We start from the raw sequence: 223,511 nt of genomic DNA, 5'->3' as shown, positions 1-223,511 counted from the left end.
ACCTGAACGCACCCAACGGCAAGGTGGTGACCGTGGACGCAAGCAACCCCAAGCCCGCCAACTGGAAAGACCTGATTCCGGAAACCAAGAACGTGCTGCGCGCCACCACCGCCGGCGGCAAAATCTTCGCCAACTACCTGAAAGACGCTACGTCGCTGATTGAGCAGTACGACATGAACGGCAAGAAGGAGCGGAGCATTGCCCTGCCCTCGGTGGGCTCGGCCGGCGGCTTCAGTGCCAAGAAAGAGGAAAAGCAAACCTACTACACCTTCACGTCCTACATCTACCCGCCCACCATCTTCAAGTACGACATCGCCACCGGCAAATCGACGGTGTGGAAGAAGGCCGGCGTGCAGTTTGACCCCACCAAGTACGAGTCGAAGCAGGTGTTTTACAACTCCAAGGACGGCACCCGTATCCCGATGATTATCACCTATAAGAAAGGCACGGTGATGAACGGCAAAAACCCCACGCTGCTTTACGCCTACGGCGGCTTCAACTCCAGCACCACGCCCGGCTTCAGCACCTCCAACATTGTGCTGCTCGAGAACGGCGGCATCTACGCCGTGCCCAACATCCGGGGCGGCGGCGAGTACGGCGAGAAGTGGCACCTGGCTGGCACCAAGCTCCAGAAGCAGAACGTGTTCGACGACTACATTGCCGCGGCCGAATACCTGGTGAAGAACAACTACACCTCGAAAGACTACCTCGCCATCTCGGGCGCTTCCAACGGCGGCCTGCTGGTGGGCGCCACCATGGCCCAGCGCCCCGAGCTGTTCAAAGTAGCTTTCCCGGCCGTGGGCGTGATGGACATGCTGCGCTATAACCAGTTCACAGCCGGTGCCGGCTGGTCATACGATTACGGCACGGCCCAGGACTCCAAGGAGATGTTTGACTACCTCTACAAGTACTCGCCCTACCACGCACTGAAGCCCGCCAGCTACCCCGCCACCCTGGTCACCACCGCCGACCACGACGACCGTGTGGTACCCGCGCACTCTTTCAAGTTCGCGTCCAAGCTGCAGGAATCGCAGAAGGGCCCGGCGCCGGTACTCATCCGCGTTGAAACCAAAGCTGGCCACGGCGCAGGCCGCTCCACGGCCCAGGTCATCAGCGAGCAGGCAGACAAGTGGAGCTTCATGTTCCAGAATATGGGCGTGACGCCGTACCAGAACAACTAACCCAACCGAGTTGAGCTGAAAAGCCTGCCGGCCCCAATGGGTCGGCAGGCTTTTTAGGTTAATACGCCAGCGTGCTGTCAGGCACAGCGTCCAGTGCCTCAATTTGGGCCCGGTAAGTCGGTGGCAAAATGGCGGCTTTCATCCAGCGCCCCAGCGCCGCCTGCTGGGTACGGCGGTACACCGGCAGGATGGGCCGCACCCAAGAGGTAGTGCCCAGCTGCAGCAATTCGCGCACGGTGCCGGGTACCACCAGGCGCTGGGCGTGGCGCAGCAGCCAGTAGCGGAACGGGCCCAGGTGCTTGCGGTATTGTTGGTACAGGTCGGCGGTGAAGCGGCTGTATTCCAGGTCGGCGGCCAGGTGCTGCTGGCGCACGGGCAGCCATTCGGCATAGGTGGCCGGCACTTCCCTGACGCCCATACGCCGGCCCACGCGGGCAAACACGTCGAAGATTTCCTCTTTTTCTGCCGGGGTGAGCGGGCGCTCCAGCGTCTCGAAAGCGCGGATGGAATAGTCGATGAGCAGGAACAGCACGTCGCGGTAGGCCCAGTCGGGAATGGCCATGCCGCGCTTGGCTTCCACGGCCCCGTGAATGGCGGCAATTGAATCGATGGCGCGCTCGGCCCCGGCCTGGCTGGAGTACACGATGCGGCGGGCGTACTCCACCGTCGAAAACAAGCGGGCCAATGGGTCGGCGGGCAGGCGGCCGGTGAAGTAAAGCCAGTCCACGGCCTTGTTGAGGGCAAACTCGGCCGCCGCACCCGCAAAAATGAACAGCACGGTATCGGCCTTGCCCCAAATGGCGCGCACCACCGACCCCGGCTTCACAAAATATTCCATGCTGCAAGAACGGCTGGCGTTGGCAAAAGGCTCCGGGCCCTGAAGAACGTGTTATGCAGAGCGTTTTTAAACTACTGCCCGTCATGCCGAGCGAAGCCGAAGCATCTCGCGTGTGGTAGTAACTCAATCGTCTGTCATGCTAAGCCTGCGAAGCATCTTATCAGGTAAGAACTAATCGTTCCACTGTGATAAGATGCTTCGCAGGCTCAGCATGACAGGCGGCGCGAGCGAGATGCCTCGGCTGCGCTCGGCATGACGGTTAATTGTTAATGCTGGTATCCTGCATTTTAGCCCAATATTTCGTACACGATGGGCTTGAAGGCGTAGTTGTTCGACATCTCGGCCGAGCAGGCCGTCATGCCCACAATCAGGTCCATTTTGGCTTCGAGTATTACGTAGTCGCCGGCGCGGCTTTTGGGTGGCAGCACGCCCACCTTGCCCGTGTCGCCGTCCACGGTCACGTGCATGAAGATGTTGAAGCAAATCGGAATCTGGTCGGGGGTGATGCCGTGCGGGGCCAGGGCCTCGCTCAGGTTGCCGAAGCAGCCGCGGTGCGGGTGCTCGTGCCCATAGATGATGCGAAACGTGTCGGCGCTGCAGGGCGTGAGCAGGAAGTCGTGCCGGCCCACGGTGTCTTCCACCATCTCAAACATCACGTTGCTCCGGTTGGAGTAGAACGGGTGGCCGGCGGTGAGGAAGATGGTTTCGGCGTAGTCGATGGTGCGGCCCGACGACAGGTACTCGGCCGTATCATGCAGGTTAAAGCACACAAAGTCCGATACTTGTTCGCCCTGCGGGTCGGTTATTTTCAGGCGCTGGCCCCGGCGAAGAAGGAAAGCGGTGCCGCTACGCGGCGGTATTAGCTGAGGCTCGGGCATGGGGGCTGAGGAAAGGGCATTGCCAGGCATCGTCGTAGGCTTTGCCGGTGTACTGGTATACTTCGGAAGCGGCACCGTAGTTCTGCAGCATCGGGTTTACCGAGCCGGAGTAGGCCACGTCGCGGGTCCGGATGGTGTCGCGCAGGTGGTCGAAGCGGCCGTTCGTCCGGATTTGCTCGAACTGGGCGTGTGGGTTAAACACCAGCGTGGGGTACTGGAACTGCCGCGCCGCGCGGCCGCTGCCCGGGTGCAGGCCCACCACAAAAAAGGCCTCTTCCTTCAAACTGAAGCTGAATTCGGGCGAAGTAGGGTCGGCCACCACGCGCGGGTCGTAACCGAACTTTCGGGCGTCGAGGTTGGCCAGCGACTGCAGCCGCTGCCAGAACAGCTCCTCAAACAGCGCCTCGTTGGGCTGGGTGGGCCCGCGGAAAATGACGGCCGCGCTGTGGTAGAGCTTTTCCGACTGCCGGTATTTCTCCACAAAGCCGTAGATAAAGTCCAGAATCTCCGCGTCGTCTTTGGGGCAAGCCAGATGGTCAACGACTAAGCAATCAAGCTGCTTCCAGGTGAGCGCGGTCTTGGCAGCCACACAGGGAAAATCTTTCCTGGCGATGTAGTCAAAGTATTCTTTGACTTCGGTAGGTTCTTTTAAATCAACCATATACTGGATAAGCTAACTGCTCTGGTAGGAGCACTAATTGGAAAGGGGTGGGCTAGCTTACGGTCCAGGAAAATTTTTTGTTTAAAAAAGTCTAACAAAAGTTAAACATAATGATATTGTATCGAGCTTATCGTTTTCAGTCTCAGCAGTAAAAAGCCCGCTGAATGGTTCAGGTTTTCCGCCTTGGTTTCGGGTGCCCCTTAGGAGCCGAAGGATTGCGCCGGGCAAGAAATTGAGCTGAAAAGCGGGCCGCTGAGCTGCCCCGGTGTTTACCCGAAGAAACGGCCGCCGTACAAGCAGACTTCCCAGGCTTGGCCACTCCGGCCCCACTGCTTGTATGCTGCATCCTTTCGTCAAAGAGTTTTTCGCAACCCGGCCATGGTGGGCTCGCTGGTGCCTAGCTCCCAGGAGCTTACCGATAAGGTGATGGAGCCCATCGACTTCGCCACGGCCCAGTGCATTGTGGAGTATGGGCCGGGCACGGGCGTTTTCACCGACGTCATCATTCAGCGGCGCCGGGCCGAGACGGTGGTGCTGCTAGTGGAGCTAAACGAGGAGTTTTGTAAGCTCCTGAAGGAGCGGTACGCGGGCCAGCCCAACGTGCACGTGGTGCTGGGCTCCGCCGATAAAACTGGGGAGTACCTGCAGGAAATCAACGCCCCGCAGGCCGAATACGTGGTGTGCGGGCTACCCTTTACCTCGCTGCCGCTGCGCCTGGACTACCGCATTCTGGAGCACACCCGCGACGTGCTGCCGCCCGACGGCAAGCTCATCCTGTTTCAGTACTCGCTGCAGAATACCAAGCTGTTCGAGCGGTTTTTCAGGCTGGAAAGCCAAACCCACGTGCTGCTGAACCTGCCTCCGGCGCACGTGCTGGTGTACACGCCGGAGGCTGGCTCAACAGAAGAATCCGGCAGCTCGGCTAGTGCGCCACCACCAGCCGCTGCGTAGAAACGGCTTTGCCGGACTCGACTTTCACGAAGTACGTGCCGTTGCCCCAGGAACTGGTGTCCAGGGTGTGCGTGCGGCCGGCTACGCGGTACGTGCTCCGCACCCGGCCCAGCAGGTCGTACACCGTGAGCTTGCTTTGCGTGGCGGCCGAGGCGGGCAGCTCCACATGCACCAGGCTGGTGGTCGGGTTGGGGTACAGCTGTAGTGCAAAAACCTTTTTGGCGTTGGCCGTGGCGGTGGGCTGGGCCAGTGTGAGGCGGAGCAGCCATGTTTGGTGGGCGGCCAGGGCGGGCAGCGCCGTACTCCAGCTGCTGAAGCCGCCCTGCGCATCGACGGTAACCGAGCCCGCGGCCTGGCCCGTGTACAGGTCGGTGGCCTGGTAGGTGCCCGCGGGCAGCGACGACACCGCCAGCGACACCGACGCCGCGCTCACGGCCGTATTGGCAAAGTTGGACACCACCACCACGGCCTCCTGCTTGTATACCCGGGCGTAGCTGAGCAGGCTGCTGGTGGCCGCCGTGAGGGGCAGCAGGTAGCCTTTGCGTAGTACTTCCTGCCCGGTGCGCAGCCCAATGAGTTTTTTGTAGTGGTTGAGCAGCGAGGCCGGGTCAGCCTGCTGGGTGGCCACGTTGAACTGGGCGTAGTTGGAATTGAGGCCCCGCCACGGCGAGCCGGTGCTGAAGCCCGCGTTGGTGCCGGCCGTCCACTGCATGGGCTTGCGCTTGTCTTCGTCGGGGCCCGCGCCCAGCATGCCCACTTCCTCGCCGTAGTACAGGAAGGGTACGCCGGGCATAGTTAGGTACAGGGCGGCGGCCTGCTTCATCAGGGCCTGGTTGCCGCCGAGGGCGCCCATCACCCGGTCCTGGTCGTGGTTGGTGAGGAAGGTGGCGTACTGCAGCTTGGGGTAAGTGGCGTCTACCAAATTGAGCTGGGTGCGCAGGCCCGCGGGGTTGCCGGAGTTGGTGGCGTTGATGATGGCCGTGGCCAAATCGAACTCAAAGCACACGTCCAGCCGGTCGTTCACCACGTAGGGCCGCACCTTGGGCGTAACCGACCAGGCCTCGCCCACCGTGAAGGCGTTGGGGTTGACGCGCTTCACGGAGTCATGAAATTCCTCGAGAATGCTGAAGGTTTCCGGCGTGTCTTCCAGCGTGGTGCCGGTTTCCACCAGGTACTTCACCGCGTCGAGCCGGTAGCCGTCCACGCCTTTCTGGAGCCAGAAGCGGGAGGCGTCCCACATGGTAGCCTTGAGCTGCGGGTTGCGCCAGTTCAGGTCGGGCATGCCGTCCCAGAAAATGCCGTAGTAGTAGCTGCCGTTGCGCGGGTGCCACACCGTCTGGCCCCACGGCCCCTTGTAGGTGGGCTGGGTAGCCGACCACAGAAACCAGTCGCGGTAGGGGCTGGTGGCGCTGCTGGCCGCCTGCGTAAACCACGGGTGCTGGCTCGAGGCGTGGTTGAGCACCAAGTCGATAATGACCTTGATGCCCCGGGAGTGGGCGGCGGCCAGAAACGCCTCAAATTCGGCCATGGTGCCGTAGTCGGGCTCGGTGGCTTTGTAGTTGGTCACGTCGTAGCCGTGGTAGCTCGGCGACTCCATCATGGGCATCAGCCACAGGGCCGTCACGCCCAGGTCGGTAGTGGTAGCGGGGTTGCCGTCGTTCAGGTAGTCGAGCTTGGCGGTCAGGCCCGCGAAGTCGCCTTTTCCGTCGCCGTTGCTGTCGTAGAAGCTGCGCACGAATACTTCGTAAAACACGGCGTCGTTCCACCAGAAGGTGCTATAGTTGGTGATGGGCGCCGTGCCGCAGCTCTGGCAGGAGCCAAAGCACGCGGCGGCCGGCGCGTTTACGGCCGCCGTAGCGTCCAGTACCCGGGTCAGGGTGCCGGTGCCGTCGTCGGTGCCGCAGGCGGCGGGCACGGTCTCGGCGCCGGCCAGGGTGTTGCCGTTCACAAACCGGTACTGGAAGCGGCCGGGTGCGGGCAGCGACAGCTGCACTTCGTAGGTGCCGTCGCTGTTGTCGTCGCGCAGCTCAATGGCGGTGGCATCGCCGTTGGTGCCGTAGCCGGCCAGGGCCTGGAAGTTGCCCACCACGTGCACTCCCGTTCGCGCCACGGTTTGGCCCTGCATGTTCACGGCCAGCCGCACCTGGGTGTTGCAGTCGCCAAAGCCCACGCTGGGTAGGCGCAGGGCGGTGGCGCCCAGGCTGAGCTGGCGGTTGACGTTGCCGCCGCCGTCAGTTACGCCGCAGCGGCGGCGGGCACCTCGGCCCCGGCCCAGCTGTTGCCGTTCACGAATTTGTAGAGGTACAAGCCTGCCGGCACGTTCACCGTGGCTTCGTACACCTTGTCGTTATCGGGGTCGAGGAGGGCGGTGGTGGCCGGGTTCCAGTCGCCGGCAAAGCCCGCGGCCGCCTGGAAGTTGCCCGCCACGTGCACCCCGCCCGCGCCCACGGTCTGCCCGGTCATATCAACCCGGAAGGTGAGGGGCGTCGCCTGCCCGAAAAAGGTCAGCGTTAAGCAGGCAAGAAGGAAGAGGTGTTTCATGGGGCAAGCAAAGCGCTGGGTGGGGGCAGCCGGTTATCAGAAATTCATATAAAGATACCCCGGTAGTGCCCAATGCCCTTGTTGCGGTGGCAGCGGAATTGCTGTTGTAGAGACGCAATATTTTGCGTCTCGTCGTTGAACGGCAACGTTTGAATTGCGCGGCTGGCGCGAACGACGAGACGCAAAATATTGCATCTCTACATCCATTCAACGTCATTCAGTACTTACGACAGTGCCTGGGGCGCCGGCGATGAGCCGGCCGGCCGCGACTTGTCCTCGGGCAGCGGCACAAACTCGGCGTTGTCGTTCGGCGGCAGGGCAATGCGGCCGGCTTGCCAGTCGGCTTTGGCCTGCTCAATTCGCTCGCGGCGCGATGACACAAAATTCCACCAGATAAACCGCTCGCCCAGCGGCTCGCCGCCCAGCAGCATGAGCGTGCTGGGCTCCAGGGCCACCAGCACGGGGTCGAGGCCGGGCGTAAAGACCAGCAGCTGGCCCGGGGTATAGGTTTGGCCGTTCACTTCCACGCGGCCTTTGGCCACATAGGCGCCGCGCTCGGGGTAGCCGCGGGGCAGGCCGAAGCGGGCGCCGGTTTGCAGTACCACGTGCAGGTAAAACAGGGGCGAGTGCGTTTTGACGTCGTTGCGCAGGCCGAAGGCGTCGCCGGCAATCAGGCGCATCCATACGCCGGTATCGGTGAAGATGGGCAGTTCCTGCGGCTGGTAGTTGGCGAAGGCGGGGGCTTGCTCTTCGGCGGCTTCGGGCAGGGCCACCCAGGTCTGAATCATCTCCAGGGCGCCGCCCGCCAGCGCGCCCGGGTCCTCAAACCGCTCGGAGTGGGCAATGCCGCGGCCCGCCGTCATCCAGTTGACTTCGCCCGGCCGGATAATCTGCTCCACGCCCAGGCTGTCGCGGTGCGTGACCTGCCCGCCAAACAGGTAGCTGACGGTGCTCAGGCCAATGTGCGGGTGGGGCAGCACGTCGAGGCTGTGCAGCTGCTCGGGCGCCACGTGCACGGGCCCGGCGTGGTCCATAAAAATGAACGGCCCCAGCATGCGCCGCAGCCGGTACGGCAGTATCCGCTTCACCGCGAAGCCGGGGGCCAGGGAAGCGGGGCGGGCATCAATGACGAGGTCGAGCATAGGGGGCGAAATTGAGCTGATTTACGTTAGGCCTAGTGCTACGGAAGATACGGCCGCCGCCTCCAGAGGCAGAACTGGCGGCGCTAAAGTCACTCTAAAAATAAAGGCACTTGCAGAATAGCCGGCAATCAGAATGTCGAATTGACAACATGATAGCCGTTTTGGAATCGGCGTACGGCCGTGCTACTGTTCATGCAATCCGAAACTGCTCCAACGGTCCTAGTGCCCAAGAGCCCAGGAGTTTGGTGAAGTAGGCCACAAATAATAAATTTGGCGCCTTAATTCTCACCCTTACGCTATGAATTTCATGATTTTGGCCGGTTCTATTGGCTGTTCGTTGGTCAGCAGCTGCTTGTTCCTGTTGGGGTTTGGTGAGCCCACGGTTCCGCCGCAGGCGTCCCAGGCCGTGCCGGCCACCATCGCCACGGCGCCAGCAGCGCCCACCTATACGGTAATCGACCTGATGCCTACCTTCTGGAAATTCTGGGCCCAGGCCAAAGGCAAGGACGAAGCCACGCAGGCGCAACTGTTCAAGAAGCTGGTGGCCGACCCGCACCCCGAAGTGTACAACAACGACGTGCTGGGCGGTGGCCCGTCGCCCAAGCCCTTGCCGAAGCCCTGCCCACCCGCTACCGCATGGTGCAGGGCATGGTGCAGCCCAAGATGGCCATTGTGGAGCGCTTGTCCAAGCAAATCGGCAAAGACCTGCCACGCTACGAAAGCCGCTTCCGCCAAACCTTTCCGGACCTGAACTACACCGGCCGCATCTACTTTATGTACTCGCTCGGCGGCTTCGACGGGGCCACCCGCTCGGTGCAGGGCCAGGAAGCGCTGCTGTTTGGGCTCGACATGATGGCCTATGTGTACGGCAACGACGCCGACCCCGAGCCCTTCTTCGACCACGAGCTGTTCCACATCTACCACTCCCAGTTTCTGGAAGACGGCAGCAACATCGTGGGCTACCTGTGGCGCGAGGGGCTGGCCACTTACGTCGCCCACGCCCTCAACCCCAAGGCAGCGGGTGTGGCCCTGTTTGGGCTGCCGCGCAACACCCCCGAGCGCACCCAGGCCGACCTGCCCCGCTACGCCCGCGAGCTGCACGCCGTGCTGACCTCCGAGTCCAAAGACGACTACACCCGCTACTTCATGGGCGGCTACGATGAAAAAGCCGCAACGCCCGCCCGCTCGGGATACTACATCGGCTACCTCGTGGCCGAAAAACTGGCCAAGCGCCATTTGCTGCAGGAATTGGCGCACGCCAAGCTCAGCCAGCTGCAGCCCGAAATTGAGCTGGCCCTGACCGAGCTGGAAGCCCCGGCCGCCAGCAAATAGCCGCATCTGCCAGCCACCCCGCCGTTGCCAAAATTGGGCTACCTTCCGGCCATGAATCCTTCTCTTCCGGCCCTGGTAATCACGGGCGTATCGAGTGGCCTGGGGCTGGCCACGGCCCGCGCTTTTGTGGGCCGCGGCTACCGCGTGTTTGGCAGCGTGCGCACCCCGCCGATGCCGCCCGCCTGCAAGTTGAGCTAGGCGAAAACGTCGTGCCGCTGGTTTTCGACGTGACCGATGCGCCCGCCGTAGCCCAGGCTGCGGCCGAGGTAGCGCGCCAGGCGGCCGGCGAGCCCCTGCGCGGGCTCATCAACAACGCCGGCATTGCCGTGGGCGGCCCGCTGCTTTACCAGCCCATCGATGTAGTGCGGCAGCATTTCGAGGTGAACGTGCTGGGCCTGGTGCAGGTAACGCAGGCGTTTCTGCCGCTGCTCGGGGCCCGGCCCGATTTCCGGGGCCGCCCCGGCCGCGTCATCAACATTGGCTCGGTGAGCGGGCAGGTAGCTTCTCCTTTTATGGGCGCCTATGTGGGCACCAAATTCGCGCTGGAAGGCCTCACGGCCACGTGGCGCCGCGAGCTGCAGCTGTTCGGCGTGGGCATGGTGCTTATCGGGCTGGGCGTAACCAAAACGCCCATCTGGGATAAGGGCATCGACCTGGAGCCCTACCGCGACACGCCCTACTACGCCGCGGCCCAGCGCTTTGCCGGCTACGTGAACCAAACCCGCGACAAAGGACTCAGCCCCGAGTACGTGGCCGGGCGGCTGGTAAGCATTCTGGAAACGCCCCGCCCGCGCCTGCGCTACACCATCGCGCCAGACGTGCTGCGCAGCTGGATAGTGCCGCGCCTCATTCCGGCCCGCGTGCTCGACTGGCTGCTGGGCAAGGGCATCGGGCTGCTGCCGCCGAAGCGCTAGCTGGTGGTGGTCGGTTGAGCTGAATTGCGCTAGCGCACCAGGCTCAAACCAGCCTTTGTAGGCCGTGCCGTCGGCCAGCAGGCAGCGGTAGTAGTACACGCCAGGGCCTTGGCCTTCGCCGCCGTAGGTGTTGCGGTAATCAGGCGAGTGGTATATCTGCTGGCCCCAGCGGTTGAACACCGTGAGGGCCGTGCCCGGGTGGCGCTCCACGTTTTCGATGGTGAACACGTCGTTTCGGCCGTCGGCGTTGGGGGTGATGATGTTGTAGAAAAACAGGCAGCTGTCGTCAGGGCTGATGCGCTGCACGGTGGGGCAGGCGGCGCCCGCGCCGCTCACCTGCAGGGTAGCCACGGCTCCCGGCGCCACATCCACCCGCACTTCGTTGGTGCCTTGCCCACTCACGAGCGTGCCGTTGGTGATGGACCACTGGTAGGCAGCGGGCGGGCCGGCAACGGCGTAGCGCAGGCCGGTGTTGGCATTGGCGGTGCGGCAGTAGGCGGCGGGGCCTTCTACGGGCGGGCCCGTGCCCACGGCCACGGCCCGCACCACCGAGTCGGTGAGGCAGCCGGTGGCAGAGATGCCCTGCACCGTGAGAGTGCCCGCGCCCGGCGCCGTCCAGCGTACCTGCACGGTGGGGCCCCCGGCCGGGCCCAGCGCCTGGCCGCCTTGCACGCGCCAGCGGTAGGCGTTGCGGGCCGGGCCCGAGACTGTGTAGTTGGCCACACTTTCGGCGCACAGCACCGAATCGCCTAGCACGCGGCTGGGAGCCACGGGCTTGTGCACAAACACGCGGTACACCGTGCCCGTGGTTTTGCTGCCGCAGCCGTAATCGGCCACGGTCACCACCACGTCGTAGGGCGTGGCGCGGGCCATGCCGCAGGCGGTGCGCAGGCGGAAGGCCCCCGTCACGATGCCCGGGCCGCTAATGGCCGCGCTGCCCAGCGGGTTGGTAAGCGAGCCCGTGCCGGTCTGCCCGTTCAGGGTCGCATCTACGCCCCCGTTGCCATCCAAGAGCACGCTGCTCACATTCATGCCGATGGGCTGGCCTTCGGGGTCGGTGGCGGTGATGTCAAAGTTCAGGGGTTGGCCTTCCTCCACCTGAAAGTCCTTTTGGGCCAGGGTAGTCCGGCTGAAAACGGGTGCTTTGTTGCCGGGCCCCGAGCAGGCGCGCACCACCACGTGCACGTCGCGCCGGAGCGTGCCCAGCAGCACTTCCTTGCCGTTGATGGTGCGGTACTCGTCCACGTCGATGGCCATGAGGTAGGTGCCCTGGGCCATGCCCAGGTAGGTGGCTACCCCGGTGCGCGCGTCCATGTTCACAAAGCCCGAGGTACCAAACGGCTGCGGGGCCGAATAGCCCGGCGCGTATATTGCCGGCGAGCCGACGGTGAAGCTATTGGGTGTGGCAAACCGGTAGCTGAGGCGGTCGCCGTCTACATCGTAGGCGTTGTTGATGACGGTGGTGGTGTCGCCCTGGCACACCACAAACAACGCATTGTCGGAAAACGCCGGCGAATAATTGGGGATGGTCGGCGGGGTCATGTCCACCGATAAGGTCATGTATTGCTGCGAGGAATTCAGGAGGTTGGTAATGCCCGCATTCCGGTTGCCCACGGTATAGGAGGCCACGTAGCCGGCGGTGGAGGCGGGCAGGCTCACGCCGGTGACGTACATGGCCAGCGTCACGGGCGGCCCCTGCAGGGAGCACCCCGGCACAGGCGGCGCCGTAATTGTCTGGTAGCTGTACCGCACGACATTGGTGAAGAGCACCGAATTGCCAGGGGCGTCCTTGGTGCTGATGGCCAGTGGGATATAAGCGTCGCCCACGGGCCGCGTGCCGGAGTCATAGTATATCAGCGCCGTGACCTCGTAGCGGTGCGGCCGGCCCGCCGGCCCCTTGTTGTCTATGTATTTATACGTCAGCTCGCCGCCTACCAAGTGGGAAGCAGCGGCCGGCAGCAGGCCCAGCATCACCCAAAGAAATAGCAGCACACCCGCTCTTAAAGAGCCTGCTTTGGGTGGAAGTACAGCCATAAATAAAGAAATGAATACTTTGAGACATGCCAAGATAAGCGTTGAGCCAGTAACGCCAGGGCAGCAGTTTCGCCTCGCTTATTTGCCCAACCTGGAGGGTAGGCCTATTATCAATTGGGCCTCAACTCCAGTTTCGGCCTTGGCGCCCGGCCCTCCCGCACTGCTACTGATAAAATTGAGCTGCCACTGCTTATACCGGAGAAGAGGGGCCAGCCTCCTTTAAAGGAGGAAGTACAGTATTGCGAGGCTACCTGCTACTTTTATCGCTCTACCGCTATACTCCTGTATGAAACAGTACTTACTGATTGGATTTGCCTTGTGGGCAGCTTCCGGCCTGGCCCAGGCCCAAGCCATTCGCTTCGAAAAAGACTCCCTGCCGCAGGTTTTTGCCCGGGCGCGCCAGCTCAACAAGCCCGTCTTTGTGCTGATTTCTTCGCCACCGACGCCCGCCGCTTCGCCGGGCGTGCTCAGGAAGTCGGGCAGTGAGTCGGGGCTTAATGCACCGGCCGTGGCAGCGGTGCTGAACAAAGATTTTTTGAACAAGGAACTGGTGTACGGGACCGCCGAAAGCGCTTCCGTGATTCGCCAGTATACGGTATCGCGCTACCCGGCTTGCCTCTACTTTGAGGCCGATGGCAGCTTGCTTTATCGCAGTGCCGGCAGCGCTTCCAACGAGCAGCGCTATCTGCAGGATTTGCAGGCGTTTCGGCAAGCCCAAGCCGACCCGCAGAATCTGAGCTATTTCCAGACCCAGTTTCAACAAGGCAATCGGTCGGTTAGCTTTCTGAAGCAGTACATGAGCCAGTGCCAGCAGGCTGGGCCCTCGTGGACCCCGACCTGCTGGACGCCTACGTGAAACAGCTACCGCCCCGCACATTCGACCGCGCCGCCGAAGTGGTGTTTGTGCTCGGCCACGGGCCGGTAGTAGGCAGCAAGGCGTACCAGCTCACCCGCCGCAACACCCGGCTCTACGACAGTCTGTACCAGGCCCTGCCCCTGGCGCAGCGCATTGCCATCAACAACCTGATGATTACGAATACCATGGCCCAGGCAGTTGCAACCAAAGACCGTAAGCTGGCCACGCAGGGCGCCAATTTCGCCCGCCGAACCTGGGGCAACAATCCCGCGCGCGGCACCCGGGCCTTCGATGACAACATGCTCGGCTTTTACAGCAGCACCAAAGACACCAGCAATTACCTGGCCGCGGCGGCCAGCTTCTACGAGCGGTACTACATGGCAGTCTCGGCCGACTCGGCCAAAAAGTGGTGGCCGCGGTGCAGGCGTATCGGCAGGAGCAGCGGGCTGCTCTGCAACGTCTGGCCAACCCCGTAGCGAAGCCAGCCGGCGCCAAAATGGGTCCAAACGGTACCTTTGTGGTGCGGCAGCAGTTTTCGGTGGGGCCGCCCAATTCTTTTCTGCTGGAGCTGAACAACGGCGCCAAGGCCATTTACCAAACCGGCACCCGCAACCGCAAATACCTGCAGCAGGCCCTGCAATGGAGCAAGCGCACCGTTGACCTGGACCCGATTTCGTACAACTACGATACCCTGGCTCATCTGCTCTACCGCCTCCGATTCTTCGACGAGGCGGAAGCCATGCAGCAGCAAGCCGTGGCGGCCGCCCGCCAGGAACAAGAACCCGCCGCATCCTACGAGCAGGAACTGCAGAAGATAAAGAAACGCACCCTCTAAAAGCGCGGGCTTGCCTGCCGCCTGAGCTAACCAAACCGGCCGCCGCCGGTTTCAGTCTTCCACGTTTAAGCCCCACCCTTTGGCCGAGTTTACTACCGCAAATCAAAGCCGCCCCAATGTCGGGCCCGCTACCATCGTGCTGGCCGGCGCCACCGGCGACCTTGGCTTTCGCATCGCGCACCACCTCCTAAAGCGCGGAGCCGTGGTGCGGGCGCTGGTTCGGCCGGGAAGCACCAGGCCGGAGGTGGCCGCCTTGCGCGAGCAGGGCGCCGAAGTGGTGGAAGTTGATTTCAACAGCGTAGCGGCGCTCACCAAAGCCTGCGCGGGCGCGGCCTGCGTGGTATCGGCGCTGTCGGGGCTGCGCGAAGTGATAGTGGACCTGCAAAAGCGGCTGCTCGATGCGGCCGTGGCGGCCGGTGTGCCCCGCTTTATCCCATCGGATTACTGCATTGATTACACCAAGCTGCCCGACGGCTCCAACCGCAACCTCGACCTGCGCCGGGAGTTCAACCAGCGGCTCAACCAGGCCCCCATTCAGGCCACGTCGGTGCTCAACGGCATGTTTACCGACTTGCTCACCGGGCAGGCGCCGGTGGTGCTGTTCAAAATCAATCGGGTGATGTACTACGGCGATGCTGACCAGCCCCTGGACTTCACCACCACAGAGAATACGGCCGAATTCACGGCCGCCGCGGCCCTCGACCCCACCACGCCGCGCTACCTACGCGTGGCCGGCGAGGTGGCTTCCGTGCGCGGCTTGCAAAAGGCCGCCAGCGCCGCCACCGGCCAGCCGTTTAAGCTGCTGCGGGTGGGAGGGGTGTGGGTGCTAGGTGGCCTGATTAAGGTGACCAAAGCCCTGATGCCGGCCAGCGACGACGTGTTTCCGCCCTGGCAGGGCATGCAGTACATGCACAACATGTTCACGGGCCTGCCCAAGCTCCAGCCGCTCGACAATGCCCGCTACCCGGACATCCGGTGGACGCCGGTGCGCGAGGTGCTGGCGCAGCGCCCCAGCGCTTAGCTCAACTCAATTAGCGGGCGCGCCGGCCCGAGATGTCGCTGAGACCATTGAGCACAACGGGCACCACGCCCCAGAAGATGGCCGCGTTGCGCTCGGCCCGGGGCTGGCGCGGCAGCAGGTAGCCCAGCGCCAGAAACAGCGGCCCGCCCACCTGGCCCACCCGCACGTGCGTCCGGAAGCTGAGCAGCGGCCAAATGCCCGTCGGAAACCGCGTGATGCAGCCAATGGCGCCCTCGCCCAAGGCATTGACCAGGATAAGGGCCCCGGCGGGCTTGCTGCGCCGCATGGCCCACGCCGCCATGCCCAGCATAAGGGGAAAGCAGAGCCGGTCGATGATGGCGTGCGCGCGGGGCGAAACGAGGTCGGTAGCGCGCCGTTGGGCTGAATTGGGCATAGCAGCAGAGCAGGCAAATGTTAAAGCCCTTTGACGTACGCCCGTTGTACCCGGGAGTTATGGCTGAGCTTTAAATAAGGCCCCACTGAGCAGTGCTGATTCGGGAAGCGGCCCCCCAAATGGCGTCGGAAGGAACGGTTGAGCCAGAAGCCACTGCCGGGCCGCACCGCCAGGCCAATCGGCTCAGGCAACCCGGCTTTGACTTTGAATACCTTATTTAATCACCTCAAACCAGCCTTTGTAGGTGGCGCCATCGGCGGTTCGGCAGAGGTAATAGTACAGGCCTGCTGCCGTGATTTCGCGGCCGTAGGAGTTCTGATAATCGTCGGAGTGATACAGTTTCTGGCCCCAGCGGTTGAACACGGTGAGGGCCGTGTTGGGATGGCGCTCGATGTTCCTGACAACAAAGGCGTCGTTCTTGTTGTCGCCGTTGGGGGTGATGACGTTGTAGAAGTACAGGCAGCTGTCGTCGGGGCCCACCAGCAGCGTGGTCACGCAGCTGCCAGCACCCGGCTGGGCTACCTGCAGGGTGGCCGTGGTGCCCGGCGTGATGTTCACTACCACTTCCCGGCTGCCTTGCCCGCTCACAATGGTGCCGTTGGTAATGGTCCATTGGTAGCTGGAGCTCTGCCCGTTGGCTGTGAAGCGCAGGCCCGTAGCAGCCGTGAGGCAGTAGCCTATCGGGCCCGTGATGGGCAGGCCAGGCCGGATGCTCACCGGGTACGAGACAGCCTGAGTGGGGCAGCCGAGGTCCGTGGTGCCGTTCACCCGCACGGTGCCGGTAGTGCCGGTCCCCCACAGCACCTGCACCGTTGGGCCGGTGGCCGGGCCCAGCACCTGGCCTCCCAGCACACTCCATTGCAAAGAGCCGCTGGCGGCACCTCCTGAGACTGTGTACGTGGCCACGCTCTGGGCGCAGACCGTGCCAGTGCCTTGCACAACGCCCGAAAACACCGGTCGCGTAACCGTGATGCGAAACGTGGCGACCACCGTTTGGGTGTTGCATGCCTCGTCGGTGGCCGTTACCAGCACCTCGTAGGGTGCGCGGCGGTCGGCCCCGCAGCCGGTGAGCCGGAAGGTGCCCGCTACTGTCCCGGTGCCTCGAATGGAAGCCTGGCCCACCGGATTGGCCCCGACGCTGGTGCCGGGCTGGCCGCCAAACGAGGCATCAATACCGCCCGAGCCGTCCAGCAGCGCGCTGCGCGCGGTGAGGGTGAGCGGGTCGCCGTCGGGGTCGGTGGCCGCCACATCAAACTGCACCGTTTGCCCTTCCCGGATGGTGAAGTCCCGGGGTTGAGCCAGGCTGGCGGCCGTGAAGGCGGGCGCCTGGCCGGGCACGCCGCTGCACGTGCGCACCACCACCTGCATATCGCGGCGGGCGGTGCTCAGCAAGATTCGCTGGCCGTTGATGGTGCGGTACTCCTGCACGTTGACCGCTACCTGGAACACGCCTTGCGAGGGACTCAGATAATTGGAGATGCCAGTGCTGGCATTTACCTCAAATTTGCCGCCGGCCCCAAACGGCTGCGCAGGGGTATACCCCGCCGCGTAATCTATCAGGTTGCCATAGAGACCACCGGGCCTGCTCACCTCGTACACCAGGCTCGTCGCCGTCGGGGTCGTACGCGTTGTTGGGCACAAAGAGTTTGTGCCCGCGCATATGAGGGTCACGGGAACGGTGGAGAAAACCGGCGAAGCGTTGGGCACACTGGCCGGCGCAATCTCAATGCCAAGGAACATGCCTTCGTCGACGGACTTTTTGAAGTTGGTGATGCCGGCCACCCGGTTGCTGTTATTGCAATAAGCATTGTATCCCGAGTTACTCATCGGCAGGTTCACGGTGGCCACGTATAGCGCCATCGACACGGGGGCGCAGCCTGGCCACAGCCCGGCAGGGTGGGTACCGTAATTTCCGTTTTGCTGGTTCGGAGGACCTTTACCGCCTGAGTCGGGATGTCGTACGACCGGCCAGTGATGTAAATAATAAGCTCCTGCTCTACAGGGTCGGTAACGGGGTTGAAGTACACCCGCATGGTGAGCTCATAGCGCCACGGCTTGTCGGCCGGCCCGTTGGCGTCGAGGTACTTATAGCTCATTTCCCCACCGAACAAATGCACGGCAAATGCTGGCTGCAGCCCCACCAAAAGCCAGAGCAACAGGAGCAACCCGCCGGGTAATAAGAAGGCTCTCGGAGTAGAAAGGGGCATGGCGTAGAGATAGATGGATTTCGAGAAATCAATATTACCCGAAGTCCTTCAATAATGCCCGCTACTTCATTCGCATTCTTAAAGCCTGGTTCCGGGAAATGCGGCCTGGGAACCGCTACCCGTGGCACGCCCCGCCAACTGGCGTAGCCTTCGCCCCCGTTTTTGCTCCAGCTGCTTGATATTGCAGCGTAGCGGCCGCCTCCCGCGCCTTGCAGCAAACCACGCCCACGTAATGACTCCCCCAACCACCCTGCGCGAATCGGCCGTGCTCATCCCCGTGTTTCGCAACGGCGCCGGCGAGGCCACGCTCGTGCTGGTGCGTCGCGGCGACTACGGCGTGCACGGCGGCCAGGCTGGCGTTTCCCGGCGGCAAGCGCGACCCCACCGATGCCTCGCTGCTGGCCACGGCCCTGCGCGAAACCGAAGAAGAAATTGGGCTGCCTGCGGCCGCCATCGATGTGTTGGCCGCGCTTCCGCCTATCCAGACGCGCACCACGGGCTTTCACATTGCCCCGTTTCTGGCCCGCATCGTGCCGCCGCCCACGTGGCGCTTTGCGCAGCCCGAAATAGCCGAGGTGCTGGAAGTCCCCCTGCACCACCTCGCCGACCCGGCCAACGCCGGCCAGGAGCACTGGCACTTCCCCGGGTGGCCCAACCCCGAGCCTGGTTTCCTTCTGGCGGGTGGGGCCGCACTACCTGTGGGGCGCTACCTACCGCCTGCTGCGTCCGCTGCTGCCGCGCCTGTTGGCCGGAGAGTGGGAGTTGTAAAGTCGTTGCCCACGCTACGTCCCGCAGCCGATACCACCGGCCGGGCCCCATTGCAACGCCCGACCTTACTCAGGTTGTGTTTCCCCGGCTGCCTCCTGGCTCACTGAGTAGAGAAGTGCCGCTACCTTGCCGGGAAGAGGAGTCGACCACTTAGCCAGTGAGGCAACTAAAGTTTTTGCGAATATACTTTGAAACACAAAGTTCTTTTATTTACCTTTGGTCCGTTACTGCGAAGGCTGTTCCTGCCCAGGTGCTCCGCGCAGTTCGGGGCCAGTTTTGCGAACTCGCCCTTCGCGCCTGGGTCTTAATAATTTATTGTTCATCAGTATTTTATCATCCAATCGTACACTTAAAGCCCTTCTGTCATGACACTCACTAAAAGCATTTCTCTCGTTGCGCTCGGTACGGCGCTCTTGTTGGTCATACCCCTGGTGGCAAACCAGTACATCGACGGAGAAGGCTGGAGCCCGGGCGATTTTGTGGCCGCTGGCATCATGCTATTCGGCGCGGGCCTCACGTTTGTCTTGATTGCGAGGATGGGGAACAATACGATGTATCGACTGGGCGCCGGCCTGGGGGTGGCAGCGGGGCTGCTGCTCGTGTGGGCGAATGGGGCCGTGGGGCTCGTTGGGAGCGAAGACAACCCCGTCAACCTGCTGTATGTGGCGGTGCTGGCGGTGGCACTTATCGGGGCCTTCGTGGCGCGTTTCCGGCCACTGGGGATGTCTAACGCCATGTTTGCGGCGTCACTTACCTATGTGTTGGTCACCGTGGTTGCGCTATTCATCTGGAAGCCCACGGGCGCGGCTGCCGAGCCCCAGGTGGGCCTCGTGAATGTGCTGGGCGCGAATGGGATGTTCGCTGCGATATGGGCCGTATCGGGTTTGCTGTTTCGCCGCGCCAGCGCCATTGGCTCAACTTCGGGCCGCCGCCTGGCGTAGCGGTGTAGCCCAGCCAGCACCCGCAGCGGCATCTTGAGCCTGCGGGCAGCGGCGCAGGGGCAGTTTAAGCAGCGGTTGGCCGGGCCCGTGGCTGAGGCTGGCGCGCGGCGGCCACAAGCCCAAATGTGCTTTTCAGGACGCATCGGCTACGGCAGCCTCTCGCAGCCCGTGACCCTGGCCGATGGCAAAATGACTCTCGACCTCAGCACAGTGGCCCTGACGCTCGCCGCGCAGCAGCTCAACGACGACCAGAAAGCCGGCGACGGCGGCAATGGCCAGGGCGGCAACTATAGAGGTTTCGGGGCCGTGCCCGGCAGGGGTGAGGCCCACAGGTGAACGCAAAAATGTACACCAGCCCCGAAACCGCTCTAACCAGCCGCCTGCACCCGGTTCGGTGCCAGCCAGCTAACCAACTGTCGAAGAAGCCGAGCAGCTTTTGTTCGGCTATTGGAGTTGAAAGCCACGCCGCAGAGCATATAAGTTGCTTAGCGAGACGTCAGAAACTAACGCAGCCCCTGCTCCGGAGCGGCACCGCACTGGCTGCCGCTCCAGAGCAGCGAAGGCGCCTATTCTCCCTCAACGCTGCGGCTCGTAACCGAAGCTTTTCTAATCTTTCTGCTTTTGCAAGCCCATGAGCTTTGCCACTACCCTCGACCGTCTTCATTCCCAGGCCAAGCACAACCGCTGGATGCGGTATTTCGCGGTGTTCACGCGGGTGGCCCTGGCGGCGGGGTTCCTGCCATCGGGTTTTGTAAAAATCATGGGAGAGCGGTTTACTTCCTTGTCCAACAACCACCCCATGGGCCACTACCTCGAGGCCCTGTCGCACACCGGCTATTACTACACCTACATCGGCATTGCCCAGATGACGGCCGCCGTGCTGTTGCTCATACCGGGCACCGCTGTGCTGGGTGCGGTCATGTACTTCCCCATCATCCTAAACATCTGCATTCTGTCGTTGGCCGTGCGCTTTGAGGGCTCGCTGCTTACCTCTCCGTTGATGGTGGTTGCCAACGTGTTTCTGCTGTGCTGGTATTACGACCGGTTGAAATATATCCTGCCGTTCAACCAGCCCAATTCCACTGCGTTGCCCGCGCCACCCAGCATCAGCAATAAATTCCCCAAGGCCTTCTTTGCGGGGGCGGCGGCCACGGTGGTAGTCGTGGTGCTGCTTACCCACCTGTTCGACGTGATGCCCCGCAACACCTTGGCCGACTGCCAGTCGCAGTTTAAAGGCAGCCACCGAACCAAAGCCGGCAATGAGTTTTGCGATTGCATTCATAACCAGGGCCAGCCGCTTGACCAGGCCCTGGTGAGATACCGCCAGTCCCCCGATGACGATGCCCGCTAAACTGAGGGACTGCACTTCTTAACGGCACCCATCAGGCGTTTTTGGCCCTGCCAAACCACGTACTGTTTCAGTGCTCCTGGCTTTGGCCACCACAGAGCGGGATTTTGGTACGCAGCTCATCTCCTGCAGGTAAGGTGCCCCAGCTAAACAATCCCGACGGGCGGTTGGTCTTAGAGCGAGTCGCTTTACGAAATAGCGGCTCACACACTACTCGCTCATCTTATTGCTTATGAATATTGGAATCATTGGGGCCGGCTACATCGGCAGCGCCCTGGCCGGGCGGCTCACCAGCCTCGGCCACTCGGTATACATTGCCAACTCCCGCGGCCCGGAAACGCTGACGGACCTGGCCCAAAAAACCGGCGCCACCCCCGTTACGGCCAAGGAAGCTGCCCGCCACGGCGACATCATTGTGGTTACCATCCCGCTGAAAAACATTCCCGACCTGCCCAAGGACCTGTTTGAGGGCGTGCCCGCCGACGTGCCCATCATCGACACCAGTAACTACTACCCCATGCTGCGCGATGGCCAGCCCGAGCTGGAAAGCGGCGACCTCACCGAGAGCGAATGGGTGCAGCAGCACCTGGGCCGGCCGGTGGTGAAGGTGTTTAACAACATCTACGCCGCGCACCTCGAAAATTCGGGCAAGCCCGCCGGCACGCCCGACCGCATCTCCCTGCCCGTGGCCGGCGACGATGCCGCTGCCAAGCAAAAGGTAATGGCCCTGGTGAATGAGCTGGGATTTGATGCCGTAGACGCCGGCACACTGCACGAGTCGTGGCGGCAGCAGCCGGGCACCCCATCGTACGGGGCCGATATGCCCGCCGCCGAGCTACAGCAGCACCTGGCCAGCCTGGGCACCAAGCGCACGCCCGAGCAGCACGCCCAATACCAGGCCAACCAAAACGCAGCGGAAAAACAAATGCAGGCCCAAGGCATCCAGCTGTAAGGACCGCCGCCCAAATCCATTTTGGCCGCCAACCGCCAGCCGGTTGCAACAAGCCCCAATAAAAGAAAAGAGCCCCGGCAACTGTTGGGGCTCTTTTCTTTTGCTGCCCTACTTGGTGCAGGCACGAGCTATAGGCTCATAACATTTTGGGGGAAAAGACCCCCGCTTTTTAGCCTATTCAAGCAGGAACTAGCTTTGCCACATTGCGGCCGCAACGCACGGCGTCGCGCTCTTTCCTTATAAACCCACTAATTGAGTATGCAAGACGCTATTCTGGACCTCGTTCGCCAGGCTCATGCCCTGACGGAGTCTACAGCGGTTGCCACCAGCGACCTCACCACGCGCAAACAGCTAGTGCTGGCCGATTTGTCCCTGCACCTCGTGCAGGCTGCTCTTCGCCAGGAGCAGCCAGACCCCACCGAACTGAAGCGGTACCTGTATAGCATCCTCACCGTGTGTGATGGCTTTGTACCGGACCTAGACCTCAAGGCGATGGCAAATGTGGTGCTGCCGTTTAAGTAAACGAGTTGGTTAAGCCCAAACGCCGCCCCGCCCGCTGCGCCCACCGCTGAAGAAACTGAGGCTTCTTTTTCACGGGAGTGAGTTAAGCGCAACACGGCTCGTGACAAATTAGGATGCAGGGCTGTAAGTCTTAATATTTAAGTCGTCTACTGTTCTGGTGTAGCTTGTCTCTGTGCTTCAGTGGCGGTTTATCCTCCACCGCAATTTTAAGAACGAGATATAAGTTCAAGCCAGTTTAAGGTCTACATTGCTTCGAAATAGCAATTTTACCTTCTTTATCTACCAAAAAATGGCAACGCAAATTACCCACATTAGTGTATTCCTTGCTTCCCCATCCGACTTAGCCGAAGAAAGAATTGCCGTCAAGCAGGCAATAGATGAGCTAAATGGTATGGTGAGACAGATGATGAATGTGCATCTTGACCTTTTAACTTGGGAAACCGACTCTTATCCATCTGCAGGAATTGACGCTCAAGATGTTATCAATACACAAATTGGTAATGAATACGATGTTTTTATCGGTATGATGTGGCAAAAATTTGGTACACCGACAGGACGTGCTGGTTCTGGCACAGAGGAAGAGTTCGAAATAGCTTATAATAAATTTGTAGAAACAGGCGGAAGGACTAAAATAATGCTCTATTTTAGTTCAAAAGCTATTAAGCCTGATGATATTGATATTGAGCAGCTTGCTAAGGTGAAAGCGTTCAAAGTTCGTGCGCAGGAAAGGGGTATTTTGTATGGTTCTTTTAATGATGCCGAATCCCTGCAAACGATATTGAAGATGCATTTGACAAAGCATATTCCAAGCATCGTTACTTCTACAACTAATACTATCGAAGTTGCAAAAGCTGCAGTTGAAAGCTCAGATTCTATCAGAATAGATAACTCCGACGAAGAGAACGGATATTTCGACCTAATGGAGATTTTCTCCGAGAATTTCTCCGAAGTCGAAAAAGTGCTTAGTAAAATATCAGAGCATATTGAAGACTTAGGTGTTCAAATGACCAAAAAGGCTGCTAGAATTGACGCTCTAAATAAAGCTCCAAACCGTTCAGCCCAGAGTTATCGAATCTTGATTGATAGCAGTGCAGGCTGATATAACAAACTATGTAGACTTGACAAATATCGAGCTTCCTCGCTTCCATGACCTATTCACTACAGCAATCGATGCTTTTTCGAATGCTTTGACTATTTCAGAGGCTAGTGGAAATAATATGGAAGTGACGGATTTAGAAGAGTTGTTGGAGAATATTGCTTCCGCAAAAGCTAATGTCGAGTTTGCAACTAATTCAATAATTGGTTTCAGAGAAACAGCCAATGGTTTTCCTCCCATAGCTAAAAGTATTAACAAAGCTGCTAGACTGCTTCGAAGTACTCTATCTGATTTAGTGTCTGAACTTACTAATTCTTCGATGTTATTAGACGGATTAAATGATGTAGTAAACTCAATTCTGTTAAGAACTAATGAAGGTGAGTCAATAGCAGAAGAAGTTTTATATGTAATGCCGTTTTGGCTCAAATACTTTGCTTCATATTCATTTTTTCCGCCAAAAAGTCTGAGAAAACCTTCTCGCACCCCCTTTGCTAGTCTACACGTAGAACTTCTTTCAAGGAGGCACCTACTAAGAGACTAGCATCATGGACTTTAAAAACTTCACCATCAAGGCGCAGGAGGCCGTGCAGAAGGCCACCGAAATAGCTGGGGGCAACCAGCAGCAGGCCGTCGAAACGGGCCATTTGCTGAAGGGCCTCTTCCAGAGCGACGAGAGCGTCTTCACGTTTCTGGCCAATAAGCTGGGCGCTAACCTCAACATCCTCACGCCGCGGCTCGATGCCATAGTGGCCGCCTACCCCAAGGTGAGCGGTGGCTCGCCCTACTTCGCCAACGACGCCGCTGCCGCCGTGCAGCGCGCCAACACGGTGATGAAGGACATGGGCGACGAGTTCGTGTCCGTCGAGCACCTGCTGCTGGGCATCCTCAGCGGCAAAGACGCCGTGGCCACCCTGCTCAAAGACACCGGCTTCAACGACAAGGACCTGAAAGCCGCCATCCAGGAGCTGCGCGGCGGCCGCAAGGTGACCAGCCCGAGCGCCGAAGACCAGTACCAGAGCCTGAACCGCTACGCCCGTAACCTCAACGAGCAGGTGCGCGCCGGCAAGATGGACCCTGTGATTGGCCGCGACGAGGAAATCCGCCGCGTGCTGCAAATCCTCTCGCGCCGCACCAAAAACAACCCCGTGCTGCTCGGCGAGCCCGGCGTGGGCAAAACCGCCATTGTGGAGGGCCTGGCCCAGCGCATCGTGGCCGGCGACGTGCCCGAAAACCTGCGCGACAAAACCATCATGAGCCTCGACATGGGCCTGCTCGTGGCCGGCGCCAAGTACAAGGGCGAGTTTGAGGAGCGCCTCAAGGCCGTAATCAAGGAAGTGACCGACTCGGATGGCCAGATTGTGCTCTTCATCGACGAGATGCACACGCTTATCGGGGCCGGTGGCGGGGGCGAGGGCGCCATGGACGCTGCCAACCTGCTCAAGCCCGCCCTGGCGCGCGGCGAGCTGCATGCCATCGGGGCCACCACGCTCAAGGAATACCAGAAGTACATCGAGAAAGACAAGGCCCTGGAGCGCCGCTTCCAGGCCGTGATGGTGGACGAGCCCACCCAGGAAGACGCCATCAGCATCCTGCGCGGCATCAAGGAGAAGTACGAGCCTGCACCACGGCGTGCGCATCACCGACGACGCCGTGATTGCCTGCGTGGAGCTGGCTCGCGCTACATCACCGACCGATTCCTGCCCGACAAGGCCATCGACCTGATGGACGAAGCCGCTGCCAAGCTGCGGATTGAGCTGAATTCCATGCCTGTGGAGCTCGACGAAATCCAGCGCCGCATCATGCAGGCTCGAGATTGAGCGCGAGGCCATCCGCCGCGAAGACAACCGCGACCGCGAAGCTGTGCTCAGCAAGGAGCCTGGCCGAGCTCAACGACAAGCGCGACAGCCTCAAGGCCCGCTGGGAAAGCGAAAAAGGCATTCTCTCCGGCATTCAGACCCAGAAGGAAGCCATCGAGCAGTTCAAGCTGGAAGCCGAGCAGGCCGAGCGCCAGGGCGACTACGCCCGCGTGGCCGAACTGCGCTACGGCAAGATTCAGGAAGCCGAAGCCAAGCTCAAGGAACTGCAGGACCAGGCCAACGCCAACAAAGACGGCGGCACCATGCTGCAGGAAGTAGTCACGGCCGAAAGCATTGCCGAGGTGGTGGCCAAGTGGACCGGCATCCCGGTGAGCAAGATGCTGCAGTCGGACCGCGAGAAGCTGCTGCACCTGGAAGAAGAGTTGGGCAAGCGCGTGGCCGGCCAGAGCGAGGCCATCGCGGCCATCTCCGATGCCGTGCGCCGCTCCCGCGCCGGCCTGCAGGACCCCAAGCGGCCCATCGGCTCGTTTATCTTCCTAGGTTCCACGGGCGTAGGTAAAACGGAGCTGGCCAAGGCCCTGGCCGAGTACCTGTTCAACGACGAGAATTCGATGGTCCGCATCGACATGAGCGAGTTTCAGGAGCGCCACGCCGTGTCGCGCCTTATCGGGGCACCTCCCGGCTACGTGGGCTACGACGAAGGCGGCCACCACGGAAGCCGTGCGCCGCAAGCCCTACTCAGTGGTGCTTCTCGACGAAATCGAAAAAGCGCACCCCGACGTGTTCAACATCCTGCTGCAGGTGCTGGATGATGGCCGCCTCACCGACAACAAAGGCCGGATGGCGAACTTCAAGAACACCATCATCATCATGACCTCCAACACCGGGGCCGACATCATTCAAAAGAATTTCAAAGAGCTGAATGAGTTCAACCACGACGAAGTGGTGGACCGCACCCGTGACGAAGTGGTGGAGCGGCTCAAGCAGCACATGCGCCCCGAGTTCCTGAACCGCATCGACGAAATCGTGATGTTCCAGCCGCTCAAGCGCAAGGAAATCCGCAAGATTGTCGACATCCAGTTCAAGCACATCCAGCAGCGTCTGGAAGAAGCCGGCATCCGCCTGGAAGCCACGCCCGAAGTGCTCGACTACCTCGGCGAGCAGGGCTACGACCCGCAGTTTGGCGCCCGTCCGCTCAAGCGCGTGCTGCAGCGCGTGGTGCTCAACGAGCTGTCGAAAGACATCCTCTCCGGCCGCGTGACCAAAGATTCCGTGGTAGAAGCGGTGATGGAAGACGGCGCGGTGAAATTCGAGAACGTGGAAATGCCCGCGGTGTAATTATTGAGCTGAATTTGTAAATGAAAAAAGCCCCGCTGGCAGTTGCTGGCGGGGCTTTTTAATTACTGATTTGGAGGAGCGGTTATAAGCAAGGCGCTTTCGAGCCGATTGTGCAGTCGTCGTTGGACTCTTCGCGATAAAGGCAAGCGTCTCTCGTAATCGCGAATAGTTTCTTGCTCAATTCTTTTCGAATTGCCAATCCAGGAAATTGGGCCAACCAGCGAGAACGTTATGGTAGCAGGTGCGGCTATCATGAGGGCAGTGAAGTAACCATTTGATTCACTGGTTCCAGTGCCCCAAAGGTTAATACCCAAGTCCATCCTGGGGTAGGAGTAAATAGCAATGCCAGCGGCTACGGGCGCCAGCACGGTAATAACCCGGCCCCAGCCCCGACTATTGCGGAATGTTTCGTGCAATGCCTGGACCGTATCTGCGTGCGTAAAAACCCGGTTTACATAAACTCCCGCCTGCACTCCCTGACCAAGGCTGGAAAAAGGCAGACCTACCAGGAGGCCCGGCAACAGGAGTAAACGGCTCATTGGAAGGGCATAAGGGATTGATAAATATAAAAAGCATATACTCAAGCTGCAATAGGGCTGAATTCTAATTGAAAAAGCCCCGCTCGCAATTGCTGGCGGGGCTTTTTATGCTAACGTATGGTTCTGAAGTTGAAACACACGCTCGTTAGCGATATGGGGATGGCGAATTGGGCGGAAGAAAATGTTCTGGCCGTAACCTCTTTGCAAGTTTTCTGGGCAGCGCATGCACCTGCATGTACTGAGAAATAGCTTGCTCCTCGGTCTGCTTGGAATTGTCAGACAATTGAATGATGCCAAGAGCCACGATTGGAGCACCGATTACAAATCCCAGTTTTACACCGCCTATAAATTCAGGAAGATGGCCATAGGTAGAAGTTGGTGGGCTTGAAGGAATAGAGGCGAACGGAGTCACCACAAAAGTTGCGCTGCCCAGGCCTATTAACATTCCACCGCCTACCCGTCGGTTGGTATACATCCGGTGCAGTGCAGCAACGGTATCCGCCGCGGTACGCGGGGTGGGGTGTATATGGGAGGCATCTCGCCTGTGCGCGATGAGTCGGGAAGGGTTTGCCCACAGAGGGGACCGGAAAGGAGAAGAAGTAGGCAGAGGACGCGCAGCATATCAGTCGGGTAGATAAATCGAAATGTACGTCGCGGGCCTCAACACGCCGCGAGTTTAGGTAGGAGTAGCTGGCGTTTTAATCGTTTGAGAAAACGCTTCCTACTTCCACTTCAGCAGTGGGCGACGCTGTATGAAATTAATATCCTTGTAGACGTGTGAAATATCCCCGCAACAGTTGCTAATGGATGTTCTATTAATGGCGGCGTATTCAGTAAAACTATAAAGTTCGTGGTTATATGGTTCGTTTATGTAAACGACTTATGATAAGCATATTTATCAGACTAGTTTAGCTGTTGACAAGCGTGAACTTCAACTAAACCGCAATTGCCATGCAGCCCACTGATTTGCTTAACCAAGTAGGGAATAATGTTGAACCTTCATCACGTTCAGCATTTGCCATCGGACGGAAAGTCGGCATCCTTTTATTGCTTCAGCTAGCTGCCGCGCTCACGCTGCCTTTTATACTAGCAAAGTCACTTACTGCCGGCTCCCCGGCATTTCTGACTGCAGTAGCAAAGGATTCATTTCAGGTTCGCTCAGCAGTGCTACTCTCGTTCGTAGGCTCCGCGCTCACCGTTTATCTCGGTGTCACGGCATTTCCGGTACTGAGGCGCTACAGTCACACGGCGGCGCTATTGTTCGTGGTCGTGTGTGCGGTTAGCTGCACCTTGGATATCGTGCAGGCCGGTACCATCCTGTCGATGCTGGCAATCAGCAACAGGTTCGTTGAAGCCGGTGCTGTTGATTCTGAACTGTATCAGGTGGTAGGAGCCGCAGTGGCTTCGGCCAGACGCTCGGCCCATGCTACGCAATTGCTGGCGATAGGCGCCTGGATGTTCGTGTTCTATATTTCGCTGCTTCGCTTCCGGCTGGTCCCGCGGGTGTTAGCAGCGGTGGGAGTCGTTGGAGTCGCACTGCAGTTCATTGGGGTAACATTAATGATGTTCCTGGGAAATCCCTCCATCGGACAGATGGCAATGCCGTTGCTTCCCATCCAGATAACTGTTGCGGTGTGGCTGATTGTTAAGGGGTTTAACGAGAGCCCAAACCGGCGCAAGTTGAGCGCCGCATAGCTCAATACCATCTGTGCCGGGAATATTTACGATAAGCTGCTTCGTTTTATCAGCTAAGACAACTGGGGCACCGTGCGCGCATAACAGCATACACAGAAAAAGCCCCGCCGGCTATTTGCAGGCGGGGCTTTCCTATGGTCTTCAAATTGAAATTAGCGGCTGAAATATTTCGGCTTAAGCTTGCTCCGTATTTGGTGGTGGTCTAACTGGGTGTGATTAACGTAATGGGGTTATGATACTCACGAGCCAATTATGCGGGCGGTGCGCCAGCGACCAAGTGCGCAAGAACGGCAGCAGCGGAGGCCGCGCCAAGTACCAGTGCAAAGCGTGCGCCTACCAGGGATACCTGCACCCGGCTGGTCCTGCGCGGGCGGCCCGCTACGCGCAGGTGGAAAAGCTGCTGGTGGAGCGCAACTCGCAGCGCAGCATCGTGCGGGCCACGGGTGTCTCGCGCATGACGGTGGCCAAGCTAGCAAAAAAGCCCGGCAGCCCGGGCCGCCCTTGCTGCGTCTGCGCCCGAAAAAGGAGCAACGAAAGTGCTGGGAGGCACTTGAGCTCGATGAGATGTGGACGTTTGTGGGCCGCAAAAAGCGCAAGGCGTGGCTCTGGCTGGCCGTCGAGCGCGCCAGCCGGCGCGTCGTGGCCTGGGTACTGGGCCGCCGGGACGCGGCCACGGCCCGGCGCTTGTGGCAAGCGCTGCCGGGCCGCTACCGCCGGCGTTGCTGGTACTTCACCGACCTGTTCCCCGCCTACGCGGACGTGCTGCCGCGCTGGCAGCACCGCCGCTGCCCCAAGGGCGACGGCGGCACGAGCATCGTCGAAGCCGTCAATTGCTCCTTGCGCCAGCGCTGCGGCGTGCTCGTGCGCAAGTCTTGCTCCTTCAGCAAAAAGCTAGAAATGCACACGGCCCGAATCAAAATTGTCATTGACAATTATAACCTCACACTAATTTAGACCACCGCCCCGTATTTCAGAAGGCAGCTTGATATTTCGCCCGTAGCTGGCTACCATTTTTGCCTCCCGGGATTTGCTGAATCTCACCGATTTCCTAATGCTAATAACCGTTGTAGTTCCGCCAATAATAACGGCAACAGCTACAGCCGGTATAGCACCAGTTCCCCCAAAAGCCAAAGCAAATGGCGCCAGTGCGCAAGCGTACAGAAAATAACCCCTCCCAGGGCAGTTAATACAAAACCACCCGTCCGGCGTTGGTCATATAACCGGTGTAAGGCTTGCACGGTATCGGCTGAAGCAGCGTGGCTTGCTACTGTTACGGTGGTCTGTGCGGTATCTGCACAAGCCAGCGTAAGCGGTTGGTGATAAGGCCCCGGATATTAATAGCAAAAAGAGAATTGTGCGTAACAACATCTGCTATTTTACTTGACTGCTGGTTGCACAAATAAACCGGGCTTCAACTTACGCAGGTACTTCTCGGGAACCGTTTTTTTGGCGTTGTATGCTGCGAGCAAAGCCGCCTCTTTTTTCTTGCTGTAGCGGCCCCGCATAATGAGGCCTGGGATGTATAATGGAGCCGTGTAAATGGCGGCAAGCGCTGTAACAAAAAAATAGGCTGTCCCGCCGGTATAGAAGCCCATATTGCCTCCATTCTCCACGACATCACTAATGCCGTAGGCAGTAAGAGCACCCGCTGTAACCACAAAAGCGCTGCCTATTGTGCGCCGCTTTTTAAATAGCCGTTGCAAGGCCCAAATCGTGTCAGCAGCAGTAAGTCGGTTGGGGGTTACTAAAGTGGTATCGGTCCGTATGGAGCTGACCGGCACTGCTTGAGCTGTGACCGGCACCACCACTAAGAGCAGTGCCAATAAGTAAAAGTGCTTCATGACGTTTAGGGCAAAAGGCTGGATACTTGTTGCGGTGAAATACGAGTATCCATGGCCATCTACCAAATAAGACAGGCAACCGCTAAAGTCCCTTGCGAGAGGCTGTAGCCGGTCGATTTTCTCGTTTAGAGGTGCCGAAAAGCGCCTGACACGCTTAGAAGCATTCGGCTCTAAAAGTCCCTGAAGTCTAACTATTTCGTGGGCTGCCCGTGCCGCCGCATCAGTCAGAAAGTGATGCAACAATTTATTGGGCTAAACCCGCACCCTAGCGACGGCGTGCGGCCTTGCGCTCCATCCGCTCGCGGTAGGCTCGCCCGGCGGCTAAGTGCTTCTCCTTCAATTGCGTCCGGATGGTCCGGGGCAATGGTTTGCCGGCCAGGTAGTTGTCGCGCAGAGCGGTGAACTTGGCATCTGAGTAAGGCGCGTTGTGCACGAACATGTACGTCACCCCGCCCGCCATCAGCAACAGGCCCGCGGCCACCTGACCACCGGACGGCTCGCTGCTCTGGGGCTGCAGGTAAGGCGAGGGGGAGTATTCGTTTTGGAGGCGCCCGTCATGAGGCGCAAGCCCGGCAGGGCGAGCAGGATGGGTAGCTGGCCGCCCTGCCGCTTGGCATTGAACAGCCCTTGCACGGCGTCGAGGGTGTCTTGCCGGGCATCGGCCAGCACCTGGGCGGGTGTGAGGGCAGGGGTACCGGGCATCTGGGCGCTGGGGGCGATGGCCTTCGCGAGCAGGGGGTTGTCGGCGGAAGCGGTGCCGTGCAGCGGGGCGAAGTTGCCGCGCAGTCGCCGGGCCACGCTGGCGGGCAGATGGCCGGTGGCCGCCAGCCCACGGAGCACGTTCCGCTCCCGGCCGGGCCCGAACTGAATGCGCTTGTTTAGCCCAATCACCAGCATGGCCGACCCAGCCAGTACCCCGGGCGTCCACACGCCGGCGCTGGTGGTTTGCAGGGCGGGCAGGGTAGAAGCGAGGATGCCCGCGGTGCCCACCCCCAGCCAGGCCGCGCCGCCCCCGCGGCGGCTCCGAAACAGCTCGTGCACGGCGCGGGCCGTGTCGGCGCGAGTAAGGAGCGGGGAAGTAGGGGCAGCCGACTCCTGCGGAGTGGGCTGCGGAAGGGCGCTCGGTGCTTGTTGGGCGTAGGTTGAGCTGATGCAGGCCGTCAGGGAAGCCAGCAGAAGAAGGGGTGTCAGCAGTAGTGGTTTCAGCATAAAAGGTAGAAAATAAGAAGTGCCGTTTAAGCCAGCTGCCTAAATAATTGGGCTGGACAATTGGCAAAGCTAGCAAAGGCCTGAGATTCTTAGCCGTGCTAGCTGAAACTATTTTCTTCTTTCCAATAGGAGCATTCCGGGAACGCCTGCGCCACCCGATTGTCTGTCCACGGGAAGGCCATCCGGCGAACGGCAATGATAGCGCGGCTGGCGGTTGGTTTTAGCGGGGAGATGGCGCCTGGTTTCGCAAGTGGCCGGAATCCGGACTCACTCCTTACCGCATGCGATAACGCGGTCAGGGTGCCATAGGCCGCTTGGGCTTTCTCCGGTACGCGTCGTTTTGGATAAAAGTCCGAACTTCGTTTTCCGGCTTTGTTCAAAAGAATTAAAAAATGCTTTTTTAATGTCTGTCTTTCAAACCTATTTGCAGCTCGGCTTTCTGCACATCTGCACGCCCCGGGCCGCCGACCACCTCACGTTTTTGCTGGCCCTGTGCGCCCCCTACGTGCTGGCCGACTGGCGCCGGGTGCTGGCCCTGGTCACCAGTTTCACGATAGGGCACTCACTCACGCTGGCTCTGGCCACGCTGGGCGTGGTCGCGTTCAGCCCAACTATCATCGAAGCGCTGATTCCGATTACCATCATGGTCACGGCGCTGCTCAACATGCGCGGGGCCAACCGCCGGGAGCTGGCGCCCCGAACCACGCGCACGCCGGTGAAACTGCTGGCTGCTCCCAACGTGCTGGCGCTGGCATTCGGCCTGATTCACGGCCTGGGCTTTTCCAACTACCTGCAATCGTTGCTGGGCGCCAACAGCCGCCCGGTTCTGGAGCTGCTTGCATTCAACGTGGGCGTGGAGCTCGGGCAGGTGCTGGTTGTGCTGGCGATATTGCTGCTGGGCCTGGTGCTGCTGCGGGCCATGGGAGTAGCGCGCCGCGACTGGCTGCTGACCACCAGCGGCGCGGCGCTGGGCATCGCTACCGTGCTGCTAATGCAGCAGTTGTGGCCATAAGTTGGAGCTTTTTGCGGGTTGCGTCTGTTCGCGGGGCCCAACGCTTGGCATAAGGCGCAGTATCTCGCTTGCAAAAGATACAATTCCGGGCAACTATCGGCCTGATTAGCCGCCTACTCTGGCGTATCTTCGTCCACTTTCTCAGCTCTTGCTTTTCAGTTTTCCCTTTAACATTCTTTATGCGTCGTTTTCTATTTGCCGGCTTGGTGCTGGCTTTGGTGGGCCAGCAGCCTGCTTCAGCCCAGAACACCAATTCGGGTACCGACAAATTTGCGCAGCTTGAAACCCTGCTGCCCACGCCCAACGCGTACCGCACCGCCAGCGGCGCGCCCGGCAAAGACTACTGGCAGCAGCGGGCCGACTACGACATCAAGGTCACCCTCGACGACGCCAAGCAGGCCATCACGGGCCGCGAGACCATCACTTACACCAACCTCTCGCCCGACGTGCTGCCCTACCTCTGGGTGCAGGCTCGACCAGAACATCCTGGACAAAAACTCCATCACCACGGCCACGCAGGTAGGCCGCCTGCAGGAGAAAATGCCCTTCCAGGCCCTGGAAAGCATGCTGTCGGATTTCGACGGAGGTTTCAAGATTGAGAGCGTAACCGGCAAGGACGGCAAGACCCTGAAAACGGTGGTGAACCACACCATGATGCGCGTGGATTTGCCTTCGCCTTTGCGGCCCGGCCAGTCGTTCGCCTTTAACGTGAAGTGGCACTACAACATCAACGACCAGCTGAAAATCAGCGAGCGCAGCGGCTACGAGTACTTCCCCGAGGACAAAAACTACCTCTACGAAATCGCGCAGTTTTACCCGCGTATGGCCGTGTACTCCGACAACCAGGGCTGGCAGCACAAGCAGTTCCTGGGCACCGGTGAATTCACGTTGCCTTTTGGCGACTATAAGGTGAGCATCACCGCCCCGGCCGACCATGTGGTGGGCGCCACCGGTACCTTGCAAAATGCGTCGCAAGTCCTGACGGCCACTCAGCAGAAGCGCCTGGCCCAGGCCAAAAACGCTAAGAAGCCCGTGCTCATCGTGAGCCAGGAAGAAGCCGTGAAGGCCGAAGCCAACCGCGCCAAAGGCACGAAGACCTGGACTTACGCCGCCAAAAACGTGCGCGACTTTGCCTGGGCCAGCTCGCGCAAGTTCATCTGGGATGCCATGGAGATTAAGCAAAACGGCAAGCCCGTAATGTGCATGTCGTACTACCCCAAGGAAGGCAATCCGCTGTGGGGCAAGTACTCCACGGAGGTGGTCGCCCACACCATCAAGACCTATTCGAAATTCACCATTCCTTATGAATACCCGGTGGCCATCTCGGTGCACGGTCCGGTAGGCGGCATGGAGTACCCGATGATTTGCTTCAACGGCGGCCGCCCCGAGAAGGACGGCACTTACTCCGCCCAGCGGAAATACGGGATGATTTCGGTGATTATCCACGAAGTGGGGCACAACTTCTTCCCGATGATTATCAACTCGGACGAGCGGCAGTGGTCGTGGATGGACGAGGGCCTGAACACCTTCGTGCAGTACCTCACCGAGCAGGAGTGGGAGCGCAACTACCCGTCTTCGCGCGGCGAGCCCCGCAACATGGTCAACTACATGATGACCGACAAGAGCCTGCAGTCGCCCATCATGATTAACTCGGAATCGGCCCTGCAGTTTGGCAATAACGCCTACGGCAAGCCCGCCACGGCCTTGAACATTCTGCGCGAGACGGTGATGGGGCGCGAGCTGTTCGACCACGCCTTCAAGACCTACGCCCAGCGCTGGGCCTACAAGCACCCCACGCCGGCCGACTTCTTCCGCACCATGGAAGACGCCTCGGCCGTGGACCTGGACTGGTTCTGGCGCGGCTGGTTCTACACCACCGACCGCACCGACCTGGCCCTCGAGTCGGTGAAGTACTACACCCCCAGCACCCAGGACCCCGCCGTGGAAAAGGCCCGCCAGCAGCAGGCTGCAGGCCGCTGCGCCCGCCTCTATCTCGGCCCAGCGCAACGCCCAGGAGCTCAAGAGCACGCTCGTCGACGAGAAGCCCGAGCTCAAGGACTTCTACAACGCCTACAACCCGCTGGCCGTCACCGCCGCCGACCAGCAGCGCTACCAGGCCTACCTGGGCACGCTCTCCGCCGAGCAGCGCCAGCGCCTGGGCCAGAGCCAGCACTTCTACGAGCCTGAGCTTGCGCAACGTCGGCGGGCTGGTCATGCCCGTCATCGTGCAGCTCACCTACGCCGACAACTCCACCGAGGTGCAGACCATCCCGGCCGAAATCTGGCGCAAGAATAACGAGAAGGTCACCAAAATCCTGGTGACCAAAAAGCCCGTCATCGCCTTTGTCCTGGACCCCTTCCAGCAGACGGCCGACACGGACTTGAGCAACAACGCCTTTCCGCGCCAGCCCGCCGCCTCCCGCTTCGAGCTCTTCCAGCAGCAGCAGCGCGAGCAGCCCAACCCCATGCAGCAGGCTACGCAGGCACCAGCCAGCCCCATGCAAAAGCAGGAGCAAAAGCCCGTGGGTGGTAACCGGTAATCATGCGGCTCTACTGGTCACAGCATAAAAAAAGCGGCTCAATTGAGCCGCTTTTTTTATGCTTTGTGTCTTCCCGACAGGGACGAGCCTGGTTCTTGGAACGTAGGTGAAAGCGCTTACCGATTTCGCGTATCGCCGCCCACCATGCGCGAAATGAGGCCGTGGTCTTTGGTGATTTCGCTCCACACTACGCCCACCACGTGCACTACAAAAAAGGCGATGATGAGGTACATGGTCACGTTATGAATCTCCTCGGCGGTGTGCTCAATTTGGTCGAAAAACGCGACCTCGTTGTGGTAAGTGAGGACGAGGCCGGTGAGAACCATGATGGTCAGGAAGACATAGAACAGGGCGTAGGTGCTCTTGGCAAATAAGGCGCTGCCGGCGTCGCCTTTGTCTTCGGGCGCGGCCAGGCGGTAGCGGCGGGCCAGCGCCAGCAGCCGCGCCGAAAAGCGGATGGGCGAAGGCCCCCGCAGCTCCATTACCACGCGCAGCAACCAGAATGCGGCCAGCGCCAGGCCCAGGTAGATGTGCCATTCCCAGATACGCTCGCTGAGAATATGGGTAAGCGAGCCTGGCCTGCTTCACGCTCAGCGTGATGTTCTCCTTGGCCATGGTTTGCTGAAACTCCGGCACCGCCGACCGGGCATTCACGATAACCTTCTGAAAGAGAATGGTAAGCAGCTGGCCGCTCACGAGTAGCGTATTGCCCCAGTGCCACACGCGCATGGGAGCCGTGTAGTCTTGCGTGGGGATGGTGGCGGGGGCAAGAATGGGGTTCATCGGGTGTAGGGGGTCAAAGGGTTAAGGCGAGGGTGGTGTTGGTGCCAGCGGCCGGCAGCGGTTCGGTGCGGCCGGGGTAGGCGAGCAGGGCGTGTTCGAGGCAGGTGAAGGCCGCGTCGAGGTCGGTGCGGTTGAGCACGTAGGCCAGGCGCACTTCCTGCCGGCCCAGGCCCGGCGTCTGGTAAAAGCCGTTGGCCGGCGAAAGCATCAGGGTCTGGTTTTCGTAGGAAAAGCTTTCCAGCAGCCACTGCCCGAAGGCTTCGGTGTCGTCGACGGGCAAGTGGGCCAGCACGTAGAACGCGCCGCCCGGGCGCGGGCACACCACGCCGGGCATGGCCCGGAGCCGGGCCACGGTGAGGTCGCGCCGGGCCTGGTATTCGGCCTTGCTCTCGTCGAAGTACGACTCGGGCAGGTCGGCCGCGGCTTCGGCCAGCAGCATGCCCAGGCCGGGCGGGCTCACCCGCATCTGGGCAAACCGGAAGGCGGCATTGTATACCTGCTGGTTGAGCGTGACCAAGGCGCCGATGCGCGCCCCGCAGGCGCTGTAGCGCTTCGAAATGGTGTCGACCACCACCACGTGCTGCTCGGCCCCGGCCAGCTGCAGCGCGCTCACGTAGGGCGCATCGTAGCAAAATTCCCGGTAAGCCTCATCCGAGAGCAGGTACAGGCTGTGGGCGTGGCACAAGCCTAGGATGCTTTCCAGCTCGGCGCGGCTGTACACGTAGCCCGTGGGATTGCTGGGGTTGCAGATGAGAATGGCCCGGGTGCGGGGCGTAATCACCCGCTCAAACTCGGCCAGGGGCGGCAGCGCAAAGCCGTTCTCAATATGCGCCGTCACGGGCACGATGGTCACGCCGGCTGCAATGGCAAAGGCGGTGTACGTTCCGTAAAACGGCTCCGGGATGATGAGCTCATCGCCGGGGTTGAGGCAGGTGAGCAAGGCAAACAGGATGGCCTCACTGCCGCCCGTGGTTACGATGATGTCTTTGGCCTGCACCGGGAGGTTGGCGCGCTGGTAGTAGGCCGCCAGCTTCTGGCGGTAGCTCTCGGTGCCGGCGCCGTGGGTGTAGCCCAGCACGCGCACATCGGCCGAGCGCATGGCGGCCATGGCGGCCGGGGGCGTCTCAATGTCGGGCTGCCCGATGTTCAGCGGATACACAATCTTGCCCTGCAGCCGGGCGGCTTCGGCATAAGGCGCCAGCTTGCGAAACGGTGATACAGGCATGTTCTGCCCGCGCTGCGATACTTCTAACATAGCATAAAATTAAAGCAATTAGCAGGCATTCCGGCTAAAACAAACTTCCGTAAGTTGCGCGCCAGCTGCCCCTTACAAATATTTTTTATAAAGATTATATAAAACGCGGGTGTCGGCGTCGGTCAGGGGCGCGTTCACGTTCTGCTGAATGAAGTGGAGCTTGAACGCCTGAATAGCCGCCGGTAAGTTACGGGTGTCGTACCCGATAATGCGCAGGGCATCCTGCGGATTAAAGGCCGGAATAGTAGCGTTTAAGCGGGCCAGCCTGCGCGTCGATGGCGGCGCTGTCGAGGGCCAGCGGAGCCCCGTTGAGCAGGGCCGGGGGCTGGCCAGCACCGTGGTGCTGTCGGTGGGGGCGGGGTAGTGCCCGGGTGGGTTGGGGAGTTCGCCGGCATCGTACCACAGGCCAAATCCCTTATCGGCCAGGCGCTTCCATGGGAACAACACGCTGGGGTCGGTTTTGCGGATAGGAGCGATGTCGGAATGCCCGATAAAGTTGGCAGAGGGAATGTTGTAGGCCTTCTTCAGCCCGGCCAGCACTTTCAGCAGGCTGGCCACCTGCGGTTCGGCAAATGGCTCAAGCCCATTGTTATCCAGCTCAATTCCAATAGAAGTAGAGTTGATGTCGGTGTCGTTGCCCCACCTGGCCGCGCCGCCGTGCCAAGCCCGAAGGTAGTCGTTGAGCATGTGAAACACCTGGCCGTCGCGCCCAATGACGTAGTGCGCGCTCACCTGCGTGCGCGGCAGCGTGAAGGTCTTCAGCGTCTGGGCGGTGGAGTCCTGCGCCGTGTGGTGAATGACGACGTAGTTGGGCTTGCGCAGGTTGAAGTTGGTGGTGCCCACCCAGTACTTGCCCAGGAGCAGGCTGTCGGCTCCCGGCGTGGGCACGGGCATCGCGCGCAGCGACTTGGCGTAGGCCTTCACCTGCTGCTTGTAGGAGCGGTTGGTCGTGGCGTAGGGATTCTGCACAGCGCAGGAAGCGAGAGAGGCCGCTACCACGCCAAGCAATAAAGCCAGATATCTAGTTTGGGTCATAAAGCACGAAGAAAGCACCGAAGGTCAATGGTTGAGCTGCAAAACTGGTTTTGGGTAAGGCATCCGGCCACAACATCGCTGCATTGAATAGGAGGCAAAACTAGCGTCCGCTACCTTGCCGATATTCGCTTTACTTAGCCCGGGAATGAAACTTCTACTCATCGGCGGCACAAAATTTCTGGGGCGCCACCTGGTTGGGGCTGCGCAGGCACGTCAGCACGACGTCACCATCTTCCATCGCGGCCATCACTCATCGGCTGGCCTCGAAGGGATTGAAGAAATACGCGGCGATAGAAACGAGGACTTGAGCCAGCTACAGGGCCGCCAGTGGGACGCCATAATTGACACCTGCGGCTACCTGCCGCAAACAGTCAAAGCAGCGGCCGAGGCCTTGAGAAACGCTGCCCGGCAGTACGTTTTCATTTCCAGTGTTTCGGCTTACACCGATTTCAGGCTTGCCGATTACAACGAAACGACTCCCCTGGCAACCCTAACCCCGCGCAGGCTGCGAGGCTGGCGGCAATCGACCCCAAAGCAGAAATCACGGCTGCCGGGCTAGGGGAGCTATATGGCGCCTTAAAGGCAATGTGCGAGCACGAAGCCCAGCAGGTTTTCGGCGCCCGTACCCTGATTATTCGGCCTGGCTTGCTGGTCGGCCCCCTCGACCCTACGGACCGGTTCACCTACTGGGTCAGTCGGGTGGCCCGCGGCGGCGAGGTGCTGGCGCCGGGCAGTCCCAATCGGTTCGTTCAATTTATGGATGCCCGGGACTTAGCCCAATGGATTGTTGAGCTCATTGAGCACAACGCCGCCGGTGTTTTTAATGCGGCCTGCCCTCCCTTCAGCCTCACATTTGCCCAACTGCTGGCAGCAATAAAGGCCGTGACCCAGAGCGACGCCTCTTTTACCTGGGCAGACGACGCATTTCTACAGCAGCAAAGGGTGAAGGAGTGGAGCGAAATGCCCTTGTACCTGGCTCAATCCAGCCAGGAAACCCGGGGTTTTATGGCGGCAAATATCGACAAAGCCCTAGCCGCAAACCTCACTTTTCGCCCACTTGCTGATACCATTCGGGATACGCTGGAATGGCGCGCCACCCAGCCCAGTCCCCTGCAAGCCGGCATCGACGATGCCCGGGAAAAAGAGCTGCTGGATACCTGGCACCACACCAGCCAAGGCGTTATTGTTACCTCGGCAGCCGATGCTCGATGACGTTTTAACCAAAGACAATCAAACAGAAGAAGGCCCCGCAACAGTTGTTGCGGGGCCTTCTTCTGTTTGGCGCTTAGGAATCGCCGCTTTACTTGGCGTACGCCACGGCACGCATTTCCCGAATCACGGTGATTTTAATCTGGCCCGGGTACTGCATTTCCTTCTCAATCTTCTGCGAGATTTCGAAGCTCAGCTCAGCGGCGCGCTCGTCGGTCACGTTCTCGGCGTCTACCATCACGCGCAGGCTCGCGGCCGGCCTGGATGGCAAAGCACTGGTTCACGCCCTTGAAGCCGTTGGCAGTTTCTTCCAGCTGCTTGAGGCGCTTGATGTAGCTTTCCATCATTTCGCGGCGGGCGCCGGGGCGCGAGCCCGAAATGGCGTCGCAGGCCTGCACGAGCGGCGAAATCATGGCCGTCATCTCAATTTCGTCGTGGTGGGCACCGATGGCGTTCACCACATCGGGGTGCTCTTTCCACTTCTTGGCCATCTCCATGCCCAGAATGGCGTGGGGCAGCTCGGGCTCCTCGGTGCTCACCTTGCCGATGTCGTGGAGCAGGCCGGCGCGCTTGGCTTTCTTCACGTCGAGGCCCATCTCGGCGGCCATGGTGGCGCAGAGGTTGGCTACTTCGCGCGAGTGCTGCAGCAGGTTCTGGCCGTACGACGAGCGGAAACGCATGCGGCCCACCATCTTAATCAGCTCGGGGTGCAGGCCGTGAATGCCGAGGTCGATGATGGTTTTCTCACCGATTTCGACGATTTCCTCTTCGATGTTCTTGCGGGTTTTGGCCACAATTTCCTCCACGCGAGCGGGGTGAATGCGTCCGTCCTTCACCAACAAGTGCAAGGAAAGGCGGGCAATTTCGCGGCGCACCGGGTCGAAGCCCGAAATGATGATGGCCTCCGGGGTATCGTCCACGATGATTTCCACGCCTGTGGCAGCTTCCAGCGCCCGGATGTTGCGGCCCTCGCGGCCGATGATTTTGCCTTTTACGTCGTCGCTTTCAATGTTAAAAATCGACACGCAGTTCTCGATGGCGTGCTCCGACGCGGTGCGTTGAATGGTTTCCAGCACAATTTTCTTGGCATCCTTGGTAGCCGTGAGCTTTGCCTGGGCTACCGTGTCTTTCACGTAAGAGCTGGCCTGAATCTGGGCTTCGTTTTTCAGGGACTCTACCAGTTGCTCGCGGGCTTCGGCGGCCGTCAGGTTAGCTATGGTCTCGGTGGCGCTGCACCGAGTGGAGCTGCTCTTCGGCTTCCTTCTGCTTTTCTTCCAGCTCGGCCATGGCGGCTTCGTGGTCGAGGCGGCGCTTTTCGGCCTGGCTCTCCAGCTTGTCGCGCAGGCTGCTGGGTGTCGTTCTGGTTTTTCTCGCGGGCTTTTTCCAGCTCCACTTCCTTGCGCTGCAGCTGCTCGAGCCTGGCGCTGGGTGGTTTCGGTGAGCAGCTTGATGCTCTGCTCTTGCTCTACTACGCCCTGGCGGCGCTCGGTCAGCTCCTGCTCCAGGCTCTGCTTGAGGCGGCGGCTTTCGACATCAAACTCGTTGCGGAGGTTCTTGAACTTGTTCTTGGACTGCTCCAGGCGCTCGTCAGCCTGCTTTATTTTCTCGTCGCGGAGGCGGTTGCCTTTCTCCTCGGCGTCGCGGAGGATTTCCTGGGCCTTGGCCGTGGCCTGGCCTTCGTGGTCTAGCCGGGCTTTGCCGGCCGCCTGCTTGCCAATCACGAAGCCCGCCACAAGGGCGACCACCGCGGTCAGCAAACAGTACATTATTATGGGGGACATATCAGTATGGTTTTGGGATGGGTGAAAACCATAACTGGGAGGAACAGTTTTGCCCGGGCTAAAGCGGTAGCGGCCGATTGCCGCGCCGCCCTGCCGGGCCAACGAGTGTGCGGTGCCGGGCGAGGGGACTACCTCGCCGGCACCACGCCTGATAGCAGGCTCGTCGAAACGAGCCAGCCGCTCGGTTAGCGCCGCATCGGTGCCATCCTTTTCCTTGCTCACTTTCAATTGGTCGGCCATGGTGGCCAGCGCAATCATGGCCAGTAAGTCCTGCTTGTCCTGAATGCCGTAGCCTTCCCGAAATTCGCGCACTTTATCGCCCAGCAGCCGCCCGGCCAGGCGCAGCCGTTCCTCATCCTGCACGTCAACGCGCATGGGATAGTCCCGGTCAGCAATTCGAATTTTGATGGCTAGTTCGCTCATAAGGCGGAAGTTACGGCAGTGGAGGTGGAGGTCAGTCGGTTAGTCTCTCAAATAGGCAAGACACTTGTCCAGTTCGCGGATGTATTCGTTGAGGCGCAGTTTTAATTCGTTGGCGTGGGTGGGTTCCCCAGCTATGGTGTGTACAAGTTTAACAATATTTTCTTGGTTTTGATGCTCCTTGAGCTGCCGGTCCCGCTCGCGCACATCGGCCCGCAGCTGCTGCACGGTGGTGTTGGCGTCGGCCAGCTCCTCACGCAATTGCTGATAGGCAGCCACTAAGGTGGTAATCTGCCGCTCCAGGCGGTCGAGTTGAGCAAGCTGTTGGGAAGAGGCCACGGTCGAGATAATTTTTGCGTGAAGATAAAGCGGGTCCCCGAAAGCTACGCTTTACCAGAGACCCGCTTGCAACTTACTACTCAGGCAGCTTTGGCTAGTAGAACTTATGCGCCTGCTCCAATAAGCGCTTTGGAAAGAAATTGAGCCATTCCATAGCAAAAAAGAACGTCAGGCTCAGCTTGTCGAAGCAGCTCTACCGCGCAACTAATCTCGTTAAAGAGGAATAGCGCTGCGGTAAAGATGCTTCGACAGGCTCAGCCTGACGTTCTCTTAACGTTCAGATGCTGTCTGACCTAAAGGGCTTACTTGCCCTTCTCTTTCTTGGTCTTCACCTTCATCTTGCCGCCGTCTTCGGTTTTCACTTTCATCTTCTCGTCGGTCGGGGCAACGGCTTGCGTTGGAGCGGCGGCAGGAGCCGCAGCGGCTACGGGCTTGCCTTCCAGGTCCAGCTCCACCACGGGGTAGCCCAGGGCCTGCAGGGCGGGCAGCTGCTTGTTGTCGCCTACCACCACTATGTACATCTTGTCGGCTGGCAGGTACTTCTTGGCCGAAGCCTGTACGTCTTCCTTGGTTAGCTTCTTGAGGATGTCGCTCTGCTGCTGCACGTAGCTCGGCTCAAGGTTGTACTCCACCAAGCGGGCCAGGAAGCCAGCTTTCTGCTGGCCGGTTTCGTAGCGCAGGGCATCGCTCTGGCCGATGGACGATTGCAGGAAGGTCAGCTCTTCGTCGGTAATACCGGCGGGGTAGTTGCTGATTTCGCTCATGAACTCTTTCACCGAAGCGGCCGTGGCATCGGCGCGCACGCCGGCCGAGGCCGTGAACGGACCGGCATAGCGGGTGCTACCGAAGCCCGAGCGGGCGCCGTAGGTGTAGCCCTTGTTCTCGCGCAGGTTCAGGTTGATGCGCGAGTTGAAGGCGCCGCCCAGCACGTAGTTGGCCAGGTAGGCCCTATAGTAAGGGCCGGTAGCGTCGTAGGGCATGTCGGTGAGGTAGCCTACCCGAATTTCCGACTGCGCCGCACCGGGCTTGTTCACGAAGTACACGGTGGTTTTGTCGGGCTGCACGCCGGCCGCGTCGGCCGGAATGGTCACGTCCTTCTTGGCCCAGTTCTTCAGGAAGCCAAGCTGGGGCGTCAGGGTCTTCTGGTCCACGTCGCCTACTACCACGAGGGAGCTCACGTTGGGGGCGTAGTACTTGTTGTAGAAGTCCTTCACGTCGTCGAGCGTGAGGCTGCTCACCGAGGCCGTGGTGCCGGCTACCGGAGTGCCGGCGATGTTGCTGGTGCCGTAAGCCAGGCGGTTGAAAGTCAGGTCGGCGATGACGGCCGGCTGGTTGGCGAAGTTGGCAATCTGCTCCACCTGCTGCTTTTTAACCCGGGCAAAATCCTGAGCGTCGAAGCGGGGTGCAGCAGGCGCTGCTCCAGCAGGGCCATGGTGGCGGGCAGGTTCTTGGCGAGGCTCTGCACGCTCACGATGGTTTCGTTGTCGTCGGCACTTACCGAAACGCGCGAACCCAGCTTGTCGACGGCCGCCGAGAACTGCTCGCCGGTGTACTTTTCCGAACCTTCGTTCAGCATGCTGGCCGTGAGCTGGGCAATGCCGGCTTTGCCGGGCATGGTTTGCTCCAGGCGGTGGCCACCCCGGATGGTGAGGCGCATGGTGACGGCCGGAATCTCGGAGTTTTTCGTGCCCACGACTTTCAGGCCGTTGGGCAGGGTCTCCTGGTAGAGCGCGGGCACCTTCACCACGGGGTTGGCCCCGGAGGCAGGCTGCTTGGTGCGGTCAAAGCTGTCGGTAGCTTTCGAATACTTCAAGCCGGCGTAGCCGTAGTCGGGCGCCTTGTACCCCGATTTGTCGATGGTGTAGTTGTCGGGCTTGGCCGCGGCCACACCCCCGTTTTGGGCAGTACGCTCAGAATCACGGCGTGCTTGCCCTTGATGTACTTGTCGTAGGCGCGCTGCACGTCGGCTTTGGTCAGGGCCTTGAGCTCCTTGGTCTCGACGGTGAGGTAGTTGGGGTTGTTGAAGTAGGTCTGGTAAGCGGCCGGCTGGCTCACCTTGCCGCTCACGCTGGCCAGGCTGTTCACCACCTGGGCCTCGGTCTGGGCCTTGAAGCGCTGCAGGTCCTCATCGGTCACGCCGCGCTTTTCAAACTCGGTCAGCGTGTTGCGCACGATGGTCTCGAGGCTGTCGAGGCCTTTGCCGGGGAAGGGCAGGGCCACGATGGCCAGCTGGCCACCCAGCTCAGAGTTATACTGATAAGAGCTGGCCTGCACGGCCTTCTGGTTTTTCACCAGGTTTTTGTAGAGCAGCGAAGTTTTGCCACCGCCCAGGATTTGCGATACGGCGTCGAGAGCAACGGCGTCGGGGTGGCCGTTGGGCACCGTCGGGAACACTACCTGCATCATCGGGAAGCGCACGTTGTCGGTGTAGCTCACGTAGCGGTCGGTGGCCAGCACGGGGGCGGGCAGCTTGGTTTTGGCCACGGCCGGGCCCCGCTTGATGGTACCGAAGTACTTCTCCACCAGCTTCACCACCTGGGCGGGCTGCACGTCGCCGCCCACGGTCAGGGTGGCGTTGTTGGGGCCGTACCAGCGCAGGAAGAAGTTCTTCAGGTCCTCTACATTCGAGCGGTCCAGGTCCTCGAGGTAGCCGATGGTCAGCCAGGAGTAGGGGTGGCCGTAGGGGTACAGCGTCTTGCTCACGTACTCGCTGGCGAGGCCGTAGGGGCGGTTGTCGTAGTTCTGGCCCCGCTCGTTTTTCACGGTCGAGCGCTGGATTTCAAACTTCTTCTGGCTCACGGCATCAAGCAGGAAGCCCATGCGGTCGGCCTCCAGCCACAGGCCGGTTTCGAGCCTGGTTGCTCGGCAGGGTCTCGTAGTAGTTGGTGCGGTCCTGGTTGGTTGAGCCGTTGAGCGTGCCGCCGGCGGCGGTTACCAGCTTGAAGTGCTGCTGGTCGCCCACGTGGTCGGAACCCTGGAACATCATGTGCTCGAAGAAGTGGGCAAAGCCCGACTTGCCGATTTGCTCGCGGGCCGAGCCCACGTGGTAGGTCACGTCGACGTGCACCAGCGGGTCGGAATGGTCTTCGGTAACGATGAGCGTAAGGCCGTTGGGCAGCACGTACTTCTCGTAGGGAATCACGAGTGGCCGGGCTGCTTGGTCACTTTCTCCACCAGCTTGGTGCCGCTGGGCATGGTGGCCAGAGCCGATTTGGCCGCTGGCGCTTTGGCACCCTTGCTGGCGGGGTTCTGCTGAGCAAAGCTGGCGGAGGTCACCAGCGCCAGGCCCAGCGTAGACAATAAACGAAGATTCATTTGGTGGGAAACAGGAGTAAAAAGAGAAGAATTAAAAGGGATTTACTACAACTCAAGGGTTGCTGCCTGAAAGATAGTGCCTCGTCTATAAATCGGAGTGATAAATCGACGAGCAGTGCAATTTTATAGCGCAGGACATAAAAAAGGAACGCCATGCCGGGCATGACGTTCCTTAAATTACTGGCAGCTACCTGCGCGTCGGTTGTGGTTACTTCCGAATCAAGGCGCCGGCTTGTTTTTCAAATTGCCCAATCAGGCGCTGCATTACCTGGTCGATGGCCTGCTCGCTCAGGGTCTGGGTGAAGTCCTGCAGGGTGAAGCTCACCGAGTAAGACTTCTTGCCCGCGCCCAGGTTTTCGCCGGCGTACACATCGAACACGTTCACGCTTTGCAGCAGCTTCTTCTCGGTGCGCTGCGCAATCTGGCGGAGCTGGTCGAAGGTCACGCTGGCGTCGACTACCACGCTCAGGTCGCGGCGTACCTCCGGGAACTTGGGCAGCTCGCGGGCTACCAGCGTGGGCTTGTACTTCTTGCTCAAGGCATCCCAGTCCAGCTCGGCGTACCACACGGGCTGCGTCACGTCGAGGCGCTTGAGCACCGAGGCGGCCACGGCGCCAAGTTGGGCCACGGGCTGGTTGTGCACCAGCAGCGTGAGGCCGCCGGCCAGGTAGGCGTGCTGCACCGGCTGCGAGGCCGCCCCGCCAAAGCCCAGCGCCGCCAGCACCTGCTGCACCGCCCCGGCCAGGTCGTGGAAGGTGGCCTTCTCCGACTTGTGCTGCCAGGTCTCGGCCGTGGCGTTGCCGGTCAGGTAAATCACCAGCTTGGTCTTTTCCTGGTATTTGCCTTCGGCGGTTTGCTGGTAGATTTTGCCGAATTCGTACAGCTTCAAATCCCGCTGGCGGCGGTTGATGTTGTGCCGAATGATTTCCAGCCCCGAATGCAGCAGCGTGGGCCGCATGGCATTCAAATCAACGCTGTTGTAATTGAGAATGCGTACCAGCGACTCGTCCGCTTCGCCTTCTTTGTCGAAGTACTGCGCGTTGGTCAGCGAGTTGGTCAGAATCTCCGAAAAGCCTTGTCCGCTCAGCAGGGTGGCGATTTTCAGCCGCGTCACTTCCGGGTCGGGGTTCGGGAATTTAGCCAGGTACGACGCCGAATTGTTGGGCCGCAGCGCCACGTTGTTGTAGCCGTAAATCCGCAGAATTTCCTCAATGATGTCGGCCTCGCGCGTCACGTCCACCTTGTGCGGCGGCACCGACAGCAGCCACGTGGCCTGGTCGCCCTCGTCCAGGTTTTCGTCGGTAATGACAATGTCCAGGTCGGTGAGAATCTGACGGATGCGCTCGGGCGCGATGTACTGGCCCACCAGCCGCTCCACGCGCGGCAGGCGCAGGCGCACTGCGGCCGGCTGCACCGGGGCGGGGTATTCATCTACCACCGGCGCGGCTACCGTGGCGCCCGCTCCTTCCTGCAGCAGCAAGGCCGCGCGCTGCAGGGCTACGGGCACCATATTGGGGTCGGTGCCGCGCTCGAAGCGGAACGAGGCATCCGTTTTCAATTGGTGCGTTTGGGAGGTGCGGCGCACGGCGGCGGGCCCGAAGTAGGCGCTTTCCAGAAACACTCGGGTGGTGGCCTCGCTCACGCCCGAGGTCTTGCCGCCGAACACGCCGGCCAGGGCCATGGGCGCGCCGTGGGCATCGGCAATCACGAGGTCATCGGCTTTGAGGCTGCGCTCCACGCCGTCTAGGGTCACGAATTTCTCGCTGGCTTCGGCGCGCTTCACCCGAATCTGGCCGCCCGTAATCTGGTCGGCGTCGAAGGCGTGCAGGGGCTGGCCCAACTCGTGCAGCACGAAGTTGGTCACGTCCACCACGTTGTTGATAGGGGAGAGGCCGATGCTGCGGAGCCGGCGCTGCAGCCACTCGGGCGAGGGCCCCACCTGCACGTTTTCCAGAAGCAAGCCGGCGTAGCGCGGGCAAGCCGTGGTGTCCTCAATGGTCACGCCGATGTTAGCCGCGGCCGAAGCTGGTGCCTGGAAGGCACTGGTATCGGGCAGGTGGCAGGGCTGGCGCAGCAGGGCGCGCAGGCTCGCGGGCCACGCCGTAGTGCGAGGCGGCATCGGCGCGGTTGGGCGTGAGGCCGATTTCAAACACGGTATCGGAGCCCAGGCCGAAGTAGTCGGCGGCGGGCGTGCCGTTGGGCAGCTCGGTTTCCAGCACCATGATGCCGGCGTGCGAGGTGCCCAGCCCAATTTCATCCTCGGCGCAAATCATGCCTTCGGAGGCCGCGCCGCGGATTTTGCTTTTCTTGATTTTGAACGGCTCGCCCTGCGCGGGGTACAGCGTGGCGCCTTCCAGGGCCACCACCACGCGCTGGCCGGCGGCCACGTTGGGGGCGCCGCACACAATCTGGCGCGGCTCGGCGTCGCCCACGTCCACAGTGGTCAGGCTCAGCTTGTCGGCATCGGGGTGGCGCTCGCAGGTGAGCACGGTGCCCAGCACCACACCGCGCAAGCCGCCGGGAATGCTTTCCAGCTCTTCCAGGCTCTCCACTTCCAGGCCCGAGCCGGTGAGCAGGGCGCTGATTTCGGTGGCGGGTTTGTCGGTAGGAATGAGCGTTTTAAGCCAGTCGAAGGAAATACGCATTGCTAGTTGTCGGTTGTTAGTTGTCCGTTGTCAGGCGGTGGGGCAGGATGGCAAAGGTACAACGGGTGCGAAGCCGGCTGAAAATGAAGCGGGCAGTTGGGGCATTTCGCGTGGGAACCTCACCCCCGGCCCCTCTCCAAAAGAGAGGGGAGCCTGACGACAGCCGGCCCAAGTAGGGGCGGGGCTGGCCCCCGCCCGTCGTTGAACAAAAACGTGGAACCGGTGTGGACGACCGGGCGGGGACCAGCCCCGCCCCTACATAACGCCGTGGCTCCCCTCTCTTTTGGAGAGGGGCCGGGGTGAGGTTCTCCCGGCTGCACTATTCGTGAAACGACTTTTCACCGGCCGGAATAGCTACCTGCAACCGGTTTGCAGCTGGCGGCACCGGGCAACTGTACTCATTATTATAAGCGCAGTACGGATTGTAAGCTTGGTTGAAATCCAGCTCAATTTCGGTCACGTTGGGATTGGGCAAAGGCGCGTCGAGATAGCGGCCGCCGCCGTAGGTTGCGTGGCCGTTCGTCAGGTCCGTGAATGGAATAAATAGCGTGGAATCTTTGCCCGTCGCTTTTAAATAAATACCCAATTGCTGGGGCTTATTATCTATTTCAAATTTCGCGCTGCCCCAATTTAAATATTTCTCCGCGCGGTTGTCGCTCATTTGAATGAGCGTGGTATCGGGATTTGCATTGTGCGAAATAGTGGCGTCAATTACAAAAGCTAATTGAGCTGGATAATACTTCAGGCTGTCAAATTGAGCCTTTTGTTCGGCGGAAAGGGGCGACTTATCGGACTGGCGAAACGAGCGGTTTTTATCACTGCGAGACTTATTCACTTTGGCCGAATAAGCACTGGCGTCGGGTTTGGTGGCATTTAAGGAATAGAGAATAATGCCGATGATGGCGGCGGCCAGCCCAATTTTTTAATCATGGTAAGGGTGTTTTCGAAAAGGTAACGCGCGGCCTGCAAACCGGGCGCCGGCCGGCAAGTTCACGTCGGGAGTCCGTTGCTTATTTGCCCGTCGTCCATTTCGATGATGCGGTGGGTCTTGGCCGCAAAATCGGTGTCGTGCGTGACGATGAGCAGGGCCTGGTGGTAGGTTTCGGCGAGCTCCTTGAAAATGTCGAACACCACCTCGCCGTTTTTCTTGTCGAGGTTGCCCGTGGGCTCGTCGCCCATGATGATGAGCGGGTCGTTAATCAGCGCGCGGGCAATGGCCACGCGCTGCTTTTGGCCGCCCGAGAGCTGGTTGGGCTTTTTGAGCGCCTCGGATTCGATGCCCAGGATTTTCAGCTTTTCGTAGGCTTTGCTTTCGATTTCCTCCTTTGAATACTTGCCGAGCTTTTCGCCGGGCAGCATCACGTTGCGCAGCACCGAAAACTCGTTGAGCAGGTAGTGAAACTGGAAGACGAAGCCGATTTTCTCGTTGCGCACATGGGCCAGCTCGGCTTCATTTTTTTGCCCATTACCACGTTGTCAATCAGCAGGGTGCCTTTGTAGGCAGTGTCCATGGTCGACAGGATGTAGAGCAGGGTCGACTTGCCGCAGCCCGACTTGCCCACCACGGCCGCAAACTCGCCGCGGGCCAGCGAAAACGTGATGTCGCGCAGCACCTCCACCCGCACGGGGTCGTCGAAGTACTTGATGAGGTGGCGGGCTTCCAGGGCGGGGCTGTCCATCTTACTTGCCGCGGATGATGACGACGGGGTCGACCTTGCTGGCCTTGCGCGCCGGGAAAAACCCCGCCAGGTAAGTGGTCAGGATGGAAAACACTGCAGCAATGCCGTAGAACACTGGGTTGAAATCGATGGGGTAGGTTTTGACCGCCGGCAGCGACGCCGGGGTGAACGGCAGCTGGGCAATGAGCGCCGAAAGCCCCAGGCCGCCGACCAGCCCGAGGGCCCCGCCAAACAGCCCGATGGACAAGGCCACGGCCACAAACAGCCGCCGCACGTCGGTGCCCGAAAACCCGACGGCCTTGAGGATGGCAATGGTGTCCATCTTCTCGTAAATCATCATGTTCAGGATATTGTAAATCCCAAAGCCCGCGACGGTCAGCAGCGTAATGCCGACGGCGTACGAAATCAGCGTGCGCACGAAGGTGCCCGTTTCGAACTCCGCGTTAGCCGTCTGAATGTCCATGGCCTGCACTTCGTAGAGCTTGGCGTACTCTTTCGCCAGCCGAGGCGCCAGCGTGAAATCGTGGAGCTTGACCTGGAGGTCGGTGACGTAGATATTGGACTCGCCCAGCAGCTTTTGGGCCGTGGCCAGGGAGGTGTAGCTCTGCACCTTGTCGATTTCCAGCAGGCCCGACTGAAACAGCCCCACCACCTTCAGCTGCACGTGGTCGCCCTTGGGGGTGGTCACCTGCACTACGTCGTCCAGGTCGACCAGCATGAGGTCGGCGGCGGCTTTGCCCAGGATGATGCTGTTGGGCACGGTATTCAAGCTCAGGAAGTCGCCGGCCACCACGTAGTCGCCGAAGGCAAACAGGGCGTTTTCCTGCTCCGGCACAATGCCGCTGATGGTGCCGTTGAGCGTGACGGTGCCCACGTTGTAAAACACCTGCACCTGGGTTTTGGGGGCCACGCCCCGCACCCGCGGGTCGCGGCGCAGGGCGGCCAGGATGGCGCCGCTGTTGCGAATCCGGGGCAGTTCCTCGCGGGGCTTGATGGAGCGGATGAAGTTGTGCTGCGGCCGGCCCTGGGTGTACCGGTCGATGGGCTGTTGGACGGCCGGCTTCAGCTCGTTGTAGAGCCGCACGTGGGGCGTGCGGTTCAGCACGAGGCCATCGAGCAGGCTCGTTGAGCCCCGACATGAAGCTGAGCAGGGCAATGAACATGGTGAGGCTGAACGTGACGCCGATGGCCGCCACCAGCGTCTGCTTGCCGCGGGCCCGCAGCAGCGCCACCGCCACGTCGTAGAGCAGGGGCATTTTCATGGGTTGGGGGCTTGGAGTTCGTCGTTGGGCGAGAGGCCCGCCACAATTTCCACCATCCGGTAGTCGCGGAGGCCGGTTTTTACCCGCACTTGCTGGCCGTCGCTTCTGAGCACCGTGGAGTCGTTGAGCAGCAGCGGGCGCGGAATCAGCAGCGCTTTGGGCTTGGTTTGCAGCACGATGTTGGCTTCGAAGCTGATGAAGGGGTACAGCACGGGGGCTGCCGAATAAATTCGGCTTCCACCAGAAAGGTCTTGCTGGCCGTGTTCATGATGGGCGACACGGTGGTGACGCGGGCCGTAAACACCTGGCCCTTGTAGCTGTCGAGCGTCACGAGCACCTGCTGGCCCGGGCGGATTTTCACGATGTCGGTCTCGTCGACCTGCATCTGCAGCACAAAGTGCCGGGCGTCGCCGAGCAGGGCCAGCGGCGTCTGGGGCGTTACGGCCTCGCCTTTTTCCCGGTACAGCTTGTAGACAATGCCCTTGATTTTACTGCGCAGCACGTAGTCGCTGGCCTGCCGCTGGGCTATCTGCAGGTTTTTCCGGGCCTGCGCTGCCGCGAAATTGAGCTGTTTTTGAAGCGTCTGGTAGTTGAGTACCGCCGTTTGGTACGCGGTTCGGGAGTTCACGTAGGCCAGGCTCGCGCTGCTCCAGGGTCAGCTTGGTGCCGATGCCCTGCTGCCAGAGCTGGCGCTGCCGGGTGAGCTGCAGCCGGTCGTTCTGCATGTTGCGGCGCTGCAGCGCAATCAGCGCCCGCGCCTCCTGCAGCCGGCTTTCGTTGGCCCGCAGGTCGGCGTACTTGGCGGCCAGGGCGGCGTTTTCCGCGGTCAGCTGCGATACGTCGCTGGCAATGGCCAGGAGCGACGTGCCCACCCGCACCGAGTCGCCTTCCTTCACGTGCACCTCCCGAATGATGCCGCCCGCGCTGGCAAAGGCCTGGTACTGCTGGCTGCTTTTGATGCTGCCGGCCGCGTACACCGATTCGGTAATGGCGGAAACCACGGGCTTCACCCGCTCGGCTTTCGGCTGGCAGCCTACCAGCCACACGATGGCGAGCAGCATCCAGAGCCCCATCGACCCTGCTTCTCCGGTCCTGAGCCACTCGTACGCAGCCCGCATCCCCGGCTTACCAGGCAGCGCGGCTGGCTGGCAGGGTATCGGTAATCGGTTGACTTTCATGTAAAAGCAAGCGAATGGCGGCGCTGGGGTAGCTTCCTGTCAAAACCAGAAAAAGCACCTCATTGGATAGCCCAACGGGAATGCCTCCTGAATATGGCGATTATTCGGCAAGTTCTACCGGTGCGGCGGGTTTCAGCATGACCATAATCAACTGAGAATGCGATTGCTGTCATGCGCCTGGGGCGTAAGGCCCCGCAGACAGCCACTCTTTTGAGTTGGGCTACAGCATGCCCTCGTCGGCAAAGCTGTAGTAGCCCTGGTCGGAGTAGATGAGGTGGTCGAGAATGGGCAGGTCCAGGAAATTACCGGCTTCCTTAAGCTTCTTGGTGAGCTGGATGTCGGCGGCGCTGGGGTTGCGGTTGCCGCTGGGGTGGTTGTGCACCAGGATAATGCTGCTGGCCAGCTGCTCGAGGGCTTCTTTGAATATCATTTTGGGGTCGGCCACGGTGCCGGCCACGCCGCCGCGGCTGATGGCGGTTTTGCGCATCACCACGTTGGCCCGGTTGAGCAGTATCACCCAGAACTCTTCGTGCGGCAGGTCCATCAGGTTGGGCCGAATGAGCTGGTAGATGTCGCGCGAGCAGGTGATGGTGGTGCGCGGGGCGGCGTCGGCCTCCTTGCGGCGGCGGCCCAGCTCCAGCGCCGCCACCACGGTGATGGCCTTGGCCTCGCCAATGCCGGGGTGGCGGCAGAGCTGCTTCACACTTTCGCGGGCCAGGGCGTTGAGGTCGTTGCCGACGCCCTGCAGCATGAGCTTGGCCACGTCCACGGCCGAGAGCTTCACGGTGCCGGAACCGAGCAGGATGGCCAGCAGGCTCGGCATCGGAGAGGGCGGCGCGGCCTTTGGCCAGGAGCTTTTCGCGGGGCCGGTCTTCCTCAGCCCAGCTCTTGATGCCCAGCGCGCCGGGGGCGGCATAAGGCGGCGCGGGCGTGGCGTTTTCGGTCAGGCTGTCAGGTGTTTCCATGCGGCACGGGGTTGGTAGAGGGCGGAAAGTAAATTAAAAGTAAAGCAAAAGGCGGCCGGGCGCGTTTAACCTGCGAGTCCGTTTTGGCAGGAAGCCCGAACGGTACCGTCCGCTTCAAATCAGATTATGCGAAATCCGTTGGTGTTATGGTTGGTTCTGGCCGCGATTGTGTTGGCCGAATGGTATGGGTATCAGGCCGTGCGCACGTTGGCGCAAAACCTGTCGCCGGCGGGGCGCCGTGGCGTAGCGGTGGCTTACTGGGTGGTTTCGCTGGGGGTGTGGGCCCTGGCTTTCTGGGCCGGCTCGACCCGCCAAATGGGCAACACGGTGCTGAAAAGCTACTTGATGAGCCTGCCGCTGCTGCTGCTGGCCGGCAAGCTGCTCATCATGGTGCCGCTGCTACTCGAAGACGTTACGCGGCTGGGGCGCTGGGCCATGAGCTCGGCCACGCGGCCGGCCGGGCTGGAGGGCGAGGCCATTCCGCGCAGCGAGTTCCTGGCCAAGCTGGCCTTGGGCGTGGGCGCCATTCCGTTTGTGGCGCTGCTCTGGGGCATGTTTAAGGGCGCCACCGACTACCAGGTGCGCCGCGTAACCCTGCGCTTTCCCAACCTGCCGCCGGCCTTCGACGGCTTCAAGGTGCTGCAGATTTCCGATTTGCACACCGGCAGCTTCAGCACCACCGAGCCGCTGGAGCGTGCCGTGGCCCTCATCAACCAGCAAGGAGCCGACCTCGTGCTGATGACCGGCGACCTGGTGAACAACCGCGCCACCGAGGTGGAGCCGCACATGCCCGCCCTGGCCGGCATTAAATCGGAGCTGCCCATATTCTCGAGCCTCGGCAACCACGACTACGGCGACTACGTGCAGTGGGGCAGCCTGGCCGAGAAGCAGGAAAACCTGCAGCGCCTGATGCAGAACCACGCCAAAATGGGCTGGACGCTCATCAACGACACCAGCCACACCATCACGCGCGGCCAGGACAAGATTGCGGTGCTCGGCGTGCAGAACTGGAGCAGCCACGCCAACTTTCCGAAGCACGGCAACCTGCCCCAGGCCCACGCCCACAGCGGCGACGCGCCGTTCAAGATTCTGCTCTCGCACGACCCCTCGCACTGGGAGGCGCAGGTGCTCAACTACCCCGACATTGACCTCACGCTGAGCGGGCACACCCACGGCATGCAGTTTGGCCTGAACCTCCCCGGCCTGAAGTGGAGCCCCGTGCAATACGTGTACAAGCAGTGGGCCGGCCTGTACGAGCAGGGCCGCCAAAAACTGTACGTAAACACCGGGTTGGGCTATTTGGGCTACCCCGGCCGGGTGGGCTTCCTCCCAGAAATCACAGTATTTGAATTACGCCGAGCTTGAATAAACCGGCAGGGACGGAAACCGGGAGCAAGGAAAAATTCGGATGTGGTAACATCCACTACGACATTGCCGTAAAGCGCCCCCAACCAATTACGGTTGTTCTTAACCTTACTTCCCATGAAAAATTCCCTCTTCATTCTCGCGGGCGCTGCTGCCCTTTCGCTGGCCTCCTGCTCGCAGGAAAAACCACTGACACCACCGTGGCAGGCTGGCGACGGCATGACGACCACCACGACCACGACGACGACCACCGGCCCGATGTCAGACGCCGAAATCGAAGCCCGCGCCCAGCGCCTTGCCGATAAAATGGTGGCCGATATGAAAATCAAGGACGAGGCCACGAAAACCAAAATCCGCAACGTGTACGTGAACCGCTACCGCAAGATGGGCGAAATGCGCAGCCAGTACGCTACCGACACCACGGGTATGGCCGCGGCCATGCGCGAGTCGATGGCCATCACAGATGCAGAGTTCAAAACCGTTTTTGCCGACCCTACCCAGTACCAGGCCTACGAAACGAACCGCGCCACTTACTACGCCATGGAGAACGAAGACCCCTCTATGTCGACTACCACGGACATGAATGCTAGCTCAACGACCGATGCCAGCACGACCACCGACAACTCGGGCTCGATGACGGGCAGCGAGGGCGGCAAAGTGAAGATTAAGGCCGACGGCGACATCAAAATCAAAGATGCCCAGGGCAACAAGACCAAGATGGACGGCGACGACGGCACCGTAAAAATGAAAGACGAAAACGGCGGCAAAACCAAAATGGAATAGCGACCAGCGGCTTTTAGCCCCCGCTTCCGGCCCGCACCTGCAACGGTGCGGGCTTTTTTGTCTCCCTGGTGCACAACTTTGTAGTTGATTTGTGTTTATGCGAAGTGATAAATCCAGGGGTATTGTATAAAGCATTGAGTAGCTGCAATTATATAGGGCGTTGGCTATTGGCCGTCTTGCTGTTAGGGGTTGGGCTGCTGGCCCCGGCCCGGGCCCAGCAGGTGCGGGTGAGCGGCAGCGTTTCGGCGGCCGACACGCGCCAGGCCCTGCCCGGGGCCACTGTGCAGGTGCAGCGCACCCGCCGCGGCGTGGTGACCAATACCACCGGCGACTTTTCGGTGGATGCCCTGCCCAACGACACCATCCTGTTTCGGGCCCTGGGCTATAAATCGCAGCGCATGACCCTGAGCAATACGGGCCTCTCGCAGCTGATAGTGCGCATTCAACTGGTGCGCGACAGCGTGCACTGGGCGAAGTGCGCGTAATCAGCGACCGGCCCGACCGGGCCCTCATCAACCGGGCCCTGCGCAACATGAAGCGCCCCGCTCCGCCCGTAGCAAGCGGCGCCAAGCGCCCACCCAAACCCAAGCCCTTGTTTGCCGTGGACTCTGCCGCGCCCAAAGCACCGGTGTCCACCATTGCGAACCCCGTGAGCTTGATTTATGACCAATTCTCCCGCGAAGGCAAGCAGCGCCGGAAAATGGAAGAAATCGAAGCCGAGCAGAAAGCGGAGAAAGCCCGCAAGGCCCGCGCTAAGTACAACAAGGCGTTTAAGGATAATCGCGGGTACGAGTAGGGGTGAGGTGCCCCGGCCTGAGCCGCCGCCTCCCCACCCATAAGCTGAACCCGCCCGCAACCCTTCGCGTAAGCCCAGGGTATGAAAATTGGGTATCCCTGCGTGAACGAGGCGATGGACTGCAGCGCCGCCAATACCTTCCGGCTGGCCTCGTACTCGGAGGAGCGCCTCATTGCGGCGGTAAGCGCTAACCTGGTCTGCCTGCGCCGCATGCTGGAGTGGAACGTGGCCCAGGGGCTGCTTTTCTTCCGGATGGGTTCGGGCATCGTGCCCTTCGGCTCCCACGAAATCAACACGTTTCCCTGGCAAACGCACTTCGCGGCCGAGTTCCGTGCCATCGGCGACTACATCAAGGCCAACGACTTGCGGGTGAGTTTTCACCCCGACCAGTTTGTGGTGCTCAACTCGCCCAGCCCGGATATTGTGCAGCGCAGCATTCAGGAGTTGGTGTATCAGGGCTCGATGCTGGATTTGATGGGGCTGGACGGCACGGCCAAGCTGCAGATTCATGTGGGTGGTCTGTACGGCGAGCGGGAGCTGGCCATCAGCCGGTTTGCGGCCGTGCACGCCACTCTGCCCGAGGCCGTGAAAGCGCGTGTAGTGGTGGAGAACGACGACCGGCTGTTTCCCCTGCGCGACTGCCTGCACCTGCACGAGCTAACCGGCGTGCCCATCCTCTTCGACAATTTCCACCACGAGTGCCTCAACCACGGCGAGCCCATGGACGAGGCCCTGCGCCTGGCCGCCGGCACCTGGCACCCCACCCGCGACGGCGTGCCCATGATGGACTACAGCTCGCAGGCCCTGGGCGAGCGCAAAGGCAAGCACACCGACGACCTGGTCGACGACCTGTTCCGCGATTTTCTCACCAACCTGCGCGGGCTCGACATGGACTTGATGCTCGAAATCAAGAACAAGGAAGCCAGCGCCCTGCGCGCCGTGGCCATCCTCCGCGAACTGGGCCTGAGCGCCCCGGCGCCCAACGTTCCCAGCCCACCCCTCACGCTGCCGCCCGACCCCAATGCACCGGCCAAAGCCAAGCGCGCCAAGAAGCCTGCTGCCAGCTAAAGCAGCCGTTGAGCAGGCTTTTCCCGATTATTTACCTCTCCACACTTTATTCCCCAAACATGTCCCTCGACCACCTCAACGCCACTGTCAGCGCCCTCAAAAATGGCCTTACCAGCCTGCCCCTGGGCTCGGCCATGGACAACACCGAAACCTGGCAGCAGATTTTTCTGCAAAGCGGCGAACCCGGCCTGCAGGACATCGCCCGCGAAATCGGCAACCTGCAGTCCCTGCTCACCAGCGGAGCCCTGAGCGCGACGGCCATTGGCAATTCGCTATCCATGCTGGGCGACCAGACCAGCCAGGTGAGCACCCAGGCCCCCGACCACATCAAAAAGCAGCTAATTGAGCTGGCCGATTCGCTGCGCCGCCACGGCAGCGATTTGCTGGCCCACGCCGCCAAAAAGAAGAAGTAGCATCCTGCCCAGCATAAAAAAAGCCCGCTCAATCAATTGGGCGGGCCTTTTTTATGCCTACAAGGTAGTCGGCTTAGTGTTGCGGTACGGTGCTACTGTTGCTGCGGCGCGAGCGGCTGGGCACGACTTCGGTGGATTGCCGACGGCGGCCGTCCTTCACTACGGGGCGCTCCCGGACATCGGGGACGGCCGCGGGCGACAGCTCGGGGGTAGCGGCGGGCGTGTAGCCCTGCTCGGTGAGCTGCCGGCTGGGCTGGGCATCGCGGTTGGTTACGGTACGCTGCACTTCTGGTGGCCCCTGAATGGTGCTCTGATTCAGGGCCGGGTTTACGGGCGGAATGGTGGTTTGGCCCTGGCTGCCGCCGCGCACGGGGGCTGTAGGGTCTATGGGAACGGTTTGGGCCTGGGCGGTGGCTGCCAGGAGGAGCAGGCCGGCCAGTATGTAAGGCAGTTTCATGGCAGTAAAGTAAAGGATGAGTGTAAACCAAAACACCGGCTGCTTCAGGAGAAACAGCCGGTGTTTGATTTAGTTACGAAGCTCAACTGCAAAAGGTTAGTTGTTGGGCTTGGCTTTCATTTTTACTTTGTCCTTCTGAATCTTCGTCTTGCTTTTCTTTACGGGCGTGCCCATGGCATCGGTGCCCGACATGGAGCCGCTGGTGCTCATGCTGCCGCTGGTGCTGGTGCCCATATTGCCCGAAGTTGAAGCGCCCGAAGTTGTGCCGGCGCCTGACGTCGTGCTCATGGTACCGCTGGTGGTGCCCGAAGTAGTACCCGACGTGGTGCCCGTGTCGGTGGTGCCCGAAGTGGTACCGCTCGTGCTCATGCCAGTAGTAGTGCCACTGGTAGTACCGGAAGTAGTACCGCTGGTGCTCATACCACTGGTTGTGCCACTAGTAGTCATGCCCGTCGTGGTGCCGGTAGTGGTAGCACCAGAAGTAGTACCTGAGGTAGACCCCATAGTAGTGCCAGTAGTTGTGCCACTGGTAGTGGTGCCGCTAGTGGTACCCATCGTACCACTGGTCGTACCCATTGTGCCGCTGGTGGTGCCGCTGGTCGTACCAGAAGTGGTGCGCCGGGCGCCGCTGGTGGTGCCACTTGTCGTGCCGCTGGTCGAACCCATCGTGGTGCCAGTAGTGGTGGAGCCAGTGGTTTGGGCGAAGGCGGCAGTGCTCAGGCCGGTAGCCAATAGCGTGGCAATTAAAATTTTGGTCGTTTTCATAGACTAGTGGTTAAGTGAGAGAGGAGTTGGGGCGCCGTAAGTGGAAAGGAAGGAGGGTTTTGCACTAAATAATGGTGGAGCGCTGTGGGGGCCTTTTACGGCCGGTAGCGAGGTTGTGGTTTCGAAAATGCGGAATAATATCCAATTTAATCATTTTAAGCACAGCCGTTTAGCTACCTGTTTTCCGTTGGTTGTTAAGTGGAAAGGTGCTCGTGGTTGAGCTGCTGGTTAGGCGGTTACCCAAAAAGTTGTCACCTTCCTGTAACCTTCCCGATTTGGCACGGTGTCCACAATCAAATACCACCAAAAAGCACCTTTACCAGCTTGGACTCGCTATCGGACAATGCCTTGATGCTGCGGGTGAAAGCCGGCGACGTGGACCGAATGGGCCTGCTCTTTGAGCGCTACCACCGGCCGCTCTTTGGCTTTCTGTACCACATGCTGGGGCGGGCCGATGCCAGCGAAGACCTCGTGCAGAACGTGTTCTACCGCATGCTCAAGTACCGCCACACTTTCACCGGCGACGGCGAGTTCCGCACCTGGATATACCACCTGGCCCGCAACGTGCTGGCCGACTACGTGAAGAAAACCGCCACGCCGCCCACCACACCGACGTGGCCGACATGGCCGACTACCTCAGTGGCGGCAGCCGCGCCGACGAGGGCCTGGAAAAGGACCAGGAAGTAGCCCAGCTCCACCAGGCCCTGGCCCGCCTCAGTCCCGAAAACCGCGAAATCCTGGTCTTGAGCCGGTTTCAGGAGATGAAGTACGCTGAGATAGCCCGGGTGCTGAACACCACCGAAGGCGCCGTGAAAGTGCGCGTGCACCGCGCCATGAACGAATTGAAGTCCGCTTATCTACGCATCGAAAATTGAGCTACGCTATGAACTGTGAACGCACCAAAGAGCAACTGGTTGACTACCTGAGCAGCCAGCTGTCGGCCTCGGAGCAAGTGACCCTGTCGGCCCACCTGGCCGAGTGCGCCAACTGCCGCGAAGAGCTGCAAGCCGTGGAGCGCGTGTGGCAAACGCTGGGCAAGGTGCCCGTGCCGGAGCCCAGCCCACACATCCGGCCCGATTTCTACGCCATGCTGGCCACGTTTAAGGAATCGGTGGACACCGCGCCCGACTATTCCCTCAAGGGCCTGTGGCAGCGGTGGCTGGCGCTGGAAATCCCGGTGCCGCTGCTGCGCCTGGTGTACAGCCTGTGCCTCATCGGCGTCGGCCTCATCGGCGGGTACTGGCTCAGTGGCCAGCGCACCCCCACCGCCACGGCCGACCAGCAGAAGGTTGCCGCCCTGGCCGCCCAGGTCGACGACATGCGGCAGGTGATGATGCTGGCCCTCATGGAAAACCCCTCGGCCACCGAGCGGCTGCGGGCCGTGGGCTACACCAAACAGCTCGACGGCCCCGACGCCCGGGTAGTAGAGGCCCTGCTGACCACCCTCAACCAAGACCCCAACGTGAACGTGCGCCTCGCTACCCTCGAGGCCCTGACCCCGCTGGCCCAGGACCCCACCGTGCGCCAAGGGCTGGTGCGGGCCCTCCGGCACCAGGACTCGCCGCTGGTGCAAACCGCTCTGGCCGATGCTATGGTGCAGCTACAGGAGCGCCGCTCGGTGAAGCCGCTGCGCGAGCTGCTGAAGCAGGAAAACCTCGACCAGTCGGTGAAAAGCAAAATCGAACAAACCATCCAAACCCTCTCAACCGGCCGGCCCGCCGAGCCCCAAACCCTTCCCCGCAATGACCAGACCTACACTTCGCCGCAGCCTGAGCGCGCTGCTACTCTTGCTGTCTAGCGCCAGCACCTGCTGGGCCCAAAGCAAAGAGGCCACCGAAAAAATCAGTAAAGAATTCACCCTCACGGCCGACGCCGCGCGCAGCACCTTCGCCCTGTACAACGTCTTCGGCTCGGTGAGGGTGGAAGGCCACGCCGGCAACAAAGTGGTGGTGGAAGCTACCAAAACCATCCGCTCCGACGACGCGGCCACCCTGGAGCAGGGCAAGAAAGAAGTGAAACTGGGCTTCACGCAGCGCGGCGACAGCGTGGTGGTGTACATGGCCGAGCCCTTCGACTCCCGCCCGCACAACGACAACCAGCGCTCCTGGAACCACCGGGACATTGAGTACCACTACGAGTTCGACTTTGTGGTGAAAGTGCCCTACGCCATGAACCTGCGCGTGTCGACGGTGAACAACGGCTCGATGGAAGTGAAGGACGTGACCGGCCCGCTGAACGTGGGCAACGTGAACGGCAGCATCAGCCTGCTCAACGTGAAAGGCACCACCCGGGCCCACACCGTGAACGGCAACGTCGACGCCACCTACGCCGCCAACCCGTCGGGCGCCTCGTCTTACCACACCATCAACGGCAAAATCCGGGTGAAGTACCCCGCCAATCTGGGCGCCGACCTGCACTTCAAGAGCATGCACGGCGAATTCTACACCGACTTCCCGAACGCGGAAATCCTGCCGGTAAAAGTCACCAAAAACCAGGAGGGCAAAGGCGGCGGCACCGTCTACAAGCTGTCGAAAGACACGGCCGTGCGCATCGGCAAAGGCGGGCCCGACTTCCGCTTCGAAACCCTCAACGGCGATGTGACAGTCTCCAAAATCTAGTTTATCCAACCCCTGCAATGAATACCTCCCTTCGACTATCCCTCGCGCAAGCCGCGAGCCGGATTTCCCTGGCCCTGCTTTTCCTCGGTTCGGCCCTGGTGAGCCAGGCGCAAGACGCCGCCAAAGAATCCAAAGAAACCCTCAACGTGGCCCTGAGCTCGCCGGGCAAGCCCGGCAGCCTGGAAGTGGGCCTCGTGAACGGCTTCATCCACGTGACCGGCTACAACGGTAAGGAAGTGGTGATTGACGCTACGTCCCGCCCCGGCAAAGCCAGCCGGCGCAGTGAAGCCACCCCTCCCGGCGGCATGAAGCGCCTCTCGTCGGTGAGCGGCTTGAACCTGACCGTGGAGGAAAAGAACAACCGCGTAGAGATTTCGACCGAATCCCACGCCCACCCCGTGGACCTTACCATCAAGGTGCCGCAGAACTTCTCGCTGCAAATCAGCACGGTGAACAACGGGGACATTACCGTTGACAATGTGAACGGGCAGTTGGAAATCCAGAATGTGAACGGCGGCATTCAGCTCACCAACGTGTCGGGCTCTGCCGTGGCTAATACCGTGAACGGCAACCTGATTGCCAATTTCAAAAACGTGACGGCGGGTGCGCCGATGGCCTTTTCCACAATGAATGGCAAGGTCGACGTGACATTTCCACGCAATGCCAAAGCGTCGCTGAAAATGAAATCGGAGCGCGGCGAAGTGTATAGCGACTTTGACGTGGCCGTGGATAAAACCGCCGCCAAAGTGACCCGCTCTTCTCAGGGCGGCCTCACCCGCCTCAGCACCGACGACTGGACCTATGGCAAGGTGAACGGCGGCGGCGCCGAAGTGATGATGAAAACCTTCAACGGCAACATCTACCTGCGGAAGGTGAAGTAGAAACCTGCCCGAGTAGAAGTCTGGCTCAAAAGCGGGCAAAAAGCACGTCATGCTGAGCGCAGTCGAAGCATCTCGCTCGGCGGCACCTCACCCCCGGCCCCTCTCCCCAGGAGAGGGGAGCCACGGCACAAGGCTTAGCTCAATTCTTTTAAATGAAAAGCCCCGGCTCAATTGAGTCGGGGCTTTTCATTTTTTCTATCAACCGTTAGGCTTTCCTCTCCTGGGGAGAGGGGCCGGGGGTGAAGTTCTCCAGCTGCGGCTCAACGATGCGAGCGAGATGCTTCGGCTGCGCTCAGCATGACGGTATTTTCTAGCCCAATACTGACCTTGCGAAAAAAATTGGGCCACCGTGTAACGAATGTCCCAAAGCCCGGTACTCCTTTCAATCCCAACCCAAAATACCACCCGTGACCACCACGAGTACGAGCGACGAAGAACTGATGGCCGCTGTGAAGGCCGACGACCTCGACCAGCTCGTGCCCTTGTTCGAGCGGTACCACGGGCCCCTGTTCAACTACCTCACCCGCCTCACCAACGACCGCGAAACCAGCGAAGACCTCACCCAGACCGTGTTCGAGCGCATCCTTAAATATCGCAGCAGCTACCAGCCCACCCAGCCCTTCAAGGCCTGGGTGTACCAGATGGCCCGCAACGTGCACGCGGACTACTGGCAGCGCCGCGAAAGCTGCGCGCCGCCGATGTGGACGTGGAAGAAGTGGAGCGCACAGGCGGCCTGCGCGGCGCGGCCTTCTCGCAAATGCGAGTGAGCACCTGCGCCGACGACCTGCACGAGGCGCTGGCGCTGCTGCCCACGCCGCAGCGCGAAATCCTGGTGCTCAACCGCTTCCAGGGCTTCGGCTACGAAGAAATCGGGCAGCTGCTGGGCTGTACCGCCGAAGCGGCCCGCGTGAAAGCCCACCGCGCCCTGCAGGCCCTGCGCAAAATATATTTCGCCAACTAAGCCATGAAAACGCCCGAAATTTCTGCCTGCCACGAGCTGGAAGCGCTGCTGCCGGCGTACGTGGAGCACAGCCTGCCCGCTGCCGAGGCCGACCGCGTGGCCGCCCACCTGGCTAGCTGCCCCAGCTGCCAGCGGCAGGTAGCCCAGCCTGCGCGCCCTCACCGACGACCTGGACGCGGCCCTGCCCGAAGTGCCCCGCACGGCCCTGCGCGCCAACTTTATGGCCATGCTGGAGGAGCAGAAGGCCCAACTGCAGCCCGCCGCTCCGGCGCCCGCCGCGCCCGCCCAGCCCGAGGCCAAAGTGGTGTCGATGTGGCCCACGGCCATTGCCAACAACTGGATGCGGGTGGCCGCCAGCATCGTCCTGATTGCCGCCGGCGTGTTCCTGGGCCGGCAGCTGCCCTGGGGTAGTCGCAGCACCGATGGCGTGGCAACCACCACTTCGGCCACCGATAAAAACACGCACTACGCCTTGGGCAATGCCCTAGCCGACAAAAACAACAATGTGTCGGCCAGCGACCGGATTCAGCTGGTGACCAATTCCAGCAAAGAGTCGGAGCCCGGCGACCCCACGGTGCAGGTGCTGCTCAATACCCTCAATTTCGACCCCAATCCTAACGTGCGCCTGGCCGCCTGCGAGGCCCTGTACCGGCTGCGCGACGACCCGCGGGTGCGCGAAGGCCTGGCCAATTCCCTCGCCATACAAACCGACCCCAACGTGCAGATTGCGCTGATAGACATGGTGGTATCGATGCGGGTGCGGCGGGCCGTGCCGCAGGCTCGAGCGCCTCTCCAAGCGCCCTGATGCCCTGCCCGTGGTGCGGGCCCAGGCCGAAGCCGGCATCGGCAAACTGATTTAGACTCTTCGATTTTCCACGCTTTTCTCACCTGTTTTCTGCAGCGGGGCGCCGGCTTCCGGCGCCCCGCCAGGACCTCACTTGCCTAATTTTTTTACTCATATGAATAAGCTCATCTTACTCGCTTTGGCGGGCATGCTGGCGGCCCAGACCGGGCACGCCCAGGAATACAAAACCAAGCTCGGCGGCAAAGACCGCAAAATCATCATCGACATGCAGGGCAGCGACGTGACGGTGGAAGGCATCGACGGCAACGAGCCTGGTGATAAAAGGCGACGGCTTCGAGGAGGCCCCCAAGCGGGCCGAGGGCCTGCGCCCCATCTACAACTCGGCCGTGGACAACACCAAAATCGGCTTGTCGGTGACGCAGCAGGACAACACCGTGCGCATTGCGCGGGCCTCGCGCAAAGACGCCAACTACGTCATTCGGGTGCCGCGCAACTCCACCGTGCAGTACAACCAAACCAACTGGAACGGTGGCGACGTGGCCGTGCGCGACGTGACCGGCGACCTGGAGCTGAACGTGAAGTCCGGCGACATCAAGCTCACCAACGTGACGGGCCCCGTGGTGGCCAACACCGTGAGCGGCGACATTCAGGTGCGCTTTGCGCCGCTGCGCCAGGGCCCCAGCTCCATTTCCACCGTGAGCGGCGACGTGGACATCAGCATGCCCACCAACACCAAGGCCACGATGAAGATGCGCTCGGTATCGGGCGAGGTCTACACCGACTTTGACCTGAGCCTGGGCAAAGGCCAGGACAACATGCGCCACGTGGGCGGCCAGGTGGTCGATGGCAGCATCAACGGCGGCGGCACCGTGCTGTCGCTCAAGACAGTAAGCGGCGATATTTTTGTCCGCAAAGTCAAGTAAATCAGCTCTGTAAAAGAGAATGTCTGCAAAAAGGAACGTCATGCTGAGCTGGCCGAAGCATCTCGCGTGTGGTAGTAATCAAGCCACTCAACGAAGCGGGCGAGATGCTTCGGCTGCGCTCAGCATGACGTTCTTTTTCAGCTCAACATCCCTTCAAGACCAGCCTTTCACCTTAATCTTTCTGCATCATGCGTCGCTTCCTTTTCTTCCTGTTGCTGGTTCTTGCCGCGAGCGGCGTCCAGTCGATTTCAGCCCAGAAAATCATTGAAAAAACCGCGAACCTGGCCAAGGGACAGCGGCTGTACCTCAACCTGCGCCAGGCCAGCAACATCCGCATCCGGAGCGGGGCCAGCGGCAAAATGACGCTACGGGCTACCGTGAGCATCAACCAAAATAAGCTCAACGACGCGCTGCTGCTTACCATGGAGCAGTCGGGCGAGGAGGTGAAATTTACCTCGGACTTTGACAAGGAAATGCTGCGCAACGCCCAGCCCGGCGACTGCCCCAGCGGCGGCTCCTATTACGGCGACACGTACATCACCCACGGCAAAGACGGCGGCGCGCGCGACCGCGACGGCAAGAACGTAAGCCAGGTGTGCGCCGACATCAACTACGAAATCACCGTGCCGGCCGACGCCGTGGTGCGCGTGAACACCATCAGCGGCAACATCGACATTGCGGGCCTCACCGGGGCCATTGAGGCCAAGTCCATCAGTGGGTTTGTGGACGTGGCCTGGCCGCCTACCAAAGGCGCGGAGCTGTCGCTCAAAACCATTACTGGCGAGGTGTATACCGACCAGGACATCGCCTTCAGCAACCACAAGGACAACCCCATCGTGGGCTACCAGTTGCACGGCACGCTCAAGGGCAGCGGCCCGCTCGTCAAGCTCGAGTCCATCAGCAACGACGTGTATTTCCGCAAGCGGAAGTAACCATTCCACAGGGCGGGAGTTTCCAGGCAAAATGGCGCCACACTGGCGGCCAGCAGATGCGTTGTTGCCTGTAGGTCAGTGGGTAAAGCTGAAATTGAGCTAAAATTATTTCGGGTTTATCCGGAAGCCTGGGCAACCGTGCGCGCCGTTTTGCATCTATATCACTCACACTTCTTTCTGCTATGTTCTGCACCTTTTCTCTGCGCGCTTTCTTTCTAATTATCGGGTTTCTTGGTCTGGTTTTGCCCAATGCCGTGGCCCAGGCGCCGGCTCCCGCCGCAGCCCCCACAGCCACGGCCGGGCCCAAGCGCCAACTGGGCGCCGTACGCATTACCGAGGCCATGAAAATCGACGGCGCGCTGGATGAGGCGGTATGGCAGAGCGCGCCCATTGCTTCCAATTTCGTTCAGCAGCGGCCCAACCCCGGGGTGCCCGAAAAGCTGGCCACCGAAGTGCGGGTGCTCTACGACGATGCCGCCATTTACGTGGGCGCCGTGATGCACGACATCTCGCAGGACTCTATATTAAAGGAGCTCACCGCGCGGGATTCCTTCGGCAATTCTGACTTGTTCAGCGTGTTTGTCGACACCTACCACGACCAGCTCAACGGCTACAATTTCACCGTTACGGCCTCGGGCGTGCAGCTCGACGCGCGCTACTCGCCGGCTGGGGGCGAAGACGGCAACTGGAACGCCGTGTGGGAAAGCCAGGCCACGCAGCGCGGTACCGACTGGGTGGCCGAAATGCGCATTCCGTATTCGGCCATTCGCTTCAGCGGGGCACCCGAGCAGCTCTGGGGCCTGAACTTTGCCCGCCAGCGCAAGCGCGAAAACCAGCAGTTTTTCTGGAATGAAGTGAAGCCCCAGGTCGACGGATTCGTGAACCAATGGGGCGAGCTCACGGGCCTGCGCGACCTCAAGCCGCCGCTGCGCCTCTCGCTCACGCCCTACGTGTCGGCCTACGTCAACCACAACCCGCTGAACGCCGAGGGCACCAAGCGCACCACCACGAGCTTCAACGGCGGAGCCGACATCAAGTGGGGCATCAACGAAAGCTTTACGCTGGACGCCACGCTCGTGCCCGACTTTGGGCAGGTGCAAAGCGACAACCAGGTGCTCAACCTCTCGCCGTTTGAGGTGCAGTTCAACGAAAACCGGCCCTTCTTCACCGAAGGCACCGAGCTGTTCAACAAGGGCAATCTATTTTACTCGCGCCGGGTAGGGGCCACCCCGGTGGGCTTCTACAACGTGGCCGCCGGACCCAACGAGCGGATTGTGCGCAACCCCGCCGAAACGCCGCTGCTGAACGCCACCAAGATATCGGGCCGCACCAGCAAGGGCCTGGGCATCGGCGTGTTCAACGCCCTGAGCAACGACGTGTACGCCACCATCCGCAACCAGGAAACGGGGCAGGAGCGCGAGGTGCTGACCCAGCCCTTTTCGAACTACAACATTGCGGTGCTCGACCAGAGCCTCAAGAACAACTCTTACGTTTCGCTCATCAACACCAACGTGACCCGCGCCGGCCGGACCTACGACGCCAACGTGACCGGCGGCCTGTTCCGCTTCGCCAACAAGAAGAATTCCTACGCCATGGACGGCCGCGTGGTGTACTCGCGCCGCCGGGGCACGGCCTTCGGCACCACCGAGCAAATCAACGACCAGGACGGCTACAAGTACCAGGTGGGGGTGAGCAAAATCAGCGGCAACTTCACCTGGAACCTCAACCATGGCATCGAGTCCGACACCTACAACCCCAACGACCTGGGCATCCTGTTCGGCAACAACAACATCTCGCAGGGGTTCGACGTGGGCTACAGCAAATACAAGCCCTTCTGGAAGGTCAACAACCTCTTCACCTACGCCGGACTGAGCCATAGCCTGCTGTACCGGCCCACCCTTTACCAAGGCGTCAGCTTTTATTCCGGGGCCAACACCACTTTCACCAAAAGCTTCCTGCAAGTCGGCTTCAACCTGAACGCCGATGCCGTGCAGCACGATTTTTGAGCCCCGCGTCTACCCGCTTGGCGAGTACTACGTGCGCATTCCGGCCAGCGTCAATTTCAGCGGCTTCTTCAACTCCGACGCGCGCAAGAAATGGGCCCTGAACGCCAACGCCGGCATCCGGCGCTACGCCGCCGACGAGCGGGTGCCCGGCCGGCCCAACCGCATGGGCTACGGCATTGGGTTTTACCCACGCTACCGCGTCAACGACCACCTCACGTTCCGCTACACCATGGACTGGGGCTACAAAGACAACCAAATCGGCTACGTCAACGGCGGCCTCGATGCCAGCCAGCCGCTCGACCAGCCGCTGCTGGGCACCATCCTGCTGGGCCGGCGCGACGTGGTGACGGTGTCCAACGTCGTATCAACGGCCTACACCTTCACCAACCGCATGTCGTTTACGCTGCGCCTGCGCCACTACATCAGCAACGTGCACTATGCCGATTTCACTACCCTCGGGCCCAACGGCGAAGAAAAGCCGGTAACCTACGAGCGCAACCGCGACAACACCTACAACGCCTTCAATGTCGACGCCGTGTACTCGTGGTGGTTTGCGCCAGGCTCCCAGGTGAGCGTGGTCTGGAAAAACGCTGGCTCAACTTATCTGCAAGCCGAGGAAGCCACGCCCCTGTACTTCGATAATTTCAACAACACCATCAACACGCCGCACAATAACTCAGTGTCGGTGAAGGTGCTGTATTACCTCGATTACCTCACAGTGCGCAAGAAATAGCCGCCAGGGCCTGGCCTGTTGAAGCCCAACAGAACGTCATGCCGAGCGCAGCCGAGGCATCTCGCGTGTGGTAGTAATCCAAACAATCGCCTGTCATGCTGAGGCACGAAGCATCTTCTCACGATTGAACGAATCGTTGAGCCATGAGAAGATGCTTCGTGCCTCAGCATGACAGACGATTGGATTTGTTGCGCAGTAGAGATGCTTCGCAGGCGGACGCCAGATGAGCATGACAGGCGATTGTTTGGCAAATTGTGCGAATAGAAGCGACCGTGAAAACAAATCTGGAAAAGCAGCTTTAGCCACTTGAGTTGTGCTCAACTTAGCTCAAGCCACCGCTTTTATTGTCCAGATTCCGGGAATTGTCCGTCCTTTGCGCGGCAACATTGCCTTTCCCACATGCCGGCAACCAGTGCCCTAGAACTTCGAACCGTGGCCGTAACGCGCTACGTGACGCCACTGCGCGAAGGCGGCTCCCTACCGGCCCTGGTAGAGGCCGACGACAACTTCCTCTACGTGCTCAAGTTCCGCGGAGCCGGGCAGGGCGTCAAGGCCCTTATTGCGGAGCTCATCGTTGGCGAGCTGGCCCGGGCGCTGGGCCTGCGCGTGCCGGAGCTGGTGTTTTGCGAGCTTGACGAAGCCTTCGGCCGCACCGAGCCCGATGAGGAAATCCAGGATTTGCTGCGCGCCAGCACCGGCCGCAACCTGGCCCTGCACTACCTCTCCGGCGCTATTACGTTCGATGCTTTGGTCACCACCGTGGAGCCCGAGTGGCGTCCCAGATAGTGTGGCTCGACTGCCTGACCCTGAACGTGGACCGCACCGCCCGCAACACCAACCTGCTGATGTGGCACAAGGAGCTCTGGCTCATCGACCACGGTGCCGCGCTCTACGTGCACCATGCCGGCCCCGACTGGGCCCAGCCGCGTCCCCGCCCGTTTCCGCAGGTGAAAGACCATGTGCTGCTGCCCCAGGCCAGCGAGCTGGCGGCGGTAGACGCCGCGAGCCGCGCCAAGCTCACCCCGAGCGCCTGCGCGCCATCGTGGCGCTGGTGCCCGACGAGTGGCTGGCCACCGAAGACGCCTCAGCCGAAGACCAGCGCGCCGCCTACGTCCGCTTCTTGCAAACCCGCTTGGCGGCATCAGAAACCTTTGTTCAGGAAGCCCAGGATGCCCGACAAGCACTTATTTGAGTACGCCGTGCTGCGCGTGGTGCCCCGCGTCGAGCGCGAAGAGTTTCTGAACGTCGGCGTTATCTTGTACTGCCGGTCGCTGGGCTTTCTGCAAACCCGGCACGAGCTGCCCGAGGCCAAGCTGCGCCTCATCGCGCCCGACCTCGACCTAACTGAGGTAGGCGCCCGCTTGCAGGCCTTCGAGCGCATCTGCCAGGGCCGCGCGGCCGGGGGCACCATCGGCCAGCTGTCCATTGCCGAGCGGTTTCGCTGGCTCACGGCCACGCGCAGCACCGTGGTGCAAACCTCGCCCGTGCACCCCGGCCTCTGCACCGACGCGGCCGAAACGCTGGCCCGGCTATTGGCTCAACTGGTGCAGTGAAGTGGGCGGAGCGAGGCAGTGGCCGCTTTTGGCTCAATTCAAAGCTGCATCATACCCGAACGCGGCTCCCGAAGAAGTTTGCCTTCCTTCAGGAGCCGCGTTTGTGTTTTACACGGCTGATGCTAACTGGATTTAGCTCAATTCATTTGGTTGGCGCGGGCTGGCTGGTGTTCCAGATGTCTTGGTGGAGTTTCCACTGGCCCTGCTGCTGCTTCCAGACCACCACGTATTTGCCCTGGTCCAGCTGCTGGTCGTGGGCGCCGAACAGGGTGTAGTTGCCCAGCTCAATGGCGGTGTCGGTCAGCTGCTCTACTTCGTTGGTGTGCAGCTTCACCCGCTTGATGCCCATTTCCATGGCGCCCTGCCAGAAGGCCTGAATACCGGCCTGCCCCTCAATGGGTTCCATGCCCGTGGGGAGCAGAACCCCGTTGCGCGTGTAGAGGCCGGCGATGCCCGCGGCGTCGCGCTGCTCAAAGTGGGCTTCAAATGCGGCGTTGTTGCGCTGGATTTCGTCGCTGATGCTGGTGGCTAACGTGGGCATGGGAGAGGCGTTAAAAGGTGGAATTGATTTTGGCAATGTAATGATATTTTATATCACAAAAAACCAATTTAATGAAGCACAGCCTCTGAATTCCAGCAGCTTTGGGCCGGCCATCGGCCATGTTTCCTCCAAAACCGCCCGGGCTAAAACCGAAAAACCCCGCCTGCTTGCGCAAACGGGGTTTAAAGTGGAGATGCAGGGATTCGAACCCTGGTCCAGACAAGGAAATCAACGTGCTTTCTACGTGCGTATCCAGACTTGAATTTTCATGGAATTTCAGGCGTCAGTCAGGCCCTTGAAATTCCCCTAGCTGCAGTGGAGTTTCGCCCCCGAGTCACAGCTCCTCGAAGACTATTTTCTACTTACGACGCTCCGAACTCCCAGGTGTAGAAACTTACCCGGGCGGAACGATGACATTACCTAATTCTAAACTAGGCAGCCATGGCGTACGAATAGTCGCCGGTTGTTTTTTGATAGATTTTTTTACAGAAGAGCTTCCATCACCTTCTGGCACGCTTACCCGCAATTTGCGCAAGCTGTCAATTCCGGTCATCCCCAAATGGTAAAGAACGAGTCCCGCAGTGGCCTCTACAGCCCCAGCGGGCCGCGAAGGTACGCGTTGAAATAGAAACGCCGGGGCAGGAGGGAAGGTTTCGTAAGGTTCAGCTGCTTTAAGCAAGCAGCTGAACCTTACGTTGAGCCAAAATCCCGTCATGTCGAGCGCAGCCGAGACATCTCGCGTGTGGTAGTAACTCAATCGGCTCAACGAAGCGAGCGAGATGTCTCGGCTGCGCTCGACATGACGTTTTTATTCGCGCTCGATATGACGTTCTGGTTATCAGAGCCGCCGCCTGACGGCCCGGCTTTCCTGCCGGAAACCGCTTCCAAAGCCGCCCTTTTTTGGGTAACTTTGTAGACAGAACTTATGGATAATTTCGTCGTTTCGGCCCGCAAGTACCGTCCTTCCACGTTTCGCAGCGTGGTGGGGCAGCAGCACGTCACCACCACGCTGCAGAATGCCATTCAGAGCCAGCACCTGGCCCAGGCGTTCCTGTTTTGCGGCCCGCGCGGGGTGGGCAAAACTACCTGCGCCCGCATTCTGGCCAAGACGATAAACTGCACCAACCTCTCAGCAGATACCGAGGCGTGCGGCACCTGCGCGTCGTGCGTGGCTTTCCAGGAAAACGCCTCGTTCAACGTGCACGAGCTCGACGCGGCCTCGAACAACTCGGTGGAGGACATTCGCTCGCTGGTGGAGCAGGTGCGCTACGCCCCGCAGGCCGGCAAGTACAAAATCTACATCATCGACGAGGTGCACATGCTCTCGAACGCGGCCTTCAACGCCTTTCTTAAGACGCTGGAAGAGCCGCCGAGCTACGCCATTTTCATCCTCGCCACCACCGAGCGGCACAAGATTATCCCCACCATTCTGTCGCGCTGCCAGATTTTCGACTTCAGCCGCATCAAGGTAGAGGACATGCGCGGGCACCTGCGCTACGTGGCCACCCAGGAAGGCATCACGGCCGAAGACGATGCCCTGCACCTGCTGGCCCAGAAGGCCGATGGTGGCCTGCGCGACGCCCTGTCGATGTTTGACCAGATGGTCACCTTCGGCGGCAACAACCTGACATATAAAGAGGTGGTGCAAAACCTGCACATCCTCGACTACGACTATTACTTCCGGCTGATTGACAGCCTGCTCACCGAGAACCTCTCGGCCGCGCTGCTGCTGCTCGATGAGGTGATGCAGAACGGCTTCGACCTGCACAACTTCGTGGTGGGCACCGCCGAGCACCTGCGCGGCCTGCTCGTGTGCAAAGACTCCGTAACCGTGCAGCTGCTGGAAGTGTCCGACGGCATCAAGCAGAAGTACGTGCAGCAGGCCCAGGCCGCGCCGCTGGCCTTCCTGCTTTCTGCCCTGAACCTCATCAGCCAGTGCGACCGGGAATTCAAGCAAGCCAAAAACCAGCGCCTGCACGTGGAGCTGGCCCTCATGAAGCTGGCCTACCTGAACGGAGCCGTGCAGTTCGTTCGCGAGCTAAGTCCTGCCGGAAACGGCGAGGCTAAAAAAACTAGTAGCCTAAGTGGCTCAACTCAGGCGCCCAACCCCGCGCCAGTTCAAAGCAGTAACGCTAATGGCCAGGCTCAGTATGCGCCCGTAGCTACGCCAGCGGCCATCACGCCAGCCGCTCGCCCCGCGGCTGCGGCAGCCGAAGAATTGCCGGAATTTGAGGCGTTGCCGGCCGGCCGGGTCGCGCCTCCGGCCGACGGCCCCGAGCCGCTGCCCGTGGAAAGCGGCGTTGATGAGCTGCACGACACGCCCAGCATTGAGCCGGACCCGACTGCCGCCATCACCGAGCGCCACCAGATGCGCGATACGCTGCCGCACGTCGAAATCGGCGTGCCCAGCTTCGAGGGCATAGAGCCAACCCCGCGCCCCACGCCCGCCGCGGCCTTCGCCAAAATCCCCAGCCTGGCCAGTAAGATGCCCAGCCTGAAGGACCTGAGCACCAAGCTGGCCGCCGGCCCGGCCGCGGCCTCCGCGGTGGCCGAGCCCCAGTTTACCAGCGGCCCGGTGGCCCCCATCGACCCCGCCCTGCTGCAACGGGTGTGGAAAGAGCTGGCCGAAGAGCGCCGCGCCCAGGACCGCATGAGCGAATACTGGGTGCTGAACCGCCCCGTGACGGCCAACGCCGAGCACAACATTGAGCTGAGCGTGGATAACCCCATTCAAGTGGACCAGTTCAACGAAATGCGGGTGGAGTTTCTGGCGGAGCTGCGCCGCCGCACGGGTCACCCCCGGCTCACGGTGCAGCCCGTGGTAACCGCCGCTGCGCCCACGGCCCGCAAGCTCTACACTACCTCCGACAAGTTTGAGTACCTGGCCGAGCGGTTTCCCGCCTTGCGCGAGGCGAAGCAGCGGCTGGGCCTGGAAGCCGACTACTAGGGTAGGGGACAAGCAGAAAGCTAGAGCGGATTCAAAATCCGTGTCCTCGATTGGCCTCACCCCGGCCCCTCTCCGAGGGAGAGGGGAGCCAGTCGTCCGCTTCGTTGAACGCACCTCTCTCCTAGGAGAGGGCCGGGAGTGAGGCGTCATCGGTCCACCGACTACAGTTCGGCTGTAATCATCTGTAATGCAGAACAGAGCATATTCACTGCGAGCGAGAACCCTCTAATCGTCTGTCATGCTGAGCGCAACGAAGCATCTTCTCACCGATGAACGAGTCGTTGAGCCGTGAGAAGATGCTTCGCAGGCTCAGCATGACAGGTGGTAGGGGATGGAGGCATAGTAAATTAGATTCCTAAGAAGCTTTGGATTGCGGCCATTTCAACCGGCCCAGTTTTAACCGCAAACGTTTGGGGAAGCATCCTGAGGTTGATAGAACGGGACGGTTGGGGGCCGGGCAAACTGGCAAGTTAGCTGAAAAATTCGTTTTTTATTCCCCTATCAGCCAGCTACCTTTGTTTTTGAATCCTTTCGGCTACCCTTCCGCGCCCTTCGTGAAAAACAACTTTTTGCTGCTGTTTCCGGCCCTGGCGGTGCTAGGTCTTGCCACACAGTGCCAATCGAGCAAGCCCGCGGCTACCGCTGCGGTCGCGACTGTTGCCCCCGCTGCGCCAGCAGCCCTGAAGGAATACCGCTACGAAACGGTGCCGGGCGACCCGCTGCAAGTGCGTATCTATAAGCTGGATAACGGACTGACGGTTTACCTCTCGGATTACAAAGACGCGCCGCGCATCCAGACCTACGTGGCCGTGCGCGCCGGCTCCAAGAACGACCCCGCCACCGCCACCGGCCTGGCGCACTACCTCGAGCACATGGTGTTCAAGGGCACCTCGAAGCTGGGCACCCAAGATTGGGCTAAGGAAAAAGTTGAGCTGGATAAAATCGAGGGTCTTTATGAAGTGTACCGCGGCCAGCGCAACGACCCCGCCGCCCGCAAGCGCACGTACCATCAGATTGACTCCATCTCGGGGGTAGCGGCTAAGTACGCCGTGCCGAACGAGTACGACAAAGTAATGGGTGCCATTGGGGCCGCTGGCTCGAATGCCCACACGTCGAGCGAGGAAACGGTTTACCAGGAAGACATTCCCAGCAACCAGCTGGAAAAGTGGACCGCCATCCAAGCCGAGCGCCTGCAGGAGCTGGTGCCGCGCCTTTTTCACACCGAGCCTGGAAGCGGTATACGAGGAGAAGAATCGGGGCTTGGACAGCGATTTCCGCAAGCAGTACGAGGCGCTGAACGCTGCCCTCTACCCCACGCACCCCTACGGCACGCAGACGACCATCGGCACGATTGAGCACCTGCAGAACCCGTCCATCACGGAGATTAAGAAGTATTTCGGCCAGTACTACGTGCCGAACAACGTGGCCCTGTGTTTGAGCGGCGACCTGGACTACGACGCCACCATCCGGCTTATCGACAAATACTTCGGCACCTTGCCAACCAAGCCGGTTCCTGCGTTCAATGCGCCGGTAGAAAAGCCGCTGAGCGCGCCGCTGGTGCGCGAAGTGGTGGGCCCACAGGCCGAAAACGTGATGCTGGGCTTCCGCCTGCCGGGCAAAGCGACCCGCGACGGCGTCCGCCTGCGGATGCTGGATAAAATCCTGACCAACGGCCAGGCCGGCTTGATTGACCTCGACCTGAACCAGCAGCAGAAGGTGCTGCAGGCTACGTCGTTCACGGACCTCAACACGGACTATTCTACCCACGTCATCTACGGCAATCCGCGTCAGGGCCAGAAGCTGGACGAGGTGAAGAGCCTGCTGCTGGCCGAGCTGGCCAAGGTGAAAGCCGGCAACTTCCCCGATTGGCTGATTCCGGCCATCATCAACAACGACAAGCTGGAGCGCACCAAGAGCTACGAAAGCAACGAGGCCCGCGCCAGTGCCATGTACGAGGCGTTTATTCAGCGGGTCGACTGGAAAGACTACCTGCAGCAGCAGGAGACGTTTGCCTCCATCACGAAGGAGGAAATCGTAAAATTCGCCAACGATAATTACGGCGAAAATTACGTGACGGTGTACAAGCGCACCGGCACCGACCCCAACAAGGTGAAGGTGGTGAAGCCGGCCATCACGCCGGTACCCGCCAACCGCGACGCGGCTTCTACTTACTACAAGCAGATTACCGCCATGCAGGCTCGGCGCTGGAGCCGGTGTTTGTTGACTATAAGAAGGACATTCAGCAGACGGCCATCAAGCCCGGCCTGCCGCTGTTTTATACCCGGAACGCCGAAAACGGCTTGTTCAACCTGTACTACATCCTGGATGTGGGCACCAACAACGACCCGCGCTGGGGCCTGGCCACCGATTACCTGCAGTACCTCGGGGCCGGTAAGTACACGGCGGCGCAGCTGCAGCAGGAGTTCTACAAATTGGGCTGCTCGTTTAGCGTAAACAGCGGCACCGACCGGATTTTTGTGACCCTGAACGGCCTCGATACCAACCTGGAGCCCGCGCTGAAGCTGTTTGAACAGCTGCTGAACGCGCCCAAGCCCGATGCCGCGGCCCTGAAAAACATGGTGGCCGGCACGCTCAAAGCCCGTCAGGACGCCAAGCTCAACAAGGGCGTAATTCTGAACGCCGCCATGGTGAACTACGTGAAGTACGGCCCCAAAAACCCCTTCACGAACGTTCTCAGCGAGAAAGAGCTGAAGGCCGTGAAGCCCGAGCAACTCACGGCGCTGATTAAGAAACTGCCTACCCTGGAGCACCGCGTGCTGTACTACGGTCCGCGCCCCCAGGAAGGCACCGCCGCCCTGCTGAAAGCAGAGCACCGCACCCCCGCTAAACTAGCGCCCGCGCCCGCGGCCAAAGACTTTGCCGAGCAGCCCCTGAAGGACAAAAAGGTCTACTGGGTTGACTACAACATGGTGCAGGCCGAAATCATCTTCCTGACCAAGGGCGACGTGTACAACAAGGGAATGGTGCCCACGGTGGCGCTCTACAACGAGTATTTCGGCGGCGGCATGGGCAGCATCGTCTTCCAGGATTTGCGAGAGAGCAAGGCCCTGGCTTACTCGGCCTCGTCGCGCTACGCCAACGCCGACAAGGTGGGCCGCTCCAACTACAACATGAGCTACATCGGCACGCAGAGCGACAAGCTGCCCGAGGCCATGGCCGGCATGGAAGCCCTGCTCACCGACATGCCCGTGGCCGAGGCCAACCTGGAAATCGCCAAGAACTCCATTCGCAACAGCATCAGTACCGAACGCATTACCAAGGGCAACGTACTGTTGAGCTACGAGCGCGCCCGTCGCCTCGGTCTCGACTACGACTTGCGCCGCGACGTGTATACCGGCACGCAGAACATGACCTTCGATGAATTGAAGAAGTTTCAACAGGCCAAGATCAAAGGACAAAACCAGGTGATTCTGGTTATTGGCTCGAAAGACCGGCTCAATTTCAAGGAGTTGGCCAAGTACGGGGCGGTGCAGCAGCTCACGCTGAAGGAAATCTTCGGGTATTAACCGCTACCGCCCACCGGGGGCCCTCACCCCCTAGCCCCCTGCCCCCACCGGGCGGGGGGACTGGTTTCTAGCCTGGCTGGAACGGTCCTACGGTTAGAAATCAACACGAAAGCCTGGCTCTCCCGATGCACGGGAGCAGGGCTGGGGCTGAGGTTTCCCCGCCTGAACGATTAAAAAAACGAACACGCCTAACACAAGACACCACATGGCAGAGCAAAAAATCACCATCAAAAACGGCAAGCTAAACGTTCCGGACAAACCCACCATTCCCTTCATCGAAGGCGACGGTACCGGCCCGGACATCTGGCGTGCTTCCAAGCTTGTGTTCGACGCCGCGGTCGAGAAGGCTTATGGGGGTAAAAAGCAGCTCGTGTGGAAGGAAGTGCTGGCCGGTGAGAAGGCTTACAAGCAGACCGGCAACTGGCTGCCCAACGAAACCCTCGACGCGTTCCGCGAATACCTGGTGGGCATCAAAGGCCCGCTGACCACGCCCGTGGGCGGCGGCATCCGTTCGCTGAACGTGGCCCTGCGCCAGGAACTGGACCTCTACGCCTGCGTGCGCCCCGTGCGCTACTACGAGGGCGTGCCCTCGCCGGTGCGCCACCCCGAGCTGACCGACATGGTCATCTTCCGCGAAAACACCGAGGACATCTACGCCGGCATCGAATACATGAACGGCACGCCCCAGGCCCAGAAAATGCTGGAATTCCTGCAGGACGAGATGGGCGTGAAGAAAATTCGCTTTCCCGAGTCGTCCTCGTTCGGCATCAAGCCGGTATCGAAGGAAGGCACCGAGCGCCTCGTGCGCGCGGCCATCAACTACGCGCTGCTGCACAAGAAGCCATCGGTGACCATCGTGCACAAGGGCAACATTATGAAGTTCACCGAGGGTGCCTTCAAGACCTGGGGCTACGAGCTGGCCGAGAAGGAATTCGGCAGCAAGGTGTTTACCTGGGCGCAGTACGATAAAATCGTGGCCAAGCAGGGCGTGGCGGTGGCCGATGCCCTGCAGAAGCAGGCGCAGGAGCAGGGTAAGCTTATCATCAAGGACAGCATTGCCGATGCTTTCCTGCAGCAGATTCTGTTGCGCCCCGCCGAGTACTCGGTAGTGGCCACCCTGAACCTGAACGGCGACTACATCTCCGACGCCCTGGCGGCCATCGTGGGCGGCATCGGCATCGCGCCGGGTGCCAACATCAACTACGTAACCGGCCACGCCATCTTCGAAGCGACCCACGGCACCGCGCCCAAGTACGCCAACCAGGACAAGGTGAACCCCGGTTCGGTAATCCTCTCCGGCGTGATGATGCTCGAGCACCTGGGCTGGAAAGAAGCCGCGGCCCTCATCAACAAAGGCCTCGAAGCCGCCATCGCCAGCAAGCGTGTGACCTACGACTTCGAACGCCAGATGGAAGGCGCCACCCTCTTGAAAACGAGCGAATTCGCCCAGGAGATTGTGAACAATATGTAGTAGCTTGGCTGCTGCCTAAGCAACAATAGAAACCCCCGCGTCGGCTTTGGCTGGCGCGGGGGTTTTAATTTTTTGAAGATGAATGAGAAGCAAGCTTTACAGGATGTTGAAAATGTATTAAGAGATTTTATATCTGCAACTCTTGAAAAGAAACATGGGCTAGGGTGTGTGGACAATTAGAGCAACCAGACGAGAGTAGCGGCGCAATGCGCGAAAGCGAGAAAGGAGGCGCCCGTTTTTTCATAGCGCGTGGCCAGGCGTCGGTACTGCTTGAGGCGGTTGAAGAAGCGCTCGACTTTGTTGCGGTCAGCGTAGAGGTTGCGGTCCAGCACCCGCGCCACGCGCCGGCTGCGCTTGCTGGGCACGACGAGGGCCGCGCCGGTTTGGGCGCAGCCGGCCACGAGGGCATCGGTGTCGTAGGCCTTGTCGGCCAGCACGGCCCCCACCGCCAATCCGGCCAGCAAGTCCGCGGCCACGGTGCAATCGGCCTGCTGTCCAGGCGTCAACCGCAAGCGCAGCGGGTTGCCCAGCGCGTCTACGACGACGTGGAGCTTGCTGGTGAACCCGCCGCGCGAACGGCCCAGCGCTTCGGCTAGGGCACTGCTTTTTTGCCCCGCGGCGTGCTGGTGGGCCCGCACGCTGGTGGAATCGAGCATGGCCCAGTCCAGGTCCGGGTCTTGTACGGCCTCGAATACGCGTTGCCAGACGCCTTTCTGCGCCCAGCGGCGGAAGCGGCGGTACGTGGAGTTCCACGGCCCGAACCGCTCGGGCAAATCGCGCCACGGCGCGCCGCTGCGGGCAATCCAGAGCACGGCGTTTAAAAACAAGCGGTTGTCTGCCGCCGAGCGGCCGGCATCGCCGGCTTTGCCCGGCAACAGGGGCGCTAATCGCGCCCAATCGGCATCTTTGAGTTCATAGCGTCGCACCACCCAAAGGTCGGCGATTGTCCACACACCCTAGAATGGCATATTCAATGTGGCTTATCAGAGGACAGGATTAATAAGTGGAAAGAAAAGTTAGAAACCGAAAGGAACAAGCAGAAATATTCCACTTGTGACCCTCGACTAATATATTATTCTGATTTCTACGATTTGCAAAATATTCTCAATAAAAATTGGGAGAATTTCAAAGGGGCATTCGGTGAGAAAAAGGAAATTGACTTGTTCCTGAAGCAATTAGGTGACTTTAGAAATTCAAATGCACATGGACGTGAGTTGCTGACATATCAGAAGCATCTTGCTATCGGATTAAGTGGTGAAATCCGCAACAGAATAACAAAATTTAGGAGTATGCAGGACACAGGAGAAAGCTATTTCCCGCGCATTGAAAGTGTTCATGATAATTACGGTAATAGTTGGAAAATAGGCGACTATAATATTGAAACTAAATTGACCTTGCGCGTTGGTGACAGATTAGAATTTGTAATATCTGCAACAGACCCTCAGGATGAAAAACTATTCTATAGTATTAACGGGCCTGATGAATGGCAAGAAAACAATCATTTACATTTCACGCTAACTGATAAGGAAATTCGCCGGGAAATGCTTTTTGGTATTTATGTGAAAAGCAGTAGAAGTTATCACGCTAAGCGAGATTATGATGATGCTGTGATATTTTGCTATCAGGTTTTGCCAATAAGCCCCGGATAACTCCTATGCTGATTGAAGGTTGCCTCCATCTGGCGCGAGTTTAGCGCAGCGTAACTCGTGACTGTTTATCGGGCGAGGCTGCGCCTCGCAGCAGAACGGTTAGCTCAAACTTCTGCGGTATAGGCTTGCCGCTGGCGCGGCAGGGGAGGCACAGCCTCCCATCATAGCAAGGCACGAGTTACGCTGCGCTAAACTCGCGCCAGCGAAAGCCTGCTCTTCTTCAACCCTTGGGGTGCGTAGCCGCCGTCTGGAATTACGAACCAGCCGGTTTGCTCATGGCTTGGCGCAGCTGAGCTTGTACGTCTTGGGCTACGCGGTAGAGCTCGGTTTTGTACTGCAACGTTAGTGGCCGCTGCTTGCCATTGACCTTGGTTTCAAATACGAAACGCTCGGCGGGCTGGCCCGTCACGTTGCCAAAGCTCCCGAGATAAGCTCCGATGCCGAAGCTGCTGATAACGTAACGGTAGCCGCCGTCGGTGCAGAAAAGCTGAATGGTGTAATCGAGCCGGTGGTTGGTGGGCTCGGGTCCGTTCATGAAAATCTCGGAGAATGCCTTACCCACGAGGGCGCCGGACGCGGGGTCCTGCACTTGCAGCACTTCCTTGGTACGAAAGGCGCTGGCGAACCAGACCTGGGCGCGGCCCATGAGCTCGCTCTTCGTGCCGGGCACGCTGACTTCGCCGGTATACCGAATCAGGCCCGATTTTGAGTCGCGGGGAAATGCCGAGGCGTCGGGACCAAGCGCAATTGCTCCGGGCACATTCAGGTACTTCTTCAGCATGAAGTAGTTCTGGTTGTTTTTATTAACCTGAACCCACTTTTGGCCTAAGCCTCGCACATAAAGCTGCTCGCCTTGACTCACCTGGAGCGCTGGATTCAAGGTGTCGCCCTGCCATTTATATAAAGACACAAACTGCCCCGTAACGCTGTGTCGTCCACCATAAGGAGCCAAAACGTCGACCGCTGAAAGTTGGGCAACAGCAGTGCTGCAAGTGCCCAATGCCAGAAATGCGGACCAGAAAAATTTCATTGTAAACGAGTGGGTAGAGGAGCCGAAAGGCTGCAACTTACGGACGGAATCGGTAATGAAAACGATGACTGGTTGGGCGTAAGCGCCCGCTGCTATTTTCCGCCTTTCTTCAAATCCCGAAACACGTTATTTAGCCCCTCAGCCCAGGTGGGGTGGGCGAAAACCATTTCCTGTAGCTGCTGATACTTGAGCCGCCCAGCCATGGCTACTTCGATGACGGCCATGATTTCGCCGGCTTCGGGGCCGAACAGGGTGGCGCCCAGCAGCCGGTCGTCTTTGCCCACCATCACCTTCCAGAAGCCGCGCAACTCACTGGTGTGCTGGGCCCGGCCGATGGTGCGCACGGGCATGGTGGCCACGCGGTAGGGGATTTTGTCCTCCTGGGCCTGGCCTTCGTTGAGGCCGATGCGGGCCATGGGCGGGTCGGTGAACACCACGTAGGGAAGGGGGCGCTGGCGGGCCGAGCGTTTGCGGCCGTGCAGCAGGGCGTCGCGCACCACGCGGTAGTCGTCGTAGGCCAGGTGCGTGAACTGCGGGCCGGGGTGAATGTCGCCCAGCGCGTACACGCCGCGCACGTTGGTTTGCAGGTTGTTATTCACCAGGATATAGCCGTGCTCGTCGGTTTTGATGCCGGCGAAGCCCAGGCCCAGTTTGTCGGAATTGGGCTGGCGGCCGGTGGCTACCAGCAGGTGTGTGCCGCGCAGGCGCCGCTCGCCCTGGCCGGTCTGCACCGTGAGCGTGATGTTGCCGCTGGGGCTGCGGCTCACGCTGTTGGCCCGCGCGCCCATCACAAATTCGACACCTTCTTTGCTCAGGACCTCCTGCAAGCCCCGGCACACGTCGTCGTCTTCGCGCTCGAGCAGGCTGCGGGCCCGATTCCACGATGGTCACGCGGCTGCCAAACCGGCGAAACATCTGACCGAACTCCAGTCCAATGTAGCCGCCGCCCAGGATGAGCAGGTGCTCGGGCAGCTCCTTGAGGTCGAGCAGGCTGGGTGGTGGTGAGGTAGCCCACGTCGGCCAGACCGGCTACGTCGGGCTCGGCGGCGCGGGTGCCGGTATTGATGAAGATGAGCGGAGCCGTGAGCTCCTGGGCGCGGCCAGTGGCCAGGGCCACGTGCAGGGTGTGCGGCGCTGTGAAGGCCGCGTGGCCTTCGAATAGTATGATGTTGTCGTGCTTTTTGGTAAGGTTGGCCCGCACGCCGTCACGCATGGCGGCTACTATGCCGTCCTTGCGCGCCACGGCCGCGGCCAGGTCAACCTGCAGGCCGGCCGAGCCAGCCGTTTCGGGCGCTGCCACGGCCGCCGCCGTGCGAATCTGGTGCAGGCGCTCGGCGGTGGCGAGCAGCGTCTTGGTGGGCGCGCAGCCGTAGTTGATGCAGGAGCCGCCCAGGCGGTTTTCCTCGATAAGCGCTACGTGGCGCCCGGCCTTGGCCAGCGCGGTAGCCAGCGGGTTGCCGGCCTGGCCAGAACCGATGATGATGGCGTCGAAAGAAGTGGCGGGCATGGGCAGTGGTTGAATGGGATGCCTAACATACGGTCTGGCGTGCTTAGCTGAATCAGTGCTGCCCAACCCCGACCGATGAGCGTCAGGCAGTGGAGCCCCGGCAGTGCTTACCGCACGAGGTAAAATTTATGAAAGCTGGGCTGAAATAGCGCCGGAAATAAGCTGGAATGTGCGGCGAAAACACGAAATTGCCGTATCAGGCGTTGCTCTGCCTCTTGTTCACCTTATCTTCCTTTATGAAGCACCTGCTGCGCCTTACCCTATTGCCTATATTATCCGGACTTTCTAGCTGCAATTCGCTGTATTTCCCGCCGCCGCCCCACGCGCCCCTGCTCACGCACAAAGGGAAGCCTACGGCTCCATCAGCACCAACCAACACAACAACTACGCCCTGCAAGGCGCCTACGCCCTGACCGACCACCTGGGCGTGGCCGGCACGTTTTCGTCGCTGCACCGCAACAAGACCCGGAAAACCGAAAACCTGGATTTCGGCGAAATCAGCGCCGGTTACTTCACCCGCCTCTCCGATAACCGCGTGCTGGAAGTGTACCTGGGCGCCGGCGGTGGCGCCACCGAACGCATCGAGCGCAACGCGGAGAAAGTGACCGAGCGCACGCTCGATGGCAGCCTGTCCAAAATCTTTGCCCAAGTGAACTACGCCCGCAAAAAGCGCGAAAACCTTCGCCTTTTCGGCCACGAATTCCCGCTAACCTACGGCGCGGCCATGCGCATGAGCTACATGCAGCTCAATAATTTCCGCATCAACGGCCAGGCTGGCGCCCGGCGAAAACAACGTGTTTTTCGAGCCCATCACCTTCACCCGCACCCAAATAGCGGGCCCCGTGCAACTGCAGCTCATGAGCGGCCAGATGTTCGGCTTCCGCAGCAACAAATTCCTCAAAGCCGCTAACTCGGTTTTCCAAGTGGGAATCGTGGTGAACCTGGGCGGAGATTCCTCGCTGGACTAGTTAGAGCGGTTGGAAGGTCGTGTATCCAAATGGCCTCACCCCCGGCCCCTCTCCGTGGAAAGGGGAGCCACGGCGGCGCTTACGTAGCGCGGACTTTTAGTCCGCGACTTGCTTGATTCTATGCCGTTCAGGCGCGGACTAAAAGTCCGCGCTACAATCGTCCGGCTCCCCTCACCCCCGGAGAGGGGCCGGGGGTGAGGCGTACCGTGCACATCGACTACGAATCTGCTGTAGCTGGCAACAGAATTCGATTCCATCAAAGCATGGCAAGCCTCGGATTGAGCTAACCGCCAACCATAAAAAAAGCCCCAGCATCTGCCGGGGCTTTTTTAGTAGTTGAGCTAAATAGCCGGAATTACTTGCCGGCCAGTACGCGCAGCATGGTGTCGCCAATCTCGGCGGGCGAATCCACCACGTGGATGCCGCACTCGCGCATAATGGCCATTTTCGCGGCAGCCGTGTCGTCGGCGCCGCCTACGATGGCACCGGCGTGGCCCATGCGGCGGCCGGGAGGTGCCGTTTGGCCGGCGATGAAGCCAACCACGGGCTTTTTGTTGCCGGTTTCTTTAATCCAACGAGCGGCTTCGGCTTCCATGCCGCCGCCGATTTCGCCAATCATCACGATGCCTTCGGTCTCGGGGTCGTTCATCAGCAGCTCAACCGCCTGCTTGGTGGTGGTGCCGATGATGGGGTCGCCGCCGATGCCGATGGCCGTGGTCTGGCCCAGGCCGGCTTTGGTGAGCTGGTCTACGGCCTCGTAGGTCAGGGTACCCGACTTGGAAACGATGCCGATTTTGCCTTTCTGGAAGATAAAGCCGGGCATGATGCCCACTTTGCACTCGCCGGCGGTCATCACGCCGGGGCAGTTTGGCCCAATCATCGTCACGCTGGGGCGCTCCGAGAGGTACTGCTTCACGGCAATCATGTCCTTGGTGGGGATGCCTTCGGTGATGGTGATAATCACCTTGATGCCCGCGTCGGCCGCTTCCATGATGGCATCGGCGGCGAACGCCGGGGGAACGAAAATAATGCTGGTGTCAGCGCCGGCTTTTTCCACGGCTTCGGCCACGGTGTTGAACACGGGACGGCCCAGGTGCTCGGAGCCGCCTTTGCCGGGCGTCACGCCGCCCACCACGTTGGTGCCGTATTCCATCATCTGTTGGGCGTGGAACGAGCCTTCGGAGCCCGTAAAGCCCTGCACGATAACCTTGGAGTTTTTATTAACCAGAACGCTCATTCGTAGGTGTTTTTGGGGAATTTGATGGAGTAGGAGAGGGTGGCCCGGTCGGGCTACGGTTGTGCAAAAGTAGGGCTTTTTGGGGGCGCGGCAAGGCAATAGCCGGGCAATCAATTGAACGTCATGCGGAGGGCATTAGTAAGAACGGTCATGCTGAGCGGAGCCGAAGCATCTCGCGTGGGGTAGTAGCTCCATGGAATGGGTTACTTGAGCATGCGAGATGTCTCGGCTCCGCTCGACATGACCGTTCTTTTTATCATCCACATCCTGGCCAACCGCGCCCCGCCGCCGAAATCCTTACCTTTGCGGCCTCTTTCGCCTATCCCCACCCACCCCTTTTCAATGTATTTCAACCACGTTATCGAGGCCGTTGGCCACACGCCCCTCGTCAAGCTCAACAAAGTAACCGACGGCATCAAAGGCACCATTTTAGCCAAAGTGGAGTACTTCAATCCCGGCAATTCGGTGAAAGACCGCATGGCCGTGCGCATGATTGAGGACGCCGAGAAGGCCGGCCTCATCCAGCCCGGCGGCACCATCATCGAAGGCACCAGCGGCAACACCGGCATGGGCCTGGCCCTGGCCGCCATCGCCAAAGGCTATAAGACGGTCTTTGTGATGAGCGACAAGCAAAGCAAGGAAAAGCAGGACATCCTGCGCGCCGTGGGCGCCGAAGTCGTGGTGTGCCCCGTGGACGTAGCCCCCGATGACCCGCGCAGCTATTACTCCGTGGCCCGCCGGCTCAACCAGGAAACGCCCAATTCCTACTACCCCAACCAGTACGACAACCTCTCCAACGCCGCGGCCCACTACGACACCACCGGCCCCGAAATCTGGAACGGCACCGAAGGCCAAATCACGCACTACGCCTGCGGCGTGGGCACTGGCGGCACCATTTGCGGCGCCAGCAAATTCCTGAAGGAGCAGAACCCCGCCGTGGTCACCATCGGCCTCGACACCTACGGCTCGGTCTTCAAGAAGTACAAGGAAACGGGCATTTTCGACGAAAACGAAATCTATCCCTACAAGACCGAGGGCATCGGCGAAGACATTCTGCCCAAGAACGTCGACTTCGATTTGATTGACCTGTTTATCAAAGTAACCGACCAGGACGCCGCCGTGATGACGCGCCGCCTGGCCAAAGAAGAAGGCCTGTTTGTGGGCTGGTCGTGCGGCTCGGCCGTGTACGGCGCCCTCGAATACGCCCGCGAGCACCTGAAAGAAGATGACACCATGGTGATTGTACTGCCCGACCACGGCACGCGCTACCTGGGCAAAATCTACAACGACGACTGGATGCGCGCCCAGGGCTGGCTCTAATAAATCTGGACTATTGCAGGAACGCGCCCGCGCTGGTATCTTCGTATAAGATAGAAAGAAACTTTATACATGTCTGCGAATTTGAATCACATTGTACTGGTAGACGACAACGAAACCACTAGCTTTCTAAACAATCGCCTGTTGGGCCGTTTGGCCGTCGCTGACCACGTGAGCACGTTTTCCCGCGCCGACGAGGCGTTTGAGAAGCTGTGGGGTGATACCAATGGCGAGACGGATAGCCCGGCGCCCGATCTGGTATTTGTGGACTTGAAAATGCCCGGTATCTCCGGGTTTGAATTCCTGGAGCTGTACAATGCCCTGCCCCAGCCGGTGCAGGACAAAACGGTGATGGCCGTGCTCACGACCTCCATGCACGGCGCCGATACCGCCCGCGTGGCCAAGTACCCCAACGTAGAATACCTAACCAAGCCCCTGACCGAGGAAAAAATGCGCAAGCTGCTGGAAAAGCGGTTCCAATAAGCGCCTGCGCAAATTGAGCTAAATAATCAGCTCAATTTCAGCAAATACCCCAAGCCCAAAAGGCCGCGACTCAATCCGAGTCGCGGCCTTTTATTTTGCTCTTAACCTTATCAAAAATGCCCTGGATGCCGGCGTTTTTCTGCTTCACGATGATGTACCGCACCGAAACTCCGGTGGGAAAGCGGGCCCAGTCGCCGGAATTGAATTCCACCGTTGGCTTAAAATCCACGGACAGCACTACGGGCACAAACGCAATTTTGTATTCGGCCCCGATGATGCCGTCCAGGCCCCAGAAGTTGCCGTCGTCCTTGTGATTGCCAAAGTGGGCGCCGGCCCCCAAGTAGTAGTTCAGGCTGGGCCCGAGGATGCCGAAGTGGCGCTCGGCCAGCAGCGTGGTGCTCCATTCGCGGGACGAAAGCATGGCCAGCCCTTCCAAGGTGGTGCTGGGCAATACCAACTGCTGAACCGTAAGGCCGTAGCTGCTCCCGCCGGCGCGGAAGCCCGCCGCCGTGCGGTACTTCTGCGCCTGGGCCGGCTGCGCGAGGCTGGCTGCTAATACGGTAGCCAGCGCAAGAGCCGGCCAGCGCAGCTTGGGCAAGAAAGAACGAAGCACCTGAAACGGGAATACTAAAAACATAAAAGCAGATAAGCTTGAGCAAAGCCGGACCGTGAGACACCAAAAGCCACCGGTTCGGCCCGGGAGCCTACTACGCAGGAAAGCCTCTGAAAATTGCCCGGGGGCTGCAGAAAGCGCGGCCGGCCGCTTACTCTACGGCATTCACAAACTCGAACTGCTGCCCGTCGAACAGCCCTTTGTCGCTCAGCTTCAGGCTGGGAATCACGAGCAGGGCCATAAAGGAAAGCGTCATGAACGGGGCGCCCAGCGGCGAGCCCAATTGCTTGGCCAGGGCGTCGACGGCGGCGTAGGCGCTGGCCACGGCCTGGCCGTCCTGGTCCGACATGAGGCCGGCGACGGGCAGCGGCACCAGAATCTCCTGGCCATCGGCTCCTACGGCGGCCAGGCCGCCTTTGGCGGCAATCACCAGGTTCACGGCTCGGGCCAGACTGGCGTCGTCGCAGCCCACTGCCGTGATGTTGTGCGAGTCGTGGCCCACGCTGCTGGCCAGCGCGCCGTGCTTCAGCCCAAAGCCCCGAATGAAGGCCAGGGCCGGCGCTACCTGCGGCTGGTAGCGGTTGATGACGGCCAGCTTGAGAACGTCGTGGGCGGTATCGGGTACCACCAGTCCGTTTTGGACGGGCGCGGACAAGTCAATGCGGGCCGTGATGAGCTGGCCGTCGAAGCACTGGATAACCCGCAGGGCGGGGTGCTCGGTGCGGGGCGCGACCACTTGGAAATCCTCGGGGCGCACCGGCTGGGCGTGGAAGTTGTTGACCACGGCAATGGGCGCGGCTGGCAGTAGCGCCTCGCCGTTTTCGGCCACTAGCTCCCCATTCAAGTAGGTTTGCAGCACCCTGAAATCGCGCAGGTCGCTCACCGTGATGAAGTCGGCCGGGTCGCCTACTTCGAGCAGGCCCACGGGGAGGTTGTAGTGATTGACGGGGTTGATGCAGGCCACGCGCAGCACCTGGAACACGTCGTTGCCCAGGGCCACGGCGCGCTGCACCAGCCTGGTTGATGTGGCCGAGTACCAGCGTGTCCGGGTGCTTGTCGTCGGAGCAAAACATCAGGTTAGCGTAATGCTCGGGCAGCAGGCTCGATGAGGGCGTCGAAGTTGCGGGCCGCCGAGCCTTCGCGGATGAGGATTTTCATGCCCACGGCCAGCTTGTCGCGGGCTTCGGCAGCCGTGAAGCATTCGTGGTCGGTGCTGATGCCGGCGCTGGCGTAGTGGGCTGCGTCATTGCCGTGCAGGCCGGGCGCGTGGCCATCCACGGGACGGCCAGCGGCTTGGGCAATGGCAATTTTGGCCATCACATCGGCGTCGCGGTGCAGCACGCCGGGCCAGTTCATCATCTCGGCCAGGTAGCCGATTTTGGGATTTTCGAACAGCTTGGCGATGTCGGCAGCCGTAATTTCGGCCCCGGCCGTCTCAAAAGGTGTGGCCGGCACGCAGCTCGGCGCCCCAAAGCAGAACTTGAACGGCGAGTGGCTGGCGTTTTCCAGCATGAACTCCACCCCGGCCACGCCCAGCACGTTGCCGATTTCGTGCGGGTCCGACACGGTGGCCACGGTGCCGTGCGTTACCGCCAGCCGGGCAAACTCGGTGGGCACCAGCAGCGAGCTTTCCACGTGCACGTGGGCATCCACGAAGCCCGGCAGGGCATAGGGGAGGGCCGGGTCGGGCTCGGGAGCCCCGGTAGGGGTGATGCTGGCAATGCGGCCCGCTGCCACCCGAATGGTAGCCGGCCGGATGGAACGGGCAAAGATGTCGACGACGTTGGCGGTAAGCGAAAAATCAGCGGGAGTCATGCGGGGAGTGAGTGGGAGTGAAAAGCCGGACGGCTCAGCCAGCAAAGAACCTTAACTTTGAGTAAAATACCTGCCATGAGGAAATCCCTGTCGTTTCTGCTGCTACTCGTGCTGCTGCTGAGCCTGGGCGCCAGCACCCTGAGCAGCTGCGCCCGCCGCACCACGCAGCAAAAAACCACTGGTACAAGAAGCACGGCCGCGGCAAAGCCGAGCCTTGCCCCTGCGACCGGTAGCCGTTGCACTTACATAATGTGGTTCAGCTCAACTTAGGCCAGCATTTAGCTCAACTACAGCGCCCCATTTTTATACTTTATGCCCGACGCCACTCCTACGCCCCTCGATTCCATTCAAGCCGCGGCCGAGCAGGTGCGCGTGCAGCTCAACCTGAAAGCCTTCGATGCCGAGGGCGTGGCCCATCTGGCCAACTTCATCCGGGCCCAGCGCGGGGTGCTGAGCCCGGAGGACCGGCCGGGCGTGCTGATGGCGCTGGGCTGCTTCCTGGGGCAGTGCCTGGTGCAGGTGTACGGGGGCGAATGGGGCACCGGGCGCGACGGCACCACGGGGGTTGGGCTGGCTGGCCGATTTTTTAATCCCTTCCATTTAGTCGATGCTCAACTGAATGAGGGAGAAAGCGCCTCGGTAGCGGCCTTTTTTGCCTCGGTACCTGCCCGCTTGAAGTCGCCACCCGCCGCTCGTAAGGCATGGATTTCGTAATCTTGCGGGGCCAATGGCCGCCCGCGTCGTTATGAAACAACTCGTTATCGCCATTGATGGTTACTCCTCGTGTGGCAAAAGCACTACTGCGAAAGCCGTGGCGGCAGTCCTGCACTACGCCTACGTTGACACCGGGGCCATGTACCGCGCCGTGACGCTGTACCTGCTGGAGCACCACATCCCGTTCGATGATTTGGCCGGGGTGGAGCAAGCGCTACACGCCCTGCAAATCAGCTTCCGCCGCAACCGCCGCACCGGCCGCAACGAGGTGTTTCTCGACGGTGTGAACCGCGAAGACGACATCCGCCAGATGGTCATTTCCAACTCGGTGAGCGAGGTGTCCATCATCCCGATGGTGCGGCACGCCATGGTGGCCCAGCAGCAGCGCATGGGCCGCAAGCGCGGCGTGGTAATGGACGGCCGCGACATCGGCACCACCGTGTTTCCCGACGCCGAAGTGAAGGTCTTCATGACTGCCGATGTGGACGTGCGGGCCCAGCGCCGGCAGGCCGAGCTGGCCGAAAAAGGCGAACACGTGGGCCTGGACCTCATAGCCGAAAACCTACGCAAGCGCGACTACCTCGACTCGACCCGCGCCGAAAGCCCCTGCGCCGCGCTGCCGACGCCGTGCTGCTCGACACCACCCACCTCGTCATCGACGAGCAAGTGGACTTCGTGCTCGAACGTGTATCGGCTGCCCTGTTTGCGCCGCACGCGTAAAAAGCTAGGAATTCAGAAACTCTTTGACTTTCGGGTACGCCAGCAGCTTGACCACAAGCAGCAGGATGCCACTCACTTTGAGGATGGTGGCGGCCAGCAGAACGTCGCGGCCGCCAGCCCAGTGCTGAATTGTGAACAGCGCCCCGAAAGCGTCGCCACAAAGCCCCAGGGCATACAGGATAAGCGCGTGTTTGGCTTTCATAACTGATGGAATAAGCGACAAATATGCGCCCATTGTTCCGCTGTTGCCTACCCCGCCCCGGGTGGCAGCGGCGGGGAAGACCAGGAAGTTGGGCCAACTTTTGCGATGTGCGCTCAGCCTAAGCCGTACCTTTGCCCCGGCGAACCCCTTGCCGCCGCGCGGTGTTAAACTCCCAGCATGAAGGTCACTATAGATAAGAATTCCGGTTATTGCTTCGGCGTTGAATTCGCCATTCAAATGGCCGAAGACGAACTGGCCCAGGGCCAGCAGCTGTACTGCCTGGGAGATATTGTGCACAACCGCATGGAGGTAGAGCGCCTGCACCAGCAGGGCCTGCGCATCATCGACCGCGAACAGCTGGCCCAGCTGCACGATACCAAAGTCCTCATTCGGGCTCACGGCGAGCCGCCGGAAACCTACCACTGGCCCTGCAAAACAACCTGGAGCTGATTGACGCCAGCTGCCCGGTAGTGCTCAAGCTGCAAAACCGCGTGAAGCACGCCTTCGACCTGAGCCAGCGTCAGGACGGCCAGATTGTGATTTATGGCCAGCCCGGCCATGCCGAAGTAGCCGGCCTCACCGGCCAGACCGGCAACCGCGCCATCATCGTGATGAACGAAGCCGACCTCGACCAGATTGACTTTGCCCGCCCCGTCACGCTGTTTAGCCAGACCACCAAAAGCACAGCCGGCTTCTACAAGATGAAAGCCCTGATGGAAGCCCGCATTGCCGCAGCCGGTGGGGAACTGGACAGCTTCGACGCCAACGACAGCATTTGCCGGCAGGTGAGCAACCGCGAGCCGGCCCTGGCCAAGTTCGCTGTGGATTACGACGTGGTGCTCTTCGTGAGCGGCCGCAAAAGCTCCAACGGCAAGGCCCTGTTTTCGGTGGTGAATGCCATCAATCCGCGCAGCTACTTCATCGAAAACGAAAGTGAAATCGACGAAGCCTGGCTGGCTGGCGCGCACACCGTGGGCATTTGCGGCGCCACCAGCACGCCGCTCTGGCTGATGCAGCAAGTGGCCGAGCGCGTAGAAGGAGTAGGGGAGCTGGCGTAATAAACCACTTGTAACATAACATCAGGGCCCGATGACTCACCAGTCATCGGGCCCTGCTGTTTAGCGGCTCAATTCCTGCTCGTAGAGCTGGCGGCTGGCGTCGTCGAAAGCTACAATGACCACGGTTCGGGTAAACTCGTGGCTGGCCATCCACTGGTGCTCCTCGCGCACGGCAATGGCCGCCGCTTCCTTTTTGGGTAGCTGTAAATGGTGCTGATGCCGCGAAAGGCCAAGGTTCCGAGCCCTGGCTTACGCTTCAGCAGCTACGATTGCTGCTTGGGGAATCTGTTGCGACGCTTCGGTATCAGCAAATTGCGGGCCTTGGAGGGTAGGAGTAATTTTAAGTAATCATTCCGACAACCTCTTACTCCCCAAGCTCATGGAACCCCTTTCCCGCGACCCGTACCTGTGGCAGAAGGCCAAAGCCCGCGCCAAATTTCAATCGCACCTAGTGGTTTACGTCCTGGTGAACGCCGGGCTGTGGGTGCTCTGGGCCTTTACCAGCCATCGGCACGACGAATTTGTGCCCTGGCCGGTGTGGCCCACGGTATTCTGGGGCATTGGGCTGGTGATGCGGGGCGTGGCGGCGTACGGCGGCTTCAGCTACGAGCAGCGTGCCCAGCGCGAATACGAACGGCTGCTGCGGGAGCAGAACGGCCCTGACGCTCAGCGCTTGGCGTAACCTTTGGCGGCAGGGCGTAGTTTGTCCGGGTATGAAGACTACTACCCTGTCGCCACTGCTGGCCGTGCTGTTCATCTTGCTGCTGGCCCTCGCGCCTGCCTGGGCCCAGCCGCCGCCCGGCGCCCAACCGCCTCCCAAAGCCGCGAGCAACTTGAGCAGCATCAAGCTGCCGAAGGGTTTCCGCATCAGCTACTTTGCCCAGAATGTGCCCGACGCCCGCGAGCTGGCCCTGGGGCCCGATGGCACGGTGTACGTGGGCACCAGCGGCGGAGGCTCCAAGGGCAAAGTGTACGCCCTGCCCGACAAAAACCGCGACGGCAAGGCCGACGCCGTTATCCCCATCGCCAGCGGGCTGAACAGCCCCAACGGCGTGGCCGTGCGGCAGGGCAGCCTGTACGTGGCCGAAATCAACCGCATTATCCGCTTCGATAACATCGCGGCCAATTTGAGGAAGCCGCCCAGGCCGGTGGTGGTGTACGACAAGCTGCCCGACAACCCCTGGCACGGCATGCGCTACATCGCCTTCGGGCCCGACGGCCTGTTGTACGTGCCCGTGGGCGCGCCCTGCAACTCCTGCGAGCCCGAAAAGCCCATCTTCGGCACTATCAACCGGCTCCGGCCGGACGGCACCGGTTTCCAGAACGTGGCCACCGGGGTGCGCAACACCGTGGGCTTCGACTGGCACCCCCAGACCAAGGAGCTCTGGTTTACCGACAATGGCCGCGACATGCTCGGCGACAACCTGCCCGCCGACGAACTCAACCGCGCCCCCGGGCCGGGCTCAATTTTGGCTTCCCCTATTACTACGCCGGCGATGTGGCCGACCCCGAGCCTGAGCGCCGGCAAAACCCCGAGATGTACACCAAGCCCGCCCACAAGCTGGGCGCCCACGTGGCCGCGCTGGGCATGAAGTTCTACACCGGCACCAAGTTTCCAGCTCAATACCGCAACCAGATTTTTATCCCCGAGCACGGCTCCTGGAACCGCAGCAAGAAAAGCGGCTACCGCATTTCGCTGGTGCGGCTGGACCCCACCGGCAAGCAGGCCATCGGCTACGAGCCCTTCGCCGAGGGCTGGCTGCGCGGCCAGGAAAGCTGGGGCCGCCCCGTGTGCCTGCTGGTCTTGCCCGACGGCTCCCTGCTGGTGAGCGACGACCAGGGCGGGGCCGTGTTCCGAATTTGGTACGCGGGGTAAATTGAGCTGGCCGGGCGCTCAGGAGGTTCCCGCTTTCGGCGCGGCCGGCTGGGCGGCCCGCCGGCATTACCCCCGGCCCTGCTTATCTTCCGGGCATGAACCGTACCGTTAAGCGCGTGCTGGGGCGCCGTGAGCTCGTAGACTTCCCGGCCTTCTCGCTGACTGGCGTGGAGGCCAAGGTGGATACCGGCGCGTATACCAGCGCCATTCACTGCAGCAACATCCACATTGAGACCGACGCCGAACAACGGCCCCGCTTAGTGGTTCACCTGCTCGACCCCGGCCACGAAGGCACCGACGGCCGGGCGCTGGCGTTTGCCGATTTTGCCCTGCGCGACATTCGCTCGTCGAACGGCGAGGTGCAGGAACGGTACGTTATCCGGGCGGTGGTGCAGTTGTATGGCGAAGATTTTGAAGCCGATTTTTCCCTTTCCGACCGGTCCGACATGAAGTACCCCGTGCTGCTGGGCCGCAGCCTGTTGCGGCAAGGACGCTTCGTGGTTGACGTGGCCAAACGCAACCTTTCCTACAAGTCTTTGGCCCGGGCCGCGGGCCGCCGCGCCCGCCGCTGACCCCGTTTGTGCCGTAGTTTGCTGTCGGAACCCTCCTTCATCCTTTCCATCCACATACCCGCTGCCTTCCCGTGAAACTGGCCATTCTCTCACGTGAGCCGAAATCGTATTCCACCCAACGGCTGGTGGAAGCTGCCGCTGCGCAGGGCCACGAAGCCGTGGTCGTCGACCACCTGCAGTGCAACCTGGTGCTGGAAAAAGGGCAGCCCGGCATCATTTACAAGGGCGAGCAGCTGTTGGGCTTCGACGCCATTATTCCGCGCATCGGGGCCTCGGTCACGTTCTACGGCACGGCCGTGGTGCGCCAGTTTGAGATGATGAAGGTGCGCACCGCCGTGGACAGCCAGGCCATTGTGCGCTCGCGCGACAAGCTCCGCTCGATGCAGATATTGAGCCGCGCCGGCGTGGGAATGCCTAAAACAGCCTTCACCAACTACTCCGAAGACGTGCCCGCCATGATAAACCAGGTGGGCGGCGCGCCGGTCATCATCAAGCTGCTGGAGGGCACGCAAGGCCTGGGCGTGGTGCTGGCCGAGTCGGCCAAGGCGGCTCAATCGGTCATCGAGGCGTTCCACAACCTGAAGGCCCGCATCATCGTGCAGGAATTCATCGCTGAAAGCAAAGGCGCCGACCTGCGGGCCTTTGTGGTCGACGGCGAAGTGGTGGGCGCCATGAAGCGCCAGGGCAAGGAAGGCGAGTTCCGCTCGAACCTGCACCGCGGCGGCAGCGGCACGCTGGTGAAGCTCAGCCGGGCTGAAAAAGCTGCCGCCCTGCTGGCCACCAAAGCCCTGGGCCTGGGCGTGGCCGGCGTCGACATGCTGCAAAGCAAGCGCGGCCCGCTGGTGCTCGAAGTGAACTCCTCGCCGGGCCTGGAAGGCATCGAAAAAGCCACCAAGCTGGACATTGCCGGCCGCATCATCGAATACACGACCAACCTGGCCGCCAAGAAAAAGCCAAGCCCAAGGCAAAAAAGCCGCCGACCATGCCGTAGATGCCCAGTCGGACGTGCCAGCAGGCAAGTAAAAAACTCCCCTCCTTTTTTAAGGAGGGGATGTTCGCGCTTCAGCGCGAACGGGGTGGTTGCGTCGTTGAACGACACCCGAACGACTGGTGGCAGAACGATTCCAGCCCAACTCGTTCACCAATCGTTCAACGAGGGCAACCACCCCACTCAACTTGGCAGTTGAGCGTCCCCTCCTTAAAAAAGGAGGGGAGTTTGCCGTTCTTTCAGCTTTGCGCTTTATGCATTCCGCCGCCGTTCCGTTTCACCTCAATGGCCTCGTCATCCACCCGGGCGAGCAGGTGCTTACGCGGCTGGTGATTTCCAAGCTGCCCTCGGGCACGGTGATTGACGTGCCGGTGCACGTGCTGCGCGCCACCGAGCCCGGCCCCACGCTGCTGCTCATGGCCGGCATGCACGGCGACGAGGTGAACGGCATCGAGACCATTCGGCGGCTGGTGCGGCGCGAGCTGCTGCAGCCGCTACGGGGCAGCATCATCGCCATTCCCATCCTCAACATCTACGGCTTCCTGAATTTCAGCCGCGACGTGCCCGATGGCAAGGACGTGAACCGCTCGTTTCCGGGGTTTCCGCGCGGGTCGCTGGCCGGGCGCGTGGCTCACCGCTTCATGCGCGAAATCATGCCCCTGATAGACTACGGCATCGATTTTCATACGGGAGGCGCGGCCCGGGCCAACTTTCCGCAAGTGCGCTGCCTGCTCGGCGTCGACCCCGTGGTGGATGCCATGGCGGAGGCCTTTGCGGCACCCTTCACCTTGCACGCGGCCCTGCGCCCGGGCTCCCTGCGCGAGGCGGCGCAGGCCCTGGGCAAGCGCATCATCGTGTACGAAACCGGTGAAAGCCTGCGCCTGGACGAACCCGGCATTGAGGAAGCGCTGGCGGGGACCTTGCGGGTGATGCACCACCTGGGCATGGCATCCGAAGCTCCCGCCCCAAGCCGGCCGGGCATCGTGTGCCGCCGGCACACCTGGCTGCGGGCCCGGTTTGCGGGGCTGTTTCGGGCCCACGTCGAAAACGGGCAGTTCATCAAAAAGGGCCAGGTATACGGCTCCGTGGCCGACCCCTACGGGCAGCAGGCCGTGCGGCTGGAGTCGCCCGTGACCGGCTACGTTATTGGACTAAACTACATGCCCGTGGTAAACCAGGGCGATGCGCTGCTGCACATTGCGGTGCCCGAATAAGCAATGCAACCACTCCTGAATTTTTCGATTGCGGCGGGCCGGGTGCGCCTGCGCCGCTTGCAGGAAACCGACCTGCCCAACTTTGCCGAATACCGCGCCGACCCCGCCGTGGCCCGCTTTCAGGGCTTCGACCCCTACGATTTAGCTCAAGCCGCGGCCTTCATTGCCGAGCAGGCCACGGCGGCCGTACCGGCCGCGCCCGGCGCCTGGGTGCAGCTGGCCATTGCCCGCGCCACCGACGACCAGCTGCTGGGCGACTGCGCCCTGCACCTGCACGCCCACGAGCCCCGCATCGGAGAAGTCGGCATCACGCTGGACCCACGCTGGCAGGGGCAGGGCTTTGCTCGGGAGGCGGTGCGCGGGCTGCTGGGGTACTGTTTTGAGCAGCTGAAGCTGCACCGGGTCATCGCCCTCACCGACACCCGCAACCTGCCCTGCGTGGCCTTGCTGGAAGGCGCGGGCCTGCGCCGCGAAGCCCATTTTCGGCACAATGGCTGGTACAAAGGCGAGTGGTGCGACGAGTATCAGTACGCGCTGCTGGCCGCCGAATGGGCAGCTCAGCGTTAGCTCCGGCCAAAGGCTTACTTTTGCCAATTATTCACTTGTTGTTTCCATGAAAAACCCCGTTCAGTCAACCATTAACATCGTGCTGCTGCTGGCGGTAGCCGTGCTGTATTTCCTGCATTTCAGCAACCGCGTGGCTGCCCCAGCCATTGCGACTGACAAATCGATGGCCGTGCTGGCCTCCGAAAACCTGAGCACCGCCGACACCACGGCTGACAAAACCGACGACGCCGCAACTGCCAGCAGCCCCGCGGCTGCGCCCGGCGCCAGCACCGAAGGCAAGATTGTCTACGTGGAATCGAGCAAGATGCTCGACGGCTACCAGGGCATGAAAGACGCCCGCAAAGCTTTTGAAGGCAAAGCCCGCAACTGGGAGCGCCAGAACCAGGCCATGCTCACCAGCTTCAAATCGGCCGTAGAAGCGTACCAGAAGCAGGCCCCGAGCCTCACGGCCGAGCAGCGCGCCGCCACCGAGCAGAAGCTCCAGGAGCAGCAGCAGCAGGTGGGCCAGAAGCAGCAGCAGCTCCAGGCCCAGGCCCAGGAGGAAGAAGCCAAGCTGACCCAGAAAGTGCTCGAAAGCGTGAACAAGAAGGTGGAAGCCTACGGCAAAGCCCAAGGCTACAAGATGATTCTGATTGCCGCGCCCAGTGGCACCATTGCCTACGGCCAGAAAGACCTCGACGTGACCGCGCCGGTGCTGGCGTACCTGAACGCCGAATACAAGAAATAGCACGCCATCCGGGCGGCGCACGCGTCAGCTGCTTGAGCCTGGTTAAACCCGGGCAACCGTGCGGTGTCAAACGCAGTACAAATCCTGGGATTTAGTTTAAACGGCTTTGTCTTATGAAAACGCGCGCGTTTCCGTTGGTGGCGGTCTTGCTGTTTGTGGCTCCGCTGCTGGCCAGTAGTCCGGCCAGTGCTCAGGTGATAGTAGGCGGGGGCTTTTATGCCGCGCCGCGGGCCTATTATCCGCCTCGCTACCACTACCCGCCCCGCCCGGTGGTGGTGTATGCCGTGCCGCCGCCCCGCGTAGTGGTGGTGCCAGCGCCCTACTGTGCTCCCCGGCGGTACTACGCCCCGCCACGGCCTTATTACGGCCCGCGCGGCCGGGGGCATTACGGCCGCTACCGGTAGCCTAATCAGTTTGATTTAGAAATAAAAAAGCCCTGCTACCACGTAGCAGGGCTTTTTTTGTGGGCGCGCGAAAGCAGCCTGCAGAGAATGGCGGAAGGGGCGACGGCCCCTGAAACGAGCGTACTTTTGCATATGTCCGAAGCCACTTCATTTGCTTCCAGAAAGTGCCCACATTGCCAGCAATGGTCGATGTGGCGGCAGCAGCCCGACGACCGCTGCGAGCACTGCGGCGAGCTGCTCGACCCCCAGGCCAAAAAAGCGCCGATGCCCGCGAAAAGCTGGCTAATCAAAAGACGCCTTCGGTCATCTTGATGGAGATAAACGCGGAGGATGGGCCCGTGCTGCGGTTTTTCAAGACCATCGTGCGGGGCGGGCAACTGGCTTTTGCCGCCATCATGACTTTCATTCTGTGGCTGGTGGCCGCCGCGGCGGGGTAGCATGCACCGGTGGCCCGAATTTCGTCGGCCCTTGTTTGTGGGGTCCGTGCTGGTGTACGCGGCGTTTCAGCTCAACCGGTACGTGGGGCACTGGCCCGTGCCGGCCCTGCTCAGCAGCTACCTGGGCGACGTGGCCAGCATGCCCGTGATACTGAGCGTTGCGCTGGCCGCTCAAAGGCGCCTGGTGATGCATTCGCGGACGTTTGTGTTTCCTTGGTCCTGGCTCCTGGCGGCCTGGGCGTACGTGTCGGTGTGGTTTGAGCTGGCGCTGCCCTACTTCTCGGCCCGGGCCGTGGCCGACCCGCTCGATGTGGTGGCCTATGCCGTGGGCACGCTGGCGTTTGGACGCTGGCTCAACCGGCCGGGCTGATGGGGGAAAAGCACGAGCAAATTACCGAGAGCCAGAATAAGCACAAGCGGTTTTGGCGTAGGTTTAGCTCAATTTCGACCTGACCTTTTTCGTTTTGGCTTCCGCCCTCACCCCAGCTTCGACGTTCCAGCGGCCCCGGTGGGTGCTGCCCACCATTGTGTTTGCGCAGTTTGCGTGCACCTCGCTGTGGTTTGCCGGCAACGCCGTGCTGCCCGATTTGCTGCGCGAGGTCAAGCTCGAAGGCACGTCGCTGGGTGCGGTGGTTTCGGCTGTGCAGCTGGGCTTTATCGTGGGCACGCTGGGGTTTGGCCTGCTCCGGCTGGCCGACCGCGTGGCGCCGGCGCGGCTCTTCTTGCTGTGCGCCGTGGCCGGCAGCCTCACCAACGCCGCCCTGCTGCTGCCCGGGCCCACGCCCGCCGTGGTGCTGGGGCTGCGCTTTGCCACGGGCCTGTGTTTGGCGGGTATCTACCCGGTGGGCATGAAAATAGCAGCCGACTACTACGAAAACGGCCTGGGCCGGGCCTTGGGCTACCTGGTGGGGGCGCTGGTGCTGGGCACGGCCCTGCCCCACCTGCTGCGGCTGCTCGCGGCTGATTTTTCCTGGCAGGCCGTGGTGCTCACTACCTCGGGGCTGGCGCTGGCGGGTGGGATGCTGCTGTGGGCGCTGGTGCCCAACGGGCCGTTTCGGCGGCCGGGGGCGCGGCTGCAGCTGAGCGCGGCGTGGGAGGTGTTTCGGGAGCGGGCGTTTCGGCGGGCGGCGCTGGGCTACTTCGGGCATATGTGGGAGCTGTACACGTTTTGGGCGTTTGTGCCGCTGCTGCTGGCCACGCACGCGCAGCTGCACCCCCAGGCGGGCGCGTTTGGGCCGGGCTGGGCCTTTGGGCTGATTGCGGCCGGAGCGCCGGCCTGTGTGGCGGGCGGCTACCTGGCCCAGCGCTGGGGCAGCCTGCGCACGGCCCGCGCCGCGCTGGCGGTATCTGGCGCGTGCTGCCTGCTCAGCCCGCTGCTGCTGGCGCTGCCCCGGCCGGCGTTTGGAGCTGCTATGCTGGTGTGGGGCATGGCCGTGGTGGCCGATTCGCCGCAGTTTTCTGCTTTGGTGGCGCAGCGGGCGCCGGCCGCCGCCACGGGCACGGCCCTCACACTGGTTACCTGCCTGGGGTTTGCGCTCACCATCGTGAGCCTGCAGGCTTTCGCGGCGCTGCAGGGGCACGTGGAGGCCCGCTACCTGTTTTTGCTGCTGGTGCCCGGGCCGGTGCTGGGGCTGCTGGCCACGCGGCCGGCCCGGGCTGGCAGCAGTCCCTCTAAGAGAGAGTAAGTAGCTGCCCATTTTTGCTTAACCTTACGGCCCGTATTCACCCCTGGGCTTACTGTTTATCTCTACGCATGAAACATTTGTATTTGCCCCTGTTGGCAGCGGCGCTGGTGCTGGCGGGCTGTAACCAAACGGCTCCCGTTACTTCTACCCCCACGGCGGAGGCCCCCGCGACCGTAACGCCCGCCGACACCGCCCGGCCCGATTCGGCCATGGCGGCCACCCTCGCGCCGCCCGCCGATAATGCAGCAGCCCCGGCCGAAACTCCGGCCGCCGCGCCGGCCCTCAAGCCCGCCGAAACGCTGAAAATGTCGTTCGCCTTCAAGCCGGCCCCGAACCCCGACGACCCGGCCCACCCCAAAACCAGCGCCTACCTTTTACTCCAAGGCGCCAAGCCCATGGAGATTGACCTGGGCAAGTTTGCGGCCCGACCCGATGTGGTGGACGCCACCAAGGCCAAGCTGGCGGGCTTTCCCAAGGACATGCTGCTGGGCTTCCGCAGCTACCACGCCTCCTCGGGCACCAGGCTCCGACCTGGCCGTGCTGCACGTAGATGGCCGCCGCCTGCGCATTGTGCAGCGCCGCGTGGAGGAAACCGCCAGCGAGCCCGGCGCCTTCGAGACCTCCCGCGAAATTCCCCTGCCAGCCAATACCGTAGTCGTAGTGGCACCTCAGCCGAAAGTGGTGAAGAACTAGCCCGATACCACCCTCTTGCCGGTGGGCCAGCAGCCCCAGCTACCGTAGCGGCTGGAGCTTCTGGCCTACCGGAGCAAGCCGGAGCTACTTCTGTGAAACCAGGGCGGGGAGGAACTAAACCACACGAATAAGGTGGGGACGTTGAGCTAAATCCAGCTGGGCGGTGACGATTTTGGCCCCATGATGGCGCGCTTGACCGGAGGTGTATTCAAGGTATATCCCGCTTTTCCTTTGTAGGTTAGGGCATGAATACTACAACCCTCCTGGGCCCGATGAAGGGCGCCGTGCGTCGCGAAATTGGTGGTGTAACCGTTGATGTGGTGCAAACCGGCAATGCCCGGGTGAAGCGCATCGTGTACCCGCCGGGCTTTCGCTGGTCCAAGAACCTGAAGGAGATTGTGGGCACCGAGCTGTGCACGCACGCCCACGTGGGCTTTCTGGCCAGTGGCGAGTTCGACATTCAGTACGCCGATGGCACCGTCGAGAAGTTTGTGGCGCCGCAGGCCATTGCCATCGCGCCGGGCCACGACGGCTGGGTGGTGGGCACCGAGCCCGCCATCCTCATCGAGTTCGACTTTGAAGGCGAAACCGTGGAGCGCCTGGGCCTGAAGCGGGGCTAGCCCCCAAGCGCGGCGCCAGCTCAATACGCCTCAGTCGGCGGCCGTAGGGGAGGGCACTAGCACCCGCAGCGCGCCCGGCCGAATCTCAGCCTCCACATGGGTGGTTTTGCCCCGGTACTCGCCATCTACCTGAAAGTCTACCCGGCGGCGAACCGTCAGGCTCACGGCCGTGGTCGAAAAAATCTCCACCGCGGTGGGGTTGAAGGGCTGAAAGCGCCAGAACATTTTCAGCAGCTCGCGGCCCACCAGGCGGCGCAGCACCACCACTTCAAACCTGCCATCGGACACGTCGCCGTCGGGGTTGATGGTGGCGCCGGTGCCGTACACGCGGGCATTGGCCAGCACCACCATGAAGGCGGTGCGCTCCACGTCGCCGGCGTCGGTGTGGATGCGCACCTGCATGAGGCGGCGGCGCAGCAGCGACCAGAAGGCGGCCCGCGCGTAGCCCAACATGCCGCGCCAGTTCTGGCGCTGGGCGTGCCGCACAAGCTGGGCGTTGAGCCCAATATCGCTCAGGTGCAGGCAGAGGTCGGTGCCGTTGAGGTAAAGCACGTCCACAGCTTTTTCGGTCCCGTGCACCACGATGCGCAGCGCCTCGGCGGGGTCCAGGGGCAGGTCCAGCTCCTTGGCCATGCCGTTGGCCGAGCCGGCCGGCAGCACGGCCAGCGGCAGGTTGGCGGCGATGGCCTCCTCGGCCACGATTTTCACGGTGCCATCGCCGCCCACGGCCACCAGGCAGTGCGGGCGGTGCCGGGCGATGCTGGCGCGCAGGGCCGGGCCGTCCTCCTGGCCCGTGAGGGAGTGAAACTCCGGGGTGTGGGGCAGCGGCTCGAAGTAGTCGTTGATGGTCGTTTCCCAGTCGGTCTTCCCGGCGCTGCCCGAGGCAGGGTTCACAACGAACAGAAAGCACAGGGGCGAAGTGGAAGGGGACATGGGTGGAGGTGGAAGTAGAAGGGTGATATTCGGCAGCTTACGGGAGTGGGTCTATCAAGAAACGTTATTCAAACTCAGAATGCCATACTGAATTAACCAGAACGTCATTCTAAACCAGAGCGCCATGCTGAACCAGAGCGCCATCCTAAATCAGACCGTCATGCTCATCTGGCGTCCGCGCAGTCGAAGCATCTCGCTCGCTTCGTGGAACGAATGGATTAGTGGCGGCACGCGAGATGCTTCGACTGCGCGGACGCCAGATGAGCATGACGTTCTTTTTCTTGCCCAATAAAGGGCCAGCGAAGCGGGAGAGCTGCCTCGGCAGGCTCAGCATAACGTTCTTCTAAAACTGGTATCATAACGTTCTAATTAGCCAAATTCAGCCAACCCTTTCCATCTAATACCCCCGCTCCTGCGTAACGGTTTTTCCTGCCTCCCGGCTGAATATCCCTGCCCGATGACCGAAAAACTCCTGGCCCGGTTCCGCCTCACCCGGCGGCCCACCCTGAAGCTGTACCGCGGCTTTGGCAGCCCCGACTGCGTGGTGGTGCAGGGGCATGCCTTCCGGCAAAGCCCGCTTTCGCGCCGCTACCGCCGCGTAAACTTCTGGGCCAACGCCTGGGGCCTGCTGCGCCTGTTTCTGGTGCGGCCCTGGGCCGATGTGCCCGTGCGCGTGACCGTGGCCGGCCGCACCGCCGGCGCCCGCACCGACGCCGACGGCTTCTTCCGCCTCGAAATCTCCCTGCCCGCGCCGCTACCGGCCGGCTGGCACCCGGCCACCGCCGAGCCTGCTCGATGCGGACTCCGGTGCCCCGCTGGCCCACGCCACCGCCGAGGTGCACGTGCCCTACGAAACGCCCTACGCCTTCGTCTCCGACATCGACGACACCTTTCTGGTGTCGCACTCGGCCACGCGCTGGCAGCGGCTGTGGGTGCTGTTGAGCCGCAACGCCCGCAGCCGCGCACCCTTCGCCGACGTGGCCGCCCACTACCAGTGGCTGGCCCAGGCCGGCCCCGCTACGCCCGAGCAGCCCAACGCCTTTTTCTACGTCTCGAGCAGCGAGTGGAACCTCTATGACTTCATTCTGGAGTTCACGGCCCACCACCACATGCCCAAGGGCGTGTTTCAGCTCAGCCAGCTCAAGCGCCTGAGCCAGCTCCGGCAAACCGGCCAGAACAAGCACGCCACCAAGCTCGACCGCATCGTGCGCATTCTGCAGGCCTGCCCCGGCCAGCTCTTCACCCTGCTCGGCGACGACTCCCAGCAAGACCCGGGCATCTACGCCTCGGTGGTGAAGCATTTTCCGGGCCGTATCCGGGCGGTGTACCTGCGGCAGGTGCACGCCGGCGGCCGCCCCGCCGCCGAGGCCGCGCTGGCCCAAATCAGGCAGGCGGGCGTGGAGACCTGCTACTTCGAGCACAGCCACGACGCGCTGCGGCACTCGCAGGAAATTGGGCTGTGAGGCGGCAGCATGCCTAATTCTCAATGAGACTGGCTACCGGCGCTCCACAAAAGTGAGGCGGTTGCCGAAAGGGTCGGTTACGGTCATTTCCAGCGCCGTGGGGTCGTAGCCGGGCGTGGAGAGGCTGGGTTTGTTGTACTGGTAGTGCTTGCCCAGCAGTACCTCGTGAAAGGCGCTCAGGGCTACGAAGTCGTCGATAAACACCCGCGCCCCCGGGCAGCTGTCGCCGTGGTGCTCGGAAAGGTGCAGCGTGATGTCGCCCCGCGAAACTTGCAGGTAGGCCGGGCTGCCAGCCGGGCGGTGCTCCCAATCGATGCGGAAGCCGAGCCAGTGCAGGTAAAACTCCTGCGCCTTGTCGTAGTCGAAAATTCGGAGTATGGGTTTTACACTGGCCACGTTGGGTGTTTTTTAGGTGGTTGAGCTGTCATGGGCCCAGCACTTGGGCAGTAGGCTTCGGGCAGTAATCTACAGAGCCGTGGGCAGAATCCCTCGAAAGGCGACGATTGTCCTGCGCAATCAATAAGCATCTTCGAAGTCCTGTATAACTCGTTGAGCCGGAAGAAACTGCTTTGCCGACGTACGCCGCCTGAGCAAGGCAGAAGCGTGCAAGCAGCCGGAGCTCCACGGGTACCTCATTGTAGCCAAAATACCTTTATTCGTCTTCGCCGTTTTGGCGTAGAAACGTTCTCAATTAACACCTCCTGGCCATGGGCTATTGCTTGATTTTATCGGTTTGGAAAGCCTTGCGCGGCTGGTTGCCGCTGGCCGGGCTCGCGTTGCTGCTGCCACTGGGCGGGCACGCGCAGTCGCTCACCGTCGTCCTCACCGATTCGGTGAGCCGGGCGCCGGTTATTGGGGCCAGCGTGAGCGTGCCGGGTACCGGCGTGGGCGCCGCTACCGACGTCAACGGCCGCGCCATCCTCACGCCCGCGCCGGCCGCGGGCACCCGGCTGCGCGTGGAGGCCCTGGGCTACCGGCCGCGGCTGTTGGCGGCGCCGGCTGGCCCGGCGGTGCTCACGCTGAGGCTGGCTCCCGTGGCCCAGGCCATTGAGGAAGAAGTATTGGTGACTGCCACGCGCACCAACTCGCGCATCGAAGACTTACCCACCCGCGTGGAAGTGCTGGGGGAGGAGGAGCTGCTGGAAGAAAACGGCATCAAGCCCGGCAACATTGCCTCGCTACTCGGCGACCTGGCCGGCACCCAGATTCAGCCCACCTCGCCCACCACCGGCAACGCCGACCTGCGCATTCAGGGCCTGCCGGGGCGCTACTCGCAGATTCTGCGCGACGGCCTGCCGCTGCTGGGCGGCTACGCCGGCTCCTTCGGCATCCTGCAGATTCCGCCGCTCGACCTGCGCCAGATTGAGCTGATTAAGGGCTCCAACTCCACGCTCTACGGCGGCGGGGCCATCGCGGGCCTGGTGAACCTAGTGAGCAAGTCGCCAGTGCTCGGCGACCCGCAGCTCACCATCACGGCCAACCAGTCGACCCTGAAGGAAAGCAACCTCAACGGCTTTGCCAGCGGCCGCAACCAGCAGCCTGGGCTACTCGCTATTCGTGGGCGGCACCCGCCAGCAAAGCACCGACGTAGACGGCGACGCCTTCGTGGACGTGCCCCCTGCGCAACTTCACCGTGCACCCGCGCCTGTTTTATTACCCCAACAACGGCCAGCCTGGCCCTGGGCTACACCGGCACCGTGGAAAACCGCCAGGGCGGCGACGTGGCCGTGGTGCAGAACCAGCCCCGCACCCTCGACCGCAGCTTTTTCGTCACCAACCGCACCCAGCGACATTCCGCCGACCTCATCTACACCCAGGACAGCGTGGCCGGGGGCGGCCTCACCGTGAAAGGCACCGCCAGCTGGTTTCGGCGCAACGTGAGCACCAATACCGTGGACTACGCCGCCCGCCAGCTGTCGTATTATTCCGAGGTCAGCTACCTGCACCGCTACGGGCAGCACACCCTGGTGGGCGGCCTCAACCTGCTGGGCGAAGACTTCGAGCCCCTGCCCGCTCCCGGCCGGGTGCCTCTGCTGAATGACTACCGCTACGCCACCGTGGGCGGCTTTGTGCAGGACGACTGGCAGCTCACTTCCACGCTCAGCGTGCAGGGCGGCCTGCGCCTCGACCACCACAACGCCTACGGCAACTTCCTGCTGCCCCGCGCCGCCGTGCTGTTCAAGCCCGCCCCCGACTTCACGTTGCGCCTCAACGGCGGCTACGGCTACCGCGTGCCCGTGCCCTACGTGAACGAGCTCGACGAGCGGGAGCTGCCCCGGGTGCAGCCGCTGCAAGGCCTGCGCGCCGAGTTGAGCCAGGGCCTGAACGGCGACGTGAACTACCAGCACCGCTTCGCCTCGGGCCTGAACCTGAACCTCAACCAAGGCTTTTTCTACACCCGCCTGCAGCACCCGCTGGTGCTCCGCGACGTGAAAATCCCGCTCGGCCCCAACGTCACGGGCACCGGCTTGGCCTGGTTCAACGCCGGCGCGCCCACCGTGAGCCAGGGCCTGGAAAGCTACGGCCGCCTGCGCTACGAGGGCACCGAGCTGTACCTGGGCTACCTTTTCACCTACGCCCGCCGCCGCTATGACCCGGCCAATCCCAACGTGCCCCTGGCCGCGCGCCACAAGCTGGCCACCGTGGCTACTCAGGAATTTGGCGAGCACCTGGCCGCGGGCATCGAGGCGAGCTACACCGGCCGGCAGTACCTCGAAGACGGCTCCTCGCGGCCCGGCTACCCCATTGCGGCGGCGCTGGTGCGCTACCACACCGGCCCCTGGACCTTTATCCTGAACGGCGAAAACCTGTTCGACTACCGCCAGACGCGCCGCGAAGCCGTGGTGCTGGGCGACCGCACCAACCCCGATTTCCCCGAGCTGTGGGCCCCGGTGGAAGGCCGCGTGCTCAACGTATCGGTGAACTGGAAGTGGCTGCGGTAGGCAAAGCAATTCAGCTCACCAGAAAAGCCCCACCGGATACTGGCGGGCCTTTCTTGTATTTCTGAAGCGACTGAGCTACTCGCGTGCCCGGCGCCTCTGGAAGTAGTGCCAGGCGGAGGCACCCAGCAGTACGGCTGCCCCAAGCAGCATGGTGCTGGTCATGGTGCGCAGCGACACGGGGTAGAGCAGGCCACCAATGAGGACGATGCCGGCTCCCAGCCACCACAACAGCTCCACGGGCAGCGGGGCGGTTTGCAGGCGCTGGGCATGCAGGGCCGGCGCATCGGCTGGCGGGTAAAACAGCCACTTCAGGCGCGGGAAGTCGTGCAGCAGCAGGCCCAGGTTTAGCACCAGAAAGCCGGTGGTGAGAAAGGGCGTGCCCACCCAGTGCTGCGACCAGGTGAGGAAGATAATATTGAGCCACATGGGCACCAGCAGCACCGCCCCGAGCAGCGCAAACCGGCCCGAGAGCAGCAACAGCCCAATCAGCAGCTGGGCTGCCCCAATGAATTGGGCAAAGATTTCAAGGCTGTACTTGGCCAGAAACGCGTGGTTCATGGGTGGGCCCATCAGCCCGGGCAGGTGGTTGTCGGAGAGCTTGTAGAGCCCGCCGCCCAGCATGAGCGCGCCGAGCAGCAGCCGGGAGCCCACCACGTACAGGCGGCGCAGCGGGCCGCCCACCACAAACGCCACCCCGGTTGCCACCACCGGCAGCAGAATGCAAAGGGTGTAAAACACGGTGGGAGAAGGAGTCATGGGAAGCAGGCGGGAATGGGTAATGAAGCCCAACGACACGGGAGCCAACGAGGAAGCTGCAAACTATATTAGGCGTAGTTAATATTCAATAAAAAAGCCCCGCCAGTAGCTGGCGGGGCTTTTTTATTGGTTCTAGCTCAAGCAGCGTCTGCTTTGTTGGGCTAGACGGGCTGAGGAGCCAAAGTTGGGCTAGAACGTATAGCGCAGGCTCACGGCGGCGTCGTTGTAGAAGCCGGTGTAGCCGTTGAATACGTCGAAAAATGGCTTGTAATCGACCCCTACTACGAAGGGCAGGTCCTGCAGCTTGTACTCGAGGCCCAGAATCAGGTCGGCACCGAAGGCGACGTAGGTTTCTTCGTCGTAGCGGTAGTCGCGCACCAGGTACACGTCGCCTTTGCGGCCCTTGTAGTAGTAGCGCGAGTCGGCGAAGTAGTAGCGGCCCTGGTACGACCCGGCGTGGAAGCCGGCGCCGTAGTAGAATTGCAGCCCTTTGATGTCGGAAACCGTCTTGTGCTTCTCGCCCAGCACCGTGAGGCGAATGCCGCGGGCTTTGTATTCTGTGGTGAGCAGGCCTTCGATGGCTACGCCGTTTCCGCTGCCCACAAAGTGCTTGACGGTAAGGCCCGAAGAGTAGCCGCCGCCGCGCAGGCCAATGCCGGTGTTGTAGCCCGAGCTGCTGCCGCCGCCATTCTTTTTAGATTGGGCGTGGGCCGCCAGGCCCGGCAGCAGGAGTAAAAGGAAAAGAAAGCTTAACTGTAAACGTTTCATGTGGGGATGAATAGTAATGAACCAGAATTTGGACAAAACTAAGCGACCCGCGCTAAACTTTCTGTTTGGCTCCGCCTTCTGCCGCAATTTCATCGGATAAATGCACGCATACGCCGCCGCCGTCTTCCTCAGCAGCGCGCAGCATGGCCGCCGCTACCGTGGCACCGCTCACGGGCCGGTACTTGTGCAGGGGGCCGCGCAGCAAAGGGCGCAGCACGCCCAGCACCACCGCGCCCAGCCGCTCGCCCAGGCGGGGCTGCGCCCGCTCACCCAGCAGAAGCGAAGGCCGGAAAACGTGAATGGCCCGGAACGGCAGCTGCCGCACCGATTCCTCCATTTCGCCCTTCACTTTGCTGTAGTACACCGCCGATTCGGCATCGGCCCCCAGGGCAGAAACCACCAGGAACTGCGCGGCAAAATTGGCGGCCGTGAGGGCCGCCAACGTCACCACGTACAGGAAATCGACCTTATAAAACGCCTCCTTCGAGCCGGCCTGCTTCATGGTGGTGCCCAGGCAGCAAAACACGTCGTCGGCAATGAGCTGCAGGCGTACGTCCTGCAGCTTGTCGAGACCGGTTACCACCTGCGTGAGCTTGGGGTGCTGCAGCGGCAGCGCCTTCCGGCCCACCACAATCACCTTAGAATAACGCTCCGACGCTAACAGCAAGGGCAACAGGTGCGAACCAATGAGGCCCGAGGCCCCGGCGAGTAAAGCTGTTTTGCGCATGAAGAAGGGATGCAGAACGAAAAAGCTCCCCTCCTTATTTAAGGAGGGGACGCTGGCGCGAAGCGTCAGGCGGGGTGGTTGCACTCGTTGAACCGAAGGTCGGCGTAGCCAACGATGCCCGAACAACTTGCTAAGAACGACGAATAAAGAGCAGGGTTGACACGCCGGCTCAATCTGCTCCTAAAGAAGTCGTTCGGGTGTCGTTGGCTACGCCGACCTTCGGTTCAACGGCTCAACCACCCAGCCTGACGCTTCGCGCCAGCGTCCCCTCCTTAAAAAAGGAGGAGCTTGATGTTCTATTTCAGCTGCGTGGCTTCCGGCTCCAGCAGTACCAGGCCCTGGCGGAAAAGTGCGCCCAAGGCTTTCTTGAACACTTTTTTGCTCATGCCCACGCGGCGGTACACGTCTTCGGCGAGGCTTTTGTCGCCGAGGGGCAGGCGGCCGCCGGGCGCGGCCTGAATGGCTTTGAGCAGCGTGTCCGTGGCCGATTCTACCTCGCCGTAGCCTTCTTTTTGCAGGCGCACGTCGAGCTTGCCGTCGGCGCGCACCTGGCGCAGGAAGCCGGGCGCCTGCTCGCCCAGGCGTAGGGGGCGGAATACTTCGTTGTGAAACAGCAGGCCCTGGTGGGTGCCGTTCACGATGACGGGGTAGCCCAACTCGGTTTCGTCGGCTACGAGCAGGCGCACGGCGTCACCGGGCTCGCCGGGGAAAGGCTCGTTGCTCAGGAACTGCTTCCACTTGGTGGAGGCCACCAGCCGGTCGCTTTCCTCGTCGAGGTACACGTACACGAGCACGCGGTCGCCGGTACGCAGGTCGCGCCGCTGGTTGCGGAAGGGTAGGAGCAGGTCTTTTTCGAGGCCCCACTCCAGGAACGCGCCGGCCGGGCCGTGGTCGCGCACGGTGAGCGCCGCGTAGGAATTTACCAGCGCCAGCGGCCGCAGGTTGGTGGCAATGAGGCGGTCTTCGGAGTCGCGGTACACGAATACGCGGACGATGTCGCCCACGCGGGTGCCGGGCTCCACGTACTTGTTGGGCAGCAGCAGGTCGCCGTCGTCGGAAGTCAGGTACAGGCCGACGCTGGTTTCGCGGGCTACTTCGAGGTCGTTGTAATCGCCGAGGAGGAGGCTGGCCATCGGGTGAAAAGTAATTAGGTGGAGGGCAAAGGTCGGGGTTGCGGCACGGAAAGCCATGCGGCAGGTTACAGCGGCCCAACTGGCCCAACTTTGAGCAGTGGGCTAGCTGGCCTGCGGTACGAGTTGTACGCCGGCCTGGGCCAGGAGGTCGAGCACCTGCCGCTCAATCAGGTCGCGCACCTGCCGGAATTCGGCCGGCTCGAGGTGCTTGGGGTCGGGTATTTGCCAGTCGAGGCGGTGCTTGGCCGCAATGAACGGGCAGGTGTCGCCGCAGCCCATGGTCACCACGTAGTCGAATTCCATGTCGCGTACCTCATCGAGGGATTTGCTGGCGTGCGTGTTCAAATCGTAGCCCAACTCGGCCATGGCCGCAATGGCTTTGGGGTTGATAACCCCGACGGCCGCGAGCCGGCGCTGTAAGCCGCTACCTGCTCGCCGCCGTGCATGGTAGCAAAAGCCTGCGCCATCTGGCTGCGGTTAGCGTTTTCGATGCACACAAAAAGGAAGCTGGTCATGGGGGCGAGGGGGTGTCAAGGGACGGTTTAAGTTGCAATAATCGGTCGAAGGCCACGGCCAGCAGCGCTCCGGCCAGCGGGGCCACCACATACAGCCAGGCATCGGTGAGGTGCCCGCTGAGCAGCGCCGGCGCCAAGGAGCGGGCCGGGTTCATAGATGCGCCGCTGAGGGGCCCGGCTACCAGAGCTTCCAGCCCCACGGTGGCCGCGATGGTGATGCCCGCCAGCAGTCCTTCTTCCTTGGCGCCGGCCGTGACGCGTAGAATCACGAGCATCAGCCAGAAGGTAAGGGCCAATTCTATTCCAAACGCTTGGGCGGGGCCGTGAGCCGGCAGAGTAGCACCCAGGGTAGAGCCTTCGGTGGCCAGCAGCTTTACCAGCCCGCTGCCCGATAGCGCACCCAGTAGCTGGGCGCCCACGTAGGGCAGCACCCGCGCCCCCGGAAAGCGCCCAGCTGCCCAGAAGGCAACGGTCACGGCCGGATTCACGTGGGCGCCGCTCACGGCGCCCAGGCTCTGAATAAGTACCAGTACCACCAGCCCAAACGCCGCCGCCACGCCGCCGTGGCCCAGGGCGTGGGTCTGCTCGTTCACCACGGCCGCCCCGGTGCCAAAGGCCAGCAGCACGGCCGTGCCCAAGGCCTCGGCTAGCAGGCTGTGGCGCAGCGAGGGCTTCACGAAGCGAGCGGGGCCGCGCCCACCACCGCGCTGCGGCGCTCCAGCAGCAGGGTATCGCGCCACTGCCCGTGCAGCTGCCCAATCCGCTCGCGCCGGCCCACCTGCCGGAAGCCATTGGCCTCGTGCAAGTGCACGCTGGCTCCGTTCTCCGGGAAAATACCGGCCTGCAGCGTCCACAGCCCGTTTTGCTCCGATTCCGTTACCAAAGCCGCTAACAAGGCCCGGCCCACGCCCTGCCCGCGGGCGGCATCGGCCACGTACACGCTCACCTCGCCCACGCCCGCATACACGCAGCGCCCCGAAACGGGGGTAAGCGCTGCCCAGCCCAATATCGTTTCCGGCTCAGTTTCGTCTACCGCTACCAGCCGGCAGGTAGGCAAGTGGCTGGCGTTCCACTCATCCCAAGTGGGCGGCTCGGTGGCGAACGTGGCATTGCCCGTGGCCATGCCTTCGGCATAAATGGTGCGCACGGCAGGCCAGTGGGCAGCAGTCATGGGCAGGATTTTCATGGGTAAATTGAGCTGAAAGGGGATTGGTGTTTTGCGCTTGTTGAGGGTGCCCAGCCTATGGAACCTCACCCCGGCCCCTCTCCCGCGGAGAGGGGAGCCAGCCGAATGTAGCGCGGACTGTGTAGTCCGCGTTCCCGCGTCCGTTTGATAAAGGCCCTTCCGGACGCGGACTACACAGTCCGCGCTACACTCGCGCAGAACTGGTGCCCCCTCTTTTTGGAGAGGGGGTCAGGGGGTGAGGTCACTGGCTGTGAAATTCATGATATACAGTAAGTTAGCAGCAGCCTCCGCCGGGCGTGCATGCGGCGGCCGTGGCCGTAGCTGGCGTGGCCTCTACCAGCGTGAAGGGCATGGGCGCAGTCGTCAGCACTTCTTCCGCCGCTGGGGCGGCTTGCTTGGCGGGCGCGATGCAGCACTGGCTGTTGGTGGCCGAGTCGGATTCTTCCTGGTAGCGCGGGTCGTTGAACTCGGCGTCGGCGTGGAAGTAGTACACTTCCCACTCCACGCCGTCGGGGTCGTTTACCCAGAACTTGTCCTGCTTGGCGTAGCAGCAGGCGGTGCCCATTTCCTCGCGGCTCACCAGGCCGGCCTTGCGGGCCACGGCCAGCCGCTCGTCCAACTCCTCCACCGTTTCTACCTGGAAGCCCAGGTGGCCGAAGTGGCTTTGCACGCGGTCAGGGTTCTCCACAAAGGAGATAATCAGCGAGGGCTTGTCGAGTACGTACTTGGCGTAGCCGCGCTTAATCTTGGTGGCCGGCTGCCCGAAGAAGGCCGTGTAGAAGTTGACCGTCGCGGTGAGGTCGGACACGTACAGCGAGACGTGCATGCGGGGAAAAACAGAAGCTTCCATGACGTGTAAGGGTTAAGATTAAAAGGAGAAAAGGGGAGGGGATTCTAACAAGCGCAGCCAACGGTGGGGGCCGGCAGCTCGGCTAGCAGGCCGCCCAGCAGCTGGCGGGCGCGGTCCCAGCCGGCCCGGTCGATGCAGTAGCACACGCGCGGGCCGTCCACTTCGCCCTGCACAAGGCCGGCCGCTTTCAGCTCTTTGAGGTGCTGCGACACGGTGCTTTGCGAAATGGGCAGCTCCAGCACCAGGCTCGCCGCACACGCACGACTGCCGCCGGGCCAGCAGCTGCAAAATGGCTACCCGCGCCGGGTGGCCCAGGGCCTTGGCGATAACTGCGATTTGCTGTTCGGCTTCGGTGAACTGTTCGCGCTTGTGGGCTGCCATGAGAGTTGTTTCGTTTATCGTCGATTAACGATGACAAAGGTAGCAATTGTTCCACACAAGTCAATGGCTTCCGTGTTATCTTAGAATTATCAAATTAATTTAATAATCTGTATAAAATAATCAGCTCTTGAGAGTGCAAATTATTTTTTCTGGAGAACCTTTGAAAATGCGAATCATAGTCTATATTGCAGTATAAATGACGATTAGCCACGTAAAAAAACATCCCAGCGTGCTATTAGCCTATTGCATCGTGTTTTTAGGCAATTCTATTGAAAAGACAATTTGTTAAAAACATATACACGGATTTTTTCTTTTAGTAACTCAAGAAATTTTTCGTTGCCCAACTTTTGACTCATCCACTTAACTGCCTACTACCGTGAACAAATCTCTACGCTTACACGCTCTGCTGGCTTTCGCCCTGGTTAGTGGGGCAGCCAAAGGCCAGGCCATGGCGAAAGCCGACGCCATCGTGACGGCGCCGCAAGGCATCCCGCTGACCTCGGTGCCCGCTCCGCCCCGGGCCGAAGTGTTTCCGGATTCGGTGTATGTGAACCCCGAGGTGCTGCCCAAGTTCATCGGCGGCGACAAGGCCTTCATGGCGTACCTGAGCAAGTCCATCAAGTACCCGCAGCTGGCGGTGCAGCGCAAGGTCTCGGGCCGGGTGCTGGTCAATTTCGTGCTCAACGCCGAAGGCAAAGTGCAGGACGCCCACGTCATCAGCGGCCCCGGCAGCGGGCTCAACGACGAAGCCCTGCGCCTGGTGTGGCTGATGCCGCCCTGGGAGCCCGCCCGCGTAAACGGCCAGCCCGTGCGCGTGGCCTGCACCGTGCCCATTACCTTCAATACCAGCAAATAGCCAGCGCGTAGCTTAACAAGCTCGCGTAGCTCAATAATCTCAAGGGGCCTGCCGGAAACCATTCGTGGATTCCGGTAGGCCCCTTTGGCTTTTAGCTTAGCGGGTGTTTGCGTTAATAAAGCGGTAGGCAGAACGGGGTAGAGACGCAACATTTTGCGTCTCCTCGTTGAACGATGATGCCCGAACGATTGGCGAAAGGCGCAGACAACGAGACGCAAAATATTGCGTCTCTACCCCGTTCTGCCATTCCCGGTAAGCAACGCGAACAAGCTGCTAGTGCTTACTGATACAGGCCGGTGCCCGGCTGGCCTAGGCCGAAATCGGTGAAGGTGACGGTTTCGCGGGCCGTTTCGAACATCCGCACGCCGTTGGCCGCATTCAGGCCGCGCGGGTAGTAGCCAATCAGCAGCTGGAAAGTGCGCAGGGCGGTAAACTCGTTGCGAAAGCGCAGGCCCAGCCCAAAGCCCGTGTAGGGCGCGCCGCCGAAGGGCGAGCCGCCGCGGGGCCGCTCGCTAATCCAGGCCGCGTCGGCAAAGGCGATGCCGGCCAGCCGGAAGCCCAGCAGCGAGAGCGGGGTAAACAGCGTGGTTTCGTAGTTGAGCACAAAGCGGCTGGTGGCCTGAATGGGCTCGGCCGGCGCAAAGCCCCGCAAACCCCGCTGGTTGGTGATGCCCTGCAGCAGCTCGCCCGGCAGGCGGTTGAAGCCCACCGTGGCTCGGCTGCTCAGAAAATGCCGGTACTGCCAGTTGCCGGCGTGGTAGAGCTTGGTAAAGGAGGTGAGCTCGGCGGCGAGCAGGCCCTGCTGCCAGCTCCGCCGCGAGTTCAGGGTTTGGTAGGAGCCCAGGTCCACGCCGCCGTACAGGTAGCCGCTGTTGGTGCTGAAGCCGGCGGCGGCCAGGCGCACCCCAGGTAGCGCCGCGGCACCAGGCTGTTCATCTCGTAGCCCGCCGTGAAGCTGACCAGCGTGCCGGTGGGCACGTCCTCGGTGCGGCCAAAGCCGAACAGGTACTGGTCCTTATAGTAGCGGCGCACCGAGTAGCCCACCGTGCCGAGCAGCAGCGTGCCGTCGCGGTAGTCGGGCGCGGGCGGGCCGGTCACGGGGTCGGGCCTGGGGATGGTGCTGTAGTCGGTGTGGTACACCCGGGCCGAGACGATGACGCGGCCGGGGTTTTCGTAGCCCAGGTCGTAGGAGCGCAGGCGCAGGGCCCGGCCCACCCAGGCATCCTGCACGGTGTAGCGCAGCGGGTAGTAGGTGTAGGGCTGCCCCTCGGGCGGGGCATTGAGGGCAATGTTCTGGCTGTAGCTGTTCAGGTTGATGGCCCCGGCGTAGCGGGCGCTGGGCGAGTAGAAGTCCCGCTGCACCGAGACGCCGCCCGAGCGGAAGTTGTACAGGTTGCGGTAGCGGGCCTGGGCGTACACGAAGTTGCGAAACGGCGCCGTGTAGCTGCCCTGGTAGGTCCACTGCTGGGGTTTTTCGCCGTTGGCGGTGCTCAGCGTCTGGCCGTAGCGGTAGGCGTTCTTGAGCCTGGTGGCCCATGCCTAGAAAGTTTTCGTCGCCAAACGTGACAATGCCCGACGTGGCCGAGCCCGCCTGAAAGCCGGCCGTGATGCTGAACACGTCGGTGGTGAGCACCTCAATATCCACGCTGTCGCTCGTGGTGGTGGTTTCGTTTACCAGCACGCGGGCGTCCAGGATTTCGGGCGTTTGGCGCAGCAGGCGTTCCGATTCGGCCAGGGCCTGGGGGCCAGGGGCCGGCCGGGCCGGAACAGCAGCACCTGCCGCACCCGCGAACGGGCCGTTTTGATGTGCAGCGTATTGCCGGCCTTTTCCCACATAGCCCGCGGCGCTTTGGTGGAGTCGGTGAGGCTGTAGCCGAAGGAGTCGAGCGTGCGGATGTCTATCCGGCGCACAATCTTAAAATTGTGGCGGTCGAACTGCCGGTCCAGCAGCACGGCGTCGAGGCCGGCCTGCTCTTCCTGGCGGCGGGTGAAGTTGAACAAGCCCGACAGGGCCCGGCCGGCAATGGTTTTGCGGCGGGAGTAGGCCTTCAGGCGGTTGAGCACCCGCTCCTCGTCGAAGCGCTGGCGCAGGGAGTCGGCGCGGTGGGGGAGGATTTCCTCGCTGGCCTTGAGCGAGTCGGGCGGCACGGCCGAGCGCGGGTCAAACGTCTGCCCCTGGGCCGGCCGGATGCCCAGCCCGAGCAGAACAAAGACCAACAGGAAACAACCGCGAAAGCTCATAATGGGGCGCAACGCTGCAAATTACGAAAAGGAGCCGGCGGTAGCGCCCAGCTAGCCCGGTGCCCACCCAGCGCCAGGCCTCCCGCGCCCCTCAGTTGAGCTAAAATGCATCCTGAGCCCAGCCAGCGGCTTTTGCTAAAAACATGGCGATAAGCGCGTATTTCTTTTTCCATAAAAAGAAACTATTACCAAAAAAATTAGCTTAACAGATTGCGCCTATTTGGCCGCTGTTTACTACTTTTAAGCCCGAAAGCCAGCCCTTCCGCATGAACGAGCGCATTCAAGAGAAACTAAGCATATTAGCCGATGCCGCGAAGTACGATGCTTCGTGCAGCAGCAGCGGCGGCAAGCGCAAAAACGAGAACAAAGGCCTGGGCAACGCCGAGGGCATGGGCATTTGCCACAGCTACACCGAAGACGGCCGCTGCGTGAGTCTGCTCAAGATTCTGCTCACCAACCACTGCATTTTCGACTGCGCTTACTGCGTGTCGCGCCGCTCAAACGACGTGAAGCGCGCCGCCTTCACCGTCGACGAAGTGGTGGACCTCACCATCAACTTCTACCGCCGCAACTACATCGAAGGGCTGTTTCTGAGCTCCGGCATTTTCTCGAGCCCCGACTACACCATGGAGCGGCTGGTGCGCATCGTGAAAAAGCTGCGCACCGAGCACAAGTTCAACGGCTACATCCACGTCAAAACTATTCCGGGCGCTTCGGAAGAATTGATTCAGGAAGCCGGATTGTACGCCGACCGCCTCAGCGTAAATATTGAGCTGCCCTCGGAGTTGGCCCTGACTACGTTGGCTCCCGAGAAGAACTACCAGGAGATTCTGACCCCCATGGGCCAGATTCGGGACGGCATTGCCCAGAATAAAGAGGAGAAGGCGCTATTCAAGAAAGTGCCCAACTTCGCCACGGCCGGCCAAACCACCCAGCTCATCGTGGGCGCCAGCGCCGAGACGGACCTGCAAATTATCAAGCTCACCGATTCGCTCTACCAGGGCTACGGGCTGAAGCGCGTGTACTACTCCGGCTACATTCCCGTGACCGACGACGCCCGCCTGCCGCAGGTGACGCAGCCGCCCGTTATCCGGGAGCACCGCCTGTACCAGACCGACTGGCTGATGCGCTTCTACGGCTTCCACGCCGACGAAATCCTCGACCCCGCGCACCCGCACCTCGACCTCGAAATTGACCCCAAGCTGGCTTGGGCCCTGCGCAACCGCCACGTGTTTCCGGTAGACGTGAACACGGCCGAGTACGAAATGATACTGCGCATTCCCGGCGTGGGCGCCCGCTCGGCCAAAAAAATTGTGGCCGCCCGCCGCTTCGCTGCCCTCAACATGGAAACCCTGCGCCGCCTGGGCGTGGTGCTCAAGCGGGCCAAATACTTCCTTACCTGCCAGGGCGAGCACCGTGCCGTCATCGGCGAGCTGAGCGAGCAGCAGGTGCGCCGCCAGATTCTGTTCGGCGCCGGCTCGGTCCGTTCGGCCCTGGTCACGCAGCAGGCTCGACTTATTCGCCCAGGCTTCTTAATCGATATGAACTACGACCTCCTTTTTCGAACGGCCCCTCGCCGCTGCAGAAAAGCAGCCTGGGCGGCGTCCAGCACGACATTTTTTCTCCGTTATGAAAGTCATCCACCGCCAGCCCCAGCCCGTGCGCACCCCGGCCTCCGACAAAGTAGCCCGCCTCTCGTGCTGCTGCCGCATCAGCGAGCTCATGCCCCTGGTGCGCCAGATGCACGACGACGCCCGCGCCCGGGCCATGGCGCGGCTGGCCGACAACGACGCCCAGCAGGCCGCCTAGCGCAACTTCCGGGCCCCGGAGCCGGTATCTGGCGGTATGTCCTACTCCGTTGAACACCAGCAGGTATCTACCAACGGCCTGCAGCTGCACGTGGCCCAAAGCGGCCCCGCCGATGGGCCGCTGGTCGTACTGCTGCACGGCTTTCCGGAGGGCTGGTACGCGTGGCGCTACCAAATTGGCCCCCTGGCCCAGGCCGGATACCGGGTGTGGGCGCCCGACCAGCGCGGCTACAACCTCAGCGACAAGCCCCACCACGTGCGGGACTATACCATCGACAAGCTGGCCGCCGATGTAATTGGGCTGATGGATGCCGCTGGCGCGCAAACTGCCGCTGTTGTGGGCCACGACTGGGGCGCCGCTGTGGCCTGGTACCTGGCGGCGCACCACCCGGCCCGCATCCACCGCGCGGCGGTGCTCAACGTGCCCCACCCGCAGGTGCTGGCCCAGGCCCTGCGCCGCAACCCCCGCCAGTTTGCCAAAAGCTGGTACGTTTTCTTCTTTCAATTGCCGTGGCTGCCCGAGTGCCTGGCGCGCCTCCGGGGCTGGTGGGTGGCCCGGCAGGCCCTGCTGCGCACCAGCGCCGACGGCGTGTTTAGCCACCAGGACCTAAACGCCTACCGCGAAGCCTGGAACCAGCCCCGCGCCATGCGCAGCATGATAAACTGGTACCGCGCCGCCGGGCGCTTTGCCGGGCGGCTCAGCAAAACCGGCCGGGTAAAAGTGCCGGTGCACATCATCTGGGGCGAAAACGATGCTTTCCTGGAAGCTGACCTGGCCCGGCAAAGCCTGCAGCTGTGCGATGCCGGCCGCCTTACGTACCTACCCGCCAGCCACTGGGTGCAGCACGAAATACCCAATGAAGTGAACGAGCTGCTGCTGAAGTTTTTGAAATGACGGGACGGGTTTTGCATAACAAATTTACCGTGTGTCATGCCGAGCGGAGCCGAGGCATCTCGCGTGCTTACTAATCTAATCGTCTGTCATCCTGAGCAGCGCGAAGGACCTTATCACGTCTGCACGAGTCGTCCAAAGGTGAAAAGATGCTTCGTGCCTCAGCATGACAGACAATTGGGTTACTGTTCAGGTAGAGATGCTTCGATAAGCTTAGCATGACAGGTCAATCCATATGGCCTAATCATTCAACGGGACGTAACGGTTTACTTCTGAAACACAGCTGATGCCCAACCTCACCCCGCTTCGACGTCCGGCTTCGGCCCCTGCTGCGCCCGCTGCGGAGCCCGCCGGCCGGCGCCGGAGCTATCCGGCACGCCGCGCGACTACACTTACGACGGCACATTTGAGGGCTTGCTGACGGTATTGTTTACCATTTACGACAGCAAGGCGGCGCCCAACAACATTCAGCCCGAGGCGGCGGTGCAGGGTGGCTTATTTGCGCCATCTGCGCCGATTGAGACCAGCGAAGCCTTGGCCGCCCGCGTGTGGGACGGCCTGCTGAAAACCATGGACGCCGAAGCGCGCACCCGCTTGTTTCACGTGTTTCTGAGCGAGCAGCCGGACCGCGAGCCTGCTCATTTTCCGGTACGTAGACTTGGCCCTGCGCACCCCAGTGGACATCTCGACCAACTACGCCGACGCCAGCGTGCGCCGCGTGCAGCGCCTTGCCCAGCAGATGTTCCGCGAAAAGCATCGCATGGAAGCCTTCGTGCGCTTTGAGAAAACCACCGATGACCTGTTTCACGCCACCATCGAGCCCGATTTTGACGTGCTGCCGCTCATCGCCGCCCACTTCACCAAGCGCTACGCCGACCAGCGCTGGCTGATATACGACCGCCGACGCCACTACGGCCTCTACTACGACCTGACCCGCACCGACGTGGTGCAGTTTGAGGCTACGCAGGCGCCAAAGTCCACCCAGCTATCGGCCACCGTGCTCGACGAGCGGGAGCCCCTTTTCAAGCTGCTCTGGCAGGCGTATTTCGACCACGTGAACATTCCGGAGCGCAGAAACCTAAAGCTGCACCGCCGCCACATGCCACTGCGCTACTGGAAATACCTGAGTGAAAAACAGCCGCGCGAAATGCGTTTTGAGCCGATTAAGAACAAGCGCCCGCCCGTGGACCCTAACTTGCGGCTCGAATAAGGCCCCTGGGCTTTGTTTCAGTGCAGGGCTGCTGAGTAACGACAGCGACTGGCGCATCTATTCTTATATCACTAAGTGGCGTAGTTCATGGGTAGCATATTGGTTTTTGGAGCATCGGGTCAATTGGGGCAGTGCCTGGCGCACGTAGCGCAGGAGCGGAACACGCCCGACATGGTGTTTCTGCCCGAAGCGCAGGCCAATATCCTTGACCCCGCAGGCCTGGCGGCCCTTTTTGCCGAGCGCCGCCCGGCTTATTGCATCAACTGCGCTGCCTACACGGCCGTGGACAAAGCCGAGGACGAAATTGAGTTGGCCCGCAAAATCAACCGCGACGGTGTGGCCAACCTCAGCCAGCTGTGCGGGGAGTACGGCACCGTCCTCATCCAGATTTCGACCGACTTCGTCTTTGCCGGCACCGGCAACCAGCCCCTCGTGGAAACCGACGAAGCCGCGCCCATCAGCGTGTACGGCCTCACCAAGCTGGAAGGCGAGCAGGTAATTTCTGAATATACCAGTAAGTTCTTCATCCTGCGCACGAGCTGGCTGTACTCCGAGTACGCCAACAACTTTGTGAAAACCATGCTCAAGCTGGGCCGGGAGCGCGAGGAACTCAAGATTATCTGGGACCAGGTTGGTACGCCCACTTACGCCATCGATTTGGCCGGCTGCATCCTTTCCATCATCGAAACCGGAAGCCAGGAATTCGGCCTCTACCACTACAGCAACGAGGGCCTCACGTCCTGGTACGATTTCGCCACGGCCATCTTTGAGCCTGAGCGAAACTCCAGTGCGCACCGTTCCCATCCGCACAGCAGAGTACCCCACCAAGGCCACGCGGCCCACCTATTCGGTGATGGACAAGACCAAAGCCAAGACGCAGCCTGGGCGTAGCCATTCCGCACTGGCGCCACAGCCTGCAGGTGTGTTTGGGACGGCTGGAGGCGTAGGCACCTCACCCCCGGCCCCTCTCCAAAAGAGAGGGGAGCCTGACGTTATTCAATAGAATAGAAAAGCCCCAGCTCAATATTGAGCTGGGGCTTTTGCTTTAAAGTTGAGCCAACCCTTAAGCCGAGGCTCCCCTCTCTTTTGGAGAGGGGCCGGGGTGAGGTGCCCCGCCACAGCTCAATTTCCTGTCTACTCCCGCCCGTAGCGCCGGCTCACCAGCAGCGCTACTGCCGTCAGGGCCCCGCCCACCAGGCATACGCCGGGCCAGCCGCCGTGCACCCAGGCCAGCCCGCCCAGAATTGACCCCAGCGAGCCGCCGGTAAAGTAGGCCGTCATGTACACGGTGTTGAGCCGGCTGCGGGCCTCGGGCACCAGCGAGAATATCATCGACTGGTTGGAAATGTGCGTGGCCTGCACACCCACATCAAGCAGAATGACCCCGATTACCAAACCGGCCACATACAGGCCGCCGAAACCGAGAATGGCGTAAGCCACCAGCGCCAGCACGATGCCCAGCGCAATGGTATAATCCGGGCCTTTCGTGTCGGCGGTTTTGCCGGCCAAGGGCGCCGCCAAGGCCCCAAACGCCCCAATCAAGCCAAAGAAGCCGGCTACGTCGCTGCCGTAGCCAAACGCGGGTCCTTCCAGGTAAAACGCCAGCATGGTCCAAAACACACTGAAGGCGGCAAAGAGACTGGCGCCCACCAGCGCCGCGCGCCGCAGCGGCCTTTGCTCGCGGGTGAGCGTGAGCAGGGACTTCATCAACGAGCCGTAGGAACCGGAGAAGGTGGGCTGGTCGGTGGGCAGCTTCCAGGCCAAGAGGGCGGCGAGCAGCACCATGAGCCCGGCGCCGATTTCGAACATGGCGCGCCAGCCCAAGTGTAGGCCCACGTAGCCGCTCACGGTGCGCGAAAGCAGGATGCCGATGAGCAGGCCGCTCATCACGCGACCTACAATGCGGCCGCGGCTGGCTTCCGGGGCCAGGTGCGCGGCCATGGGCACCAGCAGCTGCGGCACGGCTGAGAAGATGCCTAGCAGCACGCTCGCCCCGGCCAGCACGGAAAAGCTGGGCGCCCAGGCGGCCAGGCCCATGCACAGGGCCGCGCCCAGCAGCATGAGCAGCATCATGCGCTTGCGCTCGAGCTTGTCGCCCAGCGGCACTACCAGCAGCATGCCCAGCGTGTAGCCAATCTGCGTGGCCGTGGCTATCAGGCTGGCACTGCTGTCCGAAAGGCGGAAGGTGCGGCCGATAGCGGCGAGCAGCGGCTGGTTGTAGTAAATATTGGCCACCACCAGGCCGCAGGTTACGGCCATGAGCCAGACCAGGGCATTGTCTAGCAGGCTGGGGGCAGGGGCTTCGGTAGGGGAGGTGGTGGGAGGAGAAGTAGTGGGAATAGATAAGGGCGTATTTTCAACAAGGGATTCTTTCATATAAGCTAGCAAACGGTTCTCAAGCTGCGCAGGACGCAGACGGGGCTAACAGCGAAAACCTGCCAATGGTTACGCCTGCACCATAACCTGCCGATGGCCCTTGCGTTCAACCGACCATGAGCCGAGGATTTGTAAAAGAGGATGACTCCCAGCAGCCACCCATTATTCCGCCGCGGGCGGCGCTGCCACCCGGTACCACCAACTACGTCACGCCCAACGGCCTCGAGCAGCTTCGCGCCGAGCTCACGGCCCTGGAAGCCGAGCGCGCCGTGGCCGAAGCCAACCGCGACAACGACACCGACCGCACCCACCGGCTGTCGCTCTACAACGGCCGCATTGCCCTGCTCACCGAGCGCATTGCCAGCGCCAAAGTGGTAGACCCGCACGCCCAGCCGCCCAAGGAAGTGCGCTTCGGCGCCACCGTCACGCTGCGCACCCTGAGCGGAGGCAAAGTCGGCGCCGAGCGGCGGTTTACTATTGTGGGGGTCGACGAAGCCGACGTGGCCCAAGGCAAGGTGGCGTTCATCGCGCCCATTGCCCGGGCCGTGCAGGGAACCAAGCTGGGCAAGACCGTGACGGTGAAACTGGGCCCGCAAGAAGAAGTGGTGCAAGTAGAGTCCATCGCCTACGACAACACCCCAGCATAGTCCTCGGAATAAGGGTGGGGAGTACCGCTGAATGCTTCAAAGCCCGTTTCGTGGGACATCACATGAAGAAAACTGCTTATTTTGCTTCATGCAATTGACTCCTCCCACGCCCTTGGTTGACCTCTCGTACCGCCCCGACTTGCACATTCTGGTCGTGCGGTGGCTGGGGGTTACCACCGACGAGGAAACCCGACGCATCTATCGCTACCTCGAAGAAGCCGACGTAAACCAGTGCCGCTTTTGGTTGCTCGATGCCCGCCGCCGGCCCAGCTCGGGCCCGGCCGTCACCCGCTGGATGCTCGATGAGTTTGCCCCGCTGGTGTCGGCTCACTTCGGCGGGCTGCTGTATTTCAGCTACTTGATTTCGCCGGCCCACCTCGGCGCGGCCGAGGACTTTCAGCGGCAGGTAGCGGCCGTCTCCAACCCAGCGCTGCCCTACCGCCTGCACTACGCCAGCCAGGAGAGCGACGCCACCAACTGGTTGCTGCAGGCCCAGGAAAGCGAAAAAGCGCCGGGCCACTCCCTGGCAGCAGGCCGCCTATCTTCCAGCGATTAAATGGCTTGAGCTGGATTGCGGTTACCAGCAGTTGGCTCCATGAGTTGCCTATGATTATCTACAAATCGACCGACTGGTGGGAGGCCCTGCGCCACCTGCGCTCCTCGGGCATCATCCGCCTACTGCTGAAGCGCGTGCTGTGGGTGGGGCTGTACGCCACTGCCGTTACGGCCGTAGTGGTGCAGTCCAAGGTCTTTAATTTCACTGTCGATAAGGAGTTTTCTCTTTCCTGGGCATTATGCTCAGCTTGCTGCTGGTGTTTCGGACCAACACGGCCTACGACCGTTTTTATGAAGGCCGCCGCCTCTGGGGGCAGCTCGTGAACAACTGCCGCAACCTGGCCGTGCTCCTCCACGCCCGCCTCCCGGCCGACGACTACGCCAACCGCACGTACCTGGCCCACCTGCTGTCCAACTTTCCCATTGCCCTGGACGGGCACCTGCGGCAGGGGGTAAGGTTTCACAAGCTGGGAGAAGCCCATAGCGGCTATGTCGAGCAGCTGCGGCAGTTCGACCATGTGCCCTCGCGCATCGCGGCTCAGCTGCAGGAGTTTTACGAGCAACTGTTGCAGGAAGGCCTCATTCTGCCCACGCACCTCATCACCATCCAGCGCCACCACGAAGTACTGCTGGACGTGGCCGGCGCCTGCGAGCGCATCCAGAAAACCCCCATTCCTTTTTCCTACAGCTACTTTATCAAGGGGTTTATCTCGGTGTTCATCATCATCATGCCCTTCAACCTGCTCGATACCTACGAGTACATGACGGTGCCCATCACCATGTTCGGCGCCTATGCCCTGCTGGGCGTGGAGATGATAGGCGACGAAATTGAAGACCCGTTCGGCAAAGACAGCAACGACTTGCCGCTCACCCAGCTTTCCAACCGCATCCGGGCCAACGTGCACGAAATTCTGGGCGTGAACCTGCACGAAGACTACCGCGCGCTGGCCGATGCGCCTTATAGCGTCGTGTTTTAACCTCACCCCCGACCCCTCTCCCTAGGAGAGGGGAGCCAAGGCGGCTCAAGAAGTATTATAAGGAAAAAGCCCCGGCTCAATTGAACTGGGGCTTTTTCCTTTCAGCATTGCGTTCGGGTTAGGCTCCCCTCTCTTTTGGAGAGGGGCCGGGGGTGAGGTTTACGCTACCATCTGCTTCTTATACGCCCCCGGTGTCACGCCCTCGTACTTCTTAAAGAGCGCCTGGAAGTAGGAGAGGTTATTAAACCCGGCCCGCATGCACACCTCGGCCACGCTGGCCAGCGGGTGGCGCAGCAGCCGCTTGGCCTCGCTCAGCCGCTCGCGGATGATGAACTCGACCGGCGTGATGCCAAACTCGCGCTTGAATACTCGGAAGAACGTGGCCTTGCTCATGCAGGCCAGCGCGCTGAGCTTGTCGATGCTCAGATTTTCGGCCAGGTGCTGCTTGATGTAGTCGACCACGGCGGCGAAGCGGTGAGAGGTGAGGTAGCGGGCGTAGTCGTGGAAAATGAGTTGGCGGGCCTGCGTTTGCATCAGGCGGACGAGCAGCTCCTGCAGGGTGAAGCTGGCCAGCACGTCCTTGTTGACGTCGGTGGTGCGCGACACGGCCACGAGGCGGCCCAGCGTGTCGGTGAGCTCGGGGGTGTTGGTGAGGTGGGCGTACTCGGGCTGCTGCAGGGTCCAGGGCTGGTGGGCCTCGGCGCGGGGGTACCGCTCGTTGAGCAAGTCCACGGTGTGGCGGATGGTGTCGGGCGCGATGGCCACGGCCAAGCACTGGGTGGGCTGGCAGAGGCAGGCCTCCGGGAAGTCGATTTCCATGAGCTCGTCCTTGTCCACCACCACCGATTCGCCGGGCAGGTAGTCGAAGGCAGCGCGGCCGGGCAGGTGCATCACCTTTTGCCGCGCAGCATGGTGGTCAGGGCCAGGCCATCGAGCCGTAGCTGCACGCGGTGGGCGGCCTGGTGGGTTTCAAAAACGTTGAGCTCAAACCCATCGAGGGCGTACACGGTGCGGTTTTCGACGAGGCTGTGCAGGCGCTCGACGGCGAGCGGGGCAACGGCGGCGGGGAGGTGGGCGCGCGTGGTCATGGGTGGGATTTAAGTTAACCCCGGCGCTAAGAACGCCGGGGGAGAAGGGCAGAGCAGAAAGGCGCAACCGTAGCTCCTGATGGGGTGGGTTGTCCTGGCAAGTTGCGATTATTCCCGCACACTTTAAGACAATACCACAACCCGCCGAAAGGTTATTCAGAGACCTTTACCATCCAACTAACCCACTCAACCTTTACTTTTTACATCGTCATGGCTGAAACCCTCGAAGCAACCTCCACCGTGGTGGCGCGTCCAAAATTCAAAACTCACTACGATAATTTCATCGGCGGCAAATGGGTGGCCCCGGTCAAAGGCCAGTACTTTGAAAACCCCTCGCCCATCGATGGCAAAGCCTTCTGCCAGGTGGCCCGCTCCACCAAGGAAGACATTGAGCCTGGCGCTGGACGCCGCCCACGAAGCCTTCAAAACCTGGGGCAAGGCCTCGGCCACCACGCGCAGCAACGTGCTGCTAAAAATCGCCGACATCATGGAGGCCAACCTGGCCCACCTGGCGGCGGCCGAAACCGTGGAAAACGGCAAGCCCATCCGCGAAACCATGGCAGCCGACCTGCCGCTCTGCATCGACCACTTCCGCTACTTCGCCGGCGTGATTCGGGCCGAAGAAGGCTCGGCTACGGAGCTGAACGAGAATACCTTGTCGCTCGTGATTCAGGAGCCGCTGGGCGTGGTGGGCCAGATTATTCCCTGGAACTTCCCGCTGCTGATGGCCACCTGGAAGCTGGCCCCCGCCATTGCCTCGGGCTGTTGCGTGGTGATGAAGCCCGCCGAGCAAACCCCCGCCAGCATCATGATACTCATGGAGCTGATTCAGGATGTGGTGCCCGCCGGCGTAATTAACGTGGTGAACGGCTTCGGCCTGGAAGCCGGCAAGCCCTGGCCAGCAACAAGCGCGTGCAGAAGGTTTCCTTCACCGGCGAAACCACCACCGGCCGCCTCATCCTGCAATACGCCGCCGAAAACATCATTCCCGTGACCATGGAACTGGGCGGCAAGTCGCCGAACATCTTCTGCAAATCGGTGATGGATGCCGACGACGACTTCCTCGACAAGTGCCTGGAAGGCGCCGCCATGTTTGCCCTCAACCAGGGCGAAATCTGCACCTGCCCCTCGCGCCTGCTCATCCACGAAGACATTTACGACGAGTTTATTCCCCGCCTCATCGAGCGCGTGAAGGCCATCAAGCTCGGCCACCCGCTCGACCCCAGCACCATGATGGGCGCGCAGGCCTCGAACGACCAGTACGAGAAGATTCTGAGCTACCTCGAAATCGGCAAGGCCGAAGGCGCCGAGGTGCTGGTGGGCGGCGACGCGCACTTCCACGACCACCCCGAGCTGTCCGACGGCTACTACATCAAGCCCACCATCTTCCGCGGCCACAACAAAATGCGGATTTTCCAGGAGGAAATCTTCGGCCCGGTGCTGTCCGTCACCACGTTCAAGGACAACGACGAAGCCATCGAAATAGCCAACGACACCCTCTACGGCCTCGGCGCCGGCCTCTGGAGCCGCGATGCCCACGAGCTTTACAACATGCCCCGCGCCATTCAGGCCGGCCGCGTGTGGGTGAACTGCTACCACGACTACCCGGCAGGAGCCCCTTCGGTGGCTATAAGGCCTCCGGTTTTGGCCGCGAAAATCACAAGATGATGCTCGCCCACTACCGCCAGACCAAGAACATGCTCATCAGCTACAGCAAGCAGAAGCTGGGCTTCTTTTAGGCCGAAATTGAGCTGATTAGCCCAAATTGGGCTAAGAAAATCAGTGACTAACTAGGCCGTCATGCTGAGCGCAGTCGAAGCATCTCGCGTGTGGTAGTAACTCAATCGATTGGATTACTACCACACGCGAGATGCTTCGACTGCGCTCAGCATGACGTTCTGGTTGTGGCAAAGCAGCGGGCAGTCGGATTCGTTCGAGGCCAAGAATCTTTTAAGCAGTAGGTTGCGTCTTTACAAGAAGGCAGTACCAATCCTGTGAAGATGAAGCGTATACTATTGCCCTTTGCGCTACTATATAGCATTTCCATTGCTCAGGCCCAGCTTTTGCCGGTGCCGGGAGGCAAGAACCCGGATTGGGTACTGCTGAAAGCTGAAAAACGTCATTACGATGCGCAGGCCCTGGTGCCGCCTCCGGCCACCGACGCCATGCCCAATGCCGCCCAAAAAAGCATCTCGAGCATTGGCAATCATCACTACCATTGGGATTCCATCCACCAGCTTGCTTATGATTGGGTGAGTGCCGACGGTGCCATCGCTCCGCTCGAGAAGGTAACTGTGCGTGAGCAGCAGGGCGACATCGCCTACATCTACCGCCGCGCCAAGGTAAAGGGCAAGCCAAATTACCTGCCCGGCCAGCGCAACCCCACCAAATAACCTCTTAGACCATGGCCACGCCCCGCGTCCTCGTAACCCAAGCCGCTGAGGCTACCATTGACCTTTTACGCGACGAAAACGGCCCGCTCATGTTCCACCAGAGTGGCGGCTGCTGCGACGGCTCCTCGCCCATGTGCTTTGCCAAGGGCGAATTCCGCATCGGCGGCAACGACGTGTGGCTGGGCCAGATTCACGGCTGCGACTTCTTCATGAGCACCAGCCAATTCGAGTACTGGCAGCACACCCAGCTCACCGTGGACGTCACCAAAGGCCGGGGAGCCAGCTTCTCGCTGGAAATCCCGCTGGGCGTGCGGTTTCTGATTCGCTCGCGCCTGTTCACTGAGGAAGAATCTAAGGACATGGCCCCGGTGCGGCAAGGAGAGGAGTACCTCGAATCGCAAGCTTAGCGCCGGAGCCGCCACAGGTCCACGGTTTTGTCGGAGCTGGCGCTGGCCAGCCACTGGCCGTCGGGGCTGTAGGTCACGTCGTAGGCATCGTCCGTGTGTTGGGCCAGGGTTTGCAGCAGGCTGGCCGGTGGCCACGTCCCAAATTCGCACCGTGACGCCTTTATTGGTGGGGGAGAGGCCCAGGATATTCTGCGCGATTTCGCCCAGGGCCGTTTTGTCGCGGTAGGCTGCGGCAATATGCTTGTTGTCGGGGCTGAACTCGAGGGAGTACACGCACTCCGAATCGCCCTTGAAAGTGCGCAGCAGCCGGCCCGTGGCCACGTCCCAGAGCCGGATGCTTTTGTCGTCGCTGGCGCTGGCCAGTTGCCGGCCATCGGCGGTGAAATCCACGTTCAAAATTGCCTCGGTGTGGCCGGTGAGGGTGCGAAGCAATTGCCCACTGGCGGTGTCCCAAATCCGGATATCATTATCAAAGCTGGAGCTGGCCAGCGAGCGGCCATCGGGGCTGAATTTTACGCCCCACACGTTGAGCCGGTGGCCGGGCAGGCTGCGAATCAGCGTGCCGCTACCCAGGTTCCAGAGCTTCACGAGCTTGTCTTCGCCCGCGCTGGCCAAGGTGCGCCCGTCTGGGCCGAACGTCACGGCCCAGACCGTGCCCTCGTGCCCGGGCAAGGAGCTAAGCAGCCGGCCATCGGCCACCTGCCACAAGCGGATGACGTGGTCGTAGCCCCCGCTGGCCAGCACCTTGCCGTCGGGGCTGAATTCGAGGGTCGTAACCCCAGTCGGGTGTTTCAAATTGAGCAGCACCTGGCCCTGCTTGTTCCACACCTTTACGGTGCTGTCTATGCTGCCGCTAGCCAGTAGCGCTCCATCGGGGCTGAATTTAACTTCCCAGATGTGGGCCTTGTGCCCCGTGAATACCGTGTGCAATTGAGCTAGCCCACCGTCCACCTGCTGAGGTTTTTGCCCCCAATAGCCATAAGCTAATGCCCCGGTTAGGAGCAGGACAAGGGCTAGAATAACGGTTAAGATGCGTCTGGTGGCACGGGGCTTTGGGGACGAAGCTGACATGAGGTAAGGAAAACAGTTTTGCAGAAAAGAGAGAGTGTGTTTTGCGAAGCTAGCATTTGCCGGACTACTTTTTATCAGCCCCTTGAGAAGCTGATTTTAGCCCAACAAAAAAGCCCGGCTCCAAAAGGGCCGGGCTTTTTTGTTGGGCTAAAATTCAGGTTTACTTCACGGCCGTTTCCTTGACGAGCGTTACCGTTTTCGGGTCCACCGTGATTTCCTCCAGCCGCTTGGCCACGGCCGGAGACATGCTTTCCTGGAAACGGCCGCCCAAGTGCTTGGATAGGAATTTCTCGGAGGCTGCGAACATGGCCATGTTGTTCACAGGTCGGGCAAAGCCGTGGCCTTCGTCGGGCGCAAGGAGGTATTGCACGGGGTAGTTGCGGTCGCGCAGGGCCACCACTATCTGGTCGGCCTCGGCCTTGTTCACGCGCGGGTCGTTGGCGCCCTGCACCACCATCAGCGGGGTTTTGATTTTATTGGCGGAGCCCAGCGGCGACATGCGCGCCAGCTCGGCCCGGCCGGCTTCGGTGCCGGGGTCGGCCATGCGGGCATACAGCTGCTTGCGCATGGCTTCCCAATAGGGCGGAATGGCGTTTAGCAGCGTCATCAGGTTGGAAGGCGCCACAATGGCCACGCCGGCCGAGTACACGTCGGGGGTGAAGGCCACGCCCGCCAGCGTGGCGTAGCCGCCGTAGGAGCCGCCCATGATGCCCACCTTCTTGGGGTCTGCAATGCCCTGGGCAATGAGGTACTTCACGCCCCAGGTCAGGTCGTCCTGCATTTTGCGGCCCCACTCGCCATTGCCGGCTTCCAGGAATTTCTTGCCGTAGCCGGTGCTGGCCCGGAAGTTAGGCGAAAGCACCGCGTAGCCGCGGTTGGCCAGGAACTGGTGCATGGCGTTGAAGCCGTAGGTGTCGCGGCCCCAGGGGCCGCCGTGGGGCACAATCATCACCGGCAAATTCTTGGCGGCTACGCCCTTAGGCAGGGTGAGGTAGGCCGGGATTTCGAGACCGTCCGACGACTTGTAGCGCACCACTTTCATGTCGGCCAGGTCACTGGACTTCAGCTTGGGCCGGGTTTCATACTGCTTGGTGAGCTGCTTGGTTTGGCGGTCGAAGAGGTAGGCCACAGAGGGCTGCGTGGCCGAGCTGGCCGAGAGCAGCCACAGCCGCTCGTCGGTGGTGTTGGATACCGGGTACACGTCGAGGCCGTTGAGCTTGGCGCTGGCCGTTTTGAAGTCCTTTTCAAACTCCTTGTCCTTCCACACGCGGCGCATCCGGTCGTCCTCGAAGCTCACGAAAACGGGCTCATGCGTCTTCTCCGATACGGCCAGATTGCCCACGTCCACGCGCTTCTGCAGGTCGGCCTGGAAGGGCTCTTCCTTGCCGGTGGCGGGGTCCATGAGCACGATTTCGGCCAGGTTGCGGCCCGGGCCCATGTTCGTAACCATGTATACCCGCTTGTTGTCCTTGGCAAAGGCGGCGACGTTGCTCTGCTCGTCAATCGACGTTTTGTAGAATGGCGTCAGCTTGTCGCCTTCCACGCGCAGCCACTCGGTGCTGCCGTCTGGGTTCGAGCGCGAAGCCACTCGCAGCTGGTCGTTCCAGTCGAACTCCCAGGCGCCGATGCGGTCGTTGTTCTGGCGCACCAGGGTTTTCTCGCCGGTGGTCAGGTTCAGTTTGTAGAGGTCGTGCCACGCCTTGTCGCGGTCGTTCAGGCCGATATAGAGCGTGTTGGTGTCGGTGAGCGGCACATTCACCACCTGCACCCGCACGCCCTTGAGGCCGGTGAGGTCGCGGGCCGTAGGCACGGCCTGGCCGGCGGGCAAGGCCTCGGCCGGGTTCACGGCGTAGATGTTAAAGTTTTCGTCGCCGCCCTTGTCCTGGCTGTAGAGCAGGTACTTGCCGTCGCGGCTCCAGAAGTAGCCGCGCACCGGGCGGGCCTGGTCGTTGGTCATGGGCCGGGCCTTCTCGAAAGGCTCGGTCAGGCCCTTTACCCAGATGTTGCGGGTGCCGTTGTAGGGCTTGATGAAGGACAGGAACTTGCCATCGGGCGAGAGCTGGGCGCCCGAAATCTCGGGGTCGCCAAACAGCAGGCTCGCGGTCGATGAGCGGCGGCTGCGCGCCGGCTTTGGGGGCTTGCGCTACGCCAAGTTGCGGGGTTGCCAGGGTCAGAGCCAGCCCCAGATAAAGAAACAAATGCCTCATATTTAAGCAGAAAAAGAGTGAATGTATGGGGCTAATGTATGCAAAAAGGACCGTGCAGCCAGCGCCGCACGGTCCTTTCGGTCAATTATTTACAAATTTCCTTCTTCTGATAAGAATATTATTCCTGAAAATGGTACAGGAACGTAATAATGCCAGTATAGGCGGGCTTTTTTGAATCCAGGATTTCGAGGGTGACTTGCAGGCGGGCCTTGGCAATGCCGCGCAGATTGGCAATGGAGAGCAGCGAGGCGCGCAGCCGGACCTGGCTGTTTACGGTCACGGCCTGGTTGAAGCGCAGGCTTTCGATTTCGTAGTTGACCTGCATTTTCAGGTTCTCAATGGCCACGATTTGCTGCCACAAAAAGGGCAGGAGCGACACGGTGAGGTAGCCGTGCGCAATGGTGGCCTTGAACGGCGACTCGGCCTGGGCCCGCTCGGCGTCGACGTGAATCCACTGGAAGTCGAGCGTGGCGGCCGCAAACTGGTTGATTTGCTCCTGGGTGATGGTGTGGTACTCGGAAACGCCCATTTCCTGGCCCACGCAGGCCTCGAGCTCGGCGAGGCTGCGGATAGTTAGTTTGCTCATAAACGGCGGTTGAATGGCGGTGAAGGGCCGCAAACATACGCCGCCTAAGCGCCACTGTGGTGCCGTGCTTAGCTATTGCGGCCAAACACGCGGCGCAGCAGTTCGGTGGTGCGGGCCACGGGGTTCTCGCGGATGTTGGCTTCTTCCTGGGCAATGAGCGTGAACAGGCCGTCGACGGCTTTGCCGGTGGCGTACTGCGTCAGGTCGGTTTGCACGGGCTTGCCCAGGGGCAGCTGGTTGTATTGCGTGGCCAGGGCCGAGTAGTAACGGGTAGCCCCCACTTTGTCCAGGCTTTGCTGCATGATGGGCGCAAAAGCCGTGGTGAGCTGGGTGCTGGTAGTGCGCTTCAGAAACTGCGTGGCGGCGTCCTTCTGGCCCGTCAGAATGTTCCACACGTCCGAAAAGGTGAGGCTCTTAATGGCGCTAATAAAAATGGGCTTGGCGCTGCGGGCCGCGTCTTCGGCGCCGCGGTTCAGCGACAGCTCAAACTTATCTACCTGGCTGCCCAGCCCAATGCTGCGCAGGGTGGTGGCCACGCGTTGCGCATCGGGTGGAAACGGGATGCGAATGAGGCGGTTGAGGTAGAAGCCGTCGGTCTGCGAAGCCTGGTCGGCACCCTTGCCGATGCCCTGCAGCAGCGCTTCCTTCAGGCCGTTGGCGGCTTCGGTATTCGAGAGCCCGCCGATGGCCGCGCTGCCTCTGCTGCTGGTGGAGGTGGGCGTTTTGATGCCGGTGGGCAGCTTCAGGTCTTTCAGGTCAGGAAAGCGGAATTGGGCCGAGACGTTGAAAGAGCAGCTCCAGAGAATAACCAGGGCAGCGCTGAGGACGAACTTATTCATAAGGACAAAGCAGACAGAAGCGGGAAAAACAGCAGAAGTTGAGCTGAATTCACAAGTTGAATTAGCGCGGCTTCGGGCTGCTGAATCCGGTTATGCAACTGCCGTGCCGTATCTGCCGATTCATTTGCCTCATTGAGCTACACTCGTCCTGTTGAGCTGAAGTCTGTTGGTCGTAGCATGCTTGCGGAAGCGTGCGTAGCACTCTTCTGTGTCGTTTGTCATGCTGAGCGGAGCATCTTATCAAGTGAGCACGAATCGTTGAGGCGTGATAAGATGCTTTGCAAGCTCAGCATGACAGACGGCGCGAGCGAGATGCTTCGGCTCCGCTCAGCATGACGGGTACCTGGCCTTTTAGTTAGCATTCAATGCGAAGATGAAAATTGAGCTGAGATATTGAGCTAACTCGTCGTCGGAATGGTGTTAGCCTCGGCGGTGGATTTGCTGGCACTCAGTTCTTTCGCATCTTCTTCCTGCGCTTTGGCCCAGGTGCGGTTGCTTTCGTGCGGCATCACAATGGGGACTCTCAGGCAGACGCTGTGGGTGGGCAGCACGTGGGCCCAGTCGGCGATGAGCTGCTTGTAGGCCTCGCCCACGGGCCGGATGTTGCGGTTCAAATCGTAGAGGCCCAGGGGGTTCACGTAGCCGTTGTTTTCGCGCAGGGCGGTGTCCCAGTCCACCTGGTCGGTGAGGGAGTACCAGGTGAAGCCCACCACGGGCACGCCGTCGTTGCGCACGCGCAGCACGTTGGCCCATTCCTTCCAGAGCCAGTTTACGGCTTCGTCGCCGTTGGGGCCTTGCCAGAGGTTGGTTTCGGTGTGCATGACCGGCAGGCGGTAGCGGTCGTGGTACTGCCGGGTGATAACGTGGTAGCCAAAGACTTCGCCCGAAGCGCGGGTGTGGCCGTTGGCCGACACGCGGTGCTCGTTGGTTTTGTAGTAGTCGTTGCCCATGATGCAATGGTGCTTGAGCTTGTTGTGCATGAAGGAGTGGTATTCGTCCCGCGTCATGCCGTTGTCCATCAGGTACTCGTACATTTCTGACTCTACCCGGCGGCCGTAGTTCAAATCCAGCGACAGGAAGCGGCGCGAATTCATGGTTTCAGCCGGGCGGATGGCAGCTGGGTTTTCGGCATGGAAGTACTCCGACGACTCGCTCTGAATAAAAATGGCATCGGCCCGCACCTCCAGAATGGCGTGCATGGCCAGCACGTTGGCCTTCACAATGTGCTTGAGGGCCGTCACGAAGGCCTGGTCGCTGCGCAACTGCTCGTTCCACCACCCAAACAGGGCCGAAAACTCCGCGCAGATGTACATCTCGTTGACCGGCGTGTAGAGCTGCACCCACGGAAACCGCAGCGCAAATGCCTTGGCGTATTGGGCAAACAGCTCAGGAAAATCCGGGTTCTGGAAGTTGCCTATCCAGTCGGGCACCCCGAAGTGGCACAGGTCCACAATGGGCGCAATGTTGCGCCGCAGCAAGTCCTGAAATGTGGCGTCGGCAAACGACCAGTCGTAGCGGCCGGGCCCCAGGAACGTGGTGTGAATGGGCGGGCCGTAGCGCAGAAAGCGCACGCCGAGCTCCTGCACCAGGTCGAAGTCTTTCTGCCAATGCTCGTAATGGCCGCATTTCGCCATCTCGTCCACGCGCACTTTGCCGTTCTGGATGGTGGGGTTGCTGTTTTCGATGCCGGTGGCAAAGAGAAATTGAGGTCCCATAAGCAAGGTTGGAAGGTAGACAGAACGTGTACGCAAGGTGGGGCGATGAGGAGGACAGTGCCGGGACTCAAGGCTTTAATTCTCGTGATGTTGCACCCCAGCCGGGCCGCGTGCTGGCTCGGCTGTCGGGGCGTTGCATTGGGAAGATATCTAACCCAATTTCAGGCTTATACGTTGTCGATAGGAACAGAAAAGATACGCCGTACTCTCTCTCGCACTGTCCATGACGCCACTCTCCCACATTCTTGAAAGCAAGGTGGTCGCCATCATCCGCGGGGCCAATCCGCCCGACCTGCTCCGCATTGCCCAGGCCCTGCACGCCGGCGGCATCCGCACCCTGGAAATCACGCTGAACTCGCCCGGCGCCCTCGACTCGATAAAGGAGCTGGCCGCGGCCATGAGCGACCATCTGCTGGTGGGCGCGGGCACCGTGTTGGACCCCGAAACGGCCCGCGCGGCGCTGCTCGCCGGCGCGCGGTTCATCATCTCGCCCACGCTCAACAAAAAGACCATCCGGATGACGAAGCGCTACGGGGCCGTGAGCATCCCAGGCGCGTTTACGGCCACCGAAATCCTGGCGGCCTACGAGCACGGCGGCGATATTATCAAGGTGTTTCCGGCGTCGGTGGGGGCTACGTATTTCAAAGACTTGGCCGGGCCGCTGCCGTTCATCCCGCTCATGCCCACCGGCGGCGTGTCGCTGGAGAACATCAAAGAATTCCAGCAGGCCGGGGCCGCGGCCTTCGGGCTGGGCAGCGCCCTGGTCGATACCAGCCAGCCCGTTACCGACGAATACCTGCACCACTCACGCGGAAGGCCGAGCAGTTTGTGCAGGCGGTTTCGCCGCCGCTCACCGCCGCGCCATGAAAATCTCGCGCTTCACTTTGTTTCAAGTGCCACCGCGCTGGCTGTTTCTTAAGCTGGAAACCGACACCGGCCTAGTGGGCTGGGGCGAGCCCATAATCGAAGGACGGGCGGCCACCGTGGCCGCGGCCGTGACCGAGCTGATGGAAAACCTGGTGGGCAAGAACCCGCTCAACATTGAAGACCACTGGCAGGTGATGTACCGCGGCGGCTTCTACCGCGGCGGGCCCATCCTGATGTCGGCCATTGCCGGCATCGACCAGGCGCTGTGGGACATCAAAGGCAAGTACCACAACGCCCCGATTCACCACTGATGGGCGGCCGCGTGCGCGAGCGGATGCGGGTATACTCCTGGATTGGCGGCGACCGGCCCACCGAGGTGGGGCTAGCCGCCGCGAGCATGGTGGCCAAGGGCTTTACGGCCGTGAAGATGAACGCCACCGACGAAATGAGCTACATCGATTCGCACGTGAAAATTGACCTGGCCCTGGCGCGCATCGCGGCCGTGCGCGAAGCCGGCGGCCCGGGCCTGGGCATCGGCATTGATTTCCACGGGCGCGTGCACAAGTCCATGGCCAAGATGCTGGCCCAGGAGCTGGAGCCCTATCGGCCCATGTTTATCGAAGAGCCGGTGCTGGCCCAGAACAACGAGGCCCTGCGCGAAATTGCCCGGTACACGTCCATCCCCATTGCCACCGGCGAGCGCATGTTTTCGCGCTGGGACTTCAAGCAATTGCTGGTTGACGGGTACGTTGACATCATCCAGCCCGACCTCTCGCACGCCGGCGGCATCACCGAATGCAAGAAGATTATTTCCATGGCCGAAGCCTTCGACGTGGCCGCGGCCCCGCATTGCCCGCTGGGCCCCATTGCGCTGGCCGCCTGCCTGCAGGTAGACGCCACCTGCCACAACGCCTTCATCCAGGAGCAAAGCCTGGGCATCCACTACAACCTGGAAAACGACTTGCTCGATTACCTGGCTGACCCCAAAGTGTTCGAGTACGAAAACGGCTACTGCAAAATCCCCGACGGGCCGGGCTTGGGCATCACCATCAACGAAGAATACCTGCTGAGCCGCGCCGCCATCGGTCACAACTGGCACAACCCCATTTGGCGTAATCCCGATGGCAGCGTGGCCGAATGGTGAGACGCTTCGCTTAATGAGGAATGAAGAATGAGGAATTAATCTAACCCGGCATACCCGGCGCAGCCTCTGGCGACTTCTAAAACCTCACACTTGAATTATTGCCGCCGGCAAGATGCTGCGCTACGGTCTGCTTTTCATTCTTCATTTCTCATTAAGCGAAGCGTCTATGAACCCCGAAACCGTTTTCCTGAGCTGCGATTGGGGCACCTCTTCCTTCCGGTTGCGGCTGGTGGAGCGCGCGGGCCTGAAAATCCTGGCCCAGGAAAGCTCCAAGGAAGGCAACGCGGCCACGGCGGAGCTTTGGCAAAGGCCCAACAGCCGCCGGAGCAGCGGCTGAGCTTCTACCTGGACATTTTACGAAAGCACCTGCAGAAGCTGGAGGAAACGGTAAAAACCTCGCTAGAAGACGTTCCCGTGGTGATTTCGGGCATGGCTTCCTCCACCATCGGTATGCTGGAGCTGCCGTATAAGCCCCTGCCTTTCGCCACCGATGGCTCCGATTTGCTCACGAAAACCATAGCGCCCACGGCCGATTTCCGGCACACCACGCTGCTGATTTCAGGCGTAAAAAGCGACGATGATGTGATGCGAGGCGAGGAAACCCAACTGGTGGGCTGCCAGTTTGAGTTGAGCGAACAGGAGCAGCTGTTTCTGCATCCTGGCACGCACGCCAAGCACGTGCGGGTGCAGCACGGCCGCGCCCTGGCCCTGAAAACCTACATGACGGGTGAGTTCTTCGCGCTGCTTTCCAAGCAAGCCATCCTCGCGAACTCGGTCGAAGAAGGAGGGAAACTGGAGGAAGGGAACAACCTCCAGTGGTTCGAGAAAGGCGTGCGCGACAGCCAGCAGGCCAACTTGCTGCACAACGCCTTTCTGGTGCGGACCAATGACCTGTTCAAGAAAGCCACCAGGCAGGAAAACTACTTCTACCTGAGCGGCCTGCTGGTGGGCAGCGAATGCCGGGACTTGCTAAACAGCATCCCCGCCGGCATTACCCTCGCCGGCGAGCCCGTGCTGGTGGCCCACTACAGCGCCGCGCTGCGCGTACTGGGCATTGCAGACAAGTGCCCCGTGCAAACCAAAACCGCCGAGGAAGTAACCCTGCGCGGGCAGCTATCCGTTTTCACGCACAGCCGTATCAAAGAAGGAACCCCGTAGCTGCCCCATTCCCATGCTGGCTCACCCCATACTCCATGCGCAAGCGACCCTGGGCGAAGGGCCCCTCTGGAACCCGGAGACCAGGCAGCTGTACTGGGTCGACATCGAGGGCCGGGCGTTTCACACCTTCGACCCCGCCGCGGGAGCAGATGAGGCCTTTGCCACCGATGCCCGGGTGGGCACCGTGGTACCGATGCACAACGGCGACGTGTTGCTGGCCCTGCAAACCGGCATCCACCGTCTTTCCCCGGCCACCGGCCAGCTCACTTCCTGGTCAACCCGCTCACGGACCCGAGCGTGCGCTTCAACGATGGCAAGTGCGACCCCGCCGGCCGGTTTTGGGTGGGCACGTGCAACATGGAGCTGAAGCCCCATACGGGCGCCCTCTACCGCTTCGACCCCGACGGCAGCCTCCACGAGATGCTGCGCGGCGTGACGACTTCTAACGGCATGGCCTGGTCGCTGGACCGCACCACCATGTATTACATCGATACGCACACGTTTCGGGTGCAGGCGTTCGACTACGACGATGCCACGGGCGACATCGAAAACCCGCGGGACATTGTCCGGATTCCCGAGGTGGTGGGCTATCCCGATGGCATGACCATCGATGCGGAAGGCATGCTGTGGGTGGCCCTGTGGGGCGCGGGCGCGGTGCACCGCTATGCCCCGACCACCGGCGAGCTGCTGCAGGCCGTGGCAGTGCCCGCGCCGTTCACGTCGTCCTGCGCCTTTGGTGGACCCGAGCTCAAGACGCTCTACATTACCACTGCACGCCGCGGCCTAAGCGAGCAGCAGTTGCAGGAGTTCCCGTTGAGCGGCGACTTGTTTGCCGTTGAGCCAGGCGTGCGGGGCGTGCCGGCCTATTTTTTCAATAAGTGACGTTGAGAACGTAAGCAGTGGCATTCTCCCATACTGCAGCTAGCGAGCGTTTTGTTGTGCTATCATAACCGCTTCTATTTGATTTTCTGAATCAAAAGCGGAATTAGGCAGAAAAATGCTAGCTCCGTTTTCCGGAGTCAAAAACAAGGCATTTGGTGTCCGGATAATATTGTTTATTCCTTTCCATTGTAGCTCTCCGCGAGAAAAGGGACCGTCTATTTTTATGAATTCGTCTTTGAAATTAATGACAATATCCTGGCCTGTAATTCCGCTTTTATTTCGGTCATTTAACCACTTGTGTTTTGAGTAAAAGTGCTTTATAAACTCGTAGATTCCGATAGCAATAAAAAAGTAAGGTAATATTCCTAACACTCCACCGGCGTCAATATATCGTAGTGCTATCCAGAATAAAATCATGAAAACAGCTAAGAATGGCTGCCACCTGCGAAGCCATTTCTGCGACGCCCATTCACGATAGAAATCGTTGTAATACTTATCGTTTGGAATGATTACTATGGTGAAATCCATATGAGTGGTGTTGAGGCAGACTAATTGCTCCTGCAATTATAGCTCGGCCACCTGCAGCTGAATATCCACGTTACGGCCGTGGTCGTCGGCGCAGGAGATTTTCACGGAGCCCGCAGGCGGGCTGAAAAACACCCGCTCAGTAGCCGAGGCGGCTCGCAGAAACTGGTCGTTTACGTACCAGAATACCTGCCGCACCTCGCTGCCAGCGGCGCAACTAAGTAGCAGTTGTTGCTTTTCGCGGCGGTTGAGCAGGTATTCGGCGTTGGCCAAGGGCGAGGTGATGGCGAGGCTGGCGCCTGCGCCATCGTCGTCGGTATTGCGCACGAGGCGGCAATCGGGATTGTGCGCGGGTAGCCGGCTGGCCGGCAAGCCCTGGGCTTCGCGAAAGGCCAGCACTTCGGGGCGGGGGTTGGGGAAAAGCTGGCGCCTAAAGCCGCTGGCCGGCACGCAAGCCCGGCAGTAGGAAACCGTGCCCGCGGCCGATACCAGGGCCTCGCGCTGGTGCTCGCAGCGCGAGGCCCTGGACGTGCCAGGCAGGTAGTAGTCAATAAGTTGATTGGGGCAATGCTCGCCCGGTACCAGCCCGCTTTCGGCGCACACCAGCCGGAAGTCGAGGCTGGCGGAGGCGTGGCCCAATTATTCGGCGAATTGTAGGCCAGGGCGTTGAACAGGTCGAACAGCAGGGGCGTGGCAATGTCTGTGCCCGTGAGGGCCGGGCTGCCCTCGCCGCTGAAATTGCCCACCCACACGCCCACGGTGTAGTCCTTATTATAACCAATGCTCCAGGCATCCCGCCGGCCATAGCTGGTGCCGGTCTTCCAGGCAATCTTGGGCAGCCGAGTGCTGCCCTGGTAGCCCAACGGCAAGTCGGGCCGCGTGTGTTGAGCTAAAATGTCGGTGATGAGGAAGGCCGCGGCGGGGCTTGTTATTAATGAAGAATGAGGAATGAAGAATGAAGAATTGGAAATTGAAGCAGCCGCTTTTCCTCTAGTCTTGCTAGATAATTCCTCATTCCTCATTCCTAATTCTTCATTAAGCGCCAGCGTCAAAGGTGCGTACCGCCCCTTGTCCGCCAGGGCCGCGTACAGTGCCGTCAGTTCTTCCAGCGTGGTGCCGCAGCCACCCAGAATCGTGCTAAGCCCCAGCCGCGGCGCATCGTGCGCCACGCGCCGGAAGCCAGCCTCGCGCAGCTTGCTCGTGAAGGTGCCCACGCCCAGCTCCGAGAGCACGCGCACGGCCGGAATGTTGAGCGAGTAAGTCAGGGCCCGCTCCACGGTCACTTCGCCGCTGAAGTTTTTGTCGAAGTTCTCGGGCCGGAAGCCGCTGAAATTGGTGGGCACGTCGGGCAGCTTTAGCTTGGGCGTCACGAGGCCACGGTCCAGGGCCAGGGCGTAGAGAAAAGGTTTGAGCGTGCTGCCCGGCGAGCGCACGGCCCGCACGCCATCGACCTGCCCGGAAGTGGCAGCGTCTTGGAAATCGGCCGAGCCCACATAGGCTTCCACGGCGCGGGTGCGGTTGTTCACCACCAGCACGGCGGCCTGGGCGATGCCCAGTTCGTGCAGGCGGCGCACGTAGTTTTTGGTCAGGTCTTCGGCCTGGGCCTGGGGGCCGCGCCGGAGCGTGGAACGGATGATGGGCTGGCCGGGAAACTGCGCCACCAGCCGGCGCGCCAGGTGCGGGGCCAGGGCGGGTGCCGCGTGGCGCTGCACGTCGAGCCTGCTCAGCCAAGGCATCGGCAATATCCTGGGCGGGAAACAGGCGCTGCTGCCCAAACCAGCGCAGCCAGCGGTTGCGCTCGGCCAGGATGGCGGCGTTGTTTTTGCCCAGCACCAGCACGCGCGGCTGGTTGGGGATGATGGCCAAGGTCACGGTCTGGGCCAGGGAGAGGTAGTCGGGCGGCTGTTGGAAATAGAGCAGCGCCGCCGACTTCACGCCCTCGATGTTGCCGCCGTAGGGCACCAAGTTCAGGTACAGCTGCAGGATTTCGGCCTTGCTGTAATGCGCTTCCAGCTGCAGGGCGCGCAGCATTTCGAGGGCTTTGTTGCCCAGCGTGCGCTCCTTGGGCTCCAGCAGGCGGGCCACCTGCATGGTGATGGTGCTGGCCCCGGTGGTGCGGCCCGGCCGGAAGAGGTTGCGGCCCGCCGCCTGCAGGATGGCCACCGGGTTCACCCCGAAATGATACCGGAAGTACCGGTCTTCCTTGTTGATAATGGCCTGCTGCAGCGCCGGCGTGATTTCCGACAGCTCGGTTTTCATCCGCCATTTCTGCGTGGGGTTCAGGTAGGCGTGCAGCACCGTGCCATCGGCGGCCAGCACGACGGGCGAATACAGCGGCGCGCGGGGCAGCGGAAACGCCAGGTCCAGCCCGAATAGCCCGACTATGGCTACGAGTACGGCTCCCACTAATCGCAACCCAGTCCGCCGATTCATACCCAAAGATATCCGTCTTGAGCTGGCGAAGTAGGGAGGTCCAGGACCATTTTCCAAGGGCTTGCCCGTCCTGCAAAAGCATGCCCGGTAGATTATGGGCAACGGTTTAGCAGTAGCTGCTTGCCCGAGTGAAAAAGCCATCAGGCTTTATCGCACCATCTCTATTTAATAATCAAGCTGTACTACTATGATTAGTTTATTACATATAGCAATTGCTATTCTAATGTTTTAAAGAGGCAATGCTAAATGTTAAACAATTTTCAAATTTTTTCTTAAAAGGCCAAAATATTTTTAATAGAAATTGATTTTTTGAAAAATTTACCCGAAAAAATCAAATCCGGCTATAAATCTCATTTCGTAAATATCCCGTGGCCGAAAGGGGGGCAGTTGGCCTTTTTCTTCCAGCGGGGTCCCGCTTCTGAGTAGCTCCGCAGCAGTGGAGTTGCTCCACCGGCCACACATGTTTCACCAATCCACCTTCATATTTCCAACAGCTACATGAAAAAAACTTTCCTAGTGACCCTCCTTTTGGTGGGTTTCAAAGCCAGCACATCGTTTGGGCAGGCCGTGGTAGACCCCGCTCTGAAGACGGCCTTCGCCACCAGCCCCACGGCTCAGGTCATTGTCACCTTCAAAGGCAGCGGCGCCCCGACGCTCCTCCAAACCGGTTTGCTGAAGCAGTTGGGTATTCTCAGCGGCATCACCATGCGGGCCCTGCCCGTGGCCGGGGTAGTAGCCACCGCCGCCCAGGTAGACGCACTGGCTCAGAATTCCAATGTGCGGTCCATTTTCATCAACAAGAAGCTTGACTATTTCAACTACCACGACACCAACCTGACCGGCGTGAAGCGCCTGCGCACCGATGCCCAAACCACGGCCCGCAACGGCGGCCTCCCGGTATCGGGCAAGGGCGTGGGCGTGCTCATCAACGACAGCGGCGTCGATGGCACCCACGAGGACATCAAGTTCGGCACGCACCTGGTGCAGAACACGCTGGGCTCCACCAACCTGAATTCGCTGAGCTCGCTGCTGCCCGTGACCTACGTGGAAGGCGTGCCCAATACCGACACCAACTCCGGCCACGGCACGCACTGCGCCGGCACGGTGGGCGGCACCGGGGCTCGCTCGGGCGGCAAGTACGAAGGCGTGGCGCCCGGCGCATCGCTGCTGGGCTACGGCTCGGGCGGCGCGCTGCTCGTGCTCGATGCCATCGGCGGCTTCGACTACGCCCTCACGCACCAGTTCCAGTACAACATCCGGGTTATCAGCAACTCGTTTGGTAGCAGCGGCGATTTCGACCCGAACGACCCGCTGAACGTGGCCACCAAAAGTGCTATGACCGCGGCATGGTAGTCGTATTTGCCGCCGGCAACGAAGGCCCCGGCGCCGACACCCACAACCCCTACGCCATTGCCCCCTGGACCATCTCGGTGGGCGCCGGCGACCGCAACGGCCTCTTGGCCGACTTCTCCTCTCGCGGCGTACGCGGCGAGCAGGGCACCTTCTCGGTAGACGGCGAAACCTGGACGTTCAAGAACGAGCCCGTGATTGTGGCCCCGGGCGTAGACGTGGTTTCTACCCGCGCCGTGGCCCCCGTGTCTTCCCTCGGCGCCCAGATGGACGCGGAGCTGCTGACTCCCGCCGAAGTGCCTTTCTACACGCACATGAGCGGTACTTCCATGGCCACGCCGCACCTGGCGGGCGTGGTGGCCCTGCTGCTCGAAGCCAAGCCCTCGCTGAACCCCGCCCAGGTAAAGGAACTACTGGTGAAAACCGCCACCAATATGCCCGGCCACGAGTCGTGGGAGGTGGGCGCCGGCTACGTGAATGCCTACGCCGCCGTGGATTACGCCTTCCGCTCTTCCAACTTTGGCTCAACGGTAAACTCCACCCGCCGCTTCAACAGCAGCGTGAACTCGCAGAGCGCCACCACGCCGTTCACCATCAACTTCAACCCTGCTACTACTGCCACCAACCAGATGACGTTCCCCGTGAGCGCTGGCACCAACAGCCTGGAAGTGAAAATTTCTTCTCCCGGCGTGCTGGGCGAAACCGGCAACCTGACCAACCTCGTGCTGATTGACCCAGCCGGCGTGCGCTACACCTCGGGCACTCCCGTTACTTTCACCCTCAGCACCGACCGCAGCGTGGCCGTGGCCTCGCCCGTGGCTGGCACCTGGACGGTAGCCGTAGAGGGCGTACGCGGTGTGGCCGCCCCCGAAACCGTAACCGGCAACATCACGCTGCTTACCCCCAGCGGCACCACCAACCTGGCCGACATCGTGGGCCACCCCGCCGAAGCCGCCATCAAAATGGCCGTGACCAACCGCCTCGTCGATGGCCTGGCCACCGGTTTCCAGCCCAACGCCAACCTGACCCGCATTCAGCTGGCCGACTACCTGATGATGGGCCAGGGCATCCGCCAGTTCCTGCCCGTTAACGGCGCCCGCACCTTCACCGACGTATCCTCGGTTAGCGACATCCTGCTCACCGAGTCGGTGGCCGCCCGCGGCGCCGCCCAGCGCGACGGGTTCCATGTAAACAACGGCGTGATGCTGCCCACCGCCATCGGCACGTTCTCGCCCGGCGCCACGGTTAGCCGCGCCGCCCTGGCCTACTCGCTGGTGCAGAGCCTGGGCTTCCAGGAGCAGGCCCTCAGCCGCAACGGCAAGTCCGTAACCGTAAGCGTAAACGGCCAGACCGTAGCCCTCGACGATGCCGATAAAATCCCGGCTGGCCTGGAAGGCTACGTAAGCGTTGCTCTGGAGCTCAACCTCATCAATGCGTACTACACCATCTCGCAGGGCCCCTACGACTTGCAGCCCACCATCCGCGCCACGTTCAAGCCCTCGCAGGCCGTCACCCGCGCCGATTTCGCGGTTATCGTAACCCGCACCTTCCAGCAGTACAATGCCCAGACCCAGCCTGTGGCGCAAGCTGCTCGCACCACTCAACCTCGGCCATGCTGACGGAAGTTGCCGCTTACCCGAACCCCTTCTCGGGCAGCACCACCATCAGCTACTCGCTGGCCCAAGAAGGCCCCGTGAGCGTGGAAGTCTACAACACCATGGGCGCCAAAGTGCAGACCCTGGCCGTAGGCACCGAAGCTGCCGGCACGCACCACCTGAAGTTCGACGCGGCCAAGCTGGCCCGCGGCACCTACCTCTTCAAGGTGAAAACCGGCGAGACGGTATCGACCAAGCGCCTGGTAGTGCAGTAAGCACTGTTGGTTAGTGTATGATTGAAAAAGGCCTGCTCGATTGAGCAGGCCTTTTTTGTTGGCTGCCTAGTCCGGTGTAGAGACGCAATATTTTGCGTCTCGTCGTTGAACGATGACGGGCGAACGACAGCTCTGGTCGTTGAATGATGACGGCCCACTGACACCCAAACGGCGCGGACGACGAGACGCAAAATGTTGCGTCTCTACTTATCTAAAAATGCCAAGCTCTTCACCTGCTTCTGATTCCCATCGATTGGGATTGTCCAGCACGTATTTCCGAATCTTTTCCAGCTCTGCTTCATTGCGGATAATCCGGTCATAAAAGCTCGACTGCCACGCAAACTCCAAGCCTTGCCGCGTAGCCCAAGCCTTCACGCCAACTTTAAAGCCTCGAATAATGGAAGCCAGATTATCAGATTGAGGGCCAAATTGGGCTACGGCTTGTTCCACGTATTCCGCCGAGCGGTGTATAAAGAGAATGCCATGAACATGGTCGGGCATTACCACAAAAGCGTCGGGCTCAGCAAAAGGGAAGTGCAAAGGAATCTGCTGCCAGCAATGCCAAGCTTGTTCAGCCAGGTTAGTACCGTTTAAATAAGCGTCATGTAAATCATCCGTAGCCGGTTGAATTTGGCCAAAATAGGGTATGCGGTTTTTAGTGCAGATGGTGATGAAATAACCGCCGCCTTTGCTGTAGTCATAGCCAGCACGCCGGACAGAGTTAATGCGATACCGTTCACCATACAATCCATTCCTGTCTTTCATAGCTGTGTAGAGACGCAATATTTTGCGTCTCGTCGTCCGCGCCGTTTGGGTGTCAGTGGGCCGTCATCATTCAACGACCAGAGCTGTCGTTCGCCCGTCATCGTTCAACGACGAGACGCAAAATATTGCGTCTCTACCGCACACGTACCACGCCGGCGCCATTGTAGGAGTGATAATCGGCGTTGTACATGGCATCGGCGTTCACCGGACCCAGTTTGAAGGTGCCTTTGCTCACGGCGCGGGCCAGGTAGTAGAACGACTTTGGCTTGCCGGTGGCGGTGGTGAAGAAGTTAATCCGGTCGTCGCGCACGTCGAGGTAGTCGGGTTGGGCGGCGTCTTTGGCCCAGTCTAGCTCGCGCACCGCGCCGATGCGGGAGTTTTCGATTTCCAGGCCGGCGGGCAGCAGGTCGGTTATGGCTACGTTCTTCACGGTGCCGGCCGCGTCGCCGGCTTCGATAGTGATTTTGACCACCACCAAATCATTCTGATGGAAGGTGGGCGTGCGTAGGGGCTGGCCGGCGCGGTTCAGGAACTGGCGGCGCACTTTCAGGTAGCTGTCTTCTTCCTTCACTTTGCCGCTGGCCGAAATGCCTTCGGTTTCCCAGAAGTAGTAGAGGTTGCCGCTGCCGGCGGTGCGCAAAGTCAGGGGCGGTTGGCCACGTTGGGAATCGTAAGGTCTTTGCCGGTGAAGCTGCCGAGGTCTTTGCCATTGGCCGAGATGGTGGCGGTGGCGGTGCTGTTGGCGTCGCGCTTGGCGATTTTGCCCAGGGCCAGCAGGGCGAAGGCGCGCTCCTGGGTGTTGAGCCAGCCAGCGGTGCGCAGCCGCCGGCTGAACTGCCGGGCCAGTTCCAGCACTTGCGGGTTGTTGGGGTCGGTTTCGAGCAGGGCGTTTAGCACAAGGCCCTGGTCGCGGATAGGGAGTAGAACGAGCCGTCCAGGGCGCGCTTGGCGGCCGTTTCGCCGCCGAACTTGGTGGGAAGCAGGGCGCGGAACTGGCGCTGGTTTCCGAGCAGGGCGTGGGTGCAGGCCAGCAGAAATTTGGAGTCTTCGGCCAGCAGGCTGGCGGTTGGCTTTGTAGTAGTTCAGGGCCACGGCGTCCTGGCGGCCGGCCAGGGCCAGCACGTAAAGCGAGTAGGCGATTTCCTTGCTGGCGATGGTTTTCTCGCGGGCAATGTTGCTCGCGTCGAAGTACTGGTAGGGCTCGGTTTCACGCTTTTTGAGGCGGAACTGCAGGTAGCGCAGGGTTTTGTCGAGCACCGACTTGTTCACGGCGAAGCCTGCGCGCTGGGCTTCCTGCAGGAAGTGGGCGGCGTAGGCGGTGGCCCACCAGTTGTCGTAGTCGCCGCCAGGCCAGTAGCTCAGGCTGCCGTTGTAGAGTTGCATCGCCTCAATCTTGCGGATGGCCTCCTGCACGTGGTAATTGGGATTGTAGCGCTGGGTTTTGACCGCGGCCCCGGTTTTCTGCTGCAAAGTGGCCGCCAAATCGGCGTAGTACAGCTGCGGGAACGCGGCCGACACGGTTTGCTCCAGGCAGCCGTAGGGGTATTGCAGCAGGTAGCGCAAGTCTTTGCTGAACTCCGTGAGCGGCGAGCGACTAATGACCAGCCGGCTGGTGAGCGAGGCAGGCAGAAAGTCGGTTTTCAGGTTGAGCGGAAGCGAGGTGCCGCCGGCTAGCACGCCGCTGCCAGTGCGCTTTTCGAGCGAAGAAGCGGGGCGAACGGGGAGTTCGATGATTTCTTCTGAAATAGATTTGTCATTGTCCCTTGACTTCACGCGAATTTTTACTTGTGCATTCCCAATTCGCTGCAGAGCATGTGCGCGAAATAATGTCCTCTGCTCACTGTTCGGCTTTAAAGTCAATAGCTTAACAATTGGTAAAGTCCACGGGGAATCTGTGCCCGCTTCGCGGGATTGTATAGGGCCGCTTACTTCGATTCCCACGTCTACATTGAGCGGCTTATTCGTCGTATTCGTCAGCGTAACCGGCACGTCAATCGAGTCGCCCGGACTCATAAACCGCGGCAGCGCCGTCGAAATCACCACCGGGTCGGCTACCTTCATCGTGTGCTCGGCGCTGCCGAACGCATCGTCCTTATAGGCCACGGCCATGATGCGCAGCGCGCCCGAAAACTGCGGCACGCGCACCCTGTAGCGTACTTTGCCGGCGGCATCGGCCGTGAGGACGCCGCTCCATTTGGCCACCAGTTTCACGCGGCGGTTGGGCACGGGGTTGGTGCGGCGGCGCAAGTCGGCGGCGTCGCCCCCGCTGCTGCTGGTGCCCAGCTCGGGCAGCAGGAAGGGGTACATGTCGAAGGCCGCCACTTCCAGGGCGCGCTTCTGGTAGAAGTAGCCGTAGGGGTCGGGCGTGCGGTAGTTTTTGATTTGCAGAATGCCTTCGTCCACCACGGCCAGCGTGACCTGGGCGCGCGGCGCGGTGGTGATTTCCACCGTCTGGAACATCTGCGAGCGGCTGGCGGCGGGCGCGGCAATGGCCACCGCGAGGCGGGCCCCCGGCTTTTCCACCGTGAGCGGAACGAAGCCGCGGGCCACGGTGAGCGGCAAGCGGTTGTCGCTGATGGCGCGGATGGCCGTGGCCGTCACGTACACGTTGGGCACGTGCTCGGCCTTGATGGGGATTTTGACTTGAGCCGATTTCTGGTCGGTGGTCACGTAGAAATGGTCGAGCACGCTGCCCCGCTCCACGGTCACGAGCACACGGCCTGAGAAGGGCGTTTTCAGCAGCAGGTTGGCGGTTTCGCCGGGCTCGTACTTGGCTTTGTCGGCTTCGATGGTTACCTCGCCCTCGTTGTTTACCTCGAAGGAATTGGCCTGGGTGTCGCCGTAGCCATAGGCGTAGAAGCGCTGCGCCACGTAGCTCTGGGCGCCGGGCCGGCTGATGCGCACCTCATATTCGCCCGAGTACAGCGGCGTGAAGCTGAACGGCGTGCCGTTGCCCACGGCCTGCGTCCGGCTCAATATCGTTTGCTCGCGCTGCTGCGAATTGTAGACGTAGCGGCCGCCCTGGCGCTCCAGCACAGTTTCCCAGAGCAGGCGCACCAGCTTCACCTGGGCCTGGGCGCTGGTGGACTGGCCCTGCGGCGTGAGGGCCAGCAGGCGCACGGTGGCGGCCTGGCGCGTGCTCACCAGCTCCGGAATTTGCTGGATGCCGAACATCGTGGCCTGGGTGTGCACGTCGAAGGTGGCGAGGCGGTTCACAGGCCGGCCGGTTTCGTCGAACACCGTGGCGAAGGCCACGCCTTCCAGCGTGCCCAGGTCGCGCACTTCGGGCACGTCGTAGGTGGCGGTGGCTCGGCCGGCGGCGTCGGTCACGCCCTCGCGCACGGTTTTCTCGAAGCGCGAAGTGGGCTTGCCGGCGCTTTCTTCGTCGCTTTCCGACGTGGTTTTGCGCCGCTCGCCGCTGTTGATTGCAAAGGAGTAGCCCGGGAAATTCTTGGGCTGAAACGTCTTTTCTTTCAGCGAAAACTCGACCTCAAACTTGCGGTCGGCTGCGGGCGGGCCAAACAGGTTTTGGGCGTTGATGGTGGCCGTTACGGTCTGGCCGGGCTGCAGCACGGTGGGCGCGGCGCTCACGCTCACCTTCAGGCGGTCGGGGATGAATTCTTCCACGCTGATTTGCTTGGAAGTCAGCAGGATGTCGTTGCCGGTCAGCACTTCCAGGGTGTAGAGGCCGGTCATGATGGCGGGTGGCAGAATGAAGCGGCTTTCGAAGGAGCCGGCCTGGCTCAATTTCTGGCGCAGGCTGCTGTATTCCTTGCCCGTGGGCAGCAGCAGGCGGATTTTCACGGGCAGGTTGGCAGGCGGGGTTTTCCAGTCTTCGGTGCGCACCACGGTGTTGGTGCGCACGGTGTCGCCGGGGCGGTACAGGTTGCGGTCGCCGTAGAGGAAGGCCTGGTAGCGGGCGGCGTTGCTGGTCAGGCCGCCCACCTCGAAGCGCGAGGTTTCGACCCGGCTTTTGGCCAGGTCCAGGAAGGTGAAGTCAGCGCCTTTCACGGCCGTTACCATGCCCAGCTTGAAGCGTTTCATGCTGGCGGCCGAGTCGAAGGCAGCCACGCCGGACGCGTTGGTCGTCACCGTGCCGATTACCTGGTTGTTGCTGCTCACCAGGTTCACCGTCACGTCCGCCAGCGGTTGGGCCGTGCGGATGGAATTGGCGAACACCAGCGTGCCGCCGGTAGCGCCCTGCTTCACAATCAGGCCCACATCGGTCACGGCGACCAGCTTGCTCACTTGCAGCCACTGGCGCTCGGTGTCCTGCACGCGCACCACGTACAGCCCCTTCATGGCGCCCTGAAACTCCAGGGCTTTCAGGTCAAGGTTGAGCAGACGCAGGCCACCGGACTTGGGCAGGCCGTTGACCGAAATAGTGCGCTCAGAAATGACGCTGCCGATGTTCTCGGTGTCATAATAGCGAAAGCTGCGGTCGATGTATTCGCCGTCTTCGCCCACGCTGCCACCATCGTCGTCCTCTTCGTCGCTTTCGCCTCGGTTGTAGCCGGGGTAGCCGTAAGCCGGCTCGCCGCGCAGCAGTTGCTGGATGTTGTTGGCGTAAACCTTCGCAATGGTCACCTTCACTTTCTGCACCTCATTGATGCGCAAACCCAGGTTGCGGGTGCCCAGGGCGTCGAGGTACATGGCCTTCTCGCCGCTGGCAAAGCTGATATTGGGCCGCTCGGCGGCAAAGGAAACCGACTGGCTGTAGGCGTTATTGAGCTGTCCGCCCAGCAGCCCGCGCGCGCCAGAGGCCAGCGTCACCTGGTAGGTTTTGCCTACCTGAAAATTGCCTTTCAGCGCAAAGCCGCTTTCCAGCGCCTCGATGGCAAAGGGCGCGTTGGGCGACACTTTCAGCGAGGTCTGAATGTCCGAAATCGCCACCGGCTGGTTGGTGAGCACCGTCACCACGGCCTCGCCGTTCACGAGCGAGCTCGTCAGTTCGCGCACTTCCAGCACCTGCGGCTCGGGCACTTCGAGTTGAGCTAAAAGGGGCTTTTCGGTGGGTTTGCCGCCCACGGCGGGCGTGATGCCGGGCGCCACTTCCACCGTGAGGGACGCGCCGGGTTTCATGTCTTGGGCAAAGCTCAGGCCCAGAATCTTGTCCGGCTCGGCCGTGATGAGCTGCACGGCTACTGGCTTGCCATCCTGGGTCACGCGCAGGCGGGGGCGCAGGTCGGCGGGTCGCACGGGGTAGTTGAACACGAGGTTGGCGCGCAGGCTCGGCGGTGCCCGCGGCCTTGGTCGAGCGGCCGTAGAACACCTGCGGCGTGGCCATGCCTAGGTAGGGCGTGTGGAAGCGCTTGCGGTTGAGGGCCGCTGCTGCTTGCCGCTGGGCAGGGTTTGGGCCTGCAGCGCGGCATCGAACACGGTGCTGGGGCGGAAGGGCTCCAGCGGCGAAAACGTGAGCTCCCGGTCGCCGGTCCACTTAAACTTGCCGCGCACGGCCGGCGAGAACCGCACGTACTGCGTGGTGTCCCAACGGTTGAGCTGGGCATCGGGTACCACGGCCTCATCGAAGGTGAAAACCAGGTTGGAATACGGGTCGATTTCTTCGCCGTCGGACTGCTCGGTGGCGACCTGCTCCTGGGCCGACTTTTTGGAGCACGAAAAAGCCACCAGCAGCAACAGCAGCAGCGGCAAAACACGGAATCGGGCCAGCATGGGTAGGGGAGGGGTAAAACCGGGCGGAAGGTAGCAAATCGCGCTTATATAGAGCCTTTACAGTTTAGCTAGCCACGGGCGGCAACGCTTGGCTTTCAGCCCAATTGTGCTGCTAGCTAACTACGACTTTGCCCCGCGCATTACGCAACAAAAAGCGTCGCGAAGCATTCGCTTGCAATGGTGATTTGCGCTGAAAAAATTGGTATATTTAAAAAGAATCAACGTGGCCACAGTTGCTTGAGCTTTCACTGCTAAGCGCATGCCGGATGTAGAATATTCATGACCGATTTATGAATAAACCCTTACTTATTCTATCTATTTATGGGACTGATAGGATGCTTGCTATTGGCGCTTGGGCTGACAGCGGCTGGCCCTGTTCGGCAAGGCGGGCCGCCACCAGCGCACCAGCCTGACCTAAAGCAACAGGCCCTGACGGACTCGCTAACGTCTCGCATTCAGGCGCTATTGCTCGATACCGTGGCCACGGCCGGCCACCGCCCCTTGCGTTGGCACGACTTGCGCGCCACGCGGGCGTTTTATCGGCAGCGAGATTATGCCCCAGCCTGGCGCGAAGGGCTGTTCCCCAGCGCCAACGGCCGGGCGGCGCTGGCCCTGTTGCTGCAAGCCGAAGACTACGGCCTGCAGCCCGGCAACTACCACGCCCCGGCCCTGCAGGCGCTGGCCGAAACCCTCGGTGAGCCGGCTAGTGCGGACCGCCGCCAGCTGCGCCTGGCCCGGTTCGACGCCCTGCTCACCGATGGCCTGCTGCGGTTTGCGCTGCACTTGCGCCGGGGCCAGCGCGGGAGTGCCAGCCGTCGCCCCTGGAAAAGGCCAGTTCAGTTTTTGAGCCGGCCGCCTGGCTAACTCAGGCTCTGGCCGCGCCCGATTTTGTGCCGGAGCTGCTGCGCTGCCAGCCCCAGCAGCGCGAGTACCAGCAGCTGCAGCAGGCCCTGGCCAGTTGGCGCAAGCGGCCGCTGGGGCGCGATTCGGTGCGTATTCGTCGGGCCCAACAATTGGCCCTCACGCTGGAGCGCTGGCGCTGGCAGGCCATTCCCGATTCCAACTACGTGCTGGTGAACCTGCCGGCCTATGCGTTGGAAGTGGTGCACCGCGACACCGTGCTGCAAACCCACCGCCTGGTTATCGGCAAGCCCGAGAGCCCCACGCCCACGCTCAGCAGCCGGCTCAACGTCTTCACGCTGGCGCCCGAATGGCGGGTGCCCTACAGCATTGCCACCGAGGAGATTTTGCCCCGCCTGCGCGACAACCCGCTACGCGGCCAAGCATAATTATTCCATTTACGACGCCCAGGGCCAACTCGTAGACCCCAAGGCTGTGGACTGGTGGGACGTGCAGAAGAAGCGGTTCTACTACACCATTCGCCAGAACCCGGGCCGCGGCAATGCCCTGGGCTCGGTGATTTTCCGTTTCCGCAACCCCTACGAGGTGTTCCTGCACGCCACCTACGACACCCGGGATTTCAAGCGGCCCTACCGGGCACTGGGCCACGGCTGCATGCGCATGGAGCGCCCCATGGAGCTCGTGTCTTACCTGGTGGGCGCCGACAGCCTCCGCGCCACGCTGCCTTCTGAGGCCGAACTGGCGGCGGCTCCCGTCCCGCGCCGCGTCACGCTGGAGCGTTCGGTGCCGCTGCACGTGCGCTACGCCACCTGCGCCGTGGTGGCGGGGCAGCTGCGCTTTTATGCTGATGTGTACAAGCAGGACGAAGCGCTACGGCGGCAACTGTTTGGCGGGCAGGTAAACTGATGCAGGCAGTAGCCGAGAAAATTGAAGGCGTAGACGAGACGCAATATTTTGCGTCTCGTCGTGCGCACCGTCCAGTTATCATTTAATCGTCATCGTTCAACGACGAGACGCAAAATGTTGCGTCTCTACCTCATTATGTTGAGCCATTCAACTTCGCCAACTCATTTTAATTAAGCTCAACAACCCACCGCCGACCTTCACTACCGTATAGTTTGCGAGTCCATTCAGCTGTGCCCGCTATGCCCGCCGACCAAAGCCGCCTCCACGCCGACGTTGCCTTTCTTACCAACCTGCACCCGGCCCGCAACTGCCACAACCTGCAGTCGCTGAACAAGGCGGCCGACTACATCAAGGGCTGTTTCGAAAAGCTCCAGACCACCGTTTCGGAGCAGGCGTTTGTGGCCGATGGCCGAAGCTACCGGAACATCATCGCCTCCTTCGGCCCGCCCGAGGCGGAGCGCATCATCGTGGGCGCGCACTACGACGTGTGCGGCGACCAGCCCGGCGCTGACGACAACGCCAGCGCCGTAGCCGGCCTGCTCGAAACCGCCCGCCTGCTCCACCTGAGCCGGGCGCCGCTCCGGCATCGCATCGACTTTGTGGCCTATCCCAACGAAGAGCCGCCCTACTTTGGCACCGACCACATGGGCAGCGCCGTGCACGCCCGGGCCCTGCACACAGCTAAGGTGCCAGTGCGCGCCATGCTCTGCTACGAGATGATAGGATACTTCAGCGACCAGCCCAACTCCCAAAGTTTCCCCAACGAGGCCCTGGCCCAGCAGTACTCCAGCACCGGCAATTTTATTGTAGTAGTGGGCAGAACTGGTCAGGAAGCCTTTACCCAGCACGTGCAGCAGCTCATGCAGCCCCACGCCGGCACCCTCGACGTGCAGCGCATCAACCTGCCCGAGGCCATGGGCCTGGCCGGCCTCTCGGACCACCGCAACTACTGGCGCTACGGCTACAATGCCGTGATGATTAACGACACGTCCTTCCTGCGCAACCCCCACTACCACCAGAAAACCGATACCATCGATACGCTGGATTTTCCGCGCATGGCCCAGGTTGTGGACGGCGTATTTGGGGCGCTGCTGGGGTTGTAAGAATGAAGCACTGGAAAGCAAAAGCGTCATGCTGAGCTTGCCGAAGCATCTCTACCGTGGCAGTAAATAAATAATTACTATTGCAGTAGAGATGCTTCGGCAAGCTCAGCATGACGTGCTTTTTATTTAAAACGCCTCCTTCGCCTTGCTCTCCCATCCGCACGAAGTTTTTCTCGAAGTAGCCCAGCGCCTGAGCTTTACTAAAGCCAGCCAGGCGCTGTTCATCAGTCAGTCGGCGGTGAGCAAGCAGGTGAAGGCGCTGGAAGAGCACTACAAAACCGGCTTGTTTGAGCGGCTGGGCAGCAGCATTCAGCTCACCCCTGCGGGCCTCAAGCTCTACCAGAAGCTGCTGCAGGCCAAGCAGCTGCAGCAGGAGCTGCACCAGGAAATGAGCGAGTTGAGCACGGAGTTTGCGCCCAGCATGCACCTGCACATCGGGGCCAGCACCACCATTTCGCTCTACGTGCTGCCGCCCGTGGTGTCGGCATACCTGCGCCGGCACCCCAACCGCCAGCTCAGCCTCAAAAACCGCAATTCCGACAACATCCTGCGCGCCCTGCTCGACCACGAAATTGAGCTGGGCATCATCGAGGGCATCCACAAAGTGAGCAACGTGACCTACACGCCCCTGCTCACCGACGACGTGGTAGCTGTGTGCGCCGCCAATAACCCGCTCGAAACGCGCACCCTCGAAGTGCACGACCTGCTCACCACGCCGCTGGCCCTGCGCGAGGCTGGCTCCGGCACCCTGGCCGTGCTTGAAGAGGCCCTGGCCCGGCACCGCATCAAGCTCGCGGCCCTGCCCGTGCGCGTGCGCCTGGGCGGTACCGAGGCGCTTAAAAACTTCGTGCGGGTCGATACTTGCCTGGCCTTCTTGCCCCGCCAGGCGGTGGTAAAAGAGTTGGCCTCAGGTGAATTCTCAGAAGTGAAAATCAATAATTTCCCGTTGCAGAGGGAGTTTAATTTCATCCAGCGCAAGGGCACCGAAAACAACGCGCCTTACAAGGATTTTCTGCTTTTCACCAAGCGTTACTATTCCGGGAAGGCATAGGCTATTCCAAAAGTCCATCCCTCAGAGGCATACCGCGGGCAGGGTGCGCCCGTACTTTGCCCTATGAAACTGGTAGCCTCTGAATCCCTCTCGCGCATCGACGCGCTGCACTGCTCGGCGTGCGGCACTAAGTACTCCGCCTTCGATTTGCAGCGCGTATCGGCGTGCTGCAGCCAGCCCCTCGAGGCCGACTACGACCTGCACGAGCCCCTGAGCCGCGACGTCATCGACCAGGCCGATACGTCGATGTGGCGCTACGGCGCCCTGTTGCCTTTGCTCCACAACGAAAACAAAGTGACCCTGGGCGAAGGCATGACCCCTATGCTGAACCTGCCGCGCTTGGCCGCGCGCTACGAGCTGTCTTCCCTTCTGCTGAAGGACGAAGGCCAAAATCCCACCGGTTCGTTTAAAGCGCGCGGCCTTAGCATGGCCGTCTCCAAGGCCAAAGAGTTTGGCGTAGAAGGCTGCATTATTCCCACGGCTGGCAATGCCGGCGTGGCCATGGCCGCCTACTGCGCCCGCGCGGGCCTCCGGGCCGTGGTGGTAATGCCCCGGCATACCCCCAAGGCCTTCAAAGAGGAGTGCTATTGGTACGGGGCCGAAGTGGAGTTGGTGGACGGCCTCATCAGCGACTGCGGTGCCCGCGTGCGCCAGCGCAACGCCGACGGTGCCCTGCTCGACATCTCGACCCTGAAAGAGCCCTACCGCCTCGAAGGCAAGAAAACCATGGGCTACGAAATCGCCGAGCAGTTCAACTGGCAGCTGCCCGACGTGCTGCTGTACCCCGCCGGCGGCGGCACTGGCCTCATCGGCATCTGGAAGGCTTTCCAGGAAATGAAGGCCCTGGGCTGGCTGGCGCCCGAGACCCGGCTGCCGCGCATGGTGGCCGTGCAAGCCCAAAACTGCTGCCCGCTGCTCGAAACCTACGCCGGCCGCCAGCCCAACTGCCACAGCTACCAGGGCAGCGCCACGCTGGCCAACGGCCTGGCCGTGCCGCACCCCTGGGCGAAGCCATGATGCTGCGCGTGCTGCGCGAGTCAAATGGCACCGTGGTAAGCGTGAGCGAGGAAGACATGCTGGCCGGCATGCGCGACCTCGGCCAGCAGGAAGGCCTGTTTGTGGCCCCCGAAGGCGCTGCGGTCTGGATGGCCACCCGCCGCCTGCTGGCCACCGGCTGGCTGCAGCGCGACGAGAAGATTCTGCTCCTGAACACCGGCAGCGGCCAGAAGTATATGGACAACGTGGCCGGCCGTGCCATCCGCTAAACCCAGCGGCGAGTAGCGCAATACCTTTGCCAAAGCTGGGCCCATCCCGGGTCCAGCTTGCTGGCTACTAGCGTGCGCATACTCCGATTCTTGACTGCCGACTTCTTCGCGCTATGAATGCTCCCGCTTCTGCGAGCCGGGGCAGCATGGCGCCGCGGGCCCTATTCCCCATTTCCTTGCTGTGCTTATCCGGCAGCTGGGGCGGCCTTGAGCTGAATACCGTCCGGTTCGCGGGTTGGATGCGGGAGCGCGGCTGGCCCGTGCAGCTTATCACATTGCCTGATTCGCCTATTGCAGCCCGGGCCACCGAAGTGGAGCTGGACGTCGTGGTGCTGCGCAATTCCTGGAAAGCTGCGGACATTCCGGCTGCTGGCCGCCTGGCTAAAATCCTGCGCGACTTTGGAACGCGCGCCCTTATCGTCACCCGCAACGGCGACCTGGGCATGGCTGTGCTGTGTAAAACGCTCTGGCATCCTACGCTCCGGCTGGTGTACCAGCAGCACATGCAGCTGGGACTGGCGAAGCGCGGCCTGGTGCACACGCTGCGCTACCGCGCCCTCGACGCCTGGCTCGCGCCCTTACAGCAGCCTGGCCCGCGAGGTCCAGGAAAAACCCGTCTGCCGGCCGACCGCCTGCATGTTGTGCCGTTGGGAATTGAGCTGGAAAAGTTCGCCCACGTCAGCCTGACCCAGGCGCAGGCCCGCACCCAGCTCAATTTGGTGCTGCCACCCGAGGCCGTGCTGCTGGGCCTGATTGGGCGCTTTGACGAAGGAAAAGGCCAGGCATTTGTTGTCGAAGCGTTGGCTAAGCTACGCGGGCACTACCCTCAGCTTCACCTGCTGTTTGTCGGTGAATCGACCCGCAACGAAGGCAATGACTACCGGGAAACGGTGCTGGCCCGCGTGCAGGAGCTAGGGCTTGCGGATGCGGTGCACGTGCGCGGCTTCACCTTGCAGCCCGAAGTTGCCTACCGGGCCCTCGACATTTCCATCACCGCCTCCACCAATGAAACCTACGGCATGGTCACCATCGAGGCCATGGCTACGGGGCTGCCGGTTGTAGCCTCCGCCACCGGCGGCAGCCTCGAAATCGTGGACGATGGTCGCACGGGCCTGCTGTTTCCGCTGGGCGACGAAGCCGCGTTCAGCGGTACCATTGTGCGGCTGCTGGGGGCTCCGGAACTAGCCCAACGGCTAGGCGAGCAGGCTAAGGCCGTAGCTCTGGCCACCTACTCGCACCACCAGCAGTGTGAGCTGACCGAGAAAGTGCTCTACGCGTTGGTTAAGCCATAAATCAGAAGTGAACAAGCAGCACGGCTTTGCTGCAGCTCAAGGCTAGGCGGCTGCTTGTAGCCGGGCCAATACCGCCTGGCCAGCCGTTTCATCTACGCCGTCGATTCGCACTTTCTTGAACGGCGCGGTATGCCCGCTCAGTAGTTCCACGCTGCTTTTGCTCACGCCAAACACCTCGGCCAAATAGGCCAGCAGACACGCGTTGGCTTTGCCGTCTTGGGCCGGTGCGCGGAGCCGCACAGTTACGGAGCCGTCGGCAGCGACTTGCAGCGCCGTGGTTTTGGCTCCCGGCTTGGCGCGCAGGTGAAGAATGAACATGGGGTTACTCCGAGGATGCAGGAGTGGGCGTCAGGCGGGCCTGGCCAAACGGGCACTGGTCCAGCACCACACAGCGGTGGCAGGCGGGTGCGCTAAAGTAGCAGCATTTCTGTCCATGAAACATGAGCGCCTCGTGGTGGTCGTACACTTGCTGGGCGTCCCAGCCGGGCGGGAGCAAGTCTGCCAGCAGCTTGTGGGCCGGTCCTTCGCCCACCTTCGGGCCAATGAGCGCCAGGCGCTGAGCCACGCGGTGGTGGTGGCTATCCACGGGCATGGCCGGGATGCGCAGCGTGCTGAACAGGAGGGTGGCCGCGCTGGTCTTGGGCCCCACGCCGCTGATGCTTTCCAGCCAGGCCCGCGCTTCGGGAATGGGCATCTCAGCTAGGAAATCGAGGGAGCAGGGCGCGTCGGTGCCGCAGCGCTCGCTGATTTCGCGCAGCACCGCCTGAATGCGTGGGGCCTTCTGCTCGGGCCAGGTGCAGGCCCGGATGGCGTGCTGTACGGCTTCGGTGGGCGCATCGCGCACGGCTTCCCATGTCGGGTACGTGGCGCGTAGCTCCTGGTAAGCGCGGTGCGATTCGGCGTTTTTGGTGCGGTGCGAGAGCAGGGCACTTATGAGCTCGCTCAGCGGGTCTTTCGTACTGAAAAACCGAAAGGGCGCGCCGTATTCGGCACACAGCCGCGCGTGCACCAGCAGCGCCTTGGCTTGGCGTGCGGCAAAGTCAATGGCCAGAACTTCGGGAGTAAAGGGCGCAGCAGGTGGTTTCATGCCTGACTTACGCACCCCATCGGGTCAGGGGTTTCTTTACGCTGCGCTTAATGAGGAACAGGCGAACGACAACTCCCCTCCTTTTTTAAGGAGGGGATGCTCAACTGCCAAGTTGAGCTGGGGTGGTTACCCTCGTTAAACGACACCCGAACAAAAATTGCTGCGCTGTTGCTAGTCGTTTTGCCATCGTTCAACGAGAGCAACCACCCCCGTCCGAGCCTGGGGCTCGAACATCCCCTCCTTAAATAAGGAGGGGAGCTTTTTCGTTCGCCTGTTCCTCATTAAGCGCAGCGTTATCGCCCTGCGTTGTAGAGGGCAATGGCCTGGCGCTGGTTACTAGCTTGCTTGCCCTGGAGCACAATGGGCACGATGAGCACCGGAATGGCGGCGTACACCAGCGGCGAAATGCTCCGGCCCGTGTCGGTGGGCCGCAGGGTTTGCATCAGGCCGGCCACGAGCAGGCCGCCGCCCACTACGTAGCTGGCCACGGTGGCCTGCTGGTAGCGCCGCGACTCGAACAAGAGCTGCTGAGCACCGGCGTTGTCGCTGGTGGCCAGCATCAGGTTTTTGGTGCTCAGGCTTTGGATGGGGCCGTTGTCTTTCGAGAAGTATTCGGTTTTGACGGTGCGGTAGCCCCCGTACGGGTAGCCTCCGAAGCCGCCCATGCCATAGCCGCCGTAGCTGCCATAACCGGGGTAGCCAAACCCGCCGGGCCCGGAGCTGTACTGCGAGTGGTAATGGAGTACAGGCTGATGCGCCCGGTTTTGTCGCGCCGCAGCGTGGTCTCGCGCTGCGAGTTGGGCAGCGTAGTCCGCACGTAGTGGCCGGACTCGTCTTCGTAAAAGCCTACTTCGTTGATGTCGAACCGGCGCTGGCCGTCCAGCAGCAGGTAGGAGCGGCCAAAGAGCGGCGTTTTCATCTCCACGTCGAAGGCGTTGTACACCATGCCGTTTTTCAGGCCCACCTGGAAGCGGGTGGGGCGGGCGTTGTTGCCCGGCAGGCTGGCCCGCCGGGGTGGGCGCGTACACCGGCTGTCCCGAGGGCATGGGGGCGGGGAGGGGCGCCGTTATGGTAGCGCGGCGGGTGGTGTCGGGCGGGGCCACGGGCACGGTTTCCAGCTGGCGCGGGGCCGGGGTGGCGCGGCGCGGGGCGGGCGCCGGCATCGCCGGGGGCGCCCCGAGCCTGGCGTGGGCCTTCGTCCTGGGCCTGGGCCGCGTGCCCTCCGAGCAATACCAGGGCCAGCGCCGGAAACAGAACGGAAATTCTCATAAGAAGGAGCGTAGGGGAAGCAGTGGAGCCGAACAAGGTACCAACGTCCGGCAAATATCACCGGCCCGCCTCAAAAAGCGTGCTAGCAAGCAGTCATTGAGCTGCCCCACAAACGAAAGGCAAGCGGTGGAAATTCCGTCGCCTCCTCACTCGGTTTTGCTGCGCTTACGCGTGTAATGAGAATACTATATGGCTCCGCCAGCTCTTCGAAAGCATCCCTTAGCCTGATATTCAGCTCAACTTCACCCGCCACTCAACTCTATAGAACCCGTCAGCATGCAGCCGGGCTACCGCAGCGGGTACCGGCGCTAGTTGAGCAGCTTCTCCAGCAAACTCAGGCTGTCGGCCAGGTCGGTGCTGGTTTCGAAGTCCAACGGCTTGAGAATGTAGCCGCTCACGCCCAGCTCTTCGGCGTTGAGCCGGTCCACGTCCATGCTCGAGGTGGTGGTGATAAACACCGGGATGTCCCGGAATTCGGGGTTGGCGCGCAGCTCCGTCAGAAACTCAATGCCGTTCATGCGGGGCATGTTCAGGTCCAGCAGAATGACTTCGGGCAGCGGCCGCAGGGCTCGGCGCCGTTGCGGCCCAGCAGCAGGTCCAGGGCTTCTTCGCCGTTGAAGGCCGTGTGCAGGCTGGTGTGGTACGTTGAACTTGGCGAAGGACTTCTCCGCCGTCATCGTATCAAAAATATCGTCTTCTACTAGTAAAACCGAACGCATGAAAAACCGAAATAGGAGAGGCCCGCACGGAGCCCACTATAAGAACTGCAGCTTCTAACAAGCCCAAACCCCTTGGATGGGTTCCCGGCGGAGCGGTTTACTTGGGCCAGGTAAAAATAAATCCAGCGCCCTGCCCGGGCTTCGACTCGACGCGAATGGTGCCGTGATGCTCGTTAATGATTTTTTGCACAATGCTTAAGCCAATGCCCGTGCTTTCAGCCGTATGCCGGTCGCGCAGGGTCTGGAATAGCAAAAAATCTTTTGGTGGTACTCCGGCGCGATGCCGGGCCCGTCGTCCTGCACCCGGAATTCGTAGAAGCGGTGGTTTTCGCGGCACGTCACTTCCAGGTGGCCGGCCCCGCGCTGGTGGTACTTCACCGCGTTGCTGAGCAGGTTGGTAAACACTTGCTGCAGCCCCAGGCGGTCGGTATCGAAGGTGGGCAAACCGGGCTCCAAGCGCAGCGTGAAGTCGGGCGGCACCACTAGCTCGGCCACCTCGCCCAGCAGCTGGCTCACGTCGACGGTAGTGGCCGGCTGGGCGGTGCGGCCCACGCGCGCGTAGGCCAGCAGGCCGTTTATCAGGTCTTCGAGGCGGCTCAGGCGGCCTTTCATCTGCTCCAAATACGTGCGCAGGCTGGGGCGAGAGCTCGGCCGCCAGCTCTTCTTCTATCCACTTCACGATGGTGGTCACGCCCCGCAGCGGGGCCTTCAAATCGTGCGAGGCCACGTAGGCAAATTGGTCGAGCTCCTGGTTACGCTTTTCGAGGGCGCTGAAGCTGGCGTCCAGCGTCTGGGTCATGCGGTTGAGCGACGTGGCCAGCCCACCCAGGTTGTCCTCGGCCGTGTCGGTAATCTTCACGGTGTAGTCGCCCTGTACTACCTGCTCAGCCAGCGCCCTAATCTGGGCGATGCGCCGGCTGACTTCCGCGTTGATGTCGGCCAGCTCGCCCTGCAGGCGGCGGTTGTCGGCCAGCTCCTTCACAATTTTTATCACCAGCCACACCACAATCAGCACGGCCAGCACCGCCGAAACCAATACCACAATGGGCGTGGCTTTCTCGAATACGTCCTGCAAGGCGCTGCGCTGGGCCAGCAAGGCCATTTCCTGCTGCTGAATGCGGTCGTAGAGCAGCCGCACCTGGCGCAGGGTCTGGCGGTCGGTGTCGAGCAGGGTTTGCATGTTCGACTTGCTCATGGACTTTTGTACCTCCGTCAGGGGGCGCAGAATGCGGAATTCCTGCTCCACCAGCCCGCGCAGCGAATCGAGCCGGGCCTGCTGGGTTGAGTTGTCGGCGGTTAAGGAGTCCAGGCGTTCCAGGCTGGCGGGCAAGAGCCCGGTAGCCAATGTGTAAGGGCGCAGGTACGCCGTATCGCCAGTGAGGAGGTAGCCGCGCGTGCCGGCCTGGGCATCCTTAAGCACGGCCGTCACGTTGGCGACTTGCTGCATCACCTGGTAGGTGTGCTCCACGCGCTTGGTTTGCACGCTCAGCCCCCGGATGCTCCAGAACGAAGCCGCCGCCGTGAGCAGCAGGATGCCCACCGCTAGGGCCAGGCCCACCATTATTCTACTATCAATTCTCGATTTCATTGGTTGCGAAGGTAATGGACCGCCCTACGCTGGCGCCCGGACCAAGGTTGAGCCACGCCGCGGCGCCCGTATCTTCGCGGCCATGCCCTTTGCCCCATCCGACCGCCTCAGTAGCCCCCAAAACCCCCGCATCAAGCGCCTGCTGCGCCTGCAGCAAAGTCCGCCGAGCGCCGTGCCCTGGGCCTCACCTTGGTGGAAGGCCTGCGCGAGCTCACCATTGCCGTCGAAGCCGGCGTGGCCGTGGCCACCGTGTACTCCTGCCCCGAGCCTGGCCGGCGAGGCCGGCCTTTCGTCGCTGCAAAGCCTGTTTGCAGGCCGCGCCCCGGCCCCCGAGTGGTTCGAAGTAACCCGGCCCGTCTTCGAAAAAGTGGCCTACCGCGAAGGCTCCGACGGCATCCTGGCCGTGCTGCGCACCCCGCCCGCACCCTGGCCGACCTGCGCCTGCCTGAGAATCCGCTCGTCATCGTGCTAGAAGCCGTGGAGAAACCCGGCAACCTCGGCGCCGTGCTCCGCACCGCCGACGCCGCGCCCGTCGACGCCGTGCTCATCGGCGACCCGCGCACCGACTTGTTCAACCCCAACGTCATCCGGGCCAGCATCGGCTGCGTGTTTACAGTGCCCACGGTGGCCGCGCCGGTGGCCGATATCCTGGCTTTTCTGCGCGAAAAAGGCATTCGCACCTACGCCGCCGCCCTCGCGCCCGAAGCCCGCACCTACACCGAGTGTGACTTCCGTGGCCCCACCGCCCTGGTCATGGGTACCGAAGCCGACGGCCTGACGCCCCAGATGCGGGAAGCCTGCGACGAAACCATCATCGTGCCCATGCGCGGCCGCATCGATTCGCTCAACGTGAGCGTGGCCACCGCCGTGCTCACCTTCGAAGCGGTTCGGCAGCGCGGCCAGGCTTAATAAACCACCAGGCTCGAAGCCCAGCTCCTTGGCCAGGCTGCGCACCTGCTCCACGTGGGCTTCGGCCACTATTCCCAATGGGTAAGAGTCGCTGTCGAGGGTGAACAGCACCAGGGCCAGCCCAACTTTCTCCAGGGCGTCCTGCACGGTGTCGAGCCTGCTCGGGGCCCGGCTCGCGGCGGCCGGTCAGGGCAGTGGGCTGGAGGGCATGGGTCCGTTTTTGCCGGGTCAGTATCGCGTTCAGGCCTTCGGCAATGTTGGGCGCAATGTCGTCCCAGTCGCTTTCCCACGCCAGGTCTTCCATGAGCAGCGCATCGATGAGGGCAATGTCGCGCAGCTCCTGCGGGGGCAGAGCCAACACGATGCCCCGCTCGGCGAGCTCTTCCTCGTACTGTTCCACGTAAGATTCCGGGCTGCGAAGCACCAGGTTGAGCCGCTCGCTCACGCGCTGGGTGGCAGCCTGGTCTTCGAGGGTGAAAAACTGAACGAATTGGCTTAGGGCGGCGGGGTTCATAAACGTAGGGGTGACCGGTAAATGCATACCGTGAATGGTACTCAAACGAAAAGGGCGCGACCAAAGCCGCGCCCTTTTCAAATTCAATCAGCAAAGCTAATTAGTCGGCCTGCTTGGCGTAGCGCAGACGCTCGTTTTCGTCGAGCAGAATCTTGCGCATCCGAATCGACTTCGGCGTTACCTCCAGGTACTCATCCTTCTGGATGTATTCCATGGCTTCTTCCAGCGAGAACTGGCGTTTAGGCACAATTTTGGCGTTGTCGTCGGTGCCCGAAGCACGCATGTTCGTGAGCTTCTTGCCTTTCTGGATGTTCACCGTGAGGTCATTGGGGCGGGTGTGCTCGCCGATAACCTGGCCGCCGTACACTTCCTCACCTGGGTCCACGAAGAACGAGCCGCGGTCCTGCAGCTTGTCGATGGTATAAGCGGTGCCCGCACCGGTTTCCAGCGAAATCAGCGAACCAGCAATACGGCCGGGGATGTGGCCCTTGTGCTCCTCGTAATCCACAAAGCGGTGGTTCATGATGGCTTCGCCGCCGGTGGCGGTCAGCACGTTGTTACGCAGGCCGATGAGGCCGCGCGACGGAATGGTGAATTCCAGGTGCTGCAGGTCGCCCTTAGGCTCCATGATGGTCATTTCGCCTTTGCGCATGCTCACCAGGCTCAATCACCTTGCCGGCCGAATCCTCAGGCACGTCCACCACCAGCAATTCGATGGGCTCGGTGCGTTTGCCGTTTTCGTCTTCTTTGAACAACACCTGGGGCTGGCCCACCTGCAGGCTCGTAGCCTTCGCGGCGCATGGTCTCGATGAGCACTGACAAGTGAAGAATGCCGCGGCCGAAGACGAGGAAAGTATCCTCTTTGTCGGTGGCTTCTACGCGCAGGGCGAGGTTCTTCTCAGTCTCCTTGAACAGACGGTCACGCAAGTGGCGCGACGTCACAAACTTGCCTTCCTTACCGAAGAACGGCGAGTTGTTGATGGTGAACAGCATGTTCATCGTCGGCTCGTCGATGCTGATACGCTCGAGCCTGCTCCGGGTTGTCGGCATCGGCCAGGGTGTCGCCAATGTCGAAGCCTTCGATGCCCGATACGGCGCAGATTTCGCCGCTGCTTACTTCCGCCACTTTCACGCGGCCGAGGCCTTCAAATACGTGCAGCTCGCGGATTTTTACTTTCTTGATGCTGCCATCAGCTTTCATCAAGCTCATGTTGGCACCTTCTTTCAGCGTACCGCGGTGCACGCGGCCGATGGCGATACGGCCCACGAACGACGAGTAGTCGAGCGAGGTAATCTGCATCTGGGGCGTGCCGTCCAAGGTCGGCGCGGGCGGAATCGACGAGATAACCGCGTCGAGCAGGGGAATCAGGTTGTCGGTTTTAACTTTCCAGTCGGTGCTCATCCAGCCCTGCTTCGAGGAACCGTACAAGGTCACGAAATCGAGCTGGTCTTCCGAGGCACCAAGGTTGAACATGAGGTCGAAAACCTGCTCATGCACCTCGTCGGGACGGCAGTTTTCCTTGTCCACTTTGTTCACTACTACGATGGGCTTCAGGCCCAGAGCAATGGCTTTGCCGAGTACGAAGCGCGTCTGCGGCATGGCGCCTTCGAAGGCATCCACGAGCAGCAGCACGCCGTCGGCAAGCTTCAGCACGCGCTCTACCTCGCCGCCGAAGTCGGCGTGACCAGGGGTGTCGATGATGTTGATTTTGGTGCCGTTGTAGCGTACCGATACGTTTTTGGAAACGATGGTAATGCCGCGCTCGCGCTCAAGGGGGTTGTCGTCGAGAATCAGGTCGTCGAAGTGCTGGTGCGCATCGAAAATCTTGGATGCGTGGATAATCTTATCCACCAGGGTAGTCTTGCCGTGGTCAACGTGAGCGATGATGGCAATGTTACGAATATTGTTGGCCATATGGGTTGGTTTTGCGGGTGCAAAGGTACGGATAAAAAGGCGCAAAGCCTTGGGGTACTCAACTCTTACTCAGCACCCAGCCGAAGCAGGGGCCGCGCCGGCCGTCGCGCAGCCAAGCTTGTCGCCCTAAATCAATTAGCCGGGGCGTAAGGTTCCCATCGTGTTTTACGCAGCCTCAAAGTCCGAACCGTAGCCCCACGTCGTATGTTGGGCACTTGTCATTCATTCACCCCCACCCATGCGTTTCTCCCTCTTGTTTATAGCGGTTTCGGCCCTCACCCTCAACTCGGCCTGCTCGCAGAAGCGCGAGGTGGCCGTGAATACCGCCCCGCCCGCCCGCGCCGCCGCGGGCAAGACCTACTTCCAGCCCAAGGTGGTAACCGGCAAGCCCGATGAATTTCCGGTGCGGAAAAGCGAGGCCGAATGGAAGAAAGCCCTGACTCCCGACCAGTATTATATCCTGCGGGAAAAAGGCACGGAGCGTCCCTTTACCGGCAAATACCACGACAATCACGAGGCCGGCAGCTATTACTGCGCCGCCGATGGCAACCTGCTGTTTTATTCCGACACCAAGTTTGAATCGGGCACTGGCTGGCCCAGCTTTTTTGCGCCGGCCACGCCCACTAGCCTGAAAGTGGCGTCGGACAATACCTTCGGCATGAGCCGCGATGAGATAGTGTGCGCCAAGTGCGGCGGCCACCTCGGCCACGTGTTCAACGACGGCCCCAAGCCCACTGGCCAGCGCTACTGCATGGACGGCAACGCCCTCGTGTTTAAGAAAAAGTAAAACCGCTGGTGCTTTCTAGCTCAAGCCCCTTGGCATCAATTGTCAAGGGGCTTTTACTTGGCACTTACCATGGCGCCCTTAACTTTTCACGCAGTGCCTCGAGGCACGCAAGGTGCTCTGGGATGGCTCCACTTAGCTCAACTGCTGTCGGCAGGGGCCCTATTGCCCGAACCATGGTGCGCAATGCCGCGTTTCAAGTTTGTAGTCGCTTCCGGCTGCCTTGTTTAGACCATGGCCATGATGAACTTTCGCCTTTTGATGGGCCCTTCCTTGCTGGCCCTGGGTGCCGTGCTGCTGGCGGACTGCACCGCCACCGAGCAAGCCGGCGAAACGGCCACGCCAACGGCCGTGCCCAATGAGGTGCGCACCGATGCCGACCGCCGCGCCATTTACAACAGCAACGGAACCGGCACCAACTCGGCCGTGCCGGATGCTACCCCCAACCGCGTGCGCCTCGGCGAGCAGGCCGCCGACATCAATCGCCAGAAGCGCATTGAAAACGTCAATACCAACGACCCCAACAACACCCCGAACGAAACCCGCATAAAGCGTCTGAACTACGACCCACCGGTAGAAACCCCGCCCCGCCAGCCCTGATTCGCCGCTAATAAATGGCCGTCTACACAACGCAAAAGCCCGCTTCCATAAACTGGAAGCGGGCTTTTGCGTTGTGATAACTGCTCGGCAGGAAGAAATGCTACGCGCTTATTTCGCCGGTACTGGGGCTATCGGCAGAATTCATGACGTCGTTAGCTTCTGCCTCCGGTGCCGCGGCTTGCACGCGCGGCTTGGGGCCGCGGCGGGCGCCCGTGGCGGGAGTGCCCGGCTTGGGGCCCCGACGGGCTCCGGTAGCCGTAGCGGCTGCCGGCTTGCGGCCCCGGCCTGCGCCGCTAGTGGCAGCGGCCGTGGTGCCGGGCTTGCGGCCGCGGGTAGTAGGGGCCGTGGCTTCGGCCGCCGTATCGTCCGCGGCCTCGCCGCCGGCCCGGGTCTTGCGGGGCGAGCCGTCTTTGTTCAACGTCTGGCCTTTTTTGCCGCCGCGGGTCGACGTGCCGCCGGTGATGCTTCCCGCGCTTTCGATGCTCGCAGCAGCGCCTTCGATGCCGCCTGCGCCTGCCGATACGGTGTCGTAATGCCGCACGATGGTTTGCAGGGCCTGCTCAAACATGCGCTCCGTGTCGCCATCGAGGCGGCGCGTGGCTTCTTTTACTACTTCCTTCAGCTTGGCCTTCGTTTCTTTGCGGATGCGCGTCACCACTTCGTTCATGCGGTTGTTCAGCTCCTTTTGCAGTTGCTTGGCGGCCGTTTTGAGCGTCTTCTTTTGGCTGGCCTTGTTATCGGCGCGGTCATCGTTGAGAACGGAGGCGGCGCGACCAGCTTTTTTCGCTGATTTGCGGGCCGTTTTTTCTTCCGGCGTGCGTTTGGCGCGTTTTTCCGTCTTTTTCGGAGAAGCAGGTTTTTTCATGTGAAGGAATTGTTGATGAAGGGTGAAAAAGGAAGCGTAAAGCCGCCTTTGTCTGGCAACATTAATTGCGTTGCGCTCAAATATAAAATGAATTAAGTATCAAACGGTTTGCTTGGTTTTTTTGTTGATTTAATTCTGCTCTTTTTCTGTCGTTTATTTGCGCATAGCTGTAATGCTGACTGAATCTTGTTACAAGAACAAGCAGTTAATTACGGCTTTACTTTTTTGGTTATTATGTCGGTTCTTCCTAAACGTTACACGGTTACAGCGGCTTTGCCTTATGCCAATGGCCCCGTGCATATTGGTCATTTAGCGGGAGTGTATTTGCCCGCTGATATTTATGTTCGGTACCTGCGCTCGGCAGGCCGGGACGTAAAATTTATTTGCGGCTCCGATGAGCACGGCGTTCCAATTACCATTCGGGCGCAAAAAGAAGGAGTAACCCCGCAGCAAGTAGTTGATAAATACCACGCCCTGATTCGGGATTCATTCCGCGATTTCAACGTGTCGTTCGATGTGTATTCGCGCACTTCCTCGGCCACGCACGCCGAGGTTTCCAGCAGCTTTTTTACGAAGCTCAACGACGCCGGGCAATTTATTGAGCAAACCACGCAGCAGTATTTCGACGAGCAGGCCCAGCAGTTTCTCGCCGACCGGTACATTGTGGGCACTTGCCCTAATTGCGGCAACGAAAATGCCTACGGCGACCAGTGCGAACGCTGCGGCACCTCGCTCAGCCCAACCGAATTAATTAATCCGCGCAGCATGCTCAGCGGCGCGCAGCCCATCTTGCGCGATACCAAACACTGGTTTTTGCCCCTCGACCAATACGAGCCCTGGCTGCGCGAATGGATAATTGAAGGCCATAAAAACGACTGGAAAACCAACGTGTACGGGCAGTGCAAATCCTGGATTGACCAGGGCCTGCACCCCGCGCCGTTACGCGCGACCTGGATTGGGGTGTGCCCGTACCAGTGCCCGGCGCCGATGGCAAGGTGCTGTACGTGTGGTTTGATGCGCCAATTGGTTACATCTCCGCCACCAAAGAAGCTTTTCCGGAGGAGTGGGAGTTATACTGGAAAGATGCCGGCTCCAAACTCGTGCATTTTATTGGCAAGGACAACATCGTTTTCCACTGCATTATTTTCCCGGTAATGCTCAAGGCACACGGCGAATTTGTGCTGCCGGATAATGTGCCCGCCAATGAGTTTCTGAATCTGGAAGGCGACAAAATCAGCACCTCGCGAAATTGGGCGGTCTGGCTGCACGAATACATGGCCGAATTCCCGGGCCAGGCCGATGTGCTGCGCTACGTGCTGTGCGCCAACGCACCCGAAACCAAGGACAACGACTTCACCTGGAAGGACTTCCAGGCGCGCAATAACAACGAGCCTGGTGGCAACGCTGGGCAATTTTGTGAACCGTGCGGCCGTGCTCACGCACAAGTTTTTCGATGGCAAAGTGCCAGCCCTAAGCGAAGTGCACGACATTGACAGAGTTACGTTAGCTCAAGCCAGCGAATTTCCCGCGAAAATCGGCGAGCTAATTGAAAATTACCGATTCCGCGATGCGCTGGCCGAAGTGCTGAACCTGGCGCGCTTAGGCAATAAATACCTGGCCGAAACCCAACCCTGGCACCTCATTAAAACCGATGTGGCCCGCACCGGGACCGTGCTGCACGTGGCTTTGCAAATAGCCGCGGCCCTAGCCCCGGTATTGGAGCCATTCCTGCCCGAGTCGGCCCAAAAGCTGGCCACCATGCTCAATATGGAATTGGGCAACTGGGCCAGTGCCGGCCGCCCCAACGCGCTTGGTGCTGGCCACGAGCCTGCGCGAGCCGGCCTTGCTCTTCGCCAAAATTGAGGATGCAACCGTCGAAGCGCAGGTGCAAAAGCTGCTGGACACCAAGAAAGAAAATCAGCTGGCGAGCACGCCCGTCACGCCGGCCAAAGACGACGTGTCGTTCGACGAGTTCGGCAAAATGGACTTGCGCATTGGCACCATCGTCGCTGCCGAGAAAGTAGCCAAAACCAAAAAGCTGCTCAAACTCACCATCGACCTGGGCCTGGAGCAGCGCACCATCGTGAGCGGCATCGCCGAGCATTTTATTCCCGAAGCGCTGCTGGGCCAGCAGGTGCAGGTCTTGCTCAACCTGGCGCCCCGCGAGATTAAAGGCATCCAAAGCCAGGGCATGCTGCTGATGGCTGAAAACGCCGATGGCACTCTGGCGCTCATGCAGCCCAGCCGACCCGTGCGTAATGGCAGCGGCGTGGTGTAATAATTAAGCGCTGAACACAGAAAAGCCCGTCTGCACTATGCAGACGGGCTTTTCTGTGCAAGGTGTGCACTTATTATTTATTTCACATTTACCACGTTCATGGCACGGTCGAGGCCCATCGCCCCGAAGGCTAAAACAGCATCGGCTGCTTTCTCAATGCGCGTCGGCAACTCAATTAATTCATCTGCCGAAAACGGATTCAACACGTAATCCACCTGCCGGCCTTTGGGGAAATTGGCATCGACTCCAAACCGCAGTCGGGCGTAAACATCTGTCCCGAGCGTGGCCTGAATGTCCTTAAGCCCGTTGTGGCCGCCGGCCGAGCCCTGGCCTTTCAGGCGGAGTTTGCCAAACGGCAGGGCAAGGTCATCGGTCACCACCAGCATGTTTTCTGCCGGAACTTTGAGCGTGGCCAGCCAGTGGGCTGCCGCTTTGCCGCTCAGGTTCATGTAGGTGGTGGGCTTCACGAGCGTGTAGGCGTGGCCTTTGTGCTTGAACTCGGTCACGAAAGCGTGGCGACCTATTTCGAAGCGGGGCGCGTCGAATTTGGCGGCGAGGTAGTCGCCTACCATGAAGCCAATGTTGTGGCGCGTGTCGGCGTATTCGGGGCCGATGTTGCCCAGGCAAAGAACCAGAATCTTAACCACTGATTTTTCGGATTTATACGGATTTTGTAGCCGATTCTTTTGTAGAGGCCACGAATAGGTAGTGTAGGGGCTACGAGCAGGTAGCGCAGTCAAAATTACAGCGCGCAAAAAAGCCGCTCCTTGCAGAGCGGCTTTTTTGGTGGAAATAGCGTCGTTCACAAAATCCGTGAAATCCGCGCTAATCCGTGGTCTTACTTGCCAGCAGCCAGTTCGCCTTTCAGGGCACGCGGGATGGTGATGGTGGCGATGGGAGCCTCCGCGCTGGTCAGGATGGTGTAGTCTTTGGGTTCTACGGCACCCACCTTGATGGATTTGCCGAGTTCCATGCCGCTGATGTTCACTTCCACGTAGTCGGGGAGGTTGTCCATGGTAGCGCGCACGCGCACTTTGCGCAGCTTGCTCACCAGCTTACCACCGGCCAATACGCCCGGCGAAACGCCGATGTACTTCACGGGGATGTCCATCTTTACCTCTTTGCCTTCTTCCAGCTCCAGGAAGTCAACGTGGAGGAGCATTTCGTTCACGGGGTGAAACTGGGCGTCCTGCACGATGGCTTTGTACAGGGTGCCTTCCACGTTCAGGTCCACGATGTGTGCCTCAGGCGTGTACAACAACTCGCGGAACAGGATAGCGGGCACAGAGAAGTGCACGGTGTCCTTGCCGCCATACAACACGCACGGTACTTGAGCGTCGAGGCGCAATGCCTTGGCGTCCGTTTTACCGAGATTCGCTCTTTTAAACCCTACAATCTCGAGGCTTTTCATAAAAGTGGTTTTTGGAAAAAGAAATAATTAGCGCCGCTCAAGCTGAATATCAGCTCAAAACGGGCCGCAAAGGTAAGGACTGTCGGGGGGATTTACTAACGCCGATTCTATATTATGCGCAGCCTGCGCCAACCCCTGATGGTGAAGGTGGCGTGCATTGCCAGTAACTTGAGCCGCAGTTCATGCTTACTCATAATCTCTTACCATGACAAAATTCTTACTTCTCGGCTGGCTACTGTTGCTTGGTGGCCCTTGCTCGTGGGCCCAAACCACGCCCGCTTCCGCCAGCTATGCGCGGGAGCACTACAGCAAACAGGAATTGTACGTGACCATGCGCGACGGCACCAAGCTGTTCACCGCCATCTACACGCCTAAGGACGCCGGCACTGGGAAGAAATACCCCATTATGATGCAGCGCACGTGCTACAGCGTGGCCCCGTATGGCCCCAACGCGTACCCCGAGCGCCTCGGCCCGTCCGAAACGATGATGAAGCAGGGGTACATTTTTGTGTATCAGGACGTGCGGGGCCGCTGGAAGAGCCAAGGCACTTGGACCAACATGACGCCGGTCATCGACAAGAAAAAGGTAAAAAGGACGTCGACGAAGTTTCCGACACCTACGATACGATAGACTGGCTGGTGAAAAAAGCGGCCAACAACAACGGCCGGGTAGGGCAGTGGGGCATTTCTTACCCCGGCTTTTACGCCGCCACGGGCATCTTGTCCAACCATCCGGCCCTGAAGGCGTCTTCGCCGCAAGCCCCGGTGTCGGACTTTTTCTTCGACGATTTCCACCACAACGGCGCGTTTCTGGAGTCGTACATCTACACGTATCCCGTGTTTGGGGTGCAGAAGCAGGACACCACCAGCAAGCCCTGGTACCAGTCTAGTTTCATCAACGCCGGCACCAAGGACGGCTACCAGTTTCTGCTAGACCTGGGGCCGCTCAAGAATGCCGATAAGTACTACGCCAACAATTTCTTCTGGCAGGAAACCGTCAACCACCCCAATTACGACGAGTTTTGGCAGAAGCGCGCCCTGCCCACGCACTACACCACCGGCGTGAAGCCCGCCGTGATGACCGTGGGCGGCTGGTTCGACGCCGAGGACCTGCGCGGCCCGCTCACCATTTACAAAACCATCGAGAAGAAAAGCCCCGGCACCTACAACACGTTGGTGATGGGACCGTTTGGGCACGGCCGCTGGTCGCGCGAGACCGGGCATACCCTGCATAGCAACGTGTATTTCGGCGACAGCATTGCCACGTTCTACCAGCGAAACATCGAAGCCAGATTCTTCGCGCACTTTCTGAAAGGCTCGGGCGATAAAAACACGGGCTTACCCGAAGCCTACCTTTTCGATACCGGCAAAAAGCAGTGGGAAACGTTTGACAAATGGCCCACGCCTGCCGCTACCCACCAAAAGCTGTACCTGAGCGCCAATGGCAAGCTGGACCAGCAGCCGGCCGCCACGCCGGGCACCTTGAGCTTCCTCAGCGACCCTCTGAAGCCGGTGCCCTACACCGAAGACCTGACCACCACCATGGGCTTCACGCCCTTCAACTACATGAGCGAGGACCAGCGCTTCGCGGGGCGCCGGCCCGACGTGCTGGTGTACCAATCCGAGGTGCTGGCCAACGACGTGACGCTGGGCGGTGAAATCATGGCCAAGCTCCAGGTGGCCACCACCGGCACCGATGCCGACTGGGTAGTGAAGCTCATCGATGTGTACCCGCCCGACGAAGCAAACCACGCCAACATGCCCAACAAAAACATCATCCTGAGCAATTATCAGCAGATGGTGCGCTCCGAAGTAATGCCCGCCCGTTTTCGCAACAGCTTTGAGAAGCCCGAGGCCACGGTGCCCAACCAAAAAACCGCCGTAGATTTCCGCCTGCAGGACGTGCTGCACACCTTCAAGAAAGGCCACCGCATTATGGTGCAGGTGCAAAGCACCTGGTTTCCGTTCATTGCCCGCAACCCGCAGACCTTCGTACCCAATCCCTACAAGGCCAACGAAAGCGACTATGTTAAAGCCACCCACACCGTCTTCGGCGACAGCTACCTGGACGTAGAAGTGCTACCAAAAGCCACGGTGACGCCCTAGGGCTATTACTCCATTATAAGCCATAAAAAAGCCAGCTCAACCGAAGTTGAGCTGGCTTTTACGTGCCTAAGCAATTCCTTCACGTCCGATTTAACTTACACAAACAGCGAGCCTGATGCTTTCGTGGGTTACCACGTTCCGGATGGCCTGCGCAAAAAGCGGCGCCAGCGTAATGACGTGGATTTTCTCGTTCTCTTGGCGAAGCGGAATGGTGTCGGTCGTAATCAGCTCGGTGAGCACGCTGTTGCGAATTCGTTCGTGGGCGGGGCCGCTCAGCAGCGGGTGCGTCACCACGGCGCGGACGGATTTGGCACCGCGTTCCATCACCAGTTCGGCGGCTTTGCAGATGGTGCCGGCCGTGTCCACCATATCGTCCACAAACACCACGTCCATGCCCTTCACGTCGCCAATCACCTGCATGGAGGCAATTTCGTTGGCCCGCAGGCGCATCTTATCGCAGACCACAATCTCAGCCCCGAATTTCTTGGCGAAAGCGCGGGTACGCACCACACCGCCCACGTCGGGCGAGGCAAAAATCAGGTTTTCCAGGTTGAGCGACTTGATGTAGGGCGCCGTGACGGTGGCGCCGTCCAGGTGGTCGACGGGAATATCAAAGAAGCCCTGGATTTGGCCAGCGTGCAGGTCGCAGGTCATCATCCGGTCGGTGCCCACGCTTTGAATAATGTTGGCTACCACTTTGGCCCCGATGCTCACCCGCGGCTTGTCTTTGCGGTCTTGGCGGGCATAGCCCATGTAGGGCATCACGATGTTGACTTTGTGGGCGGAGGCGCGCTTGCAGGCGTCCACCATCAGCATCAGCTCCATGAGGTGCTCGGATGGTGGAAACGTGCTTTGGATGAGAAATACTTCACAGCCGCGCACGCTCTCGTCGAAGCTGGGCCCCATTTCGCTATCGGCAAAACGCTGGAGCGTAAGCTCGCCAAGGGAGGTGCCGTAGGCGGCAGCAATATTTTCGGCGAGCGCGCGGGACGCACTGCCGGCGAATATTTTGACCTGTTTCATTGGGGAAGGTGCTGAAATAATGAGTTGATGCGCAGCCGGCTCGGGCCGCCACAACGGCCAAAACGGCCGGGTGGAAAAAGCGAAAGGCGCTGACCACTCCGGATATTGGAGAAGCCAGCGCCTTGCGTTTACTCGAGCTTTGTCGTTGTCCGACCAGGCTCGAACCTGGACTTTCTTGAATCAAAATCAAGCGTGTTGCCAGTTACACCATCGGACAATTTCCCAGTGGGCTACGTGCCGTTTGGGAGTGCAAATGTACTACCGGAAAAATTCGAGGCAAGTTTTTATCGAAAATTTTTTGAGGAAAATCACTCCGGTCGGGGAGGCAAAATGGCTAAATGCCCATTGTGGCCTGATTTTCACCCCTTAAAGCCCGTGAATTGCCGTACAAGCCAAAAGCCCGGTCTTGTCACCCATAGGGTTGGAAAAGCCGTGCTTCTGCCGTAATTTTGCGGCCTGAAAAACGCAGCATCTTCATTATAAATACAACGCAATGGCGAATACCGGCAAAATCACCCAGGTCATCGGCCCCGTAGTGGACGTGAGCTTCGCGGGTGCAAACACGAAGCTGCCCAACATCCTCGACGCGCTCGAAGTCACCAAAGACAACGGCCAAGTGGTGGTGTTGGAATGCCAGCAGCACTTGGGCGAGGACCGGGTTCGGACCATTGCCATGGACTCGACCGAAGGCCTGACCCGTGGCGCCATCGTGCGCGACCTGGGCGCCCCCATGTCGATGCCCACCGGCGAAGGCGTGAAAGGCCGCCTGTTCAACGTAATCGGCCAAGCCATCGACGGCATTCCCCAGCCGAAGTCGGACGGCCCGCTGCCCATTCACCGCCTGCCGCCAGCCTTTGAGGACCTGGCAACGTCGTCGGAAATCCTGTACACCGGCATCAAGGTAATCGACTTGCTGGCTCCTTATGTGAAGGGCGGTAAAATTGGTCTGTTCGGCGGTGCCGGCGTGGGCAAAACCGTACTCATCATGGAGCTGGTGAACAACGTGGCCAAGGCCTACGAAGGCCTGTCGGTGTTTGCCGGCGTGGGCGAGCGTACCCGCGAGGGCAACGACTTGCTGCGCGAATTCATCGAATCCAACATCATTCTCTACGGCGAGGAGTTCAAGCACTCGATGGAAGCCGGTGGCTGGGACCTGTCGAAAGTGGACCAGAACGAGCCTGCTGAAGTCGCAGGCCACCCTGGTGTTCGGCCAGATGAACGAGCCCCCGGAGCCCGCGCCCGCGTGGCCCTGTCGGGTCTGACCATTGCCGAAAGCTTCCGCGACGGCGACGGCACCGGTTCGGGCCGCGACATCCTGTTCTTCATCGACAACATCTTCCGCTTCACGCAGGCGGGTTCGGAAGTATCGGCTCTGTTGGGCCGGATGCCTTCGGCCGTAGGTTACCAGCCCACGCTGGCCACCGAGATGGGTGCCATGCAGGAGCGTATTACCTCGACCAAGCGCGGTTCCATCACCTCGGTACAGGCCGTGTATGTGCCGGCCGACGACTTGACTGACCCGGCTCCGGCTAACACCTTTGCTCACTTGGACGCCACCACGGTACTGAGCCGCAAAATTGCCGAGCCTGGGCATCTACCCCGCCGTAGACCCGCTGGACTCGACCTCGCGCATCCTGTCGGCCGACGTAATCGGCAACGAGCACTACAACACCGCCCAGCGCGTGAAGGAGATTCTGCAGCGCTACAAGGAACTGCAGGACATCATCGCCATCCTGGGTATGGACGAACTCTCGGAGGAAGACAAGCAGGTTGTGAACCGCGCCCGTCGCGTGCAGCGCTTCCTGTCGCAGCCCTTCTTCGTGGCTGAGCAGTTCACCGGCCTGCAAGGCGTGCTGGTTGACATCAAGGACACCATCCGCGGCTTCAACGAAATCATCGACGGCAAGTACGACCACCTCCCCGAGGCGGCCTTCAACCTGGTGGGTACCATTGAGGATGCGGTAGCCAAGGGCGAGAAGCTGATTGCCGAAGCCAAATAATTTCTTTAGCTGTTAGCCATTAGCTGTTAGCTGTTAGCTTTTCGAAAGATGGGCGCAGAAAAAGCTAGTGGCTAACAGCTGAAAGCTAACAGCTAAAAAATGCATTTAGAAATCATCACCCCCGACCGCAAGGTATTCGAAGGCGAAGTGACGGCGGCCCAATTTCCGGGGGCCGATGGTTCGTTTGAAGTGCTGAACAACCACGCCCCGCTGATTGCCGCCCTGCGCGCCGGCGAGGTCATGCTGACCAGTGCCACCGGCCGCGAAGCCATCCGCATCGAAGGCGGCGTGGTAGAGGTGCTGCGCAATAATGTAATTGTGCTGGCCGAAGGCGCAGTGGTCTAATCTTCAGATTGCTAATTCATCTGGCTATAGAAAAGCCGCTCCTGTTCGACAGGAGCGGCTTTTTTATACACGTCCGGCAAAATAATGCTGGTGGCGTATATAGCACGAGAATTTTGCTGTTCTAACTGCACGCCATGTCGGATTCATCTACGCCTATCGAATCGATTGAAAACATCTACACGCCCCACCAGCGGCACGTGCTGCTCATTGCCACGCTGCTGGGTTTGGCGGGGCTGGCGGTGTTTGGGCTAGCCAGCTACCTGGGGGCATTTCTGGCGGCGGGAATTTTGTTTGTCGCGTTTCGGCCGTGGTGGGTGGCGCTGGCCCACCACCGCAAGTGGAACCGGCGGCTGGTCACGGTATTTATTCTGCTCGTAACGGTGGTGGTGCTCGTTATCCCGTTTTACGCGCTGAGCTCTTTGCTCATTGACCGAGTAATTGCCTTTGCCCGGCAGCCCGACCGGATACTCGACGTGATTCACCGCTTGGAGCGGGCCACCGGCTACCAGATTACCGAACAGCAAAACGTGCGGCAGCTGCTGCAGCAGGGCGCCGTGCAGGTGAGCCGCTGGGTGCCCACATTGGCCGGCAGCGCGCTCAATTTTCTGGTGATAGTGGGCCTGATGCTGTTCTCCATGTACTACATGTTTATGCAGGAAGACAGCTTTCTGCGGGGCTTGCACCGCTACCTGCCGTTCCGAAATGAGACGCTGCAGGAGCTGGGCGAATCGTTGAAAAACAACGTGAATGCCAACGTGCTGGGGCAGGTGCTGGTGGCGATGGTGCAAGCCATTCTGACGGGCCTTACCCTGTGGATTTTTAAAGTACCCGACCCCTTGTTCTGGACCGTAGTGGCTTTTTTCATGGCCTTTCTACCGGTGCTGGGCACGCCCCTGGTGTGGGGCCCGGCGGCGCTGTACCAGTTTTCGCAGGGCGCCAACACCCAGGGCATTGGCATTCTGGTAGTGGGCTTCGTGATAATCATCAACGTGGATAACCTGCTGCGCATCTTGCTGGCCAAGCGCATGGGCGATATTCACCCGGTGGTGACGCTGGTGGGACTGGTGATGGGGGTGGAGATTTTCGGCATCATCGGCCTGGTGGTGGGGCCGCTCATCGTGTCTTATTTCCTGGTGTTGATGAAAGTATTCCGCCGCGAAAACCGGCGGGGACGCGAGGGCGCGGTATAGCAAAGAAGCTGGGCGCTGTTGCCGACATTTGCGGAACATTCCCACCCGCGGCTCCCATGAAATCGACGCTTATTCAGCCCAAAATCACACCTATCTACCAAACGTCCGTTTTCAAATTTGAAGACCTGGACGCCGTGCAGCAGTACTTCGACGAGCCCGGCAGCCGCTACCTGTACTCGCGCAACGGCAACCCCAACAGCGACGAGCCTGGCCGCGGCCGTGAACCGCTGGGAAGGTGGGGCTGGCTCAGTAGCCACCGGCTCGGGCATGGCGGCCATCTTCGCGGCGCTGATGACCTACTGCCAGGCCGGCGACCACGTGCTGTGCGCCGCCGACATCTACGGCGGCTCGGCAGCCCTACTCAACCTGGAGCTGTCGCGGCTGGGCATCACGGTGAGCTACGTGCCGTTTGAGGAGCTGTACGAGCCTGGCGCCGTACGTGCAAGCCACCACCAAGCTGCTGCTCTGCGAAACGATGAGCAACCCATTGCTGCGCGTGGTGGACCTGCGCGCCATGGCCACCGAATGCCACCGGCATGGCTTGAAACTGGTGGTCGACAACACGTTTGCGACGCCCGTGCTCACCAAGCCGCTAACCTACGGCGCCGACCTCGTACTGCACAGCGTGACCAAGTACCTCGCCGGCCACTCCGACGTAACGGCCGGGGCCGTGGTGGCCCGCGCCGCCGAGGATGCGGCCCGACTGCGCCAGATAGGCATCGTGTTCGGCCTGACTTTGAGCCCCATGGAAAGCTGGCTGAGCGTACGCGGCATGAAAACCATGCGCCTGCGGGTGGCCGCGCATAGCCACAATGCCCAGCAGGTAGCCGAGTTTCTGGAGGTGCACCCCGCCGTGGAGGCCGTATACTACCCCGGCTTGCTCACGCACCCGCAGCACGGATTAGCGACCATGCAGGGACACGGGCTGTTCAGTGGCATGCTCTCGTTCCGGCTGCCCGACGATGCCGCGGTAGTCAACCGCTTCATGCAGCGGTCGGAGCGGTTTCCGTTTGCGCCCTCGCTGGCAGGCGTCGATTCGTCGTGCTCCCACCCGCTGTACACCTCGCACCGGGCCCTCACCGATGAGCAGCGCGCCGAGTTGGGCATCACAGTGGGGCTGGTGCGGCTTAGCGTGGGCATTGAGCCAGTGGAAGAGCTGCTGGCCGATTTGGCGCACGCGTTGAGCTAAAACTGAGCTAAAGCCAGGCCGCGAAGTTTGGCTCAACACACCATCAAGGCACGATACCAATGGGACGCTTCCGCTACCTCACCCGCGCCGTCTGGCTGCTCTCACTCATCAGCCTGTTCACCGACGTGGCCAGCGAGATGCTATACCCAGTGATGCCGCTGTACCTGCAGTCCATCGGCTTTTCGGTGTTCTTCATTGGGCTGCTCGAAGGCGTAGCCGAAGCGGTGGCGGGCCTGAGCAAAGGCTACTTTGGGCAATGGTCGGACCGGTTGGGCCAGCGGGTGCCCTTTGTGCGGGCGGGCTATGGGCTGAGTGCCATCTCGAAGCCTCTGCTGGCGGTATTGGCCACGCCGGTGTGGGTGCTGCTGGCCCGCACCCTCGACCGGCTGGGCAAAGGCCTGCGCACCGGCGCCCGCGACGCCCTGCTCGCCGATGAAACCACCCCCGAAGACCGGGGCAAGGTGTTCGGCTTTCACCGGTCTATGGACACGCTGGGCGCGGTGCTGGGGCCGCTGGCGGCGTTGCTGTGGCTGGATGCGCACCCCGGGCAGTTCCGGCCGTTGTTTTTGTGGGCATTCGTTCCGGGCGTGGTGGCCGTGCTCATCGCGTTTGCGCTGCGCGAGCGGCGGGCGGTGCCCTCAGGGCGGCCGGTGGTGCCGTTTTGGGCGTCGTTTCGCTACTGGCGCGAGGCCACGCCTTCGTACCGGCGCGTGGTGGGGGCCTTGCTGGCGTTTGCCCTGTTCAATAGCTCCGATGCGTTTTTGCTGCTGCTGGCCCGCGAGCGCGGGGTGTCGGCCACGGCGGTGATTGGCCTCTACATCCTCTACAACGTGAGCTACGTGCTCAGCGCCTGGCCCCTGGGCCACCTGGCCGACCGCCTTGGTCCGCGGCGCCTGCTGGTGGCCGGATTCGTGGTGTTTGCCGGGGTGTACGGCGGCGTGGCACTGGTACACGAGCCTGTGGCAGTTTGGGGCCCTGTTCGTGCTGTATGGCCTGTATGCGGCGGCTACCGAGGGCGTGGGCAAGGCCTGGGTGAGCACGCTTTGCGCCAAGCCGGATACCGGCGCCGCCTTGGGCACACTTGCGGGGCTGAGTAGCCTGGCGGCCCTGGGCGCGAGCACGCTGGCGGGCCTGCTCTGGCAGTGGCGCGGGCCGGTAGCCACTTTTGGGCTCACGGCGGTGGTGGCGCTGGGCGTGGCGACCTATCTGCTGCAAGCGCGGGTGCGGCCCTGGACTGCGCCGGAAGCTCTGGCTAACTGAAAGCAGCCCCAGCCCAACTTCCTGGCAGCAGAACCGTTGTGCGCATAGTCCGTTCTTATTTGCCTAACCGACCATGCGCCGCCAGCCCTACACGCTTCATTTCAACTCCAAGCTCAGCCTGAATGCCGACAAAAAGCACGTGCGCGACGGCTTATCAACGGCCTTGCTCACCGGCGAAAACCTGTGGTTGAGCTGCGATGAGCGCACCACCGTAGAGCGCCTGCGCCGCACGGGCCCCCACGAGTTCGGGCAGCATTGCTCTTTCCAGCTCACCGAGCTGCTGGATTTGCCGGCCGATGAAGAAGTCGAAATTGACATTGAAGGCATGGGCGAGGCCGGGCACTACCTCTGGGTGGTGGGCTCGCACAGCCTCAAGCGCAAGCAGCCCGACGACCAGCACGGCGACGTCTCCAAGCAAATCAAGAAGCTGGCGAAAACTTCCTCCGACCCCAACCGCTACCTGCTGGCGCGCATTCCGTTGCTGCTGAACGAGAAGACTGGTGACTACGAGCTCCACAAAACTGCACCGCACCCCACCAAAGCCGGCCACACGCTGCGCGCGGCCCAGCTCCACGGCAACGGCGAAACCAACGAGCCTGCTCGACTTATTGGCCCACGACTCTCACCTGAAGCCTTTCGTGAACATTCCCGGCAAAGACAATGGCCTGGACATCGAAGGGCTGGCGGTGAACGAAGAAGGGCAGGTATTTGTGGGGCTGCGCGGCCCTGTGCTGCGTGGGTGGGCCGTGGTGCTGGAGCTCCTGCCGGAAGAAGACAAGCACGGCCGCCTGCGGCTGGGCAAAATAGAGGGCGCCACCGAGACCTACTACAAAAGCACTTTCTGGACCTGGGCGGCATGGGCCTGCGCGAGCTGCGCCAGCGCGGCCACGACATCCTGCTGCTGGCCGGCCCCACCATGGACCTCGACGGCACCATCGCGGTGTACCGGTGGGCCAATGCTACGCGGCAAGCCACCGACAGCCTCGTGCCCGCGGAGGAAATGCAGCGCATCTTCGATGTGCCCCACGGCCACGGCCCCACCGCCGGCCGGGACCGGGCCGAGGGCATGGCCTTGCTCGACGACCAGCACATCCTCATCGTCTTCGACAGCCCGGCCGACGCACGTAAAACCGCCGCCAACGACATCGTAGCCGACTCCTACCGGCTACCGGACTGATTCTGTAGCTAGAAGCATTCGGCTAGGGCCTCGGCCACGCGGCGCAGGTCGGCATCGGTCATGGCCGTGCCACTGGGCAGGCACAGGCCGCGGGCAAACAAGTCGGCGCACACGTCCCCGCCGTACATTGGGGCCCCTTGGAACAGCGGCTGCAGGTGCAGGGGCTTCCAGAGCGGCCGGCTTTCGATGTTGTGGGTTTCGAGCTGCCGGCGCACGGTTTCGGGCGTTACTCTGGATTGGCCCGGGCCGTCCTCCGGGTCGGTTTGGCTCAGCAGGATGGTGGTAAGCCAGCGGTTGGAGCGGCTGCCGGCGGGCTCGGGCGCCAGGGCTACGGTGAGGCCGGGCAGTTGAGCCAAATGCTGCTGGTACCAGGCGAAGATTTCGCGCCGGCGCTTCACCCGCTCGTCCAGCAGCTCCATCTGGCCGCGGCCGATGCCCGCCAGAATGTTGCTGAGCCGGTAGTTGTAGCCCACTTCCGAATGCTGGTAGTGGGGCGCGTCGTCCTTGGCCTGGGTGGCCAGAAAACGCGCTTTTGGGCCAAGGCGGCATCGTTGGTCACCAGGGCGCCGCCGCCGCTGGTGGTCAGGATTTTGTTGCCGTTGAAAGAGAACACGCCCACCGTGCCGAAGCTGCCCAGCGGCTGCTTGTCGAAGCAGGAGCCCAGGGCCTCGGCGGCGTCTTCGAGAATGGGCAGCTCGTACTCAGCCGCGATGGCGAGAATCTCGGGCAGGCGGGCGGGCATGCCGTAGAGGTGCACCAGCAGCAGCACCTTCGGCTTTTTGCCTTTGGCAATGCGGTCGGTAATGGCTTCGCGCAGGCGCTGGGGGCACAGGTTCCAAGTGTCAGCTTCGCTGTCGACGAAGACGGGCGTGGCGCCCAGGTACAGGATGGGGTTGGCCGTGGCCACGAAGGTGAACGAGGGGCACAGCACTTCGTCGCCGGGGCCCACGCCCAGCAAAATCAGCCCCAGATGAATGGCCGCCGTGCCCGACGACAAAGCCACGCAATGCCTGGCGCCGGTGGCCTGGCAGATGTCCGCCTCGAAGCCCGTCAAATTTGGCCCCGCCGGCGCTACCCAGTTATCCTCGATGGCTTTGTGCACATAGTTCAGCTCGTGCCGGCCGAGGTGGGGCGGGGAAAGAAACAGGCGGTCGTGGTCTTGGCTATGCATTAGGCTTCGCTTAACGAAGAATTCTGAAAGAAGAAGGGGTTTGAGGGCTCGCGAAGGCTTTATTCTTCGCTTCTCATCCGTAGTTCCCGGGCGGGCACGCCCACGGCGGTTACGTTGGCGGGCAGGTTGCGCACGGCCACGGCGCCCGCCCCCAGCACCGTATTTTCCCCAATGTGCACGCCCTGAATCACGGTCGCATTGGTGCCCAGGTAGGTGCCGGCGCCGGTTGGGCTGCGCCGCTCACGTTGGCGTGCGGCATCAGCGAGGCAAAGTCGCCGAGCACCGCATCGTGCCCCACAGTGCACCCCAGGTTGAGCAGCACAAAGCGGCCCAATGTGATATCGCACGTCAGAATACAGCCCTGCTGCACGATGCTGCCTTCACCCAGCACAATGCGCTGGTGCGGCGCCAATGCCACGCCCGGGTGCACCAGCGCCGGAAACGACAATTGCCCCGACGTGAGCCGGGAGACCACGGCGGCGCGGCCAGCGGGGCTGCCCACTGCCACGGCTACGGCCAGGGGTTCGGCAGTGGCGTTGAGGTCGGCGCTGGTGCCCAGGTAGGGGAGGCCGGCCACGGTGGGCGTGGCCGGGGCCTGGTCGTCGTAGAAGCCGCGCACTTCCCAGGTGGGGTGCGTGGCGTTGAGCTGGCGCAGCAGCAGCAGGACTTCACGGCCCAGGCCACCGGCTCCGAATATCGCAAGCGGCGCGCCGGGCTCGGCGTCTTCGTATTCCGGGAAAAACAACGTGGTCATGCGGCAATCTACTAGGAAACGGAAGGGGAGGAGTGCCCCGGAAGGCCACGGTGGTTGCCTGGCCGGTTGCCTGCACGCCGGTTCCGCGCAGCACCCGGCCGGCCGTGCGCCACAAGATGCTCATATCCAGCTGCCACGATACGTTGTCGACGTACCACACGTCGTAGGCAAACTTTTCTTCCCAGGAAATGGCGTTGCGCCCGTTCACTTGTGCCCAGCCCGTGAGGCCGGGGCGCACCTCGTGGCGGCGGGCCTGCGTGGGGGAGTACAGCGGCAGGTACTCGGGCAGCAGCGGGCGCGGGCCCACCAGGCTCAGGTCGCCGCGCAGGATGTTCCAGAGCTGGGGCAGCTCGTCGAGCGAGGTGGCGCGCAGCCAGCGGCCCAGGGCGGGCAGGCGCGCGGCATCGGGCAGGAGGTGGCCGGCGGCATCGCGTGCCTCGGTCATGGTTTGAATCTTATACAGCAGAAACAGGCGCCCGTGCCAGCCCGGCCGCAGCTGCCGGAACAGCACCCGGCCGCGGTTCTGGGCGGCAGCCAGCGCAGCCGCGCCGGCCAGCAAGGGCAGCGTGAGCACCAGCAGCGGCAGGGCAATGGCTACGTCGAGCAGGCGCTTGCCGTGGCGGACGTAGAAGGAGTTCTGAGTTTTGAGGGTTGAATGTTGAGGTGCCGCAGGCATAAACAAAGGTAGGACTCGGTACTTTGCTGTTATTATCGTGGCTTGCGGGTTGAATGTTGAGGCGTCCAGAATTAACTCAACATTCAACCCTCAAAACTCAACCCTAACCAAAATGCTCGTTTTCCCCAACGCCAAGCTCAACCTCGGCCTCTACATCACCGAACGCCGGCCCGATGGCTTCCACAACCTGGAATCAGTGTTTGTGCCGCTGCCCTGGACCGATGCGCTGGAAATTCTGCCTTCCGAAGACGGCCAAGCCACGAGCCTCACCCTCACCGGCCGCCCCATTCCCGGCGACCCCGCTACCAACCTTTGCGTGCGGGCCTACGAGCTGCTGCAGGCCGACTTCCCCCAGCTGCCGTCCGCCCAGATTTTTCTGCATAAAATAGTGCCCATCGGGGCCGGCCTCGGCGGCGGCTCGGCCGATGCCGCCTTCGCCCTGAAGGCCGCCAACGACCTTTTTAGCCTGAATATTCCCATCGAAGCGCTGGAGGCCTACGCCCGCCGCCTGGGCTCCGACTGCGCGTTCTTCATTCGAAACAAGCCCGTGCTGGCCACCGGCCGCGGCGACGTATTCGAAGAAATTGAGCTGAATGTAGCCGGGGCCGGGTGCGTGGTGGTGTACCCCGACCTGCACATCAGCACGCCCGAGGCGTTTGCGCGCATCACGCCGCAGCCGCCCGCGCAGGCCTTGCGGGCCGCCGTGGCCCAGCCGCTGGAAACCTGGCGCGAGACCATCCACAACGATTTTGAGCGGGCGCTGGCCCCCAAGTATCCGGTCCTGGCCGACATCAAGCAACGGCTCTATGCGGCCGGCGCCGCATATGCCAGTCTCTCGGGTTCGGGCTCGGCCGTGTATGGTCTGTGGCCCGACCGCGAGCCCCGCACCATGCAGTGGCCGGCCGAGTTCACGGTGTGGAAGGGCCGGCTCTAAACCGGAATAGATGGGGTGTGCTCGGGGTTTTTGTCCTTCATGAGCCGCGCCACCAATGGGTGAATGAGTACGCTGAACACGATGAGCAGCGTGCCCAGGTAAAAGCCCGTGGCCATGCGCTCTTTGCTGCCAAACACCAGCACCGCCAGCCCAATGCCGTACACCGGCTCGAGGTTGGTGGTCAGGTTCACGGCGAAGGGCGAAAGGCGCTTCATCAGCTCCACCGAGGTCGAAAAGGCGTACACCGTGCACACGCCGGCCAGCAAACCCAGCCACAGCCAGTCGTAGCCGTGCCAGGCGAGCTGCAGCCCCTCGCCCTGCGTGAAAAAGTGGCTGTAGATGGGGAAGAAAAGAGCTATGCTCAGGCACGCCCCCAGCATCTCGTAAAACGTGAGCCGTAGCGGCGGGTGCGTCTTAATCAGCTTAGAATTCAGGACGCTGAACAGGGCCGAAAGCCCGGCCGAAAGCACCGCTACACCCAGGCCCAATAATTGGTCGAGCTCGGCCTGGCTCACCAGGTACAGGCCCACCATGGTGATAACGCCCAGCCCCACTTCGTAGCCGCGCACCCGCCGCCACAGCAGCAGCGGCTCGAGCAGCGACGTCCAGAGCGCCAGCGTAGCCAGCCCCGCCAGGCACACGCTCACCGAAGAGAGCCGTGCGGCCAGAAAGAAGGTAATCCAATGCGCGGCCACCAGCGAGCCCACGGCCAGCAGCCGCACCACCTGCCCCGCCGGAATGCGCCACACTGCCCGCCGCGCTACCAGCAGCAGGGCCAGGCCAGCCGAGGCCAGCAGCGTCCGCCAAAACACCAGCTCCACCGGCGGCACCGTCAGCAGCTTGCCCAGAATGGCCGTGAAGCCCCACAGAAGCACAATGAAATGAAGCTTGAGGTAGTCTTTTAACAAGGAGTGAATGAGTGAATGAGTGAATGGCGGGTTGAGTGAATGATTAGATGAGCGAATGGCTTCCTGGGCATTCATTCATCCACTCATTCACTCATTGTTACTTCGGCACGAAGCGGTACAGGGCCAGCCCAATTACGGTAAACACCATGCTCGGCACCCACGCTGCTATTAGCGGCGCCAGGCTGCCCACCTGGGCCAGGTTGCGGCTGAGCATCACGAAAATGATGAACACAAACGCCAGCACAAACCCCAGCGCTATCTGGCCGCCCACGCCGGCCCGCGATTTTCTAGCGCTGAGAATCACCCCAATCAGGGTGAGCACCACGATGGCGAACGGGTAGGAGTACCGCTCGTATTTCTCGCTCAGATACAGTTGGGTGTCGTCGGCGCCGCGCTCTATCTTGGTCTTGATGTAGGCGTTGAGCTCGGGCAGCGTCAGGGTTTCGGCCAGGCGGTAGGTGCTGGCAAAGTCCTTGGGAAACAGGTTCAGGGTGGTGTCGCGGGCCGGCAGGGTTTGGAGCGTCTCGTCCTGCGCGCCGCGGAACGTGCGCACCAGCGTGGCGACAAATGCCACACGTGCTTGGTCGAATCCCAGTTGATGGCATCGGCCGTGAGGCGGCGGCGCAGCATGGTGCCGTCTACGGTTTCGAGCGCGAAGTGAAAGCCGATGTTATTAATGTTATCGTAGCTCTCCATGTACGCATAATGGCGCGGGCCAATTTTGATGTGCACGTTGCGCCCCTGAAACCGGTAGGGCAGTTTGATGTACGCCCGCTCAAACGCCACCCGCGATTTATTGCCAATCGGCAGCACCCAGCCAATCAGCCCGAATATGAGCAGGCCCACCACCGTGCCGCCGATGGCGTAAGGCAGCATCAGCCGCTTAAAGCTCACCCCACTGGCCAGAATCGCCACAATTTCGGTGCGCGCCGCCAGCTGCGCCGTCACAAATACGACGGCAATAAAAATGGTAATCGGGGAAAGAAGATTGGCGAAATAGGGAAACAGATAAATGTAATAGCCGAAAATAATTTTCGACATCGACAAATTGTGCTGAATAAAATCGTCGTTTTTCTCCGTGAAATCAATGACGCAAATAACCGACACGAGAATTACCACCGAGAAGAAAAACGCGGCGAGAAATTTCTTGATGATGTATTTGTCGAGGATATTCATTCTTCAGTCAATGAGGAATGAGGAATGAAGAATGAAGAATTTTAGAACGGCGCATTTACCAATTCCTCATTCTTCATTCCTCATTCCTCATTTATAATTAGAGCCGGGTCATCACCTGCTTCACCATCCGGTCTTTCCAAGGACCAAACGTGCCGGCCACGATTTGCTTGCGCGCTTCCTTTACCAGCCACAAGTAAAAAGCCAGGTTGTGCGCCGACGCAATCTGCGGGCCCAGCATTTCCTGGCACTGAAAGAGGTGACGCAGGTAAGCCTTGGTGTAGAACGTGCTGGCGTGCCCGCCTAGTTCGGGGTCGATGGGCGTAAAGTCGGTGGCCCACTTCTTATTGGTCACGTTCATGATGCCCTGCGTGGTAAACAGCATGCCGTTGCGGGCGTTGCGGGTCGGCATCACGCAGTCGAACATGTCCACGCCCAGGGCAATGTTTTCCAGGACGTTGGCCGGCGTGCCCACGCCCATCAGGTAGCGGGGCTTGTCCCTGGGCAGGATGTCGCAAACCAGTTCCGTCATTTCGTACATCAGGCTCGGCCGGCTCGCCCACGCTCAGGCCGCCAATGGCGTTGCCCTCGCGGCCCTGGGCCGCAATAAACTCGGCCGATTTGATGCGCAGGTCCTTGAAGGTGCTGCCCTGCACAATGGGGAAAAGCGCCTGCTGGTAGCCATAAAGGCCTTCGGTGCTGTCGAAACGCTGAATGCAGCGCTGCAGCCAGCGGTGCGTCATGTCGAGCGAGCGGGCGGCGTAGTCGTACTCGCAAGGCCAGGGCGTGCACTCGTCAAAGGCCATGATGATGTCGGCCCCGATGACGCGCTGAATGTCCATCACGCCCTCGGGCGAAAACAAATGCTGGCTGCCGTCGATGTGCGAGCGGAATTTCACGCCCTCTTCCTTGATTTTGCGGGTGTTGCTGAGCGAATACACCTGGTAGCCGCCGCTGTCGGTAAGAATGGGGCGGTCCCAGCCGTTGAATTTGTGCAGGCCACCGGCGGCCTGGAGCACATCGAGGCCCGGGCGCAGGTATAGGTGGTAGGTGTTGCCGAGAATAATCTGGGCTTGAATATCGTCCGTGAGGGTTTGCTGCGATACCGCTTTCACGGTGCCTGCCGTGCCCACGGGCATAAAAATGGGCGTTTCGATGGCTCCGTGGGCCGTTTCTAAGCGGCCGGCGCGGGCTTTGGTCGCGGGGTCTTGGGCGAGAAGGTCAAAAGTCATAAGCAGCCGCAAAGGTAGCCCACCCGCCCGGCGTCCCGTACTTTTGCCGGTCCCTTCACGCCGCCCCTTCGTTGCATCTAGCTTTACCCACGTCCCCGTTTTTCTGGCTGTTGCTTGCGTGCGTGGCGGTGCAGCTTTTTTACGCCGCGTATTTCTTCTGGCCCTTCGCCCGCCGCGCCCCCGAGGCGCCCGCCGATGAGCCCGGCTCCGACTCTGAGCCGGTTTCCGTCGTCGTCTGCGCCCGCAACGAGCTGGACAACCTGCGCCGCCTGCTGCCCCTGCTGCTCCAGCAGGACTACCCCGCCGGCTTCGAAATCGTCCTCATCGACGACCGCAGCGACGACGACACCTACCTCTACGCCCAGCAGCTCACCCAGTATTACCCCGAAAAGGTGCGCCTGGTCACTGTCACGGGCACGCCCGACGGCTTTGCGCCCAAGAAATACGCCCTCACGCTTGGCATCAAAGCCACGCGCCACGCCCGGCTGCTTTTCACCGACGCCGACTGCATTCCGGCCAGCAACCAGTGGCTGCGCCTGCTGCAGCGTGGCTTCTATAATGATGGCGGCACCCCCGCCGATTTGGTGGTCGGATTTTCGGCTTATGCCGAAGCCCCCGGGTTCCTCAATAAATTAATTCGCTACGAAACCCTGCTCACCGGCGCCCAATACCTGAGCTTTGCCTGGCGGGGCTGGGCCTATATGGGCGTGGGGCGCAATTTGGCCTACACGCGTAAGTGCTTCACGGCCACCAAGGGTTTTGCCTCGCACATCCGCCAGCTCAGCGGCGACGACGACCTGCTGGTGCAGGACGCCGTGCGCCAGGGCCAGCGCGTGGCCGTGGTGGCCGACCCCGCCGCGCACACCCTGAGCGAACCCGCCGCCACCTGGGCCGTATGGTGGCGTCAAAAACGCCGGCATTTGTCGGCGGGCCGCGCATATAAATTCGGCGACCGTTTGCGGGTAGGCACCTTTGTGATGGCCAACATGTTGTTCTATCTGGCGACACTTGTGCTATTATTTTCCCCAAACAATTGGGTACCTTTGGCGGTGGTATGGGCCCTCCGAACTTTGTTTGTGAGTGCCGTTTATGCCCGTCTGAGCAACCGCCTTCATCAATCTGTAGTCGTCGGATTGCTCCCCGTGCTCGACGTGGTTTATTTTTCCCAATATTTGGCCTTAGGAATCTCGCTCTTCCTTAACCGCACCCTTCGATGGAAGTAAACAATCAAGACATTCAAAAGCAGTTTTCAGCCAAAGCCAAGCACGACTTTAAGCTGATTCGCGCCGCCGTGGACCACGGCGACGAGAAAGCCTATGCCGAGCTGATGCACATCTACAAGAAGCCTGTTTACCACGTGGTGCTCAAGATGGTGCGCAACCAGGATGACGCTGAAGACCTGACCATTGAGGCGTTTGCCAAGGCATTTCGCAACCTGCACAAATTCAACCCCGAGTACGCTTTCAGCACGTGGTTATTTCGCATTGCCACAAACAACTGCATTGACTTTATTCGCAAGAATAAAATCAAAACAATGTCCATCGACTCGGCCATTAAAGTCGATAACGGCGACGAAATCACCATTGATTTCCGCGACAACGACCTGAACCCGGCCGAGCACGCCGTGCGCAACCAGAAAATTGAAATCATGCGCCACGTGGTGGCCCGCCTGCCCGATAAATACCAGCGTCTCGTGTCGTTGCGCTACTTTGACGAGTTGAGCTACGAGGAAATTGCCACTGAGCTAAAAGCCCCGCTCGGCACCGTAAAAGCTCAGCTGCACCGCGCCCGCGAGTTGCTCTATGACATGGTGAAGCACACCAAGCAGATTATTTAATAATTCTGCGTGAAGAATAATAAAAAGCCCTGGCCTACGCCGGGGCTTTTTTGCTGAAGGAGCTACATTCGTCTACCCCTACCGTCGCTCCGTGCCATATTTCTTCATCCTGGTATTCTTCCTTTTGTTCTTGCTGTCGATGCTTGCAGCGGCCGGGGTTTTGTTCTTTACCCGGTTTCGGCGGGCTGCGCCGTATGTGCTGGGGGCTGCTTTGGGTTCCGTGCCCGGCTTTGTGGGGGCCAATGCCTTGCTCTTCTATGGGTTGACTCATCTTCCCAACAATCCCGCTCAGGGTTCGCTGGCCGTCCCCGGGACGCTTTCCACCTTGGTAGGTATCGCTGCAGTTGGCGCATTAATACTAGTGCCGGTAGTGGTTTCGGGCATAGGTGTTGTGCTTGGCGCAATAGCTGGCATGTACACGGCATGGCGCATCACGCGGAAAAAGGAAGGCCTAAGCACTTCCGGGGGTTGAGGACACATAATTTCAAGGTTGCTCTGAAAGCGGCCGCAGGATGCAACTTTGCACCCATGAACCTTCTGCAGCACTACTTCCCCGAACTCACGCCCCAGCAGCTTGAGCTTTTCAAGCAACTGGAAACCGAGTTTCGGGCCACCAACGAAGCCATTAACCTGGTGTCGCGTACCGACATGGACAACTTCGTGGAGCGGCACCTGCTGCACTCCCTGGGCATCGCCAAGGTCATTAAATTCCCCAAAGGCAGCACCGTGCTCGACGTGGGCACCGGTGGCGGTTTGCCGGGTTTGCCCCTGGCCATCATGTTCCCGGAGGTGCATTTCCACCTCGTCGACAGCATTGGTAAGAAAATCCGGGCGGTGCAGTTTATGGCCGCCGCGCTGGGCCTGCACAACGTCACGGCCGAGCAAACCCGGGCCGAGCAGCTGCGCACCAAGTACGATTATGTGGTTAGCCGGGCCGTGGCGCGGCTGGCCACCTTTCACCCCTGGGTTGCCCATCGGTTTAAGCCCCAGGGCCAGGCCGGTTCGGGCCTGTATTACCTGAAAGGCGGCGACCTCACCGAAGAAATTACCGAGTCCGGTTTGAAGGCCAAGGTCACCAACCTGAGTGATTTTTTCAGCGAAGAATTTTACGAAACCAAAAAAGTGGTTTTCGTAGCCGCAAAATAGCTGCCCGTCAGGACGCGGTAGTGCAAGACTCTCCCTGATGGGCGGAGCAGGCTAGCCGGGTACTTCAGCCGTGAGAAACTCCACGGCCCGTCGCTCCGAATAGTATTCGCCATCGGGCGTGCCTTCCGGAAAGCCGACGTGCCCGCCCTCCGGCGGGGTTTCCAGAAACACAAACGGCGAATCGGCGGCCACGTCGCGGGGAAAGCAGGACGCCGGCAGAAACGGGTCGTTTTGCGCATTCACCAGCAGCGTGGGCACCTTGATGCCGCTCAGGTACCGGCCCGAGCCTGGCGTATTTATAGTAAGCATCGGCCGAGTCGAAGCCGTGCATGGGCGCGGTGTAGCGGCTGTCAAACGCCTCGAAGTCGCGGAGGTCATCGATGCCGTCCAGGTCCACTTTCCCGGGCATCATTTCGGCTTTGGCCCGCACCTTCAGGCGCAGCGTCTTGAGGAAACGCCGCAGGTACACCTGGTTTTGCGGGCGGCTGATGTGCACGGAACTGGCCTGCAAATCGGTGGGTACCGAAAACACCGCCGCCCGCTTCACCTCCGCCGGAACCCGGCCCACGTCTTCGCCCAGGTACTTGAGCGTGACGTTGCCTCCGGCGCTGAACCCGACTAGGTACACCCGCTCGTAGCGGCCGGTGGCCAGGGCGTGGCGCACCACCAGATGCAGGTCGTCGGTATCGCCGAGGTGGTAGGAGCGGAGCAGACGGTTCATCTCGCCGCCGCAGCTGCGGTAGTTCCAGGCCAGCGCATCGAGCCCGGCTCGGTTGAGGGCCCGCACCATGCCCCGCATGTAGGGCCGGGAGGCGTCGCCTTCCAGGCCGTGCGACACGATGGCCAGGCCGTCGGTTGGCCGCGTTTCGGGCAAGCGGCTCCAGTCCAGATTCAGAAAATCGCCATCGGGCAGCTCCAGACGTTCGCGCTGGTAGACCACGTCCGGCACATTACGCCACAAACTGGGCACAATGGTTTGCAGATGGCCGTTGAAGAGATAGAACGGCGGGTGATAGCGGGATTCGGATACAAGTGGCATGGCGCGGATATAGTAAAGAGGAGGGTGCGCTATGAGGGGGAGCTGGGTATGTTATAAAGTTCGCAAATAATCGGCATGCATACTAATTACTGCAACGCTGTTTTCTCTCAGACAGCCTTTTATTAAAGTCGTCTGCTCAAAATAAATCAGCTCAATCAAGCGCCTATCCGGGCAGCGGTGCAAGCAGGTTTTTCTGGATAAGAAACAAGGACAGACCCAATAAGATTCTGCTTTCATCGGCAGAACGGAAAGTGTTTTAGCCCGATATAGCAGGTGCCCGCCCTCCAGATGGGTCGCCTCAATATTTTTGCCAACTTGGTTTGAAATTACCGAGCAGGTTCGTACCTTTGCCCTCCCAAACACAGAACTCAAGCATAACGCTCCTATATATTCCAACTCATGGCAAACCATAAGTCGGCCCTCAAACGCATCCGCAGCAACGAAGCCAAGCGCGTGTTGAACCGTTACCAGCATAAATCCACCCGTACGGCCATCAAGCGCCTGCGCGAAGCCACTGATAAAACGGCGGCTCAGGAGCTGCTGAAGAAAGTGTCGTCGATGTTGGACCGTTTGGCCAAAAAGAACATCATCCACAAAAACAAAGCTGCTAACAACAAAAGCAAGCTGACAAAACTCGTCAACGCGCTCTAAGTGCGAGACGAGTTTAGTAGGGCCAGACTGCGCCGCCCCAAGGTCTGGTTCTACGCTCCTTACAGAAGCCCTGCACGGAAACGTGCAGGGCTTCTTGCGTCCAGGACCACGGATGGGCACGGATTTTAGCGGATTTCACGGATTTTGTAGTCGATTCTCTGCGCAATCTTTTACCAAAAAGAAAAAGGCCACTCAAGCGAGTGGCCTTTTTCTTTTTTAATTACACCTGCTTAGGACTTGAGCATAGTAGCAGTCGTCCACAAAATCTGTGAAATCCGCGCTAATCCGTGGTCAGGCGACGCTCACTTTCACCATGTTGGCTTTGCCCTTTTCCTGCATGGGCATCGAGCCGGTGTTGATGAACACGTCGCCGGTCTCCAGGTGGCCCGTAGTCGTCAGGACATAGCGGATGTCGGCTACGGTGCTGTCCGTGCTGATGAGGCGGTCGTAGTAGAAGCTGCGCACGCCCCACACCAGGCTCAGGGCGGTGAGCAGGGGGCGGTTATCGGTGAAGATGAATATATTGGCTTTGGGGCGGTACTTGGCCAGCTGGAAGGCCGTGTAGCCGTGGTGGGTGGTGCCGGTAATGGCTTTCGACCCCGTGTTCTTAGCCAGGTGGCAGGCCGCGGAAAGCACGCTGTCGGCCATGAAGTTGGGGCTGGCCGGGTCAATGGGCCACCACTTGTGGAAGAGCTGAGGGCTGTGGCTCTCGACGCTCAGGATGGTGCCCACCATCGAGCGGATTACTTCGGCCGGGTAGGCGCCTACGGCGGTTTCGGCCGAGAGCATCACGGCATCGGCGCCATCGAGCACGGCGTTGGCCACGTCGCTGGTTTCGGCCCGGGTGGGGCGGGGGCCGTAATCATGCTTTCCATCATCTGGGTGGCCACGATAACGGGCTTGCCGGCCGCGTTGCACTTGGCGATAATCATCTTCTGGGCCATCGGCACCTCTTCCATTTTTACTTCCACGCCCAGGTCGCCGCGGGCCACCATCACGGCGTCGGTGATGGCGATGATTTCGTCGATGTTGCGCAGGCCGTCGGGCGTTTCAATCTTGGCCACGACGCGGGTTTTCTTCCCAGCATCGGCAATCAGCTTTTTGATGAACAGAATGTCGTCGGCTTTGCGCGCAAAGCTCAGGGCCACCCAGTCCACGTCGTTGTCGAGGCCGAACTGCAGGTCTTCGATGTCCTTCTCCGTCATCGACGGGGCCGATACCTCGGAATCGGGCAGGTTGATGCCCTTGCGGGGCTTCACCAGACCGCCGTAGATAACTTCCACGTCCACTTCCTTATCGCGGTCGGTGGCCAGTACTTTCAGCTCAATTTTGCCGTCGTCGATGAGAATCATGTCGCCTTCCTTCACGTCGCGGGCCAGGCCCAGATAAATCGTGCTCAGCCGCGTGGCCGTGCTGATTTCCTTTTCGCCGCACACCAGCTTGATTTTATCGCCGGCCTTGATTTCGACGCCGCCGCCTTCTACCTCACCGAGGCGGATTTTGGGGCCCTGCAAGTCCTGCAGCAAGCCCACCGACGTGCGTAGGTCTTTGTTGAGCCGCCGCACCGAGTTGATGACCGACAAATGGTCTTCGTAGGAGCCGTGCGAGAAGTTGAGCCGAAATACATCGACGCCCTCGCGAATGAGCACGGCCAGGCGCTCGTAGGTATTGGAGGCCGGGCCAACCGTGGCTACAATTTTGGTTTTATTAAAGGCAGTGCGGTGTTCCATACAATGGGAGATTAATGACAAAAAAACTCCCCTCCCTGGGGAGGAGGGGATGTTCGAGCAGCAGGCTCGGACGAAAAATTCAAAGCACGACAGGCGACAAATTGAGCCAACTGGGCCGGTAGTTTTCTCAGCTGTCTACCTCAGATGCTGGGCTTGAGGCGGCCTGCTTCGGGAAGTTAGGTGTACGGTTATAAAATTAAATTCTCTTTGTACTTCAGGCTATTCGGGTCGAACTGACACGCGTACTGCACGGCGTCCAGGGCCGTCAGGCGGTGGAGCAGTTCTTCGTCGGCGAGGTCTCCGCAGCCGTTGCTCACGGCCAACAGGTAGTCGTACTCCTTGATATCGGGGGCTAAGAACGGCTTTTTTAAATTGGAGGGCGCAATGGAGCGATTACGCAGCAGGCGAAACGTTAGCGTTTCGGTAGCGTGGAGGTAATGCGTGAACACGAGCCGGCCCTCGGTGAGGAGGTTGAGCAGCAGTTCGGGCTGCTTGATGAGGCGCAGGCGCAGGGCCCGGTTCAGGGTCCATGCCAGGGTATAGTCGCGGGTGCTGCTCACCAGCCCAAACAGGGCAAAGTCGCACTCGTAATCGACGTCGAGGGTGAAGGTCTTCATGGCAGCCGCAAAGGAGGCACCCGGCGGGCGGGCAAGGGCAAAGCTACGGCCTGCGGCGGGCCACTGCCAGCACCGGCGCCATAATCTTGTACCCGCAATTCGGGAGAGCAAGGATGGGTTAGTTGCAATTTCTCTCGTTACTTTGCGCCGTAGTTTTCCCTAAACCCCACGGAAATGTCTGAAATCGCAGAAAAAGTAAAGGCCATTATTATTGATAAACTGGGCGTTGAAGCCTCGGAAGTTACCACGGAAGCAAGCTTCACCAACGACCTGGGTGCTGACTCGCTGGACACCGTCGAGCTGATTATGGAGTTCGAAAAGGAATTCAACGTGAGCATCCCCGACGACCAGGCCGAGAACATCGGCACCGTGGGCCAGGCCATCAGCTACCTCGAAGAGCACGCTAAATAGATTTTTGTCATCGCCGCGCGCAACAAGCAATTTGACCGGACTCATTACCCCGACATTCTTGTTTCGCCGGATATGAACAGGTAGTTCTGCGCATACCGGCCGGCTCGCCGCCGGCCGGTTTTGCTGTTTTATCCCGCTTCATCTTTCGCGCCATTGGCGTTTGCTTATGACGTCTATCCGACGGGTTGTCGTTACCGGCCTTGGGGCCATCACGCCGCTGGGCAATACGGCCCCGGCCTACTGGGAGGGCCTGCGCACGGGCACGAGCGGCGCTGCCGCCATCACCCGCTTCGACCCGGCCAAGTTCAAAACCCGCTTCGCCTGCGAAGTGAAAGGCTACGAGCCCGATAATTTCTTTGACCGCAAGGAGCACCGCAAAATGGACCTCTTCACCCAGTTTGGGGTGGTAGCGGCCGACGAAGCCATTGCCGATTCGGGCCTGCTGGAAAGCGGGGTCAACAAGGACCGGGTGGGCGTGATTTGGGGCTCCGGCATCGGCGGCCTCAAGTCGCTGCAGGAAGAATGCATTGCCTTCGGGCGGGGCGACGGCACGCCGCGATACTCGCCCTTTTTCATCCCGCGCATGATTGCCGACTCCTCGTCGGGCAACATTTCGATTAAAAACGGCTTCCGCGGGCCCAATTACGTGACTACGTCGGCCTGCGCCTCGTCGAACGACTCCATCATTGCCGCCTTCAACAACATCCGCCTCGGCCTGGCCGACGTGATGGTGACCGGCGGCTCCGAAGCGGCCATCACCGAATCGGGTGTGGGTGGCTTCAATGCCCTCAAGGCCATGAGCGAGCGCAACGACGACCCGGCTTCGGCTTCGCGGCCCTACGACAAGGACCGCGACGGTTTTGTGCTGGGCGAAGGCTCGGGCGCGCTGGTGCTCGAAGAGTACGAGCACGCCAAGGCCCGCGGCGCCAAGATGTATGCTGAGCTGATTGGCGGCGGGATGTCGTCGGACGCTTACCACATCACCGCGCCCGACCCCAGCGGCAGCGGCGTGGTACTGGTGATGCACAACGCCCTGCGCGATGCCCAGATTACGGCTGCCGATGTGGACTACATCAACACCCACGGCACGAGCACGCCGCTGGGCGACGGTGCCGAAATCAAAGCCATTGAGCAGGTGTTTGGCGAGTTCGCCGAGAAAATCAACATTTCCTCGACCAAAAGCATGACCGGCCACCTGCTGGGCGGCGCTGGTGGCGTAGAGGCTGTGGCCTGCCTGATGGCCATGCACCACAGCCTGGTGCCCCCACCATCAACCTGAACACACCCGACCCGGAAATCAACCAGGCGCTGAACTTCACGCCCAACGTGGCCCAGGCGCGCGAGGTACGCGTGGCCATGAGCAACACCTTCGGGTTTGGCGGCCACAACACGTCGGTGATATTCCGCAAGCTGTAGGACGCTAAATCCAGCAGTTGAAATTATAAGAACGTCATGCTGAGCTTGCCGAAGCATCTCGCCCGCGTAACCGACTCTTCTGAATGAGTTAGTTTTGAGGGCGAGATGCTTCGGCAAGCTCAGCATGACGTTCTGCTTTTTAGAATAAATACTTCATTACGCGTTAGCACCTTTTATTTTGCTCGGTTTCGTTTCCCGTTTTTTTGGTTCTGATAAGGCATTCCGGCAAGCCATTAGCACGGTCACGGGCCTGACGCCCACCAACGCCAAGTTGTACCGGCTGGCGTTCACGCACTCGTCGGCGGTGCGGCAGCAGCCGTCGATGGGGCGGCACCTGACCAACGAGCGGCTGGAGTTTCTCGGCGATGCCGTGCTGGGCACGGTGGTAGCGGAGTACCTCTTCAAAAAGTATCCCTACGAGCAGGAAGGCTTCCTGACCGAGATGCGCTCGCGCATCGTGAACCGCGAAAGCCTGAATGGCATTGCCCTGAAGCTAGGCCTCGACAAGCTCGTGCAGTTGGATGCCGGGCAGGGCCGCGCCGCTCGCTCGCGCTCCGTCAATGGCAACGCGCTGGAGGCATTGGTAGGGGCCGTGTACCTGGACTTGGGCTACAAAGCCGCTCGCAAATTCGTGCTCACGCGCCTGGTGAAGGGCTTTGTTGACGTGCACACCCTCACCACCACCACCGCCAACTTCAAGAGCAAGCTGGTGGAATGGGCGCAGCGCCAAGGCAAAACTCTCCGCTACGACATTGCGGGCGAGGCCCGGCCGGGCGGCATGATGGAATTCACGGCCACCGTGCTGCTGGATGAAGAGGTGGTGGCCACCGGCATGGGCCTGAGCAAGAAACAGGCGGAACAGCTGGCCGCCGACCGGGCCCTGACGGCCCTGGGAGTAGCCTGAAGTGTTGAGGGTTGGGTTTTGAGGGTTGAATGGAAGCGGTAGGGAAAAGCGGGTAGTAAAATGGCTTCAAAAACCAGTTAGCAATCTGGCCGTTGATATAGGCAAGGCGTTTCCCGCCCAATCAAACCTCAACATTCAAAACTCAACCCTGCTGATGCGCATCGCCGGAGCCGCCCTCAACCAGATTCCCATCGATTGGGAGCACAACCTTCGCAACATCCGCATTGCCATTGAGCTGGCCAAGGAAAACGGCGTGGAGCTGCTGTGTTTGCCTGAGCTCTGCCTGAGTGGTTACGGCTGCGAAGACCTGTTTCTGAGCGACTGGATGCCCGAGGCAGCGCTGGGCCACCTGCAGCAGGTGCGGCAGTGGACACAGGGCATATGCGTGGTGGTGGGCCTGCCCGTGCGGCTCAACCACCGCACCTATAACACGGCTGCCGTGTTGCGCGACGGCCAGATTCTGGGCTTTGCGGCCAAGCAGTTTCTGGCCAATGACGGGGTGCACTACGAAACCCGGTTTTTCACGCCCTGGCTGGCCGGCGAAACCACCACGGTGGACTGGGAGGGCGAGCAGTGGCCGCTGGGCGACCTCATTTTTGAGCACAACGGCGTGCGCTTCGGCTTCGAGATATGCGAAGACGCGTGGCGGCCCGACGACGTGCGGCCAGCGTGCCGACTGGTGGGCAAGGTCGACTTGATTGTGAACCCGTCGGCCAGCCACTTTGCCATGAGCAAAACCGACGTGCGCTACCACTGGTGATGAAGGCCTCGCGCACGTTCAACTGCACCTACCTCTACGCCAACCTGCTGGGCAATGAGTCCGGCCGCATTATCTACGACGGCGAAATCCTGGTGGCCCGCAACGGCCATCTGCTGCTGCGCAACCAGCTCCTGAGCTTCAAGGAAGTGGACTTGGAGTACATGGACGTGGACTTCAGCACTGAGCTGGCGCCGGCTGCCGAAATTGTGCCGCTGGCTGTGCCCGACGAGTACAAAGAGCTGAACCAGGCCATGAGCCTGGGCTTGTTCGACTACTTGCGCAAGGCGCGCAGCCGCGGGTTTGTGCTCAGTTTGAGCGGCGGTGCTGATTCGTGCTTTTGTGCCGTGGGCGTGGCCGAGATGGTGCGCCTGGGCGTGGAGGAGCTGGGCGTAGAGGAGTTTAAGCGGCGCAGCGGCTGCTTCCCGCCTGCGGCGGGGAATGAAGAATTAAAAATGAAGAATGAAGAATTAGCGCCACCCGAAGGGGAGTCAATTCCTCATTCTTCATTCCTCATTCCTCATTCTCAAAAAGAGCTCGTGCGCCGCCTGCTCACCTGTGCCTACCAGGGTACCGTCAATTCCTCCGACGATACCTTCAATTCAGCCCAAGAGCTGGCCGATAGCATCGGCGCCCGCTTCTACCATTGGGGCATCGATGAGGAAGTGGCCGGCTACGTGGGCAAAATCCAAGGCGCGCTGGAACGGGAATTGACCTGGAAAACCGACGACCTGGCCCTGCAGAACATTCAGGCACGGGTGCGCGCGCCCGCCATCTGGCTCCTGGCCAACGTGCAGAATTGCCTGCTTATCACCACCTCCAACCGCTCGGAGGCCAGCGTGGGTTATTGCACCATGGACGGCGACACGGCGGGCAGCATTTCGCCCATTGCAGGCGTCGACAAGGACTTTGTGAAAAAGTGGCTGCGTTGGGCTGAAACCGAGTTGGGCTACCCGGCCCTGCGCCACGTGAATGCCCTGCAGCCTACCGCCGAGCCTGCGCCCCCTCGAAGACAAGCAAACCGACGAGCGCGACCTGATGCCCTACACCTTGCTCAACCGCATCGAGCGGCTGGCCTTCTACGACCGCCTCAGCCCTAAACAGGTGCTGGCCATGCTCGAAGGTGAGGGCACCGGTTTCGACGAAGAGCAGCTGAAAACCTACGTGCGCCGCTTCTACTCGCTCTGGAGCCGCAACCAGTGGAAGCGCGAGCGCTACGCCCCGAGCTTTCACCTCGACGACTACAACGTGGACCCTCGCTCCTGGCTGCGCTTTCCCATCCTCAGCGGCGGCTTTGCTGAGGAGTTGGCGGGGTTGTAGAAAGGTAGAACAGCAGGACTTGCTGACCTGCAGTAAAGCGTCATGCTGAGCTTGCTGAACCGGAGGTCGGCGTAGCCAAGCCTCTCGCTCGCAAATTCTGTCATGCTGACGAAGGAAGCATCTTATCAGGGCAGCACGAATCGTTGAGCTGTGAGAAGATGCTTCCTTCGTCAGCATGAAAGACGATTGGGTTTGCTTCCGTGGCAAAGATGCTTGGCTACGCCGACCTCCGGTTCGCTGCGCTCTGCATGACGTTCTAGGTTTATTGGTGCTGGGATATTTCTGTTCCGAATTTCCAGTCTCACGTTTGAAACCACCAAGCCCCATGCGCTGAGTACCTTTGGGGCGTACCTCATTTCTGCGCTGCATGCTGCCTTTTCTCGCCGCCATTTACTGGAACGTTGACCCCATCATCCACGCCTTTGGGCCGTGGTCGGTGTTTGGTACCCAACTTGGGCCAATTACCCTGCGCTGGTACGGGCTGTTTTTCATGCTGCCCTTTGTCATCGGCACGTTCGTGCTCACGCACATTTACCGCTCGGAGAAGGTGTCGCCGCAGTGGGTCGATGTCATTACCATCTACATGCTCATCGGTACCATCGTGGGCGCGCGGCTGGGCCACATGCTGTTCTATGACTTCGATGCCCTGATGGCCGACCCCATGGTGGTGTTCCGCATCTGGCAGGGCGGGTTGGCCAGCCACGGCGCTACCATTGGCATCCTGCTGGCCTGCTGGCTGTTTGCGCGCAACAACAAGTTCGATTACCTGTGGGTGCTCGACCGCATTGTCATCGTAGTAGCCTTGGGCGGCGCCTGCATCCGCACCGGTAATCTGATGAACTCCGAAATCGTGGGCAAGCCCACCAACGTGCCGTGGGCCTTCATCTTCCCGCGCGACACCGAGCACCTGATTCAGGGTGTGGCCGTGCCGCGGCACCCTACGCAGCTCTACGAAGCGCTGTTCTGTGTGTTCCTGCTCATTCTGCTGTACTCGATGTGGAACCGGACCAAGGAGCGCACGCCCCGCGGGCAGCTGTTTGGCTTGTTTGTGGTGCTGCTGTTCACGCAACGGTTTCTGGGCGAATTCCTGAAAGAAAACCAGGTGGCCTTTGAGGACAGCAACCTGTTCAACCAGGGCCACTGCTGAGCATTCCGCTGATATTCATCGGAGCCTGGGTGCTGTGGCGGGCCGGCAAAGACCCCAAGAACCCGTACGGCTATGCCCCACGCGACCTGGGCCTGGAAGATGGTGCCCCCTCATCGGCGCCGGTACCAACCCAACCGCAAGCCGGCCCCGTCGCCAGCCTGAACCAGCCCCGCGGGCAAAAGAAATAAGCTTTCGATAGGAAATTGAGCCACACGCAAAGCCCCTGCGGAATTACACTCGGCGATGAGTGGAGTTCGGCAGGGGCTTTTGCTGGGTCAGATTGAGCTGATTTACGGCAGCGTAAACTCGTACAGCCCGCCTTCCTCGGTGCTGATGAGCAGCGTTTTTTCGTCTTTAAACTCGGCGCCTTCGGTCTGGCCGGCCCCGGTGAGGTCGACGCGTTTGGGCGTGGCCTTGAGGATGTCGGCCCAGGAGCTGCCGTCGAGGATGAACAGCTCGCCGCGGCCGAGCAGCACCAGCCGGTGGCCGCTGGGGCTAAGGGCCACATCGGTGACCTGGCCGGGAAGGGTGATGCTGGCCACGCGTTTGGCGGTGTACTGGCCGGGCTGGTCGGGCACGGTGTACACGTTGCTGGTTTGTTCCTGCTGGTCTTTGGTGAACAGCCAAATCTGGCCGTCGTGCCAGAGCGAGGCCTCGCAGTCGAAGTTGCGCTGCTTTTTCTTGGGCGGAAACTCGCTTTGGTCGGCGTAGGTAAAATCGATTTTGCCCACTTGCTGCGGGCTGGCGGGGTTTACGCGCAGCAGGCGCAGGTCGCGCCGGTCAGAATCGTTGTTGCCGCAATCGCCGATGAAGTAGTTTCCCTGCGGGTCGCGGGTGAGGCTTTCCCAGTCCTTGTTTTTGGCGCCAATCTCGACTTTTTTGGTCACGCGGCCTTTGTCATCGAGTTGGAAAAGGGTGGGCACGTTGCCATTATCCCCGAAGCTGTAGTAGGTGCCGGGCTGGGGCCCGGCGGCGAGGCCGGAGCTTTCCGGAACCTCGTCGAGGGTGCCGATGCGGCGCAGGCCCGGCACCGCGGCGTCAATCATGCGGTTTTCGAGGGAAGCTTTCTTTTGTTTTTCTTGGGCTTACCACTCGGCGCTTCGGCCACGGACGCGGTTTCGTCGCTTTGGGCCTGCGAGCACGCAGATGTGGTGAGCAGTACGGCCATGGCAGCCGGCAGAAGGGGAAGGAAGCGCATCGAACGAAAGCTAAGTGGTGAGCTTTGCCTATACGCAGGCTGCTCGCTATGGTACGGGGTCGAAGCCGTGGCCGCCCCAGGGGTGGCAGCTGGCAATGCGCCGCAACGCCAGGCGTCCGCCGCGCCACGGGCCGTATTTGCTGATGGCCTCGGCCGCATATGCCGAGCAGGTGGGCGTGTACCGGCAGCTCGCGGGCGTGAGCGGCGAGATGAGGTGGCGGTAAAACCAGACCAGGGCAAGAAAGAGGGCGCGAAACAGCCAGGACATGAATAAAGGTAAGTAGCCGGGCAACTGGCAATACTGCCGCAGCGGCGGGCATGAGCGTAACGCCGCTACTTGGGCAGGGCGTTCAACTCGTCTTTCCAGCGCACCCAATCGGGCATTAGGCGGGTTTGCAGGTCGTAGAAAGCCTTGGAATGGTCGCCCACCAGCAGGTGGCAGCACTCGTGCAGCAGCACGTAGTCGAGGCATTCGGGGCGGGCCCGCATGAGCTCCGGGCTAAGGCGGATGCGGGCGGTGCGCGGCGTGCAGCTGCCCCAGCGCGTGCGCATGTGGCGCACCGAAAGGGTAGGGCGGGCAAGGTTGAACTCGGCGAAGCGGGGCCACACCCGCTCCAGCGACTCGGCAAAGTGGGCGCCCGCCTGGCGCGCGTACCAAGTGTGCAGCAAGGCCTCGGTTTGGGCTGCGCTAATCGGGGCGGGGGCGCTTATCACCAGTTCATCGGCCTCAATTATGACGGCGAGGCGGCGCGCCTCGGCCAGGCGCAGCGCGTAGGGCCGGCCCTGGTAGTAGTGGGTGCTGCCCGGCTCGAAGCGACGGGTGGGCAGCGGGGCAGGCCGGCTGGCGAAGGTTTCCAGGTGCTTGAGAATCCAGTCGGCTTTTTTGAGCACTTGCTGGGCTACCCATTCGGGCGACGTACCGGCGGGGGCGCTGATGTGCACGCTGCCATCGGGCTTTACGGCGAAGCCTATGGTGCGCCGCGACCGGAAAACGAGGGTGTAGTTGAGCGACTGGTTTTTATAAAGAAGCGTTTCGCGGCGGGGCGCGGCAGAGAAGAGACGAGGCATACGAAGGCAAGTTCGGCAGTGGTGCCGGATTCCTTAACCACCCAGCCCGGCAAAATAATTTCGACCCGCAGCGCAAGTATCCCGTAGGCGAAATATTACCTTACTGCTATGCAACGCCTTCTACCCGGGTATTTCTCAGTTTTTGGTATTTGGCTGATGCTCGCCGGCCTGCTGCCGGTAGCCCCGGCCCTGGCCCAGGGCAACGGCCCCGGAGTACGCGGAGCCCGCGCTGCCGCGCTCGGCAACGCCTCCGTGGCGCTGGCCGGCGACGGGTGGAGCATGGGCAACAACGTGGCCGGCCTGAGCGAAATTCAACAGCCCACCGTAGGCTTTTATGCCGAAAACCGCTACTTCAGCCCCGCGTTGAATGTGGGCGCCCTGACAATGGCCTTGCCGTTGGGGCGGGCCCTTGGGCAAACAACGGTGGACGGAGCCGCACCAACGCCCGTGGCGGCTTCGGCGGCCCGCACCTGGGCCCGGCACGGGGTGGCGGCGATTGAGGCCCAGCGCTTCGGTGGGCAGCTTTATAACGAAACCCGCCTGGGAGCCGGCTACGGCTACCGCTTCGGCCAAATAAGTCTGGGCGGACGGGTCGACCTGCTGCAGGTCAGCATCGAAGGCCTGGGCAGCCGGCGCGTGGTGCTGGGCACGCTGGGCGGGCAAATTGAGGTGGTGCCCCAGCGGCTCAGCTTCGGGGCGTCGCTCTACAACCTGAGCCAAACCAGGCTTGCCAGCTATCAGGACGAGCGGGTGCCTACCGTGCTCAAAGCGGGCCTGGCGTACCGGCCCAGTGCCCAAGTGCTGCTCGTGGTCGAAACCGAAAAAGATGTGGAGCGCGCCGCGAACTTCAAAGCTGGCCTGGAGTACCGGCCGGTACCGGTGCTGGTGGCGCGGCTAGGTCTGGCCACCCTCACCGAGCAGGCGAGTGCCGGCATTGGAGTGCTGGCCGGCGCGTTTCAGATTGATTACGCCGCGGCGTTTCAGCAGTCCCTGGGCTTCAGCCAGCATTTAAGCGTGAGCAGGACGCTTCGCTTAATGAAGAATGAGGAATGAGGAATGAAGAATGAGGAATTAGACACCTTGGTGGAGGATGGGGACGAAAATATCGTTGCCTTTAAGTCGTTCAGTTTGGCTGTACGAGTGGTTCGCTTATGCCGCTTTTTGCGCGAAACCAAGCAGGAATACGTGCTTACCAAGCAGCTCCTGCGCAGTGGGACATCTATTGGTGCAAATGTGGAAGAGGCCATTGGCGGCATCTCTCGGGCCGATTTCTCAGCCAAAATCAGTATTGCTTACAAAGAGGCGCGCGAAACGAGCTATTGGCTAAAGCTGCTGCGGGCCACCGACTACTTGAGCGAAGATTCCTTCCAAAGCATATTTAACGACTGCGAGGAAGTTTGTCGCATTCTGCGGGCCATACTGAATACCACCAGGCGTCGGGGTTGATAAGAATCACAAATGGTAACACACTTACTCGTAGCTCTGTCATTAAACGGGCTTAGGTCAATAAGGCGGATAAAGGGCCTGTTTGGCCTTCTGGCGTTAATTCTTCATTCCTCATTCTTCATTCCTCATTCAACGAAGGCCCAAGAATACACCCGCCGCCCACCCGACCTGGACCGGCTCACGCAGGAGTTGTTTGCCGAAATTCAATCGGACCAGGTACCCTACGAGGATTTGTACGAGACCCTGCTGCAGTACTACCAGACGCCGCTCAACCTCAACACCGCCACGCGCGAGGAGCTGCGGGCGCTGCTGCTCCTGAGCGAAAACCAGATAACCGCCCTGCTGCAGCACCGCCAGGCCAACGGCGACCTGCTGAGCGTGTATGAGCTGCAAAGCATTGAAGGCTACGACCTGCGCACCATCGCCCGCATCCTGCCCTTTGTGAGCGTGCAAAGCGGCAACGTGAACGCCGGGCGCGGCTCGCTCTGGCAGCGCATCGCCCGCGAAGACAACAATGCCCTGTACCTGCGCTACGAGCGGGTGCTGCAGCAGCGCCGGGGGTACACACCGCCTACGCTTTACCAAGGAAAACCCACCACCCGCTACCTCGGCTCGCCCGATAAGATGCTGATACGCTACCGCGTGAGCCACACCAAGGATTTTAGTGTTGGGTTTGCGCTGGAAAAAGACGCCGGGGAGCCGTTGAGTGGCGGCCCGGCAATGGGCAGTTCGGCGCCGATTACGTGTCGGCGCACCTGCTCTTACAGGAGCGGGACCGGCTGAAAACCCTGGCTTTGGGCGACTACCAGCTGCAGTTTGGGCAGGGTCTGCTGCTGTCGTCGGGGCTGGGCGTGGGCAAGGGCGCCGAAACCATTACCACGTTGCGGCGCTCGTCGGTGGGCGTGCGGGCGTACTCGTCGCTGCTCGAAAACACGTTTTTTCGGGGCGGGGCAGCCACGGTGCAAGTGGTGCCAACGGTGCAGGCCACGGCTTTCGCCTCGCACAAAAACGTGGATGCCAACCTGCAGCAAGCCCAGGATTCGCTGGCTCAATTCGATGAATTTACCTCCGGGCTCCTTTATACCGGCTTCCACCGCACGGCCTCCGAAATTGCCAACCGCCACCAGCTTTCCGAAACCATCGGGGGTGGCAACCTGGGCTATACCAGCCGCAACGGCAACCTGGCCCTGGGGGCCACTGGCGTGTTTACGAACTACGGCACCCCGCTGCTCAAGCGCCCGGAGCCGTACAACCGCTTCGAGTTCAGCGGCACGGACAACCTGGCCCTGAGCCTGAACTACAGCTACGTGTGGCGCAACCTGCTGCTCTTCGGCGAAACGGCTCGCAGTACCGGGGGCGGCCTGGGCACCGTGAACGGCCTGCTGGCCAGCCTGGGGCCCGCCGTAGACGCAGCCCTGCTGGTGCGGCACTACGACGCCGATTTTCACACCCTCTACGGCAACGCCTTCGGCGAAAACACGCGCAACATCAACGAAACCGGCGTCTACTTCGGCTTGAAAGTGCGCCCCGTGGCCCGCTGGGAAGTTTCGGCCTACTACGACCAGTTTAGCTTTCCGTGGCTGCGCTACCGGGCCAGCGCCCCCACGCACGGGCACGACGCGCTGGTGCGCCTCGCCTACACGCCCACCAAAACCAGCCTGCTCTACCTGCAGCTGCGCCAGCGCCTCAAGCCGCGCGACCTGCACACCGCCGATGCTGTGCGGCCCATTCCGCTGCCCGGCGAGCAGCTCCGGCAGAGCTTGTTGGTCTATTACAACACGGCTCCCACTGCCACGCTGGAGCTGCGCACCCGCCTGCAAGCCTCGCGCCTGCGCGACGACACCGGGCTGGGCTGGCGCCGCGGCTACGTGCTAGCCCAGGACCTGAGCTACCGGCTCAATCCTACTCTTAAGCTCACGGCCCGCTACGCCTTGTTCGATGCCGACGACTACGACACTCGCCAATACGTCTATGAGCACGACGTGCTGCTGGCCGTGTCCATCCCTGCGCTTTACGGGCAGGGCACGCGCGTCTACGGCATCGCCGAAGTCCGCCTGAACCGTTCCCTCACGCTCTGGCTTCGCTACGCCGAAACCCGCTACCGCCACCAGCAAACGGTGGGCTCGGGGCTGGAGGAAATAGAGGGCGCCCTGCGCGGGGAGGTAAAGGCACAGCTGCGGGTGAAGTTTTGAGGTGGGTCCTGTATTGATAGAGGAACGTCTCGCGACACGGAGTCAAACAATCTCACTGGGTCCATCAATTAAATTGAACTCGCTGCAAAACATGACGAGCAATCAAATTGCTGCCCCATGCAAGACGCTGCAGCTCAATTCAGATGGTTCGTTCATTTCGTATTTACCAAAGCTCTGAATTGAGCCAGTCACGAAGCTTTACACCACCTCCTCAGGCGAGGCTCGGGGGCAGGTTCCGGTACCGCCAGCCTGGCCATGGGACCAGTCGACTTCACCGTGAACAGATAGCCAATGGCCAGCAGCACGCACACCAGGCTCAGGGCGTGCACGTAGGGCAGGCGGCTGGCCAGGTTAGAAAATATCCAGCCGGCCAGCAGAGCGCCCAGCCCAATGCCGATTTCGAGGGCGATGTACATGGTGGCCACGGCCCGGCCCCGGTAGTCGGGGTGGCTCAGGTCGATGGTCCAGGCGTAGAGCGCGGGCGAGTTGAGCCCCGCGCCGATGCCGAACACCACGGCCGCCGCCAGAAACCACGCCACCGACGGCGACCACACCAGCAGCGCCAGCCCCGCCGCCAGAATGATGGTGGACCAGCGCAGCACCGGCACCCGCCCGTGGGTGTCCGACACCTTGCCCGCGACCAGCCGGATGCCCAGCGAAGCCACCGTGAAAAACACATAAAACAGGCCCTTGGTATGGCCCTCCAGGCCCAGCAGGCGGCTTTGGTCGGGCACTACGGTGAGCACGGCGCCGTAGGGAAACAGGCACAGGCCCGTGACCAGGGCCGGCGACAGCACGCGCGGCTCCAACACTTCGCTCCATTTCAGCTTGAGCAGCCGCAGGCTAAAGCGTTGCCGCAGGGCCTTGGGCAGGGTTTCGGTGAGGGTGCCCTGCACCACCACCGAGAGCAGCGCCACCGCACTCGAGCAGTAAAACATGGTGTTCAGCGAGAACGTCTCGGCTATCCAGGAACCCAGGGCCGGCCCAAACGCCATGCCCAGCGCCCCGGTTACGCCAAGCATGCCCATGGCCTCGCCGCGCCGCTCCATGGGCACGATGTCGGCGATGTAGGCGGCGGTGCCCGTGGGCTTGAAACCGGTGCTGAAGCCGTGCAGCAGCCGCAGCGTGAGAAACCCCGTGACCGTGACGGCCCAGGGGTAGAAAAATCCGCACAGAAAGCACACCAGCGAGCCCAATACCATCACGGGGATGCGCCCCACGGTATCGGCCAGCTTGCCCGAATACGGCCGCGCCAGGGCCGCCGTGAGCGTAAACAAAGCAATGATGTAGCCCTTGTACTCGCCGCCGCCCAGCCGCGAAAGGTGGTCGGGCAGCTCCGGCAGCAGCAGGTTGAAGCTCAGGAAAAATAGAAACGACGACAAGCACATCAGCCAGAAGCCGATGGAGTAGGGGCGGGAAGCAGGAGTGGGCATGGGTGCCGCAAAGGTCGGCATTTTGCGGCGGGCCTGTGGGTATTGCTGCCACTACTGGCGCGAGTTTAGCGCAGCGTAACTCGTGACTTATCATTCGGGCGAGGCTGTGCCTCGCAGCAGAACGATTCGAAAGCAAAGCCAGATGGTGCGCCATGCTTTTGTCGGTGGCCCGGCAGGGGAGGCACAGCCTCCCCGTCATGCTTCGTCACGAGTTACGCTGCGCTAAACTCGCGCCAGTTGGTGGTTAGAGTATAAGGGTTATAGTAGTTTTCTTACAAACTTACCCTTTACATAAAGTACATGCATAGAATCACTACTAAGCGAATCGTGAAATACAATTCTGCCATCTAATTTATCATGCCGACGCACACCACTTAGCAGCTTTTGCCCGGTCATATAGTATTCTTTAAAAGGGCCGTTCGCCTTGCCGTTTTCCATGGAAAGTATTGCTTTTACACGGCCATTGGAGTAATAAATTCTTTCCAACCCGGTTTCCTTCCCGTTACGCATCAAGCCTTCAATTTTTAAAGTGCCATCGGGGCGAAAGCCCTTAAAAGGCCCCTCTGCCTTGCCATCAATGAAGAAAAACTCGGTCTTTATCTTTCCATTGGGATAATAGACCAAATGCTTGCCTTGTATTACTCCTTCTAGAAAATCCATTTCTGTGTGAATCTCGCCCGATTCGTAGTAGGCGATTGTCTTGCCATCGCGCCAACCATTTTTTCTTGTCACGGACTCTTTGATTTTACCATTATCATAGTATGATTGACGCACGCTTGTGTTTTCGTTTCCCTCGCAGGACAAGCAGAACAAAAAAGGGCATATTAAAACCAGGTACCGCATAAGTGGCCTGTTGCTGCTATTTGACATGGTGGTAGATTAGGTCTGGTGAATAAGTAGAGCAATTTGAAGATTTGAAGGTACTTCTGAGGCTTTGGCCTTTATTTAGAATAGAGCAGGCTGCAGATGAATAATCACTATGGCTGACGTTCAGGCAAGGTAGTGCAGTGCTTTTGGCTATCCTGCCAAAACGGCCGCTCCCGCCTTCCGGCCCCAACCTTGCGCGGGCCCATCCAATGTTTGAATTCCTGAAATCTATTTCCGCCAAGAACCCCAACGGCTCCCGCGGGGCGGCGACAAGCCGCCGGTGAGCGTGCGCGAGCGGGTATCGGCGCTGCGCAATCTGCCGGCGTTTCTCAAGCTCATCTGGCAAACCAGCCCCGCGCTGGCGCTCTCCAATATTGTGCTGCGCCTGTTGCGGGCGGGCCTGCCGCTGGCCATGCTCTATGTGGGCCAGCTCATTCTCGATGCCGTGGTGCACCTCACCCGCCTGCCGGCCCCGGAGCGGGTGCTGGCGCCCGTGCTGCGCCTGGTGGCGCTGGAGTTTGGCCTCGTGCTGCTCACCGATGCCCTGGGCCGCGGCGTGGCCCTGCTCGATTCGCTGCTCGGCGATTTGTTTGCCAACCAGTCGTCCATCCGCCTCATGGCCCACGCCGCCGAGCTCGACCTGGACCAGTTCGAAGACAGCACGTTCTACGACAAGCTGGAGCGAGCCCGCCGCCAAACCCTTTCGCGCACCGTGCTCATGAGCCAGGTGCTCTCGCAGGGCCAAGACCTGGTCACGCTGGTGCTGCTGGCCGGTGGGCTGGTGGCCTTCCAGCCGTGGCTGCTGGTGCTGCTGCTGCTGGCCGTGGTGCCGGCCTTCCTGGGCGAGTCGCACTTCAACGAGCGCAGCTACTCCCTCAGCCACTCCTGGACGCCCGAGCGCCGCGAGCTCGACTACCTCCGCCAAACCGGCGCCTCCGACGAAACGGCCAAGGAAGTGAAGATTTTGGGCTCTCCGATTTTCTCATCAACCGCTTCCGCGAGCTGTCCGACGACTTCTACCGCCAAAACAAAAGCCTCGTGCTGCGCCGCGCCGCCTGGGGCACACTTTTCGCCGCTATTGGCGCGGCCGGCTACTACGGCGCCTATGTCTACATCATTGCCCGCGCCGTGGCCGGGCAGATTTCCCTGGGCCAGCTCACTTTCCTGGCGGGCTCCTTTGCGCGGCTGCGTGGGCTGCTGGAGGGCATCTTGAGCCGCTTTAGCTCTGTGGCCGATGGGGCCTTGTATCTGCAGGATTTTTCGACTTCTTTGCCCTGCGGCCCCGCATTGTGCGCCAGGAAGTTAAAGGCGAAACGGCTAGGCCATTCCCCAGGCCCATTCGGGAGGGTTTTGAGTTTGAAAACGTCGGGTTCCAGTACAAGAATGGTACAAAATGGGCCATCCGGAACCTGTCTTTTAAGCTGGAAGCTGGCGAAAAGCTGGCGCTGGTGGGCGAAAACGGTGCCGGCAAAACCACGCTGGTCAAGCTGCTGGCCCGGCTGTACGACCCCACCGAGGGCCGCATCCTGCTCGACGGGCACGACCTGCGCGAGTACGACCCTGCCGAGTTGCGCCAGGAAATCGGCGTCATCTTCCAGGACTTTGTGCGCTTCCAGCTGCCGGCCGGCCAGAACCTGGCCGTGGGCCGCATCGAGGAGCGCAAAAACCAGCCCCGCATCGAAACCGCCGCCCAGCAAAGCCTGGCCGATACCGTGATTGCGAAGCTGCCCGGTGGCTACGACCAGATGATAGGCCGCCGGTTCAACGGCGGCGTGGACCTGAGCGGCGGCGAGTGGCAAAAAATTGCCCTGGGCCGGGCCTACATGCGCGACGCCCGCCTGCTCATCCTCGACGAGCCCACCGCCGCCCTCGACGCCCGCGCCGAGCATGAAGTTTTTCAGCGGTTCGCCGAATTAACCAAAGGCAAGACGGCCGTACTTATCAGCCACCGGTTCAGCACGGTACGCATGGCCGACCGCATCCTGGTGATTGAAAACGGCCAATTCGTCGAAATCGGCTCGCATGAGGCCCTGCTGGCCAAGGGCGGGCGCTACGCCGAGCTGTTTGCATTGCAGGCCGCCGGCTACCGATAAGCTTTGATTATCAGGCAGATTTACTTAAATTGGTAAACTGCATCGACTCCCTGATATCAATGGCCTTATTATTACGCATATTTCTGAATCTTAGTATAGTTGCGCTTGCCTGTGGCTGTGTTACCTCGCAGGAAGCCCGCATCGAGTCGGATTATAGCTACAGCGGCAATTTCCGGCGCTACCGCACCTACGATTTCATGCGCAACCACGGCCTTGCCAGCGACACCAGCCGCCTGGGCCTTGTGCTGCGCGAAGCCATCCAGACCCGCCTGCAGCAGCAGGGCTACCGGGCCTCGGCCAACCGCCCCGATTTACTGGTCAACTTCCGCATATTTGAAGGCGCCGTACACCTGCGCGGCTACAACCAGGAAGAGCTGGCCCGCTGGGTGGCCCAGCACGAGGAGGAAGACGAAAAGGACGACAAACTCGAACAAAGAAGCCCCCATACATACGAGCCCGTGCGCCGCCTGCTCACCGACGGCACCCTGCTGGTAACCCTGGTGGACGCCCGCTCGCAGCGGGCCATCTGGAACGGCTACGCTTCCGGCGTGGACGTGCCCGACACCGACCGGGCCGAAATCGTGCTGCGCCGCTCCGTGCGCTCCATTTTCGACCGCTACCGCATCCTGGCCAAAGGGTACGTTCTCTCGCCGGAGAGCACCGAAGCCGGCGGGCACTAGCTGCGCGCTTCCCGACTGGGCGAAACCACGTGTGGTTATTTTCTGGCTGATTATCAGTCTGTAGCAGTGTTAGTTCTCGTAGTTGAAATGTTCGTTCATCCGTCAATTCCCACACCGTTATGCGCTCCATTTTCACCTTCCTGCTCATTCTGGGCTTCGCAGCATCCTTGGCGGCGTGCATGACCACCCGCGAAGCCCGCATCGACTCCGACTACAGCTACCGCGGCAACTTTCGCCACTACCGCACCTTCGATTTTGTAACCGGCACGGGCCTGTCGGCCGACACCAGCCGCCTGGGCCAATCCTTGCGCGACGCCATCCGGCAGCGCCTGCAAGTGCAGGGCTACCGCCAGGCCCGCCGGCGCCCCGACATGCTGGTGAGCTTCCGGGTGTACGAGGGCGACATGAACTTTCACGGCTTCGTGCAGGAAGACCTCAGCCAGTGGATTAAGCACAACATCGAAGAGAACGAAGACACCCCCGATGCAGACCGCCACGGCTACCAGCCCGTGCGCCTGCTCCTGGCCGAGGGCACGCTCCTGGTCACGCTCATCGACATGAAAACCAACCGCGCCGTCTGGAACGGCTACGCCTCGGGCGTGAGCGTGCCCGAAGGCCCCATGGGCGAAGTGGTGCTGCGCCGCGCCGTGCGCTCCATCCTCGACCGCTACCGCGTCTTCACCCAGGAGTTCGCCAATGGCACCCTGCCCCAAAACCAAGCCACCGAGCCGGGCCGGTAAGTATCGGAGCCTGTCGCATTATAGCAAATCGTCTGTCATGCTGAGCACAGCGAAGCATCTTCTCAGGTCAGCACAAATCATTGAGCCGCGAGAAGATGCTTCGCTGTGCTCAGTATGACAATTCCTTTACAACAAAGGAGTCAAGAAAAGCCTCCTTACCTATGCCTGGCCTGAATCAACTCCGCGGCAATGCTAATGGCAATTTCCTCGGGCGTCTGGCTATTGATGGGCAGCCCGATTGGTCCCCGCAGGCTGCGCGACTGCCGCTTCTGAAAACCCATCTTCAAGCAGCGGCGGCGCAGCTCGGCCACTTTCACGGCGCTGCCCATCACGCCGAGGTAGCGGTAGGGGAGGCCCACCAGGCTGCCGCAGCACCGCGGCATCGGTGCGGTAGCCCACTGTCATCACCACCACGTGCTGGTGCGGGCCCGGGGGATTTCGGCCGCCACGTTGTCATAGCTGATGACGCGCCGATGGTGGGCTGCATCGTTGGCTTCCAGCGTGGGCAAATTGGGCCGGTCGTCGAGCACGGTTAGCTCAAAATCGAGCAGCGACAGGGCTCGGGACAAAGCCAGGCTCACATGCCCGCCGCCCACAATGATGACGTGGTCGCGAAAGCCCAGCCTGCTCGCGGTATTGCCACCCCGGCCCCGACTGGTATTCGTAAAATGGCGCCCCGGAAAGTGAAGCCGCACCACCAGGCGAAGCCTCCGACAGCAGCTGTAGCCCCGATTCGATGCTCAGCAGCAGTTGGCCCCATATGTCCGCGAGTAGCGCCTTTTCGATGGCTGCCACCACGGGCAAGTCGCCGATTGTCAGCGGCCAGAGCAGCACTTCCTGCTCGCCCGAGCACATCATGCCTGAGCGGTCGGTCGGTGCTTCGCGGCGGTGAACCTGGGGCCGCAGCACGGGGCCGAATTCGCCGGCGTGCAGCCGCTGCCGGGCCAGCTCAATAAACTTGTGCTCCATGATGCCGCCCCCGATGGAGCCAGCCGTTTCCGCGGCCGTCACGCTCATCTTGAAGCCCTGCCGGCCGGGGCTGCTGCCCGCGCTGCTCACCACGCACAGCAGCGCCACAGGCACGCCCGCCCGCAAGCTGGCAGCCGCCAGCGCCCAAACAGGCAAGTCGCGCGGAGAAGCAGGCATACGCTACGCTTAATGAAGAATTGGGAATGAAGAATGAGGAATAGGCGGATAACTCCCCTCCTTACCAAGGAGGGGATGCTCAACTGCCAAGTTGAGCTGGGGTGGTTGAATCGTTGAACGAAGGGCGAAGGACTCGCGCAAGAATCGTTCGGGTGTCGTACAACGATTCAACCACCCCCGTTCTCGCCTTTGGCTCGAACATCCCCTCCTTGATAAGGAGGGGAGTTTTTTGTTCTGATTACTTATTCAGCGCGCCCTGCTCAATCCAGCACCGGATTAGGTCCCGCTCTTCCTGGGTAATCTGGGTTTTGTTGTTCTGGGGCATGGTCTTCGTTACCACTACGCGCTGCATGATTTTGTCTTTCAGGCGAATGATGTCCTCGGGGGTATCATAAACGACGCCATTGGGTGGCGACTTGAACACGTCGTCGGTTGGCTTGGAGGAGTGGCACTGTATGCAACGCTTCTGCACAATCAAATTCACCTGGCTGATGCCTACTTCCTGGGTGCAGGCGGCCGCAGCGCTGGCACTGTCCTGGGCGGGCGGGGCGGTCACGAACACGACCCCCAGCAGCAGGGCTACGGCGGCGGGCAGCACCCACACGGCTGTGTCTGTCTGGTGCTTTTCGCGCAGGTTGAGCCAGTGCTTTACTCCGGCCGTGCCCAGCGTGATGGCCGCCAGAATAGCCCAGGGGTAGGAATGGCTGAACGTGCTGGGGAAGTGGTTGCTCACCATCACAAACAGCACGGGCAGCGTGAAGTAGTTGTTGTGCAGCGAGCGGGCCAGGGCGTTTTTACCCAGCTGGGGGTCCAGCGGGGTGCCTTCGGTGGCGGCCTTCACCATGGCCTTCTGGGCCGGGATGATGGTGAAGAAAACGTTGCCCACCATGAGCGTGCCCAGCATGGCCCCGAAGTGGATGTAAGCCGCCCGGGCGCTGAACACCTCGGCGTAGAAATAGGCAAAAGCCGTGGCGATAACGAAGCCAATGACCTTAAACCAGGGGCTGCGCACCAGCGCCGTGCGGCACAGCCCGTCATAAACCAGCCAGGCCACCACAAACGAGGCCACGCCAATGCCCACCCCCGCCAGCGGCGAAATGTCCAGCACCCGCGGGTCAATCAGCATGGAGCTGGCGTTGAAATAATACACCACAAACAGCAGGCTGAAACCCGAGAGCCAGGTGAAATAGGCCTCGTACTTAAACCAGTGCAGGCTTTTGGGAATGACTTTGGGGGCTGACTTGTACTTCTCGAGGTAATAGAAGCCGCCGCCGTGCACGGCCCAGAGGTTACCGGCCAGGCTCCTCGCGCACGTTGTCGGTGCGGTTGAGGGCGTTTTCCAGGAACACGAAGTAGAACGAAGCCCCAATCCAGGCGATGCCAAAGGTGATGTGCATGAGGCGCACCACAATATTGAGCCATTCCATGATGTGGCCGGCCCAAGGCGTGTCGCGCACCAGCACGTAGCAAATGCCCACGGCCGCCACCACGGCCAGGAAAATGAGGGCGTAGGAATAGCCCTCCAGCGTGAAGCCGCTCTCGCCCACCACGCCACCATCGGGCCGCGTTTTGGCCACGCGCTGCAACGCGAAGATGACGCCCAGCAGCAGCAGAAACGCCAGTATTAAAGCAAACAGGGTAACGTATTGAATCATAGTTAGCAGTAGGAGAGGGCAGCAGGTATTGAGATGGTCATGGGTATTTAGCCCGTTATGCAAAGTGGAGCTAGAACGTCATGCCGAGTGTAGCGAACCGAAGGTTGGCATAGCCAACCATCTTTGCCTCATTAGTAATCCAATAAGCTGAATTAGTGCCGAGGTAAAGATGCTTCGCTGTGCTCTGCATGACGGACGATTGCCAGCACACGACGTTCTTTCAACCCCGTAATTAATTGAGCCGGGAAAAAGTCCCCAATTTAGCGCCAAACTTCTCCTTCATGCCAAACCTTGCCCTGCGCAGCCAACGGGTCGTCACGCCCGAAGGCGTCCGCGCCGCCACCATTCTCATCGAAAACGGCCGCATTGCCGCCCTGCTGCCCCATAATGCCGATGTAGCCGATGCCACGCTCGTCGACGTAGGCAACCGTGCCATCCTGCCCGGCGTTATCGACCCGCACGTGCACATCAACGAGCCGGGCCGCACCAACTGGGAGGGCTTCGACACGGCCACCCGCGCCGCGCTGGCCGGTGGCCTTACCACGCTGGTTGACATGCCGCTGAACTCGGCGCCGGTCACCACGTCGGTGGCGAATCTGGAGATAAAGCGGGCTGCAACCATAGGGCAGCTGCACACCAACGTGGGCTTCTGGGGCGGGGTCGTGCCCGGCAACGCCGATGAAATTGAGCCGCTGATTGCGGCCGGTGTGCTGGGCTTCAAGGCCTTTTTGACGCATTCGGGTATCGATGATTTTCCGAATGCCACAGAGGACGATTTGCGCCGGGTAATGCCCATTCTGGCGCGCCACAAGCTGCCCCTGCTGGTGCATTGCGAGCTTTCGGTTGAAGACGATGCCTGGAAGCAGAACGACCATCGCTCGTACCCAAATTACCTCTCTTCCCGGCCCAAGGAGTGGGAAGACGAGGCCGTGGCGATGATGATTCGCCTATGCGAAGAATTCCGCTGCCCCGTGCACATCGTGCATTTGTCGTCGGCCAATTCCATTGCGCCCATTGCCGCCGCCAAGGCCCGGGGCCTGCCGCTCACCGTGGAAACCGGCCAGCACTACCTCTACTTCAACGCCGAGGATATTGCCGACGGCCAGACGCAGTTTAAGTGCGCGCCGCCCATCCGCGAAAAGGCCAACAACGACCAGCTCTGGGCCGCGCTGCAGGCCGGCATCATCGATTTTGTGGCTACCGACCACTCGCCCGCGCCTCCCGATTTGAAGCAGGCTCGCAAGCGGCGATTTTACCACGGCCTGGGGCGGCATTGCCTCGCTGCAGCTGGCCCTACCCGTGCTCTGGACAGCTGCCCGCCAGCGCGGCGCCACGCTCCCGGACCTGGCCCGCTGGCTCAGCGAAAATCCAGCTCAACTCATCGGCCAGAGCCATAAAAAAGGCCGGATTGCCGTGGGCTACGACGCCGATTTAATCGTGCTGGACCCCGAAAAATCCTTCGTGGTGCAGGAGGAAATGATTCAGCACAAACACAAAGTGTCGCCTTACATTTGCCAGGAATTGTGGGGCGTAGTGGAGCAGACTTTTCTGAAGGGAAAGCAAGTGTATGAGCACCCCATGTTCACCCAACTCAACCAAGGCGAAATCATAACCCGGTAGCTGAATGCAGCAGGAATACACAGCGCGCGCTGAGCAAATTATGCAGCGCATTCAGCAACTGGCGGCCATCAGCGAAGACGAGCACGGCGTGACGCGCACGTTCGGCACGCCCGCCTTCCTGGAGGGCCGCGCCCTGGTGCAAACCTGTATGGAAGCCGCCGGCCTGCTCACCCGCGTCGACGGCATCGGCAACCTGCGCGCCCGCCTCGAAAGCCGCAACCCCGACGCCAAAACCTTCGTGCTGGCCTCGCACATCGACACGGTGGTGAACGCCGGCAAGTTCGACGGCCCGCTGGGCGTGCTCATGGGGCTCGATTTGCTGGAGCAGCTCCTGGCCCAGCGCGCCGACCTGCCGTTTCACATTGAGCTGATTGCCTTCAGCGACGAAGAAGGCGTGCGCTTTCACACCACGTACCTGGGCAGCGAGGTAGTAACCGGCGCCTTCGACCATGCCCTGCTGGCCCGGCGCGACGAGGCCGGCGTGACCCTCGACCAGGCCCTGGAAATTATGGGCGGCGACGCCTCGCAATTGGCCCTCGATGCCATTCCGGCGGCCGAGTGGCTGGGGTATTTTGAGATGCACATTGAGCAGGGCCCCGTGCTCTGGGAGCGCAACGTGCCGGTGGCGCTGGTCACGGCCATTGCCGGGCAGCAGCGGGTGGAGCTGGTGTTTCGGGGCATGGCCGGCCACGCCGGCACCGTGCCCATGAACATGCGCCAGGACGCCCTGTGCGCCGCCGCCGAGTTTGTGCTCACCGCCGAGCAGTTTGCCCAGGCCCACGGCCAGGGGCTGGTGGCCACGGTGGGCAAGCTGAGCATCAGCCACGCGGCCAGCAACGTCATTCCCGGCGAAGTAACCTGCACCCTCGACCTGCGCAGCCCCCACCAGGCCCAGGCGGCCGATGCGTACCGCGCCCTGCTCAACTTCGCCGAAGGCCTCGCCGCCCAGCGCAACGTGGAGCCTGGTGTGGCGGCTGGTGCAGCAAACCGCCCCCGTGGCCTGCAGCCAGCCCCTGAACGACCTGCTGGCCCAGGCCATCGCCGAGTCCGGCTACGAGACCATGTCGCTGGTGAGCGGCGCCGGCCACGACGCCGTGCCCGTATCGGCCGTGGCACCGGCCACCATGCTGTTTATCCGCTGCTACAAAGGCATCAGCCACAACCCATTGGAAAACGTGGAGCTAGCTGACCTGGCCGCCGCCATCGCCGTAGCCGACCGGTTTATTCATCAATTAAGAATGAAGAATGAGCAGTAAACAACTGTCATGTCGAGCGCAGCCGAGACATCTCGCTCGGGGCAGTAATTAATTACTTCAGCACGCGAGATGTCTCGGCTGCGCTCGACATGACGGGCTGGTTTAATCCTTTCTCAATTCCTCATTCTTCCCTCCTCATTCCTCATTCAAACCATGGAAATGTCGGCCCTGACCCGCTCGGTTGTCAAGCGTAACCACGCCATCATCGCCCCCGATGGCTACATCAACAGCAACGTGCCCGGCTGGACCGGCTGCACCGTGAACGTCATCATCAACGAGCAAATGGGCGCCCGCCTCTGCCAAACCCTGATTACGCTGACCGATGCCGGCAAACTGGTAGGCGAAACCCAGGCCTCGCAGATTTTCTTCTACGTGGTACAGGGCCAGTGCCAGGTCGTGGTGGGCGGCGAAACCCGCACGCTTGCCGTGGGCCAGTACGTATACATTCCCGTGGGCCAGGCCTACGAATTCACGCAGCCGGAAGCCGGCACGCAGGCTGCTCAGTTTTCATAAAGTGTACGAACCGCTGTCGGGCCACACTACGCCGGCCATCTTCTGGGGCGAGCGGGACTACAGCAAAGCGCCCATCTACATGAACGACGAGGCCCTGCGCATCCAGGAGCCTGCTGCCCAATGAGTGGGCTTCGACATGGCCGTGAACATCTTCACCTACGGCATCGGCGGCAACCTGCCAATGGTGGAAACGCACATCATGGAGCACGGCCTCATGTACCTCGAAGGCCAGGCCATCTACATGCTCGACCAGTGCTGGTACCCCGTGAAAAAAGGCGATTCCATCTGGATGGCGCCCTACTGCCAGCAGTGGGCCACCGCCATGGGCCAGGAGCCCTCGGTGTACATCTATTACAAGAACGTCAACCGCTTCCCGACGGTGATATAATTATCGTTTCCCAATAAAACGGTCATGCTGAGCGCAGTCGAAGCATCTCGCCCGCTTCGCCCTCGCGATGGAATTACTACCACACGCGAGATGCTTCGACTGCGCTCAGCATGACGGGCTTTTTTATTTGCTGAATGACTATAAACGAATTAAATAGACTCCCCAAGCCTGCCCTCGCCGAAGCCCTAAGCAAATGCTGCGGCTCCACGGCATGGGTGGAAAATATGGTCGCCATATTCCCCGTCGCTGACGCCGAAACCCTGATGGACCAGGCCAATACGCAGTGGAATAAGTTAAGCGAAGCCGACTGGCGCGAAGCCTTCACGCACCACCCCAAAATTGGCGGTGATGTAGCCACCCTGCGCGAAAAATTTGCCAGCACCAGCACGTGGGCCGAAGGCGAGCAAGCCTCTGTAAAACAAGCGTCTCAAGAAACACTGGAAGCTTTAGCGGCTGGCAATACCGAATACGAGCAGAAATTCGGCTACATATTTATTGTCTGCGCCACGGGGAAAACGGCGGAGGAAATGCTGGCTTTATTGCAAGCGCGCCTGTCGAATAAACCCGAAGACGAAATACTAATTGCTGCCGGCGAGCAAAATAAAATCACCCGCCTGCGCCTCGAGAAACTATTAGCCGCATGAGCCAAATTACCACCCACATTCTCGATACCACGAAGGGCAAACCGGCTGCGGGCGTGACCATTGCGCTGCTGCAGCAAGCCGGCGACAACTGGCAGGAAATTGCGCGCGGCGTGACTAATACCGACGGTCGAATTGCGGATTTATTACCCAATTCAACTCAATTAGAATTGGGGATTTATAAAATGAAATTCTTCACCAAAGAATATTTCGAGCAGGACGGAACGGCTAACTTTTATCCGCTGGTAGAAATAATTTTTGACGTGTCCACTACCGAACATTACCACGTGCCGCTGCTGCTGAACCCCTTCGGCTACGCTACCTACCGCGGCTCATGATGTAGAGGTCAATGATTAGCGGTTAGTGATTAATGTCGTTCAGCCATTTATTATTTTTTGCCAATAATCATTAATCGCTAGTCATTAATCATTACATAAATTTTCCACATGAAACTCAGCTTACCCGAATCCGACAAATCCGCCCTGCTCGATGAGGCTCGGCGTGGCCAACCTGCACTTCCAGCAAACCTATCCCGGCGACAAGCCCGACCGCCAGCCCGTGCACACCGTGTACGGCGGCGCCAACCTCTTCAAGGCTGATACCTGCGTGCGCATGGGCGACATTGCCCTCAACAACCTGCAGACCTACGCGCCCAATTTTGTGGAGCCTGGCCCGCGTGCTGCAGCTCAAGAACCACGAGCACCTGCCCACCCTGGCCGCCGATATCGCTGACCTCACCGCCCGCCTCGATGCCATGACGCCCGCCGAGCGCAAGCACGAGCCGGCCTGGCTGGCGTACTCGGTCTACAACAAGATTGTGCAGAAGCTGAAGCGCGAAGCCGTGGAAGACTTCCGCGTGGACTTTGAAGATGGCTTCGGCAACCGCCCCGATGCTGAAGAGGACGAAACCGCCGTGCGCGCCGCCAAGGAAGTAGCCAAGGGCATGGCCCAGGGCACGCTCTCGCCGTTCATCGGCATCCGCATCAAGCCCTTCACCGAGGACATGAAGGCTCGCGGCGTGCGCACGCTCGACATTTTTCTGACCACGCTGCTGGCCGAAACCAACGGCAAGCTGCCCGACAACTTCGTGGTGATGTTGCCCAAGGTGACCATCCCCGAGCAGATGACGACGATGGTGCGTCTGTTTGAGCTGCTGGAAAAGGCCAATGGCCTCGCGCCCGGCACCCTCAAAATGGAGACCATGGTGGAGGCCACGCAAATCATCATGGACGAGGAGGGCCGCAACCCGCTCATGCGCATCATCCGGGCCAGTGAGGGGCGCTGCATTGCTGCCCACTTCGGCACGTACGACTACACGGCAAGCTGCGGCATCACGGCCAAGTACCAGACCATGGGCCACCCGGTGTGCGACTTCGCCCACCACATGACCAAAGTAGCGCTGGGCGGCACCGGCATCTTCCTCTCCGATGGTGCTACCAACGTCATGCCCATCGGCCCGCACCGCGGCGAGAACCTGAGCTACGCCCAACTGCGCGAAAACCAGGAATCGGTACACAAAGCCTGGCGCCAGGCCTTCCACCACAGCACGCACTCGCTGATTAACGGCATGTATCAGGGCTGGGACCTGAACCCCGCCCAATTGCCCATGCGCTACGCCGCCACCTACAACTTCTTCCTGAGCAGCTACGACGACGCGGTGCTTCGCCTGAAAACTTTCGTGGAGCGCGCCGCCATTTCCACCCTCACCGGCGACATTTTCGACGACGCCGCCACCGGCCAGGGCCTGCTCAACTTCTTCCTGAAAGCCCTGAACTGCGGCGCCATTTCGGAAGAAGAAATTGAAGCCACCGGCTTGACGCGCGACGAAATCAACACCCGCTCGTTCTTCCGCATCCTGGAAGGTCGGCGCAAGCAGGCCGTGGCATAGTTGAGCCATAGGCACGAGACATAGCGGTTATTACATTTAAGTAAAATCGTTTACATTC

At 61.0% G+C, this 223,511-nt stretch carries 225 protein-coding genes, 1 tRNA gene, 1 other RNA gene and 39 pseudogenes (1 of these 266 running past the window's edge); 153 read left to right on the top strand and 113 right to left on the bottom strand.

The window, feature by feature from the left end:
• A protein-coding gene (locus ACFQT0_RS25485; RefSeq protein ID WP_380206136.1) for a prolyl oligopeptidase family serine peptidase crosses the window boundary here: on the top strand, positions 1-1,181 show its 3' portion. 292 nt of this gene lie to the left of the window's left edge; only the last 1,181 of its 1,473 coding nucleotides appear in the window; its start codon lies off the left edge, out of view; its stop codon occupies positions 1,179-1,181.
• Between the two features lie 58 nt (positions 1,182-1,239).
• Here ACFQT0_RS25485 and ACFQT0_RS25480 read toward each other — a convergent pair whose 3' ends face one another.
• The 3 genes from ACFQT0_RS25480 to gntA form a co-directional block, all read right to left on the bottom strand.
• Complete coding sequence (locus ACFQT0_RS25480; RefSeq protein WP_380205793.1) at positions 1,240-2,019, bottom strand: oxygenase MpaB family protein; 780 nt, start codon at positions 2,017-2,019, stop codon at positions 1,240-1,242.
• Between the two features lie 287 nt (positions 2,020-2,306).
• On the bottom strand, positions 2,307-2,897 hold the full coding sequence (locus ACFQT0_RS25475; protein ID WP_380205792.1) for a DUF1989 domain-containing protein: 591 nt from the start codon (positions 2,895-2,897) through the stop codon (positions 2,307-2,309).
• Positions 2,866-3,558: a guanitoxin biosynthesis heme-dependent pre-guanitoxin N-hydroxylase GntA gene (gntA, locus tag ACFQT0_RS25470; RefSeq protein WP_380205791.1), complete on the bottom strand. Its 693-nt coding sequence runs from the start codon at positions 3,556-3,558 to the stop codon at positions 2,866-2,868. The genes ACFQT0_RS25475 and gntA overlap by 32 nt, the downstream gene beginning before the upstream one ends.
• A gap of 378 nt (positions 3,559-3,936) precedes the next feature.
• Between gntA and ACFQT0_RS25465 the strand changes: the two genes are divergently transcribed.
• Entirely contained in the window at positions 3,937-4,509 is a 573-nt protein-coding gene (locus ACFQT0_RS25465) for a class I SAM-dependent methyltransferase (RefSeq protein WP_380205790.1), read from the top strand.
• Here ACFQT0_RS25465 and ACFQT0_RS25460 read toward each other — a convergent pair.
• The 3 genes from ACFQT0_RS25460 to ACFQT0_RS25450 all read right to left on the bottom strand — a co-directional run bounded on the left by ACFQT0_RS25460 (position 4,481) and on the right by ACFQT0_RS25450 (position 8,192).
• Positions 4,481-6,679 carry an alpha-amylase family glycosyl hydrolase gene (locus tag ACFQT0_RS25460; RefSeq protein WP_380205789.1) on the bottom strand — a complete coding sequence of 733 codons (2,199 nt, stop codon included), beginning with the start codon at positions 6,677-6,679 and terminating at the stop codon, positions 4,481-4,483. The genes ACFQT0_RS25465 and ACFQT0_RS25460 overlap by 29 nt on opposite strands.
• Positions 6,680-6,744: 65 nt before the next feature.
• Positions 6,745-7,050: a pullulanase X25 domain-containing protein gene (locus tag ACFQT0_RS25455; protein WP_380205788.1), complete on the bottom strand. Its 306-nt coding sequence runs from the start codon at positions 7,048-7,050 to the stop codon at positions 6,745-6,747.
• 224 nt (positions 7,051-7,274) lie between these two features.
• Positions 7,275-8,192: a pirin family protein gene (locus ACFQT0_RS25450; protein WP_380205787.1), complete on the bottom strand. Its 918-nt coding sequence runs from the start codon at positions 8,190-8,192 to the stop codon at positions 7,275-7,277.
• A 298-nt stretch (positions 8,193-8,490) separates the two neighbouring features.
• Between ACFQT0_RS25450 and ACFQT0_RS25445 the strand changes: the two genes are divergently transcribed.
• Genes ACFQT0_RS25445 through ACFQT0_RS25430 form a run of 4 tightly spaced genes read left to right on the top strand, consistent with a single transcriptional unit; the run spans position 8,491 to position 10,438 of the window.
• A complete protein-coding gene (locus ACFQT0_RS25445; protein WP_380205786.1) occupies positions 8,491-8,943 on the top strand; it encodes a hypothetical protein in 453 nt (150 codons plus the stop codon).
• Positions 8,829-9,524, top strand: coding sequence for a DUF2268 domain-containing putative Zn-dependent protease (locus ACFQT0_RS25440; RefSeq protein WP_380205785.1), 696 nt, complete (start codon positions 8,829-8,831; stop codon positions 9,522-9,524). The genes ACFQT0_RS25445 and ACFQT0_RS25440 overlap by 115 nt, the downstream gene beginning before the upstream one ends.
• A 51-nt stretch (positions 9,525-9,575) precedes the next feature.
• The gene (locus ACFQT0_RS25435; protein ID WP_380205784.1) at positions 9,576-9,722 is read left to right on the top strand and encodes a hypothetical protein; all 147 of its coding nucleotides are present in this window, start codon (positions 9,576-9,578) and stop codon (positions 9,720-9,722) included.
• 11 nt (positions 9,723-9,733) lie between these two features.
• Positions 9,734-10,438, top strand: a complete 705-nt coding sequence (locus ACFQT0_RS25430) for an SDR family NAD(P)-dependent oxidoreductase (RefSeq protein ID WP_380206135.1) — start codon at positions 9,734-9,736, stop codon at positions 10,436-10,438.
• A 57-nt stretch (positions 10,439-10,495) separates the two neighbouring features.
• On the opposite strand, the pseudogene ACFQT0_RS25425 reads toward ACFQT0_RS25430, so the two are convergent.
• A pseudogene (locus ACFQT0_RS25425) lies at positions 10,496-11,311 on the bottom strand (gliding motility-associated C-terminal domain-containing protein); the annotation flags it as partial.
• A gap of 1,447 nt (positions 11,312-12,758) precedes the next feature.
• On the opposite strand from ACFQT0_RS25425, the gene ACFQT0_RS25420 reads away from it, so the two are divergent.
• The 4 genes from ACFQT0_RS25420 to ACFQT0_RS25405 all read left to right on the top strand — a co-directional run bounded on the left by ACFQT0_RS25420 (position 12,759) and on the right by ACFQT0_RS25405 (position 15,184).
• On the top strand, positions 12,759-13,328 hold the full coding sequence (locus ACFQT0_RS25420) for a hypothetical protein (RefSeq protein ID WP_380205783.1): 570 nt from the start codon (positions 12,759-12,761) through the stop codon (positions 13,326-13,328).
• Complete coding sequence (locus ACFQT0_RS25415) at positions 13,325-13,804, top strand: hypothetical protein (protein WP_380205782.1); 480 nt, start codon at positions 13,325-13,327, stop codon at positions 13,802-13,804. Before ACFQT0_RS25420 ends, ACFQT0_RS25415 begins: the two co-directional genes overlap by 4 nt.
• Before the next feature lie 20 nt (positions 13,805-13,824).
• Positions 13,825-14,163 carry a hypothetical protein gene (locus ACFQT0_RS25410; protein WP_380205781.1) on the top strand — a complete coding sequence of 113 codons (339 nt, stop codon included), beginning with the start codon at positions 13,825-13,827 and terminating at the stop codon, positions 14,161-14,163.
• Between the two features lie 79 nt (positions 14,164-14,242).
• A complete protein-coding gene (locus tag ACFQT0_RS25405) occupies positions 14,243-15,184 on the top strand; it encodes an NmrA family NAD(P)-binding protein (protein WP_380205780.1) in 942 nt (313 codons plus the stop codon).
• Positions 15,185-15,194: 10 nt separating this feature from the next.
• Here the strand turns inward: ACFQT0_RS25405 and ACFQT0_RS25400 are convergent, their stop codons facing one another.
• The 3 genes from ACFQT0_RS25400 to ACFQT0_RS25390 form a co-directional block, all read right to left on the bottom strand.
• Complete coding sequence (locus ACFQT0_RS25400; RefSeq protein WP_380205779.1) at positions 15,195-15,578, bottom strand: hypothetical protein; 384 nt, start codon at positions 15,576-15,578, stop codon at positions 15,195-15,197.
• Positions 15,579-15,791: 213 nt separating this feature from the next.
• A complete protein-coding gene (locus ACFQT0_RS25395) occupies positions 15,792-17,438 on the bottom strand; it encodes a gliding motility-associated C-terminal domain-containing protein (RefSeq protein WP_380205778.1) in 1,647 nt (548 codons plus the stop codon).
• Positions 17,414-17,785 carry a hypothetical protein gene (locus ACFQT0_RS25390; protein ID WP_380205777.1) on the bottom strand — a complete coding sequence of 124 codons (372 nt, stop codon included), beginning with the start codon at positions 17,783-17,785 and terminating at the stop codon, positions 17,414-17,416. Before ACFQT0_RS25390 ends, ACFQT0_RS25395 begins: the two co-directional genes overlap by 25 nt.
• 353 nt (positions 17,786-18,138) lie before the next feature.
• On the opposite strand from ACFQT0_RS25390, the gene ACFQT0_RS25385 reads away from it, so the two are divergent.
• From ACFQT0_RS25385 to ACFQT0_RS25335, 11 genes are all read left to right on the top strand, one after another.
• Entirely contained in the window at positions 18,139-18,660 is a 522-nt protein-coding gene (locus tag ACFQT0_RS25385; RefSeq protein WP_380206134.1) for an NUDIX hydrolase, read from the top strand.
• Positions 18,661-18,969: 309 nt separating this feature from the next.
• Positions 18,970-19,494, top strand: coding sequence for a hypothetical protein (locus ACFQT0_RS25380; RefSeq protein ID WP_380205776.1), 525 nt, complete (start codon positions 18,970-18,972; stop codon positions 19,492-19,494).
• Positions 19,495-19,527: 33 nt separating this feature from the next.
• A complete protein-coding gene (locus tag ACFQT0_RS25375) occupies positions 19,528-19,830 on the top strand; it encodes a hypothetical protein (RefSeq protein WP_380205775.1) in 303 nt (100 codons plus the stop codon).
• A 295-nt stretch (positions 19,831-20,125) separates the two neighbouring features.
• Positions 20,126-20,845, top strand: coding sequence for a DoxX family protein (locus tag ACFQT0_RS25370; protein WP_380205774.1), 720 nt, complete (start codon positions 20,126-20,128; stop codon positions 20,843-20,845).
• A gap of 229 nt (positions 20,846-21,074) precedes the next feature.
• Positions 21,075-21,794 carry an NADPH-dependent F420 reductase gene (locus tag ACFQT0_RS25365; RefSeq protein WP_380205773.1) on the top strand — a complete coding sequence of 240 codons (720 nt, stop codon included), beginning with the start codon at positions 21,075-21,077 and terminating at the stop codon, positions 21,792-21,794.
• Positions 21,795-22,052: 258 nt separating this feature from the next.
• A complete protein-coding gene (locus ACFQT0_RS25360) occupies positions 22,053-22,316 on the top strand; it encodes a hypothetical protein (protein ID WP_380205772.1) in 264 nt (87 codons plus the stop codon).
• A 289-nt stretch (positions 22,317-22,605) separates the two neighbouring features.
• Positions 22,606-23,415 (top strand): DUF4062 domain-containing protein, encoded by an 810-nt coding sequence (locus tag ACFQT0_RS25355; protein ID WP_380205771.1) that lies wholly within the window; start codon positions 22,606-22,608, stop codon positions 23,413-23,415.
• A 19-nt stretch (positions 23,416-23,434) separates the two neighbouring features.
• Positions 23,435-23,953 (top strand): hypothetical protein, encoded by a 519-nt coding sequence (locus ACFQT0_RS25350; RefSeq protein ID WP_380205770.1) that lies wholly within the window; start codon positions 23,435-23,437, stop codon positions 23,951-23,953.
• Between the two features lie 4 nt (positions 23,954-23,957).
• Positions 23,958-25,229, top strand: coding sequence for a Clp protease N-terminal domain-containing protein (locus ACFQT0_RS25345; protein ID WP_380205769.1), 1,272 nt, complete (start codon positions 23,958-23,960; stop codon positions 25,227-25,229).
• Positions 25,226-26,041: an AAA family ATPase gene (locus tag ACFQT0_RS25340; protein ID WP_380205768.1), complete on the top strand. Its 816-nt coding sequence runs from the start codon at positions 25,226-25,228 to the stop codon at positions 26,039-26,041. The genes ACFQT0_RS25345 and ACFQT0_RS25340 overlap by 4 nt, the downstream gene beginning before the upstream one ends.
• A complete protein-coding gene (locus tag ACFQT0_RS25335) occupies positions 25,971-26,567 on the top strand; it encodes an AAA family ATPase (protein ID WP_380205767.1) in 597 nt (198 codons plus the stop codon). The genes ACFQT0_RS25340 and ACFQT0_RS25335 overlap by 71 nt, the downstream gene beginning before the upstream one ends.
• Before the next feature lie 684 nt (positions 26,568-27,251).
• Here ACFQT0_RS25335 and ACFQT0_RS25330 read toward each other — a convergent pair.
• Positions 27,252-27,518: a hypothetical protein gene (locus ACFQT0_RS25330; protein WP_380205766.1), complete on the bottom strand. Its 267-nt coding sequence runs from the start codon at positions 27,516-27,518 to the stop codon at positions 27,252-27,254.
• A 539-nt stretch (positions 27,519-28,057) separates the two neighbouring features.
• Here ACFQT0_RS25330 and ACFQT0_RS25325 point away from each other — a divergent pair.
• The 3 genes and pseudogenes from ACFQT0_RS25325 (at position 28,058) to ACFQT0_RS25320 (ending at position 29,755) form a co-directional block, all read left to right on the top strand.
• The gene (locus tag ACFQT0_RS25325) at positions 28,058-28,801 is read left to right on the top strand and encodes a DUF4386 domain-containing protein (protein ID WP_380205765.1); all 744 of its coding nucleotides are present in this window, start codon (positions 28,058-28,060) and stop codon (positions 28,799-28,801) included.
• A 232-nt stretch (positions 28,802-29,033) separates the two neighbouring features.
• A pseudogene (locus tag ACFQT0_RS31770) lies at positions 29,034-29,102 on the top strand (hypothetical protein); the annotation flags it as partial.
• A 200-nt stretch (positions 29,103-29,302) separates the two neighbouring features.
• On the top strand, positions 29,303-29,755 hold the full coding sequence (locus ACFQT0_RS25320) for an IS1 family transposase (protein ID WP_380204736.1): 453 nt from the start codon (positions 29,303-29,305) through the stop codon (positions 29,753-29,755).
• A 422-nt stretch (positions 29,756-30,177) separates the two neighbouring features.
• Here the strand turns inward: ACFQT0_RS25320 and ACFQT0_RS25315 are convergent, their stop codons facing one another.
• The 3 genes from ACFQT0_RS25315 to ACFQT0_RS25305 all read right to left on the bottom strand — a co-directional run bounded on the left by ACFQT0_RS25315 (position 30,178) and on the right by ACFQT0_RS25305 (position 31,851).
• Positions 30,178-30,642, bottom strand: a complete 465-nt coding sequence (locus tag ACFQT0_RS25315) for a hypothetical protein (protein WP_380205764.1) — start codon at positions 30,640-30,642, stop codon at positions 30,178-30,180.
• A 265-nt stretch (positions 30,643-30,907) separates the two neighbouring features.
• Positions 30,908-31,102 (bottom strand): hypothetical protein, encoded by a 195-nt coding sequence (locus tag ACFQT0_RS25310; protein ID WP_380205763.1) that lies wholly within the window; start codon positions 31,100-31,102, stop codon positions 30,908-30,910.
• A complete protein-coding gene (locus ACFQT0_RS25305; protein WP_380205762.1) occupies positions 31,102-31,851 on the bottom strand; it encodes a hypothetical protein in 750 nt (249 codons plus the stop codon). The genes ACFQT0_RS25310 and ACFQT0_RS25305 overlap by 1 nt, the downstream gene beginning before the upstream one ends.
• 403 nt (positions 31,852-32,254) lie before the next feature.
• Here ACFQT0_RS25305 and ACFQT0_RS25300 point away from each other — a divergent pair, with 403 nt between their 5' ends.
• Together ACFQT0_RS25300 and ACFQT0_RS25295 are read left to right on the top strand one after the other, a co-directional pair.
• Entirely contained in the window at positions 32,255-32,863 is a 609-nt protein-coding gene (locus tag ACFQT0_RS25300) for a HupE/UreJ family protein (protein WP_380205761.1), read from the top strand.
• A 179-nt stretch (positions 32,864-33,042) separates the two neighbouring features.
• Positions 33,043-35,403: pseudogene (locus tag ACFQT0_RS25295) on the top strand (M1 family metallopeptidase).
• A 116-nt stretch (positions 35,404-35,519) separates the two neighbouring features.
• Here the strand turns inward: ACFQT0_RS25295 and ACFQT0_RS25290 are convergent.
• The 3 genes from ACFQT0_RS25290 to ACFQT0_RS25280 form a co-directional block, all read right to left on the bottom strand.
• Entirely contained in the window at positions 35,520-35,933 is a 414-nt protein-coding gene (locus tag ACFQT0_RS25290) for a cytochrome b/b6 domain-containing protein (RefSeq protein WP_380206133.1), read from the bottom strand.
• A gap of 266 nt (positions 35,934-36,199) precedes the next feature.
• Positions 36,200-37,441, bottom strand: a complete 1,242-nt coding sequence (locus ACFQT0_RS25285) for a pyridoxal phosphate-dependent aminotransferase (protein ID WP_380205760.1) — start codon at positions 37,439-37,441, stop codon at positions 36,200-36,202.
• 72 nt (positions 37,442-37,513) lie between these two features.
• Positions 37,514-38,440, bottom strand: coding sequence for an N-acetylmuramoyl-L-alanine amidase (locus ACFQT0_RS25280; RefSeq protein WP_380205759.1), 927 nt, complete (start codon positions 38,438-38,440; stop codon positions 37,514-37,516).
• A 181-nt stretch (positions 38,441-38,621) separates the two neighbouring features.
• On the opposite strand from ACFQT0_RS25280, the gene ACFQT0_RS25275 reads away from it, so the two are divergent.
• Complete coding sequence (locus ACFQT0_RS25275; protein WP_380205758.1) at positions 38,622-39,035, top strand: hypothetical protein; 414 nt, start codon at positions 38,622-38,624, stop codon at positions 39,033-39,035.
• Between the two features lie 26 nt (positions 39,036-39,061).
• Positions 39,062-39,688, top strand: coding sequence for an NAD-dependent epimerase/dehydratase family protein (locus ACFQT0_RS25270; protein WP_380205757.1), 627 nt, complete (start codon positions 39,062-39,064; stop codon positions 39,686-39,688).
• Positions 39,689-39,776: 88 nt separating this feature from the next.
• Here the strand turns inward: ACFQT0_RS25270 and rny are convergent.
• The 15 genes and pseudogenes from rny to radC all read right to left on the bottom strand — a co-directional run.
• Positions 39,777-40,908 (bottom strand): annotated as a pseudogene (rny, locus tag ACFQT0_RS25265) (ribonuclease Y); the annotation flags it as partial.
• 783 nt (positions 40,909-41,691) lie between these two features.
• A pseudogene (locus ACFQT0_RS25260) lies at positions 41,692-41,841 on the bottom strand (cell division protein ZapA); the annotation flags it as partial.
• A gap of 87 nt (positions 41,842-41,928) precedes the next feature.
• Complete coding sequence (locus tag ACFQT0_RS25255) at positions 41,929-42,225, bottom strand: hypothetical protein (RefSeq protein ID WP_068188624.1); 297 nt, start codon at positions 42,223-42,225, stop codon at positions 41,929-41,931.
• A gap of 302 nt (positions 42,226-42,527) precedes the next feature.
• On the bottom strand, positions 42,528-43,583 hold the full coding sequence (locus ACFQT0_RS25250) for a M16 family metallopeptidase (RefSeq protein ID WP_380205756.1): 1,056 nt from the start codon (positions 43,581-43,583) through the stop codon (positions 42,528-42,530).
• Positions 43,532-44,113 (bottom strand): M16 family metallopeptidase, encoded by a 582-nt coding sequence (locus tag ACFQT0_RS25245; RefSeq protein WP_380205755.1) that lies wholly within the window; start codon positions 44,111-44,113, stop codon positions 43,532-43,534. Before ACFQT0_RS25245 ends, ACFQT0_RS25250 begins: the two co-directional genes overlap by 52 nt.
• Entirely contained in the window at positions 44,035-45,045 is a 1,011-nt protein-coding gene (locus ACFQT0_RS25240; RefSeq protein ID WP_380205754.1) for a M16 family metallopeptidase, read from the bottom strand. Before ACFQT0_RS25240 ends, ACFQT0_RS25245 begins: the two co-directional genes overlap by 79 nt.
• A complete protein-coding gene (locus ACFQT0_RS25235) occupies positions 45,029-45,367 on the bottom strand; it encodes a M16 family metallopeptidase (protein ID WP_380205753.1) in 339 nt (112 codons plus the stop codon). The genes ACFQT0_RS25240 and ACFQT0_RS25235 overlap by 17 nt, the downstream gene beginning before the upstream one ends.
• Complete coding sequence (locus ACFQT0_RS25230) at positions 45,364-45,540, bottom strand: hypothetical protein (protein WP_380205752.1); 177 nt, start codon at positions 45,538-45,540, stop codon at positions 45,364-45,366. The genes ACFQT0_RS25235 and ACFQT0_RS25230 overlap by 4 nt, the downstream gene beginning before the upstream one ends.
• Before the next feature lie 208 nt (positions 45,541-45,748).
• Positions 45,749-48,185 (bottom strand): annotated as a pseudogene (pheT, locus tag ACFQT0_RS25225) (phenylalanine--tRNA ligase subunit beta).
• 319 nt (positions 48,186-48,504) lie between these two features.
• Positions 48,505-49,020 carry a DUF1684 domain-containing protein gene (locus ACFQT0_RS25220; protein WP_380205751.1) on the bottom strand — a complete coding sequence of 172 codons (516 nt, stop codon included), beginning with the start codon at positions 49,018-49,020 and terminating at the stop codon, positions 48,505-48,507.
• A gap of 155 nt (positions 49,021-49,175) precedes the next feature.
• A pseudogene (locus tag ACFQT0_RS25215) lies at positions 49,176-49,864 on the bottom strand (ABC transporter ATP-binding protein).
• A 1-nt stretch (position 49,865) separates the two neighbouring features.
• Positions 49,866-50,969 carry an ABC transporter permease gene (locus ACFQT0_RS25210; protein WP_380205750.1) on the bottom strand — a complete coding sequence of 368 codons (1,104 nt, stop codon included), beginning with the start codon at positions 50,967-50,969 and terminating at the stop codon, positions 49,866-49,868.
• 153 nt (positions 50,970-51,122) lie between these two features.
• Positions 51,123-51,302 carry a hypothetical protein gene (locus ACFQT0_RS25205; protein WP_380205749.1) on the bottom strand — a complete coding sequence of 60 codons (180 nt, stop codon included), beginning with the start codon at positions 51,300-51,302 and terminating at the stop codon, positions 51,123-51,125.
• Entirely contained in the window at positions 51,272-51,754 is a 483-nt protein-coding gene (locus ACFQT0_RS25200; RefSeq protein WP_380205748.1) for an efflux RND transporter periplasmic adaptor subunit, read from the bottom strand. The genes ACFQT0_RS25205 and ACFQT0_RS25200 overlap by 31 nt, the downstream gene beginning before the upstream one ends.
• A gap of 770 nt (positions 51,755-52,524) precedes the next feature.
• Positions 52,525-53,269 (bottom strand): annotated as a pseudogene (gene radC / locus ACFQT0_RS25195) (RadC family protein).
• 168 nt (positions 53,270-53,437) lie between these two features.
• Here radC and ACFQT0_RS25190 point away from each other — a divergent pair.
• The 6 genes from ACFQT0_RS25190 (at position 53,438) to ACFQT0_RS25165 (ending at position 57,694) form a co-directional block, all read left to right on the top strand.
• Positions 53,438-54,634: a metallophosphoesterase gene (locus tag ACFQT0_RS25190; RefSeq protein ID WP_380206132.1), complete on the top strand. Its 1,197-nt coding sequence runs from the start codon at positions 53,438-53,440 to the stop codon at positions 54,632-54,634.
• A 117-nt stretch (positions 54,635-54,751) separates the two neighbouring features.
• Complete coding sequence (locus ACFQT0_RS25185) at positions 54,752-55,417, top strand: hypothetical protein (protein WP_380205747.1); 666 nt, start codon at positions 54,752-54,754, stop codon at positions 55,415-55,417.
• Positions 55,418-55,593: 176 nt separating this feature from the next.
• Positions 55,594-55,902: a carboxypeptidase-like regulatory domain-containing protein gene (locus ACFQT0_RS25180; RefSeq protein ID WP_380205746.1), complete on the top strand. Its 309-nt coding sequence runs from the start codon at positions 55,594-55,596 to the stop codon at positions 55,900-55,902.
• Positions 55,893-56,213, top strand: a complete 321-nt coding sequence (locus ACFQT0_RS25175) for a hypothetical protein (RefSeq protein ID WP_380205745.1) — start codon at positions 55,893-55,895, stop codon at positions 56,211-56,213. The genes ACFQT0_RS25180 and ACFQT0_RS25175 overlap by 10 nt, the downstream gene beginning before the upstream one ends.
• Before the next feature lie 81 nt (positions 56,214-56,294).
• Complete coding sequence (uvsE, locus tag ACFQT0_RS25170; RefSeq protein WP_380205744.1) at positions 56,295-57,281, top strand: UV DNA damage repair endonuclease UvsE; 987 nt, start codon at positions 56,295-56,297, stop codon at positions 57,279-57,281.
• A gap of 59 nt (positions 57,282-57,340) precedes the next feature.
• On the top strand, positions 57,341-57,694 hold the full coding sequence (locus tag ACFQT0_RS25165; RefSeq protein WP_380205743.1) for a hypothetical protein: 354 nt from the start codon (positions 57,341-57,343) through the stop codon (positions 57,692-57,694).
• 73 nt (positions 57,695-57,767) lie between these two features.
• On the opposite strand, the gene ACFQT0_RS25160 is transcribed toward ACFQT0_RS25165, so the two are convergent.
• Positions 57,768-58,151, bottom strand: coding sequence for a hypothetical protein (locus tag ACFQT0_RS25160; protein WP_380205742.1), 384 nt, complete (start codon positions 58,149-58,151; stop codon positions 57,768-57,770).
• A gap of 96 nt (positions 58,152-58,247) precedes the next feature.
• Positions 58,248-58,916 carry a hypothetical protein gene (locus ACFQT0_RS25155; RefSeq protein WP_380205741.1) on the bottom strand — a complete coding sequence of 223 codons (669 nt, stop codon included), beginning with the start codon at positions 58,914-58,916 and terminating at the stop codon, positions 58,248-58,250.
• Between the two features lie 324 nt (positions 58,917-59,240).
• Between ACFQT0_RS25155 and ACFQT0_RS25150 the strand changes: the two genes are divergently transcribed.
• The 14 genes and pseudogenes from ACFQT0_RS25150 (at position 59,241) to ACFQT0_RS25085 (ending at position 70,328) form a co-directional block, all read left to right on the top strand.
• Complete coding sequence (locus tag ACFQT0_RS25150) at positions 59,241-59,603, top strand: RNA polymerase sigma factor (RefSeq protein WP_380205740.1); 363 nt, start codon at positions 59,241-59,243, stop codon at positions 59,601-59,603.
• Complete coding sequence (locus ACFQT0_RS25145; protein ID WP_380205739.1) at positions 59,540-59,791, top strand: RNA polymerase sigma factor; 252 nt, start codon at positions 59,540-59,542, stop codon at positions 59,789-59,791. The genes ACFQT0_RS25150 and ACFQT0_RS25145 overlap by 64 nt, the downstream gene beginning before the upstream one ends.
• Before the next feature lie 8 nt (positions 59,792-59,799).
• Entirely contained in the window at positions 59,800-60,714 is a 915-nt protein-coding gene (locus ACFQT0_RS25140) for a HEAT repeat domain-containing protein (protein WP_380205738.1), read from the top strand.
• On the top strand, positions 60,704-61,534 hold the full coding sequence (locus tag ACFQT0_RS25135; protein WP_380205737.1) for a DUF4097 family beta strand repeat-containing protein: 831 nt from the start codon (positions 60,704-60,706) through the stop codon (positions 61,532-61,534). Before ACFQT0_RS25140 ends, ACFQT0_RS25135 begins: the two co-directional genes overlap by 11 nt.
• Positions 61,535-61,551: 17 nt before the next feature.
• On the top strand, positions 61,552-62,415 hold the full coding sequence (locus tag ACFQT0_RS25130) for a DUF4097 family beta strand repeat-containing protein (RefSeq protein WP_380205736.1): 864 nt from the start codon (positions 61,552-61,554) through the stop codon (positions 62,413-62,415).
• A 407-nt stretch (positions 62,416-62,822) separates the two neighbouring features.
• The gene (locus tag ACFQT0_RS25125; RefSeq protein WP_380205735.1) at positions 62,823-63,182 is read left to right on the top strand and encodes an RNA polymerase sigma factor; all 360 of its coding nucleotides are present in this window, start codon (positions 62,823-62,825) and stop codon (positions 63,180-63,182) included.
• Positions 63,173-63,376: an RNA polymerase sigma factor gene (locus ACFQT0_RS25120; protein ID WP_380205734.1), complete on the top strand. Its 204-nt coding sequence runs from the start codon at positions 63,173-63,175 to the stop codon at positions 63,374-63,376. Before ACFQT0_RS25125 ends, ACFQT0_RS25120 begins: the two co-directional genes overlap by 10 nt.
• A gap of 3 nt (positions 63,377-63,379) precedes the next feature.
• Positions 63,380-63,496, top strand: a pseudogene (locus tag ACFQT0_RS25115) (zf-HC2 domain-containing protein); the annotation flags it as partial.
• 70 nt (positions 63,497-63,566) lie between these two features.
• Complete coding sequence (locus ACFQT0_RS25110) at positions 63,567-64,181, top strand: HEAT repeat domain-containing protein (protein ID WP_380206188.1); 615 nt, start codon at positions 63,567-63,569, stop codon at positions 64,179-64,181.
• A 314-nt stretch (positions 64,182-64,495) separates the two neighbouring features.
• A complete protein-coding gene (locus ACFQT0_RS25105; protein ID WP_380205733.1) occupies positions 64,496-65,104 on the top strand; it encodes a DUF4097 family beta strand repeat-containing protein in 609 nt (202 codons plus the stop codon).
• 188 nt (positions 65,105-65,292) lie between these two features.
• Positions 65,293-66,036, top strand: coding sequence for a hypothetical protein (locus ACFQT0_RS25100; RefSeq protein ID WP_380205732.1), 744 nt, complete (start codon positions 65,293-65,295; stop codon positions 66,034-66,036).
• Between the two features lie 182 nt (positions 66,037-66,218).
• Positions 66,219-68,775: pseudogene (locus ACFQT0_RS25095) on the top strand (DUF5916 domain-containing protein).
• A 399-nt stretch (positions 68,776-69,174) separates the two neighbouring features.
• Positions 69,175-69,967, top strand: a pseudogene (locus tag ACFQT0_RS25090) (HipA family kinase).
• Positions 69,945-70,328 carry a DUF3037 domain-containing protein gene (locus ACFQT0_RS25085; protein WP_380205731.1) on the top strand — a complete coding sequence of 128 codons (384 nt, stop codon included), beginning with the start codon at positions 69,945-69,947 and terminating at the stop codon, positions 70,326-70,328. Before ACFQT0_RS25090 ends, ACFQT0_RS25085 begins: the two are co-directional and overlap by 23 nt.
• A gap of 142 nt (positions 70,329-70,470) precedes the next feature.
• On the opposite strand, the gene ACFQT0_RS25080 is transcribed toward ACFQT0_RS25085, so the two are convergent.
• Together ACFQT0_RS25080 and ssrA are read right to left on the bottom strand one after the other, a co-directional pair.
• Complete coding sequence (locus ACFQT0_RS25080; RefSeq protein ID WP_380205730.1) at positions 70,471-70,869, bottom strand: YybH family protein; 399 nt, start codon at positions 70,867-70,869, stop codon at positions 70,471-70,473.
• Between the two features lie 185 nt (positions 70,870-71,054).
• Positions 71,055-71,426, bottom strand: a transfer-messenger RNA (tmRNA) gene (gene ssrA, locus ACFQT0_RS25075).
• 368 nt (positions 71,427-71,794) lie between these two features.
• Between ssrA and ACFQT0_RS25070 the strand changes: the two genes are divergently transcribed.
• From ACFQT0_RS25070 to icd, 5 genes are all read left to right on the top strand, one after another.
• Positions 71,795-73,816, top strand: a complete 2,022-nt coding sequence (locus tag ACFQT0_RS25070; protein WP_380205729.1) for a DNA polymerase III subunit gamma/tau — start codon at positions 71,795-71,797, stop codon at positions 73,814-73,816.
• 554 nt (positions 73,817-74,370) lie between these two features.
• The gene (locus tag ACFQT0_RS25065) at positions 74,371-75,171 is read left to right on the top strand and encodes a M16 family metallopeptidase (RefSeq protein ID WP_380205728.1); all 801 of its coding nucleotides are present in this window, start codon (positions 74,371-74,373) and stop codon (positions 75,169-75,171) included.
• Positions 75,077-76,270 carry a M16 family metallopeptidase gene (locus ACFQT0_RS25060; RefSeq protein ID WP_380205727.1) on the top strand — a complete coding sequence of 398 codons (1,194 nt, stop codon included), beginning with the start codon at positions 75,077-75,079 and terminating at the stop codon, positions 76,268-76,270. The genes ACFQT0_RS25065 and ACFQT0_RS25060 overlap by 95 nt, the downstream gene beginning before the upstream one ends.
• A gap of 122 nt (positions 76,271-76,392) precedes the next feature.
• Positions 76,393-77,343: a M16 family metallopeptidase gene (locus ACFQT0_RS25055; protein WP_380206131.1), complete on the top strand. Its 951-nt coding sequence runs from the start codon at positions 76,393-76,395 to the stop codon at positions 77,341-77,343.
• A 205-nt stretch (positions 77,344-77,548) separates the two neighbouring features.
• Positions 77,549-78,814, top strand: coding sequence for an NADP-dependent isocitrate dehydrogenase (icd, locus tag ACFQT0_RS25050; RefSeq protein ID WP_380205726.1), 1,266 nt, complete (start codon positions 77,549-77,551; stop codon positions 78,812-78,814).
• A gap of 176 nt (positions 78,815-78,990) precedes the next feature.
• Here icd and ACFQT0_RS25045 read toward each other — a convergent pair whose 3' ends face one another.
• Positions 78,991-79,740, bottom strand: a complete 750-nt coding sequence (locus tag ACFQT0_RS25045) for an IS5 family transposase (RefSeq protein ID WP_380200245.1) — start codon at positions 79,738-79,740, stop codon at positions 78,991-78,993.
• A gap of 165 nt (positions 79,741-79,905) precedes the next feature.
• Between ACFQT0_RS25045 and ACFQT0_RS25040 the strand changes: the two genes are divergently transcribed.
• Positions 79,906-80,463: a hypothetical protein gene (locus ACFQT0_RS25040; RefSeq protein WP_380205725.1), complete on the top strand. Its 558-nt coding sequence runs from the start codon at positions 79,906-79,908 to the stop codon at positions 80,461-80,463.
• 253 nt (positions 80,464-80,716) lie between these two features.
• Here the strand turns inward: ACFQT0_RS25040 and ACFQT0_RS25035 are convergent, their stop codons facing one another.
• From ACFQT0_RS25035 to ACFQT0_RS25025, 3 genes and pseudogenes are all read right to left on the bottom strand, one after another.
• Positions 80,717-81,244 (bottom strand): DUF4468 domain-containing protein, encoded by a 528-nt coding sequence (locus tag ACFQT0_RS25035; protein WP_380205724.1) that lies wholly within the window; start codon positions 81,242-81,244, stop codon positions 80,717-80,719.
• A gap of 341 nt (positions 81,245-81,585) precedes the next feature.
• Positions 81,586-82,332, bottom strand: coding sequence for an FAD-dependent oxidoreductase (locus ACFQT0_RS25030; RefSeq protein ID WP_380205723.1), 747 nt, complete (start codon positions 82,330-82,332; stop codon positions 81,586-81,588).
• 224 nt (positions 82,333-82,556) lie between these two features.
• Positions 82,557-83,000, bottom strand: a pseudogene (locus ACFQT0_RS25025) (FAD-dependent oxidoreductase); the annotation flags it as partial.
• Positions 83,001-83,427: 427 nt separating this feature from the next.
• Between ACFQT0_RS25025 and ACFQT0_RS25020 the strand changes: the two are divergent.
• Positions 83,428-83,910, top strand: coding sequence for a hypothetical protein (locus tag ACFQT0_RS25020; protein ID WP_380205722.1), 483 nt, complete (start codon positions 83,428-83,430; stop codon positions 83,908-83,910).
• Positions 83,911-84,323: 413 nt separating this feature from the next.
• Here ACFQT0_RS25020 and sucD read toward each other — a convergent pair whose 3' ends face one another.
• Entirely contained in the window at positions 84,324-85,205 is an 882-nt protein-coding gene (sucD, locus tag ACFQT0_RS25015) for a succinate--CoA ligase subunit alpha (RefSeq protein WP_380205721.1), read from the bottom strand.
• Between the two features lie 342 nt (positions 85,206-85,547).
• Between sucD and ACFQT0_RS25010 the strand changes: the two are divergent.
• Together ACFQT0_RS25010 and ACFQT0_RS25005 are read left to right on the top strand one after the other, a co-directional pair.
• Positions 85,548-86,522 (top strand): annotated as a pseudogene (locus ACFQT0_RS25010) (PLP-dependent cysteine synthase family protein); the annotation flags it as partial.
• An 84-nt stretch (positions 86,523-86,606) separates the two neighbouring features.
• Positions 86,607-87,005, top strand: coding sequence for a response regulator (locus tag ACFQT0_RS25005; RefSeq protein ID WP_380205720.1), 399 nt, complete (start codon positions 86,607-86,609; stop codon positions 87,003-87,005).
• 70 nt (positions 87,006-87,075) lie between these two features.
• Here ACFQT0_RS25005 and ACFQT0_RS25000 read toward each other — a convergent pair whose 3' ends face one another.
• On the bottom strand, positions 87,076-87,618 hold the full coding sequence (locus ACFQT0_RS25000; RefSeq protein WP_380205719.1) for a hypothetical protein: 543 nt from the start codon (positions 87,616-87,618) through the stop codon (positions 87,076-87,078).
• A 151-nt stretch (positions 87,619-87,769) separates the two neighbouring features.
• Positions 87,770-89,433: pseudogene (gene ade / locus ACFQT0_RS24995) on the bottom strand (adenine deaminase).
• A gap of 312 nt (positions 89,434-89,745) precedes the next feature.
• Here ade and ACFQT0_RS24990 point away from each other — a divergent pair.
• Both ACFQT0_RS24990 and cmk read left to right on the top strand, forming a co-directional pair.
• The gene (locus ACFQT0_RS24990; RefSeq protein WP_380205718.1) at positions 89,746-90,147 is read left to right on the top strand and encodes a hypothetical protein; all 402 of its coding nucleotides are present in this window, start codon (positions 89,746-89,748) and stop codon (positions 90,145-90,147) included.
• A gap of 31 nt (positions 90,148-90,178) precedes the next feature.
• Positions 90,179-90,867: pseudogene (gene cmk, locus ACFQT0_RS24985) on the top strand ((d)CMP kinase).
• Between the two features lie 4 nt (positions 90,868-90,871).
• On the opposite strand, the gene ACFQT0_RS24980 reads toward cmk, so the two are convergent.
• Complete coding sequence (locus ACFQT0_RS24980) at positions 90,872-91,069, bottom strand: hypothetical protein (protein ID WP_380205717.1); 198 nt, start codon at positions 91,067-91,069, stop codon at positions 90,872-90,874.
• 177 nt (positions 91,070-91,246) lie between these two features.
• Here ACFQT0_RS24980 and ACFQT0_RS24975 point away from each other — a divergent pair.
• From ACFQT0_RS24975 to ACFQT0_RS24905, 15 genes and pseudogenes are all read left to right on the top strand, one after another.
• A pseudogene (locus ACFQT0_RS24975) lies at positions 91,247-92,127 on the top strand (4-hydroxy-3-methylbut-2-enyl diphosphate reductase).
• Between the two features lie 379 nt (positions 92,128-92,506).
• Positions 92,507-92,809, top strand: coding sequence for a 2TM domain-containing protein (locus ACFQT0_RS24970; protein ID WP_380205716.1), 303 nt, complete (start codon positions 92,507-92,509; stop codon positions 92,807-92,809).
• Positions 92,810-92,840: 31 nt separating this feature from the next.
• The gene (locus ACFQT0_RS24965; RefSeq protein ID WP_380205715.1) at positions 92,841-93,719 is read left to right on the top strand and encodes a PQQ-dependent sugar dehydrogenase; all 879 of its coding nucleotides are present in this window, start codon (positions 92,841-92,843) and stop codon (positions 93,717-93,719) included.
• Positions 93,665-94,003, top strand: coding sequence for a PQQ-dependent sugar dehydrogenase (locus tag ACFQT0_RS24960; RefSeq protein WP_380205714.1), 339 nt, complete (start codon positions 93,665-93,667; stop codon positions 94,001-94,003). Before ACFQT0_RS24965 ends, ACFQT0_RS24960 begins: the two co-directional genes overlap by 55 nt.
• A 95-nt stretch (positions 94,004-94,098) precedes the next feature.
• Positions 94,099-94,575 (top strand): ATP-dependent zinc protease family protein, encoded by a 477-nt coding sequence (locus ACFQT0_RS24955; RefSeq protein ID WP_380205713.1) that lies wholly within the window; start codon positions 94,099-94,101, stop codon positions 94,573-94,575.
• A 71-nt stretch (positions 94,576-94,646) separates the two neighbouring features.
• Positions 94,647-95,543, top strand: a pseudogene (gene rimK, locus ACFQT0_RS24950) (30S ribosomal protein S6--L-glutamate ligase); the annotation flags it as partial.
• A gap of 274 nt (positions 95,544-95,817) precedes the next feature.
• The gene (locus tag ACFQT0_RS24945) at positions 95,818-96,777 is read left to right on the top strand and encodes a succinylglutamate desuccinylase/aspartoacylase family protein (RefSeq protein WP_380205712.1); all 960 of its coding nucleotides are present in this window, start codon (positions 95,818-95,820) and stop codon (positions 96,775-96,777) included.
• Between the two features lie 3 nt (positions 96,778-96,780).
• The gene (locus ACFQT0_RS24940) at positions 96,781-97,344 is read left to right on the top strand and encodes a GNAT family N-acetyltransferase (protein WP_380205711.1); all 564 of its coding nucleotides are present in this window, start codon (positions 96,781-96,783) and stop codon (positions 97,342-97,344) included.
• A 46-nt stretch (positions 97,345-97,390) separates the two neighbouring features.
• Positions 97,391-98,071 carry an OmpH family outer membrane protein gene (locus tag ACFQT0_RS24935; protein ID WP_380205710.1) on the top strand — a complete coding sequence of 227 codons (681 nt, stop codon included), beginning with the start codon at positions 97,391-97,393 and terminating at the stop codon, positions 98,069-98,071.
• Positions 98,072-98,184: 113 nt separating this feature from the next.
• Entirely contained in the window at positions 98,185-98,475 is a 291-nt protein-coding gene (locus tag ACFQT0_RS24930) for a hypothetical protein (protein WP_380205709.1), read from the top strand.
• A gap of 164 nt (positions 98,476-98,639) precedes the next feature.
• Positions 98,640-98,912 (top strand): hypothetical protein, encoded by a 273-nt coding sequence (locus tag ACFQT0_RS24925; RefSeq protein ID WP_380205708.1) that lies wholly within the window; start codon positions 98,640-98,642, stop codon positions 98,910-98,912.
• Positions 98,913-98,949: 37 nt separating this feature from the next.
• Complete coding sequence (locus tag ACFQT0_RS24920; RefSeq protein ID WP_380205707.1) at positions 98,950-99,282, top strand: hypothetical protein; 333 nt, start codon at positions 98,950-98,952, stop codon at positions 99,280-99,282.
• Between the two features lie 94 nt (positions 99,283-99,376).
• Complete coding sequence (locus tag ACFQT0_RS24915) at positions 99,377-100,597, top strand: MFS transporter (protein WP_380205706.1); 1,221 nt, start codon at positions 99,377-99,379, stop codon at positions 100,595-100,597.
• Between the two features lie 68 nt (positions 100,598-100,665).
• The gene (locus ACFQT0_RS24910) at positions 100,666-101,421 is read left to right on the top strand and encodes a hypothetical protein (protein ID WP_380205705.1); all 756 of its coding nucleotides are present in this window, start codon (positions 100,666-100,668) and stop codon (positions 101,419-101,421) included.
• 114 nt (positions 101,422-101,535) lie between these two features.
• On the top strand, positions 101,536-101,910 hold the full coding sequence (locus ACFQT0_RS24905; protein ID WP_380205704.1) for a hypothetical protein: 375 nt from the start codon (positions 101,536-101,538) through the stop codon (positions 101,908-101,910).
• A gap of 30 nt (positions 101,911-101,940) precedes the next feature.
• Here ACFQT0_RS24905 and ACFQT0_RS24900 read toward each other — a convergent pair whose 3' ends face one another.
• Positions 101,941-102,843 (bottom strand): diacylglycerol/lipid kinase family protein, encoded by a 903-nt coding sequence (locus tag ACFQT0_RS24900; protein WP_380205703.1) that lies wholly within the window; start codon positions 102,841-102,843, stop codon positions 101,941-101,943.
• Between the two features lie 836 nt (positions 102,844-103,679).
• On the opposite strand from ACFQT0_RS24900, the gene ACFQT0_RS24895 reads away from it, so the two are divergent.
• On the top strand, positions 103,680-104,306 hold the full coding sequence (locus ACFQT0_RS24895) for a phosphatase domain-containing protein (RefSeq protein ID WP_380205702.1): 627 nt from the start codon (positions 103,680-103,682) through the stop codon (positions 104,304-104,306).
• Between the two features lie 33 nt (positions 104,307-104,339).
• Here ACFQT0_RS24895 and ACFQT0_RS24890 read toward each other — a convergent pair whose 3' ends face one another.
• Positions 104,340-104,702, bottom strand: a complete 363-nt coding sequence (locus tag ACFQT0_RS24890; RefSeq protein ID WP_380205701.1) for a glyoxalase superfamily protein — start codon at positions 104,700-104,702, stop codon at positions 104,340-104,342.
• A 311-nt stretch (positions 104,703-105,013) separates the two neighbouring features.
• Here ACFQT0_RS24890 and ACFQT0_RS24885 point away from each other — a divergent pair, with 311 nt between their 5' ends.
• A complete protein-coding gene (locus ACFQT0_RS24885) occupies positions 105,014-107,248 on the top strand; it encodes a TonB-dependent receptor (protein ID WP_380205700.1) in 2,235 nt (744 codons plus the stop codon).
• A 75-nt stretch (positions 107,249-107,323) separates the two neighbouring features.
• Here the strand turns inward: ACFQT0_RS24885 and ACFQT0_RS24880 are convergent, their stop codons facing one another.
• The 10 genes from ACFQT0_RS24880 to ACFQT0_RS24835 form a co-directional block, all read right to left on the bottom strand.
• The gene (locus ACFQT0_RS24880; RefSeq protein ID WP_380205699.1) at positions 107,324-108,004 is read right to left on the bottom strand and encodes a DoxX family membrane protein; all 681 of its coding nucleotides are present in this window, start codon (positions 108,002-108,004) and stop codon (positions 107,324-107,326) included.
• Between the two features lie 189 nt (positions 108,005-108,193).
• On the bottom strand, positions 108,194-108,772 hold the full coding sequence (locus ACFQT0_RS24875) for a hypothetical protein (protein WP_380205698.1): 579 nt from the start codon (positions 108,770-108,772) through the stop codon (positions 108,194-108,196).
• A gap of 52 nt (positions 108,773-108,824) precedes the next feature.
• Positions 108,825-109,499 carry an NAD-dependent epimerase/dehydratase family protein gene (locus ACFQT0_RS24870; protein WP_380205697.1) on the bottom strand — a complete coding sequence of 225 codons (675 nt, stop codon included), beginning with the start codon at positions 109,497-109,499 and terminating at the stop codon, positions 108,825-108,827.
• Positions 109,500-109,795: 296 nt separating this feature from the next.
• Complete coding sequence (locus ACFQT0_RS24865) at positions 109,796-110,632, bottom strand: CvfB family protein (protein ID WP_380205696.1); 837 nt, start codon at positions 110,630-110,632, stop codon at positions 109,796-109,798.
• A 102-nt stretch (positions 110,633-110,734) separates the two neighbouring features.
• Complete coding sequence (locus tag ACFQT0_RS24860; RefSeq protein WP_380205695.1) at positions 110,735-110,998, bottom strand: arsenate reductase/protein-tyrosine-phosphatase family protein; 264 nt, start codon at positions 110,996-110,998, stop codon at positions 110,735-110,737.
• A complete protein-coding gene (locus ACFQT0_RS24855) occupies positions 110,974-111,147 on the bottom strand; it encodes an arsenate reductase/protein-tyrosine-phosphatase family protein (protein ID WP_380205694.1) in 174 nt (57 codons plus the stop codon). The genes ACFQT0_RS24860 and ACFQT0_RS24855 overlap by 25 nt, the downstream gene beginning before the upstream one ends.
• A complete protein-coding gene (locus ACFQT0_RS24850; RefSeq protein ID WP_380205693.1) occupies positions 111,144-111,824 on the bottom strand; it encodes an MIP/aquaporin family protein in 681 nt (226 codons plus the stop codon). The genes ACFQT0_RS24855 and ACFQT0_RS24850 overlap by 4 nt, the downstream gene beginning before the upstream one ends.
• A complete protein-coding gene (locus ACFQT0_RS24845; protein ID WP_380205692.1) occupies positions 111,821-112,333 on the bottom strand; it encodes a GNAT family N-acetyltransferase in 513 nt (170 codons plus the stop codon). Before ACFQT0_RS24845 ends, ACFQT0_RS24850 begins: the two co-directional genes overlap by 4 nt.
• A 274-nt stretch (positions 112,334-112,607) precedes the next feature.
• Positions 112,608-113,183, bottom strand: a complete 576-nt coding sequence (locus ACFQT0_RS24840; RefSeq protein ID WP_380205691.1) for an ArsI/CadI family heavy metal resistance metalloenzyme — start codon at positions 113,181-113,183, stop codon at positions 112,608-112,610.
• Positions 113,184-113,227: 44 nt separating this feature from the next.
• Complete coding sequence (locus tag ACFQT0_RS24835; protein WP_380205690.1) at positions 113,228-113,425, bottom strand: ArsR/SmtB family transcription factor; 198 nt, start codon at positions 113,423-113,425, stop codon at positions 113,228-113,230.
• Positions 113,426-113,940: 515 nt separating this feature from the next.
• Between ACFQT0_RS24835 and ACFQT0_RS24830 the strand changes: the two genes are divergently transcribed.
• On the top strand, positions 113,941-114,420 hold the full coding sequence (locus ACFQT0_RS24830) for an energy transducer TonB (protein WP_380205689.1): 480 nt from the start codon (positions 113,941-113,943) through the stop codon (positions 114,418-114,420).
• 280 nt (positions 114,421-114,700) lie between these two features.
• Here ACFQT0_RS24830 and ACFQT0_RS24825 read toward each other — a convergent pair whose 3' ends face one another.
• The 3 genes from ACFQT0_RS24825 to ACFQT0_RS24815 form a co-directional block, all read right to left on the bottom strand.
• Positions 114,701-115,324: a hypothetical protein gene (locus tag ACFQT0_RS24825; protein WP_380205688.1), complete on the bottom strand. Its 624-nt coding sequence runs from the start codon at positions 115,322-115,324 to the stop codon at positions 114,701-114,703.
• Positions 115,243-115,839 carry a hypothetical protein gene (locus ACFQT0_RS24820; protein WP_380205687.1) on the bottom strand — a complete coding sequence of 199 codons (597 nt, stop codon included), beginning with the start codon at positions 115,837-115,839 and terminating at the stop codon, positions 115,243-115,245. Before ACFQT0_RS24820 ends, ACFQT0_RS24825 begins: the two co-directional genes overlap by 82 nt.
• A gap of 252 nt (positions 115,840-116,091) precedes the next feature.
• Positions 116,092-116,637 carry a hypothetical protein gene (locus ACFQT0_RS24815; protein ID WP_380205686.1) on the bottom strand — a complete coding sequence of 182 codons (546 nt, stop codon included), beginning with the start codon at positions 116,635-116,637 and terminating at the stop codon, positions 116,092-116,094.
• 290 nt (positions 116,638-116,927) lie between these two features.
• On the opposite strand from ACFQT0_RS24815, the gene ACFQT0_RS24810 reads away from it, so the two are divergent.
• The 5 genes from ACFQT0_RS24810 to rfbD all read left to right on the top strand — a co-directional run bounded on the left by ACFQT0_RS24810 (position 116,928) and on the right by rfbD (position 121,462).
• Positions 116,928-118,523, top strand: a complete 1,596-nt coding sequence (locus ACFQT0_RS24810; RefSeq protein ID WP_380205685.1) for a putative DNA modification/repair radical SAM protein — start codon at positions 116,928-116,930, stop codon at positions 118,521-118,523.
• Positions 118,507-119,364, top strand: a complete 858-nt coding sequence (locus ACFQT0_RS24805; RefSeq protein ID WP_380205684.1) for an alpha/beta fold hydrolase — start codon at positions 118,507-118,509, stop codon at positions 119,362-119,364. The genes ACFQT0_RS24810 and ACFQT0_RS24805 overlap by 17 nt, the downstream gene beginning before the upstream one ends.
• Before the next feature lie 411 nt (positions 119,365-119,775).
• Complete coding sequence (locus tag ACFQT0_RS24800; protein WP_380205683.1) at positions 119,776-120,144, top strand: hypothetical protein; 369 nt, start codon at positions 119,776-119,778, stop codon at positions 120,142-120,144.
• Complete coding sequence (locus ACFQT0_RS24795; protein ID WP_380205682.1) at positions 120,038-120,571, top strand: TIGR03915 family putative DNA repair protein; 534 nt, start codon at positions 120,038-120,040, stop codon at positions 120,569-120,571. The genes ACFQT0_RS24800 and ACFQT0_RS24795 overlap by 107 nt, the downstream gene beginning before the upstream one ends.
• An 87-nt stretch (positions 120,572-120,658) precedes the next feature.
• Entirely contained in the window at positions 120,659-121,462 is an 804-nt protein-coding gene (gene rfbD, locus ACFQT0_RS24790; protein ID WP_380205681.1) for a dTDP-4-dehydrorhamnose reductase, read from the top strand.
• Between the two features lie 243 nt (positions 121,463-121,705).
• Here rfbD and ACFQT0_RS24785 read toward each other — a convergent pair whose 3' ends face one another.
• The gene (locus ACFQT0_RS24785; RefSeq protein ID WP_380205680.1) at positions 121,706-122,947 is read right to left on the bottom strand and encodes an MFS transporter; all 1,242 of its coding nucleotides are present in this window, start codon (positions 122,945-122,947) and stop codon (positions 121,706-121,708) included.
• Between the two features lie 116 nt (positions 122,948-123,063).
• On the opposite strand from ACFQT0_RS24785, the gene ACFQT0_RS24780 reads away from it, so the two are divergent.
• From ACFQT0_RS24780 to ACFQT0_RS24765, 4 genes are all read left to right on the top strand, one after another.
• Complete coding sequence (locus tag ACFQT0_RS24780) at positions 123,064-123,594, top strand: GreA/GreB family elongation factor (RefSeq protein ID WP_380205679.1); 531 nt, start codon at positions 123,064-123,066, stop codon at positions 123,592-123,594.
• Between the two features lie 88 nt (positions 123,595-123,682).
• Complete coding sequence (locus tag ACFQT0_RS24775) at positions 123,683-124,150, top strand: hypothetical protein (RefSeq protein ID WP_380205678.1); 468 nt, start codon at positions 123,683-123,685, stop codon at positions 124,148-124,150.
• 50 nt (positions 124,151-124,200) lie between these two features.
• Positions 124,201-124,473, top strand: coding sequence for a hypothetical protein (locus ACFQT0_RS24770; protein WP_380205677.1), 273 nt, complete (start codon positions 124,201-124,203; stop codon positions 124,471-124,473).
• Positions 124,389-125,126, top strand: coding sequence for a bestrophin family protein (locus tag ACFQT0_RS24765; protein ID WP_380205676.1), 738 nt, complete (start codon positions 124,389-124,391; stop codon positions 125,124-125,126). The genes ACFQT0_RS24770 and ACFQT0_RS24765 overlap by 85 nt, the downstream gene beginning before the upstream one ends.
• 159 nt (positions 125,127-125,285) lie before the next feature.
• Here the strand turns inward: ACFQT0_RS24765 and ACFQT0_RS24760 are convergent, their stop codons facing one another.
• Together ACFQT0_RS24760 and ACFQT0_RS24755 are read right to left on the bottom strand one after the other, a co-directional pair.
• A complete protein-coding gene (locus ACFQT0_RS24760) occupies positions 125,286-126,017 on the bottom strand; it encodes a helix-turn-helix transcriptional regulator (RefSeq protein ID WP_380206130.1) in 732 nt (243 codons plus the stop codon).
• A complete protein-coding gene (locus tag ACFQT0_RS24755) occupies positions 126,017-126,214 on the bottom strand; it encodes a hypothetical protein (protein WP_380205675.1) in 198 nt (65 codons plus the stop codon). Before ACFQT0_RS24755 ends, ACFQT0_RS24760 begins: the two co-directional genes overlap by 1 nt.
• A 343-nt stretch (positions 126,215-126,557) precedes the next feature.
• Here ACFQT0_RS24755 and ACFQT0_RS24750 point away from each other — a divergent pair.
• From ACFQT0_RS24750 to ACFQT0_RS24740, 3 genes and pseudogenes are all read left to right on the top strand, one after another.
• Positions 126,558-127,882 (top strand): annotated as a pseudogene (locus tag ACFQT0_RS24750) (aldehyde dehydrogenase family protein).
• Between the two features lie 332 nt (positions 127,883-128,214).
• Entirely contained in the window at positions 128,215-128,607 is a 393-nt protein-coding gene (locus ACFQT0_RS24745) for a hypothetical protein (RefSeq protein WP_380205674.1), read from the top strand.
• Positions 128,608-128,618: 11 nt separating this feature from the next.
• Entirely contained in the window at positions 128,619-129,014 is a 396-nt protein-coding gene (locus ACFQT0_RS24740; protein WP_380205673.1) for a DUF779 domain-containing protein, read from the top strand.
• 222 nt (positions 129,015-129,236) lie between these two features.
• Here the strand turns inward: ACFQT0_RS24740 and ACFQT0_RS24730 are convergent.
• The 5 genes and pseudogenes from ACFQT0_RS24730 to ACFQT0_RS24710 form a co-directional block, all read right to left on the bottom strand.
• A pseudogene (locus tag ACFQT0_RS24730) lies at positions 129,237-130,085 on the bottom strand (WD40 repeat domain-containing protein); the annotation flags it as partial.
• A gap of 160 nt (positions 130,086-130,245) precedes the next feature.
• Positions 130,246-132,042 (bottom strand): alpha/beta hydrolase family protein, encoded by a 1,797-nt coding sequence (locus ACFQT0_RS24725; RefSeq protein WP_380205672.1) that lies wholly within the window; start codon positions 132,040-132,042, stop codon positions 130,246-130,248.
• 368 nt (positions 132,043-132,410) lie between these two features.
• Positions 132,411-132,878 (bottom strand): MaoC family dehydratase, encoded by a 468-nt coding sequence (locus tag ACFQT0_RS24720; protein WP_380205671.1) that lies wholly within the window; start codon positions 132,876-132,878, stop codon positions 132,411-132,413.
• A gap of 68 nt (positions 132,879-132,946) precedes the next feature.
• Entirely contained in the window at positions 132,947-133,717 is a 771-nt protein-coding gene (locus tag ACFQT0_RS24715; protein ID WP_380205670.1) for a DUF4197 domain-containing protein, read from the bottom strand.
• Positions 133,718-134,115: 398 nt separating this feature from the next.
• Complete coding sequence (locus ACFQT0_RS24710; RefSeq protein ID WP_380205669.1) at positions 134,116-135,432, bottom strand: family 1 glycosylhydrolase; 1,317 nt, start codon at positions 135,430-135,432, stop codon at positions 134,116-134,118.
• A 223-nt stretch (positions 135,433-135,655) separates the two neighbouring features.
• Here ACFQT0_RS24710 and ACFQT0_RS24705 point away from each other — a divergent pair, with 223 nt between their 5' ends.
• The 6 genes and pseudogenes from ACFQT0_RS24705 (at position 135,656) to ACFQT0_RS24685 (ending at position 139,483) form a co-directional block, all read left to right on the top strand.
• Positions 135,656-136,351, top strand: a complete 696-nt coding sequence (locus tag ACFQT0_RS24705) for a bifunctional 4-hydroxy-2-oxoglutarate aldolase/2-dehydro-3-deoxy-phosphogluconate aldolase (RefSeq protein ID WP_380205668.1) — start codon at positions 135,656-135,658, stop codon at positions 136,349-136,351.
• Positions 136,296-136,610, top strand: a complete 315-nt coding sequence (locus tag ACFQT0_RS31765; protein ID WP_449272085.1) for a hypothetical protein — start codon at positions 136,296-136,298, stop codon at positions 136,608-136,610. The genes ACFQT0_RS24705 and ACFQT0_RS31765 overlap by 56 nt, the downstream gene beginning before the upstream one ends.
• Positions 136,610-137,443, top strand: a complete 834-nt coding sequence (dgoD, locus tag ACFQT0_RS24700; RefSeq protein ID WP_449272084.1) for a galactonate dehydratase — start codon at positions 136,610-136,612, stop codon at positions 137,441-137,443. Before ACFQT0_RS31765 ends, dgoD begins: the two co-directional genes overlap by 1 nt.
• A gap of 166 nt (positions 137,444-137,609) precedes the next feature.
• Positions 137,610-137,780 (top strand): hypothetical protein, encoded by a 171-nt coding sequence (locus tag ACFQT0_RS24695; protein WP_380205667.1) that lies wholly within the window; start codon positions 137,610-137,612, stop codon positions 137,778-137,780.
• Positions 137,744-138,601, top strand: a complete 858-nt coding sequence (locus ACFQT0_RS24690) for a 2-dehydro-3-deoxygalactonokinase (protein ID WP_380205666.1) — start codon at positions 137,744-137,746, stop codon at positions 138,599-138,601. Before ACFQT0_RS24695 ends, ACFQT0_RS24690 begins: the two co-directional genes overlap by 37 nt.
• Before the next feature lie 13 nt (positions 138,602-138,614).
• Positions 138,615-139,483, top strand: a pseudogene (locus ACFQT0_RS24685) (SMP-30/gluconolactonase/LRE family protein).
• A 39-nt stretch (positions 139,484-139,522) separates the two neighbouring features.
• Here the strand turns inward: ACFQT0_RS24685 and ACFQT0_RS24680 are convergent.
• The 4 genes and pseudogenes from ACFQT0_RS24680 to ACFQT0_RS24665 all read right to left on the bottom strand — a co-directional run.
• Positions 139,523-140,011, bottom strand: a complete 489-nt coding sequence (locus ACFQT0_RS24680) for a YcxB family protein (RefSeq protein WP_380205665.1) — start codon at positions 140,009-140,011, stop codon at positions 139,523-139,525.
• A 36-nt stretch (positions 140,012-140,047) separates the two neighbouring features.
• Positions 140,048-140,647 (bottom strand): hypothetical protein, encoded by a 600-nt coding sequence (locus ACFQT0_RS24675; RefSeq protein ID WP_380205664.1) that lies wholly within the window; start codon positions 140,645-140,647, stop codon positions 140,048-140,050.
• Between the two features lie 209 nt (positions 140,648-140,856).
• Positions 140,857-141,744 (bottom strand): annotated as a pseudogene (locus ACFQT0_RS24670) (penicillin-binding transpeptidase domain-containing protein); the annotation flags it as partial.
• A 61-nt stretch (positions 141,745-141,805) separates the two neighbouring features.
• Positions 141,806-142,441, bottom strand: a pseudogene (locus ACFQT0_RS24665) (transglycosylase domain-containing protein); the annotation flags it as partial.
• 498 nt (positions 142,442-142,939) lie between these two features.
• Between ACFQT0_RS24665 and ACFQT0_RS24660 the strand changes: the two are divergent.
• From ACFQT0_RS24660 to ACFQT0_RS24650, 3 genes are read left to right on the top strand one after another with little or no spacing between them, the layout of a single operon-like run.
• Positions 142,940-143,794: a S8 family serine peptidase gene (locus ACFQT0_RS24660; protein ID WP_380205663.1), complete on the top strand. Its 855-nt coding sequence runs from the start codon at positions 142,940-142,942 to the stop codon at positions 143,792-143,794.
• Complete coding sequence (locus ACFQT0_RS24655) at positions 143,788-145,410, top strand: S8 family serine peptidase (RefSeq protein WP_380205662.1); 1,623 nt, start codon at positions 143,788-143,790, stop codon at positions 145,408-145,410. The genes ACFQT0_RS24660 and ACFQT0_RS24655 overlap by 7 nt, the downstream gene beginning before the upstream one ends.
• Positions 145,404-145,661: a T9SS type A sorting domain-containing protein gene (locus ACFQT0_RS24650; protein WP_380205661.1), complete on the top strand. Its 258-nt coding sequence runs from the start codon at positions 145,404-145,406 to the stop codon at positions 145,659-145,661. Before ACFQT0_RS24655 ends, ACFQT0_RS24650 begins: the two co-directional genes overlap by 7 nt.
• A gap of 207 nt (positions 145,662-145,868) precedes the next feature.
• Here ACFQT0_RS24650 and ACFQT0_RS24645 read toward each other — a convergent pair whose 3' ends face one another.
• The 4 genes from ACFQT0_RS24645 to ACFQT0_RS24630 form a co-directional block, all read right to left on the bottom strand.
• Entirely contained in the window at positions 145,869-146,426 is a 558-nt protein-coding gene (locus tag ACFQT0_RS24645; protein WP_380205660.1) for a transposase, read from the bottom strand.
• Positions 146,427-146,559: 133 nt separating this feature from the next.
• Positions 146,560-147,066, bottom strand: coding sequence for an alpha-2-macroglobulin family protein (locus ACFQT0_RS24640; RefSeq protein ID WP_380205659.1), 507 nt, complete (start codon positions 147,064-147,066; stop codon positions 146,560-146,562).
• Positions 147,067-147,068: 2 nt separating this feature from the next.
• On the bottom strand, positions 147,069-151,640 hold the full coding sequence (locus ACFQT0_RS24635; RefSeq protein WP_380205658.1) for an alpha-2-macroglobulin family protein: 4,572 nt from the start codon (positions 151,638-151,640) through the stop codon (positions 147,069-147,071).
• A 75-nt stretch (positions 151,641-151,715) separates the two neighbouring features.
• Positions 151,716-152,099, bottom strand: coding sequence for a hypothetical protein (locus tag ACFQT0_RS24630; RefSeq protein ID WP_380205657.1), 384 nt, complete (start codon positions 152,097-152,099; stop codon positions 151,716-151,718).
• Positions 152,100-152,576: 477 nt separating this feature from the next.
• Here ACFQT0_RS24630 and ACFQT0_RS24625 point away from each other — a divergent pair, with 477 nt between their 5' ends.
• The 8 genes from ACFQT0_RS24625 (at position 152,577) to ACFQT0_RS24590 (ending at position 158,577) form a co-directional block, all read left to right on the top strand.
• Positions 152,577-152,963: a hypothetical protein gene (locus ACFQT0_RS24625; RefSeq protein ID WP_380205656.1), complete on the top strand. Its 387-nt coding sequence runs from the start codon at positions 152,577-152,579 to the stop codon at positions 152,961-152,963.
• 26 nt (positions 152,964-152,989) lie between these two features.
• Positions 152,990-153,388, top strand: coding sequence for a L,D-transpeptidase family protein (locus tag ACFQT0_RS24620; RefSeq protein WP_380205655.1), 399 nt, complete (start codon positions 152,990-152,992; stop codon positions 153,386-153,388).
• A gap of 46 nt (positions 153,389-153,434) precedes the next feature.
• Positions 153,435-153,866, top strand: coding sequence for a L,D-transpeptidase family protein (locus ACFQT0_RS24615; protein ID WP_380205654.1), 432 nt, complete (start codon positions 153,435-153,437; stop codon positions 153,864-153,866).
• Positions 153,867-154,105: 239 nt separating this feature from the next.
• The gene (locus ACFQT0_RS24610; protein WP_380205653.1) at positions 154,106-154,969 is read left to right on the top strand and encodes a M28 family peptidase; all 864 of its coding nucleotides are present in this window, start codon (positions 154,106-154,108) and stop codon (positions 154,967-154,969) included.
• Between the two features lie 145 nt (positions 154,970-155,114).
• A complete protein-coding gene (locus ACFQT0_RS24605; RefSeq protein WP_380205651.1) occupies positions 155,115-156,020 on the top strand; it encodes a LysR family transcriptional regulator in 906 nt (301 codons plus the stop codon).
• 63 nt (positions 156,021-156,083) lie between these two features.
• Complete coding sequence (locus ACFQT0_RS24600) at positions 156,084-157,037, top strand: threonine synthase (RefSeq protein WP_380205650.1); 954 nt, start codon at positions 156,084-156,086, stop codon at positions 157,035-157,037.
• Positions 157,034-157,285, top strand: a complete 252-nt coding sequence (locus ACFQT0_RS24595; RefSeq protein ID WP_380205649.1) for a pyridoxal-phosphate dependent enzyme — start codon at positions 157,034-157,036, stop codon at positions 157,283-157,285. Before ACFQT0_RS24600 ends, ACFQT0_RS24595 begins: the two co-directional genes overlap by 4 nt.
• Positions 157,286-157,461: 176 nt before the next feature.
• Positions 157,462-158,577 (top strand): glycosyltransferase family 4 protein, encoded by a 1,116-nt coding sequence (locus ACFQT0_RS24590; protein WP_380205648.1) that lies wholly within the window; start codon positions 157,462-157,464, stop codon positions 158,575-158,577.
• A 42-nt stretch (positions 158,578-158,619) separates the two neighbouring features.
• Here ACFQT0_RS24590 and ACFQT0_RS24585 read toward each other — a convergent pair whose 3' ends face one another.
• The 9 genes and pseudogenes from ACFQT0_RS24585 to ACFQT0_RS24545 all read right to left on the bottom strand — a co-directional run.
• Positions 158,620-158,895: a DUF167 domain-containing protein gene (locus ACFQT0_RS24585; protein WP_380205647.1), complete on the bottom strand. Its 276-nt coding sequence runs from the start codon at positions 158,893-158,895 to the stop codon at positions 158,620-158,622.
• A gap of 4 nt (positions 158,896-158,899) precedes the next feature.
• A complete protein-coding gene (locus ACFQT0_RS24580) occupies positions 158,900-159,664 on the bottom strand; it encodes an endonuclease III domain-containing protein (protein ID WP_380205646.1) in 765 nt (254 codons plus the stop codon).
• Between the two features lie 293 nt (positions 159,665-159,957).
• A complete protein-coding gene (locus ACFQT0_RS24575) occupies positions 159,958-160,224 on the bottom strand; it encodes a hypothetical protein (protein ID WP_380205645.1) in 267 nt (88 codons plus the stop codon).
• A 14-nt stretch (positions 160,225-160,238) separates the two neighbouring features.
• Positions 160,239-160,628: a hypothetical protein gene (locus ACFQT0_RS24570; protein ID WP_380205644.1), complete on the bottom strand. Its 390-nt coding sequence runs from the start codon at positions 160,626-160,628 to the stop codon at positions 160,239-160,241.
• Positions 160,619-160,933 carry a hypothetical protein gene (locus ACFQT0_RS24565; protein WP_380205643.1) on the bottom strand — a complete coding sequence of 105 codons (315 nt, stop codon included), beginning with the start codon at positions 160,931-160,933 and terminating at the stop codon, positions 160,619-160,621. Before ACFQT0_RS24565 ends, ACFQT0_RS24570 begins: the two co-directional genes overlap by 10 nt.
• Positions 160,934-161,241: 308 nt before the next feature.
• Complete coding sequence (locus ACFQT0_RS24560; protein WP_380205642.1) at positions 161,242-161,652, bottom strand: response regulator; 411 nt, start codon at positions 161,650-161,652, stop codon at positions 161,242-161,244.
• 97 nt (positions 161,653-161,749) lie between these two features.
• Positions 161,750-161,914 (bottom strand): annotated as a pseudogene (locus tag ACFQT0_RS24555) (ATP-binding protein); the annotation flags it as partial.
• Positions 161,848-162,264 (bottom strand): sensor histidine kinase, encoded by a 417-nt coding sequence (locus tag ACFQT0_RS24550; RefSeq protein WP_380206128.1) that lies wholly within the window; start codon positions 162,262-162,264, stop codon positions 161,848-161,850. The gene ACFQT0_RS24550 and the pseudogene ACFQT0_RS24555, both read right to left, overlap by 67 nt.
• 181 nt (positions 162,265-162,445) lie before the next feature.
• Positions 162,446-163,213: pseudogene (locus tag ACFQT0_RS24545) on the bottom strand (CHASE3 domain-containing protein); the annotation flags it as partial.
• Between the two features lie 109 nt (positions 163,214-163,322).
• On the opposite strand from ACFQT0_RS24545, the gene ACFQT0_RS24540 reads away from it, so the two are divergent.
• Together ACFQT0_RS24540 and ACFQT0_RS24535 are read left to right on the top strand one after the other, a co-directional pair.
• Positions 163,323-163,712 (top strand): hypothetical protein, encoded by a 390-nt coding sequence (locus tag ACFQT0_RS24540; protein ID WP_380205641.1) that lies wholly within the window; start codon positions 163,323-163,325, stop codon positions 163,710-163,712.
• The gene (locus ACFQT0_RS24535; RefSeq protein ID WP_380205640.1) at positions 163,706-164,149 is read left to right on the top strand and encodes a TrmH family RNA methyltransferase; all 444 of its coding nucleotides are present in this window, start codon (positions 163,706-163,708) and stop codon (positions 164,147-164,149) included. Before ACFQT0_RS24540 ends, ACFQT0_RS24535 begins: the two co-directional genes overlap by 7 nt.
• Positions 164,150-164,360: 211 nt before the next feature.
• Here ACFQT0_RS24535 and ACFQT0_RS31760 read toward each other — a convergent pair.
• Both ACFQT0_RS31760 and typA read right to left on the bottom strand, forming a co-directional pair.
• Positions 164,361-164,663: pseudogene (locus ACFQT0_RS31760) on the bottom strand (DUF6630 family protein); the annotation flags it as partial.
• 100 nt (positions 164,664-164,763) lie between these two features.
• Positions 164,764-166,578 (bottom strand): annotated as a pseudogene (typA, locus tag ACFQT0_RS24525) (translational GTPase TypA).
• Between the two features lie 238 nt (positions 166,579-166,816).
• Between typA and msrB the strand changes: the two are divergent.
• Positions 166,817-167,365 (top strand): peptide-methionine (R)-S-oxide reductase MsrB, encoded by a 549-nt coding sequence (gene msrB / locus ACFQT0_RS24520; RefSeq protein WP_380205638.1) that lies wholly within the window; start codon positions 166,817-166,819, stop codon positions 167,363-167,365.
• Between the two features lie 258 nt (positions 167,366-167,623).
• Positions 167,624-167,962, top strand: coding sequence for a hypothetical protein (locus tag ACFQT0_RS24515; protein WP_380205637.1), 339 nt, complete (start codon positions 167,624-167,626; stop codon positions 167,960-167,962).
• Between the two features lie 100 nt (positions 167,963-168,062).
• On the opposite strand, the gene ACFQT0_RS24510 is transcribed toward ACFQT0_RS24515, so the two are convergent.
• Positions 168,063-168,827, bottom strand: a complete 765-nt coding sequence (locus ACFQT0_RS24510) for a hypothetical protein (RefSeq protein WP_380205636.1) — start codon at positions 168,825-168,827, stop codon at positions 168,063-168,065.
• Between the two features lie 234 nt (positions 168,828-169,061).
• Between ACFQT0_RS24510 and metG the strand changes: the two are divergent.
• Positions 169,062-171,105: pseudogene (metG, locus tag ACFQT0_RS24505) on the top strand (methionine--tRNA ligase).
• A gap of 77 nt (positions 171,106-171,182) precedes the next feature.
• Here metG and pth read toward each other — a convergent pair.
• Positions 171,183-171,752, bottom strand: a complete 570-nt coding sequence (gene pth / locus ACFQT0_RS24500) for an aminoacyl-tRNA hydrolase (RefSeq protein WP_380205635.1) — start codon at positions 171,750-171,752, stop codon at positions 171,183-171,185.
• Positions 171,753-171,943: 191 nt separating this feature from the next.
• Positions 171,944-172,516 carry a 50S ribosomal protein L25/general stress protein Ctc gene (locus tag ACFQT0_RS24495; protein WP_380205634.1) on the bottom strand — a complete coding sequence of 191 codons (573 nt, stop codon included), beginning with the start codon at positions 172,514-172,516 and terminating at the stop codon, positions 171,944-171,946.
• 205 nt (positions 172,517-172,721) lie between these two features.
• On the opposite strand from ACFQT0_RS24495, the pseudogene ACFQT0_RS24490 reads away from it, so the two are divergent.
• Positions 172,722-174,622 (top strand): annotated as a pseudogene (locus tag ACFQT0_RS24490) (CocE/NonD family hydrolase).
• A 90-nt stretch (positions 174,623-174,712) separates the two neighbouring features.
• On the opposite strand, the gene ACFQT0_RS24485 reads toward ACFQT0_RS24490, so the two are convergent.
• Together ACFQT0_RS24485 and ACFQT0_RS24480 are read right to left on the bottom strand one after the other, a co-directional pair.
• Positions 174,713-175,645, bottom strand: coding sequence for a ribose-phosphate pyrophosphokinase (locus tag ACFQT0_RS24485; RefSeq protein WP_380205633.1), 933 nt, complete (start codon positions 175,643-175,645; stop codon positions 174,713-174,715).
• Between the two features lie 145 nt (positions 175,646-175,790).
• A tRNA-Gln gene (locus ACFQT0_RS24480) sits at positions 175,791-175,862 on the bottom strand.
• Positions 175,863-176,138: 276 nt separating this feature from the next.
• On the opposite strand from ACFQT0_RS24480, the pseudogene atpD reads away from it, so the two are divergent.
• The 11 genes and pseudogenes from atpD to ACFQT0_RS24425 form a co-directional block, all read left to right on the top strand.
• Positions 176,139-177,188: pseudogene (gene atpD / locus ACFQT0_RS24475) on the top strand (F0F1 ATP synthase subunit beta); the annotation flags it as partial.
• 139 nt (positions 177,189-177,327) lie between these two features.
• A complete protein-coding gene (locus ACFQT0_RS24470) occupies positions 177,328-177,645 on the top strand; it encodes an ATP synthase beta subunit C-terminal domain-containing protein (protein WP_380205632.1) in 318 nt (105 codons plus the stop codon).
• A gap of 99 nt (positions 177,646-177,744) precedes the next feature.
• Positions 177,745-177,990, top strand: a complete 246-nt coding sequence (gene atpC / locus ACFQT0_RS24465) for an ATP synthase F1 subunit epsilon (RefSeq protein WP_380205631.1) — start codon at positions 177,745-177,747, stop codon at positions 177,988-177,990.
• Between the two features lie 134 nt (positions 177,991-178,124).
• Positions 178,125-179,180 (top strand): AI-2E family transporter, encoded by a 1,056-nt coding sequence (locus tag ACFQT0_RS24460; RefSeq protein ID WP_380205630.1) that lies wholly within the window; start codon positions 178,125-178,127, stop codon positions 179,178-179,180.
• Positions 179,181-179,399: 219 nt separating this feature from the next.
• Positions 179,400-179,537 (top strand): annotated as a pseudogene (locus ACFQT0_RS24455) (PLP-dependent transferase); the annotation flags it as partial.
• 82 nt (positions 179,538-179,619) lie between these two features.
• Positions 179,620-180,369 (top strand): trans-sulfuration enzyme family protein, encoded by a 750-nt coding sequence (locus ACFQT0_RS24450; RefSeq protein WP_380205629.1) that lies wholly within the window; start codon positions 179,620-179,622, stop codon positions 180,367-180,369.
• Positions 180,370-180,428: 59 nt separating this feature from the next.
• The gene (locus tag ACFQT0_RS24445) at positions 180,429-181,466 is read left to right on the top strand and encodes an MFS transporter (protein ID WP_380205628.1); all 1,038 of its coding nucleotides are present in this window, start codon (positions 180,429-180,431) and stop codon (positions 181,464-181,466) included.
• On the top strand, positions 181,441-181,629 hold the full coding sequence (locus ACFQT0_RS24440) for a hypothetical protein (RefSeq protein ID WP_380205627.1): 189 nt from the start codon (positions 181,441-181,443) through the stop codon (positions 181,627-181,629). The genes ACFQT0_RS24445 and ACFQT0_RS24440 overlap by 26 nt, the downstream gene beginning before the upstream one ends.
• A 73-nt stretch (positions 181,630-181,702) precedes the next feature.
• Positions 181,703-182,212 (top strand): annotated as a pseudogene (locus ACFQT0_RS24435) (DUF3616 domain-containing protein); the annotation flags it as partial.
• Positions 182,130-182,405 (top strand): annotated as a pseudogene (locus tag ACFQT0_RS24430) (DUF3616 domain-containing protein); the annotation flags it as partial. The pseudogenes ACFQT0_RS24435 and ACFQT0_RS24430, both read left to right, overlap by 83 nt.
• Positions 182,369-182,806, top strand: a complete 438-nt coding sequence (locus tag ACFQT0_RS24425) for a DUF3616 domain-containing protein (protein ID WP_380206127.1) — start codon at positions 182,369-182,371, stop codon at positions 182,804-182,806. The pseudogene ACFQT0_RS24430 and the gene ACFQT0_RS24425, both read left to right, overlap by 37 nt.
• 8 nt (positions 182,807-182,814) lie before the next feature.
• On the opposite strand, the pseudogene ACFQT0_RS24420 reads toward ACFQT0_RS24425, so the two are convergent.
• The 4 genes and pseudogenes from ACFQT0_RS24420 to ACFQT0_RS24405 all read right to left on the bottom strand — a co-directional run bounded on the left by ACFQT0_RS24420 (position 182,815) and on the right by ACFQT0_RS24405 (position 185,407).
• A pseudogene (locus tag ACFQT0_RS24420) lies at positions 182,815-183,977 on the bottom strand (DegT/DnrJ/EryC1/StrS family aminotransferase).
• A gap of 59 nt (positions 183,978-184,036) precedes the next feature.
• The gene (locus ACFQT0_RS24415) at positions 184,037-184,168 is read right to left on the bottom strand and encodes an acyltransferase (RefSeq protein ID WP_380205626.1); all 132 of its coding nucleotides are present in this window, start codon (positions 184,166-184,168) and stop codon (positions 184,037-184,039) included.
• Positions 184,165-184,731, bottom strand: coding sequence for a PglD-related sugar-binding protein (locus ACFQT0_RS24410; RefSeq protein ID WP_380205625.1), 567 nt, complete (start codon positions 184,729-184,731; stop codon positions 184,165-184,167). Before ACFQT0_RS24410 ends, ACFQT0_RS24415 begins: the two co-directional genes overlap by 4 nt.
• Positions 184,646-185,407, bottom strand: a complete 762-nt coding sequence (locus ACFQT0_RS24405; protein WP_380205624.1) for a sugar transferase — start codon at positions 185,405-185,407, stop codon at positions 184,646-184,648. Before ACFQT0_RS24405 ends, ACFQT0_RS24410 begins: the two co-directional genes overlap by 86 nt.
• A gap of 112 nt (positions 185,408-185,519) precedes the next feature.
• Here ACFQT0_RS24405 and ispE point away from each other — a divergent pair, with 112 nt between their 5' ends.
• On the top strand, positions 185,520-186,341 hold the full coding sequence (ispE, locus tag ACFQT0_RS24400) for a 4-(cytidine 5'-diphospho)-2-C-methyl-D-erythritol kinase (protein ID WP_380205623.1): 822 nt from the start codon (positions 185,520-185,522) through the stop codon (positions 186,339-186,341).
• On the opposite strand, the gene ACFQT0_RS24395 is transcribed toward ispE, so the two are convergent.
• From ACFQT0_RS24395 to tgt, 4 genes and pseudogenes are all read right to left on the bottom strand, one after another.
• Positions 186,338-187,249 (bottom strand): DMT family transporter, encoded by a 912-nt coding sequence (locus ACFQT0_RS24395; RefSeq protein ID WP_380205622.1) that lies wholly within the window; start codon positions 187,247-187,249, stop codon positions 186,338-186,340. The two genes, ispE and ACFQT0_RS24395, sit on opposite strands and share 4 nt — an antisense overlap.
• A gap of 97 nt (positions 187,250-187,346) precedes the next feature.
• Positions 187,347-187,802 carry an LptF/LptG family permease gene (locus ACFQT0_RS24390; RefSeq protein ID WP_380205621.1) on the bottom strand — a complete coding sequence of 152 codons (456 nt, stop codon included), beginning with the start codon at positions 187,800-187,802 and terminating at the stop codon, positions 187,347-187,349.
• Positions 187,736-188,425 carry an LptF/LptG family permease gene (locus ACFQT0_RS24385; RefSeq protein WP_380205620.1) on the bottom strand — a complete coding sequence of 230 codons (690 nt, stop codon included), beginning with the start codon at positions 188,423-188,425 and terminating at the stop codon, positions 187,736-187,738. The genes ACFQT0_RS24390 and ACFQT0_RS24385 overlap by 67 nt, the downstream gene beginning before the upstream one ends.
• Positions 188,426-188,522: 97 nt before the next feature.
• Positions 188,523-189,654, bottom strand: a pseudogene (gene tgt, locus ACFQT0_RS24380) (tRNA guanosine(34) transglycosylase Tgt).
• Between the two features lie 122 nt (positions 189,655-189,776).
• Between tgt and ACFQT0_RS24375 the strand changes: the two are divergent.
• From ACFQT0_RS24375 to rsmG, 4 genes are all read left to right on the top strand, one after another.
• On the top strand, positions 189,777-190,877 hold the full coding sequence (locus ACFQT0_RS24375) for a glycosyltransferase (protein ID WP_380205619.1): 1,101 nt from the start codon (positions 189,777-189,779) through the stop codon (positions 190,875-190,877).
• Positions 190,868-191,491: an RNA polymerase sigma factor gene (locus tag ACFQT0_RS24370; RefSeq protein ID WP_380205618.1), complete on the top strand. Its 624-nt coding sequence runs from the start codon at positions 190,868-190,870 to the stop codon at positions 191,489-191,491. Before ACFQT0_RS24375 ends, ACFQT0_RS24370 begins: the two co-directional genes overlap by 10 nt.
• Before the next feature lie 91 nt (positions 191,492-191,582).
• Positions 191,583-191,963 carry a hypothetical protein gene (locus tag ACFQT0_RS24365; protein ID WP_380205617.1) on the top strand — a complete coding sequence of 127 codons (381 nt, stop codon included), beginning with the start codon at positions 191,583-191,585 and terminating at the stop codon, positions 191,961-191,963.
• 56 nt (positions 191,964-192,019) lie between these two features.
• Positions 192,020-192,637: a 16S rRNA (guanine(527)-N(7))-methyltransferase RsmG gene (rsmG, locus tag ACFQT0_RS24360; protein ID WP_380205616.1), complete on the top strand. Its 618-nt coding sequence runs from the start codon at positions 192,020-192,022 to the stop codon at positions 192,635-192,637.
• Positions 192,638-192,701: 64 nt separating this feature from the next.
• Here rsmG and ACFQT0_RS24355 read toward each other — a convergent pair whose 3' ends face one another.
• Positions 192,702-193,676 (bottom strand): YheT family hydrolase, encoded by a 975-nt coding sequence (locus ACFQT0_RS24355; RefSeq protein WP_380205615.1) that lies wholly within the window; start codon positions 193,674-193,676, stop codon positions 192,702-192,704.
• 399 nt (positions 193,677-194,075) lie between these two features.
• On the opposite strand from ACFQT0_RS24355, the gene rpsT reads away from it, so the two are divergent.
• Positions 194,076-194,327: a 30S ribosomal protein S20 gene (rpsT, locus tag ACFQT0_RS24350; protein ID WP_046245794.1), complete on the top strand. Its 252-nt coding sequence runs from the start codon at positions 194,076-194,078 to the stop codon at positions 194,325-194,327.
• 291 nt (positions 194,328-194,618) lie between these two features.
• On the opposite strand, the gene ACFQT0_RS24345 is transcribed toward rpsT, so the two are convergent.
• The 3 genes and pseudogenes from ACFQT0_RS24345 to ACFQT0_RS24335 all read right to left on the bottom strand — a co-directional run bounded on the left by ACFQT0_RS24345 (position 194,619) and on the right by ACFQT0_RS24335 (position 196,674).
• Positions 194,619-194,975, bottom strand: coding sequence for a pyruvate kinase alpha/beta domain-containing protein (locus ACFQT0_RS24345; protein WP_380206126.1), 357 nt, complete (start codon positions 194,973-194,975; stop codon positions 194,619-194,621).
• Between the two features lie 156 nt (positions 194,976-195,131).
• A pseudogene (gene pyk / locus ACFQT0_RS24340) lies at positions 195,132-196,057 on the bottom strand (pyruvate kinase); the annotation flags it as partial.
• A 188-nt stretch (positions 196,058-196,245) separates the two neighbouring features.
• Positions 196,246-196,674 (bottom strand): IPExxxVDY family protein, encoded by a 429-nt coding sequence (locus tag ACFQT0_RS24335; protein WP_380205614.1) that lies wholly within the window; start codon positions 196,672-196,674, stop codon positions 196,246-196,248.
• A gap of 174 nt (positions 196,675-196,848) precedes the next feature.
• On the opposite strand from ACFQT0_RS24335, the gene ACFQT0_RS24330 reads away from it, so the two are divergent.
• The 6 genes and pseudogenes from ACFQT0_RS24330 (at position 196,849) to ACFQT0_RS24305 (ending at position 202,817) form a co-directional block, all read left to right on the top strand.
• The gene (locus ACFQT0_RS24330; protein WP_035564218.1) at positions 196,849-197,085 is read left to right on the top strand and encodes an acyl carrier protein; all 237 of its coding nucleotides are present in this window, start codon (positions 196,849-196,851) and stop codon (positions 197,083-197,085) included.
• Positions 197,086-197,251: 166 nt separating this feature from the next.
• Positions 197,252-198,501, top strand: a pseudogene (gene fabF, locus ACFQT0_RS24325) (beta-ketoacyl-ACP synthase II).
• Between the two features lie 178 nt (positions 198,502-198,679).
• The gene (gene rnc / locus ACFQT0_RS24320; protein WP_380205613.1) at positions 198,680-199,405 is read left to right on the top strand and encodes a ribonuclease III; all 726 of its coding nucleotides are present in this window, start codon (positions 198,680-198,682) and stop codon (positions 199,403-199,405) included.
• A 154-nt stretch (positions 199,406-199,559) separates the two neighbouring features.
• Positions 199,560-201,482: pseudogene (gene nadE / locus ACFQT0_RS24315) on the top strand (NAD(+) synthase).
• 367 nt (positions 201,483-201,849) lie between these two features.
• A complete protein-coding gene (gene lgt, locus ACFQT0_RS24310; RefSeq protein WP_380205612.1) occupies positions 201,850-202,629 on the top strand; it encodes a prolipoprotein diacylglyceryl transferase in 780 nt (259 codons plus the stop codon).
• A gap of 29 nt (positions 202,630-202,658) precedes the next feature.
• Positions 202,659-202,817, top strand: coding sequence for a hypothetical protein (locus tag ACFQT0_RS24305; RefSeq protein ID WP_380205611.1), 159 nt, complete (start codon positions 202,659-202,661; stop codon positions 202,815-202,817).
• A 102-nt stretch (positions 202,818-202,919) separates the two neighbouring features.
• Here ACFQT0_RS24305 and ACFQT0_RS24300 read toward each other — a convergent pair whose 3' ends face one another.
• The 3 genes from ACFQT0_RS24300 to ACFQT0_RS24290 form a co-directional block, all read right to left on the bottom strand.
• Entirely contained in the window at positions 202,920-203,675 is a 756-nt protein-coding gene (locus tag ACFQT0_RS24300) for a hypothetical protein (protein ID WP_380205610.1), read from the bottom strand.
• Between the two features lie 198 nt (positions 203,676-203,873).
• Positions 203,874-204,095: a membrane protein insertion efficiency factor YidD gene (gene yidD / locus ACFQT0_RS24295; RefSeq protein ID WP_380205609.1), complete on the bottom strand. Its 222-nt coding sequence runs from the start codon at positions 204,093-204,095 to the stop codon at positions 203,874-203,876.
• 65 nt (positions 204,096-204,160) lie between these two features.
• Positions 204,161-204,895 (bottom strand): M48 family metallopeptidase, encoded by a 735-nt coding sequence (locus ACFQT0_RS24290; RefSeq protein WP_380205608.1) that lies wholly within the window; start codon positions 204,893-204,895, stop codon positions 204,161-204,163.
• 156 nt (positions 204,896-205,051) lie between these two features.
• Between ACFQT0_RS24290 and ACFQT0_RS24285 the strand changes: the two genes are divergently transcribed.
• The 4 genes from ACFQT0_RS24285 (at position 205,052) to ACFQT0_RS24270 (ending at position 208,533) form a co-directional block, all read left to right on the top strand.
• Entirely contained in the window at positions 205,052-205,948 is an 897-nt protein-coding gene (locus tag ACFQT0_RS24285; RefSeq protein ID WP_380205607.1) for a hypothetical protein, read from the top strand.
• A 3-nt stretch (positions 205,949-205,951) separates the two neighbouring features.
• Positions 205,952-206,341 carry a four helix bundle protein gene (locus ACFQT0_RS24280; protein WP_380205606.1) on the top strand — a complete coding sequence of 130 codons (390 nt, stop codon included), beginning with the start codon at positions 205,952-205,954 and terminating at the stop codon, positions 206,339-206,341.
• A gap of 189 nt (positions 206,342-206,530) precedes the next feature.
• Positions 206,531-207,124, top strand: coding sequence for a hypothetical protein (locus ACFQT0_RS24275; protein WP_380205605.1), 594 nt, complete (start codon positions 206,531-206,533; stop codon positions 207,122-207,124).
• Positions 207,085-208,533: a hypothetical protein gene (locus ACFQT0_RS24270; RefSeq protein ID WP_380205604.1), complete on the top strand. Its 1,449-nt coding sequence runs from the start codon at positions 207,085-207,087 to the stop codon at positions 208,531-208,533. Before ACFQT0_RS24275 ends, ACFQT0_RS24270 begins: the two co-directional genes overlap by 40 nt.
• A 188-nt stretch (positions 208,534-208,721) precedes the next feature.
• Here the strand turns inward: ACFQT0_RS24270 and ACFQT0_RS24265 are convergent, their stop codons facing one another.
• The gene (locus ACFQT0_RS24265; protein ID WP_380205603.1) at positions 208,722-209,966 is read right to left on the bottom strand and encodes an MFS transporter; all 1,245 of its coding nucleotides are present in this window, start codon (positions 209,964-209,966) and stop codon (positions 208,722-208,724) included.
• 258 nt (positions 209,967-210,224) lie between these two features.
• Positions 210,225-210,770, bottom strand: a complete 546-nt coding sequence (locus ACFQT0_RS24260) for a toxin-antitoxin system YwqK family antitoxin (protein ID WP_380205602.1) — start codon at positions 210,768-210,770, stop codon at positions 210,225-210,227.
• A 289-nt stretch (positions 210,771-211,059) separates the two neighbouring features.
• On the opposite strand from ACFQT0_RS24260, the pseudogene ACFQT0_RS24255 reads away from it, so the two are divergent.
• From ACFQT0_RS24255 to ACFQT0_RS24245, 3 genes and pseudogenes are all read left to right on the top strand, one after another.
• Positions 211,060-212,926: pseudogene (locus ACFQT0_RS24255) on the top strand (ABC transporter ATP-binding protein).
• A gap of 59 nt (positions 212,927-212,985) precedes the next feature.
• A complete protein-coding gene (locus ACFQT0_RS24250; RefSeq protein WP_380205601.1) occupies positions 212,986-213,606 on the top strand; it encodes a DUF4136 domain-containing protein in 621 nt (206 codons plus the stop codon).
• Between the two features lie 119 nt (positions 213,607-213,725).
• Complete coding sequence (locus tag ACFQT0_RS24245; protein ID WP_380205600.1) at positions 213,726-214,346, top strand: DUF4136 domain-containing protein; 621 nt, start codon at positions 213,726-213,728, stop codon at positions 214,344-214,346.
• A gap of 155 nt (positions 214,347-214,501) precedes the next feature.
• On the opposite strand, the gene ACFQT0_RS24240 is transcribed toward ACFQT0_RS24245, so the two are convergent.
• The 5 genes from ACFQT0_RS24240 to ACFQT0_RS24220 all read right to left on the bottom strand — a co-directional run bounded on the left by ACFQT0_RS24240 (position 214,502) and on the right by ACFQT0_RS24220 (position 217,147).
• The gene (locus ACFQT0_RS24240) at positions 214,502-214,705 is read right to left on the bottom strand and encodes an XdhC family protein (RefSeq protein WP_380205599.1); all 204 of its coding nucleotides are present in this window, start codon (positions 214,703-214,705) and stop codon (positions 214,502-214,504) included.
• 45 nt (positions 214,706-214,750) lie between these two features.
• A complete protein-coding gene (locus tag ACFQT0_RS24235) occupies positions 214,751-214,915 on the bottom strand; it encodes a hypothetical protein (RefSeq protein ID WP_380205598.1) in 165 nt (54 codons plus the stop codon).
• Positions 214,884-215,492, bottom strand: a complete 609-nt coding sequence (locus ACFQT0_RS24230) for an XdhC family protein (protein WP_380205596.1) — start codon at positions 215,490-215,492, stop codon at positions 214,884-214,886. The genes ACFQT0_RS24235 and ACFQT0_RS24230 overlap by 32 nt, the downstream gene beginning before the upstream one ends.
• 238 nt (positions 215,493-215,730) lie before the next feature.
• Entirely contained in the window at positions 215,731-216,771 is a 1,041-nt protein-coding gene (locus ACFQT0_RS24225) for a urate hydroxylase PuuD (RefSeq protein ID WP_380205595.1), read from the bottom strand.
• Between the two features lie 10 nt (positions 216,772-216,781).
• Positions 216,782-217,147 (bottom strand): urate hydroxylase PuuD, encoded by a 366-nt coding sequence (locus tag ACFQT0_RS24220; protein WP_380205594.1) that lies wholly within the window; start codon positions 217,145-217,147, stop codon positions 216,782-216,784.
• Between the two features lie 281 nt (positions 217,148-217,428).
• Between ACFQT0_RS24220 and allB the strand changes: the two genes are divergently transcribed.
• The 11 genes and pseudogenes from allB to ACFQT0_RS24165 all read left to right on the top strand — a co-directional run bounded on the left by allB (position 217,429) and on the right by ACFQT0_RS24165 (position 223,453).
• Positions 217,429-218,544 carry an allantoinase AllB gene (allB, locus tag ACFQT0_RS24215; RefSeq protein WP_380205593.1) on the top strand — a complete coding sequence of 372 codons (1,116 nt, stop codon included), beginning with the start codon at positions 217,429-217,431 and terminating at the stop codon, positions 218,542-218,544.
• Entirely contained in the window at positions 218,447-218,767 is a 321-nt protein-coding gene (locus ACFQT0_RS24210; protein ID WP_380205592.1) for an amidohydrolase family protein, read from the top strand. Before allB ends, ACFQT0_RS24210 begins: the two co-directional genes overlap by 98 nt.
• Before the next feature lie 4 nt (positions 218,768-218,771).
• Positions 218,772-219,683, top strand: a pseudogene (locus ACFQT0_RS24205) (hydantoinase/carbamoylase family amidase); the annotation flags it as partial.
• Positions 219,670-220,023 (top strand): M20/M25/M40 family metallo-hydrolase, encoded by a 354-nt coding sequence (locus ACFQT0_RS24200; RefSeq protein ID WP_380205591.1) that lies wholly within the window; start codon positions 219,670-219,672, stop codon positions 220,021-220,023. The pseudogene ACFQT0_RS24205 and the gene ACFQT0_RS24200, both read left to right, overlap by 14 nt.
• Positions 220,024-220,176: 153 nt before the next feature.
• A complete protein-coding gene (locus ACFQT0_RS24195; RefSeq protein ID WP_380205590.1) occupies positions 220,177-220,536 on the top strand; it encodes a cupin domain-containing protein in 360 nt (119 codons plus the stop codon).
• Between the two features lies 1 nt (position 220,537).
• Positions 220,538-220,660: a hypothetical protein gene (locus tag ACFQT0_RS24190; protein WP_380205589.1), complete on the top strand. Its 123-nt coding sequence runs from the start codon at positions 220,538-220,540 to the stop codon at positions 220,658-220,660.
• Positions 220,661-220,924 carry a hypothetical protein gene (locus ACFQT0_RS24185; protein WP_380205588.1) on the top strand — a complete coding sequence of 88 codons (264 nt, stop codon included), beginning with the start codon at positions 220,661-220,663 and terminating at the stop codon, positions 220,922-220,924. It begins immediately after the preceding gene.
• A gap of 134 nt (positions 220,925-221,058) precedes the next feature.
• Positions 221,059-221,568 (top strand): 2-oxo-4-hydroxy-4-carboxy-5-ureidoimidazoline decarboxylase, encoded by a 510-nt coding sequence (gene uraD / locus ACFQT0_RS24180; RefSeq protein WP_380205587.1) that lies wholly within the window; start codon positions 221,059-221,061, stop codon positions 221,566-221,568.
• Positions 221,565-221,903 (top strand): hydroxyisourate hydrolase, encoded by a 339-nt coding sequence (uraH, locus tag ACFQT0_RS24175; RefSeq protein WP_380205586.1) that lies wholly within the window; start codon positions 221,565-221,567, stop codon positions 221,901-221,903. The genes uraD and uraH overlap by 4 nt, the downstream gene beginning before the upstream one ends.
• A gap of 151 nt (positions 221,904-222,054) precedes the next feature.
• Positions 222,055-222,297: a DUF6986 family protein gene (locus ACFQT0_RS24170; RefSeq protein WP_380205585.1), complete on the top strand. Its 243-nt coding sequence runs from the start codon at positions 222,055-222,057 to the stop codon at positions 222,295-222,297.
• A complete protein-coding gene (locus tag ACFQT0_RS24165) occupies positions 222,242-223,453 on the top strand; it encodes a DUF6986 family protein (RefSeq protein WP_380205584.1) in 1,212 nt (403 codons plus the stop codon). Before ACFQT0_RS24170 ends, ACFQT0_RS24165 begins: the two co-directional genes overlap by 56 nt.
• Positions 223,454-223,511 lie beyond the last annotated feature (58 nt).

This window comes from Hymenobacter humi (assembly GCF_042665855.1).
GTDB lineage: Bacteria > Bacteroidota > Bacteroidia > Cytophagales > Hymenobacteraceae > Hymenobacter > Hymenobacter humi.
Note: the sequence above shows the minus strand (reverse complement) of the source record. Positions and strands in the feature narration are given on the sequence as shown.

Bases quoted from the DNA above. Each gene is read 5' to 3' on its own strand.
- ACFQT0_RS25480 (WP_380205793.1), bottom strand. From the start codon at position 2,019: ATGGAATATTTTGTGAAGCCGGGGTCGGTGGTGCGCGCCATTTGGGGC.
- ACFQT0_RS25475 (WP_380205792.1), bottom strand. From the start codon at position 2,897: ATGCCCGAGCCTCAGCTAATACCGCCGCGTAGCGGCACCGCTTTCCTT.
- gntA (WP_380205791.1), bottom strand. From the start codon at position 3,558: ATGGTTGATTTAAAAGAACCTACCGAAGTCAAAGAATACTTTGACTAC.
- ACFQT0_RS25465 (WP_380205790.1), top strand. From the start codon at position 3,937: ATGGTGGGCTCGCTGGTGCCTAGCTCCCAGGAGCTTACCGATAAGGTG.
- ACFQT0_RS25455 (WP_380205788.1), bottom strand. From the start codon at position 7,050: ATGAAACACCTCTTCCTTCTTGCCTGCTTAACGCTGACCTTTTTCGGG.
- ACFQT0_RS25450 (WP_380205787.1), bottom strand. From the start codon at position 8,192: ATGCTCGACCTCGTCATTGATGCCCGCCCCGCTTCCCTGGCCCCCGGC.
- ACFQT0_RS25445 (WP_380205786.1), top strand. From the start codon at position 8,491: ATGAATTTCATGATTTTGGCCGGTTCTATTGGCTGTTCGTTGGTCAGC.
- ACFQT0_RS25440 (WP_380205785.1), top strand. From the start codon at position 8,829: ATGGTGCAGGGCATGGTGCAGCCCAAGATGGCCATTGTGGAGCGCTTG.
- ACFQT0_RS25435 (WP_380205784.1), top strand. From the start codon at position 9,576: ATGAATCCTTCTCTTCCGGCCCTGGTAATCACGGGCGTATCGAGTGGC.
- ACFQT0_RS25420 (WP_380205783.1), top strand. From the start codon at position 12,759: ATGAAACAGTACTTACTGATTGGATTTGCCTTGTGGGCAGCTTCCGGC.
- ACFQT0_RS25410 (WP_380205781.1), top strand. From the start codon at position 13,825: ATGGGTCCAAACGGTACCTTTGTGGTGCGGCAGCAGTTTTCGGTGGGG.
- ACFQT0_RS25400 (WP_380205779.1), bottom strand. From the start codon at position 15,578: ATGCCCAATTCAGCCCAACGGCGCGCTACCGACCTCGTTTCGCCCCGC.
- ACFQT0_RS25395 (WP_380205778.1), bottom strand. From the start codon at position 17,438: ATGGCGCTATACGTGGCCACCGTGAACCTGCCGATGAGTAACTCGGGA.
- ACFQT0_RS25390 (WP_380205777.1), bottom strand. From the start codon at position 17,785: ATGCCCCTTTCTACTCCGAGAGCCTTCTTATTACCCGGCGGGTTGCTC.
- ACFQT0_RS25370 (WP_380205774.1), top strand. From the start codon at position 20,126: ATGAGCTTTGCCACTACCCTCGACCGTCTTCATTCCCAGGCCAAGCAC.
- ACFQT0_RS25365 (WP_380205773.1), top strand. From the start codon at position 21,075: ATGAATATTGGAATCATTGGGGCCGGCTACATCGGCAGCGCCCTGGCC.
- ACFQT0_RS25360 (WP_380205772.1), top strand. From the start codon at position 22,053: ATGCAAGACGCTATTCTGGACCTCGTTCGCCAGGCTCATGCCCTGACG.
- ACFQT0_RS25355 (WP_380205771.1), top strand. From the start codon at position 22,606: ATGGCAACGCAAATTACCCACATTAGTGTATTCCTTGCTTCCCCATCC.
- ACFQT0_RS25345 (WP_380205769.1), top strand. From the start codon at position 23,958: ATGGACTTTAAAAACTTCACCATCAAGGCGCAGGAGGCCGTGCAGAAG.
- ACFQT0_RS25325 (WP_380205765.1), top strand. From the start codon at position 28,058: ATGCAGCCCACTGATTTGCTTAACCAAGTAGGGAATAATGTTGAACCT.
- ACFQT0_RS25315 (WP_380205764.1), bottom strand. From the start codon at position 30,642: ATGAAGCACTTTTACTTATTGGCACTGCTCTTAGTGGTGGTGCCGGTC.
- ACFQT0_RS25310 (WP_380205763.1), bottom strand. From the start codon at position 31,102: ATGGCGGGCGGGGTGACGTACATGTTCGTGCACAACGCGCCTTACTCA.
- ACFQT0_RS25305 (WP_380205762.1), bottom strand. From the start codon at position 31,851: ATGCTGAAACCACTACTGCTGACACCCCTTCTTCTGCTGGCTTCCCTG.
- ACFQT0_RS25300 (WP_380205761.1), top strand. From the start codon at position 32,255: ATGTCTGTCTTTCAAACCTATTTGCAGCTCGGCTTTCTGCACATCTGC.
- ACFQT0_RS25285 (WP_380205760.1), bottom strand. From the start codon at position 37,441: ATGTTAGAAGTATCGCAGCGCGGGCAGAACATGCCTGTATCACCGTTT.
- ACFQT0_RS25275 (WP_380205758.1), top strand. From the start codon at position 38,622: ATGAAACTTCTACTCATCGGCGGCACAAAATTTCTGGGGCGCCACCTG.
- ACFQT0_RS25270 (WP_380205757.1), top strand. From the start codon at position 39,062: ATGTGCGAGCACGAAGCCCAGCAGGTTTTCGGCGCCCGTACCCTGATT.
- ACFQT0_RS25240 (WP_380205754.1), bottom strand. From the start codon at position 45,045: ATGGGCTTCCTGCTTGATGCCGTGAGCCAGAAGAAGTTTGAAATCCAG.
- ACFQT0_RS25230 (WP_380205752.1), bottom strand. From the start codon at position 45,540: ATGAATCTTCGTTTATTGTCTACGCTGGGCCTGGCGCTGGTGACCTCC.
- ACFQT0_RS25185 (WP_380205747.1), top strand. From the start codon at position 54,752: ATGAAAAATTCCCTCTTCATTCTCGCGGGCGCTGCTGCCCTTTCGCTG.
- uvsE (WP_380205744.1), top strand. From the start codon at position 56,295: ATGAAAATTGGGTATCCCTGCGTGAACGAGGCGATGGACTGCAGCGCC.
- ACFQT0_RS25165 (WP_380205743.1), top strand. From the start codon at position 57,341: ATGTCCCTCGACCACCTCAACGCCACTGTCAGCGCCCTCAAAAATGGC.
- ACFQT0_RS25160 (WP_380205742.1), bottom strand. From the start codon at position 58,151: ATGAAACTGCCTTACATACTGGCCGGCCTGCTCCTCCTGGCAGCCACC.
- ACFQT0_RS25155 (WP_380205741.1), bottom strand. From the start codon at position 58,916: ATGAAAACGACCAAAATTTTAATTGCCACGCTATTGGCTACCGGCCTG.
- ACFQT0_RS25145 (WP_380205739.1), top strand. From the start codon at position 59,540: ATGGCCGACTACCTCAGTGGCGGCAGCCGCGCCGACGAGGGCCTGGAA.
- ACFQT0_RS25140 (WP_380205738.1), top strand. From the start codon at position 59,800: ATGAACTGTGAACGCACCAAAGAGCAACTGGTTGACTACCTGAGCAGC.
- ACFQT0_RS25130 (WP_380205736.1), top strand. From the start codon at position 61,552: ATGAATACCTCCCTTCGACTATCCCTCGCGCAAGCCGCGAGCCGGATT.
- ACFQT0_RS25120 (WP_380205734.1), top strand. From the start codon at position 63,173: ATGCGAGTGAGCACCTGCGCCGACGACCTGCACGAGGCGCTGGCGCTG.
- ACFQT0_RS25100 (WP_380205732.1), top strand. From the start codon at position 65,293: ATGCGTCGCTTCCTTTTCTTCCTGTTGCTGGTTCTTGCCGCGAGCGGC.
- ACFQT0_RS25085 (WP_380205731.1), top strand. From the start codon at position 69,945: ATGCCCGACAAGCACTTATTTGAGTACGCCGTGCTGCGCGTGGTGCCC.
- ACFQT0_RS25080 (WP_380205730.1), bottom strand. From the start codon at position 70,869: ATGCCCACGTTAGCCACCAGCATCAGCGACGAAATCCAGCGCAACAAC.
- ACFQT0_RS25070 (WP_380205729.1), top strand. From the start codon at position 71,795: ATGGATAATTTCGTCGTTTCGGCCCGCAAGTACCGTCCTTCCACGTTT.
- ACFQT0_RS25055 (WP_380206131.1), top strand. From the start codon at position 76,393: ATGGTGGCCGGCACGCTCAAAGCCCGTCAGGACGCCAAGCTCAACAAG.
- icd (WP_380205726.1), top strand. From the start codon at position 77,549: ATGGCAGAGCAAAAAATCACCATCAAAAACGGCAAGCTAAACGTTCCG.
- ACFQT0_RS25035 (WP_380205724.1), bottom strand. From the start codon at position 81,244: ATGCTGAAGAAGTACCTGAATGTGCCCGGAGCAATTGCGCTTGGTCCC.
- sucD (WP_380205721.1), bottom strand. From the start codon at position 85,205: ATGAGCGTTCTGGTTAATAAAAACTCCAAGGTTATCGTGCAGGGCTTT.
- ACFQT0_RS24990 (WP_380205718.1), top strand. From the start codon at position 89,746: ATGCCCGACGCCACTCCTACGCCCCTCGATTCCATTCAAGCCGCGGCC.
- ACFQT0_RS24980 (WP_380205717.1), bottom strand. From the start codon at position 91,069: ATGAAAGCCAAACACGCGCTTATCCTGTATGCCCTGGGGCTTTGTGGC.
- ACFQT0_RS24970 (WP_380205716.1), top strand. From the start codon at position 92,507: ATGGAACCCCTTTCCCGCGACCCGTACCTGTGGCAGAAGGCCAAAGCC.
- ACFQT0_RS24965 (WP_380205715.1), top strand. From the start codon at position 92,841: ATGAAGACTACTACCCTGTCGCCACTGCTGGCCGTGCTGTTCATCTTG.
- ACFQT0_RS24960 (WP_380205714.1), top strand. From the start codon at position 93,665: ATGTACACCAAGCCCGCCCACAAGCTGGGCGCCCACGTGGCCGCGCTG.
- ACFQT0_RS24955 (WP_380205713.1), top strand. From the start codon at position 94,099: ATGAACCGTACCGTTAAGCGCGTGCTGGGGCGCCGTGAGCTCGTAGAC.
- ACFQT0_RS24945 (WP_380205712.1), top strand. From the start codon at position 95,818: ATGCATTCCGCCGCCGTTCCGTTTCACCTCAATGGCCTCGTCATCCAC.
- ACFQT0_RS24940 (WP_380205711.1), top strand. From the start codon at position 96,781: ATGCAACCACTCCTGAATTTTTCGATTGCGGCGGGCCGGGTGCGCCTG.
- ACFQT0_RS24935 (WP_380205710.1), top strand. From the start codon at position 97,391: ATGAAAAACCCCGTTCAGTCAACCATTAACATCGTGCTGCTGCTGGCG.
- ACFQT0_RS24930 (WP_380205709.1), top strand. From the start codon at position 98,185: ATGAAAACGCGCGCGTTTCCGTTGGTGGCGGTCTTGCTGTTTGTGGCT.
- ACFQT0_RS24910 (WP_380205705.1), top strand. From the start codon at position 100,666: ATGAAACATTTGTATTTGCCCCTGTTGGCAGCGGCGCTGGTGCTGGCG.
- ACFQT0_RS24905 (WP_380205704.1), top strand. From the start codon at position 101,536: ATGAATACTACAACCCTCCTGGGCCCGATGAAGGGCGCCGTGCGTCGC.
- ACFQT0_RS24900 (WP_380205703.1), bottom strand. From the start codon at position 102,843: ATGTCCCCTTCCACTTCGCCCCTGTGCTTTCTGTTCGTTGTGAACCCT.
- ACFQT0_RS24885 (WP_380205700.1), top strand. From the start codon at position 105,014: ATGGGCTATTGCTTGATTTTATCGGTTTGGAAAGCCTTGCGCGGCTGG.
- ACFQT0_RS24880 (WP_380205699.1), bottom strand. From the start codon at position 108,004: ATGACTCCTTCTCCCACCGTGTTTTACACCCTTTGCATTCTGCTGCCG.
- ACFQT0_RS24875 (WP_380205698.1), bottom strand. From the start codon at position 108,772: ATGAAACGTTTACAGTTAAGCTTTCTTTTCCTTTTACTCCTGCTGCCG.
- ACFQT0_RS24870 (WP_380205697.1), bottom strand. From the start codon at position 109,499: ATGCGCAAAACAGCTTTACTCGCCGGGGCCTCGGGCCTCATTGGTTCG.
- ACFQT0_RS24865 (WP_380205696.1), bottom strand. From the start codon at position 110,632: ATGGCCAGCCTCCTCCTCGGCGATTACAACGACCTCGAAGTAGCCCGC.
- ACFQT0_RS24860 (WP_380205695.1), bottom strand. From the start codon at position 110,998: ATGGCCGAGTTGGGCTACGATTTGAACACGCACGCCAGCAAATCCCTC.
- ACFQT0_RS24855 (WP_380205694.1), bottom strand. From the start codon at position 111,147: ATGACCAGCTTCCTTTTTGTGTGCATCGAAAACGCTAACCGCAGCCAG.
- ACFQT0_RS24845 (WP_380205692.1), bottom strand. From the start codon at position 112,333: ATGAAAATCCTGCCCATGACTGCTGCCCACTGGCCTGCCGTGCGCACC.
- ACFQT0_RS24840 (WP_380205691.1), bottom strand. From the start codon at position 113,183: ATGGAAGCTTCTGTTTTTCCCCGCATGCACGTCTCGCTGTACGTGTCC.
- ACFQT0_RS24810 (WP_380205685.1), top strand. From the start codon at position 116,928: ATGAACGAGCGCATTCAAGAGAAACTAAGCATATTAGCCGATGCCGCG.
- ACFQT0_RS24805 (WP_380205684.1), top strand. From the start codon at position 118,507: ATGTCCTACTCCGTTGAACACCAGCAGGTATCTACCAACGGCCTGCAG.
- rfbD (WP_380205681.1), top strand. From the start codon at position 120,659: ATGGGTAGCATATTGGTTTTTGGAGCATCGGGTCAATTGGGGCAGTGC.
- ACFQT0_RS24785 (WP_380205680.1), bottom strand. From the start codon at position 122,947: ATGAAAGAATCCCTTGTTGAAAATACGCCCTTATCTATTCCCACTACT.
- ACFQT0_RS24780 (WP_380205679.1), top strand. From the start codon at position 123,064: ATGAGCCGAGGATTTGTAAAAGAGGATGACTCCCAGCAGCCACCCATT.
- ACFQT0_RS24775 (WP_380205678.1), top strand. From the start codon at position 123,683: ATGCAATTGACTCCTCCCACGCCCTTGGTTGACCTCTCGTACCGCCCC.
- ACFQT0_RS24770 (WP_380205677.1), top strand. From the start codon at position 124,201: ATGATTATCTACAAATCGACCGACTGGTGGGAGGCCCTGCGCCACCTG.
- ACFQT0_RS24765 (WP_380205676.1), top strand. From the start codon at position 124,389: ATGCTCAGCTTGCTGCTGGTGTTTCGGACCAACACGGCCTACGACCGT.
- ACFQT0_RS24760 (WP_380206130.1), bottom strand. From the start codon at position 126,017: ATGCACCTGCCCGGCCGCGCTGCCTTCGACTACCTGCCCGGCGAATCG.
- ACFQT0_RS24755 (WP_380205675.1), bottom strand. From the start codon at position 126,214: ATGACCACGCGCGCCCACCTCCCCGCCGCCGTTGCCCCGCTCGCCGTC.
- ACFQT0_RS24745 (WP_380205674.1), top strand. From the start codon at position 128,215: ATGAAGCGTATACTATTGCCCTTTGCGCTACTATATAGCATTTCCATT.
- ACFQT0_RS24740 (WP_380205673.1), top strand. From the start codon at position 128,619: ATGGCCACGCCCCGCGTCCTCGTAACCCAAGCCGCTGAGGCTACCATT.
- ACFQT0_RS24725 (WP_380205672.1), bottom strand. From the start codon at position 132,042: ATGACCAACGACCAGGCCCGCCCGGTGCGCGGCTACTTCTGGAGCCGC.
- ACFQT0_RS24720 (WP_380205671.1), bottom strand. From the start codon at position 132,878: ATGAGCAAACTAACTATCCGCAGCCTCGCCGAGCTCGAGGCCTGCGTG.
- ACFQT0_RS24715 (WP_380205670.1), bottom strand. From the start codon at position 133,717: ATGAATAAGTTCGTCCTCAGCGCTGCCCTGGTTATTCTCTGGAGCTGC.
- ACFQT0_RS24710 (WP_380205669.1), bottom strand. From the start codon at position 135,432: ATGGGACCTCAATTTCTCTTTGCCACCGGCATCGAAAACAGCAACCCC.
- ACFQT0_RS24705 (WP_380205668.1), top strand. From the start codon at position 135,656: ATGACGCCACTCTCCCACATTCTTGAAAGCAAGGTGGTCGCCATCATC.
- ACFQT0_RS31765 (WP_449272085.1), top strand. From the start codon at position 136,296: ATGAAAATCTCGCGCTTCACTTTGTTTCAAGTGCCACCGCGCTGGCTG.
- dgoD (WP_449272084.1), top strand. From the start codon at position 136,610: ATGGGCGGCCGCGTGCGCGAGCGGATGCGGGTATACTCCTGGATTGGC.
- ACFQT0_RS24695 (WP_380205667.1), top strand. From the start codon at position 137,610: ATGAACCCCGAAACCGTTTTCCTGAGCTGCGATTGGGGCACCTCTTCC.
- ACFQT0_RS24680 (WP_380205665.1), bottom strand. From the start codon at position 140,011: ATGGATTTCACCATAGTAATCATTCCAAACGATAAGTATTACAACGAT.
- ACFQT0_RS24660 (WP_380205663.1), top strand. From the start codon at position 142,940: ATGAAAAAAACTTTCCTAGTGACCCTCCTTTTGGTGGGTTTCAAAGCC.
- ACFQT0_RS24655 (WP_380205662.1), top strand. From the start codon at position 143,788: ATGGTAGTCGTATTTGCCGCCGGCAACGAAGGCCCCGGCGCCGACACC.
- ACFQT0_RS24650 (WP_380205661.1), top strand. From the start codon at position 145,404: ATGCTGACGGAAGTTGCCGCTTACCCGAACCCCTTCTCGGGCAGCACC.
- ACFQT0_RS24645 (WP_380205660.1), bottom strand. From the start codon at position 146,426: ATGAAAGACAGGAATGGATTGTATGGTGAACGGTATCGCATTAACTCT.
- ACFQT0_RS24630 (WP_380205657.1), bottom strand. From the start codon at position 152,099: ATGCTGGCCCGATTCCGTGTTTTGCCGCTGCTGCTGTTGCTGCTGGTG.
- ACFQT0_RS24610 (WP_380205653.1), top strand. From the start codon at position 154,106: ATGCCCGCCGACCAAAGCCGCCTCCACGCCGACGTTGCCTTTCTTACC.
- ACFQT0_RS24600 (WP_380205650.1), top strand. From the start codon at position 156,084: ATGAAACTGGTAGCCTCTGAATCCCTCTCGCGCATCGACGCGCTGCAC.
- ACFQT0_RS24595 (WP_380205649.1), top strand. From the start codon at position 157,034: ATGATGCTGCGCGTGCTGCGCGAGTCAAATGGCACCGTGGTAAGCGTG.
- ACFQT0_RS24585 (WP_380205647.1), bottom strand. From the start codon at position 158,895: ATGTTCATTCTTCACCTGCGCGCCAAGCCGGGAGCCAAAACCACGGCG.
- ACFQT0_RS24580 (WP_380205646.1), bottom strand. From the start codon at position 159,664: ATGAAACCACCTGCTGCGCCCTTTACTCCCGAAGTTCTGGCCATTGAC.
- ACFQT0_RS24575 (WP_380205645.1), bottom strand. From the start codon at position 160,224: ATGCTGGCCACCAGCGACAACGCCGGTGCTCAGCAGCTCTTGTTCGAG.
- ACFQT0_RS24565 (WP_380205643.1), bottom strand. From the start codon at position 160,933: ATGAGAATTTCCGTTCTGTTTCCGGCGCTGGCCCTGGTATTGCTCGGA.
- ACFQT0_RS24560 (WP_380205642.1), bottom strand. From the start codon at position 161,652: ATGCGTTCGGTTTTACTAGTAGAAGACGATATTTTTGATACGATGACG.
- ACFQT0_RS24550 (WP_380206128.1), bottom strand. From the start codon at position 162,264: ATGAAAGGCCGCCTGAGCCGCCTCGAAGACCTGATAAACGGCCTGCTG.
- ACFQT0_RS24540 (WP_380205641.1), top strand. From the start codon at position 163,323: ATGCCCTTTGCCCCATCCGACCGCCTCAGTAGCCCCCAAAACCCCCGC.
- msrB (WP_380205638.1), top strand. From the start codon at position 166,817: ATGCGTTTCTCCCTCTTGTTTATAGCGGTTTCGGCCCTCACCCTCAAC.
- ACFQT0_RS24515 (WP_380205637.1), top strand. From the start codon at position 167,624: ATGGGCCCTTCCTTGCTGGCCCTGGGTGCCGTGCTGCTGGCGGACTGC.
- ACFQT0_RS24510 (WP_380205636.1), bottom strand. From the start codon at position 168,827: ATGAAAAAACCTGCTTCTCCGAAAAAGACGGAAAAACGCGCCAAACGC.
- ACFQT0_RS24495 (WP_380205634.1), bottom strand. From the start codon at position 172,516: ATGAAAAGCCTCGAGATTGTAGGGTTTAAAAGAGCGAATCTCGGTAAA.
- ACFQT0_RS24485 (WP_380205633.1), bottom strand. From the start codon at position 175,645: ATGAAACAGGTCAAAATATTCGCCGGCAGTGCGTCCCGCGCGCTCGCC.
- atpC (WP_380205631.1), top strand. From the start codon at position 177,745: ATGCATTTAGAAATCATCACCCCCGACCGCAAGGTATTCGAAGGCGAA.
- ACFQT0_RS24460 (WP_380205630.1), top strand. From the start codon at position 178,125: ATGTCGGATTCATCTACGCCTATCGAATCGATTGAAAACATCTACACG.
- ACFQT0_RS24445 (WP_380205628.1), top strand. From the start codon at position 180,429: ATGGGACGCTTCCGCTACCTCACCCGCGCCGTCTGGCTGCTCTCACTC.
- ACFQT0_RS24410 (WP_380205625.1), bottom strand. From the start codon at position 184,731: ATGACCACGTTGTTTTTCCCGGAATACGAAGACGCCGAGCCCGGCGCG.
- ACFQT0_RS24405 (WP_380205624.1), bottom strand. From the start codon at position 185,407: ATGCCTGCGGCACCTCAACATTCAACCCTCAAAACTCAGAACTCCTTC.
- ispE (WP_380205623.1), top strand. From the start codon at position 185,520: ATGCTCGTTTTCCCCAACGCCAAGCTCAACCTCGGCCTCTACATCACC.
- ACFQT0_RS24385 (WP_380205620.1), bottom strand. From the start codon at position 188,425: ATGAATATCCTCGACAAATACATCATCAAGAAATTTCTCGCCGCGTTT.
- ACFQT0_RS24370 (WP_380205618.1), top strand. From the start codon at position 190,868: ATGGAAGTAAACAATCAAGACATTCAAAAGCAGTTTTCAGCCAAAGCC.
- rsmG (WP_380205616.1), top strand. From the start codon at position 192,020: ATGAACCTTCTGCAGCACTACTTCCCCGAACTCACGCCCCAGCAGCTT.
- ACFQT0_RS24355 (WP_380205615.1), bottom strand. From the start codon at position 193,676: ATGCCACTTGTATCCGAATCCCGCTATCACCCGCCGTTCTATCTCTTC.
- rpsT (WP_046245794.1), top strand. From the start codon at position 194,076: ATGGCAAACCATAAGTCGGCCCTCAAACGCATCCGCAGCAACGAAGCC.
- ACFQT0_RS24345 (WP_380206126.1), bottom strand. From the start codon at position 194,975: ATGGCCGACAGCGTGCTTTCCGCGGCCTGCCACCTGGCTAAGAACACG.
- ACFQT0_RS24335 (WP_380205614.1), bottom strand. From the start codon at position 196,674: ATGAAGACCTTCACCCTCGACGTCGATTACGAGTGCGACTTTGCCCTG.
- ACFQT0_RS24330 (WP_035564218.1), top strand. From the start codon at position 196,849: ATGTCTGAAATCGCAGAAAAAGTAAAGGCCATTATTATTGATAAACTG.
- lgt (WP_380205612.1), top strand. From the start codon at position 201,850: ATGCTGCCTTTTCTCGCCGCCATTTACTGGAACGTTGACCCCATCATC.
- ACFQT0_RS24300 (WP_380205610.1), bottom strand. From the start codon at position 203,675: ATGATTGACGCCGCGGTGCCGGGCCTGCGCCGCATCGGCACCCTCGAC.
- yidD (WP_380205609.1), bottom strand. From the start codon at position 204,095: ATGTCCTGGCTGTTTCGCGCCCTCTTTCTTGCCCTGGTCTGGTTTTAC.
- ACFQT0_RS24290 (WP_380205608.1), bottom strand. From the start codon at position 204,895: ATGCCTCGTCTCTTCTCTGCCGCGCCCCGCCGCGAAACGCTTCTTTAT.
- ACFQT0_RS24285 (WP_380205607.1), top strand. From the start codon at position 205,052: ATGCTCGCCGGCCTGCTGCCGGTAGCCCCGGCCCTGGCCCAGGGCAAC.
- ACFQT0_RS24280 (WP_380205606.1), top strand. From the start codon at position 205,952: ATGAAGAATGAGGAATTAGACACCTTGGTGGAGGATGGGGACGAAAAT.
- ACFQT0_RS24265 (WP_380205603.1), bottom strand. From the start codon at position 209,966: ATGCCCACTCCTGCTTCCCGCCCCTACTCCATCGGCTTCTGGCTGATG.
- ACFQT0_RS24250 (WP_380205601.1), top strand. From the start codon at position 212,986: ATGGCCTTATTATTACGCATATTTCTGAATCTTAGTATAGTTGCGCTT.
- ACFQT0_RS24245 (WP_380205600.1), top strand. From the start codon at position 213,726: ATGCGCTCCATTTTCACCTTCCTGCTCATTCTGGGCTTCGCAGCATCC.
- ACFQT0_RS24230 (WP_380205596.1), bottom strand. From the start codon at position 215,492: ATGCCTGCTTCTCCGCGCGACTTGCCTGTTTGGGCGCTGGCGGCTGCC.
- ACFQT0_RS24220 (WP_380205594.1), bottom strand. From the start codon at position 217,147: ATGATTCAATACGTTACCCTGTTTGCTTTAATACTGGCGTTTCTGCTG.
- allB (WP_380205593.1), top strand. From the start codon at position 217,429: ATGCCAAACCTTGCCCTGCGCAGCCAACGGGTCGTCACGCCCGAAGGC.
- ACFQT0_RS24200 (WP_380205591.1), top strand. From the start codon at position 219,670: ATGCGTACCGCGCCCTGCTCAACTTCGCCGAAGGCCTCGCCGCCCAGC.
- ACFQT0_RS24195 (WP_380205590.1), top strand. From the start codon at position 220,177: ATGGAAATGTCGGCCCTGACCCGCTCGGTTGTCAAGCGTAACCACGCC.
- uraD (WP_380205587.1), top strand. From the start codon at position 221,059: ATGACTATAAACGAATTAAATAGACTCCCCAAGCCTGCCCTCGCCGAA.
- uraH (WP_380205586.1), top strand. From the start codon at position 221,565: ATGAGCCAAATTACCACCCACATTCTCGATACCACGAAGGGCAAACCG.
- ACFQT0_RS24170 (WP_380205585.1), top strand. From the start codon at position 222,055: ATGAGGCTCGGCGTGGCCAACCTGCACTTCCAGCAAACCTATCCCGGC.